At 44.2% G+C, this 230686-nt stretch carries 201 protein-coding genes, 2 tRNA genes, 1 other RNA gene, 1 pseudogene, 1 riboswitch and 1 other annotated feature (1 of these 207 cut by a window edge); of the genes and pseudogenes, 56 read left to right on the top strand and 149 right to left on the bottom strand.

Annotated features, from left to right (window positions below; genetic code table 11):
* Nucleotides 1-422 precede the first annotated feature (422 nt).
* A tRNA-Leu gene (locus NSQ66_RS10670) sits at nucleotides 423-506 on the bottom strand.
* A gap of 182 nt (nucleotides 507-688) precedes the next feature.
* Between NSQ66_RS10670 and NSQ66_RS10665 the strand changes: the two genes are divergently transcribed.
* The gene (locus tag NSQ66_RS10665; RefSeq protein WP_076104626.1) at nucleotides 689-1135 is read left to right on the top strand and encodes a hypothetical protein; all 447 of its coding nucleotides are present in this window, start codon (nucleotides 689-691) and stop codon (nucleotides 1133-1135) included.
* A 96-nt stretch (nucleotides 1136-1231) separates the two neighbouring features.
* Here NSQ66_RS10665 and NSQ66_RS10660 read toward each other — a convergent pair whose 3' ends face one another.
* From NSQ66_RS10660 to NSQ66_RS10650, 3 genes are all read right to left on the bottom strand, one after another.
* Nucleotides 1232-1450: a hypothetical protein gene (locus NSQ66_RS10660; RefSeq protein ID WP_036689413.1), complete on the bottom strand. Its 219-nt coding sequence runs from the start codon at nucleotides 1448-1450 to the stop codon at nucleotides 1232-1234.
* A 115-nt stretch (nucleotides 1451-1565) separates the two neighbouring features.
* Nucleotides 1566-1883 carry a hypothetical protein gene (locus NSQ66_RS10655; protein ID WP_036689410.1) on the bottom strand — a complete coding sequence of 106 codons (318 nt, stop codon included), beginning with the start codon at nucleotides 1881-1883 and terminating at the stop codon, nucleotides 1566-1568.
* Nucleotides 1884-1984: 101 nt separating this feature from the next.
* On the bottom strand, nucleotides 1985-2557 hold the full coding sequence (locus NSQ66_RS10650; protein WP_038569895.1) for a xanthine phosphoribosyltransferase: 573 nt from the start codon (nucleotides 2555-2557) through the stop codon (nucleotides 1985-1987).
* A gap of 196 nt (nucleotides 2558-2753) precedes the next feature.
* Between NSQ66_RS10650 and NSQ66_RS10645 the strand changes: the two genes are divergently transcribed.
* Nucleotides 2754-3875, top strand: a complete 1122-nt coding sequence (locus tag NSQ66_RS10645; protein WP_076214307.1) for a hypothetical protein — start codon at nucleotides 2754-2756, stop codon at nucleotides 3873-3875.
* Here NSQ66_RS10645 and NSQ66_RS10640 read toward each other — a convergent pair.
* From NSQ66_RS10640 to NSQ66_RS10630, 3 genes are read right to left on the bottom strand one after another with little or no spacing between them, the layout of a single operon-like run.
* Nucleotides 3862-7101, bottom strand: coding sequence for an AAA family ATPase (locus tag NSQ66_RS10640; protein WP_076214304.1), 3240 nt, complete (start codon nucleotides 7099-7101; stop codon nucleotides 3862-3864). The two genes, NSQ66_RS10645 and NSQ66_RS10640, sit on opposite strands and share 14 nt — an antisense overlap.
* Nucleotides 7091-8443, bottom strand: a complete 1353-nt coding sequence (locus NSQ66_RS10635; RefSeq protein WP_076140942.1) for a DNA repair exonuclease — start codon at nucleotides 8441-8443, stop codon at nucleotides 7091-7093. Before NSQ66_RS10635 ends, NSQ66_RS10640 begins: the two co-directional genes overlap by 11 nt.
* 6 nt (nucleotides 8444-8449) lie before the next feature.
* Nucleotides 8450-9586 carry a glycosyltransferase family 4 protein gene (locus NSQ66_RS10630; RefSeq protein ID WP_036689393.1) on the bottom strand — a complete coding sequence of 379 codons (1137 nt, stop codon included), beginning with the start codon at nucleotides 9584-9586 and terminating at the stop codon, nucleotides 8450-8452.
* Between the two features lie 157 nt (nucleotides 9587-9743).
* Between NSQ66_RS10630 and NSQ66_RS10625 the strand changes: the two genes are divergently transcribed.
* Entirely contained in the window at nucleotides 9744-11144 is a 1401-nt protein-coding gene (locus NSQ66_RS10625; protein ID WP_076140941.1) for an RsmF rRNA methyltransferase first C-terminal domain-containing protein, read from the top strand.
* A 112-nt stretch (nucleotides 11145-11256) separates the two neighbouring features.
* Nucleotides 11257-11352, top strand: a complete 96-nt coding sequence (locus NSQ66_RS10620) for a sporulation protein YjcZ (RefSeq protein ID WP_197069771.1) — start codon at nucleotides 11257-11259, stop codon at nucleotides 11350-11352.
* A gap of 70 nt (nucleotides 11353-11422) precedes the next feature.
* On the opposite strand, the gene NSQ66_RS10615 is transcribed toward NSQ66_RS10620, so the two are convergent.
* From NSQ66_RS10615 to NSQ66_RS10605, 3 genes are read right to left on the bottom strand one after another with little or no spacing between them, the layout of a single operon-like run.
* The gene (locus tag NSQ66_RS10615) at nucleotides 11423-12013 is read right to left on the bottom strand and encodes a class I SAM-dependent methyltransferase (RefSeq protein WP_076100850.1); all 591 of its coding nucleotides are present in this window, start codon (nucleotides 12011-12013) and stop codon (nucleotides 11423-11425) included.
* Nucleotides 12014-12028: 15 nt separating this feature from the next.
* Nucleotides 12029-12670, bottom strand: a complete 642-nt coding sequence (locus tag NSQ66_RS10610) for a histidine phosphatase family protein (RefSeq protein WP_036689381.1) — start codon at nucleotides 12668-12670, stop codon at nucleotides 12029-12031.
* Between the two features lie 27 nt (nucleotides 12671-12697).
* A complete protein-coding gene (locus tag NSQ66_RS10605; RefSeq protein WP_076100852.1) occupies nucleotides 12698-13636 on the bottom strand; it encodes a 2-dehydropantoate 2-reductase N-terminal domain-containing protein in 939 nt (312 codons plus the stop codon).
* A 163-nt stretch (nucleotides 13637-13799) separates the two neighbouring features.
* On the opposite strand from NSQ66_RS10605, the gene NSQ66_RS10600 reads away from it, so the two are divergent.
* Nucleotides 13800-14369: a TetR/AcrR family transcriptional regulator gene (locus tag NSQ66_RS10600; protein ID WP_076140940.1), complete on the top strand. Its 570-nt coding sequence runs from the start codon at nucleotides 13800-13802 to the stop codon at nucleotides 14367-14369.
* On the opposite strand, the gene NSQ66_RS10595 is transcribed toward NSQ66_RS10600, so the two are convergent.
* From NSQ66_RS10595 to NSQ66_RS10490, 22 genes are all read right to left on the bottom strand, one after another.
* The gene (locus NSQ66_RS10595) at nucleotides 14360-15358 is read right to left on the bottom strand and encodes an ATP-binding cassette domain-containing protein (RefSeq protein WP_249267665.1); all 999 of its coding nucleotides are present in this window, start codon (nucleotides 15356-15358) and stop codon (nucleotides 14360-14362) included. The genes NSQ66_RS10600 and NSQ66_RS10595 overlap by 10 nt on opposite strands.
* A gap of 34 nt (nucleotides 15359-15392) precedes the next feature.
* A complete protein-coding gene (locus tag NSQ66_RS10590; protein ID WP_036689373.1) occupies nucleotides 15393-16175 on the bottom strand; it encodes an ABC-2 family transporter protein in 783 nt (260 codons plus the stop codon).
* Nucleotides 16172-16903 (bottom strand): ABC-2 family transporter protein, encoded by a 732-nt coding sequence (locus NSQ66_RS10585; protein WP_256720255.1) that lies wholly within the window; start codon nucleotides 16901-16903, stop codon nucleotides 16172-16174. The genes NSQ66_RS10590 and NSQ66_RS10585 overlap by 4 nt, the downstream gene beginning before the upstream one ends.
* 139 nt (nucleotides 16904-17042) lie before the next feature.
* Entirely contained in the window at nucleotides 17043-18215 is a 1173-nt protein-coding gene (locus tag NSQ66_RS10580; protein WP_076140938.1) for a serine hydrolase domain-containing protein, read from the bottom strand.
* A gap of 143 nt (nucleotides 18216-18358) precedes the next feature.
* Nucleotides 18359-18757, bottom strand: coding sequence for a hypothetical protein (locus NSQ66_RS10575; protein ID WP_076140937.1), 399 nt, complete (start codon nucleotides 18755-18757; stop codon nucleotides 18359-18361).
* Between the two features lie 162 nt (nucleotides 18758-18919).
* Entirely contained in the window at nucleotides 18920-20476 is a 1557-nt protein-coding gene (locus tag NSQ66_RS10570; RefSeq protein WP_036689363.1) for an extracellular solute-binding protein, read from the bottom strand.
* Nucleotides 20477-20532: 56 nt separating this feature from the next.
* A complete protein-coding gene (locus NSQ66_RS10565; protein WP_036689361.1) occupies nucleotides 20533-22827 on the bottom strand; it encodes a DUF4962 domain-containing protein in 2295 nt (764 codons plus the stop codon).
* Between the two features lie 2 nt (nucleotides 22828-22829).
* The gene (locus NSQ66_RS10560) at nucleotides 22830-24908 is read right to left on the bottom strand and encodes a heparinase II/III family protein (RefSeq protein ID WP_076140936.1); all 2079 of its coding nucleotides are present in this window, start codon (nucleotides 24906-24908) and stop codon (nucleotides 22830-22832) included.
* Nucleotides 24905-25666, bottom strand: coding sequence for a glucose 1-dehydrogenase (locus tag NSQ66_RS10555; RefSeq protein ID WP_036689358.1), 762 nt, complete (start codon nucleotides 25664-25666; stop codon nucleotides 24905-24907). The genes NSQ66_RS10560 and NSQ66_RS10555 overlap by 4 nt, the downstream gene beginning before the upstream one ends.
* A gap of 47 nt (nucleotides 25667-25713) precedes the next feature.
* Nucleotides 25714-27510 carry a sensor histidine kinase gene (locus tag NSQ66_RS10550; RefSeq protein WP_076104619.1) on the bottom strand — a complete coding sequence of 599 codons (1797 nt, stop codon included), beginning with the start codon at nucleotides 27508-27510 and terminating at the stop codon, nucleotides 25714-25716.
* Entirely contained in the window at nucleotides 27510-28541 is a 1032-nt protein-coding gene (locus NSQ66_RS10545; protein WP_076140935.1) for a response regulator, read from the bottom strand. The genes NSQ66_RS10550 and NSQ66_RS10545 overlap by 1 nt, the downstream gene beginning before the upstream one ends.
* Nucleotides 28542-28605: 64 nt before the next feature.
* A complete protein-coding gene (locus NSQ66_RS10540; protein ID WP_094902792.1) occupies nucleotides 28606-29490 on the bottom strand; it encodes a carbohydrate ABC transporter permease in 885 nt (294 codons plus the stop codon).
* A 21-nt stretch (nucleotides 29491-29511) separates the two neighbouring features.
* Nucleotides 29512-30468, bottom strand: a complete 957-nt coding sequence (locus NSQ66_RS10535; protein ID WP_036689353.1) for an ABC transporter permease subunit — start codon at nucleotides 30466-30468, stop codon at nucleotides 29512-29514.
* Nucleotides 30458-30664: a tautomerase family protein gene (locus NSQ66_RS10530; protein WP_051491612.1), complete on the bottom strand. Its 207-nt coding sequence runs from the start codon at nucleotides 30662-30664 to the stop codon at nucleotides 30458-30460. The genes NSQ66_RS10535 and NSQ66_RS10530 overlap by 11 nt, the downstream gene beginning before the upstream one ends.
* A 103-nt stretch (nucleotides 30665-30767) precedes the next feature.
* Nucleotides 30768-35021, bottom strand: coding sequence for an alpha/beta hydrolase fold domain-containing protein (locus NSQ66_RS10525; RefSeq protein WP_076140934.1), 4254 nt, complete (start codon nucleotides 35019-35021; stop codon nucleotides 30768-30770).
* Nucleotides 35022-35095: 74 nt separating this feature from the next.
* Nucleotides 35096-36649, bottom strand: coding sequence for an extracellular solute-binding protein (locus tag NSQ66_RS10520; protein ID WP_076140933.1), 1554 nt, complete (start codon nucleotides 36647-36649; stop codon nucleotides 35096-35098).
* Between the two features lie 16 nt (nucleotides 36650-36665).
* The gene (locus NSQ66_RS10515) at nucleotides 36666-37730 is read right to left on the bottom strand and encodes a GDSL-type esterase/lipase family protein (RefSeq protein WP_038569861.1); all 1065 of its coding nucleotides are present in this window, start codon (nucleotides 37728-37730) and stop codon (nucleotides 36666-36668) included.
* A 213-nt stretch (nucleotides 37731-37943) separates the two neighbouring features.
* Nucleotides 37944-39305: an extracellular solute-binding protein gene (locus NSQ66_RS10510; RefSeq protein ID WP_170914164.1), complete on the bottom strand. Its 1362-nt coding sequence runs from the start codon at nucleotides 39303-39305 to the stop codon at nucleotides 37944-37946.
* Nucleotides 39306-39521: 216 nt separating this feature from the next.
* The gene (locus tag NSQ66_RS10505; protein WP_076104615.1) at nucleotides 39522-40232 is read right to left on the bottom strand and encodes a Crp/Fnr family transcriptional regulator; all 711 of its coding nucleotides are present in this window, start codon (nucleotides 40230-40232) and stop codon (nucleotides 39522-39524) included.
* 48 nt (nucleotides 40233-40280) lie between these two features.
* Nucleotides 40281-40463 carry a rubredoxin gene (gene rd, locus NSQ66_RS10500; protein ID WP_076140931.1) on the bottom strand — a complete coding sequence of 61 codons (183 nt, stop codon included), beginning with the start codon at nucleotides 40461-40463 and terminating at the stop codon, nucleotides 40281-40283.
* Between the two features lie 28 nt (nucleotides 40464-40491).
* Nucleotides 40492-41706: an FAD-dependent oxidoreductase gene (locus NSQ66_RS10495; protein ID WP_076140930.1), complete on the bottom strand. Its 1215-nt coding sequence runs from the start codon at nucleotides 41704-41706 to the stop codon at nucleotides 40492-40494.
* Nucleotides 41707-41721: 15 nt separating this feature from the next.
* Nucleotides 41722-42960, bottom strand: coding sequence for an FprA family A-type flavoprotein (locus NSQ66_RS10490; protein ID WP_076100878.1), 1239 nt, complete (start codon nucleotides 42958-42960; stop codon nucleotides 41722-41724).
* A 269-nt stretch (nucleotides 42961-43229) separates the two neighbouring features.
* On the opposite strand from NSQ66_RS10490, the gene NSQ66_RS10485 reads away from it, so the two are divergent.
* Entirely contained in the window at nucleotides 43230-44246 is a 1017-nt protein-coding gene (locus NSQ66_RS10485) for a CapA family protein (RefSeq protein WP_076140929.1), read from the top strand.
* A 79-nt stretch (nucleotides 44247-44325) separates the two neighbouring features.
* Here NSQ66_RS10485 and NSQ66_RS10480 read toward each other — a convergent pair whose 3' ends face one another.
* On the bottom strand, nucleotides 44326-45489 hold the full coding sequence (locus NSQ66_RS10480) for an NADH-dependent flavin oxidoreductase (protein ID WP_305953811.1): 1164 nt from the start codon (nucleotides 45487-45489) through the stop codon (nucleotides 44326-44328).
* A gap of 112 nt (nucleotides 45490-45601) precedes the next feature.
* Nucleotides 45602-46450 carry a DUF6612 family protein gene (locus tag NSQ66_RS10475; protein ID WP_036689342.1) on the bottom strand — a complete coding sequence of 283 codons (849 nt, stop codon included), beginning with the start codon at nucleotides 46448-46450 and terminating at the stop codon, nucleotides 45602-45604.
* A 117-nt stretch (nucleotides 46451-46567) separates the two neighbouring features.
* Nucleotides 46568-46659, bottom strand: a riboswitch (cyclic di-GMP riboswitch).
* Nucleotides 46660-46862: 203 nt separating this feature from the next.
* Between NSQ66_RS10475 and NSQ66_RS10470 the strand changes: the two genes are divergently transcribed.
* Complete coding sequence (locus NSQ66_RS10470) at nucleotides 46863-47381, top strand: RNA polymerase sigma factor (protein ID WP_036689341.1); 519 nt, start codon at nucleotides 46863-46865, stop codon at nucleotides 47379-47381.
* Complete coding sequence (locus tag NSQ66_RS10465) at nucleotides 47365-48978, top strand: DUF4179 domain-containing protein (RefSeq protein WP_076140928.1); 1614 nt, start codon at nucleotides 47365-47367, stop codon at nucleotides 48976-48978. The genes NSQ66_RS10470 and NSQ66_RS10465 overlap by 17 nt, the downstream gene beginning before the upstream one ends.
* A 152-nt stretch (nucleotides 48979-49130) precedes the next feature.
* Here the strand turns inward: NSQ66_RS10465 and NSQ66_RS10460 are convergent, their stop codons facing one another.
* From NSQ66_RS10460 to NSQ66_RS10435, 6 genes are all read right to left on the bottom strand, one after another.
* The gene (locus tag NSQ66_RS10460; RefSeq protein WP_036689337.1) at nucleotides 49131-49931 is read right to left on the bottom strand and encodes a Cof-type HAD-IIB family hydrolase; all 801 of its coding nucleotides are present in this window, start codon (nucleotides 49929-49931) and stop codon (nucleotides 49131-49133) included.
* A gap of 34 nt (nucleotides 49932-49965) precedes the next feature.
* Complete coding sequence (locus tag NSQ66_RS10455; RefSeq protein WP_076140927.1) at nucleotides 49966-50730, bottom strand: pseudouridine synthase; 765 nt, start codon at nucleotides 50728-50730, stop codon at nucleotides 49966-49968.
* Nucleotides 50731-50732: 2 nt separating this feature from the next.
* Entirely contained in the window at nucleotides 50733-52253 is a 1521-nt protein-coding gene (locus NSQ66_RS10450) for an RsmB/NOP family class I SAM-dependent RNA methyltransferase (protein WP_076140926.1), read from the bottom strand.
* Between the two features lie 101 nt (nucleotides 52254-52354).
* On the bottom strand, nucleotides 52355-52804 hold the full coding sequence (locus tag NSQ66_RS10445; protein WP_076140925.1) for a DUF309 domain-containing protein: 450 nt from the start codon (nucleotides 52802-52804) through the stop codon (nucleotides 52355-52357).
* Nucleotides 52794-53606: a GTP pyrophosphokinase family protein gene (locus NSQ66_RS10440; RefSeq protein WP_076140924.1), complete on the bottom strand. Its 813-nt coding sequence runs from the start codon at nucleotides 53604-53606 to the stop codon at nucleotides 52794-52796. The genes NSQ66_RS10445 and NSQ66_RS10440 overlap by 11 nt, the downstream gene beginning before the upstream one ends.
* A 34-nt stretch (nucleotides 53607-53640) precedes the next feature.
* Nucleotides 53641-54735, bottom strand: coding sequence for a quinone-dependent dihydroorotate dehydrogenase (locus NSQ66_RS10435; RefSeq protein ID WP_036689322.1), 1095 nt, complete (start codon nucleotides 54733-54735; stop codon nucleotides 53641-53643).
* A 209-nt stretch (nucleotides 54736-54944) separates the two neighbouring features.
* Here NSQ66_RS10435 and NSQ66_RS10430 point away from each other — a divergent pair, with 209 nt between their 5' ends.
* Nucleotides 54945-55082 carry a hypothetical protein gene (locus NSQ66_RS10430; RefSeq protein WP_167348489.1) on the top strand — a complete coding sequence of 46 codons (138 nt, stop codon included), beginning with the start codon at nucleotides 54945-54947 and terminating at the stop codon, nucleotides 55080-55082.
* On the opposite strand, the gene NSQ66_RS10425 is transcribed toward NSQ66_RS10430, so the two are convergent.
* The 3 genes from NSQ66_RS10425 to NSQ66_RS10415 form a co-directional block, all read right to left on the bottom strand.
* A complete protein-coding gene (locus NSQ66_RS10425) occupies nucleotides 55079-56512 on the bottom strand; it encodes a L,D-transpeptidase (RefSeq protein WP_076140923.1) in 1434 nt (477 codons plus the stop codon). The genes NSQ66_RS10430 and NSQ66_RS10425 overlap by 4 nt on opposite strands.
* Before the next feature lie 134 nt (nucleotides 56513-56646).
* Nucleotides 56647-56889, bottom strand: a complete 243-nt coding sequence (locus NSQ66_RS10420; protein WP_036689316.1) for a ferredoxin — start codon at nucleotides 56887-56889, stop codon at nucleotides 56647-56649.
* Nucleotides 56890-57049: 160 nt separating this feature from the next.
* Nucleotides 57050-58342 (bottom strand): DNA polymerase IV, encoded by a 1293-nt coding sequence (locus NSQ66_RS10415; protein ID WP_036689656.1) that lies wholly within the window; start codon nucleotides 58340-58342, stop codon nucleotides 57050-57052.
* Nucleotides 58343-58498: 156 nt separating this feature from the next.
* On the opposite strand from NSQ66_RS10415, the gene cimA reads away from it, so the two are divergent.
* Nucleotides 58499-60118 carry a citramalate synthase gene (cimA, locus tag NSQ66_RS10410; RefSeq protein WP_036689313.1) on the top strand — a complete coding sequence of 540 codons (1620 nt, stop codon included), beginning with the start codon at nucleotides 58499-58501 and terminating at the stop codon, nucleotides 60116-60118.
* Nucleotides 60119-60721: 603 nt separating this feature from the next.
* Here cimA and NSQ66_RS10405 read toward each other — a convergent pair.
* The gene (locus tag NSQ66_RS10405; RefSeq protein ID WP_076100887.1) at nucleotides 60722-61285 is read right to left on the bottom strand and encodes a TlpA disulfide reductase family protein; all 564 of its coding nucleotides are present in this window, start codon (nucleotides 61283-61285) and stop codon (nucleotides 60722-60724) included.
* A gap of 160 nt (nucleotides 61286-61445) precedes the next feature.
* On the opposite strand from NSQ66_RS10405, the gene NSQ66_RS10400 reads away from it, so the two are divergent.
* Nucleotides 61446-61922, top strand: a complete 477-nt coding sequence (locus tag NSQ66_RS10400) for a M67 family metallopeptidase (RefSeq protein ID WP_076140922.1) — start codon at nucleotides 61446-61448, stop codon at nucleotides 61920-61922.
* Here NSQ66_RS10400 and NSQ66_RS10395 read toward each other — a convergent pair.
* Genes NSQ66_RS10395 through NSQ66_RS10385 form a run of 3 tightly spaced genes read right to left on the bottom strand, consistent with a single transcriptional unit; the run spans nucleotide 61904 to nucleotide 65157 of the window.
* Nucleotides 61904-62653: an exonuclease domain-containing protein gene (locus NSQ66_RS10395; protein ID WP_038569828.1), complete on the bottom strand. Its 750-nt coding sequence runs from the start codon at nucleotides 62651-62653 to the stop codon at nucleotides 61904-61906. The genes NSQ66_RS10400 and NSQ66_RS10395 overlap by 19 nt on opposite strands.
* Nucleotides 62650-63723 carry a DUF294 nucleotidyltransferase-like domain-containing protein gene (locus NSQ66_RS10390; RefSeq protein ID WP_076140979.1) on the bottom strand — a complete coding sequence of 358 codons (1074 nt, stop codon included), beginning with the start codon at nucleotides 63721-63723 and terminating at the stop codon, nucleotides 62650-62652. Before NSQ66_RS10390 ends, NSQ66_RS10395 begins: the two co-directional genes overlap by 4 nt.
* 39 nt (nucleotides 63724-63762) lie before the next feature.
* Nucleotides 63763-65157, bottom strand: a complete 1395-nt coding sequence (locus NSQ66_RS10385) for an ammonium transporter (RefSeq protein WP_036689307.1) — start codon at nucleotides 65155-65157, stop codon at nucleotides 63763-63765.
* Between the two features lie 548 nt (nucleotides 65158-65705).
* Between NSQ66_RS10385 and NSQ66_RS10380 the strand changes: the two genes are divergently transcribed.
* Together NSQ66_RS10380 and NSQ66_RS10375 are read left to right on the top strand one after the other, a co-directional pair.
* Nucleotides 65706-66137: a MerR family transcriptional regulator gene (locus NSQ66_RS10380; protein ID WP_036689305.1), complete on the top strand. Its 432-nt coding sequence runs from the start codon at nucleotides 65706-65708 to the stop codon at nucleotides 66135-66137.
* A 35-nt stretch (nucleotides 66138-66172) separates the two neighbouring features.
* Entirely contained in the window at nucleotides 66173-66844 is a 672-nt protein-coding gene (locus NSQ66_RS10375) for a zinc metallopeptidase (RefSeq protein WP_036689302.1), read from the top strand.
* 36 nt (nucleotides 66845-66880) lie between these two features.
* Here the strand turns inward: NSQ66_RS10375 and NSQ66_RS10370 are convergent, their stop codons facing one another.
* Both NSQ66_RS10370 and NSQ66_RS10365 read right to left on the bottom strand, forming a co-directional pair.
* Entirely contained in the window at nucleotides 66881-67795 is a 915-nt protein-coding gene (locus NSQ66_RS10370; protein WP_036689300.1) for a LysR family transcriptional regulator, read from the bottom strand.
* 4 nt (nucleotides 67796-67799) lie between these two features.
* Nucleotides 67800-68435 carry a rhomboid family intramembrane serine protease gene (locus NSQ66_RS10365; RefSeq protein ID WP_076140978.1) on the bottom strand — a complete coding sequence of 212 codons (636 nt, stop codon included), beginning with the start codon at nucleotides 68433-68435 and terminating at the stop codon, nucleotides 67800-67802.
* Nucleotides 68436-68552: 117 nt separating this feature from the next.
* Here NSQ66_RS10365 and tpx point away from each other — a divergent pair, with 117 nt between their 5' ends.
* Nucleotides 68553-69071, top strand: coding sequence for a thiol peroxidase (gene tpx / locus NSQ66_RS10360; protein ID WP_038569826.1), 519 nt, complete (start codon nucleotides 68553-68555; stop codon nucleotides 69069-69071).
* A 189-nt stretch (nucleotides 69072-69260) separates the two neighbouring features.
* On the opposite strand, the gene NSQ66_RS10355 is transcribed toward tpx, so the two are convergent.
* From NSQ66_RS10355 to NSQ66_RS10345, 3 genes are all read right to left on the bottom strand, one after another.
* A complete protein-coding gene (locus tag NSQ66_RS10355) occupies nucleotides 69261-69650 on the bottom strand; it encodes a DUF1499 domain-containing protein (protein ID WP_036689295.1) in 390 nt (129 codons plus the stop codon).
* Nucleotides 69651-69809: 159 nt separating this feature from the next.
* A non-coding RNA gene (gene ssrS, locus NSQ66_RS10350) (6S RNA) lies at nucleotides 69810-70001 on the bottom strand.
* A 103-nt stretch (nucleotides 70002-70104) separates the two neighbouring features.
* Entirely contained in the window at nucleotides 70105-70941 is an 837-nt protein-coding gene (locus tag NSQ66_RS10345) for a DUF624 domain-containing protein (protein WP_036689293.1), read from the bottom strand.
* A gap of 186 nt (nucleotides 70942-71127) precedes the next feature.
* On the opposite strand from NSQ66_RS10345, the gene NSQ66_RS10340 reads away from it, so the two are divergent.
* Nucleotides 71128-71226, top strand: a complete 99-nt coding sequence (locus NSQ66_RS10340; RefSeq protein ID WP_036689290.1) for a hypothetical protein — start codon at nucleotides 71128-71130, stop codon at nucleotides 71224-71226.
* A 127-nt stretch (nucleotides 71227-71353) separates the two neighbouring features.
* Here NSQ66_RS10340 and NSQ66_RS10335 read toward each other — a convergent pair whose 3' ends face one another.
* The gene (locus NSQ66_RS10335) at nucleotides 71354-73006 is read right to left on the bottom strand and encodes a DEAD/DEAH box helicase (RefSeq protein ID WP_036689288.1); all 1653 of its coding nucleotides are present in this window, start codon (nucleotides 73004-73006) and stop codon (nucleotides 71354-71356) included.
* A 335-nt stretch (nucleotides 73007-73341) separates the two neighbouring features.
* On the opposite strand from NSQ66_RS10335, the gene NSQ66_RS10330 reads away from it, so the two are divergent.
* From NSQ66_RS10330 to NSQ66_RS10315, 4 genes are all read left to right on the top strand, one after another.
* The gene (locus tag NSQ66_RS10330; RefSeq protein WP_076140920.1) at nucleotides 73342-74175 is read left to right on the top strand and encodes a YitT family protein; all 834 of its coding nucleotides are present in this window, start codon (nucleotides 73342-73344) and stop codon (nucleotides 74173-74175) included.
* Between the two features lie 180 nt (nucleotides 74176-74355).
* Nucleotides 74356-74544: a hypothetical protein gene (locus NSQ66_RS10325; protein WP_036689649.1), complete on the top strand. Its 189-nt coding sequence runs from the start codon at nucleotides 74356-74358 to the stop codon at nucleotides 74542-74544.
* 231 nt (nucleotides 74545-74775) lie between these two features.
* Nucleotides 74776-75987 carry a putative glycoside hydrolase gene (locus NSQ66_RS10320; RefSeq protein WP_076098402.1) on the top strand — a complete coding sequence of 404 codons (1212 nt, stop codon included), beginning with the start codon at nucleotides 74776-74778 and terminating at the stop codon, nucleotides 75985-75987.
* Between the two features lie 135 nt (nucleotides 75988-76122).
* Nucleotides 76123-77496: an MATE family efflux transporter gene (locus NSQ66_RS10315; RefSeq protein ID WP_076140919.1), complete on the top strand. Its 1374-nt coding sequence runs from the start codon at nucleotides 76123-76125 to the stop codon at nucleotides 77494-77496.
* Between the two features lie 71 nt (nucleotides 77497-77567).
* Here the strand turns inward: NSQ66_RS10315 and pfkA are convergent, their stop codons facing one another.
* Together pfkA and NSQ66_RS10305 are read right to left on the bottom strand one after the other, a co-directional pair.
* On the bottom strand, nucleotides 77568-78539 hold the full coding sequence (gene pfkA / locus NSQ66_RS10310) for a 6-phosphofructokinase (protein WP_036689277.1): 972 nt from the start codon (nucleotides 78537-78539) through the stop codon (nucleotides 77568-77570).
* Nucleotides 78540-78605: 66 nt separating this feature from the next.
* Complete coding sequence (locus tag NSQ66_RS10305) at nucleotides 78606-79688, bottom strand: tetraprenyl-beta-curcumene synthase family protein (RefSeq protein ID WP_036689648.1); 1083 nt, start codon at nucleotides 79686-79688, stop codon at nucleotides 78606-78608.
* A gap of 193 nt (nucleotides 79689-79881) precedes the next feature.
* Between NSQ66_RS10305 and NSQ66_RS10300 the strand changes: the two genes are divergently transcribed.
* The gene (locus tag NSQ66_RS10300) at nucleotides 79882-81132 is read left to right on the top strand and encodes an MFS transporter (RefSeq protein ID WP_076107451.1); all 1251 of its coding nucleotides are present in this window, start codon (nucleotides 79882-79884) and stop codon (nucleotides 81130-81132) included.
* A gap of 214 nt (nucleotides 81133-81346) precedes the next feature.
* On the opposite strand, the gene NSQ66_RS10295 is transcribed toward NSQ66_RS10300, so the two are convergent.
* Entirely contained in the window at nucleotides 81347-81544 is a 198-nt protein-coding gene (locus NSQ66_RS10295) for a cold shock domain-containing protein (protein WP_036689272.1), read from the bottom strand.
* A gap of 173 nt (nucleotides 81545-81717) precedes the next feature.
* On the opposite strand from NSQ66_RS10295, the gene NSQ66_RS10290 reads away from it, so the two are divergent.
* The 6 genes from NSQ66_RS10290 (at nucleotide 81718) to NSQ66_RS10265 (ending at nucleotide 86388) form a co-directional block, all read left to right on the top strand.
* Entirely contained in the window at nucleotides 81718-81951 is a 234-nt protein-coding gene (locus NSQ66_RS10290; protein ID WP_036689271.1) for a hypothetical protein, read from the top strand.
* A gap of 6 nt (nucleotides 81952-81957) precedes the next feature.
* Entirely contained in the window at nucleotides 81958-82128 is a 171-nt protein-coding gene (locus tag NSQ66_RS10285) for a hypothetical protein (RefSeq protein ID WP_036689267.1), read from the top strand.
* 212 nt (nucleotides 82129-82340) lie between these two features.
* Nucleotides 82341-84131 (top strand): oligoendopeptidase F, encoded by a 1791-nt coding sequence (pepF, locus tag NSQ66_RS10280; RefSeq protein WP_036689265.1) that lies wholly within the window; start codon nucleotides 82341-82343, stop codon nucleotides 84129-84131.
* An 88-nt stretch (nucleotides 84132-84219) separates the two neighbouring features.
* Nucleotides 84220-84531, top strand: coding sequence for a lipopolysaccharide assembly protein LapA domain-containing protein (locus NSQ66_RS10275; protein WP_042126298.1), 312 nt, complete (start codon nucleotides 84220-84222; stop codon nucleotides 84529-84531).
* Between the two features lie 2 nt (nucleotides 84532-84533).
* A complete protein-coding gene (locus tag NSQ66_RS10270; protein ID WP_076098510.1) occupies nucleotides 84534-85574 on the top strand; it encodes a M42 family metallopeptidase in 1041 nt (346 codons plus the stop codon).
* Nucleotides 85558-86388 carry a hypothetical protein gene (locus tag NSQ66_RS10265; RefSeq protein ID WP_076140918.1) on the top strand — a complete coding sequence of 277 codons (831 nt, stop codon included), beginning with the start codon at nucleotides 85558-85560 and terminating at the stop codon, nucleotides 86386-86388. Before NSQ66_RS10270 ends, NSQ66_RS10265 begins: the two co-directional genes overlap by 17 nt.
* A gap of 349 nt (nucleotides 86389-86737) precedes the next feature.
* Here the strand turns inward: NSQ66_RS10265 and NSQ66_RS10260 are convergent, their stop codons facing one another.
* The 10 genes from NSQ66_RS10260 to hemE all read right to left on the bottom strand — a co-directional run bounded on the left by NSQ66_RS10260 (nucleotide 86738) and on the right by hemE (nucleotide 97197).
* The gene (locus NSQ66_RS10260; protein WP_249267663.1) at nucleotides 86738-87223 is read right to left on the bottom strand and encodes a tetratricopeptide repeat protein; all 486 of its coding nucleotides are present in this window, start codon (nucleotides 87221-87223) and stop codon (nucleotides 86738-86740) included.
* 42 nt (nucleotides 87224-87265) lie between these two features.
* On the bottom strand, nucleotides 87266-89203 hold the full coding sequence (locus NSQ66_RS10255; RefSeq protein ID WP_076140917.1) for an ABC-F family ATP-binding cassette domain-containing protein: 1938 nt from the start codon (nucleotides 89201-89203) through the stop codon (nucleotides 87266-87268).
* 86 nt (nucleotides 89204-89289) lie between these two features.
* The gene (locus tag NSQ66_RS10250) at nucleotides 89290-89859 is read right to left on the bottom strand and encodes a TetR/AcrR family transcriptional regulator (RefSeq protein WP_076098408.1); all 570 of its coding nucleotides are present in this window, start codon (nucleotides 89857-89859) and stop codon (nucleotides 89290-89292) included.
* 44 nt (nucleotides 89860-89903) lie between these two features.
* Complete coding sequence (locus NSQ66_RS10245; protein WP_076140916.1) at nucleotides 89904-90707, bottom strand: DUF92 domain-containing protein; 804 nt, start codon at nucleotides 90705-90707, stop codon at nucleotides 89904-89906.
* Between the two features lie 22 nt (nucleotides 90708-90729).
* On the bottom strand, nucleotides 90730-91353 hold the full coding sequence (locus NSQ66_RS10240; RefSeq protein ID WP_036689251.1) for a fumarylacetoacetate hydrolase family protein: 624 nt from the start codon (nucleotides 91351-91353) through the stop codon (nucleotides 90730-90732).
* 36 nt (nucleotides 91354-91389) lie between these two features.
* On the bottom strand, nucleotides 91390-92124 hold the full coding sequence (locus NSQ66_RS10235) for a glycerophosphodiester phosphodiesterase family protein (protein WP_256721501.1): 735 nt from the start codon (nucleotides 92122-92124) through the stop codon (nucleotides 91390-91392).
* An 18-nt stretch (nucleotides 92125-92142) separates the two neighbouring features.
* Nucleotides 92143-93567, bottom strand: a complete 1425-nt coding sequence (locus NSQ66_RS10230; protein ID WP_339279674.1) for a CapA family protein — start codon at nucleotides 93565-93567, stop codon at nucleotides 92143-92145.
* Between the two features lie 135 nt (nucleotides 93568-93702).
* The gene (gene hemG, locus NSQ66_RS10225; protein WP_076107459.1) at nucleotides 93703-95127 is read right to left on the bottom strand and encodes a protoporphyrinogen oxidase; all 1425 of its coding nucleotides are present in this window, start codon (nucleotides 95125-95127) and stop codon (nucleotides 93703-93705) included.
* Nucleotides 95124-96080: a ferrochelatase gene (gene hemH / locus NSQ66_RS10220; protein ID WP_076098411.1), complete on the bottom strand. Its 957-nt coding sequence runs from the start codon at nucleotides 96078-96080 to the stop codon at nucleotides 95124-95126. The genes hemG and hemH overlap by 4 nt, the downstream gene beginning before the upstream one ends.
* 55 nt (nucleotides 96081-96135) lie before the next feature.
* A complete protein-coding gene (gene hemE / locus NSQ66_RS10215) occupies nucleotides 96136-97197 on the bottom strand; it encodes a uroporphyrinogen decarboxylase (RefSeq protein WP_036689234.1) in 1062 nt (353 codons plus the stop codon).
* A gap of 231 nt (nucleotides 97198-97428) precedes the next feature.
* Here hemE and NSQ66_RS10210 point away from each other — a divergent pair, with 231 nt between their 5' ends.
* Nucleotides 97429-98649, top strand: a complete 1221-nt coding sequence (locus tag NSQ66_RS10210) for an MFS transporter (protein WP_038569803.1) — start codon at nucleotides 97429-97431, stop codon at nucleotides 98647-98649.
* A 4-nt stretch (nucleotides 98650-98653) separates the two neighbouring features.
* Here the strand turns inward: NSQ66_RS10210 and NSQ66_RS10205 are convergent, their stop codons facing one another.
* Nucleotides 98654-99283, bottom strand: a complete 630-nt coding sequence (locus tag NSQ66_RS10205; protein ID WP_036689230.1) for an O-methyltransferase — start codon at nucleotides 99281-99283, stop codon at nucleotides 98654-98656.
* A 202-nt stretch (nucleotides 99284-99485) separates the two neighbouring features.
* Between NSQ66_RS10205 and NSQ66_RS10200 the strand changes: the two genes are divergently transcribed.
* Both NSQ66_RS10200 and NSQ66_RS10195 read left to right on the top strand, forming a co-directional pair.
* Nucleotides 99486-100625 (top strand): class I SAM-dependent RNA methyltransferase, encoded by a 1140-nt coding sequence (locus NSQ66_RS10200; protein WP_036689227.1) that lies wholly within the window; start codon nucleotides 99486-99488, stop codon nucleotides 100623-100625.
* Nucleotides 100626-100834: 209 nt separating this feature from the next.
* Nucleotides 100835-102874 (top strand): LTA synthase family protein, encoded by a 2040-nt coding sequence (locus NSQ66_RS10195; RefSeq protein WP_076140914.1) that lies wholly within the window; start codon nucleotides 100835-100837, stop codon nucleotides 102872-102874.
* Nucleotides 102875-103491: 617 nt separating this feature from the next.
* On the opposite strand, the gene NSQ66_RS10190 is transcribed toward NSQ66_RS10195, so the two are convergent.
* From NSQ66_RS10190 to NSQ66_RS10150, 9 genes are all read right to left on the bottom strand, one after another.
* Nucleotides 103492-103731, bottom strand: coding sequence for a DUF1450 domain-containing protein (locus NSQ66_RS10190; protein WP_036689224.1), 240 nt, complete (start codon nucleotides 103729-103731; stop codon nucleotides 103492-103494).
* A 41-nt stretch (nucleotides 103732-103772) separates the two neighbouring features.
* On the bottom strand, nucleotides 103773-104075 hold the full coding sequence (locus tag NSQ66_RS10185) for a heme biosynthesis protein HemY (protein ID WP_036689223.1): 303 nt from the start codon (nucleotides 104073-104075) through the stop codon (nucleotides 103773-103775).
* A 126-nt stretch (nucleotides 104076-104201) separates the two neighbouring features.
* Nucleotides 104202-104453, bottom strand: coding sequence for a hypothetical protein (locus tag NSQ66_RS10180; protein ID WP_036689222.1), 252 nt, complete (start codon nucleotides 104451-104453; stop codon nucleotides 104202-104204).
* A 110-nt stretch (nucleotides 104454-104563) separates the two neighbouring features.
* Nucleotides 104564-105772 carry a M14 family metallopeptidase gene (locus tag NSQ66_RS10175; protein ID WP_036689219.1) on the bottom strand — a complete coding sequence of 403 codons (1209 nt, stop codon included), beginning with the start codon at nucleotides 105770-105772 and terminating at the stop codon, nucleotides 104564-104566.
* A 306-nt stretch (nucleotides 105773-106078) separates the two neighbouring features.
* Complete coding sequence (racE, locus tag NSQ66_RS10170) at nucleotides 106079-106885, bottom strand: glutamate racemase (RefSeq protein WP_036689641.1); 807 nt, start codon at nucleotides 106883-106885, stop codon at nucleotides 106079-106081.
* 255 nt (nucleotides 106886-107140) lie between these two features.
* Nucleotides 107141-107620: a YtxH domain-containing protein gene (locus tag NSQ66_RS10165; RefSeq protein WP_051491605.1), complete on the bottom strand. Its 480-nt coding sequence runs from the start codon at nucleotides 107618-107620 to the stop codon at nucleotides 107141-107143.
* Nucleotides 107621-107720: 100 nt separating this feature from the next.
* Nucleotides 107721-108386: a metalloregulator ArsR/SmtB family transcription factor gene (locus NSQ66_RS10160; RefSeq protein WP_038569796.1), complete on the bottom strand. Its 666-nt coding sequence runs from the start codon at nucleotides 108384-108386 to the stop codon at nucleotides 107721-107723.
* Between the two features lie 58 nt (nucleotides 108387-108444).
* Nucleotides 108445-108885 (bottom strand): HepT-like ribonuclease domain-containing protein, encoded by a 441-nt coding sequence (locus tag NSQ66_RS10155; RefSeq protein ID WP_038569794.1) that lies wholly within the window; start codon nucleotides 108883-108885, stop codon nucleotides 108445-108447.
* 207 nt (nucleotides 108886-109092) lie between these two features.
* A complete protein-coding gene (locus tag NSQ66_RS10150; RefSeq protein ID WP_036689213.1) occupies nucleotides 109093-109380 on the bottom strand; it encodes a Dabb family protein in 288 nt (95 codons plus the stop codon).
* A gap of 164 nt (nucleotides 109381-109544) precedes the next feature.
* On the opposite strand from NSQ66_RS10150, the gene NSQ66_RS10145 reads away from it, so the two are divergent.
* Nucleotides 109545-110129 carry a helix-turn-helix transcriptional regulator gene (locus NSQ66_RS10145; protein ID WP_036679391.1) on the top strand — a complete coding sequence of 195 codons (585 nt, stop codon included), beginning with the start codon at nucleotides 109545-109547 and terminating at the stop codon, nucleotides 110127-110129.
* A 151-nt stretch (nucleotides 110130-110280) separates the two neighbouring features.
* Complete coding sequence (locus NSQ66_RS10140) at nucleotides 110281-111084, top strand: MBL fold metallo-hydrolase (RefSeq protein ID WP_038569792.1); 804 nt, start codon at nucleotides 110281-110283, stop codon at nucleotides 111082-111084.
* 112 nt (nucleotides 111085-111196) lie between these two features.
* Here the strand turns inward: NSQ66_RS10140 and NSQ66_RS10135 are convergent, their stop codons facing one another.
* The 10 genes from NSQ66_RS10135 to rpmG form a co-directional block, all read right to left on the bottom strand.
* Nucleotides 111197-111832: a class I SAM-dependent methyltransferase gene (locus tag NSQ66_RS10135; RefSeq protein ID WP_038569790.1), complete on the bottom strand. Its 636-nt coding sequence runs from the start codon at nucleotides 111830-111832 to the stop codon at nucleotides 111197-111199.
* A gap of 3 nt (nucleotides 111833-111835) precedes the next feature.
* Nucleotides 111836-112201: a hypothetical protein gene (locus tag NSQ66_RS10130; RefSeq protein WP_038569788.1), complete on the bottom strand. Its 366-nt coding sequence runs from the start codon at nucleotides 112199-112201 to the stop codon at nucleotides 111836-111838.
* 16 nt (nucleotides 112202-112217) lie between these two features.
* Entirely contained in the window at nucleotides 112218-112988 is a 771-nt protein-coding gene (locus NSQ66_RS10125) for a GNAT family N-acetyltransferase (RefSeq protein ID WP_081383585.1), read from the bottom strand.
* Nucleotides 112966-113400 carry a DUF6157 family protein gene (locus tag NSQ66_RS10120; RefSeq protein WP_081388135.1) on the bottom strand — a complete coding sequence of 145 codons (435 nt, stop codon included), beginning with the start codon at nucleotides 113398-113400 and terminating at the stop codon, nucleotides 112966-112968. Before NSQ66_RS10120 ends, NSQ66_RS10125 begins: the two co-directional genes overlap by 23 nt.
* A 149-nt stretch (nucleotides 113401-113549) precedes the next feature.
* A complete protein-coding gene (gene rpsN, locus NSQ66_RS10115; RefSeq protein WP_038569786.1) occupies nucleotides 113550-113819 on the bottom strand; it encodes a 30S ribosomal protein S14 in 270 nt (89 codons plus the stop codon).
* Nucleotides 113820-113845: 26 nt separating this feature from the next.
* Nucleotides 113846-114970, bottom strand: coding sequence for a metal ABC transporter substrate-binding protein (locus tag NSQ66_RS10110; RefSeq protein ID WP_076140913.1), 1125 nt, complete (start codon nucleotides 114968-114970; stop codon nucleotides 113846-113848).
* Nucleotides 114960-115826, bottom strand: coding sequence for a metal ABC transporter permease (locus NSQ66_RS10105; RefSeq protein ID WP_076140912.1), 867 nt, complete (start codon nucleotides 115824-115826; stop codon nucleotides 114960-114962). The genes NSQ66_RS10110 and NSQ66_RS10105 overlap by 11 nt, the downstream gene beginning before the upstream one ends.
* Entirely contained in the window at nucleotides 115772-116479 is a 708-nt protein-coding gene (locus NSQ66_RS10100) for a metal ABC transporter ATP-binding protein (protein ID WP_038569783.1), read from the bottom strand. Before NSQ66_RS10100 ends, NSQ66_RS10105 begins: the two co-directional genes overlap by 55 nt.
* Before the next feature lie 218 nt (nucleotides 116480-116697).
* Nucleotides 116698-117906, bottom strand: coding sequence for a GTP-binding protein (locus NSQ66_RS10095; RefSeq protein ID WP_036679375.1), 1209 nt, complete (start codon nucleotides 117904-117906; stop codon nucleotides 116698-116700).
* A 48-nt stretch (nucleotides 117907-117954) separates the two neighbouring features.
* On the bottom strand, nucleotides 117955-118104 hold the full coding sequence (gene rpmG, locus NSQ66_RS10090) for a 50S ribosomal protein L33 (RefSeq protein ID WP_076098468.1): 150 nt from the start codon (nucleotides 118102-118104) through the stop codon (nucleotides 117955-117957).
* Between the two features lie 203 nt (nucleotides 118105-118307).
* Between rpmG and NSQ66_RS10085 the strand changes: the two genes are divergently transcribed.
* Genes NSQ66_RS10085 through NSQ66_RS10075 form a run of 3 tightly spaced genes read left to right on the top strand, consistent with a single transcriptional unit; the run spans nucleotide 118308 to nucleotide 121248 of the window.
* Nucleotides 118308-119336: a GTP-binding protein gene (locus NSQ66_RS10085; protein WP_036679372.1), complete on the top strand. Its 1029-nt coding sequence runs from the start codon at nucleotides 118308-118310 to the stop codon at nucleotides 119334-119336.
* Nucleotides 119333-120322, top strand: a complete 990-nt coding sequence (locus tag NSQ66_RS10080) for a permease (RefSeq protein WP_076140911.1) — start codon at nucleotides 119333-119335, stop codon at nucleotides 120320-120322. The genes NSQ66_RS10085 and NSQ66_RS10080 overlap by 4 nt, the downstream gene beginning before the upstream one ends.
* Before the next feature lie 50 nt (nucleotides 120323-120372).
* Nucleotides 120373-121248, top strand: a complete 876-nt coding sequence (locus NSQ66_RS10075; protein WP_038569778.1) for a TIGR03943 family protein — start codon at nucleotides 120373-120375, stop codon at nucleotides 121246-121248.
* On the opposite strand, the gene NSQ66_RS10070 is transcribed toward NSQ66_RS10075, so the two are convergent.
* From NSQ66_RS10070 to NSQ66_RS10050, 5 genes are all read right to left on the bottom strand, one after another.
* Entirely contained in the window at nucleotides 121241-121636 is a 396-nt protein-coding gene (locus NSQ66_RS10070) for a NusG domain II-containing protein (protein ID WP_076107553.1), read from the bottom strand. The genes NSQ66_RS10075 and NSQ66_RS10070 overlap by 8 nt on opposite strands.
* An 86-nt stretch (nucleotides 121637-121722) precedes the next feature.
* Nucleotides 121723-124827 (bottom strand): PAS domain-containing hybrid sensor histidine kinase/response regulator, encoded by a 3105-nt coding sequence (locus NSQ66_RS10065; RefSeq protein WP_038569776.1) that lies wholly within the window; start codon nucleotides 124825-124827, stop codon nucleotides 121723-121725.
* Nucleotides 124828-125032: 205 nt separating this feature from the next.
* Entirely contained in the window at nucleotides 125033-125590 is a 558-nt protein-coding gene (locus tag NSQ66_RS10060) for a DUF2812 domain-containing protein (RefSeq protein ID WP_036679361.1), read from the bottom strand.
* Complete coding sequence (locus tag NSQ66_RS10055) at nucleotides 125587-125916, bottom strand: PadR family transcriptional regulator (RefSeq protein ID WP_036679357.1); 330 nt, start codon at nucleotides 125914-125916, stop codon at nucleotides 125587-125589. Before NSQ66_RS10055 ends, NSQ66_RS10060 begins: the two co-directional genes overlap by 4 nt.
* Nucleotides 125917-126570: 654 nt before the next feature.
* Nucleotides 126571-126654 (bottom strand) — tRNA-Leu (locus NSQ66_RS10050).
* A gap of 238 nt (nucleotides 126655-126892) precedes the next feature.
* On the opposite strand from NSQ66_RS10050, the gene NSQ66_RS10045 reads away from it, so the two are divergent.
* Nucleotides 126893-127654 (top strand): methyltransferase domain-containing protein, encoded by a 762-nt coding sequence (locus NSQ66_RS10045; RefSeq protein ID WP_036679355.1) that lies wholly within the window; start codon nucleotides 126893-126895, stop codon nucleotides 127652-127654.
* 91 nt (nucleotides 127655-127745) lie between these two features.
* Here NSQ66_RS10045 and NSQ66_RS10040 read toward each other — a convergent pair whose 3' ends face one another.
* Nucleotides 127746-128924 carry an MFS transporter gene (locus NSQ66_RS10040; RefSeq protein WP_249267669.1) on the bottom strand — a complete coding sequence of 393 codons (1179 nt, stop codon included), beginning with the start codon at nucleotides 128922-128924 and terminating at the stop codon, nucleotides 127746-127748.
* A 286-nt stretch (nucleotides 128925-129210) separates the two neighbouring features.
* On the opposite strand from NSQ66_RS10040, the gene NSQ66_RS10035 reads away from it, so the two are divergent.
* The gene (locus tag NSQ66_RS10035) at nucleotides 129211-130926 is read left to right on the top strand and encodes an ABC transporter ATP-binding protein (RefSeq protein ID WP_036679350.1); all 1716 of its coding nucleotides are present in this window, start codon (nucleotides 129211-129213) and stop codon (nucleotides 130924-130926) included.
* A gap of 339 nt (nucleotides 130927-131265) precedes the next feature.
* Here the strand turns inward: NSQ66_RS10035 and NSQ66_RS10030 are convergent, their stop codons facing one another.
* The gene (locus tag NSQ66_RS10030; RefSeq protein WP_076140909.1) at nucleotides 131266-133581 is read right to left on the bottom strand and encodes an endo-1,4-beta-xylanase; all 2316 of its coding nucleotides are present in this window, start codon (nucleotides 133579-133581) and stop codon (nucleotides 131266-131268) included.
* 190 nt (nucleotides 133582-133771) lie between these two features.
* Here NSQ66_RS10030 and NSQ66_RS10025 point away from each other — a divergent pair, with 190 nt between their 5' ends.
* A complete protein-coding gene (locus NSQ66_RS10025) occupies nucleotides 133772-134359 on the top strand; it encodes a hypothetical protein (protein WP_339192878.1) in 588 nt (195 codons plus the stop codon).
* 23 nt (nucleotides 134360-134382) lie between these two features.
* Here the strand turns inward: NSQ66_RS10025 and NSQ66_RS10020 are convergent, their stop codons facing one another.
* The 3 genes from NSQ66_RS10020 to NSQ66_RS10010 all read right to left on the bottom strand — a co-directional run bounded on the left by NSQ66_RS10020 (nucleotide 134383) and on the right by NSQ66_RS10010 (nucleotide 137206).
* A complete protein-coding gene (locus tag NSQ66_RS10020) occupies nucleotides 134383-134811 on the bottom strand; it encodes a hypothetical protein (RefSeq protein ID WP_170914163.1) in 429 nt (142 codons plus the stop codon).
* A 209-nt stretch (nucleotides 134812-135020) separates the two neighbouring features.
* Nucleotides 135021-136466, bottom strand: coding sequence for a DEAD/DEAH box helicase (locus tag NSQ66_RS10015; RefSeq protein ID WP_036679344.1), 1446 nt, complete (start codon nucleotides 136464-136466; stop codon nucleotides 135021-135023).
* Between the two features lie 86 nt (nucleotides 136467-136552).
* A complete protein-coding gene (locus NSQ66_RS10010; RefSeq protein WP_036679342.1) occupies nucleotides 136553-137206 on the bottom strand; it encodes an HD domain-containing protein in 654 nt (217 codons plus the stop codon).
* A gap of 352 nt (nucleotides 137207-137558) precedes the next feature.
* Between NSQ66_RS10010 and NSQ66_RS10005 the strand changes: the two genes are divergently transcribed.
* Nucleotides 137559-138839, top strand: a complete 1281-nt coding sequence (locus NSQ66_RS10005) for a histidine--tRNA ligase (RefSeq protein ID WP_339192875.1) — start codon at nucleotides 137559-137561, stop codon at nucleotides 138837-138839.
* Nucleotides 138840-139005: 166 nt separating this feature from the next.
* On the opposite strand, the gene NSQ66_RS10000 is transcribed toward NSQ66_RS10005, so the two are convergent.
* The 17 genes from NSQ66_RS10000 to NSQ66_RS09920 form a co-directional block, all read right to left on the bottom strand.
* A complete protein-coding gene (locus NSQ66_RS10000) occupies nucleotides 139006-141039 on the bottom strand; it encodes a methyl-accepting chemotaxis protein (protein WP_038569767.1) in 2034 nt (677 codons plus the stop codon).
* Between the two features lie 196 nt (nucleotides 141040-141235).
* Entirely contained in the window at nucleotides 141236-142282 is a 1047-nt protein-coding gene (locus NSQ66_RS09995; RefSeq protein WP_235219427.1) for a bile acid:sodium symporter family protein, read from the bottom strand.
* Between the two features lie 121 nt (nucleotides 142283-142403).
* Nucleotides 142404-143357 (bottom strand): radical SAM protein, encoded by a 954-nt coding sequence (locus tag NSQ66_RS09990; RefSeq protein ID WP_076140905.1) that lies wholly within the window; start codon nucleotides 143355-143357, stop codon nucleotides 142404-142406.
* A 548-nt stretch (nucleotides 143358-143905) separates the two neighbouring features.
* Nucleotides 143906-144826, bottom strand: coding sequence for an AraC family transcriptional regulator (locus tag NSQ66_RS09985; protein WP_076140904.1), 921 nt, complete (start codon nucleotides 144824-144826; stop codon nucleotides 143906-143908).
* 44 nt (nucleotides 144827-144870) lie between these two features.
* Nucleotides 144871-145677, bottom strand: coding sequence for a class I SAM-dependent methyltransferase (locus NSQ66_RS09980; RefSeq protein WP_076140975.1), 807 nt, complete (start codon nucleotides 145675-145677; stop codon nucleotides 144871-144873).
* A gap of 63 nt (nucleotides 145678-145740) precedes the next feature.
* Nucleotides 145741-145972: a binding site (T-box leader), on the bottom strand.
* A gap of 62 nt (nucleotides 145973-146034) precedes the next feature.
* Entirely contained in the window at nucleotides 146035-147288 is a 1254-nt protein-coding gene (locus NSQ66_RS09975) for a stalk domain-containing protein (protein ID WP_076140903.1), read from the bottom strand.
* Nucleotides 147289-147444: 156 nt separating this feature from the next.
* Entirely contained in the window at nucleotides 147445-148395 is a 951-nt protein-coding gene (locus tag NSQ66_RS09970) for a nucleoside hydrolase (RefSeq protein WP_076140902.1), read from the bottom strand.
* Between the two features lie 63 nt (nucleotides 148396-148458).
* The gene (locus NSQ66_RS09965) at nucleotides 148459-148749 is read right to left on the bottom strand and encodes a hypothetical protein (RefSeq protein WP_076140901.1); all 291 of its coding nucleotides are present in this window, start codon (nucleotides 148747-148749) and stop codon (nucleotides 148459-148461) included.
* A gap of 118 nt (nucleotides 148750-148867) precedes the next feature.
* Nucleotides 148868-150049 (bottom strand): MalY/PatB family protein, encoded by a 1182-nt coding sequence (locus NSQ66_RS09960; RefSeq protein ID WP_036679326.1) that lies wholly within the window; start codon nucleotides 150047-150049, stop codon nucleotides 148868-148870.
* Nucleotides 150050-150308: 259 nt separating this feature from the next.
* Nucleotides 150309-151547: a collagen-like protein gene (locus NSQ66_RS09955; RefSeq protein WP_249267662.1), complete on the bottom strand. Its 1239-nt coding sequence runs from the start codon at nucleotides 151545-151547 to the stop codon at nucleotides 150309-150311.
* Between the two features lie 283 nt (nucleotides 151548-151830).
* Nucleotides 151831-152484: a deoxynucleoside kinase gene (locus tag NSQ66_RS09950; RefSeq protein WP_036679320.1), complete on the bottom strand. Its 654-nt coding sequence runs from the start codon at nucleotides 152482-152484 to the stop codon at nucleotides 151831-151833.
* Complete coding sequence (locus NSQ66_RS09945; RefSeq protein ID WP_036679318.1) at nucleotides 152481-153104, bottom strand: deoxynucleoside kinase; 624 nt, start codon at nucleotides 153102-153104, stop codon at nucleotides 152481-152483. The genes NSQ66_RS09950 and NSQ66_RS09945 overlap by 4 nt, the downstream gene beginning before the upstream one ends.
* A gap of 495 nt (nucleotides 153105-153599) precedes the next feature.
* Entirely contained in the window at nucleotides 153600-154736 is a 1137-nt protein-coding gene (gene nspC / locus NSQ66_RS09940; RefSeq protein ID WP_036679316.1) for a carboxynorspermidine decarboxylase, read from the bottom strand.
* Between the two features lie 10 nt (nucleotides 154737-154746).
* A complete protein-coding gene (locus tag NSQ66_RS09935; RefSeq protein ID WP_036679313.1) occupies nucleotides 154747-155946 on the bottom strand; it encodes a saccharopine dehydrogenase family protein in 1200 nt (399 codons plus the stop codon).
* A gap of 304 nt (nucleotides 155947-156250) precedes the next feature.
* Nucleotides 156251-156454: a DUF5808 domain-containing protein gene (locus NSQ66_RS09930; RefSeq protein ID WP_339279731.1), complete on the bottom strand. Its 204-nt coding sequence runs from the start codon at nucleotides 156452-156454 to the stop codon at nucleotides 156251-156253.
* A gap of 149 nt (nucleotides 156455-156603) precedes the next feature.
* A complete protein-coding gene (locus NSQ66_RS09925; protein WP_076107489.1) occupies nucleotides 156604-158094 on the bottom strand; it encodes a stalk domain-containing protein in 1491 nt (496 codons plus the stop codon).
* A 42-nt stretch (nucleotides 158095-158136) separates the two neighbouring features.
* Nucleotides 158137-159108 carry a DUF4830 domain-containing protein gene (locus NSQ66_RS09920; protein WP_076107491.1) on the bottom strand — a complete coding sequence of 324 codons (972 nt, stop codon included), beginning with the start codon at nucleotides 159106-159108 and terminating at the stop codon, nucleotides 158137-158139.
* A gap of 304 nt (nucleotides 159109-159412) precedes the next feature.
* Between NSQ66_RS09920 and NSQ66_RS09915 the strand changes: the two genes are divergently transcribed.
* Complete coding sequence (locus NSQ66_RS09915) at nucleotides 159413-161290, top strand: LTA synthase family protein (RefSeq protein ID WP_076107493.1); 1878 nt, start codon at nucleotides 159413-159415, stop codon at nucleotides 161288-161290.
* 70 nt (nucleotides 161291-161360) lie between these two features.
* On the opposite strand, the gene NSQ66_RS09910 is transcribed toward NSQ66_RS09915, so the two are convergent.
* Together NSQ66_RS09910 and ltrA are read right to left on the bottom strand one after the other, a co-directional pair.
* Nucleotides 161361-164963, bottom strand: a complete 3603-nt coding sequence (locus NSQ66_RS09910; protein ID WP_076140898.1) for a M14 family metallopeptidase — start codon at nucleotides 164961-164963, stop codon at nucleotides 161361-161363.
* Between the two features lie 260 nt (nucleotides 164964-165223).
* Nucleotides 165224-166486 (bottom strand): group II intron reverse transcriptase/maturase, encoded by a 1263-nt coding sequence (gene ltrA, locus NSQ66_RS09905; RefSeq protein ID WP_036681916.1) that lies wholly within the window; start codon nucleotides 166484-166486, stop codon nucleotides 165224-165226.
* Nucleotides 166487-166850: 364 nt separating this feature from the next.
* Here ltrA and NSQ66_RS09900 point away from each other — a divergent pair, with 364 nt between their 5' ends.
* Complete coding sequence (locus NSQ66_RS09900; RefSeq protein ID WP_256720279.1) at nucleotides 166851-166985, top strand: hypothetical protein; 135 nt, start codon at nucleotides 166851-166853, stop codon at nucleotides 166983-166985.
* Nucleotides 166986-167097: 112 nt separating this feature from the next.
* Here NSQ66_RS09900 and NSQ66_RS09895 read toward each other — a convergent pair whose 3' ends face one another.
* Nucleotides 167098-168846, bottom strand: a complete 1749-nt coding sequence (locus NSQ66_RS09895; protein ID WP_080742684.1) for an alpha-glucosidase — start codon at nucleotides 168844-168846, stop codon at nucleotides 167098-167100.
* A gap of 262 nt (nucleotides 168847-169108) precedes the next feature.
* On the opposite strand from NSQ66_RS09895, the gene NSQ66_RS09890 reads away from it, so the two are divergent.
* Entirely contained in the window at nucleotides 169109-170116 is a 1008-nt protein-coding gene (locus NSQ66_RS09890) for a LacI family DNA-binding transcriptional regulator (protein ID WP_076140897.1), read from the top strand.
* 48 nt (nucleotides 170117-170164) lie between these two features.
* On the opposite strand, the gene NSQ66_RS09885 is transcribed toward NSQ66_RS09890, so the two are convergent.
* Both NSQ66_RS09885 and clpP read right to left on the bottom strand, forming a co-directional pair.
* Complete coding sequence (locus NSQ66_RS09885; protein WP_036679303.1) at nucleotides 170165-170371, bottom strand: hypothetical protein; 207 nt, start codon at nucleotides 170369-170371, stop codon at nucleotides 170165-170167.
* 21 nt (nucleotides 170372-170392) lie between these two features.
* Nucleotides 170393-170974 carry an ATP-dependent Clp endopeptidase proteolytic subunit ClpP gene (gene clpP, locus NSQ66_RS09880; protein WP_076140896.1) on the bottom strand — a complete coding sequence of 194 codons (582 nt, stop codon included), beginning with the start codon at nucleotides 170972-170974 and terminating at the stop codon, nucleotides 170393-170395.
* 183 nt (nucleotides 170975-171157) lie between these two features.
* On the opposite strand from clpP, the gene NSQ66_RS09875 reads away from it, so the two are divergent.
* Together NSQ66_RS09875 and NSQ66_RS09870 are read left to right on the top strand one after the other, a co-directional pair.
* On the top strand, nucleotides 171158-172174 hold the full coding sequence (locus NSQ66_RS09875) for an RNA polymerase sigma factor (RefSeq protein ID WP_076140894.1): 1017 nt from the start codon (nucleotides 171158-171160) through the stop codon (nucleotides 172172-172174).
* A gap of 472 nt (nucleotides 172175-172646) precedes the next feature.
* A complete protein-coding gene (locus tag NSQ66_RS09870; protein ID WP_076098481.1) occupies nucleotides 172647-173534 on the top strand; it encodes an NAD-dependent epimerase/dehydratase family protein in 888 nt (295 codons plus the stop codon).
* A 453-nt stretch (nucleotides 173535-173987) separates the two neighbouring features.
* On the opposite strand, the gene NSQ66_RS09865 is transcribed toward NSQ66_RS09870, so the two are convergent.
* Nucleotides 173988-175901 carry a methyl-accepting chemotaxis protein gene (locus NSQ66_RS09865; RefSeq protein ID WP_339192868.1) on the bottom strand — a complete coding sequence of 638 codons (1914 nt, stop codon included), beginning with the start codon at nucleotides 175899-175901 and terminating at the stop codon, nucleotides 173988-173990.
* Nucleotides 175902-176147: 246 nt separating this feature from the next.
* Here NSQ66_RS09865 and NSQ66_RS09860 point away from each other — a divergent pair, with 246 nt between their 5' ends.
* Nucleotides 176148-177089, top strand: coding sequence for a MerR family transcriptional regulator (locus NSQ66_RS09860; RefSeq protein ID WP_036679297.1), 942 nt, complete (start codon nucleotides 176148-176150; stop codon nucleotides 177087-177089).
* Between the two features lie 99 nt (nucleotides 177090-177188).
* Here NSQ66_RS09860 and NSQ66_RS09855 read toward each other — a convergent pair whose 3' ends face one another.
* Nucleotides 177189-177665 carry a DUF2798 domain-containing protein gene (locus NSQ66_RS09855; RefSeq protein WP_036679295.1) on the bottom strand — a complete coding sequence of 159 codons (477 nt, stop codon included), beginning with the start codon at nucleotides 177663-177665 and terminating at the stop codon, nucleotides 177189-177191.
* Between the two features lie 135 nt (nucleotides 177666-177800).
* On the opposite strand from NSQ66_RS09855, the gene NSQ66_RS09850 reads away from it, so the two are divergent.
* Complete coding sequence (locus NSQ66_RS09850; RefSeq protein ID WP_036679291.1) at nucleotides 177801-178217, top strand: helix-turn-helix domain-containing protein; 417 nt, start codon at nucleotides 177801-177803, stop codon at nucleotides 178215-178217.
* Nucleotides 178218-178293: 76 nt separating this feature from the next.
* Here NSQ66_RS09850 and NSQ66_RS09845 read toward each other — a convergent pair whose 3' ends face one another.
* The 5 genes from NSQ66_RS09845 to NSQ66_RS09825 form a co-directional block, all read right to left on the bottom strand.
* On the bottom strand, nucleotides 178294-180231 hold the full coding sequence (locus NSQ66_RS09845) for an FAD-dependent oxidoreductase (protein ID WP_076098484.1): 1938 nt from the start codon (nucleotides 180229-180231) through the stop codon (nucleotides 178294-178296).
* A 199-nt stretch (nucleotides 180232-180430) separates the two neighbouring features.
* A complete protein-coding gene (locus NSQ66_RS09840) occupies nucleotides 180431-181240 on the bottom strand; it encodes a MerR family transcriptional regulator (protein ID WP_076098485.1) in 810 nt (269 codons plus the stop codon).
* A 110-nt stretch (nucleotides 181241-181350) separates the two neighbouring features.
* Nucleotides 181351-182394, bottom strand: a complete 1044-nt coding sequence (locus NSQ66_RS09835; protein ID WP_076098486.1) for a YeiH family protein — start codon at nucleotides 182392-182394, stop codon at nucleotides 181351-181353.
* A gap of 219 nt (nucleotides 182395-182613) precedes the next feature.
* On the bottom strand, nucleotides 182614-184593 hold the full coding sequence (locus NSQ66_RS09830; protein ID WP_076098515.1) for an ATP-dependent DNA helicase: 1980 nt from the start codon (nucleotides 184591-184593) through the stop codon (nucleotides 182614-182616).
* 99 nt (nucleotides 184594-184692) lie between these two features.
* Nucleotides 184693-185544, bottom strand: coding sequence for an SDR family NAD(P)-dependent oxidoreductase (locus NSQ66_RS09825; protein ID WP_076098487.1), 852 nt, complete (start codon nucleotides 185542-185544; stop codon nucleotides 184693-184695).
* A gap of 176 nt (nucleotides 185545-185720) precedes the next feature.
* Between NSQ66_RS09825 and NSQ66_RS09820 the strand changes: the two genes are divergently transcribed.
* A complete protein-coding gene (locus tag NSQ66_RS09820; protein ID WP_038569741.1) occupies nucleotides 185721-186185 on the top strand; it encodes a MerR family transcriptional regulator in 465 nt (154 codons plus the stop codon).
* Between the two features lie 18 nt (nucleotides 186186-186203).
* Nucleotides 186204-186746: pseudogene (locus NSQ66_RS09815) on the top strand (NADP-dependent oxidoreductase).
* Between the two features lie 89 nt (nucleotides 186747-186835).
* Here NSQ66_RS09815 and NSQ66_RS09810 read toward each other — a convergent pair.
* From NSQ66_RS09810 to NSQ66_RS09775, 8 genes are all read right to left on the bottom strand, one after another.
* Entirely contained in the window at nucleotides 186836-187792 is a 957-nt protein-coding gene (locus tag NSQ66_RS09810) for a pectinesterase family protein (RefSeq protein ID WP_076140890.1), read from the bottom strand.
* A 39-nt stretch (nucleotides 187793-187831) separates the two neighbouring features.
* Nucleotides 187832-189193 carry a glycoside hydrolase family 28 protein gene (locus NSQ66_RS09805; protein WP_076098491.1) on the bottom strand — a complete coding sequence of 454 codons (1362 nt, stop codon included), beginning with the start codon at nucleotides 189191-189193 and terminating at the stop codon, nucleotides 187832-187834.
* A gap of 22 nt (nucleotides 189194-189215) precedes the next feature.
* Nucleotides 189216-190337 carry a glycoside hydrolase family 88 protein gene (locus tag NSQ66_RS09800; RefSeq protein WP_076098492.1) on the bottom strand — a complete coding sequence of 374 codons (1122 nt, stop codon included), beginning with the start codon at nucleotides 190335-190337 and terminating at the stop codon, nucleotides 189216-189218.
* A 151-nt stretch (nucleotides 190338-190488) separates the two neighbouring features.
* A complete protein-coding gene (locus NSQ66_RS09795; RefSeq protein WP_036679257.1) occupies nucleotides 190489-191592 on the bottom strand; it encodes a glycoside hydrolase family 88 protein in 1104 nt (367 codons plus the stop codon).
* Between the two features lie 40 nt (nucleotides 191593-191632).
* Nucleotides 191633-192508 carry a carbohydrate ABC transporter permease gene (locus NSQ66_RS09790; protein ID WP_036679255.1) on the bottom strand — a complete coding sequence of 292 codons (876 nt, stop codon included), beginning with the start codon at nucleotides 192506-192508 and terminating at the stop codon, nucleotides 191633-191635.
* A 21-nt stretch (nucleotides 192509-192529) separates the two neighbouring features.
* Nucleotides 192530-193504 (bottom strand): sugar ABC transporter permease, encoded by a 975-nt coding sequence (locus tag NSQ66_RS09785; protein WP_036679252.1) that lies wholly within the window; start codon nucleotides 193502-193504, stop codon nucleotides 192530-192532.
* A 133-nt stretch (nucleotides 193505-193637) separates the two neighbouring features.
* Nucleotides 193638-195194: an extracellular solute-binding protein gene (locus tag NSQ66_RS09780; protein WP_036679248.1), complete on the bottom strand. Its 1557-nt coding sequence runs from the start codon at nucleotides 195192-195194 to the stop codon at nucleotides 193638-193640.
* A 189-nt stretch (nucleotides 195195-195383) separates the two neighbouring features.
* Nucleotides 195384-196901, bottom strand: a complete 1518-nt coding sequence (locus tag NSQ66_RS09775; RefSeq protein ID WP_051491060.1) for an extracellular solute-binding protein — start codon at nucleotides 196899-196901, stop codon at nucleotides 195384-195386.
* Between the two features lie 180 nt (nucleotides 196902-197081).
* Between NSQ66_RS09775 and NSQ66_RS09770 the strand changes: the two genes are divergently transcribed.
* From NSQ66_RS09770 to NSQ66_RS09750, 5 genes are all read left to right on the top strand, one after another.
* On the top strand, nucleotides 197082-199427 hold the full coding sequence (locus tag NSQ66_RS09770) for a helix-turn-helix domain-containing protein (RefSeq protein WP_076098493.1): 2346 nt from the start codon (nucleotides 197082-197084) through the stop codon (nucleotides 199425-199427).
* Nucleotides 199428-199537: 110 nt separating this feature from the next.
* Nucleotides 199538-200992 (top strand): GDSL-type esterase/lipase family protein, encoded by a 1455-nt coding sequence (locus NSQ66_RS09765; RefSeq protein WP_036679431.1) that lies wholly within the window; start codon nucleotides 199538-199540, stop codon nucleotides 200990-200992.
* Between the two features lie 13 nt (nucleotides 200993-201005).
* Entirely contained in the window at nucleotides 201006-202106 is a 1101-nt protein-coding gene (locus tag NSQ66_RS09760; protein ID WP_036679245.1) for a mandelate racemase/muconate lactonizing enzyme family protein, read from the top strand.
* A gap of 17 nt (nucleotides 202107-202123) precedes the next feature.
* Nucleotides 202124-202966, top strand: coding sequence for a sugar phosphate isomerase/epimerase (locus NSQ66_RS09755; protein ID WP_036679244.1), 843 nt, complete (start codon nucleotides 202124-202126; stop codon nucleotides 202964-202966).
* 152 nt (nucleotides 202967-203118) lie between these two features.
* Nucleotides 203119-204279 (top strand): glycosyltransferase family 1 protein, encoded by a 1161-nt coding sequence (locus tag NSQ66_RS09750; RefSeq protein WP_036679242.1) that lies wholly within the window; start codon nucleotides 203119-203121, stop codon nucleotides 204277-204279.
* Here the strand turns inward: NSQ66_RS09750 and NSQ66_RS09745 are convergent.
* The 6 genes from NSQ66_RS09745 to NSQ66_RS09720 form a co-directional block, all read right to left on the bottom strand.
* Nucleotides 204251-204715 (bottom strand): DUF2269 family protein, encoded by a 465-nt coding sequence (locus tag NSQ66_RS09745; RefSeq protein ID WP_235219424.1) that lies wholly within the window; start codon nucleotides 204713-204715, stop codon nucleotides 204251-204253. The genes NSQ66_RS09750 and NSQ66_RS09745 overlap by 29 nt on opposite strands.
* 148 nt (nucleotides 204716-204863) lie before the next feature.
* The gene (locus NSQ66_RS09740; RefSeq protein WP_306037054.1) at nucleotides 204864-211052 is read right to left on the bottom strand and encodes an SGNH/GDSL hydrolase family protein; all 6189 of its coding nucleotides are present in this window, start codon (nucleotides 211050-211052) and stop codon (nucleotides 204864-204866) included.
* Nucleotides 211053-211413: 361 nt separating this feature from the next.
* Nucleotides 211414-211953 carry a GNAT family protein gene (locus NSQ66_RS09735; RefSeq protein ID WP_036679423.1) on the bottom strand — a complete coding sequence of 180 codons (540 nt, stop codon included), beginning with the start codon at nucleotides 211951-211953 and terminating at the stop codon, nucleotides 211414-211416.
* Nucleotides 211954-212110: 157 nt separating this feature from the next.
* On the bottom strand, nucleotides 212111-213946 hold the full coding sequence (locus tag NSQ66_RS09730; protein WP_036679241.1) for a UbiD family decarboxylase: 1836 nt from the start codon (nucleotides 213944-213946) through the stop codon (nucleotides 212111-212113).
* Nucleotides 213947-214061: 115 nt separating this feature from the next.
* Nucleotides 214062-214583, bottom strand: a complete 522-nt coding sequence (locus NSQ66_RS09725; protein WP_036679239.1) for a serine acetyltransferase — start codon at nucleotides 214581-214583, stop codon at nucleotides 214062-214064.
* Between the two features lie 261 nt (nucleotides 214584-214844).
* A complete protein-coding gene (locus tag NSQ66_RS09720; protein ID WP_036679238.1) occupies nucleotides 214845-218603 on the bottom strand; it encodes an alpha-L-arabinofuranosidase C-terminal domain-containing protein in 3759 nt (1252 codons plus the stop codon).
* Between the two features lie 224 nt (nucleotides 218604-218827).
* On the opposite strand from NSQ66_RS09720, the gene NSQ66_RS09715 reads away from it, so the two are divergent.
* The gene (locus NSQ66_RS09715; protein ID WP_235219423.1) at nucleotides 218828-219430 is read left to right on the top strand and encodes a GNAT family N-acetyltransferase; all 603 of its coding nucleotides are present in this window, start codon (nucleotides 218828-218830) and stop codon (nucleotides 219428-219430) included.
* An 85-nt stretch (nucleotides 219431-219515) separates the two neighbouring features.
* Here NSQ66_RS09715 and NSQ66_RS09710 read toward each other — a convergent pair whose 3' ends face one another.
* Together NSQ66_RS09710 and NSQ66_RS09705 are read right to left on the bottom strand one after the other, a co-directional pair.
* Nucleotides 219516-219965 carry a helix-turn-helix domain-containing protein gene (locus tag NSQ66_RS09710; protein ID WP_256717391.1) on the bottom strand — a complete coding sequence of 150 codons (450 nt, stop codon included), beginning with the start codon at nucleotides 219963-219965 and terminating at the stop codon, nucleotides 219516-219518.
* Between the two features lie 203 nt (nucleotides 219966-220168).
* Complete coding sequence (locus NSQ66_RS09705; RefSeq protein WP_036679236.1) at nucleotides 220169-221206, bottom strand: NADH:flavin oxidoreductase/NADH oxidase; 1038 nt, start codon at nucleotides 221204-221206, stop codon at nucleotides 220169-220171.
* Nucleotides 221207-221449: 243 nt separating this feature from the next.
* Here NSQ66_RS09705 and NSQ66_RS09700 point away from each other — a divergent pair, with 243 nt between their 5' ends.
* The gene (locus NSQ66_RS09700; RefSeq protein WP_036679235.1) at nucleotides 221450-221830 is read left to right on the top strand and encodes a VOC family protein; all 381 of its coding nucleotides are present in this window, start codon (nucleotides 221450-221452) and stop codon (nucleotides 221828-221830) included.
* 31 nt (nucleotides 221831-221861) lie between these two features.
* Here the strand turns inward: NSQ66_RS09700 and NSQ66_RS09695 are convergent, their stop codons facing one another.
* Both NSQ66_RS09695 and NSQ66_RS09690 read right to left on the bottom strand, forming a co-directional pair.
* Nucleotides 221862-222512 carry a suppressor of fused domain protein gene (locus NSQ66_RS09695; protein WP_036679233.1) on the bottom strand — a complete coding sequence of 217 codons (651 nt, stop codon included), beginning with the start codon at nucleotides 222510-222512 and terminating at the stop codon, nucleotides 221862-221864.
* Nucleotides 222513-222572: 60 nt separating this feature from the next.
* The gene (locus tag NSQ66_RS09690) at nucleotides 222573-223664 is read right to left on the bottom strand and encodes a dienelactone hydrolase family protein (RefSeq protein WP_036679232.1); all 1092 of its coding nucleotides are present in this window, start codon (nucleotides 223662-223664) and stop codon (nucleotides 222573-222575) included.
* A 180-nt stretch (nucleotides 223665-223844) separates the two neighbouring features.
* On the opposite strand from NSQ66_RS09690, the gene coaA reads away from it, so the two are divergent.
* Together coaA and NSQ66_RS09680 are read left to right on the top strand one after the other, a co-directional pair.
* A complete protein-coding gene (coaA, locus tag NSQ66_RS09685; RefSeq protein ID WP_036679230.1) occupies nucleotides 223845-224780 on the top strand; it encodes a type I pantothenate kinase in 936 nt (311 codons plus the stop codon).
* Nucleotides 224781-224945: 165 nt separating this feature from the next.
* The gene (locus NSQ66_RS09680; protein WP_051491058.1) at nucleotides 224946-225899 is read left to right on the top strand and encodes a glycosyltransferase family 8 protein; all 954 of its coding nucleotides are present in this window, start codon (nucleotides 224946-224948) and stop codon (nucleotides 225897-225899) included.
* 16 nt (nucleotides 225900-225915) lie between these two features.
* Here NSQ66_RS09680 and NSQ66_RS09675 read toward each other — a convergent pair whose 3' ends face one another.
* The 6 genes from NSQ66_RS09675 to NSQ66_RS09650 form a co-directional block, all read right to left on the bottom strand.
* Nucleotides 225916-227154: an RICIN domain-containing protein gene (locus NSQ66_RS09675; protein ID WP_076140886.1), complete on the bottom strand. Its 1239-nt coding sequence runs from the start codon at nucleotides 227152-227154 to the stop codon at nucleotides 225916-225918.
* Nucleotides 227155-227331: 177 nt separating this feature from the next.
* Nucleotides 227332-228066, bottom strand: a complete 735-nt coding sequence (locus NSQ66_RS09670; RefSeq protein WP_339279668.1) for a hypothetical protein — start codon at nucleotides 228064-228066, stop codon at nucleotides 227332-227334.
* Between the two features lie 507 nt (nucleotides 228067-228573).
* On the bottom strand, nucleotides 228574-229218 hold the full coding sequence (locus tag NSQ66_RS09665) for a hypothetical protein (RefSeq protein ID WP_036679224.1): 645 nt from the start codon (nucleotides 229216-229218) through the stop codon (nucleotides 228574-228576).
* 144 nt (nucleotides 229219-229362) lie between these two features.
* Nucleotides 229363-229884 (bottom strand): hypothetical protein, encoded by a 522-nt coding sequence (locus NSQ66_RS09660; RefSeq protein ID WP_076213856.1) that lies wholly within the window; start codon nucleotides 229882-229884, stop codon nucleotides 229363-229365.
* A gap of 21 nt (nucleotides 229885-229905) precedes the next feature.
* On the bottom strand, nucleotides 229906-230367 hold the full coding sequence (locus NSQ66_RS09655) for an FMN-binding protein (RefSeq protein ID WP_076098500.1): 462 nt from the start codon (nucleotides 230365-230367) through the stop codon (nucleotides 229906-229908).
* Between the two features lie 91 nt (nucleotides 230368-230458).
* Nucleotides 230459-230686: the 3' end of a TetR/AcrR family transcriptional regulator gene (locus NSQ66_RS09650; protein ID WP_038569710.1), read on the bottom strand. 351 nt of this gene lie beyond the right edge of the window; 228 of the gene's 579 nt are visible here — the last part of the coding sequence; the start codon falls outside the window, past its right edge; its stop codon occupies nucleotides 230459-230461.

Raw genomic sequence — 230686 nt, 5'->3', positions numbered from 1 at the left:
CGATAAATGAGCAAATAACGTCAGCTGGGTCCGTAAGCCTTAGGTGATGATGATTCCGCGGGGTGAGTAGCTTAGTAGTAAAACACAAATTGGTATCTCTCCAATCTGCGCGTACGAAGATGCTATCGGACTCAGCTGACCTTATTCGCAGCTTTAGAGCACATTTAGATTCCTATCGGACCCCACAGTCGCTGTTGACATAAAAAATGCTAAATTCGATCCTTTTCCTATGCGATAGCTGCACTGGGGTCCGATACTATGCTCAAAAAGCGATAAATGAGCAAATAGCTTCATCTGGGTCCGTAAGCCTCAGGAGATGTTTCTTAAAGATTTCTTTCGCTTAAGCACTACCGTCTGCTGAAAAACACAAAAAAAAGGATTATAAAACTGCTACTGGAGCAGTTCTATAATCCTTTTAGCTATGCGGTCAAGAGGACTCGAACCTCCACGATATTGCTACCACTGGCACCTGAAGCCAGCGCGTCTGCCAATTCCGCCATGACCGCGTATTATAATGACTCGCTTATTGCGGTCACAAGATAGATCATACCACGCTGAGAATCCAACGTCAATATATTTCCGTCATTTTCTTATCATTCATTAATTTATGGATAATTATTGCTTTTGTTGCCGAATATAAGGTATAATGAGAACAAAAGTTCGCATAATATAAATGAGGTGATTTATAATGGCGACTACGAAGCTAAACACATCCATTATTGATGAAGAAGTAACTAAAGAAGAACTGTCCCTGGTCAGAAGCTATTTGCTGCTAACGTTTATTCATAAAGTTTTCGAACGCGACTGCCGTGTAATCAGTAGAAGCGGCCTGTTTAAGACCCCTCAGCTATATATGGAGCTCGTATCTGGTGCCACTAAGAGGACGTCACTAATGCTTCAAGAGGTTACGCGCGAGCTGAGCTCCCATGATTTGAAGATTACTACCGTTCGCCAAGATCAGCGAGGAGTCGAGGCATTATATTCCTGCAGAGGATTTCAAGGAGAGATGAATATATTATGGCCAGGCTTCCGTAGAGAAATGATGTTGCGCATGCGCGCGTATCTTGGACTGTCATCAGAACTCTCCATACTCTCCAGAGAAGAGAATGCGTCTGAACTAGCTCTAACTATATAATCCCAAATGACATTACAGAAACAGCTCCCGCCCAGTAGGGCGAGGAGCTGTTTTGTATTATGAAGATTATTACTGCGGATATTATTACTGTAAAAATTATATATTATCCGGATCTTGTCTTGGTTCACTAAATGGCTGGAATAAATAATTGCGATCCAGCTTCACTACTCGTCTATTCTGACGACGTATCATCACCTGAGAATCATCCCATGCAAGAACTATCCCTTTTACGTCGTTACTTTCCAAGCCATCGCGCACTACACGAATTTTCTCACCGGAAATCCGGTAAGCATCCAATTGCTCATCGCTAATCATCATTAATCCCTCCTGTCATAGCTTGTCCTATTTAGTCTCAGAAAAAAGACCCAAATGATAAATCATCTGGGTCTCATGTAGGCAATTAACGACTTGCATGTCTACTAAAGCATTCTTATATCAGCGCTTCATTCTTCTCAAACCAGAAGTCAAGAACTTTAGCGGACATCACACGTTGCTCCAGATACTCCACTTGGTTAGTAGTGAATTTTTCCCTCCAAGGAAAGGATAACTCTTCACACAAACCTTTGATTGTCAGAAGCTCTGACCAGGCTACATAGCGTTTGTACCAAAAAAACTGAGGATGTTCAATCATATAGGGATACAGATCGTCGAATTCCGTGTGTTTGCAGTCCAGCGCACGCTCGAAATGATCCTTGGCCTCGGTTAATTTATCAATAAAAAATTGTTCAGTCACCGGTTCTTTCCCCATTGTGACGCCTCCTCCCTATGTCTAATTTTTATTATAAAGGAAAATCCATAGGGTGAAAAGCAGTTGTTTAAAAAATAGGCCTGTTCTTATTGCCAATTAGGTTATTCCCCAAATTCGATGGTGCCTCCATTTAGAGAGGTAATTCTTACGAGTGACTCCAGACGAATGCCTTGCTCTCTGATCGTCCGAGCCCCTGCCTGAAAGCTTTTTTCAACTACAACACCAAGACCAACTAGCTCAGCGCCAGAACGTTGAATGATCTTAATCAACCCACGCGCTGCATCACCATTGGCAATAATATCATCGATAAAGAGGATTTTATCCTCTGGAGAGATAAATTGGCGAGACAACATAATATCAGTAACGATACCTTTTGTAAAAGACGGAACTCTTTCGCAAAGCGCATCTGGATCAGCTAACAGAGTTTTTTTGCGGCGTGCAAAAACTAGCGGCACCTTTAATTCATACGCGGTGGCAAATGCCACGGCAATGCCCGAGGATTCAACGGTCACAATACGTGTAATTCCTGAGTCCGCAAACCTCCCGGCAAACTCCCGTCCCATTTCCATCGTAAGCTGTGGATCAACCTGATGATTTAGCAGTGCATCCAGCTTCAGCACTTCATCCGAAACGACGACACCTTCTTCCAAAATCCGCTGTTTCAACACTTCCATGACTTTGAACCTCCAATACCCTTTATAATCGCAGACATTCCGTACAAATTAATCACTGATCATAAAGCAATTACGACGGAAGTCATGTCCTACTGATCCTCATCATAACCTGTACTATACAGAGTACACAAGGTTATCCTGCATAGCACTCGTTATGATTTTTCTTTAGCTTCGTAAAACTATTAGGAGGGGAGCCATGAAATCACATGTCCGAACATTACAGATCGCTTTCACTTATATTGGCACCATTGTAGGAGCCGGATTCGCCACCGGACAGGAAATATTAAAATTTTTCACACGTTACGGGCACTGGGCAGTCCTGACCATCCTGCTCTCAACTATATTGTTCATATGGCTGGGTACAAAAATGATGGTCATTGCTCGGCGAATAGAAGCGGAATCCTATGAAGACTTTAACCGCCACCTCTTCGGGGAACAGGTCGGAAGCACCATCAGTTTGTTCACGATGGTCGTCCTGATCGGAGTAAACAGTATTATGCTTGCAGGGGCCGGCGCTATTTTTCAGGAGCATCTCGGACTTCATTATCAGACTGGACTAATTATCACGTTGTTTGGTTCATACTTTCTGCTAAAACGAGGGATTTCCGGTATTCTGCAAATGAACAGTATTGTTGTACCTTTAATGCTTACTCTGTCACTTATCATTATTTTTAATACTTTTCAAATTCCGGGAGCTGGACGGTTCCTGTTCCTTGATAACGATCGCTCTCTCTTTGGCGCATGGATGTCACCGCTGCTCTACACCGCCTTTAATTTAGGGATGGCACAAGCTGTTTTAGTCCCTATGGCTCGTCACACAGAGGAAGAAAAATCCCTTGTATGGGGCGGTATTATTGGGGGTACCGGGATTGGTTTTATGTTGATCGCCGCACATTTCGCAATGAGCTCACAGATGCCAGGGATTCTCAAATTTGAAATTCCGATGGGCAGCATCGCCGTCCGGTTGGGTACTGTAGTGCAAACTATATATCTCCTACTGATCTTTTTGGAGATCTTCAGCACTTTTGTGGCCGATATTTATGGAGTAGCTGTACAGCTTAAGCAACGGCTTCCCCTATCAACTGCACTAATCACACCACTTCTGATGTTGGTCTGCTATTTACTGAGCCAGTTTGGCTTTAGTTCACTGCTCTCCGTGTTCTACCCAATCTTCGGAGGTTTATCATTGGTCTGGGCTGTCAAGCTGCTGCGCACGCCATGGTCCTCTCCACCAGGTAGTAATACTTCATCGAACTCAAAGGAGAAGGGGAACAGTCTCGTATCCGTAAAACCAATCACCCGAACTACACGGAAATAACCGCTGCTGTAGGAATCATACGTGCTGCCGCTTCCGCCACATGCTTGTGACAGGTCATCATCACAATCTGGCGGGAGATCGACAGTTCTCCAAGAAGTCCAAGCGCAGCATGAAGACGAGACTCGTCAAAGTTAACGAAGAGATCATCGAATAACAGCGGCAGCGATACTTGCCGTGACATGGTCTCTGCCAGTGCCAGCCGGATGGCAAGATACAGCTGTTCTGCCGTCCCTCGGCTGAGCAGTCCACTGTCCAGTAGTCCCCCGTCCTTGTGTTCAGCTTTCAGCTCTTTATGCCCTAGTGTCATAACAACCCTTTTATATTCCCCTTCCGTCAGCTTGGAGAAATAGTCTGAGGCAAGCAGTAATACCTGTGGCTGCTTCTCCTGCTCATACACACGGCGAGTTCGCCCGATTAGTTCGGCAGTTATTGCTGCCACTGCATATTTATCAGCCACCATCCGCAAGGCTGCTCTCTGCTCTTCCAGTTGCTGAATAACGGAATCCTCCACGCAGCGCTCCTTCAGATACTCCCTTTCCTGAAGCAGCTTGCCTCGTTGCTCCAGCAGGGTGTTCCAACCCTCTTCCTGCCGTTCCATCAACTCTTCAGCCAATGACCGCTCCAGCTGCAATGCTTCTGCATCATGATGATTTAATAGTTCCAGCAGAGCAGCAACCCGCTCCTCCTCCCAACCACCGAACATAGCAAGCTCCCACTGGCGAATCGATTTATTCAAATCACTGCGCCGCTGCACAGCTGCTGACCTGCGTAAGAAATCCTCTCCACCACTCGCCCCGCCTTCCTGTATCAGAAGCTCACGCTGTTCTCTCAGCTCACCTAATATCCTGTGGCTCTCCTTAAGTTCTTCATCCACATCCTGCAATCTTGACTGCATAGTTTCCCGGCGAATCAAGTCCTTTTTCAGATCATCCCATGCTCTTTTTCGCAGTTCCAGCCAGCTTAGTAAGGTTAATGCAGATACTCGTTTCCCCTCTTGCGGATCTATTTCAAAGCCAGCTGCCGCTACACCAGACTCGTCGCTAAGATCAGCACCGGACTCATAAATAAGAGCAAGCAGCTCCTCCTCAAACACATTACATTCTGCTTCCAGCTCCTTCAATCGTAAGGAAAGTTTATTCTCTTGGCGCAGCAGCTCATTCCCTTGTTCAACCATAGCAAAAATATCCGGCAGCCCTTCAGGAGATAATCCTTCTGGCAGCCTGCGTTGGCGAAGCCATTCTTCATATTGCTCTGCAGTTTCCGTGAATGCCGCCTCCGCCCGGTGCATTTCTTCAGCGAGCAGCTTCTCTTGGCCTGCCAGCGTCTCCAGCTCCGTGCGGCAGGCATCACGCTCGGCGGCATAGCGTTCGATGCGCTGCCGCCAAGCTGACCAAGCCTCCATGAGCCTGCGAAGCTCCCTCATGGAGGCCTCCAGCCCGCCTGCGTCAGGGCTGGACCCCGGGGCGGCCGTCCGCCGCCCCGGCACAACGCTCTCCGGCTCCGCCCCGGAGAGCAGCTGCCCCCGCAGCCGCAGCATCTCGGCTGCGGCTGCGCTGACGTCCCCGCCATGCTCTGGCGGGGACGCTTCCGGCCGGCGCGCTCCGCGCAAGCCGGCCCAAAGGGCCAGATCGGCCGCACCCAGCAGGCCGATCGCAAGCACGGCGCTGGCCGGCGGAGCACCGGTCAGCCACAGCGCTGCGGGCAGCAGCACGGTTAGTGCTGCCCCAGCCCACAGCAGGCGCCGGTAGAGCGCGGCCATGCGCTTCGCGCCAAGGCCGTCACTTCCGGCGCCGCGCGCTGGCCCTTCGCTGAGCTGCGCTTCGCGCCAGCGTTCGGCCGCCTGCTGCAGCTCGTCCCACAGCTGCAGCACTTCACGGGCGCTGCGCGGAGCCAGCTGCGCAAAAGATTCCGCGCCGGTAGCGTGCTCACGCGCCAGCGCCCGTTCTGCCGCTTGGAGTGACGCTGAAGCAGCGGTCAAACGGGATCGCAACGACTGCCGCGTTGCACCCTCCGCCTCCATGCGGCGGTCATAACTAGCGAACGCCGCCGCAAACTTCCGTGCAGCTTCACGATCCGCTGCTGTACCGGAGAATGAAGTCAGCTCTGCAGAGCCCCAGCTCACATCAATGCCGCGCAGAATTCGCCGCAAATGCTCATTCAGCGCTGTTAATTCTCCCTCAAGCCGCTGTCTTTCCGTTCTACGGTTCTCGTAACTGCTCCGATGCCGGTCCAGCCGCTCCAAAGCAGGCCCCTGCGCTGCTAATACTTCATCTGGAGGGTTCTTTGCCAGTTCAATAGTAAGCTCGCTTAGAAGACGTTCATAACGTACTACTGATCCCTGTGCATTACGAATTTCTCCTTCAAATGCCTGAAAGCGAGTTGCCCCTTCTTCAGGAAAGGCTAAAATCAATGGCAATCCTTGCAGCTCTAGCTGAGCCTCGCTCCACTTTAACCACAGCTCACGGACTTCCTGTGCTTTTCGAAACATCACTAGCTGCTCTCCAGTGAGCTTACGCTGTTGCTCCAATTCATCTAGCTCCGACTCCGTTGCCCTCAATGCCACTATATTATCGTTATATCGCGGGAGATAAGAACGGCTCTCAACCATTTGGCGCTCAAGCTTTTCAATGGCTTGCACAACTTTTGCTGCTTCTTGCAGCTTGCCACGAGGTTTGTACAGCTTCTCAGCTTCCTGCACCAAACGGCGTTCCGCACGCATGATTGCACCTCCACCGCCCATACCTGCATGAAAAAGAAAGCTGCTCATCTCCTCAGATTGAAGGGCAGCAAGCTCCTGCAGCTCGTCCAGTGAAACTGCGAACAATTGCTGGAACATACTCCTAGAGATCCCCCCAAGTAAATGTCTTTCCATTTCAGCTTGTCCTAGCTCTTGAGTCGTTTCATTTGGATGATTTACTGTAATGTTCAGCTTTTCATTTCTTCCTGATCCCTCAGCACCTGAAGCAAAACGGCGAATGGTCCACAAACCATCATCACAGTCACGTATCTTCAGGGTCCCCCCATGCAATCCACCTTGCATAGGTTCATACCTTTCCAAGGGATTTCCACGGCTTGGAATTCCAAACAGCATAGAGCGTATGAATTGCAGTGTCGTACTTTTTCCTGCTTCATTACGCCCATAAAGTACGGTCACTCCCTGCGTTAAATGAATCTCTCGATTGTGAAGACGCCCGAAGCCATTGATATGCAAATGTTCAATTTTCATCGTTTTGCCCTCCGGCTTGTAGATACGAAAGACTTTCCGCCGCTTCAACAGTATCATCCATCCCACCAAGCATCGTGATTCCCTGCTCTGCTGCACCACGTAGCCAGCTCAACTTCTCTTCTTGACTAGTCATAGACAACAGCTTACGCAGCTCCTGATTCTCCAATAGCGGTTTAAGCGCACTATTTAATAGTTCTTCGAGCGCTTCCGGAGAATGTTCCGTATGCTCTGCAATGCGCAGCATTTCTCCAAGAAAACTATCTTCTTCCAATAAGCGTTGGCGATCAATAGCTAAGCTGGACTCGATGGCGAACCCTTCGGTCCAGACAAGCCCTTTGTAATCTTTACGCTCAGCCCTAATCGCCTCACGGCGCTGGAGTTCTGACAGCAGATCCTCTGCCGCCCCTTTTTCAGCCAATACTTTATGTACGTCCCCTCGTCCAATCAGACGAAATCTGACCACCGACATGAGCTCCGGGAACTCCGCGCGGATGTCTTCAATAACCTGCTCCACTTTCTGTATCCATTCTGCTTCATTGCTTAATCCTTCTATAGATAGGTCTCTAACCTGCCAGCGAACGAAATCCAGTTCATGAAATTGCAGAGCGGATCTTCCAGCCTCATCTACATCCACAATATAACAGCCTTTAGCACCGGTTTCCTTAATGCTGCGCCCTTGTATATTGCCTGGATACACAATCACAGGCTTCTCATGCAGTACACTCCGTTTATGAATATGTCCAAGCGCCCAATAATCAAAACCCCGTTCGATAAGGTCCCTGCGACTGCAAGGAGAATAGGTCTCATGCAGCAAATCACCGTCTACATTGCCATGCAGCATCGCAATATGAAACAGGCGGCTGCCAGGTATACGAGAAAAGGTTACAGCTGTGTTGTTCGTCACTTTCGCCGTTGGATAAGAGATTCCACTAACGATGGCAACTTCTTGGCCATCTATACGGCGGTAAGCTGTAGCGTGTTCTGGCTTCTCTCCGCCAAATACGATAACATGCTTTGGCATTTCCGTTGTCAGACGCAGTCCGTCAAGCGGATCGTGGTTGCCATGAATCAGGAACACGTTAATCCCGTGCTCACCGAGTTCTTTGAGCGCTTCCTGAAATCGCAGCTGTCCCTGTAATGAAGCATCTGAAACATCGTACACATCTCCACTAATGACAATAAAATCAACATTCTCTTGGATCGCAACGCGGACAAGCCGCCCGAGGGCGGCAAAGGTAGACTCACGTAAATAAGCACGAATGGCTGGCGAAATATGCGCCAGCCCGGCAAAACGGCTATCCAGATGTAAATCAGCAGTATGCAGAAAGCGAAATGGAATCATAGCTGCTCACCCTTTCGTTCCTGAGGGATACTGTAAATAGGTTTTTTTAAGTTCATTAGCAACTCGTGTCAACGAATATAGGCTTTTTGCTTTATCCCAAGCGGAACGTGAAAGCTCATAACGATAAGCCGGATCAGATATCACCTTCTCTAATGCGTCAGCAAGAGCAATCTCATCATCAGGACTGACCAATAAACCATTCACACCATCTTCAATCTGCTCCGGTATTCCGCCCACATTTGTCCCCACTAAAGCCAGGCAGCTAAGTGCCGCTTCCGCAAACACTGAACCGAACGCCTCCGCCCGAGAGGGCAATACGAAAATATCAAAAAATGGCATGAATTCTTCAGGGTGCAGCGTATATCCGTAAAAAATCGTTTCATTATAGATCCCTAAATGTTGGGCCATCTTTTCCAGATCCGCACGTGAAGGACCATCGCCAATAATATGCAGTACATACTCATGGCCGCGATTTTTAAGCTCCGCGCAAGCTTTGAGTAATATATCTATTCCTTTAGCCGGAACCAGACGTGTCACGGTCACTAGCTGCGGAATAGCATTATCATGCGGAACAGGCTTAAATCTTTTTTCATCAAAACCATTCGGAATAACACCTATATTAGAAGGATCAATAATATAAGGGGCCACATAATCTGCAAAAGATCGCGACACCGTCATTAATCGATCACTAACATGCTCAAGCTCACGATAAAGTGAGACTAGAAAACGATGCTCCAAGCCATCCTCGGAAATCGCTCCATTTAGAATCAATTCCCGCTCGTAACTGGAATGCAGGGTATGAATTAACGGAGTATCAGGGAACACTTTTTTCATTGCTAAGCCCGCAATCGGATGATGAGAATGAATAAGATCATAGGGCTTACTCATCCGCAGTTTAGTCCACCATAAATAATCACGATAGGTCTGAATATATTTCTGAACGATCGGACTTTCTCCATACTGCGTCCAATCAAACGTCTCGAATATTACTTCCTCATGCCCCTTATTGCGAATCCGCTTAGGCAGCCAAAACAAATCCATCTCCCAACGGCTTGAACGGAATCTTTCCTGAAGATAAGGGATCATAGATGATACACCACCGGGTTGCTCCGGCGGGAAGAAGAGCGCTTGCAGCAAATTCATATGGTACATCCCCTTTACAATTGCCCTGTGTACTGTAAGACTTGGCAATTATGATATAGTTGAATATATGTAGAATTTCAGGTACGATTACGTTCCCCATACCTTGATTTTATCGGTATAAACATGAAACAGCAACTAAGAAAAAGGAGAATGAGCTATGAAGGAAGAACAGCTGCCTGCCTCTTACACCGCATCTATTAAAGAAATGCTGGGGCAAGAGGCAGATGCTTTTCTAGAAAGTTATTCAGCACCACGAACTCAAGGACTGCGCTTTAATCCGCTAAAAAGCACCTCAGCCATAGGCCAAGTTGCGGTGGACCGTACAGTCTCACAATTTAATTTGAAACCTATCCCATGGTGCCAGGGCGGGTTTTATTATGATGAGCCCGCTCGACCCGGCAGGCATCCTTACCATGCCGCTGGACTATATTATATTCAGGAGCCTTCCGCAATGTCCGCAGCTGAACTGCTGGCACCTGAACCCGGTGAAACCGTCCTCGATCTTGCAGCAGCCCCTGGAGGTAAAACTACGCATATCGCTGGTTTAATGCAGGGACAAGGCCTCTTAATCTCTAATGAGATTCATCCGGAACGCGTAAAAATTCTAGCAGAGAACGTTGAACGTCTGGGCATTAAGAATACCCTCGTAACCTGTGCAACACCAGAACAGCTATCTGCGCGTTTCCCGCAAGCTTTTGACCGAATTATGCTGGATGCTCCTTGTTCTGGAGAAGGCATGTTCCGAAAAGATCCAAAAGCCATTCAAGAGTGGTCTCCTGCTCATGTAGTTATGTGCGCAGCGAGACAATGGGATATCCTGCAAGACGCCTACATTATGCTTAAACCAGGGGGTACTTTAGCCTACTCTACCTGCACCTTTAACCGTCAAGAGAATGAAGAAACCATTGCTCGATTGACGGCTAGTTACCCCGATATGGAACTACTCACCTGCAAACGCCTTTGGCCGCATTTAGAAAAGGGCGAAGGTCACTTTGTAGCACTCCTGCGTAAGCAAATTGACACTGCATCCGTGAATGATGATGCCAACCACAACGCCAAAAAACGCCGAAGTAAAAACAACCCAAAAACTAATTCTTCTGTACGCGATGCCTACCAGCTTTTTCAAGACTGGGCTGCGGTAGAACTGCCTGGTCTTTCATGCCAAGGTGTGCCACTGCTCTTCGGCGAATCCCTTTATTTGCTGCCAGAATCCTTTAATGGCAATCTCCATACCGGGCTGCTGGACGGACTGCGTATTCCACGAGCTGGACTACATATCGCCCATTTGAAGAAAAATCGGATTGAACCTGCTCATGCATTAGCTATGGCACTACAGCCCATACAAGCTTCACGAAGCTTTGATCTCAGCAGTGATGGCCCGGAAATACATGCTTGGCTACGTGGTGAAAGCCTGCCTGTCCCCAGCGAATTACATGGATGGACACTTGTAACTTTAGATGGTTTGCCGATTAGTTGGGGCAAAGCGAGTTTAGGGCAGCTTAAAAATCATCTTCCTAAAGGATTACGTATCCTAAAAGCCCATATTGACGAGCAATAGGCCATAGACCAGTACAACAGGCCCTCTTCGGCATATGATGTCATTATCTCAGAAAGCTGCGACATCAGTCACAGCAATTGAGAAGAAGACATAAGTTGAGGAGGAATAAATCATGGGTGAATTTCATGGAGGAGCCTTCACTTCGACCGGAGCGATTTTGGTACTTTTCATCTTGCTGGTCATCATTTCCCGTTCGTTGTTTGTTTAATACCTTCCCGGCTTAAATAGCTGGTGAAACGAAGCGGCTGTGTCGTCCTTTTTGGGGCGGTGCGGCCGCTTTATTTCTTTCCAACATAACATCTCCATTTGTTATTCTCGTGAATATTTACCGTCTGAAAGCCCGATTTCCGAAATAACTGCTCCATCTCTTCGTTCTTAGTGAATTGCTTCATATGATAATTGATTTTATAGATCTCAGAAATAATAACAAATGTACCGCCTGCCATCAGCACCCTAAATGCTTCACTTATATCGTGTTCGAGGTCCGGCCAGAAATAATGTGTCTGAATCGCTGTGATCGTCCCAAAAAATCCATCGTTGAACGGTAACGCTGACACATCTCCCTGACTAATTTTCACCTTACCAGCGATTACAGCCTTATTGTTTTTTTGAATAGATGTCTCTACAGCTTGTTCTGAGTAATCTATGCCGTAAATTTCATGTTGTTTATTTTGTTTTGCTAACGTATGTATAGTTTGACCGCCACCACAGCCTATGTCCAGGATAGGATCGCCGCTCTTAATTTCTATTTTTCTAAGTCCCCATGTTGTGATGCTGGTATGTGCCTGATTCATGATTTTGATCATGATATTTCCTACGAACCCTCTAGGATTCTTGGCTTGCTCAATCAGCGCATTCAATAAACCCATATTTATACCTCCCAATCAATTGGCCATACCAGCAGCCTGATCACTTGATATATGTTCCGTAAGATTTTCTGCTGTAACTGCCCACTTATCTACTTGATACTCTATTTTATGAATACTAGTATATGAAGTCGGGAAATGAGCATTCTTATTCGTCCACGTTAGCCCTTTTAAAATATGGTATATAACATTAATTACGCCACCATGAGTGACCACAATTACATTTTCATTTGGATCAGTACTCTCCAGTTCATTACATAGTTTTGAGAAACTTGAACTTATTCGCGTAAAAAATTCCTGAGGACTTTCTCCTCCTGGAAATCTCTCATCCATTCTTAAAGCCGAGAAATAAAGACCCGGGTATCGTTCATTTACGATTTCATGAGGCATTCCAGCGATTACACCATTGTTCGTTTCTCTCCAATACTGGCTGCTTTCAACAGGCAAATCAAGCTCTCTGGCGATCTCATTTGCTGTATCTAACGCACGTTGCAAATCACTACAAAGAATACGGGTTATGTTAAAGCTAGATTGATTTTCCTTAAGATAATATCCAAGACGTTCGGCTTGTCTATATCCCTCTACTACAAGTCCACGTTGACTCCAACCCCCACGAAAGCCTTCATCATCTATTCCATGCCTTATAAAATATATAGCCATCGATTGTATACCTCCTGAACAAGATTGTTATACATTTGCATTAAACTTCGAAAACGCTTGTTTTTTAAGTTGATCCCAATTGGGCGTTGCAATGTTTGCTTGTTGCTTCAAAATATCAAATGAATTAAACAAAGCCGCTATTTCGCTGAAAGAACCGTCCACTAATTTCATAAACGGTAATTTATGAATTATTGCCAGACCATAATATACAGCCTGCTTGTGCTTTCGAACAAAGTTAACTTGACCTGCTGGAGTAACAGTATAGCTTAATTGCTCCATGATTTGAAACCCCTCGTCCATTACTGAAATGGCTTGTTTTAATAGCTTCTTATCTTTAGATACCTTTTTCAAATCCCCGTCATGCAGATAACTAAGGGAGTTCAAAGCCACTATTGGCACGATATGACTTTTGAGCCAAGCATCCATATCCTCATGATAAGTTAGCTTATACTTAGCGTTCTCAAACGCTTTTTCCAGTAAGTGTTTTATTGGAATCTCACCGTCTAAACTGCCAAGTACCATTTGCCCTCCTGCGTGTATTTTAATAACACGACCGCTCGTTTCCCGAATTCCTGCACTAAGTTGAAATCCGAAGAGTATATTTTTCCTCACATTGCTCATTTCCTGGAGATCCTTTTGCATGCCAAGAGCATCGCCATTGTTCCCCACAAGAATTATATTCAGACTCTGATTCTCAGCTAGAATAGGTAACACAGATGGAAAATCATTATATTTCATAACAACAAAAATAAGATCATAGAGATCATCGGATCTAAGCGTAGAGATGACCTTTACTGTATCCACAGTGTTTTTAATTTGAAAATAATGGCGAAGCACAAGTCCGTCTTTCGTCAATTGCTCTGCTCGCTTTCCTCTGGCAAGCATGGTGACATCATTTCCCCCACGCACTAGAACATGCGCAAGATAGCTGCCTAATACTCCCGCTCCAAAAACTAAAACTCTCATATTTAGCTCCTCTATCCCTTTTTAGACATTTGTTGAATTTTGATCAACTGTTCGATAAAATCAGATTATCACATCTCCGGTAGGGTTCAATCGTTAGTTTGACCGGTTTTGTTGATTTTTCAACAAAATACAATACATTGTTTAATAAAAAGGGAGTCTTATCATGGATAGAAGAATTAAAAAAAACCAAACAGCCATCATGAATGCGTTAATTCAACTGATGGCTGAAAAAGATTTTGAAAAAATAACGATCAACGAAATCGCAGAGCGTGCTGATGTAAACCGCGGAACGATTTATTCCCATTATGCGGACAAATACGATCTGATGGATAAATGCCTGGAGGCTCAGCTCCAGCAACTAATCGAAAGCTGCTCCGCAGTGGAGGATGAAACCGAACCCAATCCCTCGAAGGCGTCATTGCTCCGCACGCTGGAACAATTGGAGGAGAATGCTCTTTTTTATAAGATTTTATTAAGAAACAAAGCTCTGCTCTCCTTTAGAAACCAATTACAAGAAATGATAAATGAGCAGATTAAGGTACAATTTTTAGAAAACAATTTTAATCTCGATGAGCTGAGTAAAGATATATCTGTGCAATTTTTAAGTTCGGCGACTGTCGGAGTGATTGAATGGTGGTTTACCCATAGTAATCCTTGCTCTGCAAAAGAGATCACTGAAAAGTTATGGTCCATGCTCGATCTAAATCTGCAGATGATCCGTTCTCAAGCTTGAATATGTTCTCCCATATCCATCTCATAAATGGAGCTGATAATTTTTTCAATGGGAATCTCCTTAATGGATATATCAAGGATCTCTACCTTTTCGCTAAGAATATGCAGAAACTCGCCCATTTTACATTGCTCGGTATCGATCAGCAGCTCCACTTCGTAATCCGATATTCTTTCCGATATCTGAGTGCCAGGCAGATCAATATTTCCAATAGTTGTGGCGGCTGAAAGCCTAACTACTTTTTGGGCACCCAGATGCAGTCGAAGTTCAGAGAACTTGTCGTCATATACTTTTTTCCCTTGATGAATTATAAGTACTCTTTGAACCAAACGCTCTACATCTTCCAAGTCATGTGTTGTCAGAATAAATGTGGTGCCTTCCTGATTCATTTGCTTAATGAATTCTCTGATTCTTTGTTTAGCTATTACATCCAGCCCGATCGTTGGCTCATCTAAAAAAACCACAGGTGGTGAATGAAGCATCGCCATAATAAACTCGCATTTCATTCGTTCTCCCAGGGAAAGGGTGCGCGTGGGCTTAGTAATAATATCGCCAATCTCAAACATGTTTACAAATCGGTCTAGTCTTGTACGAAAGTCGTTCGTAGGAATATCATAGATTTCCTTGTTCATATAAAAGCTATCCAAAGGGGGAATGTCCCATATTAACTGCGATTTCTGTCCGAACAATACCCCGATTTGTTTTACATATTGATTTTTCTGCTTATGAGGGTTGTACCCTAGAACATTTATTTCGCCCGAGGTAGGATAGAGAACGCCTGTCAGCATTTTAATAGTCGTAGATTTCCCTGCACCGTTTGGACCCAGAATGCCAATGATTTCTCCTTTTCCAACACTAAACGAAAGATCTTCTACAGAGGTAATTATCGATTTTTCACGGTGAAACAGACTTTTAAATACACTTTTTGCATCTTGTCCACGGTGATAGGTTTCATATTGCTTGGTTAAGTTCTTGACGGTAATAATGTCCAAGTGAAATTCTCCTTCTTAGATCTTAACTAATCTTTTATCCTCCGGCGCTTTTGTAACTGCGAAGCATATATGTATAGAGCCAAATTCCGAAGGCAGCAAATAATACACAAGGAATAATCGCTATAAAAAAATAGGGTTCCCATCGGCCAATCAGTGTAGATGCTGGAAAGTAGGCAATCATGGAGACCGGAAACAGAAAAGAACTCACAGCTACGACTGCCTTAGGAAAAATCGTCCCTGGATAACGTCCAAAAGACTTAATGCTCTCAAACATCTCCGGCAAGCGGGAATTCGCCACCCATTTGAAGGAAATCGCTGCCACAATAAGCGCCACACCGAACATAACAAGCAGCCCTGCACCAAACAACAACAGGAACAATAACCAAGAGCCTATGGTCATCCCATCGATTCCGCTAAGTGCGTATACGAACATGATTACTCCTCCACCTAAAAGCCCGATACTTTCGAACTCAAAAGATCTGGCCAACAGCAGAAAAAGGCTCGAGGTCGGTTTAATTAATACCACTTCCAAAGTCCCTTCTACAACATGAGACATCGTATTCCACATAATTCCGTTAAAAAAAATCCCGGCACAAGCCGTAGACAGAATAAAAACGGATTGAATTAACAGCGCCTCTTTAAAGGTCCATCCTGCAAATGAAGCATTCGAATTATAAATAAATACCGTTACTAGAGGAAACAGCACATTCCCTATGAGCATGATAAGACTATTAAGAATAAAGTTAACACGATAAGTGATAGCAGAAGCAATATTCGCCTTCATGCAGGTTTTATATATTTGATACATACGTTTCATGCGCCCACCCCCGTAAAATGCTTAAGCGACACCGCATACAGCACCCGGCAGACAACTCCGGCAATAATTACGGCTATGAGCTGCAGCAATAATACTTGAGGAATAGGTAAGCTTATATCAGCTAAAGTATAGCTACCTGTATAGACCATTGCTGGAAGAAAGGCCGTATATTGAAAGGGTAAGAAAAAGGATGCCATTTGTAAGGATTTTGGGAAAAATACTAATGGAATCAGCGATCCTGAAAATATCCCTTCGCAGAGATTAAAAAAATTACGAATACTAGAGGATTGCACCATCCAAAAGGCGACCATTCCAATACTATAATGAATGAAAAAATTCATCATAAACGCCATAGCTATTGAAAGAATCGCGTATAGTAAATTTACGGGTAAGACATCAATATGAAAAATAAAGAAAAAGATCATAAAGCAGGGTAAAAATTCAAACAAAAGCCCAAGTACCCTATGCCCTGCCTTCTGAGATAAAGCAAAGAACATATGATTTAGCGGTCTTAACGAAAACGTAATGAATTTCCCGGTACGAATAAGCATTTGTAAATTCCAATCAGCAAAATCCATAGTCAGATAGTTGATCAACATCGTAGCACAAAAATAGGAAAGCATTTGGGAGAGTGACATCCCGTTGATGTAAGATTCCCCGCTATAAACAGCGCTCCATATATAATACTGCACTAAAAAGTACACTGGGCCTACAAAAATAGAAACCATCGAATGCGTCCTGTACGCACTCCATTCCTTATAAGTAACAAAAGCAACCGCCCTCATAATGCGAAAGCGGTGCTTTATCATCTCAAACATAAGTCACATCCTGCCTATCTATAGATATCACATAAAAAAAGTCTTTTTCTTATTCGAGTCCGGACCAGATCACATTGTTTGTACCGAAAATCCCTCTACCGTCCCATATATTTTTATGAAAAGGGATATACCAAACGGCAATCAGCTTTTCTACCGGATCAACGACCAAAGAACAAGACCCCCATCCTTCGTGAAAAAAAGTGCCTTCAGAATAAGATGTACTTTCATTATATCGAAGGTCTGGCCCAAGACCGTATGGTCTATCCGCTCCTCCATCTCCCCATGCGTAGTTTGGAATTTTTTCAGAATTGAACCGCTTGGTCATTCTCTGAACAGCCATCCGACTTAAGACATGACCCCCTTCGTATTCCCCATGGTTAAGCAGCATGATTCCGAACTTTTGTAGATCATTAACGGTTGAATACAGTCCCCCACCAGTTCCGGGAGTCTTGATTTCTTCCTCAGACCTTTGTTCTTCATCCGTAATTTCCCCGTTTTGCAGCTTCTGAAGATATTCCTTGGCTTCTTCCGAACGAATAGCGATCCTACCAGCTTTCTCAGGCGGTATATCAAAGAAAGTATCTGTCATGCCTAACGGTTTTACAATGTGGTCCATTATGTAATCTTCTGCAAAAACACCTGTTATTTTCTCAATAATTGCACCAAGAACCACGTATCCAAACGAGGAATACATCCATTGAGTCCCTACCGGAAAACGAATGCCATAGGAAAGTCCAGCTTTAATCCAGTTTTCTTTTCCAAGCTCTGATTCATAAATATACCACCATGCACTTTTATAGTAAGTATCACTTATAGTGCCAGGATCAGGTGCGATGCCGGAGGTATGAGTCAGTAAATGAGCAATTGTAATCGGCTTAAAAGGGTCGGCATCAAACTCTGGAAGAATAGAACTAACTGGTTGTCCCATAAAAATTTTTCCATCATCTGCAAGCTGCCAGATCGCTGTTGCCGTAAACAGCTTGGTAATAGAAGCGATTCGAAAAATTGTATCCGTTTTCAATTCTTGGTCGCTATCTTCTTCGTAACTGAAGCGTCCCCCCGCTCCATTAGCAAATATTTTTCCATAACGACTAAGAGAATAAATATAGCCATCGGCTACTTTCTTATTACAGAGATCCTCATAAAAATGATTAAGTGCCTCTAATCGGTCCTCCCTGTAATTCACTTCGTTCAGCTTGCTAAGCTCTGTGGATGATAACATTATTCGCAGTCCCCCTTATTATTCAATAAAATACATGATGCATAAATATCTTGCAATAAAACCCAAATAATTGAAAGGGTGATTATACATATAACTATTTTATACTGCTCCAATAATTCTGTAACAGCAATGCTGTAATCTCGTTAACGGTTTGTCGTTAGAGATTTAACTAGTGCCATTCCACTAACCAGACCAAATACTACCCCATCATGTATGCTTGCAAATTTGTAGATCTCTATGTTCGAAATGTTAAAATACATTACTAAAATTGGATACATAAGCAGAAGTAAACTTGGAAGAAACGCAATAAACAACAGCGGCCAATTAACAATAAAAGCTTTAGGTAATCCTTCTAATAACGCCAGATAGATCCCATAGACAAACGGGACAATAGCCGTGATCCATACAGTATTTTCTAATTGATAGTTCTTTTGTGCCTCTTCAGTGTAATGACTAATCAGCGAGTTTCCATAATGTAATAAGAGCGCCCCCACTATGATCCAGACAAGATAATATAAAAATTTTGAATTCCGCATCTTCATGAAATCACTCCGTTTCTTTTTATATAGTTCATTAGAATGTCTCTATTTAACTTACCATATAATCCATACTTTGGATATTGCATTAAAGTAAACTGGTCCTAACTAAAAAGGCTACCTCCCGGCAGCCCTTAAATTGAATTCCAACTCCCCTGGAGGATAAGTTTATCTGCGTGGCATGGTGACGCCTGCTTTGTTGTTATATTTTTCCGTAGCTTCCTTGATGACATCGTTACCGCCCTTAGAAAGCCACTCCTCCACAACCTTCGGCCAGTCGCTGATAGGTTCCTTGCCATATACCATCTTTACCATGTGCGTCAGCAGTACCGGAGGAGCCGTGTCCGAGTTAGGTGCAATGTCTGGATTCTTCACCAAGGCATCTAGCCGCGGGTCGAACTGAATTCCGTCACGGCCTTCATTAGCCAGAATAGTATCATATACATTGATCAAGCTTCTGCCTTCTTCTGTCATGTTAAGGACACCCTTATTATAAGTAGTATCCTGCACCATCCAGAGGAAAGACTGGCGGTAGCGCTCCTCATCTATAGCAGCGGAATCCGCAGGAGAAGTGTACACGATTTTGCCGTTCTCTTCCTTATAGGTTTCGTCCTTGATCCCAAAGGTAAAGAAGGTCTCAGCCTCTTCGCTCAACATCCAGTCAAAAAATTTCACGATATCCGCAGCATTTTTCGTACCTTCCTTGATAAAGTAGGTGCGCGTGGCGGAGCCGTACAAGTAGGAGCCTCCTTTTCCATCAGGTCCAACTGGCGAAGGAATAATCTCCAGCTTGGCGGATGGCGTCGTAGCCTTCAATTGTTGCTCCCACTGCAGAAGCTCGTTGGCATTCATCGTCCACATGCCCGCTTTGCCTGAGAGAATCGCATTTTTGTAGTTGGTCGGGTTAATGGTGGCAAATTCCTTGTTGATTAAACCCTCTGTATACATGGTGTTGTAGGTTTGTAACGCCTTCATCATATTTTCGCTATCCATAAACTTCGGCTGAACCTGGCCGTTTACTTCCTCGAACATAGTCAGGTACGGAAAAACATCATAAGCGCCAAAGAAAGCGTCGGCATATTTGAAGTCTTGACGGCCCATGTACGGGTTCTCTATCCCCAGCTTTTTGAAGGCACGCAACACAGTCAAGTACTCATCGACCGTTTTTGGAACCTGCAAGCCGGTTTGATCCAGCAGGTCCTTGCGAATCCAAGTCGCCCGGCGGGAGGGATTGGACAGAAACTCCGGTATTGCGTAAATTTTCCCTTGATAGGTGACGTTCTCCCAAGCTTCCTTCGGGATTACTTTCAAAAGGTTCTGGCCGTTTTGCTGCAGCAGATCATCCAAGGGCATGAACACACCAGCTTCAACGGAACCAGCCATTTCCTTGCCATTTACGCCGCCCGAGCCTTGAACGACATCCGGAATATCATTAGTGGCGAACATCTGCACCATTTTCTGTTCGAACTCTTTATGAGGAACCAACACAATATCCAAGTCTGTGTTTGTCATCTCCTCCAGCTTTTTCACCCATTTGTCCTTATTCAAGTCGGGTGATTTCTCAACATAGTTAAAAGCCAGCGTCCGCATCGAGATCGAGAATTCAGTTTTCTGCGGCGTATTTGACGAACCTCCGGCAGTCTCTTCTTTGTCCTTGTCCGAGCAACCTGCAATAACGGTAGCACCCATTACGGTAGCCAGACAGATGCCAATCCATTTTTTCATAATATAACCCTCTCCTTGTACAATGGGGTGTATACGTAAATGAAGATATTTTAAGGCTAATAAGCTTTTGGGATCTCAACCCGGTGGGTAATTCCCTGATTCGTAAAGTAGACATGAACCCCATGGTCCTGATCGTCCATAAAGTACGATACGTAATCCCGGCTTCCTGATTTTTGGGGAATCAGAAGAGTGACGATCCGATGACTTACGGCCTCTTGGGTAGAGGCAGTCAAATGCCAATGCTCGGGCAGCCCTTCCCATTCTTTCGGATCTACATCTGTAAATTGATTGCTTTGGCTAAGTGTCATTTCTCCCGAGGAACTATAGACAAATCTGCCCTCCATCTGAGCTTTTTTACCATTTACTTTAAAAGATTGATCCTTCAACTTCATGGGATACAGTGTATGAAACAGCCAATCCAATTTTCCCGGACGTTCCAGCTCGACACTGTCTGCGATAACAAAGTAAGCGCTATCAAAGAAAAATATTTCCCGCACATACCGCTTGATATAGGGTACATTCTCGCGGTAGGCTTCGGTGGCATCCATTTGCGTGTAGTTGATTCCGGGCGTACTATACGCCTTCAACACCTTGCCGTAGGCTGCCATGTTCTTCGACTTGTCCGTGCCAGCATATTGGCCTTTGCCGTCAATAAGAATTGCGTTCTTGGAGCGGGTCTGCCTACGCCACTGCATATGCATCGTACTGTTGAATGCAACGTAATAGCCGCTTTCAATAGCCAAAGGCTCGCCGAAGGCATGCAGCAGGAAGGCGTTTTGATCCCCATGGCTATGGCTCACAGAGCCGTAACGGCTGCTCTTGGTCAACAGCATGATATGTTCCTGCGGATCCTCCATCCGATGATGCATGGCCACCCATCCCATATCCTGAAACCACTTCAGAGGTTCTGCAGCCACCGGTGGCTCTGAAGAAATCTGCGGATAATCTGTGCGATAAACCATTTCATCGAACCGGAAATCCCACCAGCCGTAGTTATAGAAGATCATCTGGGTGTCAGGGTTCAGTTCCTTAGTTTGCTCAAAATACCATTGGTACTGGCCATTCCCGGTTAAACCGGCAAATTGGCGGATATTGAAGCCCGTTTTGAGATTGACCGGATCTCCCAGTGACGATTGATCGCCGAAGCTGGCCCTCACGGTATCCGGACTGAAGCAATAGAGCGGAAAGTCACCGGTTTTGCGAAAGAAAGGACGGTCATAGAAATTGATTGCCATGTATTTGCGAATTAGATTGAGCGCCTCCGTAACGAATGCCATCTGAGTGGTCCAATACATCGGACCTTCGGCCCACCCGCCATCTTTGCCACCCCATGGAGTATACATGGCGGAGAAGTACTCCAGCGTATAATCAAGCCATTCCTGCGCCTTCTCCTCCTCACCCAACATGGAAATACAACACGGTACGAGTACAGAGGATAAAGAGCGGATCGCATGGCTGTCATAAGGAACTTGATGGATGCGGGAACGTTCGATGACATGGAATGCGATCTGCCCGGTTCTTCGCAGTAGCGCCTGCCTTACCTTAAGGCGTTCTTCTTCCGCCAGAGAGCCGTGAAGCCAATCATAGCCCCATGCCAACGCTCCGGCTATGCGAAAGGAGCATTCATCATTGTAATCCCGGCTGGTGGTACCATCCGTGTTCCAGCTTGCAGCATGAAGCAGCCACTCTTTAGCTTTGGCGATAAGCGCCTCGTCCTCCAACACAACTCCAGCTATAGCAAGATGCCGGACAGCATAGAAAACTTCCTGGCAGTCCATATACATCTGCCGCCATAGTGTGGCGACACGCTTATTATCTGGATACGGTGCAGGCTCGGGAATAAGCTCGCGCTTTGTCCAGGGTAAAACGGAATGCTTCAGGAAGTCATCCCAGCCAGTGAAAATGGGGTCTTGGCGGACAACTTCCCGGTAAGACGGAAGTTGCTCCGCTTGAAGCCATAGCCGCGGATGGTGGGCGGAAGCAGTTGAATATCGTTCTGTACGGGAAGGCAGTGGCGTTAGCGGCAATTCATCCTCCACCACAAAAGCTCTTACTTTACTCCACTCGGAACGGATATCATTCTCCCCGATAAGACTGTATCGCCAATAATACGAGCCGGGCGCCAACGGCTTATCCGGGGTAAACAAATTATAGGGAATTCTGCTGTAGGTCAACGTACCTTCCGGCTCAAATCCAGTGTTTGAGGAGATCTGCAGCTCGTACATACTCTCTTCTAGACATGCAGGCATCCAAGTAAACCGCGGAGGATTCTCTCCAACATCTGTATGTTCATCTGGCCCATATGACAGGTCGAGTACGCCGCTGGTAGGTTGAAATAAAGGTTCTAACATCTCTACTCCTCCGTATTCCGGGACTTTTCCTGAATCAGTCCCGCTTTAGGGTCAAGGCAATAGACCACTACTTGCCCAGTTGTTGCTATTTGGATTCGGGGCGGTTCGCCCACCTGACTCACTAGCTTCAGTACAGCAGGTTCGTGACCGTCCCGATAAACCGTAATAAAATTAACCGACGGTCCTTTGTGCCGAAGCATAATACCTCGTAGCAATCTACTCGGGTCTTCGGCATTACCCGGTGTGCGGATTTCATACATAGTGGAGCCGGGCGCCAGTAGAGTACTCGTGGATACTTCATACTCCCGGCCGGTGCTCACTCCATCATAACGGATATTCCACTCCGTATTTAACGGACAATCCGTCTCATTTTTCATTGCGGACAGTACTTCTACTGAGCCATAACCTGCTTCCAGACCAAGGACTGCCGGAGAGTCCGTCTGGACACGGTGAAGGTCGAACGGTAACAGCAAATGTCCCGTCGGATGAAACCATAAGTCCACTTCCTGATCCCGCTCCGTCACCTGCTCAACATGAAACCAATCCAGCAGCCAACCGCCGGCCAATACAAGATGCCGGTCTAGAACAGCTCCTTCATAGGCGCCGTCTGAGCGAATCCATAAGTACGTAGCATTGCCTTCCTGACGGAATTGACAGCACCTTCCGGTATGTGGAGCTTGGGAGCGCCCTCCGATGGTAACCGTGTTATGGCTCGCGGTTTCGGAATACCATTCCTTCCGCAAAACAGATCCATAAGGAACCATGCCCAGCTCGGGAGCAACCTCCCCCCATCGGTGCATAATCGTGATATGAAGCTTATCAAAATGCCCATGTGATCCGCCATGCTCTCCGAAATCCGCCAGAACGGACAACGGATTGCCCGGGTGGCGGAGCACGGCGAATCCGGAATCCGGCAGTAGAACAGAGTCTCTCACCCTGTAACTGGTCTGAAGCTCCTTACTCTCACCTGCTCCATACAGCACTGCCTCCAGACCGGTCCTTAATTCCTGTCCATATAGATACCTATAAGCATTCGCCAGTATTGGCTGGAGACTCGGGTCTTTGTAAACCGCAATACCTATTTCAAATACTTCAGCAATTTCTCGGGCGAAAGGAACGCGCGCATAAGGACCATCATGCACGGCTGGAAGCTCCCCGTTATCGCCGCTAAGCTCTACCAGCAACTGAAACATGCCACGGATGGATTGTCCCTGATCTCCTTTGGCAGCATAGAGGTCAACCCCAAAGCGCCCGGACATCTCGGCTGCTATGAGATAAGCCCGCAATACAAAAATGTGGTAGTACGTGCTGCCTTCAAATTCAAAGCCATCTGGCTTCACGCCAATGGACAGATGATGATAGAATCCGCCTTCTCCCTCCAGCAAAGAAGCAAGCTTTTCTCTGGTGCCTTTGGCGGCATATACACAAGCCAGGCTAGCGTTCAGCCATGCGGTATAATTGTTCTCTGCATTCTTCTTCTCGTAAATGAGGATGTGGCGGTATTGCTCCATGCTCTCCTCCAGCATCGTGAAGAATGTTTGAAGCCTCAACTCTTCTTCCTCAGTGAACGTTACTCCATAGTCCACAAGAAGCAGATAGGCCCGAATAAGCGTGGTGGACCAGATAGCCTCTGTCAGCGCCTGATGAAAGGCACGGCCACTAAGCATCCAGGGTTGGGCATCGGGATGAACCGGATACAAGGGGAACTGCTCTGCATAACCGACAAGAATCTTCCGGGCTAAGCTGCTATAGAATTCTTCTCCGTCTGCGGCGAATACCGCGGCAGCTTGCAGGGCGTATCGCGCCATCGCCTGATGCCGGTATACCAGCCATGCTCCCCGGTAGGGTTCACCTTCCAGCTTGCAGCCCTTCGGGCAAGAAAAAACAAACGCATCTTGCTCCATAACATCGAAGATTAGCTCAGTATGATGCTGGGGACATACATATTGGTGCCACCAGCCACCAGGCTCTGACGGGAGCAGAATCTCTTCTCTCCGGAAGGGATCCAGCTCCATTTTCAATTTATCCACCTCAAGACCAACCCAGGAAAAAGTATCTGCTTTCTCCTTAAGGTTCATCATCGCATGAACAAGCCTCCGTTAATTTCAATAATTTCGCCTGTCAGATAATCCGACAGCTCTGAAGCGAGGAAGAGTGCCACATTGCTCACATCCTGTGGAGCACCTTCCCGGCCCAGCGGAATCTTTGCAATCGTTGCCTGTCTTGCCGCATCCGCAGTAAAGGTAGCATGGAAAGCGGTCTGACCGATAAATCCGGGAGAGATAGCGTTTACATTAATTCCATGAGGACTCAGCTCTTTGGCAAGTCCCTTGGTATAAGACCATACCGCAGCTTTGCCCGCTGCATAAATGGAAGCCCCCGGTCCGCCGCCGTCATGGGCCGCAAGGGAAGATACATTGATGATTTTACCGCTTTTCTTGGCAATCATTCCTGCTGCTACGGCTTTGCAGGCAAACACGCATGATTTAAAATTGACGTCCATCACCTTGTTGTAATGCTCTTCGTTCATTTCAGTATTTGGAACCCTATTGATCATACCGCCTGCATTGTTGACGAGAATATCGATGGTTCCGCCGAAATGCTCCTCTATTTCCTTTACCATATTGTCCAATTGGGCAGGACTTGTTGCGTCTGCCTGAAAAGCATAAGCTTCTCCTCCGGCCTGACGGATCGCGTCAACCGTCTCCTCCGCAGAACCAAACAAATAGTTTACCGCCACTTTGGCGCCGGAAGCAGCCAAAGTCTCCAAGATTTGTCGGCCTATCCCTGCATTGGACCCTGTAACAAGCGCAATTTTACCAGTCAAATCAATTTTCATTGCATATTTCCTCCTAGTAGTAGTTTTTTCTGAAAACATCTATCTTCTCACTCCGCAGGCATAGATAAGATCAGCCGGGTCCCCTCATTCTCCACGCTTTCGACACTTAACCCGTATTGTTCACCGAACACCATTTGAATTCTCCGGTGCACGTTCATGAGCCCGATTCCACCTCTATGATAGAGGGAATCTCCTTCCGTATCCGCCAGCTGATTCAGATTCAGCTTCTCACGAAGCTTATCAAGCCGTTCGCGGGACATCCCTGCGCCGTTATCCTCTACAAGAACTAGAAAACGGTCTCCCTCTATTCTGGCGTCGATTCGAATATAGTGCTTGTCTTCAATTCCCTCGGGAAACGCATGCTGAAAAATATTTTCGATCAAGGGCTGAAGTGTCAGCCTGACCATCTTAGCCAGTAGCAGCGTCGGCGGAATCACTACGTCAATTTCGAACTCTCTGCCGATCCGGTGCTTGAGAATCGTCATGTAGCTCAGTACATGATTAAGCTCATTGGCAATCGTAATTTCCTCCAGATTAGTTTGGATGGAGTAGCGAAGCATGAATGCCATGGCCTCCACTATTTCTGTGATTTCATCCGAATCCTGAACGACCGCGTAACATTTGATAGTCTCTAATGTGTTATATAGATAGTGCGGATTAATCTGCAGCTGGAGTGCCTGGAATTCAGCTTGATGACGCTCCAGAGCCTCCTTCTGGGTGGTAAGCTCCGCTTCGTATACCCGCTCAATCATTTCGGAAAGCCGGGTCACCATGAGATTGTAGCTGCGCATCAATCCCCCCAGCTCATCCTGACGGCCGTTCATCTCAAGCCTGCGCCACTTGCCTTTTTCCGTCTCCCTCATGCCCTCCTTAAGAATCAGGATGGGCTTCGTGATGGATCGTCCGAACCAGGTTGCAAGGAGCAGTGTGCCTACAAGCGTGAGAACTCCCACCACCAGCGTGGTCGTACGAATGGTAGAAATAGGCTTGCGCAGCTCACCAACGGGTATGGATACTACAAGCTGCCATTTGGAATATTCGGATTTTCTCGACACGAACAAATACTCTTTCCCGTCTACTTTTTCCACCACAGAGTCATTTGGGTGTTGAAATACGTTCTGAATGTGCTCAGCAGATAACCCAGGGTGGTTATTATTCCCTTCCGCCCGATAGAGGAGTTTGCCGAATTCGTCCATGATAAAGTAGGACCCGCCCTGTCCCAGATCAAGAGGTTCCCATATGCGGGCCAGATCCTCTGCCTTAAATTCAATAGCCACTATACCTTTAGGACGATAGGAAGAGACCCCTCTGATTCGTCGGACCATCGTAATAATGTTCTTATCCCCTTCATTCATCACATTTGTGTTGAGAATGGTGATGCGGCCGCTCTCCGGCGTATGTTCGCTTAAGAAACGGTAGCGTTCCTGAGGATGAAACTGCAGGCTATGCGCCTGATAGGAGTTATCATCGCTAATGGCCTTGCCGTGTTCACCGATGATGTACATCAGATTAATCTGAGGATACAGAATAAACAAAGAACGAAACAAATACTTCTGAATGTCATTCGTATATTGATAGTAAGAGAAGCTATCCTCCGGGTCCATATCCAGGAACTCCTTGACTTGATTGTAGGACAGGATGGAATCGCTAGCCTTTTCATAATTTTGCAAATACAGATCCGTTTGATAAGAGGCACTTCTGATAACTTGGGCAATGGACTTCTCTGAAGACTTATCCAGCTCAGCCGAAGCCTGAAAATAGGAGATAAATCCAACCATGGACAAGGATAGAAGAATGACGGTCAGAAAAGAGGCGAACAGCTTGTTCGACAGACTCTTTCTCATCAATCGATCCCCAGCTGGTTGCGATACTCGGAAGGAGCCAGCCCGGTGAACTTTTTGAACGTTTTCGTAAAATGAGGATGGTCTGCATACCCGACCTCATAGGAAATATCGGTGATCCGATAGCTTGCATCGGCAAGCAATCTTTTGGCCTTCTCCATCCTGCGTTTTATGCGGTAATGTACAAAGGTCTCTCCCGTTGAGTGCTTAAACATCTGGCTGAAATAAGAGGCATTTAGCCCAAGCACTTCCGCCACTTCTTCCAGCGATACTTCCTGAGCGAGATGCTTTTCTATAAATGCTTTAGCTTCCTCTATCGGATCCTTCGCTTTACCCTTGCGCTTTCTACGAAGCTCTTCCAATATTGCTGCTGACGCTTCTGCGAAACAGCGGAATAACTGCTCAGGTCCAGCTGCTGCGGACAAGTCTAACACGCTTTTACCGGGTGTAACTGAATTGACAAGCAGCTTCTTCACGAGCAAAGCGTAGCCCTCTTCCAGAAGCTCTTTTTGCTGACTTCGGCTCATCTTACGCTGGAGGAAGTCAGTTTCCCATTCCTTCAGTACAAGGTACAGCCTTTCTTTATCCAAGGTCCAGATGGCATCATCCATACGCACGACCCATTCATCGAGCTTAGCGACAGAGACAAAACTCTCTAACTTCTCTCTATGCGCTTCCAGTTTGCCGATCACATTTTGAAGGTTCCCTTTGCTCACGGGTTTCAGGAGATATTCTTTCACTCCATAGGACACGCATTGGCGGGCGTATTCAAAATCCCCATAACCCGAGATGACAACAGTCTGAATATCCGTCTCCATCTCCGACAGCCGCCGGCACAGCTCCAGTCCGTCTACCTTGGGCATACGGATATCTGTAAAAAGAAAATCCGGCTGCTCCTCCATAATGAGCTGGATGGCCTCTTCGCCATTCTGGGCCAGCTTAATGTTATACGGATGCTCGCCGCATTGCTGGATCATGATAGAAAGTCCCTTTCGAATCATGGGCTCGTCGTCTACGATTAATACACATCTCATCCATGGATACCACCTTCCGATTCGTCTCGCTTAACGCGTTCCTATTCTACCACACTATGATAGATCAGGATTTGACGGATCCGACCATCATTCCTTTAACGAAATGGCGTTGAAGAAACGGGTAAATCATGATAATCGGAATAGTAGCGACAATGATAACAGCCATTTTAATGCCCTCAGGTGAGGTGTGGGCCAAAGAGCTATACACTGAGGAAGCCGGATCAATGCTGATATCGTCCGTCTCGAAGAGCTTCTTCAACATCACCTGCAGAGGCCATAAAGACGGCTTGTTGATATAATACAGAGCGCTCATGTACGTATTCCAGTGCCCGACGGCGTAGAAAATCCCCAATGAGGCCATTACCGGTTTGGACAACGGCAGTACCATGTTGACAATGATCCGCAGCTCGCCACACCCATCGATTCTAGAGGAATCTATCAGCTCCTGAGGCAGCTGCATGAAGAAGCTTCTCATCACGAAAAAGTTAAAAGCGCTGATGGCGCCCGGAATCATAAGTGCCCATAAGGAGTTCATAAGCCCCAAATTTTTTATCAGGATAAAATTTGGAATAAGAGGGGCGCTGAATACCATAGTGAACAATACCATCATGACGATGTATTTACGTCCTAGGAATTCCGGCCGCGACACCGGATAAGCGAGAGACGCTGTCGCAATCAGATTAATTGCGGTGCCCAGTACCGTAATATAGACGGAGACACCGAACGCCCGCCAAATGGAATGATCGCTGAAAACGTACTGATAATTGATCGCGGTAAATTCCTTTGGCAGCAAACCTACCCTACCATTAATAATTGCTTCAGAGCTGCTAAAGGACTGGGCAATCACATTCAGAAACGGCAGAAACATAGCCAAAGCGAGAGCGGTCAGAAACAAAAGATTGAACACATTAAATAGATTCTGGCCGCGAGTATAGCGTACTCTCATCATCCCTACCTCCATAAAGAGCGATTAATACAGCGATTCACCGGTTGTTTTTTTGCTCAAAATGTTGCCGATGAGCACCAGAATGAGTCCAACTACCGACTTGAATAGCCCCACTGCTGTTGTATAGCTGTATTGCTGAGACAGCAGCCCCGCCTTATAGATATAAGTGTCCAGAATCTCCCCGTTCCCGGTATTAAGCGCGTTCAGGAATACCCATACCCGCTCGAAGCCAAGATCAAGAAATCTCCCGATATGGAGAAGGAACAAAATCATAATCGTCGGTATCAGAGACGGCAGTGTAATGGCTAAGGTTTGTTTCCAGCGCCCGGCTCCGTCTACTTCAGCAGCCTCATAAAGATCTGGGTTTATTCCTGCCAACGCGGCCAGATAAATGATCGTACCGTACCCGGAATCCCTCCAGATACCGGAACTGATCAAAATCGTGCGAATGTATGAATTTTCACCAAGAAAATAAATTGGTTCAAAGCCGAAGGCTTGTAAAACCTGATTCACAATCCCTGTTCCTGGGGAGAGGATACCCAAGGCGATACCGCTGACAATTACCCAAGACAGGAAATGGGGCATATAAACCACCGTTTGCAAAAACCGTTTGTAAAACACAAGCCGAATTTCATTCAGCAGAAGTGCAAGCAATATTGGAGCCGGAAAGGCGAATATAAGATCATACAAGCCTAGAAGAATTGTATTGCTCAAGATTCTTCCGAAATCCTGGTATTGAAACATCGTCCTAAAGTGCTCAAGTCCCACCCATTCACTGCCTGTAAAGCCTTTAAAAATGTTGTAGTTTTGAAATGCAATAACTGAACCAGCCAACGGCAAGTACTTGAAAATGATGAAATACAAGATCCCGGGAATCGCAATCACATAGAGTGCTCTGAATTTCCACATGTTTAAAAGCAAGGATCTTTTCGTGTCGGCTTTGTAGTTAATAAGGTCAACCCCAGTTAACTTAGCTTTCATAACCGTTTCCTATAGATCCTGTTTTCAGCAGGTTCGCCGGAGCATTCTCATCCAGGGGAATTTCTTGAAATTCGACGGTAATAAATCGTTCATCCCGTTCAATAATTCGGGATAACTCCCGCGTGAATACGGTGACTATCTCCTCCTTCTGCTCACTCGTTCGGCCTTCGTACATCCTAATCTCAATATGTGGCATCGGCCTTCCTCCATTTCCTTGAATAGTGAATGAATCTAACCTCATTCTACCTACAATAAAGCGCTTGCAATATGGAGTTTCTATGAGTGAGCTTGTGTTTTCTTTAGGGTATATTCGGTAACGGCCAACCCTCTACTCCCACATGATCATTTTTGAAATAATTGCGACTTATACTGTCAATAAGATTCCCTTGCAGGATGATCCCTTTTCCAGCAAGAAGTCGAATGCCGTTCGTATTGCCAATCAGCGAATTTCCGATCAATTGAACGTCCTGCGGGTCGCCCGCTCCGATATCATTTGCTTTGCTGTCGCCGGGATCATGCTCAAGGGATACAGCCCAATAATTCGACGCAGTATTGTTGCGAATGATATTCTCCTTAATGATTGTACCTGGCCCGTTCAAAATCTGAATGCCTTTGGCGTCCTCTATATGAGTTGTATTTTCAATCACATTTCGCTCGATGACTGTATCCGGAGTGCCCATAGTTACATTGATTCCTTCTCTTGTATTACGAATCGTATTGTCATGGATATAGTTGCGCGGTCCTGACTTACTGTGATTGCTGGGTGCTGTACCCCCGGTGTTTCCCAGCCCGATCGCCGCGCCGTAGGGAATGTCACTAATCAAATTGCCGTATATCTCGTTCAAATATTCGAGTTCTCCATGCAGATCGATGGCATCCAGCTTTGTATTCATAAACTGATTGTTTCGCAGGACATTGTTATGGGCAACAAATTGGATCAGCGCCCCATGCCGCAAATAAGGGCCTTCGAAATGGGAGTCCTCCACAACATTCCAAACCGTGTCGTTCTCATACCCGTTGCGGTCCTGTTTGGCCATGCCCTGAATCGACACACCATAGCCAGCACCGCCCGGCCCTACATCTGTCGCATTTCGGAACGTGCTGCGGCGTACGACAATATCACGGCTGTTGTCGATACGCACACCCATACGTGAATACTTCTCTACAGTAACCCCATCAACCGTGATGTTGTATGACGGAACCTCACCAAAATTTGCGATGGTAATCATGCTGTCGGGACCACCTGCGTCCGGGTTGTTCACTTTATGATCCGTCGTGTAGACACCGTTCCAGGTAGAAGTCAATGTGAGGTTGGATATGGACAGATCATGCTGTCCGGATACTTTCATCAAGGTGCTGTTTTTCACCTTATTGAGAGATGTCTTGAGGATGGTTGTTGATTGATCCTCACCGCGAAGGTTTACACCTGACTTGAGCTTCAAATTGACAAGGGTATCCAATGTTGAGTTCAAATTATAAACCCCAGACGGCAAATAGACCTCATCGCCGGGCTCAGCACTGTTTATGGCAGCTTGAATAGCAATACCGTCATCTGTGTCGTTATCGGCGAGATCAGCATTATAGTCCAGCACGTTCCAGAGGCGCCCAGTGGTAGTAGGTGAGGAATGAACCGGATGCACCGTACCATCAGGTTCAGTTAATCCGGGAGCTGTGAATGGGATCGGTTCCCGGGGTGGATTAGGCGTGTAATTCGGAATGCTGGCTACAGGTGTATCTCCATTTGCGAACGGCGCATAGATGTTTACCTCCGATAAACTTGTAAACGCGCTGCCATCAGAATTCCCAAGACCTACGATGCGCACATATCTTGCTTCTGTGTCAGGAAGATCGAAAGGTTGCATCTCTATCGTCCTGAACATACTTGCACCAGTCCATATCGTAGTCCAAGCCAAACCGTCATTTGAAGTTTCGATACTCAATTGAGCCGTGCGCGTATCACCTTTATAAACGGCAATACCTAAATAACTGATCTGCTTCTCTTCGCCTAAATCGTATTGGATCCACGGGCTGTTACCTGCAGCGGACCAACGGGTGAACAAGTTATTATCGATGGTATTCGTTGCGATATTGCCATCGCTGTCGCTAGCTGTCACGTTTGCAATCGCATAAGGAATGATGGGTTCTGTAAGCGTTGACCGGGTAAAAGCAAGCGGTACGGATGTATTGCCCGACTGATCCACCGCTTCAACCTTAAAGCTGTACGCTGTGCTAGGGCTAAGCCCAACGACTGTATACGTTGCATCGTTAACATTGGATAACAGGGTGTTATCCCGGTATACGCGATAGGAGGCGATACCTTGATTATCGCTGGCGGCCGGCCATGAAAGTTGAATGAACTCTGTACCTATATTGACAGCCTTCAGAGAACTTCCATCCGGCCAGGAAGGTTTCTCAAGGTCACTTGAAGGTTCAACCGCTTCTTGAACAACAAGCTGTGGACGGGGGTTGCTGTTGCCATTAGCTTCTTTCGAATAGACATTGAGGGAAATTCCAGTGCTTGCCGTATCACCAAGCAGAAAAGCGATATTACCGCCCGATGCGGACAATCTGTCTCTGACAAACTCAGACACATCGATGCTGTAAACCTGTGGAGCTCCTGATTTGTCTGCCGTTACGGTAAATTTCCCACTTAACGAAGCAATGGTCAGATCCGTGACAGGCGCATTGCTCCAAGTCAGCTCCGATTCAGTCCAATTTGTATCCTTTAGGCCGAATAACGAAAGTTCGAGGTCCGCATTGGATGAACCCTTTTTGGCAGCAACATTAAAAATATACCTGTTTGCAGGATTGCTATATGAAGAGACATCAAATTTAAAATACACATATTTCTTGTTCTCGGCGCCAGACGAAATACTGAACAATCCATTGCTGCTGCCCGTCGCGCTATTGAAGTTTACAGTGGGCTTGCTGCTGTCGATGACTGCATCGTCGCTCGGTGTCAGACTGGCTAGATCGCGGTATACAACCTCATCATCAGATGTTGTTGCCGTTCGATTCTTTACATATTGATCCATAAAAGCCCAAGCCTCGGCGCTTGCTTGCTCAGCCGCTTCGCCTATAAAACCGTGACCTTGTTTAGGTACAATTTTGACATCGACCACTTTCACGCCTGCATCCTTCAATTGACTGGAGAACGTAATACTGTCCGTGTATGGGATCGTTGCATCCACATCCCCATGGCGGATGAAAAAAGGCGGATCGTCCGGTGACGCATAAGTGCCAGGCATGGCCAACCTTGCCTGGTCTGGCACAGAGAACGCGTCGTTCCCGCCTAAAAGCGCCTTCACGGATTTATAGCTATTAGCGAAATTTGTTGTAAAATCCGCTGGACCGTACAGATCGACAACGGCTTGCACTTGATCAGAATATTGCTGCCAACCGCCATTCCCCTCCAAATCCGGAACGTTTACGGTATGTCCAGTATCCAATGTGATTGTCTCGCCTGACTTGATGTCCCCAGTGGTACCGAGCAGTGAGGCCAGATGCCCCCCTGACGACGAACCCCATACACCGATCCGACTCGGGTCCAAATGGTATTCTGCCGAATGCGCGCGCAAGTAACGGATAGCAAGCTTCACATCCTGAATTTGCGCCGGGAATGGCGCTTCCGGGGTTAGGCGGTAATCCAGCGATACTCCGATATATCCTCGCTTGGTTACATAGTTGCAGATACTGGCAAGGGCTTGCTTCCGGTCCCCATGGTTCCAACCTCCGCCATGAATGTATACCATCACTGGCATCGGTGCATGAGGCGGGATCTTAGGTACGGCAATCGAAGTATAAATCGGCCGCGTTCCAGCGTTCCCAATCAGCACATCTTCATACAGCTTAACGCCTTCAGGAACCACAAACGGCTTAGGTTCAACCGGTGTAGGGATTGGCACCGGTGTCTCTGCGGGTGGTATTCCAGGAATCGCTTGAGCTTTGAGGGCGACACTATCGATGTACATATTCGCGCTCATCAATTCCCCCACACGGACCCGGATCTTGACGTTCGGGTTGTTGTCAGCTCCGCTGCCCAAGTTTTGGACTTTGAGTTGGTTCGGCTCACTGTTCTTTTGTTCCAGCGTCCCTGGGGGCAGCTTAAATTCCTCCAACGTTGTCCAATTTATCCCTCCGTCACCTGACCATTCTACGATGACGCTTCCTCCGATGTAGGAGGATGCCCGTGTATAATAACTCAATTGAAGATTGCGGTACCCCGTCGAATTCACTGGCAGCGCCAATGCATCCTTGCCATCGATTTTCACCAGATTCGGTACGGACGGGGCCGTGGACGAAACCGAAGTTTTCGCCATGCTGTTTCCTTCACCTTCCTGCAGCCAAGGCCCCGGAATGGTAACGCCACCGGTCGATCCAAAATTGTCAGGGTCATCGAAGTTTTCCTCGTAGAGCGTAACATAGTCATCGTTTATTCCGTCTGCATAAACTTTGGTAAGCGCTTGCATTTCCAAAGGCGAGTATAACAAAGCCAACGCCAACAGTACTCTAATGCCCACTCGAAAAGCTTTCCTATATAGTCCGTTTCTCAAATGAATTCCTCCCTGACATGGTATAGGTAATCACAAGCATTATGGAGTTCAAACCTCTTTTGAGATGCAGCTTATTAATGTCGGGACAAAATTACACCGTCGTTATTGTTATAACGTTCTGTTGCTTCCTTGACGACGTCACTTCCCCCTTTCTGCAGCCATTCCTCCACCACCTTCGGATAGTCTGAGATCGGCTTTTTGCCGTATACCATATTGATCACATGCGTCAATATAACAGGCGGCAATTTATCTCCACCTGGAGTGATGTCCGGGTTTTTCTGATAGCCTTTTACTTGCGGTTCAAATTGAATCCCGTCGCGTCCCTCATTCGCAAGTACTGTGTCGTAGAGCTTCATCAAATCTTTTCCTTCGGGTGTGAGACTAAGCGCGCCTTTATTGTAGGTAGTATCCTGTACGAACCACAGCAGGATTTGACGGAACGTTTCCTCATCAGCTTCATCGGCTGTTTTCGGTCTGTTATAGTTAATATTTCCGTTCTCTACAGTGTAGTTTTCCCCTTCAATTCCGAAGGTAAAAAACTTTTCCGCTTCGTCACTAACCATCCAGTTGAAAAACTTGACGATCCCGGCAGGATCTTTCGCATCCTTGTTAATTAAATACGCTCGCGGCACCGTACCGACAAGACGAAGTCCCCCCTTACCGTCAGGTCCTGTGGGCGAGGCGATCAGCTTCATTTTACCAGTAGGCACCTGTTCTCTTAGCTGCTGATCCCATTGGATCAACAGGTTGGCATTCATGTTCCAGATACCCGCCTTGCCTGCAAGAATATCGTTCTTGAATTTCGTGGGATTAATTGTGACGAACTCTTTGTTTATCAGTCCTTCGTCGAACATTGTCTTGTACGTTTGGATCGTCTTTTGCATATTTTCGATATTCATAAATTTCGGGACAATTTGATCCCCTTGTTTCATAAAGAAATTGGCAAAGGTATCGTAAGATCCGAAGAACATATCCGAATATATAAAGTCCTCCCGGCCCATATAAGGATTCTCCACACCCATCTTCTTAAAAGCACGCATGACATTCAGGAAGTCATCGACTGTTTTAGGCTCTGGCAGCCCTGTTTGTTCCAAAAGATCCGCACGAATCCAAGTTGCCCGGCGTGACGGATTGGACAGCCATTCCGGAATCGCGTAGATATTACCTTTCGCATCGGTCTCCTTGTCCCATGCCTCCTTCGGAACTTTCTTGAGAAGATCTTGCCCATACTGCTCAAGCAATTCATTAAGTGGCATGAATACTCCAGCCTCCACGGAACCTGCCAACTGAGGGTTCGTCAGCCCAGAGCTTGCTTGCACGACATCCGGAATGTCGTTGATCGCGAACATTTGAATCATTTGGGAATCAAAATTTTTCTGCTGCATCAAACGGATGTTAATATCTGTATTTGTAAGTTCCTCCAGCTTTTTGACCCATTTGTCATCATTGATATTCGGATGATTGTCTGCATACGAAATGTTTCCGCTCCGGAACGATATGGAGAAAGCAGTGGTTTTTTCTGGACTCTCCCCAGCTTGCTCTTCTCCCCCCTTATTAGAAGAGGAACATCCATTCATAGAGGCGGCTAATAATGAAACTCCCACCATGGTAAGCATCCAACGCTTCATTTCCATCAACTCCCTATTACAAAATTTGGGACACGGCACTAGAATGACTAGAAGTTCGGAGGGGCTCGATCATGGGCCGCAACAGTTTTGCTAAATGCTCGCTCATTAGCGTGTGTCCATAATCGGAAGGATGAATCAGATCGGAGGTCAGCGAGGTAAGATCGCGCATGACTGATGCGCCATCCAGCAGATGTAGTTGTGGATGTTTATTGCTCTCACAGTAACGAAGCAGCACTTCGTTAAAAATCCCCTCTTGGACATGAAGAAGATGGCCTGCATCAAGAAAATACGTTGCACGATTCGGATAAATCGTAGTAACAAACACAGGTTTGTCAGGATGATTTTCGATAACCCGGTCCAGCATGTAAGACACTCTACGCTTGAATTCCTCGGGAGACACTACAGCACGCATATTGACACCAAGTTCCAGAAACAGAAAATCCCAATCCTCACGTTCAGCCAGATGATCGGCAACTACGTCCTCGCAATAACAAGATCCGCTAAGCGCAAGATTTAGCACATCCACACCAAGTCTGCGCGCTGTCTGCTGTAAGTAACCATTGAAATGATGCGTGGATCCCGCGCTCTGGCTGATGGAAGATCCATAGGCGAGCATCGTAAGCTTCGGTACCTCATCCGGTCTAGGCGCACGTGCTTCACAACCAAAAGCATCCACATCGTAGAAAACAGCTCCGAAACGATCAAAATGCAAACGCCATACGTTAGAGGAAAATCCAGACTGATTCAGCCGCTTACTTGATACCTCTGTAAAACGTTCCGGCTCCTCCAAGTGCAGAGTGGTTACCGTACCCGCCTGCAAAAAATGCTGAGAATGAAAAAAATCCCCTCTGCATACCACAACTCGGCCGTTACTATCATTCGATCCGACAGTGACCCTAACATGCTTGGATTCGGTGACAAACCGCAATTCGCAGCCGTTCGATTGTATAGCTTTGGTTCTTCCTTTCTCTGACAAGCCATTGCGCACATGCTGTGGAAAACGCTGGAGATGTAATCCAGATTGATAGGGTTTATGAACCAGCTCCGAAACATTGTGAAAATAAACGCCTTCCTTTTCCATCGTTGCAGCTACACCACCTTAATAATAATTAGTTCGCGTTAACTCATATCTGACTTCTATTGCATCATATAATAATAATAAAAGTATAGTCAACATGTTTTTATGAGTCATATATGAGTCAATTATTGTGCGACAAACAAATACTTCAGCATAACAAAAAGCACAGGTTCAGAATTGAACCTGTGCCGGAATTTTCGAAAAAACTTTCAGCCCTCAAGAGTGCTGAGTCTCCTGATTTACCGTATTCAATATCTCCTCAAGCCTGCGGCATAACTCGTCGTTGTCCAGTAGGCCTGATACAAACATCATGATATCGCGTTGAATCTCTTTCAACTGGAGGTTGCTTAAACCCAGCTCTGTAACCAGACGATAGGTAGGGAAGATCTCACGGTAAAGCTGAAAACGGGCCGGACGATAACCCACTTCCTCACCTTCCCAATCCATCACCAAACGGTTGGCTGCAATATTCAGTGTCTTGCGCCTAATGATCAGTTGCGCCTCGTGTGAGGTGAGAAAATCAACGAGTAGCATGGATGCATCCTTGTTCTGTGATTTGCTGTTAACCGCCAGTCCATTTATAATCAGCAGCGTATCAGCATTTTGCAGCCGAGGCAATGGAGCAATATCGAATGCCAAATCGGATTGACGCAATTGATTCAAGAAATAATAGGTCGTCATTATCATGGACACTTTGCCTTGCAAGAACAAGGCTTCCGCATCCGCATCGCTCTCGGACAATACGGCTGGAAATACATCCTTCATGCCTATCAGCTTTCGGATGGTTCCTAAACTGTCGAGTAGCTTTGAGCCACTGAACCGGTATTTGCCTTCGTCATCCTGTTCTGCCGCAAACGTTGTGCCGCTTTGAAGCAGGAACAACGGCCACCGGTTACGAGAAGGCAAATAAAAATAAAAACCGTACCAGTCATGACCTTCTGCTACCTTTCGACCATTAGCGAACAAATCGTCCCAGGTCCAGCTACTGTCGGGTGGTGATACGCCGGCTTCCTTAAAGTGCTGTTTATTATAACAAAGCACGACTGGAGAATAAATAAAGGGGCGAACACGATTATGGTCACCGTACCGGAACGGGTCGGAAAGAAAACGATACGTGTCCGGCTGTTCCTCCATCGGCTCCAGCAGCTCTGTACAGCCTTGCTCCAAAAAATCCTGGTAATTGTTATTATTCATCAGTACGACATCCATGATTTCCGATTGCAAATATTCTTTCAAAGATGTTGAGTAGTTTCCTGAAGACAACTCGAGCGGCTGAACGTCGATATGCGGATAGCGTTTGCCGAACTCATTCAGTAGCTCTTGCATCTCTACAAGCTTGGGGATGGTGTTCACATATCCGAACTTGATCGTCGTTCTGCCTTCCTCTACCGGAGGGATGACCCGATTGCCAACACGCGGAATTTTCTCAATTAAGCCTTCATCCACCAGCACCTTGAGCCCGTTGCGCACAGAAGCGTTACTAAGTCCGAAACGCACCTCTAAGTCGCTTTCTGAAGGAAGATAACTGCCGATCGCTATACTTCCCGAACGAATTTCATGTCGCAAGGTTTGAATCATTTCCTCTAGCCTAATCCTGAAAAATTTTCTGCTATTCCTTTTCTGCATTGGGTTTCCTCGCCATCTTCCGATTAATCGAGCCCATAGGGACAAGTTTATATAGTATTCATCATACTGAAATCCTTTGGGAACGACAAGTATTCGGAGTCTGGCCCCATATAGCGTATGTTCTGCACCAACGGTGTCATACAGGACAGTCAATACACCGTAATCCTCTTAATACCCCATATAACTCTCCAAACCGGCTGGATCTATAATGATCATTTGCTTGTTTCCGATTAGCTCAATAAGACCTGAATCTTCGAACCTTGAGAATTTTCTGCTAATAGTTTCGCGGGTGACCCCAACATAACTGGCCAGCTCTTCACGAGACAACGGAAGGTCAATATGAATATGAGCGCCACGCTGCTTACCATATTTGTCGCTGAGTTCCATGATCATATAAGCAATTCGTATTTCGGGATCTTTGGTCGCCAGGCTTTGCGCCAGATTTTCCGTATGGGCTAGTCTTTTGGTCACACTCTTCAGTAGCCTGAGCGAAATATCCGGATTATCCCTCATCAGCTGCTCCATATCCGTTCGGGTCAGCATGCAAATGTTAGTGTCTTTCAGAGCATAAGCACTGAAGTTACTCAGCTCATCGCTGTTAAAAATGCTCAGTTCCCCGAAAAAGTCTCCATTCGTCAAGATGTGCAAAATTTGTTCCTTGCCCTCAGGAGTTGTTTTGGATAATTTAACATGCCCTCGCTGAATAATGTAGAGCGTATCCGACGGCGCCCCTTCCAGAATTAAAGGTTGACCTTTAGTAAACTTACGATGCTTGATCATAGCGCTGATCCGGGAGAGATCGTCATCGCTTAACGCAGCAAAAATAGGCACCTTGCGGGTACAAGGTTCAGCAGCGTATCGGCAAGAATACTCCTTCATAACTGTCCCCCCTGTTGTTCATTTTTTTTGTACAACTTTTACTTTCCTTTAGGATACAAAAGTTTTTTTGTCTTCAACCGCTGCAAAATGACTGGTATCTTCACCGCATACCGGACAGACCCAATCTTCAGGCAAGTCTTCAAATGCAGTGCCTGCAACAACATCCTCATCGGGATCGCCTACTGCCGGATCATAGATATAACCACAGGGTAGACAAATGTATTTTTTCATCTTTATCATCTCCTAAAAAGTTAATAGTTTAGTTCAACCTGGCTTGTACTTCAGCCATAATCTCCTCGATGCTGCTCCCGTTAACATCGATCCCCTCAAGGGGGATGCCTTGCTCTACAGCGGTTTTATACCCCAGTGAAGCAGCTGCTCCTTGCCAGGATATCGCACCAATCATTGTGTTATCTTTCACATAGATTCGCGTATACGCCCCATTTTCTTCTCCGCGTACCACCGTATCGCAATACCGTTCATCCACGTTGCCTATCGAAAATAAAGAGATGCCAAAGGCATTAAATAAGGTAACCGGAACAGCTCTACGATACGCAGTCAGATTGGCAACCATATTACTGCCGGCAATCCGGCCCTGCTCAATCGCTCCGCCCCACAGTCCTTCCACATGCCCGTTAACTTCAGCCACATCTCCGGCTGCGTACACATGTGGATCATTTGTTTGCATTTGTTCATTTACGATAATGCCCTGCCGGACTTGAATACTCGAGCCACTTACCAGTTCCGTATTCGGTACAATACCAATGGAGTAGACCACATGGTCACAGGAAAAATGAGATTGGTCGCCCAGCGTAATTCCGGTAACAAACTCTGTTCCTGTAATAGACGCCACATCTGCTTGAAGAATAACCTTCACACCTGCTTGTTCAAGGTTCTCCTTAAGTAGTTGTGAGGATTTCTCATCAAGCTGTCTGCCCATCAACCGGTGAAAAGCTTCGATCACCGTTACCTGATATCCAGCTTCATGCAGCGCCCAAGCGGTTTCGATTCCCTGCACTCCCCCACCGATTACGGCTACATGGCTGCCATCCTGCAGGTTTTCTTTCAATCTGTCCGCGTCGTTCATGTCCCGGAGGGTATGAACATTGTTCAGGCCGGAGCCCTCAAGGGAAAGTTCACGATTCTTCGCTCCCATGCACAATAAAAGCTTATGATAAGAAACACTCTGCCCATCTTCTGTCACAATAATTTGCCGGTCCGGATGAACAGAACGGATTCGGGTCGAGGTTTTTACGGATATACGGTTATCTCGGTACCATTTTTCCTTCTTAATCAGTACCTTCTCACTGTGCAGGTCGGTAAACAGCCCTTTAGTCAGCTTAATCCGGTTATAGGGCAGTTGGCTTTCCTCCCCGAAGATCGAAATTTCCGAATCTGCGTCTTGATCACGGATGGCTTTGGCGGCATGGACGGCGGCTACTCCGCCGCCAACAATAACGTAATGTTTTGTCATCCTATGCTCCCCTCCCTAAAATGAACTCAGCAGCAAATCCGATACAAATTCAGCCGCATTTTTAATTTTTTGAACTTTCTCAGGCTCTTTCGGGGAAAACCTGATTCGTACAGGGAACTCTACATGTGTCATCCCCGTGGATTTAATAACCTCAGATGTGCTTTGCACCGTCATGTTTGTTCCATTCAGATAATCCTGAATGACTTCAATGGCTTCACCACTCCAACCGTAGGAGCCAAAGGCTGCAGCAAGTTTGCCTTCCAGATTCATATTGTGCAATTCTTTCAGAATGTTCTCCAGATTCCCAATCATGTCCGCGTATTTAGTGGAGCTGCCAATAAAGACCGCGTCAGCTGACGTTATGCTGTTCAGAATATCGGTGGCACTGCTTTTATCTGCATCCCAGACCTCTGTCTCAATATTATTTTCCTGCAAGCAATCCTGTATAATTTTGGCCATCTTCTTGGTACTGTTTTTGATGGTGGTATAAACGATGGTTGCCTTTTTTCCTTGCGTCGTTTCGCGGCTCAATGTGGCGTACATCCCGATATATTTACGTATGTCCTCCCGGATCACAAACCCATGGGAAGGAGCGATCATCCGGATCTCAAGATCCTTAACAGCCTCTAACAGGGTTCTTACATATCTTCTGTGAGGATGAATAATTGCTGCGTAATAGCCCTGGAAATCTTCCGTAATATCAAACCCGGCTTCATCGCTGAATAGATTCTCCACCGCAACATGCGTGCTGAAAATATCACAAGGAAATAAGATTTGATCTTCGATACAATAGGTGATCATCGTTTCTGCGGTATGGAGATACGGTGTTTCTTTAAACAGCAGCGTTTTCCCGCCAATATCCAGCTTATCTCCGTCTTTAACCACCAGGAAGTTCCGGCTATGAAGCTTGTACATTTCCTGCAATTCGGGAACAGCAATCTCGGTGCATACGATCGTGGCATTTGCAGCCTTGGCAGCGAGAGCTGCCAGTCCACCAGAGTGATCAGGCTCTGTATGATTAATTACAATGTAATGGATATCTAGAAGATCAATCATTTCACCCAGACACTCGGCATATTCACGTCCGAATTCCATATCTACGGTATCAATGACAGTTGGTTTACCTGTTTTTAATAAATAAGAATTATAGGTAGTTCCTTTTGCCAGAATCAGGCGGTGAAATGGAACCTGGCGGTTATCGATTTTGCCTATCCAGTAAGTATCCTCGGCGATTTTTTTGAATTGTGTACTCATTTCTTTAACCTCCAATGTTTGATTGATAATGTTTATCAACAACCTTATTTTATTATGGCTGCCAAACAAAAAAGAGGATTTGAATCAAATTATAAAAGTTTGAAAAAAATGAATACCTTAAATTTAGACGATCTAAATAAAGTGATTATGCGTTGAGTCACATTTTAAATAAAAAGCCATACAAATGTTTGCACTTCGCCTTAAAGAAAGAATAACCCCTAACAACTTTATGCCATATCCTAATGAAAATAATAAAAAGGTGGATATCCATGACTGAAATACAAATAGCTGCTGTGGGAGATCTAATGGTCAAACGTTATATTATTTCGGATGCTAAACAGCCTGACGGAACCTATTCGTTCAGCCCCCTGTTTGCAAAAGTAGCTCCTTATCTGAAACAGGCTGATTTGACGATTGGCAATCTCGAAACCACCTTTGCTGGAAGTGGCCCCGAATGCCGGAAAAGCCCACGATCAGGCGGTCCGATATTCAAATGTCCAGACGAACTGGCCCCTGCACTTAAGGAAGCCGGATTCGACGTATTAGTAACGGCCAACAATCATTGCATGGATTATGGTGCCCCGGGTCTGGTTCGGACGTTACGAGTTCTGGACCGTAATGGAATCGACCACACGGGAACAGCTAAATCATTAGAAGAATCCAAGAGAACGCTTATTAAAAACGTCAAAGGAATTACGATTGGCATCCTCTCCTACACAGCAGGAACTAACCGAATTCCTGTACCAGTGAGTAAGCCATGGCTGGTTAACCGGATATCTACGCCCAAGATCATTCGCGAGATTCGAGATTTAAAAAAGAAAGTCGATCTAGTCTTGCTTTATCTGCATTTCGGAAGCGAATATCGTTACACTCCAAACAAGAGACAAAAAGAACTGGTCAATCTCTTCTTTAAAAATGGCGCCGACATCATACTGGGGTCTCACCCACATGTTCTTCAACCGTTAGCGCTTCGTGGAAAAAAACAATTCGTTATTTACTCATTGGGGAATTTTGTTTCGACTAAACTAATGAATATTCCTTATACACAAAGCGGTGTCATTCTTACGCTTAAAATAAAGAAGGATGAAAAAGGACACACGAGTATAACCAACGTAGGTTACATCCCGACTTGTGTAGATCGAAGAATAAAAAGCGGCAGGAAAATTACAGAGGTCATCCCCATCCGCGACGCATTAAAGAGAAGCGACACCGACATAAAAACAGAGCGGCGAAATCTCATGAATCGAATGTTGAAACATACGACAACAATTTTAAAGAGGGAATAGAAGTCATTACACAAAAATAACGTTCCGCGAAATTTACCGCGGAACGTTATAGATTTAGCGCTCAAAACTGTGTTTGGGTTTAGCGTAAACGATCAGGCATCATTAATTTAAGGAATTCTAGAATACCATTCTCTACTACGAGTTCTTCTCTATCTTGATCAGCAAGTACTCTTCTGATGATATCTTCTTTACCCTCCAGCACTTTACTTGTCCAATGAGGATCAATGATAAGAGATCGTCCTACTGCTACTAATTCAGCATTTGTCAACGTTTCCTCTGCGTCCTGTTTGGTACGGATATCTCCTACCCCAATTAAAGGTACACGGCCATTGATTTTCTCATGTACATATTGCAGGATTGATTTTTCTTTAAAATCTTCTGATGCAGAAACTTTCTTAAAATCCCCTAATGAAATATGCAGATAATCCAGCTTTTTATCAGCTAATTTATCAATAAGATAAAAGGTGTCTGTGATTTTAATGCCAGGCTCTTCATATTCTTCTGGAGAAAAACGATAACCGACAATAAAATCCTTAACCTTTGAATTGTCAACGACAGCAATAACTGCATCCACTAATTGGTTAATGAAATTAAATCTTTTCTCTAAGCTTCCGCCCCATTGATCTTCACGACGGTTGGAGTGTGGAGAGAAGAATTGTTGGACTAAATATGTGTTTGCTCCATGAATTTCTACCCCATCGAATCCAGCTTGAATAGCACGTTGAGTCGCTTTTTTAAAATCCTCAATTACACCGAAAATTTCATCTTCTGTTAATGCTCTTGGAATTTCTGCATTCAGACGTTCGGCAGCAATGGCGCTGGAGGAAACGGGTTGTACGCCACGCAATATTTTTGAATCTGTCATTCTTCCTGCATGGAAAAGCTGTAAAATAGCTTTTGTTCCATTTCGTTTAATAGTAGATGCTAATCGGCTAAGGCTAGGAATAAATTGATCGGAGGAAACACTAAGTTCACCTTCCCATCCTTTTCCACCCTCCTGTACATTTGCTGCCGCAGTGATGACCGCACCTACTTCGCCCGTTCTTAGCGAATAGTATTTCAATTCATCTTGTGTTACTACACCGTCATAAAAGCTCATTCGGGTGGTCATTGGAGCCATAACCACTCGGTTTTTTAATGTCAGTCCTCTGCGAAAAGTTAATGCTGTGTCTAGTGCTATCATCTTTTTCCCAACTTTCATTAAATTATATTTAGATAAAATATTATATACATGCGCATACATATAAATTACAGCAATGATTTATTCTTGTCAACTAATAAAGAACTGCTGTTGAATACAACAAAAAGCGCTGTTCAGCGGAACAGCGCTTTTTGCTCGATATGAATCGTCCTTATTATTCTAGTTCGGCCGGTTTTACAATGGCTGTACCTTTATTATTCTTGGAATATTTAGCTTCGATTTTCGTGGTGTATGTATCTTTGGCTCCGTCACTTACCAGCACATAACTCAGATCGACTGTCAGCTTTTCCGTTTGCCAGGTCTTAGTATTGACGAATAATTTCCACGTTACGCTTTTGGGTTGAACTGTCTCACCATCCCAGAGGTTCTCCTGGTCATAGAGTTTGATTATCCCCTTAGCTGCTGTCGGATCGGTTACCGTGAATTGTAAGACCGTTTGTGCGCCAGCCGTGCTGACTTTCATGGATTTTTTATAACTTTTGACCGAATCAAGCATGGAAACAGGATCGTATTGGCCTTTAGAGTAAAAGGCATCCCATTCCGTTTTCTCCAGTCCAAGCCAATACTGTGCATCAGGATCGATCGGCTCCCCGTCATCGTCGTAACCTTCATCTTCAGATTCATCGATCAGTTCACTTCCGTCTACAAGATAGTAAAACTCCTTGTCATTGGCATATAGACTGTACGATGTTTCTAAAAGACTACTAGCGACAGTGCCTGCTGCGGCAAAATTCGGCAGACGGTTGATATCCAGCTTCAGAGTGTTGGTGTTGCTGATACGCACCCCGCCGCTTTGAATATCCTGTTTTTTGGTCACATCCAGATGGAAATTCTTTATTGCTTTGGAGGCTGCCGTTACTTTGCTGATCATCTGATCCGCGGTTACTACTGTTGAGGTAGCTGCAGACACTACTCCTGGATTAGACATCCATCCGATCGTTCCGGACAGCAATAAAGCACCTACTGCCAAACTAGTACCTATTGTTTTGAAAAAACTGTTCATGTACTTCCCCTTTCGGCCCCTTGCGATAATGTAACGCCGTATAGGTCGAAATAATAAAAGAGCTCAAAATAGACTACATATTCTTAGAGCTATCCTTTATGCTTCATAAGACATCCCTATGGCGGCCTGGCGATCATTTCCTTCTGTCGAAAGGCTTTAGACCCATGGCTTTGTGTCATCATCTTTCGATGATTTTACCTTTAACGCGGACATTCAATTAGTTTTAATAGATTAGGGACGCATGTCCCACCGCTAATTTTATCATGGTTATAATTACCTGTAAACGACTTATCTTCCATTCGAATTCGCTATGATACTCAGAAGAAATACTACAATCAAAATGAAAAATGAACGATTACATACGCTTATAAGTCTTATTAATGAGAACAGCAGAGACAGGGGGTGCAGCAAAATGAGTGACCGGGAAATTTTCGAGCTCTATAAAGAACAAGTATATTATTTTTGTTACTACTTAATGAAAAATCAGGCAGATGCGGAGGATATTTCCCAAGAGGTATTTGTAAAAGTTATCTTAGCGGATAAGTCGAAGGTAAGAAACTTGAAAGCTTGGATTTTACGAATTGCTTCGAATGAGTGCAACAGTGTGATCAAAAGGCGTAAGACGGGGTGGATGAAAGAAGTACGTAATTATTTACTATCCAGGTCTGAGGAATCAAACCCTGTAGAAAAACGTTTGGATCGACAGGAAACTAAAAAAGAATTACAAGGGTTATACAGTCAGCTTCCTGACAAAATCAGAATGGTAGTAGTCCTTCGTTTTATAAACGAATTGACTGTACCCGAGATTTCTAAAGTTATGAGCATACCCGAAGGAACTGTAAAATCCAGACTGAACAAGGGACTTAAAATACTAAATAGAATGGGTGGAACCCAACTAAAGGAGCTGAATAGTAATGAGTCTCTATATTGAAAAAGATAAACATATTCCCCGACCGGATTATGATTTGATGTGGACTGCCATAGAACAAGAAGCTTATACACGTCAAAGAAATCTGCATGCCTCCCAGAATACTCCTAGGTCTAATAAAAAGCTTATTCCTATCAGTATTGTCTTCTCTTGCCTCTTACTTGTAACCATTCCTGTATTCGCTAGTATGACGATTAATTGGGATAAAATTGGTGGTCGAAGTGTGAGCAATGCATTAAATAACGGCATCGGTCAACAGTATAATCTTCAAACTTCCATTTCAGGAGTAACAATGAATTTGAACGGTGTTGTAACTGATGGAGAAAAAATGAAAATGCTGTTATCACTTGATACTAAATCTGATCTATCCAAATATACTGGATTTGCTACAGAGGAAAACATCATGACTAGTGAATCCGGTGCCAAGGCAAAGGTATACGGTTATTTAGAATACGATCCTGAAAGCCAGAAACTCATTGGAGTATATGAGACACCTGATACATTAAAGGATGATAAAAAGGACTACAGGTTTGAAGCACGGAATCTCATTTTTTACAGTGATCGGAATATTCCCTTACAATCTAATCATCAAGCAGGGGATACTATCAATACTGGAGTTAAGCAATATCCAAGCATTCAAATCGAATCCGTTCGACATGTTTCCAATCAAACCATTATCCGTTACAAAGTCGCTGCATCACCATCTGACTTAGGACGGGGTAACCCACATTTGGTAGTTAGTACTGGTGGTCAAGAGAATGAAGCAATTCCAACCATCATGCCTAACGAAGGATCGGATTTATTTATTGAACAGGTTTTTAATATAACTGAATCAGATTGGAAGGAAGCTAGTCTTCATTTTAGTTACATTGAAGAAGCGAAACGATTTTCAGGTACGTGGAAGTTCGATTTTAAAGCAGATGGACAAAAAGCAAGTGAGGCGATTTACACTAAGAAACTGTATAACAGTCCTGAATTTCAAGAAAAGACCGGTATAACCTTAGATCAGCTAGTGGTTACCCCTTTGGATATCCAAATTCTAATAGATGAAAATGATTCGCTTAAAAAAGGAATTGTCCACTATAATACCGCTCAGTTGGTTATAGGTGATAAAACAATCACTGGGGGTTGGAATTTGAAAGGTGATCATTCCGAAAGCTACCAGCATTTATTTCAATTCGAATCTCCGGAATGGTATAACGACTGGTCCGATGTTCCAATGAAACTTATATTAAAGGATGCTGTTATTGAGAAACGTGATACTACTAAGAATTGGATCACTATAAACAAACCTAAAGAAGAAAAGCAGTTCACTTCACTTGATGTCGATGGGTTAAAAATTGAATTCACTTACTATACTGAGGGCGAAAATTTGATTGTCGAATCAACATCCAAATCTTCTGGCTTCAAAAGTGTTAACCAAACTACGTTACGGATTAATGGCAAAGAGGTGGTGCCTGAAATTACGCCTAAGGGCATGATATCTGCAGGAACTAATATTGATAGCTACAAAGATATTCCTTTCGACGAAAAAATCGAACTGAACCCTGGTATCTATAAATATAGCGATCCTAGCCGGAACGAGGAAATTAAACTTTAATACAGGAAGTTAATCTATGTCCCGCCCTTTCTAGTTAATCCTAAGGGCGGGTTATTTTTGGATAGAATCATTTCTGTTTATGTATCTCTTTTATTTCCTTCACACCAAAAAAAGCATAGAACGGACTCAAGTCCGCTTTATGCTTTCCATTATTAAGATAAACAATATTTAACCAGCGCATCTCGCACACCATGCTCGTTGTTTGACCCCGTGACAGCATTCGCTGCCGCTTTGACCTCAACCGGAGAATTATCCATTGCAACGCCCATACCCGCGTATGTAAGCATAGAAATATCATTAAAATAATTACCGATCGAAAGAACTTCCTCTTGCGGAATTCCCAGCTTCACAGCCAGATTCTTTAAGGCGTTGCCCTTGGAGGCTTCCGGATGCATCAAATCAACGAAAAATTCACCACTGCGCAAAATATTGTACTCATGGGTCCAAGTACGCCATTCACGTTCAGCTTCGTCAAGGATTTCTGGTTGTGTAAATACAGTAAACTTAACAACCGGTTCACGGAAATCTTCCCATGCTGGCAGTGTAGCCGGCACGATACGGAAGTGTTCATACATATAATTGGCTTCTTTGGTCAGGTTTTCTACATTATCTACATACATATCAAAAGCCGTATTCACATCATAATGAATATCATGCTTTCTACAATAATCAATATAAGGGTCAAGACCACGAGCATCCATACCGTATTGATGCAGCACTTCCCGATCTTTCACACGAACCGTTGCAGCTCCGTTATGACCTAGCACATAACCAGACAACCCCATTTCCTCCATAAAAGGAATCGAGTTCTGCGGACTGCGGCCGGTACATAACACGATTTGCCCGCCAAGACGCGTAACCTCAGCAATGGCTTCTTTATTCTCAGTGCTCAAGTGGTGATCATCATTCAACAGTGTACCATCCACATCTAGTGCAATCAGTTTGTATCTCATACTCCCACCATCCTTGTCTTTCTTTTTCTATATATTATTGTTCTGGTGCTTCTGTACTTAAGAGTGCCAGTTCCTCTAGCGTAAGTTCCCGGCTAGCTCCCAGTGGCAGACTTTCGTCCAGCCTCAATTCTCCCATAGATACTCGTTTCAGAAAAGTGACTTTTTTGCCGACAGCTTGGAACATTCGCTTCACCTGGTGAAACTTTCCTTCTGTGATGATTAGCGAAATATGGGAGATTACTTTACTGCCACGTTCTCTTCCCAATATAGTTAGCTGTGCAGGTAAAGTAACATATCCATCTTCCAGCTCGACACCTGCCGCAAATGCCGCTACATCGTCTGCATCTACGTCTCCCTCAACTGTAGCTTCATACGTCTTAGGGACATGCTTGCGTGGCGATAGTAGTTCGTGGGCAAGCTTTCCATCATTGGTGAGCAGAAGCAGCCCTACTGTGTCCTTATCTAACCTTCCTACAGGAAAAGGTTCAAACTGTACATATTCCTGCTTTAAAAGATCCAGAACGGTCCGATCCCGCTTGTCCTCTGTTGCCGACAGAACTCCCGGTGGCTTATTCATCATAAGATAAATAAATTCTCGATAGGTAACAAGCTCGCCGCCAACCACAATTTCATCGTGATAAGGGTCTACATGAAATCCACTATCCTTGACGACTGCACCATTCACGGTAATTAAACCTTGCTTGGCTTGTTTACGAATATCGCTGCGTGATCCTACCCCCATATGGGACAATACTTTATCTAAACGCTGCTTTTTTGCAGTTTTCCCTGATAGGCTCATTCTTACATCCACCTCCAGCCTGCGGGATATTCATTCTTGAGCACACCGTCCTGCCACTTCCCCCAGCCTGCACTATAACCATCTATGCAGACCAGTACGTATCCTTTTTGGGTAGTTCCTATTTTAATAGAGAGACGTTCTTGACTAATCAACAATGTCTCTCCTTTAAGATAGGAAATAGCTTCATTACTCGTACTGGAAAGTGAGACACTTCGGCAGCTCTCTTCAGGGTGTAACGCGGTAGCCATTGGATGTCCTGGGATAAATCTGCCGTTACGGACATGTCCTACATACCATCCTGGACGAATCGCCTTTAATCCATTTAATCTTTCCTTAGGTAGTGGGGAGATGTACAGATGATCACCGAAGAAAATCGGATACCCTTTTGGCTCCCAGCCAAGCTGATCTTTTATAAAATCTCCATATGCAGCCAATGCTTGCTCTTCTCCTGAACCTTGACGGCCACGTTCAGCGCCAGCAGCAGATTTATTAGAGAACTTACCTTCTTTCCCTCGTCTGGCTTCTGGTTTGTTTGCGGATTTAATATGAGCAGTGCCTTTTTTATTCGTATTCCGTGTAACTGCGCTCAACTTAACTTCGGCTTGATCACGTTCCTCCGCAGATACCTTTGGCCCTACATGCTGCAGCACAGCCATGAAATGTCCTTCACCTTTTACTTTATGCGGCCATAGTCTTGCCGTCCCTGATAATTCTCCAAAACCTGGAGCAAACGAGCCAGTACCTCCAACTGTAATCACCGAAAACTGTGGATGTTCAGAAATAAACTCCGCTATAATTTCCTCATTTTCTTCTGTAGCAAATGTACAGGTGGAATAGACAAGTGTACCTCCCGGTGCCAACGCTGTTGCAGCAGAACGTAAAATATCCCGCTGCATGGCAGCATATTTGGCAGGTGTACCTGAATCCCACTGCTTCACCATGTCTTCGTCTTTACGGAACATCCCTTCACCTGAGCATGGAGCATCAATCAAGATTTTGTCAAAATAAAGCGGGAATGCCGCTGCAATATGATCTGGACTTTCGTTTAATACGATACCGTTGCGCACCCCATACAGCTCTAGATTTTTGGCTAAGGCTTTCGTGCGTTCTGGATGAAGATCATTGGTAACCAACAAGCCTTCTCCTGAGAGCTTGGCAGAAATCTGTGTGGATTTGCCCCCAGGTGCAGCGCATAAATCAAGGACACGATCTCCTGGCTGTACATCAAGCAGTTCCACAGGTGCCATAGCGCTTGGCTCTTGAATGTAATACAATCCCGCGTGATAATGTGGATGTTTACCTGGTCTGGCCCCATCCTCTGTATAGAATCCGGTTGGACACCACGGAATGGGTTCCAGCTCTAAAGTGGAAAGAGCTTGCAATTTCTCCACTGAAATTTTCAATGTATTAACACGAACGCCTCCGTTAGGGGTCTCCTTGTACGAATCCGCAAATTGATTATAATCCGTTCCCAGCAAGTCCATCATACGCTCGCTGAAAGAACTGGGCAGTTGTGCCGCCATGATGCCGTCCTCCTGATAGTACTGCTAAAATTTAGGTGTTTAAAGATTCAAGGAACACCCTTACGGGTGTCCCTTTGGCAATACTCATTTATAGAGGATCATTATTTACGATGAGAAGAGGTCGGTCTTTGAGGACCTCGTCGTTGAGGATTATTCGGTGTGATCACCTTAGCCGCAGAGTTCACTTCATCCGCCAGACCTTGATCAATGATTTCTATAGTCAGATCATAATAAGAAAATGACTGCTGCTCAGACTCCATGCGGCGAACATAATCCTTCACTTCCACCACTAGCTTAGCCAAATTAATGCCAAGTGTCACTGCTGAATATTCTTCCAGCTTGGCAGCAGCCCCACTTAGCATAATCGTTGCACCACGCATATTATTATTGCGGCAATGGTACAACCCAACAGCTACTTGGAGAAGTGCTTTGTACAATGGGTCGCGTTGCTTGGCAAGCCATAGCTCTTCGAGCACCTCGTGACATTCGAAATAATCCCGGTCACGATTAAAGTACACTAGATAAGCCAAGTACAACGGATCATAAGCCATCCGGCAAACTATCCTTTTTAGCTGCGGAGAGAAGTCCCCGTACATGATCCAGAAGCTCCTTCATCGCTTCCATGTCCTGAGCCTGCCATATTTCGTTAAATCGAGCCTGAGTCTCTATAGCCTCATTCACCAAATGATAAAAATACAATTGATGAATAGATTTGAGAATTTGAGTCGTCATATTCGAGTTTTCCTCGAAGGTCTTTTGCGCTTCCAGAATTTCATCACGAATACTGGACATTTCGCTGTCCAAGATGGAGGCTGCTTCAGCTGCAGTTTTCAAGCGCACTCGCATTTCATCCGGCAAGCTTTCCCGATATTTATAATTCAGAGAGTGCTCTATGGTTGCCCAGAAATTCATAGCTAGTGTACGAATCTGGATCTCTGCGAGCACTATTTTTTGTCCCAGAGCTGTCTGCACAGGATATTTAATAATCATATGAAAGCTGCGATAGCCGCTCTCTTTATAATTGGTGATGTAATCCTTCTCATACAGGACTTCAAGATCCTTACGAGCCCGGATATATTCAGCCACTCTGCGGATATCCTCCACGAACTGGCACATAATCCGGATCCCGGCTATATCTTCAATGCCCGTCTCCAGATCTTCCATCTTCACATTCAGGCGCTTAGCCTTCTCCAAAATGCTTGACAGCCGCTTTACACGACCAGTTACGAATTCAATCGGCGTGTATTCCTCTCTTTTCTTCAACTCCGAACGCATTGTTTTGAATTTAACTTTCAATTCTTCCACAGTCTGTTCATATGGAAGCAAAAAAGTTCCCCAGTCCCTGCCGTCCATCGCCTTCGTCCTCCTGTCCTTTCGACTCCTTCAATCAGTGATGATCAGCACCCACTGCTTCAGAGATATGACTGAATCCGTCCCGCCGTAAGAGCTGCCGTAATCCGGCATGCAGCCTGCGGTTAACCTCCGGTCCTTCGTAGATAAGTGCTGTATAAATTTCGACCAGACTTGCGCCTGCTCTTATCTTGTCATACGCATCCTGACTGGTGAATATGCCCCCTGAACCTATGATCGGCATCTTCCCTTCAGTCTGGCGATAAATCCTACGGATGATTTCCGTTGACCGGTCACGAAGCGGCTTACCGCTTAATCCACCTGTCTCATTAGCCTTTTCATGACTAAGTCCATCCCGGTTCAATGTAGTATTCGTAGCAATAATACCATCCATACCAGCTTCTGTCAGTGATTGAACCATATACTCCAATTCAGAATCACTGACATCTGGAGCAATCTTAACCAACAAGCTCTTATTCATGCCTGTGGCTTTACGCTGAATCTCCATTTCTTCCTTTACTTGTGCTAGCAGGAACGCTAATTCGCTGCCATGCTGGAGACTGCGCAGCCCCGGCGTATTTGGTGAGCTGATATTGACCACAAAAAAATCACCGTACGGATAAAGCGTACGGATACACTGACGATAATCTTCATGAGCCGCTTCATTACTAGTTATTTTATTCCGTCCAATATTTACTGCTATTGGAACTCTGCGATTTTTTAATTTTTTTAGACGCTCTGCCATAGCGTCAGCCCCTTCGTTATTGAAGCCCATACGATTGATCAGAGCTTCATCAGAGGGAAGACGGAACAAACGCGGGCTATCATTTCCCGGTTGACCCTTAGGGGTAACCGTCCCCACTTCCATAAATCCGAATCCGATCGAAGAGAATCCAGAAACAGCCTCAGCATTCTTATCCAAGCCTGCTGCCAGTCCAACTGGAGTCGGAAAATGTATGCCAAACAGATCAACTGCTAAATCTGCCGTTTCAGGAACGCCATACATTAAACGCAATGCCGCGCTTCCCCCTGGAACTGACGATGATTTGTCCAATCCACCTATGACGAGATGGTGAGCCTTCTCAGGGTCCAGCTTAAAGAAAATTGGTTTACCAAAATTACGATACAACACCGTTCTCGCTCCTTAAGGGGTACTTCACTAATCCACGTGTCTACCCGATTCTGTAGGTTTCTTCTTAATTTTAGCCTTTTCTTGAACAAAAGAAAAGCATTTTACCCTGTAAGTGTGCAGAGAGCTTAACCCAAAGTATAGTAATTTTCTTGTAAACGCATTACAATATAGGGGTAATCAGCGATTAAGAGAGAAAGAAGGTATGCTGGATGTCAACTAAACGTAAACCACCAACTTTGCAGCAAAAGAAAGAAGAAGTTAATCGTAAAGCGCTAATGTGGATCGGCGTAAGTTTAACTTTACTAATTCTTCTCATCATCGTTCTGTTTATAGTTGCCGGGAACTAATTCAGCCAGTGATATACTTTGTGGGGGTTGGTCTGATCATACGGAGCAGCAGGGTTGAAGCGTTTCGCCGGCAGCAGCTGCTTTTCAGGCAGAACCCCTTTACTGATCACCACTTTTGTTCCTTTTGGAATCATAGCGAATAGTTCTTCCACATCTTCTCGACTCATCCGAATACAGCCAAGGGATTCATCCTTGCCGACACTTTCTGGCTCATTGGTGCCATGAATAGCGTAATTACTATCTGAAAGTTGTAGTCCGCGGCTTCCGAACTCCCCATTATCATGACCGTTTGGATTGACCACTTTATCTGTAATGATGAAGTTGCCTTCTGGAGTCTTGTCTCCCCCAAGACCTACCTCATAATTCCGCAGAATAACAGAGCCGCTGACTACTGCCAAGCGGTGTTTTTGTTTATCCACAATCACTCTAAGCGGCTGGTCAAAAAAGGGAACACCCTTTCCATTACTTCCACTCTCGCTTAACGCCGTCGGTATGCCCATTCCCGCCTCAACAATTGAGCTTGGAGGCTCCTCCGCAACTTCTGGTATCCCAAGTGCCTTAGCAGTCGCTACTTCCTTTAGAGAATTGAAATCACGCTTCATGACTGGTGTCGTCCCGCCAATCCAATTCTCCGGAAAAGGTCTAGTCAATTCCGCCAAGGAAACCGGAAGCTTGCCTTTATGATTCTGATAAGCCCTCATTGCACTCCATAATGTAGCTAGCTCCTCTTGATCACCCTGCCACTCAGCTGCATCCTCCGCAACTTCCCCTTGCTCTGGCGGTTCGCATGCACATGCCGCTGAATCATAGGATTGGTATACCAACCGTCCATTCCCATTCTTCTGCAGTGTGGAATTAAGCGGAAGCTTCTCTTTCCACAGCAGCCACTTCCCTTCCCGCTCCATGCCCAAAATAGCAGCTTGAAACGGTTCCTCGCGCATTAGCATAGTTGCCATCAGCTTCCCTGACGAAGCCGAAGCTCCACTCTCTTGCGCTGTATACATCATTTTTCGTGCCTCTAGAACGGGTTCCTTCTCAATATCTTTTTGATCAAGCGGATCTTTAACTTCAGAAGTAACCGTGTCTTGGACCGTATCCTGATCTCCCGCAATATCTAGACCCGGAGCTACAGCCGATGGCACCATAACCAGTAATAGAAGCATCAGCCCAAGCATAATGTAGCGGAATCTTTGCTGCCTTCGGTCCCGCTGGCGGCTTGCCTGAAGCAGCCCTTCCTCATATTCCCGCAGCGTTTCCGCAGGCACCTTACTATGCTCGAAAGCTTCATATACTTCTCCAGCCTGATTGAAGCAATAGTTAGCTTTCCCCTGTTGACCGTTCTTATAGTATTCCTTACCCAGCAAGTACCATGCCATCTTATTGTCTGGATGCATCTGTACATATGCTTTGAGGTGCTGAGAATTTTTCATCGGAACCTCCGAAATTTTATAATTCCTTCCTACATTAATATCGGTCAGACATCGCAAAAAAGACATCCCTAGCTGAACAAAAGTTCGCAGGAGATGTCTTTATGTTGTGCTGGAAGTTACAAAATCCCGGTTAATTAGCCCTCTTTGTTAAAAGGCTCATCCGCAATTTTAATAGAATCGGTTGGGCATCCATCACAAGAATCCTGGAGATCATCAAACAAATCATCCGGAATCGCTGTGATGCCGTGGTTTCCGTCATTTTCATAAATAACTTCTGCCAAACCTTCATCATCGTAATCAAAAATATCAGGAGCCGTTGCGCCACATGCACCGCAAGCGATACAAGTGTCTTTTTCGACCCAAGTGTACTTAGCCATTTTATCTCTGCCTCCCGTTGAGCAATACAGCGCTGTTGTACCAGCGTCTTATTTTTCTCATATTAATATAAAAAGAATACAATTTCAATCGATTTTCAATACGTTTGCATTTCTGACGCATTCTACGACACCTATTTTGACATGTCATAGAATGTTCTTGTCACTCTTTATCAGACTCGACAGATAGAAGATTATCCTTTTGCAGTGAAGTGCCCCGTTCTTTATGATTGCGGAGCCTTGCAGAGTGAGAATCGCTTAACATCCCGGCAGTTAACACTGCATTTTCACCGAATTTATTACGCAGCATATCCATAGTCTTGTTAAGAGACTCTTTCTTAGGCTGACGTTCGTAATCGAACAAATCAAGCTGAATGGCGGAATCCTCTTTAGCAATCAAGCCCTGCAGGGTCACACCCAGCAACCGCACAGGCTTCTCCCCATTCCAATGACGAACATATAGATCGCAGACGGACTTGTAGATATCCTCCCCACTCTCCGAAGGAGCCTCTAGCTGACGCGAGCGGGTTATAGTCTTCATATCGGGCGTCCGAATAGTCAGCTGTACCCCTGAGGCAACAAGACCTTGCTTACGCAATCGCCGAGCTACCTGATCACTTAAATTCAGCAAAATCGGTCGTACCTCAGCAAGACCTACGACATCCCGCGGCAATGTTGTGGTGTGCCCAATCGACTTACTCTGCTCCCGCTCAGGGTTAACGATCCCATGATCAATACCGTTGCCGGCACGCTTTAGCCATGAGCCCATAACTCCGAAATTCTCAACCAGCATATTTTCATCAGCCGCTGCTAATTGACCAATACTGTAAATGCCCAGTTTGCGGAGCTTTTCTGCTGTTTTTCCACCAATGCCGAACATTTCATTACAGGGCTTGTCCCATAAAATCTTAGGCACATCCCGCAGCCGCAGCACCGAAATGCCGTTTGGCTTTTTTAAATCGGAAGCCATCTTCGCAAGCAGCTTATTGGGAGCGATCCCCACTGAGCATGGCAAGCCCAATTCTTCCATTATACGGCGCTGAATCGTCTCCGCTATTTCCATGGGTGTACCGAATTGTCTGGAGCCAGTTATATCAAGGTAACATTCATCGATGGACACTGCTTCCAGTAACGGAGTATAGCTATATGCAATCTGCATAAAAGCATTAGAATATTTGCGGTATAAATGGAAGTCCGGTTTAATAACGATAAGCGATGGACAAATACGAAGCGCCTTCTGAACTTGCATTCCCGTCGAAATCCCCATTCTGCGGGCGACGTAGGAACAAGTCACTATGATCCCTTTCCGCAATTCAACACTACCCGCAACCGCAGTAGCTTTGCCTCTATATTGGTCAGGGTCCTCTGCCTCATGCACAGAGCAGTAAAAAGCATTCATATCGACATGCAGGATAACCCTGCCGCTCGTTGGATAATACTGATCAACATTCTGCACAATATCTACCTTCTTATCCTCAGGTTTTCTATTGTCCAATTTAGAATAACTCTCCGCTGCGGTTAGGTCAACTTAAGAGGCTGTAAAGTTCTTTGTTACATTCCCGCGTAAAAATGCTATAATATATAAATTCATTTCCCTATAAGGAGGACTCTCATGTCTAAGTCCATCTCCATCTTCGATACTACATTACGCGACGGCACCCAAGGTGAAGGCATCAGTCTGTCGGCTGACGACAAGCTGAAGATTGCCAAGAAACTCGATGATCTGGGTGTGCACTATATTGAAGGTGGCATCCCGGGAAGCAACAATAAAGACATTGAATTTTTCAAAAGAGTCAAGGAGCTTCATCTGAACGCCAAAATTACAGCGTTCGGCAGCACTCGGCGTAAGAATTCCTTGGCCGAAAACGATGACAATTTAAAACGTATGATTGACGCAGGGGTTCCTGCTGCTACACTCGTCGGAAAATCTTGGGATTTCCATGTACACACTGCATTACAGACTACGCTTGAGGAGAACCTCGCCATGATCGGCGACTCCATATCCTACTTGAAACGCCAAGGCCTTGAAGTGATTTTTGATGCCGAGCATTTCTTCGACGGATACAAGAATAATCCTGAATATGCAGCAGCTGTTCTGTCCAAAGCCCGGGAAGCCGGAGCAGATTGGCTTGTAATGTGCGATACCAACGGTGGAACCTTACCTTATGAAATTCATGAGATTGTTACCGCTCTAAATCAACAATTACCCGGAGCCAATCTCGGAATTCACACTCATAATGACTGTGAGCTGGCGGTTGCCAATGCACTTAGCGCCATCGGAGCTGGAGCACGGCAAGTACAAGGTACCATTAATGGTTACGGTGAACGGTGTGGCAACGCCAACCTATGTTCTATTATTCCTACACTACAGATCAAAATGGGTTATCACTGTATTCCAGGCGATTCATTATCACAGCTTACCAACACTGCCCGCTATATTAGTGAAGTGGCCAATGTTAATCTGCCGGTAAATCAGCCTTATGTCGGAAATGCAGCTTTTGCCCACAAAGGTGGAATCCATGTCTCCGCCATCATGCGTGATTCACGGACCTATGAGCATATCGCTCCTGAGCTTGTCGGGAACAAGCAGCGTGTGCTGGTCTCCGAACTGGCTGGACAGAGCAATGTACTCTCCAAAGCGCAGGATATGGGTTTAAATCTGGATCCAAGCAGCGAGCAGGCTCGCCGGGTGATCGAGAAGATTAAAACGATGGAACATCAAGGTTATCAATTTGAAGGTGCCGATGCCTCACTGGAGCTACTCCTTCGGGAAGCTACCGGTGAGATGAATGAAACCTTTACCTTTGAATCCTTCAAGATGTTAGTTGAGAAAACCGCAGAACATCCAGTAGTATCTGAAGCGTTCGTTAAACTGAAAGTTGGCAGTGAGAATCTTTATACTGCTGCTGAAGGTAACGGTCCAGTCAACGCACTCGATAACGCGCTTCGTAAAGCATTACAGACCTATTTCCCACAATTAAAGGAAATGCATCTATCCGACTATAAAGTCCGTGTAATAGATGAACAGGATCAGACTGCAGCGAAGGTAAGGGTATTGATTGAATCCAAGAACTTCACAGACACCTGGAGTACGGTTGGTGTCTCCAGTAACGTAATTGAAGCCAGCTGGGAGGCACTTGTTGACAGTATGCGCTACGCGCTTCTCAATGAGCTCTCATTGGAGAATGAGAAGACAACCAGCAATGAACCTAGAGGCCTGGTCAATCATTAATTGATCACTTATAGACTTTTGTAAGACAAAAAAAGAAGCTTCCCAATAGTAGCGAATTCTACTTATAGGGCAGCTTCTTTTTTATTAAATAGGCTAAATAACGGACTATTACTTTAGCCCATAGACTATGGGTGGTGGGCAGTGGGCGGCGCGGGATGTACGGATGCGCGGGGTGCGCGGAGTGCGGGTGCGGGTGCGGGTGCGGGTGCGGTAGAGTAATTAGGGAAAAACTCCCTGAAAGTAGCCGATATTCGCTATAAATGAACAGAAATAGGGAATTCCTCCCTAAAAATTAGGGTGATTTCATTATTTTTTACCAAAACAGCTAAATTAGAGGGATATTTTCCCTAATTATTCGTTGAATGACCCGAGATCTCAAATTTATGGGGAGAAATTCCCTAATTGTTCTAACGCGGCTTTCTTCGGGGTTCCAGCCATTTCTGCTCCACGGTATAGTGAAATTAATGCTTGTGGTCCACTAAAGCAAATCGCGTATGACCAAAAACGCAGATCAGCGATCCTCCAATAAGAAGAATCGCTGATCTTTAGACTTTTGCTGTTTGGAGAAAAAAGCAGATCTGTCTCTTATATGGACAGCCCGCTTCATGATTCGGTAAGCTTGATTATTTTCTTTTCCAACTCTTCAGGGCTAAGAATACCTAAAATAATCTCGGAGATCACTCCATTCTTATCTATGAGCACATTGGTGGGAAAAACAGCTCCATTATATTTGCTGTACACCTCATCTTTTACATCAAACATAACCGGAAACACAAGACCGTATTTCTTGATAAAACGTTCAGCATTGGGTTTATAATCCTGACTGCTCACATTAATACCGTAAATATCTAGAACATCCTTATACTTAGTGGCCATGGTATTAAGTTCAGGAGCTTCCTGCTGGCAGGGATCACACCATGAAGCCCAGAAATTAAGGATTACCGCTTTATCTCTGGGGCCATCAACAACATAGGTAGTCCCATCTGTTCCCTGAAGTGAAAACGAAGGTGCACGCAGTCCAGCCTTAGGTCCACTCTTCATCGGCAGCTCATTTTGCTGCGCAAGCACAGCTTCTGCTTTTGGCTCACGATTATGCCACACCGCAAACACAGCAACACATACAACTATGAGCAACACTGTTATATTTAATTTGTTACTTGCTTTCATAGTCATCTGTTCCTTTACAATTGGAATAGTTTTCTACTATTGTACCCTCATTAGGTTAAATTTCAAACCATTCATATTTTACACAATAATATATACTTTTATAATAAAAAAGAGGGTTTCGTCTGCGACGAAACCCTAAAGAAGAGAGAGGGGTGAACAAATGGCAGCATTCCAGGGAAATGTCCAGCCAATAAGACTGAAATATTCCGTACAGCAAGCACTGGGGAAGCACCTGCTGTCCTGTTATCCGCATGAAGCATGCGGAATCCTGCTGGGTGCTGCCGCAGCGGGTGGCATGCTCATTGATACTTACGTACCCTTGCGCAACGTAGCGCCAGACCCGCTGCACACCTTCACTCCCCACCCCGAAGAGTGGATTAATGTTCTTTACAACGAACCGACAATCATCGGTCTATTTCATTCCCACCCACATTCAGCACCTATCCCTTCAGTTGCCGATTATAAAGGATTAACAGCACTAGGACCTGAGTTTGCCCTCTATCTTATAGGTTCTCCCAACACCAAAGACAGCGGCAATCCAATTCTGAACGGATTTTATATTGAGCGTTTGCCTGATGACCACGGTAATTTGTCCCGCGGTTTATCCCAAGCCCCGCTTCACGTTCTACTTAAATAAGCATAGAGATCTCCCAAGGTATCCACTTGGCCGCGCTCCGAAATTTCCCGAAGGTAGATCACCCACAGCTGCGCTGTCATCTTTGCGTCTTCCAAGGCATGATGACGGCCATGAATCGGAATTTCGTGCACATATAGCAGCTCATCCAGCGAATAATTACTTCGTTGTGGCTCAAGCCAACGCGCTAACATCATCGTGTCCAGCACACGGTGTGTAAGCTGAACTTTAGAGGTTTTCCATAAAGCAGCATTAAGAAAAGCCTTATCATGTGAGCTTGCATGTGCCACCAGCACATTCTGACCTACAAAGGACATAAAATTATGAAGACCATCCATTAAGGAGGGAGCGGATTGTGTCATTTCTTCCGTAATCCCAGTCAGCCTTGTAATATCCTCCGGAATAGCCGTCTGACAGTTCACCAGTGTATAAAAGCATTCTTCTTCTTTAATCTGCTCTCCAACAACCTTGACGGCTCCAAAAGACATAATCTCATCCCCATGCTGATGGGAAAAGCCTGTCGTCTCTAAATCAAATATCACTGTCTCTAGCTCAGACAATGGGGTATGCAGGACCTCAGGACGCCGCTTCTCTCGCATCAAAGATCGAATAAAGGCCATTTGCTGCGCAGTCTGTTGCGCAGTTTCCCCACCTCTCATCGAAGCGATAGCCGAGGGCATTCCACCTTGTCTTAGATTACTCCAGAATCCTCCGCTTTTGTTCGGCTCCCTCATGACCGCCACCTTTCCGCTGAGCGGAGCTGACGCTGCAGCGCCCGGTGAAGGCGTCTGACAAGCAGCAGGCTTTCACGCAGCTCAGACAGCAGCTGCTTATTCTTCAATTCACTCTCAGCTACATAATCACTGCTGATTAACAATCCATTCTGAACACTATATGGCGTGTTCACTCGCAACCGCATTGCTAACAAGAAAGCTCTGCGAATATCCTCTAAATGTTGATATTTCCCAAGCCTATCAAGCGCTTCAATCCGCTCTAATGTCGAGCCAGCTCTAATGCCATGTAGTAAGGACAACCGTCTAACAATGTTCACTAACGGAATATAGACCCCATACTTAACATCAAATCCGCCTGCATAATCACCAAACCGTTCTGTTAACACCTGTCCCAGTAAATTCAAAGTCGCTTTATGGCGTACTGTATTGCGAAGAACAGCATTAGACAGCTGCTCATTGTCCGCAAAGCCTTCATAGAAAGCTTCTTGCCACTTCGCTGATAACTCCACGCTTCCTGCCACATGACGCATATCAGAAGAGATAATAAGATACCGGATCGGCTCCCATTCCAACTGATTTCTCCAGCTATCAAGCTGCTCTATCCATTCAGATAATGTCTTACGCCACATAACTTGGGAGCACATCACCTTCCCCGCACATTTCTCATACCCTACTTCTTCAAGCATATCGGATAACAAAGTTCCGAAAAATTCGAAATAGCGATTTTTTTCCCCGTCAGGCTCTCCTTCGACTATCAGGCCATTATCCTGATCGCTCCAAAGCGTTGCCTCCTGTCTCCCACTGCTGCCAAACACAATAAAGGAATAAGCACAGGGAGGCGGGCCATAGCCCGCCTCTTTCATCTGCGCCTCACATATGAGTACTGCGGTTTGGGCAATAAGATCATGCATAGTATTCACACGGAACATCCATTCCTCTATAGGAATAACATTCAACTTTTCGAGAAGTACTTTTTGACAGGCAACACGCCTCTCCCTAAGCTCCTCTGACGAACCGGCCAATACGATGGTCCTAAAGCTTTCTTCATTATACCCATCTGTTAACTCCATCGATGCCACACGGTCCGCCTCCCTGTCCGAGGTGAAATATTATTGTTTAAGGGTTTTGGATTCCGAATCTGCGATCAATTTCATTTGTTCAGGGTATCCGTAAGTACCATGCTCACTGATATCCAGACCCATCAATTCTTCTTCTTCTGTAACACGAAGTCCGATAGTTACCTTCATTACATATAAGATGATGAAAGAAAGAACGGCTACGAAAACAAATGTTCCTACCACACCCAGCACTTGAACCCCTAGTTGATGGAAACCGCCACCGTAGAACAACCCAGCTTCACCTACCAAGCCGCCTTTAGTAATAAGCTCAGGTACAGCGAACAGACCCGTTGAAACTGCACCCCACATCCCCGCAATACCATGCACCGAGAAAGCATAGATTGGATCATCAAGCCCTGCACGTTCCAGCCATTGGGAAGTCATGAATGTAAAAGCACCGGCTACAAAGCCAATAATGATTGCTGCCCATGGATCAACGAAAGCACATGCTCCTGTGATTGCAACCAATGCAGCCAGAACACCATTCAGCATCGCTGGAATATCAGATTTACCAAAATACAACCAAGATGCAATTAGAGCTGCCAAACCACCTGCTGCTGCTGCAATGTTCGTAGTTAGGGCTACGTGACCGAAGAAACCGCCCATTGGGGACAAAGCACTACCTGGATTGAATCCGAACCAACCAAACCAGAGGATAATAACACCGAGTACAGTAAATACTTGGTTATGACCTGGAATAATCACTGGTTTTCCTTCTTTATTAAACTTACCAAGCCGAGGCTTAAGCAATATGGTTGCTACCACTGCTGCCGTTGCACCTGTAAGATGGACAACTGTGGAACCTGCATAATCTTGCATTCCCAGCTCAGCCAACCAGCCACCGCCCCATACCCAGTGAGCTACAACTGGATAAATTACGACGGAGAACAAAATTCCGAAAATGATATACACACTTAGCTTCGCACGTTCTGCCATACCACCAGATACGATAGCCAAGGAAACTGCTGCAAAGGCCATTTGGAATAAGAATTTAACATTTAAAGTAACATCAGAAAATGCAAGTGATTCAAAAGAAGCTGCGGTTGAATCTCCTCCGTACAAGAAGCCTGTAGTACCGAAGAAGCCATTGCCGTTACCGAAACCAAGTCCAAAGCCGATAGCCCAGAAGCAAAGACTTGCGATAGCCAGGGTAAGTACTGTCTTACCTGCTACGTGCCCTGCATTCTTCATCCGAACCGAACCCGCTTCGAGCATTGCAAACCCTGCTTGCATAAAGAATACTAAAATGAATGCCAGGAAGGTAAACGCTGTGTCCAATCCGACTTGTAAGTCAACGTTCGTCGGACCGTCCGCTGCAAAAGCACTTACCGGATAAATCATCAGTGTAATCATGGCCAGTAACATCATCAACCATTTCTTTTTCATTTTTACCCCACTCCCCAATGTTATATTTTCTAACAAAGCGTGAAACTCTTAATGTCATTATAATCAGAAGTCAGGTAAATTGACAAGACTATTTTGGGAATGTTTTTATTTTATTTTATTTGAGCACACGAAATTTTCACAGTACTAATGAACTAGAGGTCCTAAAGGCCTGATTCTAGCTGCATTTTCATTAAAATAACTACGTGTACAATCTCATTTATATTACCTAATTATTGAACGCATCTTTTACCAAAATCACAAAATACATAACATTCAATGTTATGTATTGGGGTAACTTATAGTTTTCATCCCCAATCATTCTTCAAATTTGATATCCCTTTGAGTTTGAGTGTATTGTATAGAAACTACAGATCACCGTTCATGAATTAACCCTTCTTTACTGCATATACTTTATGAAAGTATGACGTTTGACTGTATGGTTTCCAGTTTGTTATCATTACAGATAGCATAAGAAACCATCAATTTAGAAGATGACCGCCACTTATCGGCAGTCGTATTCAATTAGTGAGGCGAGATTAAATGGGGATATGATTTTGTATCGAATTGGAGAATTAGCTAAGGCTGCTCACATTAGTGAACGAACTATTGATTATTACACGAAACTGGGATTAATCTCCCCGGAATCTAGAAGCACCAAAAATTATCGGCTATACAGCCATGAAACCTTGGCTGCTTTAGAACGTATTACTCAATTAAAGCATGACAAGTATTCATTGGAAGAAATCAAATCTATGCTAGGCAAATGGAATGAGGCAACACCAGAAACCGACGTCTCTGATAAATTAGTCGAGTTAGAGCAGCAAATGCAGCGGCTAGAACGGGAAGTAAAAGCCCTTGAACCTCTTATAAGTGGTTTGAAGCCAGGACAGGCCAGTCGCGTACTTTCAAATCTGCTCCCTCAGGGATTAGCCTGCATGGAAGCGATCCGGCTATTGCTTACGCAAGGACCGCCAATGTAAATACCATATTTACAATACAGTGGAGGAATGCACCTATGTTTATGTACCTGTTAGTAATTATTGCCTTTCTTTTCTCATTGTGGGCACAGTTTAGAGTTAAAGGAACCTTCAGCAAATGGTCGAAGGTAGCTAATTCGAACGGCCTGACTGGATATGAAGCAGCTAGACGTATGCTCGACGCCAATGGCTTACACGATGTTCCGATTGAACCTGTAAGAGGCACACTTTCAGACCATTATGACCCCATCCACAGGGTTGTACGCTTATCAGAGCCTGTGTATTATGAAAGCTCCATCTCTGCAATCTCTGTCGCTTGTCACGAAGTAGGCCACGCGATTCAGCATAAAGTAAGTTACCCTATGTTGACACTTCGTCACCGGATGTTCCCGGTAGTTAATTTCGCATCAGGTGTCGCGCCTTTCATGCTGATGGCAGGTTTCATCTTCGGTTACTTTAATCTTATAGGCTTGGGTATCATTTTCTTCTCAGCTGCTGTTGCATTCCAGCTCGTAACCCTGCCTGTAGAATTCAACGCCAGTAACCGGGCTCGTCAGGTCATGGTAGAACAAGGTTTCATCCGTAACGAAGAAGAACGCGGAGTAGCAAAGGTTCTCAACGCCGCTGCATTAACTTATGTTGCCGCTGCTCTAGTATCCTTGCTTGAACTGCTTCGCTTAATCACCGTCTTTTTAGGCAACCGCGACTAATATCGCATACCTCTAAACAACAAAAACCCCGGAAGGCTAAGAGCCGACCGGGGTATTATTTTGTCTAGCTTTAAAGTAGGAGATTAAAAAAGTCCGAAAGGAACGTGCCACCAGCGGCAATTTACTATCTGTACGGTAGATCAAGCCAACCGTTCTCGTCACCGCAGGCTCCACAACCCTCACCTGAGCTGGTTGAAGAGGATTCGTCTGATAGAACGCCATCTCCGGAAGCAGGCTTACACCCATCCCTGCGGCCACCAAACCACGAATGGTATCGGTCTCTCCGCCTTCAAATGCAATCTGCGGTTGAAATCCCGCCTGCAAGCAAGCTTGCCAAACGATAGGTCTTAACGAATAGCCTTGGCTGAATAGAACAAACTTCTCTTTTTGCAGCTGTTCCAACCGGATCTCAGACTCTCCTGCCAACCTGTGATTCTGAGGAAGAATCGCAAACAACTCTTCAGTCATTACAATATCCCCCGAGACATGCTCATCATTCTCCGGAAAAGGCGAAATGAAAGTTAAGTCCACTTCTCCAGACAATACGTCTTTTATCAAAGAAGGGTAAGATCCTTGTTTAAAACGAAATTTGACATGAGGATAATATTTACGAAAATCTGCAACGATAGTCGGGATGAGATGTGTACCAAGACTATGCGGGAATCCGATCCGAATCTCTCCACGCTCAGGATCCAGAAATTCATGCACCTCATTTACCGAATGCTCCAGCTCCTTAAGGATACTCTCAACCTTCTTGCAAAAGAGCTGTCCAACAGGCGTAAGCTGCAGATTGCGCCCTTTTTGCATGAATAGATCAACCCCAAGCTCTTGCTCCAGCTGATGAATCTGACGGCTTACCGCAGACTGCGCTACATGAAGCTCTTCTGCCGCTCTTGTTACGTGTTCTTTTTGAGCTACCTTTAAAAAATATTGCAGCTGTCTTAGCTCCACTCCATCATCGCCCCTGTCTTAGGCTTTTTTTGAATATACGAATAATTAGCCCATATACGAAAAAGCCAGAAACCAAACCTCCGAGATGCGCAACCCAATTCACATTTGGTGTAGCAAACGACATAATGATCCCGATTATTAACAATCCATATAAAGTTTTACGCGAGCCCTCATCCATCATAGCCCGTTGAATAACTGCAATGTATAAAAATGCACCATAAATGGCGTAGATTGCTCCAGAAGCACCAACCGAGACCGTACCAAACTCTACTACTGAGCGAGCACTAATCGCAATTGTAAGCACATTTGCCAGAAATCCGCCCACCAGATAGAGCAGCGCATAACGCCACCAGCCCAGCAATCGCTCCAGAGGCGGTGCAAACACCAGGAGAGCGAAGCAATTAAAGAACAGATGGGAAAACCCATTATGTAAAAAAATAGCGGCCAGATAGCGCCACAGTTCCTCTTTGTACGGACTCACATCAACTATAGCACCAAAATCAACAAGCGTTTGAATATTTGTTGATCCTCCGTTAACTGCCTTAAGGATAAACATGATCACATTGGCCAATATGAGCAGACAGGTTACCGGATAATACCGGACATAACTTTTCCAATTTTCGTACCGAATAAATATCATAACACCCATCCCTTTACATATATATCTTGTCCGGTTGGACATCTTCCTGCTATTAAGATTATAATTTATTGTGGCAGTAAGAATCCAATATTATAATTCGAGGAGGAAAACAAGGATATGACGCAAGAAAAAACAGGCGTAGCTACTTTTAAAGGCAACCCCATCACTCTCGTAGGACCTAAGCTAACAACTGGTGATCCTGCACCCGATTTTGTTCTGAGCAAAAATCTCCTGGAAGACGTGTCTCTAAGTGATTATGCCGGTAAAATCAAGCTGATCAGTGTTGTCCCTTCTCTTGATACCGGGGTATGTGACGCACAGACCCGCCGGTTCAACAGTGAAGCCGCAGAGCTTGGTGACGATGTGGTAATTCTCACTGTAAGCACGGACCTGCCGTTTGCCCAAGCTCGCTGGTGCGGTGCTGCCGGCATCGATCGAGTTATTACTCTATCCGATCACAAAGCAACCTCATTCGGACAAGCCTATGGTGTGCTGATTAAAGAATTCCGCTTAGATATGCGCTCCATTTTTGTTCTGGATAAGAACGACAAGATCGTATATGTTGAATATTTGAGTGAAATGACCGAGCACCCTAACTATGAAGATGCTATTGCTGCTGTGAAGAAGCTGCTCTAATTCTCCAATCAGTAGCGGTTATTACAACAATACTTAATAATCTCTGTTAAAAAAGCGGCAGAAGGTCCATCCTTCTCCCGCTTTTTTTGTAATAGAAAGATTTATCGATAACACACTGAGCAGCTCACCGTTTACGTAAACGCATTCATACTATCCCTAAGCAAGAAGGGTTTGACGGGCCTCTAAAAATCAGTCTGCTTTGTATTTTCCTAATTTTTTGTCCAAAGATGCATACAAGCGTTGAATCACACGGTAATTCGCCCCGAGATCACCAAGTGAACCTCTAGATGCAGAATACATATCTACACCACAACGAACAGGCGTCGTATTAAGCACCGATACCGTAATGTCCAGCGTACGGCCAAATGCCGTTCTCTTCTCAAGAGTAATCTCACCTACAGACTCCACTTCGTGAAGCACCTTAAATCCAGGAACTTTCTTTAAAGTCGATGAAACTTCTTCCCATGCTTTGTCTTTAGTTAGATTGTAATAACGCGTTTTTAATGTCGGATCTTTGGCGCGGTCGCTTGTTCCATCATGACTGCGGAATAAGCCAACCAAGGTTCTTTTTAACGACAAAATTCTTCCCCCTCTACAAATCCCAAGTTCATTATTCTAAGTGTAACACTCTTGTCTCAGGAACAAAAGGGTATAACTCACTTTCCCTTTATTCCAGACATACAAAAAAGCGCCCGCTCCCATTATTCACGGGAAACAGGGCGCCTTGGCTTAAACAAGAGAAAACCCGCTTATGCCGTCCGGCTACAGTGTCTTCTGAACCTGCTAGAGCAGGTGGGTGATCGCAGAAAACGTTTTTGAATTCCCCAAGTCATATAGACAGGGCGGTTCAGCTGCGCTTCGTGTAGATCTCCCAAGACATTATCATTGGTTCAAAACAACGAGTAACCGTAACGTACATCGCAGGATTTGTTATTATTATATTGCGTTTTAACGAAAAAGTAAACCTGTATGCGCTTTATTTTTACACAGGAATTAATTACCTGGAAATATCCAACGCTAATCCAGTTTTTTGTTAAATGCGTTTGGTGTCCTTTTCATCAATTTCATCCTCGTAGTCATCATCATCGTCGTCATCGTCGTCATATTCATTCCGATTGTTCAATGCTGCTGCTTCTGCTTCTTCCTGCTCTTTCAGCTTCTTCTTTTCTACTTGCAGCTGTAGCTTATTATAAGTAGCGTAGAAGTTAAAGAAGGCCGCCATTGCAATCAACGTTGGAATACAAATGAAATAAAGAGCCGGATATCTAAGACCGATATAAACAAGAACTGCGGCTGCAATCAATGTAGAGAACACACGAATTGGGCGTGCTATAGTCAGCAATATAGAATTGGTCATCACTTGCTTGAAGCCCATTTGGTAATGAACCACAATGGAAAAGAAGTTAAACATGGATACCGACAAAAGTATCATCAGCACCAACATCAAAATACCAACAATTCTGAAGTTAGGCATTTGTGTCATGTAAACTGTTACATCAACGTACATAACAACGAACATCAATGTATAGATAACTCCTCCGAGCATACTTTTTACATAGTTCTCTTTATACCCCTGAAAAAATGTACGAAAAGTTCCTACATCCGTATTCCCCATTACCCATTTACGCACTACGGTAAATAAAGCGGCTGAAGCTGGAAACACCGTAAAGGGCGCTAAAATCCCCATTGCCCAGTTCAATGTAATTTGCTCGTTCGCTCCACCTGCGCCTGTCCCTAACATAATCATCTTTAAAACACCAAAAAACAAAAACGGGGCGGAACATAGTGCCCATAAGATATTACTGCCTGCGATACGTGAAATCCATTCTGTCACGCGGTATAAGCCGCCCATTGCTCCTTTAAACTCCAATTCCCTTCCTCCTCTGTCTCTTACATACTACATATCTTAACTATACCTCATTTGACCTCCTCATTTCCATAGCCCAACTTTCTGAATTATAGACTATCGTCTATACGTAAAGCCTTTATAGTCCATATATTAGGATTGTAACCATAAGAAATACCAAAATCCCCACATTCTAAAGGAGGTTATCTCATGTCTACACCTGTTGGCTTCGGCGGTTGGACTTCTACAGGCACGATCCTCGTATTGTTTATCTTGCTCGTTATCATCACTCGTACATTCGGATACTAATATCACACAAAACAAATTCGCGCCCTACTAAGGACATAACAATTCACCAAACATCCTTATATTTCAGCAAAAAGAAGACGAGAACCGCAATGCGGCATCTCGTCTTCTTTGGTATCTTGACGAAGTATTAATTATCGAAATCTTCACGTTTTGCAGGACGAGTGCTCGTGCTGCTTGGACGAGTGTATGGTTTACGCTCTGCGCTGCGGTTTGCACCACCGTCACGAGCTGGTGCGCCATCACGGTTGCCTTTATAGCCACCGCCATAGCCGCCACTGCCGCTACCGTAGTTGCTGCCACCGCTGCTATAGCCACCACGACTACCGCCACCGTTATTATCACGGTTACCACGGTATCCGCCACCGCTACCGCTGCCACCGGAAGTACCACGGTTTCCGCCATAACCACCATTAGGTTTACGGCCACTGCGGATATCGTTTTTGCCACCACGACGTTTAGCACGAATCGGATCTTCAGGAGTCAATTCAATTGCGGAATCCTTCTTGTCGCCAGTGAGAAGCTTCATAGCTGCGGACAACAATTGTACGGAATCATATTGCTCAAGCAATTGAATAGAAATTCCTTTGTACTCGTTCAACTCTCCGCTTTCTACCACTTCAAGCAAACGCTCAGCAGTAACGCGTTGTTTACCTTCAATAGCTTCAGCCATTGTTGGCAAAGGTTTACGAGTAATCCGGTGACGAGTAACACGTTCGATCAAATGCAGGTGATCAATTTCGCGTGGAGTAACGAATGACCAAGCCGTACCTTCTTTACCTGCGCGTCCTGTACGACCAATACGGTGTACATAGCTTTCAGGATCTTGTGGCAAGTCAAAGTTAATTACGTGAGTTACGCCGGATACGTCCAGACCACGTGCCGCTACGTCAGTAGCTACCAGCACGTCAATGCTGCCATCACGGAATTTACGCATTACAGCATCACGTTGGTTCTGTGACAAGTCACCATGCAATCCATCAGCAGAATATCCGCGTTTTTGCAAAGCTTCAGCAAGCTCATCAACCCGGCGCTTAGTACGTCCGAATACGATAGCTAATTCAGGTGATTCCATATCAATCAAACGACTAAGAGCTTCAAACTTTTGACGCTCAGGCACTTCCACATAAGCTTGATCAATCAGTGGGGCACTGATTTGTTTCGGAATAACGGAGACATGTTGCGGGTTGTTAAGAAATTGTTGAGCTAGGCGTTGAATGTTTGGTGGCATTGTAGCAGAGAACAACATGGTTTGACGTTCTACAGGAACGAGCTTCAGGATAGTCTGAATATCTTCCATAAAGCCCATATCCAGCATTTCATCTGCTTCATCCAATACAACGGTTTGAACATCATCCAAACGGATCGTTTTACGGTTGATGTGATCGAGCAAACGACCAGGTGTACCAATAATGATTTGTGGTTTCTTTTTCAATCCACGGATTTGACGTCCAATATCCTGTCCGCCATAAATCGCCAACGAGCGAAGACCTTTGAAACGGCTTAGTTTGCCAATTTCTTCTGACACTTGGATGGCCAACTCACGTGTTGGTGCCATAATAAGGGCCAAGATTTTTTCGTCTTCACGGTTAATCTTCGAAATGAGGGGGATACCAAAAGCAGCAGTCTTACCTGTACCAGTCTGAGCTTGACCGATCAGATCCGACCCAGTCAATGCTAATGGGATCGACTGTTCCTGTATCGGTGTTGCCTCCTCAAATCCTAACTCTGTGATTGCTTGTAGCACTTTTGGCTCCAAGCCAAATTCTGCGAATGTTTTCAAATTATTCATGCTCCTTCTATACAGTGGACATTCCACATGCTTGTCTGTATTCTTAAGTAGCGGTAAACACATTTATAGGCTGTCCAATCATGCTCTATTTTCTGCATGATATAGCGCTTTTGGGACGAAAAGCCTCCCTAATCATCAGGTACCTTGTTGTACCTGAGCAACTGTAGCTTTACATCCGATGCAATGCAAAAATACCATTGTAACGTTCTACTCAAGAATATCCTATACATTATATCACAAACACATGTGAGAATACCAGTGGGTTCCTTTCTTTTCATTGCTTTCATGTTTTATTTTTTTAAATATATATATAAGGGTGGATTTACTTGTTAAGACAGATTTTGAATTGTTTGGTTGTTTTTTTAGGGGCAGCACTGATCGCCAGTGGATTTAATCTATTTTTAATTCCACACCGTTTACTAAGTGGTGGTGTATCTGGGCTTTCCATGTTAGTGGGTTATTTCACCCCATTAAACATAAGCCTTCTATACTTGCTCTTTAATATTCCTCTGTTGGCTGCAGGCTGGTTCCAGTTAGGCCGGAGATTTATTATTATGAGCATGTTGTCTGTTGTGTTTACAACCTGGTTCTTAACGGTGATTCCCGAGTATCTGGTAGCTACAGATATGCTGCTGTCCTCTGTATTTGGCGGCGTTCTCGTTGGGATTGGCTGCGGTATCTCCTTCCGTGCAGGAGGTTCTTCCGGAGGTTTTGACATCTTGGGTTCAATTATCACTAAATACCGAGATTTCCCGGTCGGCAATGTAGTAGTAAGTTTAAATGGACTTGTTATCCTGGCGGCCGCTTATCTTGACCAGAACTGGAATTTAGCACTTTCATCAATGGTATCTATATATGTAACAGGTAAAGTGTTGGATATGATTCATATCAGCCACTTAAAGGTAACCGTATATATTGTAACAAACCGTACAGATGAATTACTGCAACATCTGATAGGCCTTCAACGAGGTGTCACAAAGATTAAAACAGAAGGCGCTTATTCTCACGTTGAAAAGGACATGCTAATGACAGTAACAACCCGCTACGAACTAGCAGAGCTGCAACGTATCATCCGCACGACAGATCCTCAAGCTTTTGTAAATATTGTTGAAACAGTGGGTGTTATGGGTTCCTTCCGCAAAGACAAAATGAGGAAATAAAAATTCCTAGTATTGGAAAATGCACCAGCCTCAGAATTATGATATATTATACACACGCAGAACCCTAACAATTTCATAAAGATTGAGATTTACCCCTCTTTTTTCCAAAGCACTTCGTTTTCCGATGAACACTGAATCTATTCAGAACTATCGAAAAAGGAAAGGGTGATTTTTGTGGAAATGGAAACGGTAAAACTGTCAGCAATCGTCATGAGGTGGTATCCTGATATGATGCCGTTTCTCAAACAGGACGAATTAAATTCAGTAATCGTTCTGCGAGACGGGCTAAGTATTCTGGAACCTGCAGATGCCATGGATATTATCCATTACAGCATCTGTGAACATCAGAATTCTGCGTATCTTCAATGAGCAAGCCGCAAGAGAAGTCTTGATAGTTGCCGCCTTGGGTTCGGCCCTGTTGCCGATTTAAGGCGGCATTTACTTTTTTCATACCGTTTCGAATCCATACATCTCGTTTATAAACAACAAAGGCGGTTTTTTATTCCCAATCTGAGCTAATATTGTTACAACACTGTTCTTTTTGGGAGCAACCGTTCCTATATAATTTAGGGGAAAGTACATAAAGGGAGAGAAAAACGAATGAACATCACCTGGGCTCTACTGATGATGGCCTTGGGAAGCGTAGGCGTACAACAGAATCAACATGACGCTGAAGTGGCGATCGCTTTGAAGTCCGCCATGAATCCCCCCATCATTGCACAACAAAACAACAATTCGAATGTAGCAACTCCAGCTCCAAGCGCTTCACCTGAAGCAACAAACTCAGAAAGTATGTTACACACCGATCCACAACCAGACGCACCCAAAGTAAAAGGCATTTATGTTACCGCCTACAGTGCTGGTGGGGAACGAATGGAAAAGCTGCTTACATTGCTTGACCAAACCGAACTTAACTCAATGGTTATAGACATTAAGGACGATGCGGGTTATATCACGTATAAGACCGATAATGCCGACCTCCAGAAGCTCGGTAACCCTCAGCCTTTTATTGGAGATATCAATAAGTTAATGGAACGTTTGAAGAAACATGATGTTTATCCTATCGCCCGGATTGTTGTTTTTAAAGATTCTATTCTTGCCAAGAAGAACCCGCAGATGTCTTTTGTTAATACTGACGGCACTGTATGGAAGAATAAGGGCGGCGACAGCTTTGTTAATCCTTATAATGAAGATGTGTGGAAATACAATGTGGATATCGCCAAGGAAGCTGTTAAGCTCGGCTTCAAAGAAATTCAGTTCGACTATGTTCGCTTTCCGGAAGGATTCGAAAAACGTGCTGATACCCTTAAATACACTAAAACCACTGACTCACGCGTAGAAATCGTATCTAATTTTGTTAAATATGCCAAAGCAGAGCTAGCTCCACTTGGTGTCCGTGTGTCCGTAGATATTTTTGGATATGCCGCATCTGCCCCTGCTGAGGGTATTGGCCAAGACTTTGTTAAAATATCCAAGAATGTGGATGTTATCAGTCCAATGGTTTATCCAAGCCACTATTCAACGGGATGGTTTGGCGTGAAAGAGCCCGACTTAGATCCTTACGCTACAATCAAAGGTTCCATGGTTGATACACATAAGAAGCTTGATCCACTGGGCAGCTATAAACCCGTTATTCGACCTTGGATTCAAGACTTTACAGCAAGCTGGCTCGGAAGTGGTCATTATGTGAAATATGGTAAAAAACAGGTGGAAGATCAAATCCGCGCTTTAAAAGATGAGAACGTGGATGAGTTCCTTCTCTGGAACGCCAACAATCGCTATACTGCCGATGTTGATTACGAAAAACAATGAATACAGCCCTTATTATTTATAGCTGATCTGATATATGTATGCTAAAGACCCGGCGTCTGCCGGGTCTTTTAACGGAAACTTATTGAACTATTTAACCTATCCCTTGAAAAATCATAAAGAATGAGGCACAGAATTATGATACAGACCACCTCTTTAAAAAAAAAGGCAGGACAATTTTTTCATATTTTATTCCCAATCCTTGTTACACAAATTGCTTTATCCGCGATCACCTTCTTTGATACTAATATGTCCGGTAAATTCGGAACCGTCGATCTGGCAGGAGTTGCGATAGGAACTAGTCTTTGGATTCCAATCCAAACCGGTCTCAGCGGTATTCTTATGGGGATCACACCTATTGTTTCACAGCTCATCGGGAGCAAAAAGGATAAGGATGTTGCCTTTCAAGTCACACAAGGTATTTGGCTGTCACTGATTGTTTCGATCATCGTCTTGCTGATTGGCAGCTTTGCCTTGTCACCTATTCTTAATTTTATGAACTTGGAGTCTGGTGTAAGAGATGTTGCTTTCCGCTTTCTCAGTGCTATTTCGTTCGGAATTATCCCCCTGTTTGGATATACGGTACTTCGTAGCTGTATAGACGCTTTAGGGCAAACACGCGTATCCATGTGTATTACACTAATAGCTTTGCCTGTAAATGTAGGTTTGAACTATTTGCTCATCTTCGGGAACTTCGGATTCCCTCGTCTCGGGGGCGTTGGTGCTGGGGTCGCTTCAGCTATTACCTATTGGGTTATATTTGCCGTTGCTCTACTGTTCATATATCGTTCTCAGGCCTTTGTAAATCTCAGATTATTCCGTAAGTTCTATTTTATATCGTTAAACAGCATTAAAGATTTGCTCAAAATCGGAGTACCCATCGGTTTCTCGATTTTTTTCGAAACAGCTGTCTTTTCCGCTGTAACCTTGTTAATGAGCCGATTTGATACCGTAACAATTGCCGCGCATCAGGCAGCAATCAATTTTGCAACAACACTTTATATGATTCCGCTCAGTATTTGCATCAGCCTTACCATCCTCGTCGGCTTCGAGACGGGGTCTGGCAGACAAAAGGATGCACGCCAATATGCCATAATGGGTATCGGACTGGCGGCAATCCTTTCGCTGGCCACAGCTTTATTACTCTTGTTTGCCGGAAATCATGTAGCTGGTCTATATTCAGATGAACCCGATGTCATCTCGTTAATTCAGCATTTCCTGATCTATGCAATCTTTTTTCAAATCTCAGATGCGATTGCTACACCTACTCAAGGTGCGCTTCGCGGATATAAGGATGTTAACCCAGCCTTTATCATTTGTTTTATTGCCTATTGGGTAATTGGCTTACCTACAGGTTATGTACTTGCAACTTACACAGATCTAGGAGCATTCGGCTACTGGATTGGTCTTATCACCGGTCTTGCCATCGGTGCGACCCTGCTATTGTCTCGGCTTATCAAAGTTCAACGGCGTTATGCCGCACAATACACACAGGAACAACCACAGAGTTAACGATCCATATTACACAAAAAAGGAACAGTGCGAATCTCGCAGCTGTTCCTTTTTGTATATAGGGTCGCTAATTATTGGGAAAGACGGGAAGCCAGCTCATACAGCTCCAGGTCAAAGCCCTTTTTCGTATTTACAACGAGATCAATATCCGTAAGGGTTAATTCACCTTTGATGATACCACAAGCCTTGTCGGATTCACCTTCGATTAGCTTACGTACGGCAAAATCGCCAAGACGGCTAGCCAAATTCCGGTCTCCAGGAGTTGGTGTTCCACCACGTTGGATATGTCCGAGTACAGTAACACGCGCATCCAGAGAAGCATGACGGTCTTTCAGAGCTTGAGCCACATCTTCACCTTTGCCAACGCCTTCGGCAACAATTACGATACTGTGACGTTTACCTCTGATAAAATTATCGCGCATCCGGTCAGCAACTTCATTCAAATCATACGGCATTTCCGGCACAAGAATTGTTTCTGCTCCGGAAGCCAGTCCAGCATGCAGCGCGATATCGCCACAGTGGCGTCCCATAACCTCTACAATCGAAGAACGTTCATGGGAGGACATAGTGTCACGCAACTTGTTAATAGCGTCTACAACAACGCCAACCGCTGTATCAAACCCGATAGTGTAGTCTGTGAAGGAGATATCGTTATCAATCGTACCTGGCAAAGCCATAGTCTTGATACCGAGTTTACTTAATTTGTTAGCTCCTTTATAGGAACCATCTCCACCGATAACTACTAGACCATCGATACCCAGTTCATTAAGGATATCCGCGCCTTTTTGTTGTCCTTCCGGTTTCGTGAACTCCAGACATCTTGCAGACTGCAGAACAGTACCGCCACGTTGAATAATATCTCCTACACTGCGAAGATCCATTGGGAATATATCGCGATTCAGCAGACCTTGATAACCACGTTGCACCCCAAATACCTCAATACCGAAATAAAGTGCGCTTCTTACAACCGCACGAACAGCGGCGTTCATTCCCTGTGAATCTCCACCACTAGTCAATACTGCGATTTTTTGAATTTTAGACATTCTGTTGTTCCTCCTTAAAATTGTGCGAAGCCTGATACTTCTTATAAAAACAACTTCGCGACATGGTTACAAAAAGCGTTTGCGTATCCAACGGCTGTTAGCGAAGAAGAACAGTCTTGTAAGCGGACTGCCTTTCATCAGGCTTTTAGATACAGAGCGAACTTCCCGCTGTTCGCTAACTTTCGGATCAGATAAATAAAGTGCCAGCAATCCCTCAATCACCATACGATGCATCGAAGACTCTGGAAGATTACGAACATCCTTACGGGCCCACTCAACCATTGCAGCGATCCGACTCAGCATGGTATCCGTGTCATCATAATAATTGCAGAAATTAAGATCACCGCCTGCTCGGTCCTCTTCCTGATCAATCAGATAATCCAGCATAATGTGCAGACCACATACATGCGGAAAATACGCGGCTCGAATCGAAGCCGCAGAAGCTTGGTTCAGCTTCGGATCACATGCGGATAGAAATAACATAAATACACCTAGCGTTGATCCCGTTGCAGCCGAAAATTCATTCCATTGCAGATGTGGTGCTCGACTGCCCTGTTCCTCCCACCACTCCTTCAGGGCTGTTTCCCTGAGTTCCGGGCGGATGTGCTTATACACTTGTAAATCTGTATAGAGCACAGCCAGTTCTCGAATCTCCGCTGCAGCAGCGGAATAACCTGGCAACAAAGAAATCATCTCTTGGCATTTGCGAACCAGCCTGTACAAATATCCGCCGTCATTCTGTTCACTTCGAAGCGCATAATAATTACCTGGCTCAGCATTTGGATCAATAGCATCCAGCATAGATTGATGCAGCAGCCTGAAATCTGCAGGATCAAGCGAAGTACTGCGATCACATAAGTTGTCCAGATAATCACTGATAGTTTGATAAGCAACAATTAGCGGAATCAGTATATGTTTCATCGATAAATTGCCGGCGGCATAAATACCACCGCCTATGCAATGAAACTCTTTAGTTTCAATGCTGGCAAGTGCTTGCTTCCGGAGCTCGGGATCGGGAATCCCGTTCGCATCTTGGCGCCAGAAATGGAGACATTCTCTCACTTCCGGCAGCACGTACTTATAGACCCTGTTCATAAGTCCCAGTGGACCACGCGGGCTAAGGTAACGGCCTTGCTCTAATTCACTCAATGACAGTGCCTCCACATTGTTGTCTCCTTATCCAAATCACCACTTATTATAATATGATCAGGCGTATTTGTACAAACAACAAAATCACTTTCGTAAAATCATGAAAGATTCAGAAATACAGCAGTTTTTAAAAACATCTCCCCATTGCTTTATGCTATACTAGGCATATTTCAATTTCGGAGGAGTGCAATCCATGTTTTCAAAACGGACCGGCAGCCTTTACAGCGATCAAAACTGGCTGCGTTCCTTTCTCTTTACCATATATGGTACCAGCGTCCTTGTAGTATCCTACTTTCCTTTATTCTACACACATTTAGGGTTTAGCAGTTCTCAGATAGGCTACTTGTATTCCCTCGGCCCCCTTATCTCCATCCTATCCAATCTATTCTGGAGTATGATAAGCGATAAGTTAGGCACCATTCGAAAGATCATGTTCATATTACTTGCGGGTCAATTAGTAACTGGTCTTCTATTAGCCAGAGCGACGGAATTTTCATCTGTCATGCTTATTTTGTCCTTCTTCTACTTCTTCTATTACCCAGTTTTTCCGCTTGCCGATACAATGGCTATCAAAGTTGCCGAAAGACACGGACGGAACTTCATTACCATTCGCGTTTTTGGCTCCTTAGGCTATTCTTTCTTTGCTCTAACCGTTGGCTATGCATTAAGAGCATTGGGCTCTACTTGGAGCTTGACCCTATGTATCATCATCATTATTGCTGCACTTTTAATTACCCTAGGACTTAAGGATGTTAAAAGACCTGCTGTTATAGAAACAACGAATCAAGATAAGGACACAGCTGAAGCTGATAATAGCAAAAATGGACTTAAAGATATATTGTTGCAAAAAGAGGTGCTGTGGTTCTTCGGGTGTGTGTTTGTACTCGCGTTAGGCCATAGAATGAACGAAGCCTTTCTGACGATCAGTCTAAAACAACTAGGCGCTGGTGAGGAAATCATTGGCTGGGCACTGCTCGCGTCAGCTCTTAGTGAGATCCCTGTATTATTTATCCTCAGCAGATACGGCGACAAATTCAAAGAATTGCCCTTGCTGGCCTTGGGGAGTCTGATGTATGCTCTGCGTTTTCTTTTGATGTCCCTAGCGGATCATCCAGGCTCAATGATTGCCATTCAAGCCATGCACAGTATATCATTTGGTGTTTTTTATGTAACATCTGTCCGTTATATCACCCGGATTATTCCGGATCGCCTTCGGGCAACAGGTCTTGCCATTTTCACCGTCGTTTGGTCAAGTGCGTCTGGGCTGCTTAGCGGTACCTTTGGCGGCATTATTTATCAAGAGGCGGGGCGTTATATTTTTTATATAGTGGCTACGGGTTTCAGCTTACTCGCTTTTGCAGGGTTTCTGGGACAGCATTTATTGAAATCCAACCTGGATCCGATCAATTATTTCAGAAAAAAGAACAAAAAAGCCTCCCTATAATTAGGGTTGGTATTATTTCATAATACAAAAAGGTCGTTGCACTCCCCTTCACTGGAGTGTAACGACCTTTTTCATTTTGGATAACTTCTATAGTGGGCGTAAAAAAACACAGTTCCCGAAAGAACTGTGTTCTGTAAGTTGGTAACCACTCTTGCAAGGGCTTGCCAAGTAAATTATATATTTGTAGCAGACAGCTTAACTGTCCTGCTGTTTCTTATAATTTTACTACGTTTTCAGCTTGCGGTCCACGACTACCATCAGTGATGTCGAATTCTACTTCTTGACCTTCGTCCAAAGTCTTGAATCCTTCACCTTGAATTGCTGAGAAGTGTACGAATACATCTTCGCCGCCTTCTACTTGAAGAAAACCATAACCTTTTTCTGCGTTAAACCATTTTACTGTACCTTTCAATTGAACAACCTCCTAAAAATAACCGCCATATATGGCGTATAACTATAGTATACTGCAATCTTCTGTTCAAATCAATCAAACCCAACCCTTAATATATGATTTAATTTGCTTTTCCCTTCTCCAGTGCGTTATCATTGAGCCAAAAGCCAAAAATCGCCAGGGTGGTAATGATAATGATCAAAAAACATGAAATATACAAAACAGACAAATGGAATATGATGACAGTAGAAGTTCAAGGCCGCTACATTGTACTCCGCGAAATTTCCGATCAATGGGGAGAAGAAACACATACCTTCCTGAGTCGTCCAGCGATGATGCAATGGGTGAATAACCGCTTCAACAAGGAATCTTATAAAGACAATGAAGAAGAGTACAAAAACATCATTGCAGCTTTCAAACAGGTATAACAGGAAATGAATAACGAAAATCTCACGATTTATGTTGTCCTAGTCCTCTGTCTAGGCGCAGTATTAATTATGACCAAGGATCGTGTCCCGCCGAAACTAAAGCGGGGCATGGCCATGGCTGCGGTCGTAATGATTCTGTTTGCTTTCATCTTTGTTATTTATAGCTTGTTGGCATAACTACCATATAAAGAAGACTAAATATTAATAATCAGGACTTAGCAGGACATAATAAGCTGACTCTACTTTTCAAAGAGGAGGACGTCATGCCTATTACACTTAAGTCCATCCCTCTTCTACTTGTGCTCAGCTTGCTACCGGGTGAAATATCATCCACAGTATTGCCGAGGGAGATTATGCCTACTACATCTCATCATTCTAGGAGGGTTTCTATGGAACAATTATTGAAGAGAAGTGAAGTACCTGCTGAGAATCGTTGGAAGCTTGAAGATATATTTGCCTCTCAGAAGGATTGGGATGCAGAATATGCTGAAGCTAAATCACTGATCAAAAAAGCTGCTGATTTCCAAGGTAAACTTGATTCCGCAGAAGCTGTGAAACAATGTTTTGAGCTGGATGACAAGCTGTCAGTCTCCACTGAGCGACTTTTTGTCTATGCTCATATGCGTCAGGATGAAGACACTGCTAATCCTGAATATCAAGCTTTGTCCTCCAAAGCGAAGAAGCTTGGGATCGAAGCAGGCGAAGCCTTTTCTTTTGTAACCCCAGAAATCTTGGCACTGCCTATTGAGAAGCTGGATCAATTTATTGCTGATCCTGAACTGTCCGCTTACACCTTCACTTTAAAAGAGATGAAACGTGAGAAAGCGCATGTATTGTCCAAGGCTGAGGAAGCTCTGCTTGCCCAAGTTGGAAACCTAGCACAAGCGCCTCAGAACATTTTTAGTATGCTGAACAACGCAGATCTGAAATTCCCTAAGATTAAAGATGAAGATGGCAAAGAGGTCGAGCTGACTCACGGCAACTATATCAAGTTCTTGGAAAGCTCCGATCGCGAGGTTCGCCGAAATGCTTTTAAAGCAGTCTATGACACCTATCGTAAGCAAAAAAACACCATCGCAGCAACGCTTAGCGCCAATGTGAACAAAAACGTCTTTTTCTCACACGTCCGCAAGTATCCATCTGTAATGGAAATGTCTCTTTACGGTGATAACATTCCAAAAGAGGTATACACCAACCTGATTGATACGATTCATGAGAGTCTTCCTTTAATGCACCGTTACATGAAGTTGCGTCAAAAGCTGCTTGGTGTGGATGAGTTACATATGTATGACCTATTTGCACCACTAGTAGATGAATATAAGCTGGATATCACGTACGAAGAAGCGAAGAAAATTACCAAAGAAGGCCTCAAACCGCTGGGTGAAGATTATCTGAATGTGCTGCAAAAAGGCTACGACAATGGCTGGATTGATGTCTATGAGAACGAGAATAAACGCTCTGGAGCTTACAGCTGGGGCCCTTATGGCACACACCCATACGTCCTGCTGAACCATAACGATAATCTGAACAGTATGTTTACTCTGGCACATGAGATGGGTCATGCTCTACACTCTTATTTTTCAGACAACGCTCTGAACTATCGGGATGCACAGTATACCATTTTCCTTGCAGAGGTTGCCTCGACTACCAATGAAGCTTTGCTTATGGATTATCTACTCAAAAAGTCTACAGATCCTAAGGAAAAAATGTATCTGCTCACCTACTATGCCGATCAGTTCCGGACAACGATTTTCCGGCAAACGATGTTCGCAGAATTCGAAAAGATCATTCATCAGCGTGTTGAAGAGGGCGATTCGCTTACCCCACAAGATCTTTCGAGTATCTACTACGACCTGAATGTCAAATACTACGGCAAAGAAATGGTTGTAGATCAGGATATCGAGATGGAATGGGCACGAATTCCGCATTTCTATAACAGCTTCTATGTTTACAAATATGCAACAGGCTTCTCGGCAGCGACTAGCTTTGCCAAACAAATCCTTGAAGAAGGTAAACCGGCGGTAGATCGTTACCTCGGCTTCCTGAAGAGCGGTGGCAGTGATTACTCCATCAATATTTTGTCAAAAGCAGGCGTTGACATGTCGTCTCCTGAGCCGATTCGCGAAGCGATGAGTGTGTTCGAAAGTGTTATCGCGCAAATGGAACAGTTGACCAAATAAGGCAGAGAGCTTAGTATTACATTAATCCCTTGCCCTATCTGGGCAGGGGATTTTATATTGTTATATCCCCCTGAGGAGGAAGAATTCAATGAGAATTCAATGGTCACTAATTGCGGGTCTAATCTTCGCGCTGCTAACCGCCATATTCGCAGTCATCAACGTTGATCCCGTTCAAGTCAATTTCGGTTTTGATGTGGTTAATATACCACTTATACTCGTTATTCTTGGCTGCGCGTTAATTGGCGGAATCATCGTGGGCTCTTACGGCATTTTTCGTCAATACAAACTACAAAAGCAAATTAAAAGCTTAACTGCTGAGCTTACCAAGCTTCGTGATGCCGACACTTCACTGGATTCTTTTAACACAGACAATGATGGCTTAACAGGAGGGCTTAACTAATGATTACCATTCAACCTAATGAAGACTACATACTTTCCATCCTAAAAAAATTACTCGATACCCCCAGCCCAAGCGGTTTCACCGCACAGGTAATGACACTAGTTGCTGAAGAAGCAGCTACGCTGAACATACCTTTAAGCTGGAATGAAAAAGGCGGCGTAATTCTTAACGTCCCGGGCCTAGATCCCTCTCGTACTATTGGCATCAGCGCTCACGTGGATACACTTGGTGCCATGGTCCGCTCGATTAAAGCTAATGGTACACTGCGTCTGACCTCTGTGGGTGGCTTCGCCATGCACAGCATTGAGAATGAATACTGCACGATCCATACCCGTAGCGGCAAAACTTATACAGGAACCATCTTAACCAGCCATCCATCTGTTCACGTATATCCAGACGCTCGTGACTTCAAACGATCAGAGGAGAACATGGAAGTACGTATTGATGAGCTGGTATCTTCTAAAGAAGACGTACTCAAGCTTGGTATTTCCGTCGGAGATTTCATTTCTTTCGATGCACGTGCAGTGATTACGCCTAGCGGCTACATTAAATCCCGTCATTTAGACGACAAGGCAAGCGTGGCTGCCCTTCTTGGATTACTGGAAAGTATTAAACGTGAAGGCTGGAAACCTCTCCACAACCTTTCTTTCCTCATCTCTAACTACGAGGAAGTGGGACATGGTACAGCTTGGATTCCTGGTGAAATCAATGAAATGATTGCCGTCGATATGGGCGCCATGGGTGATGATCTCAGCTGTAAAGAAACCGATGTATCCATCTGTGCAAAAGACTCTTCCGGCCCTTACGATTATGTTATGACAGGCCGTTTGATTGAACTGGCAGAGGCACTCGCGATTCCTTATGCCGTTGATATTTATCCTATGTACGGCTCCGATGCTTCCGCAGCGCTCAGAGGCGGAAACAATATCCGTGCAGCATTGATTGGCCCAGGTGTACATGCCTCCCACTCCATGGAACGCACGCATAAGCAAGCTGTAGTGAACACTGCTAAGCTTCTCGCTGCTTATGTGGGGACAAACTGAGGTTAGCTCTGGCAAGTCGAAACAGCTCTGGGGACGCAGACAGGGACTTATCGTCTCACTTCTGGTGTTATTGATAGCGGGATTAGCGCTATCGTTGTTTCTGGTATTTAGAAATCACAAGGAAGATCCCTTTAAAGGTCTTCCTCACGCCTATAGCTTTTTGGAAACAGTGAGTGCAGATAATGTGCAGCTCTATATGATGTCACTTTCACCTGAAGATATTAAGCTCAGGGCCGCGGGTGTCCCTTTACGGCAAGTTAATGCATATGGGATTAACGGTGGTTTTTTCTATCAAGATGCGCTTTTATCCATGGCTATCATGAATGATACTCCAGTCAACGGAGCCCAGAAGGGTTATGGGTCTGGCTGGTTCAATGCTAAATACGCACGTGGAACTCTTGTCTGGGATGGTGCCACCCGTAGCTTCTCCGTACAGGTTGTCTCTTCTGGAGAAGAATTGAAGATTACTGATCGCCAGCATTATTTTGCGCAAGGTGGCATTAGTATGAATCTGGGACACGAAGACTTATGGGAAGCGGCAGTAGCTGAAGAGCATCTTCCTTATGCTGATGAGAAACGCCTGCGTTCAGGCATGGTGTATGACAACACAGGAAAGCTCTGGCTGATTGTTACCCCAACGCTCTCAACAGCGGCAGATTTCCGCTCAGCGATCCTCCAGACAGTTCCTGCCAAGGGTCTGGAGGGTATCTTCTTGGACGGAGATGGCTCTTCCCAGATGAATGCGAAGGAAATCATTGTACCCGGCGATTCTCGGTCTGTAGTGCAAATGATTGCTGTGGACGGAACGAAATAAAAGAGTAGAAAAATAAAAGAGTAGAATTCTCCAATTACTGGAGGACCCTACTCTTTTTTTATTGGTGGTTCGCTTGTTCTTCAACAGACATTGCCGGAATTTCCGGTGGTCATCACTTTCGCCTGGTGCTTACGGACCCAGATGATGTTATTCGCCAATTTTCAGCCTATGGGGCACTGTTTCGGACCCCATTGACGTTATTAGCTTGAAAAGCTACGTATTAGGAGCTTTTTGTGCTAATAGTGACTGCGGAGTCCGTAAACATTCCAAATGTGCAATAATGCTGCGTTTAAGGTCAGTGGTGTCCGGATAGTACTTCGTAAGTATTAATGCGATATAAAAGCTAGCATCAATCCCAGACTTGCTCCAGCTTATCTGAATAATAAGAAATGGCCTTACTGTAACTTCTTATCCCTTCATCCGCAGAGGTTTCTGCCAACAGCTTAAGCAGCAGCTCCATCGCTTGACTATGCTCTCCAAGATTGTGCAAGGTCATGGCTAGGAACGCCGGAAATTCCTTATTCTCCGGGTACTCCTGAACAGCCTGCATCAGAAGACCTTTTGACTTCTCGTATTCTCCGAGTGTCCGGTAGGTGCTGCCCAGTCCCAATAGAGCGCCAACTCTCTGCTCAGAGGGTAATCCTAACGCCAAGCTTTTCTCATAAAAGGGTACTGCCGCCCGCTCCAAACCCAGCACATCATGCGTCCAGGCCAATTGATATAGAAGTTCAGCGTCCCCAGCATTCTGCTCATATAGCTCAAACAGCATCATTTTGGCTTCTTCCGCTTTACCAGCGTTGCGTAGGGCTACGGCAGCTTTAAGTTTATCTTCCACACAGAGCCCTCCCATATTTTCATTCAAAACCATCCAACGGGTTTAAGCCTTACCAGCGATTTTCTCCGCAAGCTCGTTCAGATAGGTCCAGCGTTCCATAAGACGCTCCAGCTCTGCTTCGGCTAGGCGTTGCTCCTCTACTAGCTCCTGCAGCCTTCCAGAGTCAGCAAAAGCCGCCTCCATCTGTACACTAATATCCGTCAAACGTTGCTCTGCAAGCTCAATTTGCTCATCAATGCCCTCATATTCACGCTGTTCCTTGAAGCTGAATTTGAGTTTTGTTTTGGGAGCCGTTGAAGGTGCAGGGTTGCTGCCAGTGTCCGCGGCCTCTTTTCGCTTTGAGCTTCCATCTTCTTTGTTCGATTCTCCAATGCGTGGCGGTACATTTTTGGCCAGCCATTCTTCATATTCCGTATAATCGCCCACATGAATCCGGATATCGCCATTTTCAAAAGCAATCAGCTTATCTATCGTACGGTCCAAGAAATAACGGTCATGGGATACGGTAAAGACGACACCCGGAAATTCATCCAGATAATCTTCCAATACAGCCAATGTGCCGATATCCAAATCGTTCGTAGGTTCATCCAAAAGCAATACGTTAGGTGCTCCCATCAATACACGAAGCAGATACAAGCGTCTCTTTTCGCCACCGGACAGCTTCGAGATCGGTGTCCACTGCATCGCAGGAGGGAACAAGAAGCGTTCCAGCATTTGACCAGCCGTAATCACACTGCCGTCTGCTGTCCGTATCACTTCTGCTTCTTCCTTCACGTATTCAATGGCACGCATACTGTCATCCATATCCTGATGCTCTTGTGTAAAGTAACCAAGCTTAACCGTAGCGCCAAGCTGAACTTCACCTTTATCGGGTTGCAGCTGACCTGCAATCATATTTAAGAGTGTTGATTTGCCGCTGCCGTTCGGGCCGACGATGCCCACTCTATCCTGGGGTACAGCGATATAGCTGAGATCTTTGATTAGCTGACGACCATCCAACGCTTTCGACAGGTCATTAATTTCAATGATCTTGCGACCTAAACGTGTAGAAGCCACAGAAATATCCAACGAACCGTTCGAGCTGCTTCCTGTACTCTCTTTCAGCTTTTCGAAGCGGTCGATTCTTGCCTTCTGTTTTGTTGAACGGGCTTTGGCACCGCGACGAATCCAAGCCAGCTCTGTACGCAGCAGGTTCTTACGCTTCTGTTCGGCAGAGGCTTCTCGTTCTTCGCGATCGGCTTTAAGCTCTAGAAACCGTGAATAGTTAGCTTCATAACGATAAAGCTGGCCACCATCTAGCTCTAGCATGACACTAGCCACACGCTCCAGGAAGTAACGATCATGCGTCACCATCAAAAGAGCGCCGCGCCGTTTCTGCAAATATTGCTCCAGCCAAGCCACGGAATCCGTATCAATATGGTTGGTAGGCTCATCAAGAATCAGCAGTTCAGAGGGGGTAATCAGTGCAGCTGCCAGAGCTACACGTTTACGTTGTCCACCAGAAAGTGTGTCCATTAGCGCATCAAACTTTAAGATGCCTAGCTTGGTAAGCACGCTTTTGGCTTCACTCTCCAAATGCCATGTTCCCGCAGCGTCGATCGCCTGCCCAATCTTTACTAGTTTTCCTTCCAGTTCAGCATTACCAGGCTGCTGTTCAAGCTGGGACATAGTCTCCATATACTCACGCATGGTAGCAAGGTCTGGATCATCCCCGGCGAACACTTGCTGCAAAACTGTATTCATAGGATCATAAGGAGGATTCTGCGCCAAATATTGTACTCTTACATTATTCCCGATGGCAATTTGCCCACCATCCGGAGTATCCAGACCGGCAATAATCCGTAAAAAGGTTGATTTACCCGTTCCATTCACACCGATCAAGCCAATTTTATCCCGATCGTCCATACCAAATGAAGCGTCGCTAAAGAGTACTTTCTCGCCATAACTCTTGGAAAGATGTTCCACGGTCATAATATTCATGCTATTTCCTCGCTTGCCTTATATTTTCATAAAACCGGCCGCATCTAACCAATGCTATTTATCCGGTCTATCATCCTATCCAAAATTCAGGTGATCATGGCCCCTCTAATAAAAAGACCAGCAGCGAAATCAGCGCGTTTATACGCGTCCTCCTCCGTAAAAGACGGATCAAATAAGATATCCATCTTCAAACGATCCAACATCCCTATGTAGGACTGTGCCATAAGCTCAGGCTCGGATGCTCCACCTTCTAATAATACCTTGACCACATCTTGCATGTATTGCTCCATAAATTGTGTCATATACGCCACTAATTCAGGATTATTGTTAGGGGCACGGAAAAAGAGCTTCGTATGCCTCTTGCGTTCATAATAATAATTCAGGTGATGTTTAGCAATGATCGACAGTTTACCGGCCAAAGTATCACTAGCCTTCAGCCTTTCCTGTAATTGCAGGAGAAATCCCTCACAATCGCGGCGCGTCACTGCCATGAATAATTCTTCCTTGCTCTTGAAGTATAAATAAACGGTGCCCTTTGCTATCCCGGCTTGCTCCGCCACTTCCGACATCTTCGTTTCGTAAAATCCACCTGAACCGAAGAGCTCGTATGCGGCATCCAGAATAGCAGTATGTTTTTGATTGGATGCGCTACTCATCGGTCCCTCCCTAAACTGTGCCGTTCAAAGCTTAAATTCAAATGCTAAATGATCATGCTCAGCAGTAAGGCAGCTGCACCGCCGAGGATAGAGCTGATGGCATTGACTGCATCATTGCTCATCCACTTCCAGCCTCTTGCGTGTACAGCTGGAGCCCCACAATGCTGTGAGCCTTCCACTTCGCGGCCGCATACCGTACAGCGGTTCATCTGCTGCACGGTTGCACCAAGGATAGAGTCGGCAAAGGCGCCGACTAGTCCTCCGGCAAGTCCTGCTAGGGTAAGCAGCACGAAAGAGTGATCCGGCATGCCGGATATCATTCGCAGCAGCCAAGCTGACGCACCGATGAGTGCGCCTCCTGCTGCTGCCGCCAGCGTACCCAAGCTGGATACACCTCCCGAAGCTCCGGCAGCAAGAACTTTACCCGTAAGGACAGAACGAGGCGGTTTCTTGCTCAGTGTTCCGATCTCCGTAGCCCATGTATCCGAGGTTACTGTAGCCATTACACCAATAAATAGGAACCCCCACAGCTCATGCGGGAAGATCGCATTCAGGAGAACCAGAACCATGCCAAGTCCACCGTTAGCAAAGACCTGCCCGGCATCGCGGCGGCCCGTCTTAGCATACGTCAGCTCTAATTCTGCTTTATTATCATGATGAAGTTTGGACAGCAGGCTTGAAGTGATGAAGAAGATCAGCAATATCCCAAACCAAAAAGCATTTCCGGCACCAAAATAAATAGTGCCCATCACTACCGCGGCAATCATGCCAGAGAGACTTAAAGACTGCTTCCAATATGCCGCTCCCGCAACAATCAAAGCGCCTAAAGCGCCAATAACCCACTGCATAGATTCATCTCCAACAGATCTATTAACCGATCAGGCAAGTCCCCATCAGCTTGTCGCCCCAGTACAGCTCGAAAGCGTCGCCAGCTACAGTAGGACCCACGCCTGCCGGAGTACCTGTAAATATCACATCGTCTTTCCCTAACCCGTAGCGCTCGGCGATAAAATCAACAATTTTTTGAAGTGAAAAAATCATGTTTTTAACATTGCCGCGTTGTACTTCCACCCCATTTTTCACCACTGTAAAATCAGTTCCCTCCAGCTCTTCCTTATCTGGAAATGCTATGTAAGGGGTGAGTGGTGCGGCATTTTTAAAGCCTTTAGCTGGCGTCCACGGCAAACCTTTCTTCTGCAGATCATTATGCACATCACGCAGCGTGAAATCCAGTCCCAGTGCCATTACATCTACCAGATCCTCCACGCTCATGCCGGGTGTATAATCACGTGCAATACGCAGTACAAGTTCACCTTCATAATGAATCTGACCCGCATCCTTTGGCAGCTTAATTACTGCTTTATCGAGGGAAACAGCCGCATGTGAGGGCTTCATGAAGATGAGCGGCTCCACTGGCACATTGTTACCCAATTCCTCCGCGTGTAGCTTGTAGTTGCGTCCAACACAATATAGATTATTAACAGCAGCGCACATAAACAGTCAGCTCTCTTTCCCATCGATTTGGATTATTTATACCTTCAGAAAGGTGTCGCCCCATATATCCGGGCGGTTTGTACAGATCATTATATCAGAATGCATGTCGGCTAAGCGACGCATCTCTTTCGCTTTGTTCACAGTCCAAGCCATAATTTCCACCCCACGCTCGGACAAAAGCTTAGCCAGTCTAGGATTCAGACGCGAGAAGCTAATCGAAAGTAAAGAGCAATCCAGTTCATGCAGCCTGCGTGCAGGATTGCCAAATCTGGAATCAAAGATCAATCCGGTGCGAAAACGGGAATCAATTTCCTTGACTTTTTTTAATGCTCCAGTATCAAAAGAGGTCAAGATCACGTCGTCCCGCATACCTTTTGCAGAAATAAGATCCGTCACCGTCTTCTCAATGCCAGGATACATATCTCCCACTGTTTTCAGTTCAATATTCAGACGCAATCTTCCGGAGGCTAGTGACAGCACCTCTTCCAAAGAAGGCACCCGCTCGCCCTGAAAAGAACGCCCTTTCCAGCTCCCCGCATCCAGACGCCGGATATATTTCCAGTCCATGTTCTTCACCTTGCCATGACCATTGGTCGTCCGGTCCAACGTATAATCATGAATGACAACAGGAACGCCGTCTTTGGAGAGCTGGACATCAATTTCCATCCAGTGCACATAGGGCATGGCAATCGCCATCCGAATGGCTGCCAATGTATTCTCTGGAGCTTTACCGGAAAACCCTCGATGGGCTACACACAAATTGTTCATCATAAGGACCTCCCAGGAACCCTATTTGGTAACTTGAGTGACTTTACCGTCGCTGCCGATCTTTACCCGTCCTGCGGATAGAGCTTCTACTCTTTTTAACAAAAGTTGTCCATCCACTGCGTTCATCGGCACAGGCTGTGCTAGCTCGGCTTTCATAGGCTTCAGCTTTAGGGAACATTGACCTTTTACACTACATTCCGCCTGAAAAACCGCAGTTTCCCAAGTGGCAGGCACTGTAGATCTCGTAAAAATAAAATTCCCGGTGCTGTAGGCAATCCATTTGCCCTTATATGGCTCCACGCCTTGTAGCACGTGTGGATGGCCGCCAATGACAAGATCGGCTCCTGCATCGATAAAGCTATGGCCCAGCGACTGTTGCGTTTTATCATATTGTTCTACCCGTTCTTTACCCCAATGGACAACTACGACCACCAAATCGGCTTTCTTTTTGGCTGCAGCAATAGCCTTCAGTCCTTCTGCACTATCGTATACGGAGGCAAGTCCCGGCTTATTTTTTCCTGCCATCCAATCCGACGCAGGAATCACCCGGGTGAATCCCAGCAAAGCGATCTTAATGCCCTTACGTTCAAAATATTGCGCCGAATATGCTTCTTTACTGTTAAGCCCCGCACCCACATAAGGAATTCCTCTTTCAGCAAGGTGGTTAAGGGTATCCCGCAAGCCTTGCTCTCCTTGATCAAGCGTGTGATTATTCGCCATATTTACTGCGTCCACACCAGCTGACTTAAGCGCATCCAGAGCGAGTGGTGATCCTTTGAATACAAATTGCTTATTAGTGGCACTTACGCCACCTGTGGTCACTGGAGTTTCCAGATTCAAGATCGTAAGATCATCTTTCTTGAACAGACCCTCCAATGCGGCATACGAATAATCATAACCTTTCTTCTCCAGCAGTTCTCCAGCTTTCCCGGAAAATATAACATCTCCACCAAAATTCAAAGTCACCGTCTTACCAGACGCGTCATCATCTGACGGCAGACCAGACACTGGATCATTATTTGCTGCTTCCGAGCTGTCCTCATCCTTCGCAGGGGTTGCTGTCGCTTCAGGAGCTTGTGTTTCAATGATCTCTTCGGGCTCCTCCTGCGGTGTAGGCGTTGGCTCTGGAGTTGCCGTAGGAGAAGGGCTTGGCGTCTCCGTAGCTTCAGGCGTTGCAACTGCAACCACCGGAGATGCTGTCTGAGGCTGATCACTACTCTCCGGTATAGGCGTAGCTGTCGCTTCTGCAACCGGAGGCGGTGAGGCGCTTTTCTTGTCAGGGTCATTCGTAAAGCTATAAGTCAATAACACGGTAATCATCAGAAGAAGACCTGCATTGATCCAAGCCCAGGCCGTTCTGCGCTTGCGTTTGCTCTTATGTTTGTTCTTTTGTCTAGAACGCGATCGCGGCGGATACATGGTTTCTGTGATCTCCTCTACTCTCAAATTGTTTTTATTATAGCATATCTATCACAGCACCCTACAAATAAGAGAGACGATAGAAATAGAAAATTTTACTAACTAAAGAAAAACAGTGAAGCGCCTCATGCTTCGCTTCACTGTTTTATTTAGTCATCGTACTCACATTTCATTCATTAGCTGTTTAGCAACGCTTTCCGCAATAAGCTTGGACTGCTTGATGCAATCCGGCATGGCTATGCCATTAAATCCGGCGCCAATGACATACACACCAGGAAGCGAAGCTGCTAATTCTTTGCGGAATTCGGTAATATTATCAAGATGTCCTATAGGATACTGCGGCATGGAATGCTCTAAGCGGGTGATTTCCGTAAATATTGGATTCGCAGTAATGCCCATGATCTCTCGCAAATCTTTAAGTACAAGCTCCGTCAAAGCCTCATCAGGCAGCTGAACATTCTGTTCATCATCAGAACGACCCACATAACAGCGTAAGAGCACCTTATCATCAGGAGCCGTATGCGGCCATTTCGTAGATGTCCATGTGCAGGCAGTAATATTTCGCCCTTCTTTACGAGGCACAAAAAAACCCGATCCATCATATTCGTTAACAATATCCTTTTTGTTAAAAGCCATGACTAGATTCGCTACTGAAACATAATCCACCGCTTCCAGCGCTGTAACATCCATATGGGGACGAAGTAAGTCAGCAGCCGAAAAATTAGGCGCAGTGATATATACATCATCCGCAAGCAACCGTTCGCCATTCTCCAGCTCTACCTCATAGATAGAAGGACTCCCAGCAGCCTGAATAGAAACTACGTTAGACTCCGTCCGTTGTTCTACATCATGCAGCTCATAAATCAGACTATGCACGAGACTTTGCAGCCCTTTGCGGAACGTGAGGAAGGTACTCTGTGTAGTACCTTCCTGTGCCTTTTTATTCTTTCGCCCTGTGCGCATTCCACGAATAAGGCTCCCATACTGCTGCTCTAATTCTCCAAATTGCGGAAATGTAGCTTGCAGGCTAATCTTTTGTATATCTCCGCCGTACATGCCAGAAAGGAGCGGCTCAGTTAAATTCTCCAGCACTTCAGATCCTAGACGTCGCGCAATAAGCTCACCAAGCGATTCGTCCTCATCATTACGCCGCGGAGGAAGAATAAAATCCATCATCGCACGTATTTTGCCCCCAAACGAAACTAACCCACTTGATAAAAAAGGTTTCAGTTCGGTAGGGATACCGAGTACAAGACCGGTTGGCAGAGGATTAAGCTTGTCCCGCTGCAAGATATATCGCTTCTTAGCAAGAGGGTTGGAGGATACCAGCTCGTGATCCAATTCCAATTCCTTAGCCAGCTCGCACATCTCCGCCCTTTCCGCTAGAAATGAATCTGGGCCCTTTTCAATCACAAAACCATCGCGATGTAAGGTTTCAATCTTTCCACCGAGGTTTTTCTCTTTCTCAAGCAAGACTATATCAGGCTTAATACCCGCTTCTTTATAAAATTTACGAATATAAAAGGCGGCGCTGAGTCCACTCAGCCCTCCGCCTATGATAACAATTTTTCTTGTGGGGCCAATCATGATTGAGCGGCCTTCATCTGCTCCAGTCGTTTACGAATTACATCGCTCAATACAGACATATATGCGGGATCACTATTCAGTGAGTCAATCCGCATAAGACGCATATCAAGCTCCGAAGCTACGGCTGTTGCCTCAATATCAAGATCGTACAGTACCTCTAAATGATCGGATACGAATCCGATAGGGGCCACCAATACGTATTCCACCTGTTCTTTACTAAGCTGTTGCAGCGTGTCCAGAATATCCGGACCGAGCCACGGTTCAGCTGTGCGACCAGCACTTTGCCAAGTAAACTGCCAGTTGGTTACGCCTGCCTGAGCTGCAATTGCTTGCGAAGTTTCCAGCAGTTGATCCCGATATGGATCACCCATAGCCAGAATACGTTCTGGAAGACTATGAGCGCTGAATAATACGCGAATCTCATCACGGGTCGCACCTGCTTCAATATATTGATCCAGCTTAGCCGACACTCTTTGGCTTAACACATCGATCAATTCAGGATGCATATGGTAACTCTCTACAAAACCCATGTCAATCTTGCATGCATCAGCCTTTTCCTGTGCACGCTTGATGTAGCTCCCCACACTCATACTGGAATAGTGTGGCGCCAAAACAATACCCACTGCTTGAGTAATGCCATCCTTCGCCATAGCCTCAACGCCGTCCTCAATAAAGGGACTGGCATGCTTCAAGCCTTGATAGCAGACAAATTCAACATCTGCTCCCGCTTTATCCGCATTTAATGCTGCTTGTAAAGCTTCTACTTGCCGGTCTGTATTCTCCCGCAGTGGGAATACCCCCCCGACGATTGCTTCATAACGGTCGGTTAACTCTTTAAGCTGCTCCGCTGTTGGCGGATTCCCCCGTCTAATATGCGTGTAATAAGCTTTAACATCTTCTAGGCTCTTAGGAGTGCCATACGACATGACGAGAACACCTATTTTTACTGTCACGGATTCCGTCCCCTTTACAATTTAATAGCGTGGAACATATAAATTCTTATATTTTTTACGAACGTTGCTTAGCCGTTTTTTGTAATACTTCCTGAGAATAAGTGTGAATATACTCCGTCAATTCTCTAAGTTTATCTAATGAAGCCTCCGGGAATAATCCATGGCCCAGATTGAAGATATAACCTGGCTCAAGCACACCTTCATCGATCAGTTCTTTCGCGCGTTCCTTCAAAAGGTCCATCGGAGCTGTAAGCAAATATGGATCAAGATTTCCTTGAATCGCAAATTTATTGCCTGTTCTGCGTCGGCCTTCAGTCAAGCTAACACGCCAATCCAGCCCGATTACGTCTGCTTGAAGCTTCGTAAGACTTGGCAGCAATTCTCCAGAGCTCACACCAGGAAAGTATATTTTCGGTACATCAAGATCAGATAATTCGGAAAAAATACGAGAAACCGTCGGCAGCACATACGTTTCAAAATCGCGTGGAGCAAGCGCACCAACCCAACTGTCGAACAATTGGAAGGCCTTTCCTCCACTCCGCACATGACTTCGGAGGTACGTGATAATCATATCGCCCAGCTTGTCCATCAGCATTTCCCAGACACGGGGTTCACTGTACATTAGCTCTTTCGTACGGATATATCCTTTGGAAGGTCTACCTTCGATCAAATAGCTGGCAATTGTAAACGGCGCGCCTGCAAAAGTAATCAAAGGAACGTCCAGTTCCTTATCCAAAATAGCAATCGTTTCCAAAATGTGGCTAAGATCACCCTCTACATCAATGGGTTTTAGTCTCTCCACATCAGCTGCACTACGGATCGGATTCTCAATCACTGGACCGATATCCTTAACGATATCGAATTTCACTCCGATTGAAGCAACTGGATTCATAATGTCGGAATACAAAATGGCCGCATCCACACCCAGCTTGCGAACGGGCATCATGGTTACTTCTGCCGCCAGCTCAGGCTGCTTGCAGATTTCAAGCAATGAATACTTTTCCTTAATTTTACGGTACTCGGGATCATAACGGCCGGCCTGCCGCATGTACCATACGGGAACGTGCTCCGTGTCCTGCTTTCTGCAGGCGCGGATAAAAGTGTCATTGTAGGTCATGATAAGATCTCCATTATATTTTATTAGATTTTTTTAATCGGCATATCTACTATTATGCCCTTTTTAAAAGCTTGTAACAACTAATACGAAGAGTTTGGAATGACAATCCTATGACATTACTATGACATGTGTTGCACACATTAAGCTGCAAAAAATGATATACTGATAAAATGGCATTTTTTCCGTGAATCATATATTCTCTGAAATTCTTTGAAAGGATGTGAAAGCACTATGAAGAAATGGGAGACCTGGAAGGTCAACCTCTTAGTGCTTTGGTTCGGGCAATTTTTGGTGAATGCTGGAATGACAATGATTACACCCTTCCTGACCTTGTATCTTGCGAAGGATCTTGGTGTCCAGGGTGAACATGAAATTGGAATCTGGGCGGGACTTATTTTTGCCGCAAACTTCTTAACCTCTTTCATATTCCAGCCATTATGGGGCAAGCTTGCAGACAAGTATGGCCGTAAGATCATGTTGCTGCGTTCCAGCTTTGGGATGGCTATTGTCATGGTATTAATGGGCTTCGCACAATCCCCTTTACAGCTGCTCCTGCTCCGTCTCTTAAACGGTACAATCTCTGGCTTCAATCCCGCCTCCATCGCACTGGTGTCAGGTACTACCCCCAAAGAACGTATGGGCTTCTCCATGGGATTAATGCAATCAGGATCTGTAGCAGGAACAATTCTAGGGCCACTGATTGGTGGCTTACTTGCCGATTTAATCGGATTTCGGCCGATTTTTTATGTCGTTGGGGCCTTGCTCTTTATCGCCTCTCTCCTGGCATTATTTCTTGTTAAGGAAAAATTCGACCGCGCCGAAGCTGCACAGGAGCCGCAGGTTTCTGTACTCGCAGGTTTGAAGGAATTAATCAAAATCCCTCAGCTGCCAGCTCTATTCGGTGTAACCTTTCTGCTGCAATTTGCAATGATTAGTCCTATGGCCTTGTTGCCACTTTATGTAGAAAAATTAAATGGACCCGCCGAGAATATAGCCTTCTTGGCCGGAATGGTCAGTGCCGTTACAGGGATCTCCAATATGCTGGCTTCTCCCTTGCTTGGTAAGCTAAGTGACAAAGTCGGCGCACATCGTATTCTGACCTATGCGTTAATTGGCGCTTCACTATTCCTAATTCCGCAGGCATTCGTAACTAGTGTCTGGCAGCTGATTATAGTCCGTTTCCTAATGGGAGTCTTCATGGGTGGACTGTTGCCCAGCGTTAATGCGCTTATCCGCTCCTATACCCCTGACGGAAAAGAAAGCCGCGCATTCGGCTTCAACAGCAGTACATTGGCGCTAGGCAATATGCTGGGAGCTATCTTGGGCGGCTTTCTATCAGGTTACATCGGAATTGAGGGGCTTTTCATTATATCCGGCTGCTTGCTGCTGGTTAATACGATTTGGGTTCGATTGAAGCTGTACAAAGTAACAACACCGCGGTTATTTCGCTAATCAGCTATTTCACCATCGCTAGCGCCAATCCATCATAGGCAGGCAGACATGTACTGATAAGACGTTCATCCGTGGCGATCATCTCATTGAAGTGGCGCACAGCCAGGATGGCAGGACCATTTCTATCTGTATTTAAGGTCCGTCCACGGAGAAAAATATTATCACCCGCAATGATCGCTCCTGGATTGGCCAGCTTGATGGCATATTCCAAGTAGTTAGTGTAGTTCAACTTATCTGCGTCAATGAAAAAGAAATCGAACCTAGCGCCCTCTGCTTCCAGTGCCTTCAGGCTGTCCATTGCGGGTCCTATTCTATACTCCGTAGTATCGCCGAAGCCTGCCAGCTCTAAATTACGTCGGGCAAGCTCGGCATAGTCGGCTCTCAGCTCTAGCGATGTCAGTGTGCCACCTTCAGAGAAACCGCGGGACAAGCAAATTCCGCTGTAACCGCCAAGTGCGCCAATTTCCAAAATACGCTTAGAGCGAGACAGTCTAACTAGCATGGTGAGCAGTCTTCCGTACCCCGGCTCGACAGACACCGGCGGCATGCCTGCTTGGACGATTGCTTCTTTTACTTGAAGCAGAATTTCGTCCTCTGTATAAAGTTGTTCACTGTATTCTTCTTGCGTAAGCATAAAGATTCTCCTTTGAGGATCCCCCGTTTGCTCATAGTAAGGGATGACGGGGAACATTTTATGATTTATGGAATGCCGGGCATTGTGAAGTGTCCCACATTCCCCTATACTTGTATGGATGCTTTAAAGGACGACAATGTCGTCTCTTCTTATTGTACTGGCTTTTTGTATTTATCTACAAGTTAAACGGAGTTGAGAGTATTTGAGCAAATTACAATTAATCGCTACTGCCCCTATGGGTTTAGAAGCTGTGGTAGCGCGCGAATTAAACGAACTGGGTTATGAGACCAAGGTCGAGAACGGACGAGTATTATTCAGCGGTGATTACATCGATATCTGTCGCTGTAACTTGTGGCTGCGTACATCTGACCGCGTATTGGTTAAAATGGGCCAATTCCCTGCTAAAACCTTTGACGAGTTATTCGAAGGGGTTAAAGCTTTGCCTTGGGAAGACTGGATTCCAGAGAATGGAGAATTCCCGGTTGAAGGACGGTCCCATAAATCACAACTAACGAGTGTACCCGCTTGCCAAGGGATTGTCAAAAAAGCCATCGTCGAGAAGCTGAAGCTTTCGTATCATACAGACTGGTTCCCGGAGAACGGTCCTCGATATGTGATCGAAGTGATTTTATTAAATGACATCGCTTTGATCACATTAGATACCACAGGACCCGCACTTCACAAACGTGGTTACCGCAGACATGCAACAGAGGCTCCACTGAAGGAAACAATGGCTGCTGCACTAATCCAGCTTAGCCGCTGGAATGGCCATCGGCCGCTGTTCGATCCATGTTGTGGTTCGGGAACACTGTTAATTGAAGCCGCCATGATCGCTTGGAATATTGCACCAGGACTACGCCGCTCATTTCCATCTGAACATTGGCCAGTCATTCCGAAACATCTTTGGGAAGAGGCTCGCGAAGAAGCTTTCGATGCTGTGCGCGACGATTATCCTTTGCAATTAACGGGTACGGACATCGATCCAGAAGCAATTGAAATTGCTGAAGCCGCCGCCAAGAGTGCTGGACTGTCCGGAGAAATCACCTTCAAAGTGATGGCTGCCGCCAAAGCAAGACCTGAAGGAGAATATGGTTGTATCATCACCAACCCTCCATATGGTGAACGGATCAGTAATGACAAAGAAGTGGAGAAGCTGACCCGCCAGTTTGGTGAAATGATGATATATCTGCCAACATGGTCATTTTTTGCGATTAGCCCTTACAAGGAATTCGAACAATTTTACGGTCGTAAGGCAGACAAACGCCGCAAACTGTATAACGGACGTATCGAGTGTCAATATTATCAATACTTGGGTCCACTTCCACCTAGAAATCCGAAATAATTAGGATCACCATTGGTTTGAATGCAGAACGGACATCTACCTCGTATCGTATGAGGAGGGTGTCCGTTTTTCTCCGAGTATAAGACAGTTTTAGTTTAACACCCATCCTTTACGCTCTTATATTTCTAAGAGAAACGTTTGTCATCTAAAAAAGACAACAACGTTGTTTCTTCTCGTTTTATTTATTTTCTGTGCTAGGAGGCTTCAAAATGTCAGTTTTTCCATCAAGTCGGAGCAGCACAACCGTAACAAGTACAATAGCTTCTGTGATTCGCTCCCGATATATCGGTTATCTCCTTTTTCTTGGCATCATGCTGGCCAAGTTATTATTTCTGCATAGTGGGCTGCATGCTCCCAATATAGATATGAACCAGCAGGACAAATGGATCGCTGTAGGTTCAGTCATGTTATTGTCTTTTTGGACCCTGTGGCTTCCCCGCCGGGGACAGACGATAACGTTGTTAAGTATAAACTTGCTTCTGACGCTGCTTATTTATTCGGATATCGTCTACTATCGTTATTTTAAGGATTTTATCACGGTACCCGTATTGTTTCAGGCTGGACAGATGGATGCGCTTGGTGGAAGTATCTTCGCCCTACTGCGTCCTTCCGATCTTTATTTGTTCGCTGACTGGCTATTTCTTATTGCATACGGAATCGGCGTAGGATTATACCGCCGCAAATCCCATACATACTTGTCTAATGCCGTCCCTCGCCGTTATGGGCAATCTCACTCTTATTCTCAAACCGGTTATTCCCGCCGCTCTTCACGCCTAAGCAGGACGCTAAAAAGAAGCGTGAATGGGATCGTTGCTCTGGTGCTAGGTTGCGTGCTGACCTTTGGACCTATCCACACCTACGCTACTACCTGGGCTAAAGATCTATTCACTGGCAACTGGTGGAGTCTCGCCATGTATAACGTAACCGGACTAATCGGTTTTCACGGTTATGATATTTACTTATATGCTAAAGATCATCTTGGTCCGCAGCCCGAGCTTTCACAAGAAGAAGCCACCTCGATGCAGCTCTGGTTCAATGAACAAAACACTGAGCAAAGTGCCAATAATGACAGCTTTGGAGAATACAGCGGAAGCAACATTGTTGTTATTCAAGCTGAAGCTTTTATGAACTTTGTAGTTGGACGCTCAATATCCGGCCAGGAGATCACGCCTAATCTGAACGCTCTAATCAAAGAAAACACCTATTTCAGCAATTACTACCATCAGACCTCACAAGGCCGAACTTCCGATGCGGATTTCACGTCCAACGCTTCCCTGTACCCGCTGGTCTCCGGCTCGGTATTTGTCCGTTACCCGGATCATCAGTTTGACACGCTGCCTGCTATTTTGAAATCAAAGGGCTACAGTACCAATGCTTTTCATGCGTACGAAGGTAGCTTCTGGAATCGGCAGATTATGTATAACGCGATGGGTTATGACCATTTTTATAACAAAAAAGACTATACAATAGACGAACCTCTAGGCTGGTCTCTGGGTGACAATTCTTTTTTGCGGCAATCCCTCGATATTATGGACACTTCAGAAACGATACAGCAGCCCTTTTATTCATTTTTGACTACACTATCCAGCCATCATCCTTATTCTCTCCCTGCAGATAAACAAGGGCTTGATACTGGAGAGTTCAAGGGCACGATCTTAGGAGATTATTTGCAGGCTGTTCACTATACGGATGAAGCTTTAGGGGAAATGGTCAAAGAGATGAAGCAGCGTGGGCTGTGGGATAATACCCTTGTTGCTTTCTATGGAGATCATGATAATTCGATCCAGGAGATCGCTTATTACGAACAATTTCTCGGCAAAAGCCTTAGCGCACTCGATATGCAGCAAATAATGCATCAGGTTCCCTTGCTCATTCATCTGCCAGGCTTTAACGCCTCTGTCCTAGATTCAGCTCCAGCTGGTCAGTTGGATCTTACACCTTCCTTGCTCCATTTGCTCGGGATCTCACGTGATCCTTATTATCTCATGGGCAATAATCTGTTTAGCGGGCATGAGCGTCTTGTAACGCTGCGATCCGGCGCCTATGCCGATGCAAAGCTGTCTTATCTCCCCAGCGAGAATGGGCAATTTGCCAGCGGAACCTGTTATAGCCTCGAAAGCCGCGAAGCCGTGGACGTAGGGGAGTGCAGCATCGGGTATGAGACCAGCAAGCTCCGCCTACAGATCTCCGACGATATCATGAAATATGATGGAATCAAAAAGCTTAAGAATACACAATCTGCACCTTAAGCTTATATCCCGGTAAATGAAGAGACTGTCCACAAAACTATCGAAAAGGGCTGCTGCGACATCCTCTCTATGTTGGACATTCACTCCTGATCGTTGTTGGAAGCACGTTGGGTTTTCCGACTTAGATACGCGAAGTATCTCACTAACGGACACAGCTGACCTTAAACCCAGCAATATCCGAGGTTTGGAATGCTAACGGACTCCAGAGCAGCTATTAGCCTGAAAAACGCCGATATGAGCCTCTTTTCTGAGGAATAGCGTCCATGGGGTCCGAAATCTTGCATTAACAGCTAAAAACACGCAAATAACGTCATCTGAGTCCGTAACCCTTGTAGGATGAGGAGATGGTGGGATGGTGGAATGATAGGATGATGGGATGAGGAGATGAGGAGACGGTGGGATGATGAGATGGTGAGATGATGGGACGATGGGTCGATGAGATGAGGAGACGGAGAAATGATGGGATGATGGACACGATTGAAGTAAGCCACCAATGACCAAAAAACACAGAGCAGCGATCCTCCAAATAACAGGAGAATCGCTGCTCTGTTTACTTTTACTTATTCTGAGAATGAAGAGGGATCGACCCTATTATCTTAGTTGATAAGAACTCAGTATTATTTCTGAACGGAGGGCTGTTTGATAAAAGCTTCTGCTTTCTTCAACACTTCATCCTCCGTTGGAGCACTCACATAACGACCATTCACATAAACAAAAGCCCGTTTGCCACATGGACCGCAGTACGACTTGCAGCCGACCTTGATCTCGGCATCAGGTGCCATTTTTTGCAGCTTAGGGATAATACTTTTCAACTTCATGAAATTACATTCATCGCACACTTGTATTTCGTTAGCCATGGAGCAACCCTTCTTTGTGTTCGAAATTTACAGGCGAGTGTTTAGTGATCGCCGTGATTACCTTTAGAGGGATTCGTAATGACAAAACCTTCTTGTGGAAGATACAAATAATCAACGACCACGCCATCAAGGAGTGGTTGACTCGGATCAAGAATAACATCGATTTCCTTATCTGTCGACACTACAACATCGTTCTCTTTAGGCGTGTCCAAGTCCAGTCCGTAGTGAGCATGATCACCGTGTGCATGTGTAATTGCTACGCGCAGCTTCAACTCGCTGTTTCCTTCAAGCTCCATTTGTTTCTTTATCACTTTAGCCGCATTGCGGGTAATTTTGACCTTCATCTATATTCCATCTCCTAGTCCGAAAATTAAATACTCAATTACTTATTTTAAAGGTAAATGACATCTAAAAGCAACTATATTAGCTAATTAGCTCTGAAGTTCTTGTCGAAAATGTGTGGTGCGATCCTATTCACCCTGCTGAAGTGTAGGATATTTCCGCCCCATTCGTGACACGAACCAGCCCATTAGCAGCATGGTCACTCCAATATCATCGATCGGAATAAATGGCATGAAGTCCGGCAAGACCCAATAGAGCAGTACTGGAATTGTAAATAACAGCTTGTCCCCCATTGCTACTTTAGGGGAGCGGATGTATTGCCAGGAGCTACTGAAGATATGGGACCATTGTTTTAGTGACAGTATTTTTTTCAGTTTCATGGTGACCCTCCTCCCAAGTAAAAAGGATACAGCCGCGGATAACGTGTAGTGACGACAGCGGCCATACCCCATGTTTTATTTTACGCAAGTTTACTGCAAATGTTTCATAATTATTTCACATTAGAAAGGAGCGTTGCCAATATAAGTCCTGTTTCCAAGGCCATATCTTCAAAATCTGCTAGTGGCAGCGGATTTTTGCCGATCCCCAGCTCCACCGTAAATCCAGGTTTGCGGAAGGTCTGAATAAACCAATCCTTATATCCGGCATCACTTCCAGTCAGCTCCACTGCCCGGTAACTGCTCGCAACTGCCAGCTGCGCGGCTAATTCACGGCTCTCGGGAGGTTCATACCCCCGGTAGTTCCAATAAATCTCTCCTCCTTGGCTATGCAGAGACACTGCAGCTTCGCCAGGCGCTGCCTCAGCCAGGGCAGCCAGAGCGGCTGCTTCTGGCTCACTCAGCGGCTCAGGGCCGCTGTAATCCCGCGGTGAGGGCAGCCTTACTCCCCGACGTTCCCGCTCCTCTTCCCAATGAGCGGGAAATTGATCCCCAAGATCCACACCGCGGATGTTAGCTTTCCAATGCCGGAAGCTGCTTCGTCCACCATTCCATTTCATGAGGTCATCATAAAACGGATGGTCTGGCAAAACCCCTTCCTGAACCAGCTCCACGCCATCTGGATTAGCCATAGGCACGACCCATAATGTCCAGTTTTGGAACCAAACCTCAGGACTGTGTCCATTCCATTCCAAGCCTTCAGCATAAGCTGTTGCATACTCCTCTATGAAGGACATCAAGCATGGCGAAGTCAGCCATTCATTGGCATGCAAAGCGGCGTTAACATGCAGATGACGAGTGCCATTCCCGATCTTGAGTACATGGAGCGGCTTGCCGAGCACGCTCGTGCCTATTGTGGCTGCTTGTATAAACGGGTATTGGACAAGCAAGCTGTCAATGTCGCTCTCAACCTCAGCCGGACCGTACTCCCCGCGCAGAAACACCACGCGGTCTGGAATTGGGGGTGGAATGACAAGTATTTTTCCAGGTGTACAGCAGCGCCCTGAGGTCACACCAGGATTAAGCTTCTCCAAATCCTCTAAATTCACCTTAAATAATGAGGTTATCCGTTCTGGAGTGTCCCCTTCCTGCACAGCATACCTTTTACGCGGCGAAGATGGCAGAAATAAAACCTGACCTGGGTATAAATAAGATTGTCTCCCAACCCATGGATTACCTTGAATAACATGCTCAGGAGTTAATCCATGTAGAGCGGCAATTCGGCTTACGGTATCTCCCCTGTTTGCAATATATTGTCGCATTAGGTCTCATCCTCTCGGCCTTAAATTGCTGATACAGCAATACAAAAACAGCGGCATACAGCACTTAACTCTATTGTATGCAAGCGCCACTACCCGGCATGAAGGAGAAATGAATCACAAGAAAAAACAACGTCATCGCCCTTTATAGATGGCAACCGTTTCTCATGAAAAATAAGGATATTACAGTTCCGCAGCATATAAGTGCTTATATTTCAAAAAAACAGACTGGGAAATGTGCTTTCCCAGTCTGTTTTTCTTTTACACTCCCATGGAGTTTGTCCCTATTCAATTCAACATTGCTCCTGCTTATAACGTGGATACTTGCCACACTACTGGGGTGCGTCTAATTTGTTCTCCAAGCCAGTCTCGCGCGATGCTTTGAAACATCTCAGCATCACCGCTGCAGAAAAACTGGTGAATTGGACTTTCATCCCCGATGGACAGCTTGCCTTTATCATATAAAATTGTGCTGATCTCACGAGCGGTCTCATCTGCAGAACTGATCAGCTTGACTCCCGATCCCATAGTCTCACCAATGGGTTCTACAAGAAATGGATAATGAGTGCATCCTAAAATTAAAGTATCGATGTTAGTGTCTTTAATGCCTTCTAGTGCCTCTTCTACGATATCGTAACTTTTCTCTGAGCGGAACTTGCCTTGCTCGACGAGTGGGACAAGCGCTGGACAGGCTTGACTTACAACCTCAACAAAAGGGGACAACTGCTTTAATGCGTTAGTATAAGCACCGCTGTTGATAGTTCCTACCGTACCGATCACGCCGACATGTCCGCTTTTGGTTGCGCTAATTGCTGCGCGGGCTCCGGGATGAATCACCCCAATTACAGGGATGGAGACCTTAGCTGAGATATAATCGAGTGCCGCAGCTGTTGCGGTATTACAAGCGATAACGATCATTTTAGGATTAAACTGGATCAAATAATCTACAATTTGTTCAGTAAACAGTTGTACTTCCTCGGTCGAACGGGGTCCGTACGGAGCTCGGGCAGTATCTCCGAAATAAATGATCTTCTCCCGCGGGAGTTGCCTCATCACTTCTTTGACAACTGTTAACCCTCCCACACCTGAGTCTAATATTGCTATAGCTTGCTGCACGAACACACCGCTTCCTTCTACTTGTTTTGTGTAGCTTATGTAAGGTGAAAACAAAATGTACCTGGCTTTCAGCCCCAATTGCAGATATTACTCCTTTTGCCCTCTGAGTTCAAGACTAGTCTTCTTCCATCATTTAACAAGCGGGTGCAAACTAATTAAAAAAGCCACCCTCCGCCCAATGCGAAAAAGCGGCTCTATTATAAGAGAATGAGTACTCTTTTACCACTGAAACAGAGGATTTAAACCACGGTTCCATTATAGAATTTCTTTATTAACCTTGTCATCTTGAACGACTTCTTCAAAGCTGGCTTCTTCACTTACATCTTCACTTATAGTGGCCTCAACCAACTCAGTTTCCACTTCCAAAGTGGCAGCAGCCTCTTCAACAGCTTCTACAGCGTCAACTGCTTCTACAGCTTCTTCTGTAGCGATGCCGCTGACAGTTACTGTAATTTTTTCTTCTTCATCAACAGCATTCGCACATGATTTGCTCCATTCCCGAACTTCATGCACTACATGCCCAATCGAATCTTTTGCCTTGTCATAAATCTCAATGCTCTTATCTCCCGCTTGAACGGCAAGTTCTTGAACCTTTTCAATACCAGCGGTAGTTCCTTCTGCAATATCCTTGCGCAGCTCTTTACCTGGTTTAGGCGCGAACAGCAATGCTGTCACCGATCCAACCACACTGCCGACTAAAGCGCCCCATAATAAACCTTTGGTGTCCTTTTTCATCGTTTCATCTCTCCTTTAAATTCATTGCTCCCCGCTCTACCGGGCTAATGCCTATATCTGCTATATCATAAGCAGCAGGGGATTGTCTTGTGACTAATTATTATAACTTTTCAGAAGTTTTGTCTGTAACATTTTTGGGTACGATAGCGTAGCGGCAGCAATGGCCGCCCTCTGCCATACATTCATTACGTGTTACCTTAGCATCCAGCAGTTCTTCGAAAAGACTATGCTCACATTGGCAAGCCTTACGATACTGGGTAGCCACTTGGCGAATCGGGCAATTGTACTCCCTTATGACATATGAGCCATCCTCTTCACGGTTCCATTCTGCCATATATCCACCGGCATTTTGGATAGAAGATAATTCGGCGACGCGTTCTTCCAAATTGCGCCGTTCCATCATCGGAGCATACTGAGCGAGCATCCGGCGGCGGCGGCCTTCAAATAATGTATTAACAGCATCCAGTCCACTGCCGTAATCCAATTCACGCAGAAGCTCCAAAGCCAAGTTGTGATAACTTTTTGGAAAATATTCTTCGGCTCTCTCCGTTAATGAGTACATATGTAAAGGCCGCCCCATCGCTTGCCGGACCACTTTTGTCTTTGCAAGCCCTTCTTGCTCCAGCTGAAGCACATGACGACGGACACCCATCTCTGTAATTCCCAACTCTTCTGCCAGCGCGCCGATGGTCAGTGTTCCTTTCGTCTTCAGGAGCGTCATAATCATTTGTCTTGTCGATCCGTTTTCCTGCCCCATCTTCATCATAAAGGAACCCCTCTCTTTCACGGCTATCGCCTATTCTATGTGATTCTATCCTATGCTATTATAGCGGTACACTGGCTCCAAGCTCCTGGTCCAAATATTTCCGTACCTCAACGGCAAACTGCTCAAGCACTTCCGAAAGAATGGGGGTAAGTGGATGCAGATCACCTCTCTCCCAGGCATAATAATCCTGAACGAGTGGCTTACGCAGAGCAACTAATTCTATCAATCTTTCATAAATCTCACTTTGACCTAGCACTTTCTCTTCATGAATAATAGAAATTATATCCTCATAACTTCCAGCATCACGCATAATAAACCCGTCAATGAGACAGCTACCAACGTCTGTTACAACCTCTATTGCCAGATGGAGGCTGCGTTCCTGTATTAGTCCGGTTAGTGTTGTACCATCCCAGGAAGCTGCTACAGTCCGAAGACCAGCGGTAATATCAGGGATTTGAGCAAGAATGGTTTCGATTTGATTGCGGTTGACATAATACACAGCAATACCCCCATATCGATAATAGTTAGAGAATCGTCCTAATCTCTACTTACCGCGTTTGCCACGGCGTTTCAGCCAGAAGAACATTACGAAACATGCTCCGAGAAAAACGACTAAATAAGTTAACGCTTCCATTGGATACTCAAGCTCACGCATTCCTGTCACCGCTTCCGGTATAAAATGATGATACTATATTCAAGCAGCAGCTTAAATTTCGTAATCTACAGCAATTGAGAGCTCTTTGACTTCATTAATGTGAGCAATAACTTCTTTATGAGCCGGATGAACCTGATACGCCTGTAAATCCTCTAGAGAAGCCACTTCTGTGACTAGAGCAATATCAAAGGAACGATCGGAATGAATGATGTCAGCACCCACCTCGATGGAGAGAAGCTGCGGAATCTTGCCTTCCATATTACGCAATACCGCTACCGTTGCCGCTACGCTTTCTTCGGACCGATCTTTTAATTTGAAAAACACAATATGTTTGATCATTCTATATCGCTCCCTAATGTAATATTGTAATTAGATATTAAAAATATATCATAAGCGTAGCTGTTCTGAAAGAAACTTAAACAGTGTTGTCAGAAATAGCAGCATTAACCATTGCCGATATACCAGAAAGTGTTGTAGTATATTTTTAAAAAATCGGAGGAATTATGCCTAATAACCAACAAGAAACTCATAATATCCAGGCGTGGTCTCTGATCAATCGCAAATACCTTGGACAAGGCGTTCGAGTCAAAAGATTTCGCCGTCCAAAGCGCAGCCAGATTAGAAACCGTGTGCTGCTTGCTGTATTGATGGCTAAGGATATCAAGCTGTCACGACTCGCAGAAGAGCTTGGTATATCCTCACGCAGTGTAAGCGCTTGGGTATACGAAGGTCGTATCCCTTCCAACAATAACATTGACAAGACCTGCCGCCTATTGGGGTACCCACCCCACATTCTGTTCAATGAAGCATTGATTCGTCAAAGCCCCATTGTATGTCAGCCTACACCCTCACGATTTATGAAAAGAAGTATTACCAGTTCACCGCGCAGCAATGTTATCCTGACCGGACTTTGTATGGTTTACGATTTCTCAGTAACGGATGTAAGTATTTGGATAGGCGTCCATCCCGGAACGTTTCGGAAATGGCTCCACAACAGCCATCTGCCGACCCCTGCTCTGCAGGAAAAAGCCGAAGCTTTCTTTCGGATTCCACGCCATATTCTATTTGCAGACTGCGGAACGCTCTAATACAATCCTCTCACAGAACACGTTTAACACAGCCCTTCTTCAAGAAATCATGAGAAGGGTTATTTGCCATACCTTTTTTTCTTAAAAAGAGGTCATACTACTGTATGTAGATACATTGTGTAGTACTAAAGAACGGGTCAGGAGGCGCAAGATGAAACTTAACGGAATACTGTCAAAGGGCTATACCGATACTTGGAATGTGGCCCCTGGTGTCATTGGACTTCGCACTATGTTTGTAAATGTCGCATTAATTGGCCAGCCCTCTTCGGATTGGGTTCTTGTAGATACTGGTCTTAGCTCATATACAGGCAATATTATTGATTTTGCTACGGAGCATTATGATAAGCCTCCGGTGGCAATTATCCTGACGCATGGGCATTTTGACCATATTGGGGGTGTGAAAAGGCTTGTTGAGGAATGGAACGTGCCTGTATATGCTCATCCGCTAGAACTACCTTTTCTGACAGGTAAAGAAGATTACCCTCCAGCCGATCCGGCCGTAGGCGGCGGGCTTATGAGCATGATATCCCCTTTATTTTCACATCATGGCATTGATCTTGGTTCAGCCGTTCACCCCTTGCCGGAAGACGGGACTGTCCCTGGTGCGAAGGGCTGGGAATGGATCCATACCCCTGGACATAGTCCCGGGCATATCTCCCTGTTCAGGCCTGAGGATAGAGTCCTGATCGCTGGTGATACGTTCCTTACGGTCAAACAGGAATCCGTATTTGCAGTGGCTACGCAGCATCAGGTGGTGCATGGCCCACCCTCTTATTTCACGACAGACTGGGAAGATGCCGAGAAATCAGTCCGTACCCTTGCCTTGCTGAATCCACATCTTGTTCTTTCGGGACATGGAGTACCCATGGAAGGTGAGGAGCTGTCTACCCAGCTTGCTCATTTATGCAAAAATTTCAAAGAAATGGCGCTACCGGGTCAAGGTAAATTTGTGTAAATAAGGTATTCCTGATCATCGAGCAGAGGTCTAGGGAAAAAGTCCCTATAATTCATTTGATATAGCCGATTCTACGGATATTCAACGAAATTATAGGGAGTTCCTCCCTATATTATTTGCTAAGTGCAGATTTACGTGCGACTATATATCTCAGTATGTATTGATGGTTTTTTCCAAGCGGCCCACATAAAGTCTCCACACATGAGCCGGTCGTAATTATTTTCGTACCTGCAAAATGTTGTCTTAAATCTTCATCACTAAAAAAATGGGCATATTTTCCCTCTTTGTATTCGTAGGTTCCCGGTTCCAAAAGTGTTCCACAGCCGTTGTTCGCATCCTCATCGGAAAAACTGGTAAAATAGAGCAAGCCATCCGGCCGCAGCTGTTCCAGACAATTAGCTACGAGCCTGCGGCGATCCTCTTCGAGAAATAAATGCAACACGTCATAGCAGTAGACAGCATCAACCTGTACTTCAGAAATAGTATCTAATACGGAACCTGAGATAAAATGGCTCTTGGGATCCCATTCTGCCGCCATCCTTAACGCATCCTCGCTTAACTCAACGCCTAAGGTCTTAAACTCATCTGAGAACACCTTCGTATTTCTTCCGTATCCCGCACCCGGGACTAAAACTGATTTCACGTCATATTGCCGAAATATCTCCCTTGCTGCCTGGGCTGTAGGACTAGGTTCACTCCCCCAGATCATGCCTTCCTGAGCAAATCTTCGACTCCAGTATTCGGACATAGATTAGACCTTCTTTTTAAATTTATTCGCTAATTTCATCGCAAGGAATTGAGGGATCAGGTTTAGCATACTAAAAAATAAAAACGATCCTGTAGGTCCAAGTGGTTTGAAAAACGTCCCGTCCCAACCGCCTTCTCCTGACAATTTGCTAATAAAATAATACGAAACAAACGCAGAAGCGATATTCCCAATGACTACAGCAATTATATTATTAGACCATTTTCCCAAAAAAGCTATTAGCGATGTTATGACGATCATCATTAAATAACCAACCATTGAACCATTATTGAAATCTTTATCCATCGCGAAATATACAAATGGAAAACAGTACACACTAATGATCAGGAGATTTAATCCTAATTTTCTCACCGCATCCCCTCCTCAGCTAGTTTTTCACTCTATACCAATACTGATAAATCTCCTTAAAACCCAGCTTGTCATACAAGGCTGAAGCCCGCGTATTCGCTTGCACAACTTGCAGAAAGGAAGTTGTTGCTCCCTTTGCTCTACCCCAATTAAGCAACGCTAGCAGCAGCTGTTCCGCCATTCCCTTTCTACGATGAGCAGGGGAAGTGACAATATCATACAGACCCAAGTATCCATTCTGAATCACACCAAGTCCGCAGGCGGCAGGAACACCATGATTAAACAACAGGACATAACCCTGCTGCAAATGTGATGCAGACAACATTCTAGTTAAGGTTTCCCGGTTCTTGCCAGACAACCCGGTAAGCTCACTGAAGGCGTGCAGCCACTCTTCAGTCAAGCTCTCCTGCATCTGAACCGTATAACACAGATCGGGGCTCGCTAAGCCCCCCAGATCAAGAAGCCTTACCGATGAAGGCTCGACAATTGTATAACCGCGATCCGCAAGCATCTCATCAAGCTTTGCCGGCTGGATATAGGGGGTTATTTTGAACACTGGCTGTAGTCCAGCATGCTCATAATACCGCTCCGCAAGCTTGATTTGTTCTGCGAGATCAACCTGAGAGCTGTCAGCCCCGTATAATGGATTGACCGAATTGGCCCTTTTTGTATAACCAGCTGCCGTACGTAGAATCCAGCCCTGCAGGAGAACACTTTGCTCCGCCGGCCAAGTATTAAGTGTGATTTCTTCTATGAATTTATACAGCTTAATCCGCTCCTTTTGAAGCACGTTTGTTACGCATCGCAGGCAGTAATTTCACAGCTCCCTCCCCTTGGGAGGTAAAATAGTCATATTCGGGAGACTCTTTGCCATAGAGAGCTATTTTCCCCTCACCGTTATAATGAATACCCCAACCAAAACGCTTTGGCAGCAGTGAAGCCCTTAGACAAGGATGGTTTTTGGAAAATAGTTCTTTCCATATTTCTTCCTTACGGACCAAACGTTCTTCCTGTGGAATTTGTTTATGGCGCACATGAACCTCGTACAGAAGTTCTTCATGATTGTATTTGTAGGGCTCATTAATTAACAGTTCATATTGAATCACACGTGCAGGCGGGAGTGTTCGGCAAGACATCGGAGGAACTCCGATTTCCTCAGGGCAGTCCTCTGCTACACGAATAAAAGTATCGGTATAGCTCATTTGCATCACCTCCATATTAAATAGAAATATATTCCTTCTATGATAAATCATTTTCCTATTCTTAGCATAGCCGAATTTTCTAAAGTCCATGATGGATGAGCAGCAAAAACGGCCAATCCTCTAAACTACGGAGGATTGGCCGTTCTCATTTACCAACTCGACTTGGTAATACCCGGAATCTGGCCTTTATGCGCCAATTCGCGGAATACAATTCGGGAAACATTAAATTTGCGCAAATAACCTCGAGGTCTGCCAGACACTTGGCATCTATTTTTTTGACGAGTTGCGGAGGAATCACGTGGCAGCTTTTGCAAAGCCATATAGTCCCCTTGTTCCTTTAGTTCTTTTCTTTTAACAGCGTATTTGGCGACTAGTGCTTGTCTCTTCAATTCTTTCACAACTTTAGATTTCTTGGCCATGTTCGTTCTCCTTCCATCCTTTAAATCTACTCGTTCAATGCACTCTTCAAGGCTTCCAGGTTCTGACGCATGATTCCTAAATAATCCAGGTTTTGACTGCGATCTTCCTCTGTTAATCCTTCAATTGGGTTTAGAACGGCTGCTTTGGCACCAATCTCTTTTGCTATTGTGTCTGCCACACTGGAGGATACAAGTGTCTCGAAGAAAATCGTCTTCACTTTATGCTCTTTCGCAAACTCCACAATCTTACTCATATTTGCGGCAGAAGGCTCCTGCTCCGGAGATAGTCCGGCAATCGGGACCTGAGTTAATCCATACTGCTTGGCAAGGTAACCAAAAGCCGCATGCTGAGTGATAAAATCCTTGCGTTTAGTATCCTTAAGACCGTCCTTAAATTCTTGATCCAGTTGCTCCAGCTTAGCTACATAAGCATCTGCATTTGTCTTAAAATCCTCGGCATGTTCAGGTGCGGCAGCAGCTAAAGCTGCTTCAATGTTACGCACTTCTTGAATGGCTAGTGTAGGATTGAGCCACACATGCGGATCTAATCCACCGTGATCATGCGAATGCTCTTCATGAGCATGTTCTCCTTCTTCATGCGCATGTTCTCCTTCTTCATGAGCATGCTCCCCTTCTTCATGAGCATGCTCCCCTTCTTCATGAGCATGCTCTCCTTCTTCATGAGCATGTTCTCCTTCTTCATGGTGGTGGTCAGCTTCTTCCTCTTCCGTGCCTTCCATGATGTCCAGACCCTTGCTCGCTTCTACAGTAATTAACGGAGTGCCAGATACACTTTCCAGCACCTGGTCTACCCAGCCTTCCATTCCTGCGCCATTATAGATCAGCATATCCGCATCTGAGATTTCTGCCATATCTTGTGCAGTCGGTTCCCAATCATGGGGTTCGATTCCTGCCGGTATGAGTGCTTCCACGTCCGCCAGATCTCCTGCCACATTTTTGGTAAACTCGTAAATTGGATAGAAACTGACTTTAATATTTAGTTTAGATGACTCTGGAAGGGCTGTGGCTTCTGCGGCTCCAGAAGCATTCGTAGTAGTAGAAGAATTACTAGCATTATTATTACCGCAACCTGCGGCAATAAGTAACGCGGACAGGGACAAAATGGCTAAATGATGGATTCTAAATTTCATTGAGAGGTGTAACTCCTTTTCTGGAAATAGTTTTATGAATTCGCCGACGATTTCTTAGTTGAATCAGCTTCTGTACCAAAATTGCGATTAATAAAAACGATAGCAGTATAAGAGCAATCGTCCCACCAGGCGGTGTATTGATGTAATAGGAGGCACTTAGGCCACTAAAAACGCCGAGTAACCCTACGCCGATTGAGATCAATATAGCTGTCGTAAAACCAGACGCTATACGCAAAGCAATCGAAGCTGGCAAAACAATAAGCGCTGAGACTAACAGCACTCCAACAACTGGCATCGCAGCGGCTACTGTCATTCCAGTTAGTACAGCAAACGAAAATGATAACCAGCCCACATGAACTCCACTAATACTAGCGGTCTCTTCATCAAAGGTCAGATTATATAAAGATCTGCGTAACACAATAAAATAGACCAGACCGATTACAGCAACCGCAGCGATAATCTTTAGTTGAGTGTCGCTGACCGCAACGATGGAACCAAACAGATAGGAACTGAAGCTTTTACTTAAATTCTGCTTTAAGCTCATAAGTACAACTGCCAATGCTAATCCAGAGGTCATAATAATAGCTACCGGAAGCTCGCTATATGTACGATAAGAACGTCGAAGCTGTTCGATGACAATACCACCGAGAATCGCCACCATGAAACCACTTAGTGCCGGATTAAGCTGAAGTATTGAGCCTAGTGCTACTCCTGCAAGCGAAACATGAGAGAGGGTATCCGCCATTAGGACCTGACGGCGAAGCATGAGATATACCCCGAGCAGCGGACCAATAATGCCAATTAAACCACCGGCCCAAAATGCACGTTGCATGAATTCGTAACTAAACATTGCCAACCCTCATTCTCCTTTCGTTCCAGGCTGATCAACGTATCCAGATAGGAACTGGTCTCTTCCAGGCCATGCGTCACCATGATTACGGTCCGGCCGTGTTCACTGACATCATGGCGCATCAGCTTATAGAACCCAATGCGACTGTCCAGATCCATTCCCGTAGTAGGTTCATCGAGAACCAATATCTGCGGCTGTTGTGCCAATGCTCGAGCGATGCAAATCCGCTGCTTCTGGCCGCCTGACAGTTCTCCTATCTTCCGGTCTCGCAAATGCCACATATCCACCTGCTTTAAACTTTGCTCGACGATCTCGTCCTGCTCAGGTGTAAAGCGTCTAAATAATCCCAGCCTTGGATAACAACCCGAGCGAACCAGTTCGATCACCTTACTTGGGAATCCTGCGTTAAAAGAAGCTACCTGCTGTGGAACATAGCCGATAACCATCTTTCCGTTATCTGATAACTCTTTATTCAACTGAACCGTTCCACTCCATGGACGAAGCAGGCCGAGCATTAGCTTCAGCAGGGTGGTCTTAGCAGCTCCATTGGGTCCCGTTATACCAATAAACTGTCCGGTATGAATATCTAATGAAATGTTATCAAGGACAGCTTCATCCCCATACCCGAACACTACATTCCGCATGGATGATAGGATCATCGTGCCTCGCCTCCCTTCTGACTGATGTTATGTCCATCTCGGATTAAATCGTAAGTATTACGATTTAACAAATTTGATAATATCGTAATCATTACGATTTGTAAACCCAAAATTAAAAATTAATCGTAATAATAACTATTAGACCTCTTTTTCATACAGCAAAAATCCGGAATCCCACCTTCTGGATTCCGGATTTCCATCGCTAATTTACTAAGTATCTATTCCTCAGCAGCCGCAAGGAGTTCTTCAACAGGCCACGGAAGTGGATTGTTGAACTTTGTCCAATCCTGCTTCAGCTCCTCCACCGTCAGCAAACATCTGTCCAATCTGGCTTCGAGTTGTGCCTGATCTATATTTACACCGATAAATACGATTTCATTTATTCTATCGCCCCACTGCTCGTCCCATTTCGCCTGCAGCTCAGGTTCGCTTTCCAGTACCTCCAGCTGCTGATCCTTAGGCATTGTAGCCAACCAGTAGCCAGCAGGTCCGAACTGAATAGAAGGTCCTGCCTGACTTATAGTAGCTGCAAGATCACCTTTTGCAGCTACCCATGCCACACCTTTTGCCCGAACGACCTCTTCCGGCCAGTTGCTAAAGAAAAAACTTAATCTTTGCGGGTGGAAAGGTGTTCTCCGGCGATAAACAAAGGAAGAAATTCCGTATTCCTCCGTTTCAGGGGTATGGGTCTCTTTATTCAGCTCCGCGATCCAACCAGAGGATAAGCTTGTTTTCTCAAAATCAAACAATCCGGTATTCAGAATTTCCTTCGGATCTACTACGCCGTTAATCGTGCGGATCAGCTTGGCAGACGGTTGAAGCTTACGGAGCACAGCTTCAAGCTTGTTGAGTTCATCTTCTTTCAACAGATCACACTTATTAAGCAGCAAGACATCACAAGTTTCGATCTGATCAATAAGCAGATCCACAATATCGCGGAAATCTCCTTCGCCAGCCGTTTGGTTGCGGTCCATCAGACTATCACCAGAAGAGAAGTCATGCCAGAAACGCCCAGCATCCACAACAGTCACCATCGTGTCTAATTGAGCAAGCGAAGTCAAATCAATATCCAACTCGGGATTGGCATAGGTAAAGGTCTGTGCCACTGGTACAGGTTCGCTAATGCCTGAGGATTCAATCAGGATGTAATCAAATCGCCCTTCCGCAGCCAGCTTTTGTACTTCGACAATCAAATCATCACGAAGCGTACAACAGATGCAACCATTAGACATCTCAACTAATTTCTCTTCTGTTCTAGAAAGCGTATTTCCGGACTTCACCAGATTCGCATCCACATTGACTTCACTCATGTCATTTACAATAACAGCTACTTTAAGCCCGTCACGGTTGTGCAGAATATGATTCAGCAGCGTTGTTTTCCCAGAGCCCAAATATCCACTGAGCACGGTAACAGGGAGCTTTTTCATCTATACCACTCCTATCGTTTATAAAATCAAGATTAAAAGCCTCCGCCCTTAACGGGTTTCGCGATGTAAGGTTACTCTCTTTAGGCGTGGACAATATTTTTTCATTTCCATACGCCCTGGATGATTTCGCTTATTCTTGGTAGTGGTATAGTTGCGATCTCCTGTCTCCGTACATGCCAAAGTAATGATTACTCTCATCGTTTCCATCTCCTTTTGATTAAATCGTAATAATTACGATTAACACATCGTACACGGTTTATTCACAATCTGTCAACTATGATCTTGTAAAAATTTCAACTCTCTTAATTTTGTGGTCTTTCTGGTGGACAAATTACGTATAGATGGAATTATAAAAAATATGATTCTTGTAATTCCTAGAGAATCAGGCAGGAGTGGAGATCATGAAGATACCAGTAATTATTTTGAGCGGGTTTCTGGGGAGCGGGAAGACAACTCTGCTGTTGTCCCTGCTGAAAGAAAGCAAGGTAAGAGGGCTGAATCCAGGAGTAGTAATGAATGAACTGGGCAAACGGGATGTGGACGGGTATATTCTGCAGGAGCATACCGGTACAGCTGTAACTAAACTGCTGGACGGATGCGTATGTTGTAGCCGTAAAGAGGATTTGGCAGATAGCCTGATGGTGCTGCTGAGAGGACGTCCAGATGCCATTTACATGGAGTTGACCGGCGTCGCCGATCCTGAAGAAATCGCTAAAACGTTGCAGGAAACCCCTCTACAGGATCTGGTGGAGCTGCACTATACCATCACTCTGTTAGATGCGGAAAATGCTCTGGAATATAACAGCAGACTCTCCTCTGACAAACAGCTCGTTCGGACCCTGCGTAAGCAGCTCTCCACAGCTGATCTTATTGTCGTTAATAAAAGCGATCTCGTAGAGCCGGAAACCTTATGGAGAATTGAAAAGGGAGTTCGTAAACAAAATACGGAGGCTGAAATTGTATACACCCATTACAGTGAAATCAACCTGTCTCCGATATTGTCAGGAATAATCCCACGTAAAATTATAGCTCCGGCTCCACAGCGAGCGCCTCAAACCTTCAAAGGAGCATCACTGAAACAAATGCATTCAGAGCATGGGGGAACCGCTGTAAAAGAGCTGCATGAGGAGCAGCACGCTTCTTTCTCGCAGGTAACAGCCATCACGTTAACCATTCCGCAGGTAAGGACAACTATGCCTTCTAAAGAACGCCTAGAGGCCTTCTTCCAAGAATGGGGTGACAACCTGTTACGTGCCAAGGGGCATATTCTTTTGTCCGAACAGGAGCCGGTTCAGCTTGTCCAATATGCGGGGATGCGTACTACCTGGGAAGCCTCTCGTTATCCTGGTATGCCTTATGTGGTGTTCATCGGGATGAATATAGATGAAGAACAGCTGGCAGATCGGTGGTCCGCCTTATTCGAGTTTTGACTACCTTTTCACCATTAAAAATACTGCCGTTGCTCCTCCCGATCTCGTTCCTGATTATCATTGGCTTTGTATGGCTGCCGAATCATCTGGAGCTGCTGGATAATGCATACATCGACACCTTCAAAACCGCTTTTATCGGCATATTGCTGGAAGCCTTGCCGTTTGTATTAGCAGGAGCATTGTTATCTTCACTGCTTCGCGTCTTTATTCCGGATGAAATGATTTCCCGGTGGATTCCGCGGCGACCTCTTCCGGCCATTCTGTTCGCATGTCTGCTCGGAATTATTTTTCCGGTCTGCGAATGTGGAATGATCCCGCTCGTCCGCCGACTTATCCATAAAGGTATGCCTGTTTACGTGGCTATCGTGTTTATTTTGTCCGGTCCGATCCTAAATCCTGTCGTCTATGGGGCGACCATGACAGCATTTCGCAGCCACTCGGAGCTGGCCTATGCCCGTATGGGTCTGGCTTTTGTTGTAGCCTGTCTAATAGGTTTGATAATCTACGCAACGGTTAAAAAATCTTCCATCCGCCTAAATGTTCAGCGTGAAACGGGGGAAGCTCATCACAATAATTCTCGTGGGGGAAAAATAGCCGCTGTCTTCGTCCATACCTCAGATGAGTTTTTTGAGATGGGAAAATATTTAATTATCGGTTGCTTATTAACCGCTGGCATTCAGACATTTATGGTTCAAGACAGTCTGGCTGCGATCGGAGCTAAGCCGCTGGGTTCATATTTTTTCATGATGGGACTGGCATTTGTGCTCTCACTTTGTTCCACCTCAGATGCCTTTGTAGCTTCCACCTTCGTACATTCTTTTCCATCTGGTGCTCTGCTCGCTTTTATGGTATTCGGACCGATGCTGGATTTCAAAAATTCATTGATGTTGCTCTCACTGTTTAAGACCAAATTCGCTCTTTATTTGTTCTTTCTGATCTTCGCAAGCGTGTTTATTGGGGCGGTATTCATGTCCTTGTGGCTGTAATTCATAGAGGTGGTAAGCTGTTGCTTACAACATGGGTAGGAGGATAGAGCATGAATGACTCTCGAAGCATCCGGTTTCACTATTTGTTAAGGGCGGTCATTCTGCTCGCTTTCGCCCTCTATATCGGGCATCTGGTACAGCAGGACGCTTTGCATTATTATGTAGCGCCCAAGCTGGCACGCTGGGTTCAATTATGTCCAATCCCACTGACACTTATGGCGCTCAGTCTGGCCGTACAGGCTTTATTTGGCAAGGGTAGTGTTCTCTGTGACTGCGAGCATCGGCTTCCACATTCTTTTTTCAAAAGTACAGCGCTATATGGATTATTCCTTTTTCCACTGCTGCTCGGATTTCTCCTTCCGGATCGCGCTTTGGGAAGTATGGCCGCTGCTAAAAAAGGAATCTCCCTATCCTCCTTGCCCACTGAAGCTAAAAATTCCGCGAGATTCGAGTCCATTGATCCTTACCATGAGGAGCTTACCGAGCTGGCCAAGATCCTTTATGCACAACCTGTGGTCCCAGTTTATTCAGCGATTTTCTCCGAAACCTTAGGTGCCCTTGAGATGTACAAACAACAATTTGCAGGCAAAGAAATTACTATTTCCGGCTTTTTATATCGTGATCAAGGTGAACATTCAGAGAATTCTTTTGCCATAGGTAGATTTCTGGTCCAATGCTGCACTGCCGATGCTACACCCTTTGGGATATTAGTGGATTCCGGCAAACTAAAAAGCCTGCCTACCGATACCTGGATAGAGGTCCGGGGCAAGCTTCAAGTTGTTCCCTATAAAGGTCAAGAAATTATGCAAATTAGTGCTGAGTCTATTACACCTATCAAACAACCCGCAACACCTTACATTTACACCAGTCCTGACTCTATCACCGCATGGAAAGAGTTAGAAGGTTCAACTAAGATTACTAAATAATCGCATCTAGCTCATCCTCATCATTCTCAGACTTATTAGGATTAAATACTTCTACCATAATACGAGCTGGAATACAGATAATTTGCTGTTTGGGTCTTGAGATGAACCCCATTTCTAAAGCGATTCTCAAGGGAGCATCAGAATAGATCATTTGGATTCCATAATCAAACACCTTTAGCGTATTGTGGCCGAATTTCGTTTGAATATCTATAATTTGTTCTTCTTTAGTCAAAGAAACGGTTTTGTACTCTTTACCATCCACCGTAATTATAGCTTTCAAATCCCCTTGCTGATACTGCTCATTGCTGCTGTCCCACCACTTCATGCCATAAATCAAGCCCGCAGCTAACAAGGCTATCACAATAATTAAAATATCCCCGCGCTTCATTGTTAACAAGGTAAGAATCCTTTCATGACAAATAATATACGTAATGATTACGATTAATATCAATATATTAATCATAACCCTATTTGTCAATGATGCTCACCTAAACGAATTTGGGCAGACCATTCTCTTAATACCCGGTCGAGCTCTTTTATCGAGATGGGTTTAGAAATGAAATCCTGCATTCCAGCACTAAGACACATCATCTTATCTTCATCTCTTGCAAAAGCTGTAGCCGCAATGATAATTGGAGTCAGCCCAAGCTTCTCACGTATGATTCCCGTTGCTTCAATTCCATCCATAATAGGCATCTGAATATCCATAAATACCAGATCATAATGATTGGAAAGCACAGCCCGAACCGCTTCCTCACCATTTAAAGCGATGTCAGGAACATATCCCCTCTTTTTCAGATAAGCCTGCATAAGCTGCTGATTCACAGGATGATCTTCAGCAATAAGAATGGACATCGGTCCATACTCACCGGTAGTTAACTCTTTAACAGCAGATTTATCATTTCTGACCACATCTGTTGAGGCGTTGACGGTCACTTTCTGATCCCATTCCTCTTTGGGTAGAGAGACCTCCACTGTAAAATAAAACTCCGAGCCTTCATCCTCACAGCTATTGACACCGATAGATCCGCCAAGAAGCTCGGCCAGCTTTTTACTTATGGCAAGTCCAAGCCCAGTTCCACCATATTTACGATTGATCGACGGATGCAATTGCGAGAAGGATTGAAATAATAAACCTTGGCTGGAAACTGGAATCCCCAATCCTGTATCTTTTACGATAAATTTCACGATAAGATTTCCGGATGCCTCTGAAGCTTCTAACATAACAGAGATACTGATTTCACCTGTCTCCGTAAATTTCACTGCGTTCCCAACCAGATTTACGAGAATTTGACGCAATCTCGCCCCATCAGTCATGATGACGGCTGGAAGCTCAGGAGATAGCTCGCTAGTAAGTAAAAGCCCTTTCTCCTTAACCTTCGGATAAAACAGTTCACAAACGTTCTGTATCACTTCATGCAAATCCACCATTTGTAGTTCAAGCGTCATCATGCCTGCTTCAATTTTGCTGAAATCCAACACTTCATTCAGAATATGAAGCAATGCCTCACCGCTTTTGTTAATGATCTGTGTGTAGTAGCTTTGCTCTTCATCCAGCTCCGTCCCAGATAAAAGATCAGCCATCCCAATAATGCCGTTCATAGGCGTGCGCAGCTCATGGCTCATGATCGCTAGAAACTCCGATTTTGCCCGGTCCGCTTCCTCGGCAGACTCCTTCGCCCGCACAATCTCCTTCTCCTCCGTAATATCTCGAAAGACGACAACCGCCCCAATCCGTTCATCACCATCAAACAGTGGGGTCATTCGATATCTGACTAAAAAGCTTGAACCATCCTGCCTCCAAAACACACCCTCCCTATCTTCAATAGTGAGATTACTGGAGCGTGAAGGAAGCAGCGTCTTCTGAATTCCTGTAAAAGACTCGTTATCCAGCCAGGTTTGGTGAATCGCATGAAATTTGCTGTTTCCCCACTCAGTAGGATCGAATCCCAACATAGTAATGGCTGCTGGATTAATGAACATCGTGTTGCCTTCAAGGTTCATCCCAAATATGCCTTCAGAGACCGAATTCAAGATCAGCGCATACTCGTTACTTAATTTCTGTATTTCTTCAAAATGACGCGTACGTTCCCCAATGTCGCGGGTTACACAGACAAGCTCCTGATTCCCGCAGGTCTCAGAGTAAATATACCGCAGAGTCGTTTCTGTCCAAATAAAGGTTCCGTCTTTGCAAAAAAACCGGAGAATAACAGGCTCAAGCTTCTTCCCTTCCATACAATTGCTGAGATATGAAGTTAATTTGATTCTGTCCTCCGGATGTATGTAATCAATCCCTCTAGTTCCGCACATTTCTTCTGGTGCATAGCCAAACATAGTCTGGCAGATGGGTGAGGCATACAGATAGGTAAAGCTCCCGTCCGCTGCATTACGTGAAATGAAGTCCATAGAATTTTCTGAGATCAGACGATAGTTCTGCTCACTTTCCCGCAGTTGTTCTTCCATTCGTTGACGTTCGGTCACATCCTGGGCTATCCCGCTGATCTGCAGCAGTCTTCCTTCTTCATCTGTAATCACTTCCCAGTGCACATCCAGAAACTTCAGCTCTCCATCCGCACTATGAATACGGACCGTTGCTTCGCCATTAGTCCCATTCTCCATGGATTGATGTACTAACTGTTCAAGTCTGATGAAATCGTCAGGATCAATGCAAGCAAAAACACGTCTGTAATCAAAATAAGAATGATTGCTCTCATCTTCCAAAAAGCCAAAAATATTACGCATCTCTCTGGAAACCGTCAGCCGTGATTTTGTCATATCCCATTCCCAGGATCCCATCTTCGCAAGGTGTTGAGCTTTAGCCAGCATATCCTCGTATTTCTTGCGCTGAGTAATATCGCGACCAATGGTTAATATCTGTTTAATGTTCCCCTGCTCATCACGTACCACTTGGGAAGAACTCTCGATCCACAAATAATGTCCATCTTTATGACGGGCTCTACGAGTAAATACGTCCGTATCCGAATATAGCTTGCCTTGTTCAATCATCTCAAGAGCATCATCTACGTGATAATACTCGGGTCTTTTGGTACCTATCATTTCTTGTGCAGAATAACCTAACAGCAGCTCCACTGAGGGAGATACGTAGTGCAGTGTTCCGTCAGGATCGCCAAAAGAAATCATATCCGGTGTATTTTGCGTGATCAAATTATATAAATGCTCATCTTCCTGAATCTTCTGTTCAGCAAGTTTTCGGTCAGTGATATCCGTTAACTCAGAAATCAGGACATAGGGTTCACTGGAATTCTCCTGATAGATTAAAAATATATGTTGGGCTACCCAGATGATTTCGCCATCCTTACGCAAAAACCGCCGTTCTTTCTCCAATGCAGTCCCAGGCTCAGCTAGCAGATCGTTCAGGATAACGGAATGATCGTTATTAGTTTTATCTTCCGGATACACAAGATCCAGATAATTTATATTCAAAAGATCTTCTTCTGCATAACCAAACATTTGGCATAGCGCAGGATTCGATTGTAATAACGTCCCATCCTTCGGAGAGACTACCGCAATCCCGATAGAAGACCGTAAGTATAGCTGCTTAAAAAGAAAATCAGACACCTGTAAGCCTCCTCTTTTGAAAATGGGGGACTATATTAACAAACTTGTAATAATTTCAGTATACCTTTTTTTCGGTAAATAAGCTTGATAGTTGAGTCCTAAATGATAGACTGGTAAATTTCGCAGTAAAACTGCGCAAAAATAAACAGCAAGTCTCCCTTTGAAAAGGAAACTTGCCGTGTGTGCATGTTACAACTCTAAAGTCCTATTCTATTATCAAATTTTCCAGCTGAAGCTTCTTAATTTTCTTACGGATAGGTGCACCAATAATTAAAAAAACAAGACCTAACAAAATCAACATTCCGCCCATTATTACGTTTACTATACTGAGATCCTGTGATGAAAAAGAATAATTTATTACACCAATCATCACATTAAATAGACCTAAAATCAACTCTAGCCACATTACAGATTTCCATAACCTGTTGATTCGCTTATAGTGTTTTATTCTGGATTCCAGATCTGTGTAAATATCAAACGGACCTTCTCCCGACTTCTTTCTAAGGTAAACCCAGCGCATGTAAGTACTAACACAATCTATACCGTTTTCCTCTAAAAACTTGAGATATTTGATGCTATCCGGATGATCAGGCATGTTATCTAAAAGCTCAATTCTATACGTGTACTCATTATTGGGGGTCTCTGTAAACACATATTTGCACCAAGATAATTCTGATAGAGCCATCCCCTTCGCAGACATTTCATTAAGCCACTTTTCTTCCTTCTCATAATCCCAAATCAGCTTGCGAACCACATGTTTCATTTGGACTCACCTCCAGCTATTCTCTTCCCATTCGCTATCAATTCTTCCAGACGGATAATCTCTCCCTGAATCACTGACTTTCCTAAGTCGGTAATTTCGTATTCTTTTCGACGGGAACCTTGCTCCCCTTCCACTGCTTTTATCCAGCCTTTTTCTAGTAAAGTGTTAAGTGCTCCGTATAAAGTGCCCGCGCCCAGATCAACCCGACCGTTACTTAAGTCCTTCACATTCTGCATAATTGCGTATCCGTGCATTGCTGTATATAGAGACAATAAGATATAAAATACAGCTTCAGTTAATGCGCCTCTTTCTGTGCTTTCAGGCATCATTTCATCCCCATTCTATTACTGTTGTCGATATATCGGCTTCCGTAATACCATTATTACGGAAGCCGATATAATTGTCAATACAAAAACACCCATTTTATTCTTCGCAGCGATTATGAGCGCAACAAAAAAACCGCCCAGCACTTAGCTAAGGACGGATTTGTTGGGGGGGCTACTCAGCAGCTAGATACTCCCACGTGGAAACTATTCCATCCTCATTATGATGTATCGGACTGAAACACGCTATTTCTGAAAAATAGCGAGTTTCAGCTTACATTCGGACTCAGATGCAGTATTCGTCTCCAAACACTCGCTTTTCACACGATTCCTTAGCAATAAGAGCTATGCAGTCCGAACCCCCTGTAAAATGTGCCAAATATCAATAATAACGACCATACGGTCCGTTAGTTTAACACCGTTCACCTAGGTTCCGTTTATGGACCTAAAGAACACCATGCGCTCTGGCGGTGACTGTATTTAGAGATAGTTTCGTTAATTTGTTTGAGAACGCTGAGATTCATCAGTTGGATGCTATTGATCTACATGACTGCTGCTCAGCTACATAATTGCTAATTTAGCTATATGATAATTGCAAATAAAAAAGCCCCCAAATCACCATAGGAGCGAATTTAGGGGCTTTCTATTAAGCTATGATGCGGTCAAGAGGACTCGAACCTCCACGATATTGCTACCACTGGCACCTGAAGCCAGCGCGTCTGCCAATTCCGCCATGACCGCGTATTATGTAACTGGCGACCAAAACCGCCTGTACATAATACTATACTCCCTTTGCATATAAAACGCAAGGTTTTTGTATTATTGAATTGGGCTATATATAGACCTCATAGGCATAACCAATCAATATTATTCAGTTTATATATTTCTATTATAAGATCTCATATGGTACAACATAGATAAAGTATGGCGTTATGACGGAGATGTCTGAATAATCTATCAATAGAAAGGATGAATACTTATGAACCAGCAGTGGAATACCCAAACCTATGATACTGATATGGCCTTTGTGTCTCAGTTTGGAGAGTCTTTGATTGAGCTGCTTCGCCCACAGCCTGGCGAACAGATTATCGATTGGGGCTGTGGAACCGGAGATTTGGCGGCAGCCATTGCTGCTAGAGGCGCCACTGTGACAGGTATTGATGCCTCTGCCGAAATGATTCAGACAGCCCGTGACAAACATCCCCATCTAAGCTTTGTCTTAGCTGATGGGCAAACTTATGTCGCGGAACAGCCAGTCGATGCTGTGTTCAGCAACGCTGCCCTTCACTGGCTAACAGACGCAAACGGAGCGGCGGCGTCCATCGTTGCCAGCTTGCGGGTAGGCGGCCGTTTCGTGGCCGAGTTCGGTGGACTGGGCAATATTGCTTCCATCGTCGCTACACTTCCACAAGCTTTTGCAGTCATTGGCTGTAGTCATAAGCTGCATTTGCCCTGGTACTTCCCCAGCATTGGCGAGTACGCAACTCTACTAGAGAAGCACGGACTGACCGTGGACCTCGCTCTTTGTTTTGACCGGCCAACACCACTGGAAGGCTTGGAGCAAGGATTTCAGCGGTGGTTGAATACTTTTGCCGATGGAATCTTAAGTGTGCTCACACCCATTGAACGCGCAGAAGTTCTCTCTTCTATGGAACAGAAACTGAAACCCACGCTATATCAGGACGGCCGCTGGGTAATGGACTATCGCAGAATCCGGGTTGTTGCTTACAAACGAAGCTAATATAGATGAGAATTACTGCCCATGTTCAATAATCAAAAAAAGAGTGCACTGGCGCTTAGTACGCGTTAGTACACTCTTTTTACACGGGATCCTATTTTCTATCTCCAACGTACCGATCACTGCCAGCACCAAGTCCGACAACCATCAACAGCACACTTGCACCCAGCAGTAAAATTAATGGCACCGTCCAGCTGTTCGTTACATCATGCAGCCAGCCGAATAATGCCGGTCCCATTGCTGCCAGTACATAACCCACAGATTGGGCCATTCCTGACAGCTCCGCCGCTTCTTGCGTACTTCTTGTTCTTAGACTGAAGAACATCATCGCAAGACCGAAGGCAAATCCTCCGGCAATACCAAAGCATATCGCCCAGACAGCCATTAAAGCGCTGCTGCCTTGCCAGATGCCACCTAATGCGATGAAATAAAGAACAGCAGTGATTATAACTAGAATACGTTGGTTTTTCATCCGGCCTGCCCACAGCGGTACGAAGAAAGTAAAGGGTAGCTGTGCCAATTGCATGAGCGAGAGAAACCAACCCGCATTACTCGACGACATTCCCCGTTCACCGAGGAGAACCGAAAACCAGGCAATAAAGACGTAATAAAGCAGTGACTGTAAGCCCATAAAGATCGTGACTTTCCAAGCAAGAGATGAACGCCACATATTTTTGCTTGAGGCTGCACTCTTAGAGCCGGTTCCTTGATTAAGCTTACGCATTTGCGGAATCCAGAACACTGTTGCTAGAGCTGCGATCATAAACCAGATGGCCAAGGTCCCTCTCCAACCGAATCCAGCATTCGTTGCCAGCGGTACACTAATTCCTGAGGCAATAGCTGCGCATAAATTCATAGAAACCGTGTAGATACCTGTCATTAGCCCGATTTTGTGAGGAAACTTCCCCTTAATAAGACCTGGAAGCAGTACATTACACACGGCAATAGATAATCCAAGTATAGCAGTACCTGTGAACAACAGACCTGCTCCAGATCCCGAGCGAATTAGAATTCCCATAGCCAGCATGACCATGGCAACTAATAACACATTAGCCAAACCAAAACGGCGGGCCAGCTTTGGAGCAAACGGGGACAAGATGGCAAAAGCTAATAATGGTAAAGTAGTAATAGCTCCCGCTAAAGTATTGGATAAGCCGAGGTCATCCTGAATCAATTGTATTAATGGACCCACAGAAGTAAATGGAGCCCGCAGCGCTGCAGCGATAAAAATAATTCCCAGCACAAGCAGCCAGCGATCATATTTGCTATCCATTAAGCTATTATTCTGAATCTGTCCTTCGCGTTGTGATGCTTTCATCGTGTATCCTCCTAAATTACAAACAAATAACCCCGCCAAGCAGAAAGCTTGTCAAGGATTTGAAATATTTTAAACACTATGAACCATCATCTACTATTCTATTAGAAGTTACAACCCTTAAGTAATTTTATACCCGAATTATTGACAAAACCGCTGGCCATCTTTAGTATCCATATCATCGGGTAGTTGAGAATTAATTTCAATTGGACTCATATTTAAACCACAGAAAAGAGTGAACAGAATGCTTCGAAGGTTTTTTTCCTACTATCGTCCGTATAGAAAACTATTTATATTGGATTTCTCCTGCGCTGTTTTTGCGGGACTGCTAGAACTGGCTTTTCCGGTAGCCGTCAATAAATTTATTGATGATTTGCTTCCTGGTCAAGATTGGCCGCTTATTCTTATCGCTTGTGTTGCGCTGCTGGCGATTTACGCCTTAAATACGGTGATGCAGTATATTGTCACCTACTGGGGTCACATGCTGGGCATAAATATCGAAACTGATATGCGCAAAAAAATGTTTGACCATATTCAGAAACTCTCGTTCCGATTCTTTGATAATAATAAAACAGGCCATCTAATCGGACGAATCACCAATGACTTAAATGATATCGGCGAAGTTGCGCATCACGGTCCTGAGGATGTATTTATTGCAATCATGACCCTTGTCGGAGCCTTTCTCCTAATGGCTGATATTAATCTGAAGCTGGCGATCATTACTTTTATTATCGTTCCAATTATGGCTTGGGTAATCATCTACTTCGGGCGCAATATGACTTCCACTTATCGTCAGCTATTTGGAAATGTAGGCAGTTTCAATGCCCGTATCGAAGACAATGTCGGTGGGATTCGGGTCGTGCAATCTTTTGCCAATGAGCAGCATGAACAGGAACTATTCGCAGTAGATAATCAAATGTTCCGCAAAACAAAACTTCTGGCTTATAAAATCATGGCTAGAAGCTTGTCCGTCAGCTATATGATGACCCGCCTCATTACTATCCTGGTGATGATCTGCGGCGCATGGTTCTTCATCAATGGCGAGCTGCAAATCGGTGAATTTGTGGCGTTTATCTTGTTGTCGAATATCTTCTTCCGCCCTATCGAGAAAATCAATGCAGTAATCGAAAGTTATCCTAAAGGAATTGCCGGCTTCAGACGTTATCTGGAGATCATTGACACGGAACCTGACATCAGTGACAAACCGGATGCCGTGGAGATCAACGCTTTGCGCGGTGACATTACATTCCAGGATGTATCTTTTGGATACGAAGAGAATCGTCCGGTTCTGCAAAATATAAGCCTTAACGTAAAGGCTGGCGAAACCATTGCCTTTGTTGGACCGTCCGGCGCAGGTAAAACAACAATCTGCAGCCTGCTTCCGCGCTTCTATGATGTCACAGCCGGGGCCATCACGATTGATGGCATCGATATCCGTGACATGAAGCTGGAATCGCTGCGCAAACAAATCGGGATCGTGCAGCAGGATGTTTTCCTGTTCTCCGGGACAATTCGCGAGAATATTGCCTATGGGAAACTGGATGCAAAGCTGCCTGAAATCTGGGAAGCCGCGCGACGTGCTCATCTGGAGGAGCTCATTCAGAATCTGCCAGATGGAATGGAGACAGTCATCGGGGAGCGCGGTGTGAAGCTGTCCGGTGGACAAAAGCAGCGCCTGGCTATCGCTCGCATGTTCCTCAAGAATCCGCCGATTCTGATTCTGGATGAAGCTACTTCCGCGCTGGACACAGAGACCGAAGCCGCGATTCAGCAATCCCTGGCTGATCTGTCCGTAGGCAGAACCACACTCGTCATCGCTCACCGTTTGACGACGATCAAAAATGCCGACCGGATTATGGTCGTGAATGAAGAAGGAATCGCTGAGCAAGGCAGACATGAGGAATTAGTCCATGCTGGTGGAATTTACAGCCGTCTGCATCAGGCGCAATATAACTTTTAAAAAGTAATTTGCCACAGCTGGGCAAAAATGAAGCAAGCCTAGTCACCATGTTTTTGGCGACTAGGCTTGCTTTTTCGCGTAACTCCTCTATTTGCAGCAAACGTGATGCTTGATTAAGGAATTCCTCCCTGATTTTCTTTGGTTTTTTGCTCTAATCCTTGCAATCAGGGAAAACCTCCCGCAAATTCACCCCTATTTGCTCATAATAGTGGAATTCAGGCGATATTTAGGGAGGATTTCCCTGAAAAGCTAAGTAACCAGCATAAATCAGCTATTTTCAGGGAGGTTTTCCCTAAAAATTAAAAACGGCACAATTAAAGCTCAGTTCCCCTAGTTTCGCTATTGCGGCTCTGTTCCCCATACCAGCACTCCGTTCCGATAAAGGGTCACCTTGTTCCAATCCGCATAAGCGGTCTGAAGTGAATTAAACGAATAATCATTGGCCTCGTTAAAATTGCTCCAATCTGTCTTGTGTATCCGGGTCTGAATATCCCCGGAAGCACCTCCAGCTGCAAGCATGCCCGCACCTGCGTTGAATTTCACTTCCAAATAGTAATCTGCTCCCGTTCGAGGCGTGTCCAGCTTTACAAAACTACCTGCTACCTTGCTGTTGCCGATCTGGGCATAATCGCAGAAAAAGGATTGCGGCTTGTCTCCATCGATCGTATACCAGTAACGGATGCTCAGCTCGCTAAGATCGACTGCAGTTGTGCCGTTATTTTTAATATTAAAATAGGGCTTCATCTGGTTGTCATTTGGGTTAGTATCCGCTGTCCGATACGCCACTGCAAGCCCGGTGAACGGTTCGACAGGCCCCGAGCCTTGCGGTGTAGCCATCGCTTGTACAGAATTGCTGCTCGTACCCGCACTATTGACAGCATTCACAACATAATAATAAGTCGTTCCGTTCCTAACGGCCGCATCGCTATAGCTCGTCCCGGTAGCCGTAGTCAGAGTGGTATAAGGGCCACCACTCGTAAGTGACCGTTTCACCGTATAGGAAGTTGCGCCCGCCGAGGTGCTCCAGCTAAGATTCACGAGCCCATTGCCTGCAGCTGCATTCAAGTTAGCAGGAGCAGCTGGAACTACGGGAGCTGCCACTGTCTCCAATACGGACCAGTAGGCCGGCTTAGATTGAAGGCGCTCATCAAATAATAAAGGCCAATTGTTGCGGGCTACCGGATAAGTGCGCAGCCAAGTATTACTGTCATCCTTCCCCCAGAGAGTAACATTCGTGACCGTATCCGTGTGCCTCAGGAAGATTTCAAATAATGATTTGTATAAAGCCGCTTGGCGCTGCTTCAAATGATCAGGGAAGGTCTCATAGGCTTGTGAATTATCAGAATACACACTAATATCCAGCTCAGTAATATGAGTTTCCAGCCCTAAAGCCTTGAACTTGATAATCGAATTTTCGATTTCAGAGAGCGAAGGATAATACAAGCTGATGTGCGTTTGATGCCCTACTCCGTCAATAGGAACCCCTTTAGCCTGAAGTCGTACAATCAGATTGTATAGTGCTTGGCTTTTGGCTGGCTCATGCGTATTGTAGTCATTGATGAATAGTTTTGCGTTAGGATCAGCTTCATGAGCGAACTGGAACGCCTTCTCAATATACTCTTCACCCGCGATCTGGTACCACAGGCTGCGGCGCATGCCATCAGATTGCGAAGTGTCAATCACTTCGTTGACGACATCCCAAGCATAGATTTCACCTTTATAACGTTCCATAACGGTCTTAATATGACTCTTCATCCGCTCATATAACACCGTTTTGGAGACCAAATTACCACTGGCGTCACGGAACACCCAATCCGGTGTCTGCGAATGCCAGACCAGGGTATGTCCACGTACCTGCTGCCCATTTGCGGTAGCAAAAGCTACTGCCGTGTCAGCGTCAGCGAAATTAAACACACCTTCCTGCGGCTCCGTGCTGTCCCATTTCAGAACATTTCCTGGCGTTACACTATCAAAATGCTTGGATAACAATTGCCGATCCGGAGCTGTCAGCAGCTCACTATTCGTAAAAGCCGAGCCGATCAGAAATTTGTTTGCAAACACATCCTTCAGCGAAGGAATCGCATCCTCGATGACAATTGGACCGAGATCCGGTAGCTTTTCCAATCGAAAATCATCCAAATAAAAAGAAGTTGTCGCGCTACCCGGCACTTCAAAATAAATAGAAAGTTGATCTGCCGGCTCCAATAGCTTGTACTGCGCCTGAAGCTTCACCCAACCGTTCGCTGTCACTGCACCAAAGGTCAAATTGTCATAATGAATGGTAGAAGGTAATGTCCGCTGCAATGACATATAGATATTCGCGTTAGATGATCCGGCCGGCAGCTTCACCCATCCAATAAACACATAAGTTTGTCCCACTTCTAGCTGGCTAGTCACATCCAGTGAAGGTCCATGCCACGTTTTTGTTCGGCCGCTTACCTCCAGGCCATATGTGCCGCTGCGTGCCGCATCTGTTTTGGCCGTAAGCACCTCAACTTCCCCACGTCCACTCCAGCCCTGAACAGTACCATCTTCAAAATCGCTTTGCTGAATAAGCGTGTTCTCCGCATGTGCGGGTGCAGCCCAATACACAGGTACAAGCAAACATAAAACCAAAACAAAATTAAGCGCTTTCAAAAAAGTTCCTTTTTTCATCGCTTCGATTCTCCCTTCTGAATTAGGTTCGAACCTTATTGCTTCGTTTCTTCCTGTCCCCGATACCGCTCGGGCCACACCACCTTCCTCATAAAAAAATCAGAGCCTATCCTCAGGAGGAACCAAGCTAGGCAGGTCATCCGTGAAGTATGGGCTCTATATCGCCATAATATCACATTTGTTTCCATTTATGGAACTAAAATTAATTATTTTCGATCTTATTTTACTTAAGCTGAACGGATCTGCGTTATCAGATCCGTTTAGCGTCGAAAAAACCCAAGAGACGACACCATTATGGTGTTGTATCTTGGGTTACATAATATGCTGGCTGAATGTACGGGATTTCTACCGTTCATTTCGCCACTTCCAGCTGGATCAGCTCATTATACGGGAGTTATACCGTTCATTTCGCCACTTCCAGCTGGATCAGCGCATTGTACGGGATTTCTACCGTTCATTTCGGCGTTTCCAGCTGGATCAGCGCATTGTACGGGAGTTCTACCGTACATTTCGGCGTTTCCAGCTGGACCAGCACATTGTACGGGAATTCTACCGTACATTTCGCCACTTCCAGCTGGATCAGCGCATTGTACGGGAGTTATACCGTACATTTCGGCATTTCCAGCTGGATCAGCTCATTGTACGGGAGTTATACCGTTCATTTCGCCACTTCCAGCTGGATCAGCTCATTGTACGGGAGTTATACCGTTCATTTCGCCACTTCCAGCTGGATCAGCTCATTGTACGGGAGTTTTACCGTTCATTTCGGCATTCCTAGTGCGTACAAGAAAATTATGCTAGTCAGCTATTGATTTTTTCTTTCGTTACTATCATGATCAATAGTAAAAAAATCAAAACTAGTTGAATACCTAAATATATTATAGGGAAAAAATAAATAAGACTTATCTGATCAAAGTCAGGCTTCATATCAAAAAACCTTAAATCAACAACCCCTGAACCTCTAGACTCTTTTCCTTGTAATTCTTTTAAATAAAATAGAATTCTCGTGCTAGGAACAATACTAATAACTAACCAAGAAATGTTGTACCTAAGCTTTTGCGTCTTTAAAGCTATCTTGCAAGACACATTCAGAAGAATTATTGGTGCTGCATACATTATAAACATTTGTTTTACTACTTCTACTTCCAACTTCCCCGTTTTCATTCCCAAAAGGTAGATAATTATTAAATGTAAGAAAATAACAATGGTAACTTGTAGGATTGCTTTCATCCTTGTGCTTCTAGATTCAGCTTTCAATCTATCACCTCTCACAAGTTATATTCTAATTTCTATAATTTCACAACGAAAACATAGAAATGCTGAGATAAAACAACAAATTAAAGAAGGAGCCGTGTAGTGAACACGACTCCCTCTTCCTATAAACCGCATCAGTAGCGGCATATTTGCAAGGAGCTTAGCAATAAGCTGTCATCCTTGATTTATTTTTTCGCAATATGAACCTTCAGCTGCTTGCCCTTTACGGTGGTCTCTCTCATCGCTTGCAGCACCATTGCGCCTTTACCGTTCAAAATATCCACGTAGGTCACATTGTCCTGAATCGAGATAATCCCGATATCTTCGGCGGAAATACCTTCAAGCTTTGCTATTGTGCCGACAAAATCCACGGCTCTTAGCTTCTTTTTCTTGCCGCCGTTGAAGTATAGCTTCATAATCTCTTTGTTTAAGCTTTCGCTTTTGTCCTTTTTGCGGACAGGCTGCTTATTGATCTTCTGCTCGAACGCTTCCTTTGCGTAGGCAACTGCGTCGTCCGAAGGAGCTTTCATATGCGGAATGCTGAAGCCAATATAGCTTTCAATTTCAGTTACCCACTTCTGCTCATTCGGAGTGACAAAAGTGATCGCTTTACCCGTCTTGCCTGCACGCGCGGTTCTGCCTGTACGATGCACGTAGCTTTCTTTTTCCAGTGGAATATCGTAATTAATCACATGGGTGATATTCTCGATATCAATCCCTCTAGCCGCCACATCGGTAGCGATTAAATAGCGGAATTGCCCTCTTTTAAAAGCATTCATGACCTCAAAGCGCTCATCCTGCTCCATACCCCCATGGATCTTATCACAAGGATATTCCAGATCCGCCAGTCCTCTGAATACAGCATTCACCTGCTCCTGCGTACGGCAAAAAATAATACAGCTATCCGGATTCTCCACCGTTATGATATCGCTTAGCAAAGAGAATTTGGCAGCTTGTCTCACTTCAATCAACGCATGTTCAATCGTAGCCGTCGTAATTCCACTTGCCTGAATCTCGATATCCGTTGGATCGTTCATATATTTTCGGCACAAATTCTTAATGACTTCGGGTAAGGTAGCTGAGAATAACATGGTTACTCGTTCTTTGGGCAGCTGCTTGATGATCTTCTCGATCTGCTCAATAAAGCCCATGCTCAGCATTTCGTCAGCTTCATCGATGATCAAATATTTGATTCGATTTAGCGGAAGTGTGCCTCTTTCAATATGGTCAAATACGCGTCCAGGCGTACCTACGACAACATGTGTTTTTTGCGTAAGCTCTATCTTTTGGGGGGCAAAGGGCTGCTTGCCGAAAAGAGCAACTGCCTTAATCCGTTTAAAACGTCCGATGTTCGTAATATCCTCTTTCACCTGCATCGCAAGCTCTCGAGTTGGCGTAAGAATCAAAGCCTGCGGCTTATTCTCCACCCAATCCACCAGATCGCAAAGCGGAATACCATAAGCTCCGGTCTTGCCACTGCCTGTTTGCGATTTCACAATCAGATCCTTTTGCTGCAAAGCCACAGGAATTACCTTGCTCTGTACCTCCGTAGGTGTCATAAATTTCAGAACATCCAGTGCTTTAATTATCTCTTCGTCTAACTCATAATCTCTAAATTGCAATTCACTCATCGTTCAACCTCTTCTATGCCGATTGTTCTGGTTAAAGCGGAAACTCCGCGATCCTTCCATCTTGTGCATACTTATCATTATAACAGTTATTGGCGTCCTTGATTCCATTCCTTATAGAACTGGTCCAGAAAATTCAACATGAAATCATGCCGTTCTTCCGCTAACTTGCGTCCATAAGCCGTATTCATTAAGAATTTTAGTTTCAACAGCTTCTCATAAAAATGATTCACAGCCGTCCCCTTGCTATAATCCCTGTATTCCTTCTGCAGCGACTCCTCGCGTGGAGCCACTTCTGGATCATAAGCCGGACGTCCCTTTGCACCTGAGAAAATAAAGGTTCTGGCAATGCCAATCGCGCCAAGTGCATCTAGTCGATCTGCATCCTGCACCACTTGACCTTCCAGAGTCTGCATAGGTTCTCCTCCACCACCACTAAAGGACATCGTTTCAACGATCAGCATGATATGACGAATTTGCTCCTCCTCTGTAAGGTTTGCCGTGAGCCAAGTGTGGACTTTAAGCAGACCTGCTTCTTTTGACGGATTAAGCTTCTCGTCTGCAACATCATGCAGCAAGGCTGCCATCGTACAGATAAACACATCCGCACGCTCGATCTCAGCAATTTCACATGCCGTGCTGCGGACCCGATGGGTGTGCCACCAGTCATGACCCGTAGTATCTTGTCCCAGTTGTTCTTTAACAAATTCTTCCGCCCGGGCTATTATTAAAGGTTGATTCATCGTCAACAAGCTCCCTTCGCCTATGAAATATCGAAGCCCTATTATAGCTGATTGCCTGTCCATTCGCCTACTAAAAATCTTCGTTATAACAAATTCTTACTTGCACGACTCCAAATGATCCGCTATAATCGGCAGTAATCAAAATGTCGAAGGGAATTGATTCTGATGAACACCATAACAATCATGCTGAATCAACTTCATTATTATCACAAACAGCGTTAGCAACCCTGAATTTCTCAGGGAGGCTAACGCTACTCGCGTTGGCCTCCCTGCGGCATAGATCACGCGCAGGACCATGAGGTCCTGCGCGTTTTTTTATTCTCTAAACTATGCCAATTCAAAGGAGCTACTAATGATGCAAAACATTAAAGGAACTTATGATTACTTCGGAAAAGAGCAGGCGCTCAGAAAGAACATTCAAAATACGCTGCAGGATTTGTTCGAACTCTATGATTTTGAATCCATGGACACCACATTATTAAATGAACTGGATTTATTAACCTCGAAATATGCAGGTGGGGATGAAATTCTCAAGGAGATGTACCAACTCACCGATCAAGGCAACCGCAAGCTGGGCTTACGATATGATCTGACCATCCCTTTTGCCAAAGTGATCGCTTTAAATCCTGGAATAGAGTTTCCCTTCAAGCGTTATGAGATCGGAAAAGTATTCCGTGATGGTCCCGTGAAACGTGGGCGCCTGCGTGAATTTCTGCAATGCGATGTTGATGTCGTTGGTATTTCAGGACCTGAGGCGGAAGCTGAATTGATGCAGCTGGCCACAGAAGCTTTTCGCAAGCTGGATATCCCGATCATCCTAAAATGGAACAACAGACGTTTTCTCGGTGAGATTCTGGAATCGATTGGTGTACCTGCTGAGGACCAGCTGTCCGTTATGCTAACCTTGGATAAATTAGAAAAAATCACCCTCAGCGGCGTGAAAAATGAATTGATCAGCAAGGAAATCAAACCTACAACCATCACTGCTATCCTAGAGCTTATCGAAACGGACAATCCAAGCTTTGAGCAGTTATGCGAAAAATATAGTCTTACCGGACAACCGGGAGCGATGGAGGTTCTTGTCCTGCAAAAGCTGCTCCAAGACATTCAGCTGCAACAGACTTGTCGTTTCGATCCTTTTTTATCCCGCGGGCTTTCTTTCTACACTGGAACCGTCTACGAGATCTTTGATGCATCCGGTTCCTTTACCTCAAGCTTGGGGGGTGGAGGCAGATATGACGCTATCATCGGACAGCTAGTGGGCAGAGAGGATATTCAATATCCTACGGTTGGCTTATCTTTTGGTATGGAGTCTATCATGGCGCTCCTTGCAGAACGTCCTATCCAAGAGCACAAGACAGCAGAGGTTATGGTCATTCCGATTGGCGAGACGCTCCCACAGGTTTTAATTGCAGCCGCCGAGCTCCGTGCCTGTTCTATCCGGACCACTCTGGTATCCGGTAAAAGAAAACTTAAAAAGCAACTCGCCACAGCCTCATCCAAAAAAATCCGTTACGTTATTCTGATCGGCGAGAGTGAATCCAGTGTGGATAAGGTGCGGTTGAAGGATATGAAGGAACAAACAGAGGTTATAGTTCCATTAGATGAAGCCATCTACCTTATTACTGGCTAAACTACTGCCTGATATTCTTTTAGAAAGATTCGCATAAAAAAAAGACCCCGCCGGCGACCGGCGGGGTAAAGTCTATATATAAGGGAGGTTATACATGTACTATAACCCTGCAAGCTTAATATTTTATGAAAAATAGATAAGGATTCCCTTAATTCATTTCAAACCCTTAGATCTTAAACTTATCTACTAACCCCTGAAGCTCTTTGGCACTTTGAGTATTTTCATCAGCCATAGTAACCTCCAGGAATGTTTTTTCCACGATATCCGCCGTTTTCACCGCGATATCCTGAATCCCTATAGCTCCTTCGTTTACTGTAGCAGCTACTTCATTAACGGCAACATTAATACTCGATATGGCCATACTCAAATGATCAGCTGCGCTCTCGAATTGTTTTAACAGCGTATTTACAGTGGCAGCATCACTGTTGTATTGCTGACTTACCTCAGTTAATCGTTCATAATCTGCTAGGACATTCTGGTCTATAAAGGAAAGTAATGCCTCAGAATTCTCCTTCATGGATTCAACAGAGGAATATACACCTGTTACCACACCTTGAATTCCAGCCGCAATCTTAGACGATTTCTCAGCCAACTTCCGAATCTCACCAGCTACAACCGCAAAACCTTTACCTGCCTCACCCGCTCTTGCCGCTTCTATAGCTGCATTCAGGGCCAGCAGATTGGTCTGACTGGCAATGGATAGAATCGTATCTGTCAGTACATTAATCTCTGCAATCGCGCTCGACTGCTCAATCGCTTTTTCCATATCGATTCGCACGGATTCATAAATTTGTTTAGCATTCGTCGTAGATTCTGTTGCCTCATCTTGGAGAGTCAGCGCCCGCTCACTAATTTGTCTAGAAACGGCAGCGCCTTCCTTCACATTATTGGTGATCCCGGATACATTGTTATCAATTTCAGTAATTGCTGCTGTCATTTCCTCTGTGGAGGCTGCGGTCTCTTCCATACCTGCCGATAGCTGCTGCGTAGTCGCTGAATTATCGTGGGCATTTTCCCGCACATCTATAGACAGCTTCTCCAGCGTTTCTGCATTTTCAAGCACTTTGGACGAGATCGTAATTAAGCTTCCAGCCATCTCACGAAGTGTAGCCCGGGTGCGGAACATCGCTTTGGCGATCGTCCCTGTCTCATCTTTGTTTTTAGTCAAATACTCATACTCTGAGTCATGCGTCAAATTCAATTCTGCCGTTTTATTAATCATGTCCGTTAGTTTAACAATCGGAGAAGAGATTTTTTTAGCAAAATAAAGAGCAATCAGCAAGGCAATAATTAAACTTCCCACACCAAGAAATAAGTTGAAATTTCTCATATCTGTGACAGGTTTCACGATTTCATCAAGGTCTGCGGTTAATACAAGCAACCAGTGCGTCTCAGGCAAAACTGTATAGGTAGATTTTTTTTCCACACCATTATATGTATTATTTAGCAGGCCATCCGCTACCTTCTCACCAGATTTCACACGCTCCATAACAGCTGCGATCTGCGTATTCTCAATAGGCTGACCAATTTGTGTTTTATCCGGATAATATAATTTATTGCCGTTCTCATCCAGTAAATAAGCGTAAGAGCTCGTCGTGTTTACCACTTTGGTATCGGCCAAATACTTAATCATACTATCTGCGGAAACAGCTGACGCAATAAATCCAATCATCTTTCCATTACTCTTTACGGGCTGTACAAAAGCCACTACATAAGCTCCTGTAGATTTTGATTTCAGCGTTTCGCTGATCACAGGCTCAGCCGTCTCCATTACTCTTTTCGTATAATCTCTTTCACTAAAATCTGTCCCTATAAGCTTAGTATCACTGTCAGCCACACTAATACCTTTCATATCACTGACAAGAATGTGCTCAAGGTTCCCTGCTTCCTCCACAATGCTTTGAAGACTGGCGTTCACCTCATTCTGAAGCTTATCACCTTTGCTAACTCCACCATTCCCAGCTTGCAGCAGTAGATCAACAATTTCCGAGCGGCTCGCAATAAGCTCTGTGCTTCTCTGCTCTTTTGCTATCATGGCTGATATGGTCTGAGCTTTGTTCGTATTGACCTGCTTCATAGAATTCTCAGTAAGATTCACAATCGCCTGAGTTGATTTCAAATACGTAAATATCCCCATTACAGAAATACATAAAAGGGTCACACCTATCATAACAAGTGATAACTTTAGGCGAATCTTCATATTCTTTTCATCCTTCCGACTCCTTGTTCATTTGCGAACAATGAAATTGTAAATAATACAATTACTATCGGGTGGCAAAGTTGAATAGTGAATATAAATCGCGCAAAAATAAGAAATATATCATAAAATGTCGAAAATTTTCATGTAAATGAATAAAATATCACAGCTTTTAGGTCATATATCCTTCACAAACCGGCTAACAAGACCTATCATCTGTCCTAGAAGAAGCAGAGGGTTCTATCTGAGAGGCAGTATTCACTTGCATTAATGCACCCTCACTTAACAGTCGTTTAGTTCTACTACGTAAAAATAGACCAGACATCGCAGCGAGTATTTGTTGGAACAACATCCCCGAAATTACTGGAAGCGCGACAGCAGGAGGAAAATATTTCACTGCTAATACAGCTCCCGCACTTAAATTCCGCATACCCGAATTAAACTGCACCGCCACGGAATCTTCATAACTAAAGCGGAAACGGCGTGACACCAAAGCTCCGATTACATAGCCAAGCACAACGGTTATGAAGGTCACTCCAATTATGATCGCTAATTTGCCATCCGGATGTTTCAGATAACGGGCAATACTGGCCCCATTAATAGAAACAACTATAAACAATCCGACTTTAACAAACGGAGCAAGCGGCGGTCCACATACCGTATTGACTTTCCCTTTTGTCCATTGATTCAGCAGCATCCCAACTACAGAAGGAATGACTACCATCCATAGCAGCCCTTTCATCATATCAGCTAGCTGAATTTCCACACTCGCTCCCATCAGCAAATATAAGGTACCCGGGACAACAATTGGCGACAAGAGCGTATCAATCAGAATAAGGGCTAATGTCAATGCAATATTTCCTCCGTACATCGACACCCATACCACACTTACAACACCTGTAGGAATCGCGAACAGCAATACATAACCAGTCACTGTATATGGATCTCCCGGAAAAAAAGCCATGGCTGCAAGCCAGCCGATCAGCGGCATTACAATATGTAAAATTACCATTAGAATAATCAGCTTCTGGGGTTTCAGAAGTACCCCTAGCAGGTCCTTTAGGTTGGACTTCAAGCTACCGATCAGCGTCATTACAGCGAAAATCCAGGGCACGAGACCTGTGAACGGCAGCAGTCTGCTTTCGTTAAGCACACCGACCACGATGGCTGTGGGTGTTAATAACGGCATAATCTTTTCTAGAACAACATTAGATTTGATAAGTCCATTTCTTATATTAGCAAACACTTGGCAGTACACCTTATGTATGAAGCTCATACATTCCTTATCTGTGTTTTTTATTAAGTCTACCATAAAAAAATAGGAACCAATTCTTAAATTGGTCCCTCGAAGTAATCTATATAGAGTGTTAAACTTCTAAGCCTTGTGGAAACAATGCATCCAGCGCTGGGCAAGGTTGCTTATCCAAAAACTGTGCCAATGGCGCTGGCATATTATTGTATAAATCTTTTAGTGAAGTTCCTTGATAAATGTTGCCGATAATCACCGGATGGCAAAGCTCTGAAATCAAAATGTCGCCATTTCCATGCAAATGAAGCTGCTTCTTCCCCTCTATACAGTGAGGAAAATACACACCCGGCTGCTCTTCGAACCCAAGGGCGTCCATAAAGCGGTCCATGCAGGTGAAATACAGAATCGTATCTTCTTTCTTCCGTGCGATCAGCTCACTCACTGCATTCTTTAATTGTTCCCGCGCAGCTATCGACTTCCACCCTGTATGATCCATGATAATACTGTTCTGAATTTCATGTGTGCGCACGCCCATTGCGTAGACATGATCGCTGATCTCCTTCATATTATCCTGGGTTTCACTGAACAGCAGCGTCTCCAGCACAGTATCTACACTTGTTGCGGCGAACAGGGTAATATTTTCTCTTATTTTCTCATAAATGCTTGGATGAATATTATAATATTTTGAGAAAGCTTCCGCATTAGTAAAATTGAAGGAAATATGTATGGTCGTTAATCCTGCGGAAACCAATTGGCCAATTCGTTCAGCATTTAAAAGACTGCCGTTGGAATTCAGTTGTGTCTGAATCCCTCTGGATGCGCAGTAGGTTACAATCTCCACACAGTCATCGAACTTCAGCGTCACTTCTCCACCTGATAAACGTACTCTTTTAAGGCCTGGAAGTTCGTCCAGAATGCGGATGACCTCTTTGGCTTTGATGCTTTGTCCATCATTTCTATTATATGCACAGCAATAATCGCAGCGGAAATTACAGTTCGAAGTTACCCCTATTTCTAACCCTTCCAGCTCATAAGTAAGCGGTTTGTCGAGCTCTAATGCTTTATATCTCATACTCTAAAGTCCTCCTGAAAAATAATGAATTTAGTTCAAAAGTTCAACCTTAGAGATTATATAGGTTTATAGCTTAGGTTAATGTGAGTTTTATAACATTCGAGTGTACGGTTTGATTAACGAATACTGATCTGCCGCTGCTTATTTCCAGATTTCTATGATCTCACTTGATAAACGAGTCCATTGAACAACACTCAAATTTTCACCATAATCGTAGTCGGAAGCGCATGCGTAATCACTTTCAGATACGCGTAGTAACCTGTAACGGACTCCAGTGCACCTATTGACCGAAAAAACGCCCAATAAGTGCCTTTTGCAATGAATAGCGTCAGCGGAGTCCGAAATCATGTTTTGATAGCTGATAACATACAAATAACGTCATCCGAGTCCGGAAGCCTCGTGGAGTGATGGATAAACCGATACGCATTCAGGCATATATGTTACAGGTTATCTTCAAACTGGTGAAACCTATAAAACCTGGGGTTATGGGCTTTACTACCATTTCGTCCATCGAGAATGGAACTGTAATCGAGTAGTAGAGTTTGTTTTTAATGTCCACCGACACTTTTTATAGGGATATAAAGATCAACTTTTGCTTTACCTTCAGGGTCTGTATATGGATCATTCATACAAAATTCGAGCGCATACCGATCATCCGGTTCATAATCACTATTAGGTAGCCATTGACCGTACACACTTTGATAGGCAATAGCCAATTTGTCGATCGTATCATAAAACGGATATAAGGCATAAAGACCACCAGATAAAGTTTTGAACTCTACGCTCGAATCACCCTCTTTAACAAACTCTTCTGGAATGGTTATGCAGGCATCATATCTACAAGAGTATTCGTCAGTCACGCTGGGATCATCTAAAGAAATACCAATGAAGTATTCTGTTGACGGTAAATCATTTTTCTCAACCCACTTGCTGAGTGTTCCCCATGCCTTATACGTTTCAAGATAGCTGCCAACATGCCTTACGTATGCCACTTGATAACTTGGAAGTTCTTTTACCTCAATGTTCATTTCCCATACTCTCCTTAAAAAATTATTTATGTTGATACTCCCATCATAATTTTTAGAAGGAGACAATTCTTCCTGATTATTGCTGGAAATTAACTGATAATTGCTATGTTCTTGCATTGACCTTCTCATCTCGCTTGGGGTTGCCTTAAACAGTTTCCTAAAGGATGAATTAAAACTTGAGATGGAACTAAAACCGCATAGAATTGAGATATCTAGCATGGTTTTATTGGTTGTTTCAAGATAGGTAACCGCGTGATATAGACGTCTTTCCGTCAGATAGGTCATTGGTGTTTTATTTGTAATTGCAGAAAAAACTCTAGAAAAATGATACTTAGAAAAATTAGAAACTTCAGCTAGCGTTTCTAGATTTATCTCTTGATCTAAGTTGTCCTCGATAAAATGAAGAACCGTCTGAATACGCACCCTGTAATCATTGTTCACTAGACCTACCTCAATCCCGTGATGATAAAATGATTTTTCCTTATTTATTTTCTTCGCCCTATATACAACAGATGAGAGGAAATCCCCAAAATGGATGGATCCTTTGCTGCGTTAATGAGAAATTCAAAGAGCTCCTCATGCTCACCCCGGTCTGTCCAGTATTGTTTCTGCTCATTTGTCAGTAATGCTCCGAGGCTAGAAGAACCAATTAAATCAATGGTTCGAAATCCATTCTCCTCCATGAAAGGTTTTATATCCTCAATATTGAAGTAATAAGCTCCCGTAAACCTACCTTCATCTTTATGATTAAAAATCCCGCTATCATAAAACTCTTGTATTGAATCCATGTTGTCATTAGGCTTCCAATGTTGTGGGAACTGTAAGGATGTAAGAGTCATTCTCATCCGACTTTGAAAGGCTACAAATACGATGCCATTCTTCTTTGTCACACGAAACAATTCCTTAACTGCTAAAATCCGATCCTCTTCTTCTTGCAAATGATATAAAGGGCCTAACATCAGAGAAGCATCAAAGCTTTCGTCTGATATTCCCTCTAAACTAGTTGCATTCAGCACATGAAAACCTTTAAATTGCTCAGTTAATCCTAATTCATTAACCTTCTGCTGAGCTATTTCAACTAACTTAGGGGTAAGATCCGATAACGTTACGTTATAGCCCAGCTTCGCCAGCTCCATGGCATATTTACCGGGCCCAGCACCATTATCCAGTATAGATTGTGCGGTAGTTAAATACTGTTTTATATAATGCAGATTAATGATGAACTCCAGCGGCTCCCTATCCAATCTTCCCCACTCATCAAATTGGGAGTAATAATCAATAATATTGCCCATTACCAAAACACCGACCTTCAATTGTATTTTTTACTGTAGAGAACAGAAAAAACCTATCGCCTCCAAAGAGGCGATAGGTTTAACCTTCGCGGTACCACTCTTTTTGATCGTTGCGTATTGCTTATAATAAACAACGAATCTTAGAACCCGATTACGGAGGGTTAGCCGTTAAGATCTACTGAGGTTCGATCTTACCGCTCATGGGTGAGTTGGGGAACCTACTCCGCTGTCTTGCACCAACCGGCAGCTCTCTGGGCAGTAGTTATTCCTTAATACTCCCAATCATTACGTTTATTCCGTATTGTATTTTGACCTAGTATATATTTAGAAATTATTCCCTGTCAATACAAATTCCACTTACAGCTCTACTGACTTACCCATTTCGTTCCAGACAGGCTGTCCGATCAGACCTAAACGCCAGATCGCAATTCCTTTAAGACCATAACGTTTAGCAAGTCCTACCTTCGAATTCACTGAAGATTCGTTTTCGCTATACACAGAGATCCCGAGGATCAGCTTATCCTTACTCACTTGCTGAAGCGCAAGCCGGATGCCTTCATCAACTAAACTCATCGGCTCTGGAACTTTTTTCTCTTGTAAATAATCGTACGCCATAATGACCAAATCATCTGCAAGTGTTCCTAAAGTTTTGTAATCATATCCTTTATAAGAACTATTTAATGGATGAAGAATAACGGTAAGTTTAAGTCCTGCTGCATGTGCTTTTTGTGATAGGTTTTTAACAAAAGCATTGTAATCTGCTTGCACCTTCGCCTTATCACCTGTTAGACCTAGGCCCTCCAGATCCAGGGTAATGCCTTGGAATCCTTTTTGCGTTGCAAGATCTACGATTCCAGTAATCGTCTGTCCTTGAAGCTGCTTATCTTCCAGGTTCTTAGTTAACTCTGATGCGGTATCTCCAGAGAAGACCATCAGATAAGGAGCTGTTCCACCTGCCGCTGCATTCGTGACAATCGATTCTGGCGTTACGTCACCAGCCGCTTGAGGCCATTTGAAATCAGTCCCCGTTGTGGTGAATTGCCCGCTTTTATCAATCCCACTCCAACCAAAGGCCACAGCATCAAAATTAGGAAGTAAGGAAATCTCACTATAAGAACTCAGAGCATAGAAACCAAGAGTGTACAGCTCAGTCTTCGGCGAAGTAATAGATACGGTCTTCGTAGATTGATTCCAAGCTACACCCGCACCAAACTGCTGGCCGAAGAAGCTAAGGGGAATCATCGTTGTATCCCGGATCGTCTGCGGAGCAACTCCTAACTTCACAACCGCGCCGTTAACACCTGCATTTTTGCTGCCAAGGGTCAGGGTTACCACTTTGGTCCCTGCAGTATCTGTTTTGGTAGCCGTAATTTTCTTCTGCGCTTGATTCCACTCGACATTAATTCCCAAAGCTTCAGATATAGCTCGGAATGGCACCATCGTTGTTCCGCTCATCACAACAGGTTCTACTGGAAAGGGTAGTGGATAACCATCCAGCACAATACTAACTCCACCAGCTGTGGCTGCCTGTGTGGTATTGTGGAATAAAGCCGTGGTGCCTCCTAGCGAAATAGCCAAACATAATACTAATTTACCGATTCGCTTGTTCATGAATGATAAGTCTCCCTCTTCTATGATATGAAGTCTAATCTTGTAAACTCTTATATGTCCTCTACCATTTTACCAAAGATTATCCAATTGTAAAATTAATAGATTGTCATCTATGAGCTTCGAAATTATTTTTCATATTAGAAGAGGTCGGCAAAATTACATAAACACGCTCAAAAAGGTTCCCACTGCTCGTTCAACATCTACATCCACTGCAACTTGTATAGGTTTACCTACTTTTGGCTGAGCCCGCAAGTCCGCTACGACCATTCCCGATGTAAACTCACCTTTGTGCTCCACACGAACATTCATCTCTTTGTAGGTTACTAGATCTGGTTGCAGCGCAACCATAAGTGCGAGTGGATCATGCAGCGGTGCGCTGTTGATCAAAAAGTTCGCTTCACGATAGAAATTAAAATAATGAGTAAGCGATTGTTCCATGAACGAAATGATCGCTTTATTTTCTTCACGTCCAAAACGGTTTAATAAATCGATATGCTCTTGGGTAATCCGCGTCTTAAGCGTAACGTCTAGACCCACCATCATAACAGGAAGCCCAGATGTAAATACATGATCAGCAGCTTCCGGATCCCCAGCAATATTCGCTTCCGCAACCGGTGTTCTATTGCCGGGATTGAAGATCGTACCGCCCATCACCACTACTTTTTTCAAAGTATTCTTAATACCAGGGTCCATATCAAGCGCCATAGAAAGGTTAGTTAGATGTGCCAGTGTGACTAATACAATCTCTCCGGGATTCTCATTAGCCATCCGAACAATAAACTCAGATGCAGTTTCGCTAATGGGACGCTGGCTGGATGGAGCAATTTCCACATTACCAATACCGTTCTCACCATGCACATGAGTGGCGTAGCCTGAGTGCTCACGAACAAGTGCCTTGGAGGCTCCGATCGCTACAGGAATCTCATAACCAGGCTTAGCAAGCTCAATTAGCCGCAGTGAATTGTCCGCCGCCTTTTCGACATCAATATTCCCAAAAACGGTTGTAATTCCTTCTACAATTACGTTTGGAGCGCGTAAGGCATATAGAATCGCCAGTGCATCGTCAATACCTGTGTCTGCATCAATAATAATTCGTGTTTTGCTCATTTATGTTCTCTCCCATTATGCTTTTTTCATAAAAGTTATCATATCACGGCCAACGAGGGTCGCTCAATTCTTATTCAATTCCTGTTCTTTAAAGGCTTCAATAAACCGCTTGGGATCACACTCTATCAAATAAGCATACACACCCTTACTCGTGTGCAGATAGAACATGCCGCCCATATCCCCCATTGAACGATAAGACATATCGAAAATATCTTTTAGCGGGAATTCCCGATGACGAGTTACAATTCTATCTTGATATAAATACATTAGCCGATTGGAAGCAACACTTCGTTGTTCTCCATCCCTAATTTCTCGTTGTATCTTATAATACGGAAGCTGGGCTACCCATTTCATTTGCAGTCCTCCTGCTTGTCGTAATGGACTCCATTTTATTATTCTTTTTACCCTATTGCAAAATAAAGAAGCTTAACGACCCCATTAGCGGAATCATCAAGCTTCAGTAAATCACCGTTTATTTCTTTGTATAAGCTGCGGCTGCCTTGCAAAAGCGTTCCAATGCCTCAACTAACGTAGATCTCGGACAAGCCAGATTGATCCGCAGATGGCCTTTGCCCTCTGTTCCAAAAACAGAACCTTCATTAAACGCAACTTTAGCCTCTTTGTGCATCAGCTGCTTCAGACCGTCTATTTCCAAGTTCAGTTCGCGGCAATCTACCCATAACAGGTAGGTTCCTTGCGGCTGCATCACATGAACCTGTGGTAAATGCTCCGACAAATAGCTAATAGTATAATCCACATTATCTGATACATATTGTAACAGCTCATCCAGCCATTCTTCTCCGTCGTTGTAAGCGGCTTGTACTGCTCCTTGCGCGAAGAAACTAGCCATATGTAAGCTCAAGGCTTTCATTTTTTGATCAAATTTACGTTTCAATTCCGGATTCGAGGACACGATAAAAGAGGATTGAAGCCCCGGAAGATTGAAGGTTTTGGTCGCGGCAAGTGTGGTTAACGTAATATTGGCAATTTCCTCAGACAAAGATGCAAAAGGAATATGCTCATACCCTGGAAGCGCCAAATCACAATGGATCTCATCAGAGATAACTGTCACTCCGTGGCGCAAGCACAGTTCACCGAGCTTCAACAGTTCTTCTCTTTCCCATACTCTACCGCCTGGATTATGCGGACTGCATAACAGCAGCAGCTTAGCTCCACCCAACATCAGCCCTTCCAACTGCTCATAATCCATCTCAAAGCGCCCATTACGGACGATAAGCGGATTCTTGGCAACCTTCCGGTCATTCATCTGGATGACATCATAGAAGGGATAATAAACTGGCGATTGTAAAATAACCTCGTCCCCAGGCTCAGTAAACAGTTCAACAGAGAGGCTTAAGGAAGTTACAATTCCGGGAGAATCTGAAATCCACTCCGGTTTGATCTGCCAATCATGCCGTCTTTTAAACCATGACGTGATGGCTTCTTTATAAGTATCACTAGGTACACTGTAACCGTAAACTCCTTGTTCTGCGCGGCGCAGAATGGCTTCCTTCACTGCGGGAGGACTTTCAAAATCCATGTCTGCCACCCAAAGCGGCATAATATCCTTCTCACCAAACAACTTCTCGGATTGATCCCATTTGTAAGAGCTAGTATTACGGCGGTCAATTACGCGATCGAAATCATACTTCAACTAAAGTCACCTCATCCTTATAAACTTATCTTTTATTGTATCATGAGGAAAGCGATATGGCATCTTAAGATAGAATCAAAAGAATTCACATAAATAGATGATTAATTTCAAGTCGTTAGACGATAGAAAAACAATAGAATGTTAATAGTAAATACTCTGAATAAAGAGGAGGACCTTCGTTCGTCCTCCTCTTTACAATAATCATAAGTAAAATCACCAATATTAAGGTGACCAACTTATCTATACGAAATACACCTTATTACGCTAATTGTGTAATAACGAGATGTGCTGAAACAGATCTTGTTCCTCCAGCGAGAGGAGTAATAGTAAGTGCAGTAGAGTTACCAGCAGGATTCCGAACGGTCAGGATGGTGTTAATAACCGTTGTTTGCACTATAGCCATTTCTACGATTTGTGATGTACCTGTTGCGCGTCCAACTACAGTATAGGCGAGATCCGCGCCATTAAGAGTCAAGATGAGTTGTCCTGCTTCGGTTACACTAACCTGAAACAACACCTGATAAGTCCCTATTGCTGCTAAATTAAAAGAACTAGGACCCGTTCGTGCAATTGTCGTCCCGCTGGTAGGTCCGTTTTGAGGAAAACTTACGTCTGTGCCCGGTGCTACAGTTGCTGCATTATCAGGAGGCATTAGGGCAAAAAAATCAGCAAAACCTAATACGCCTCCTGGTGCTCCGGTTGCCCCCGTTGCTCCTGCTGCTCCCGGTGCTCCGGTTGCTCCCGCAGCTCCTGCTGCCCCCGGTGCTCCAGCTGCCCCCGGTGCTCCGGTTGCTCCCGCGGCTCCTGCTGCCCCCGGTGCTCCAGCTGCTCCCGGCGCTCCGGTTGCTCCCGTTGCTCCTGCTGCTCCCGGTGCTCCTGCTGCTCCCGGTGCTCCTGCTGCTCCCGGTGCTCCGGCCGCTCCCGGTGCTCCGGTTGCTCCAGCTACTCCTGGTGCTCCTGGCGCTCCTGGCGCTCCTGGTGCTCCTGTTGCTCCCGGTGCTCCCGGTGCTCCTACAAAACCTTGTGGTCCTATAGCTCCTGCAGGACCAGGTAAACCTTGCGATCCCTGAGGACCTACAACTCCTTGGGCACCCGGCACGCCTTGGGCACCCTGAGGACCAACGGGTCCCGCTACACCCTGTGGACCAATCGCTCCCGCTGGCCCTGGTTCACCTTGAGGTCCTTGGGGTCCTGGAGGTCCGCCGGCGGGTCCTGGAGGTCCTTCAGCTCCTTGGAGTCCTCGTGCTCCTTGAGCTCCGGGAACGCCTTGGGCCCCTTGTATTCCTTGGAGTCCTTGTGCTCCTTGCGGCCCTTGCGGTCCTGTAGCACCAACGACTGTCGGTGTAGTAACATTCACTTCTGGTGGAGGACAAGTGACTTTTACAATCTTCTTAATAACTTTTCGACGATGTTCTTTTCTTTTTCTTTTCGAAGGAAATACAGTGGCGACTTTTTTCTTATGACACTTTTTATCGTCTGGACAACTCAATGCGTACACCTCCCTATAAATATAGTTCAGTGTACGCATCTTACTAATTTTAGACATGGACCAATAACTAGTTTCTATTAGACTGGAACCTATTTTCATAAAAAAGGGCTAATAAAGTAGGAGGTGGCCCTTAAGTACATTACAATGTCCACACCATTTTTATTTACTTTTCGTATTTTATGATTAGGACAACTGACACTTCCCTATTAGGCCCAAATCATAGATTTGGGTCTTTTTTATGAGCACATAAAAAAACAACCCCCAAACCACGGGAGCTGCTAATCATCAACTATTATATTTTATCAACAGGCTTACGAATGGTGTTGCCTACCTTCGTGAGAATATCCGCCATTGATGCCGAGTCATTTACGTCATAATCATCAATGTTCAGACGAAGCACTGGGCAAGCTGTAAACTCATTGATCCATTTCGAATATCTGCCATGCATATGCTCCCAGTAGGACACGTCCGTTTGAATTTCCATTTCACGGCCGCGTTCATTAATTCGCGCTAAAATAGAAGGAAGACTGCCTTCAATATAAATCAGCACATCAGGGTGTGGGAAATAGGGTGTCATGACCATGGCTTCATACAAGCTTGTATAGGTTTCATAGTCTGTCTTGGACATCGTGCCTTGATCCGCATGCATTTTAGCAAAAATACCAGTGTCCTCATAAATCGAGCGATCTTGAACAAAACCACCGCCCATTTCGAACATTTTCTTCTGTTCTTTAAAACGTTCGGCTAGGAAATAAATCTGTAGATGAAAACTCCATCTCTCAAAATCATGATAGAACTTTTCAAGATAAGGATTATGATCAACTTGCTCCAGCGAGGTTTGAAAATCTAACCTTTTAGCCAAAGCACCTGTTAAAGTGGATTTCCCCACCCCCACGGTTCCTGCCACGGTAATTATGGCGTTAGCTGGGATGTTATATGGATTCATTTCATTAGCTCCTTTATGTGAGAGGCAATTTCGACGAAGTGTTCTGGGTTCTCCACGAAATCGACTGCATTTCCATCTATGGTAATAATAACGGTAGACGGCTCTTGAATCGCTAGAGAGCCCATCGCATCATCATAATCTTCTATCAATTGCTGCAAATACGCAGTATCCATATCCCCTTCAAAAGGGCGTCCGCGTTTGGCGATTCTTTTTAACAAGGTATCGAGATCTGCTTTTATATAGAGAATAATATTTGGCTTCGGCAGGTCATCCGTCAGCACATGATAGATTTGTCGATACTTTTCTCGTTTCGTTCCCTTCAGCGTTCGTTCCCCAAAGATAAGGTTCTTATAAATATGATAATCCGAGATCACCGGTTTACCTTTATCTATGTACTGAGTTACTGTATCTTCAAGCTGCTTGTACCGATTACAGAGAAAAAACATCTCCAGTTGAAAGCTCCAGTCATCCATGTTCTGATAAAATTTAGCCAGAAACGGATTCTCATCCACAATCTCCTTAATAATCGGTAAGTTTAATTCCTCTGCAAGCATCGAAGCTAATGTTGTTTTTCCAGCCCCGATCGGGCCTTCCACTGCAATAAACGGTGCATGTTCCATTGATGCTGACTTCCTCCTCAGATACGGACCCTTCAATAACTAATTTTAAAAAACAGACTAAATTATTGTATCACATGAGACCTTACTTGTGAGCGGCTAATTATGAAGAAACTTTTCCAGTAATACAAGTGTCCAACTGTAAGATAAACGCATATATAAGAGAGTTATTCCTCTGAAAAATCGGTTCGACATCTATCTTCTCCCCACGAGGATGAATCGGACCGAGGAGACTCTATTTCCGAAAAATCGGCTGTTTCAGCATACAATCGGACTCAGTTGCAGCTATTCTACCAAATGCGCCCTAATAATAGTCACTATCCGACCAATAAGAGCTATACAGTCCATAACCTTAGCTAAATGAGCTAATAAACACCAATAGTTGCCATACGGTCCTTTAGCATCACTTCTCTTTTCCTAGATGTAATTGTGCATTCAAAGGACTGGAACCATAGCAAAAAAGGTGTCCCTGAAGGAACACCTTTTTAGATCATTCTATTAAGATAAACGTCCGCTGAAATCTTCGAAAGCGAACTGTTTAATTACTTTAATTCCCTCTTCGTCATTGTAGCTGACGATAGCTGGCAGATTCACGCCGTTAAACATATGGTTCTTCACCATAGAATAATGCGCCATATCTAGGAATACGAGTCTATCGCCGTATTTCAAAGGCTCCTTGAAGGAATAATCTCCAATAACATCTCCGGCTAGGCAAGTCATTCCACCTAATCTGTACGTATAAGGATATTCCCCAGGTTGTCCAGCATCGATAATGTTCGGACGGTATGGCATAGCCAGTACATCTGGCATGTGGCATTCAGCCGAAGTATCGAGAATCGCAATGTCCATTCCGTTATGCATAACATCCAGAACGGTAGCTACCAAATATCCAGTATTAAGCGCAACGGCCTCACCTGGCTCCAGATAGATTTCCACACCGTAAGTCTCTTTCATATGCAGAATGCAGCGGACAAGGGTCTCCAGATCATAATCGGGACGTGTAATATGATGACCGCCACCAAAATTAAGCCATTTCATCCCTTTGAGATAAGGTCCGAACTTCTCTTCGACTACCTTGAGCGTACGCTCCAGTGTGTCTGAATTTTGTTCGCACATGGTATGGAAATGTAATCCATCAATTCCCTCAAGCTCTTCAGGTCTAAAGTTAGGGAGAGTTACTCCCATTCTGGAATAATTGTAGCATGGATCATACAGCGGAACTTCGATCTCGGAATACTCCGGATTCACCCGAATGCCGCAGCTGATATGCTTCGGTGCATTTTTCACACGATCCTTGAATCGATTCCACTGGTCAAAAGAATTGAACACAATGTGATCGGAGTATTCAAGAAGCTCATCGAATTCACTTTCCACATAAGCTGGTGCGTAGACATGAACCTCTTTGCCCATTTTTTCATAGCCAAGTCTGGCTTCGAATAAGGAGCTGGAAGTTACGCCATGCAAGTACTTGCCAACTAGCGGATACAAGGAGTGCATTGAGAAGCCTTTTTGCGCGAGCAAAATCTTAGCTCCTGTACGTTCTTGTACAGAATTCATAATCTCAAGATTGCGGGTAAGCAATCTTTCATCTACAAGGTAACATGGTGACGGGACAACGCTGATATCAATATCCATCAATCGCGCCTTAGTCTAGCAGCGTTGGCGAGAAATCTTCTTGCCAAGGCAGACCATGTTTATTCAAAGCTTCCATGAATGGATCTGGATCGAACTCTTCTACGTTGTACACGCCTGGTTTCTTCCAGATTCCTTTTATAATTAACATTGCTCCGATCATTGCAGGAACGCCTGTAGTATAGGAAATGGCTTGGGAGCCAACCTCTGCATAACATTCTTCATGATCGCAAACGTTGTATACATAATAAGTTTTTGGCTTACCGTCTTTAGTACCTTGGATGATACATCCAATGTTAGTTTTACCTTTTGTTCTTGGTCCCAGGGAAGCCGGGTCAGGCAGCATTGCCTTCAAGAATTGCAAAGGAACGATCTCTTTGCCTTCGTACATGATAGGCTCGATAGAAGTCATACCCACATTCTCAAGCACTTTCAAGTGAGTCAGGTAGTTCTGCGAGAAAGTCATCCAGAAACGGATCTTTTTCACGCCCTTGATGTTAACAGCCAAGGATTCCAACTCTTCATGGTACAAAAGATAAATATCTTTAGGTCCGATTTCCGGAAGATCGTAAACTTTCTTCTCAGAAAGTGGTGCGGTTTCAATCCACTCGCCATTCTCGAAATAACGGCCATTAGCTGTAATTTCACGAATATTGATTTCAGGATTAAAGTTTGTAGCGAATGGATATCCATGATCGCCAGCGTTGGCATCTACAATATCAATGGTATGGATCTCGTCAAAATAGTGTTTTTGCGCGTAAGCCGTGAACACGCCAGTTACACCTGGGTCAAATCCACTGCCGAGCAAAGCGGTAAGGCCAGCTTTCTCAAATCTTTCTTTGTAAGCCCACTGCCAGGAATATTCGAATTTCGCTGTATCTTGTGGTTCATAATTGGCAGTATCCACATAGTGCACTCCTGTTGCCAGGCACGCATCCATGATCGTCAGGTCCTGATATGGGAGAGCGACATTAATAACGACATCCGGCTCAAAGCTCTTGATCAGTTCAATGACTTCGTCCGTGTTATCTGCATCGAGCTGAGCAGTAGAAATCTTCGTGCGGCCTCCGGCTAATTTATCTTTCAGAGCGTCACATTTCGCGACAGTTCTGCTGGCAATGCAGATCTCTTCAAATACATCCGGGTTCTGGCAGCATTTATGAACAACAACACTTGCTACGCCGCCAGCGCCAATAATTAACGCTTTTCCCAAAATAAAAACCTCCTAAAATTCCATTTGCAAAATCAACAAGGCTGATTATACATAATATTTTTGAATAAATCAATAAAAACCGACAAAAAATGATGTGTTTTGTGTAAAATCTCTAAGAAATCTTGTTAATACTCTTAAATGCTCATATTTCCTCGATTATCCACGTGTATAGATCAGGTGTTTTGCTGGAACAGAGTGGATTTTCAGAAACTAGAGCAACTAGATTATTCTATCACAAGAGGGTTATACTTCATACGATTTATTTTAAAATCAATGAAAAACCTCACCATCCTTTCAACTCCGCCTAAAAACGTTCGGTTTCCACCATTCCAATCAACAGCACTGCAACAAATACAAAGAGGCCGTAATATATACTCTTACCCGTTTTTGTCGCAATATTAATCGTTGTTGCTATGCCCATCCGTTTCGCGACCAGAATTGAACGATCATTGGGATAATTATAAGTTGTCCCATTTTTCCAATATTCATCATCATCCGTATAAAGAATCCTCGAAAAGATTCCCGCTTACATTCTTCAAAATCGCATACGCTTTGTTTACCGTTATTGCATTTCCCTCTAAATCTTCTGCGCTCCACGCAAAAAGCTGAACTCTCCAGAAGGAGAATTCAGCCTAAAGCTTCTAATAAATAGTCAACTTATTTATTGGAATTTATTCGAACTGCATAAGCATCTGCATCCCATTCTACCTGCGCCCCCAACATTTCGCTTATCAATCTGAGGGGTACATAAACGCTATCATTAATGAAGACCGGTTTTTGATCTGTTGCTATTACCTTTCCATTAACAGTCGTTTGTCCAGTTACCGAATTCAAGATCAGAGTTGTAGATCCCTTTACAGCGACCACAGCTCTCGATGGAACATCCCAACGAACATTAACTCCCATCTGCTCGAAGACTCCTCTTAAAGGAACATATGTCGAATTATTAATTAGTAGTGGCGGCATAGTCAGTTCCATTTCATTCCCATTCAACAATACTTGAATAGATTTCTTCACGAGCTGAGGCGTATTCACCTCGATCTCTCTGACCCCCAGACCCGTCTGCCCAAATTCATTTGCTCCCCAGGCAAGGACATGACCATCTTTTAAGAGTACATAATGATTTCTGCTCCCTTTAGAAATGGAAACTGCATTCTGAATACCCTTTGACTGTGTAACATTAATCTTGTTCTTATCGCCAACCGTCCACTGCCACACGGTCCCATCCGCCTTCACCGCGGAATCTGTTGTCAGCGAAATGACGTCTGAAAGCCCTGGAATCTGAACGGGTTTTAGAGTTTCTCCCAGATATGGATCTATGTAATTATTCCAAATCCATACTGTACCATCCCATCTCAATGCTGCCCCATAGAGCCCATAGGCTCCGTCCATATCAACCGCTCTATATTCTCCGCTTCCTTTAATAAGCGTAGGCTTTAAGATTACGCCTTTTTGCGTTCCCAGCGGTTGCTGCGATCCCCACACCCATACCTCTCCACCATTACCAAGCGCCACTGAATTATTCGATCCCGCTGCTATAGACAGGACAGAGGGTAGTCCCTTTACCTGCACCGGGGTTAGCTTGTTTTTCCGCGAATCGTCACCGAGTTCACCTTGTTCATTGCCTCCCCATGCCCAGACCGTTCCATCTTTAAGAAGAGCTAAGCTAAAGGTGCCCCCCGCAGAAACAGCTTTCACATCTGTTAGCCCTTGCACTTGAACAGGCTCTACAAGAATCTTAGAGGACTGTGTTCCAATGCCAAGTTGTCCATGCTCGTTCCCCCCTACTGCCCACACTGTTCCATCGTCCTTCAACATCAAGTTATGACGATAACCACCTGAGATTTGCTTTACATGATCGATATGCATTTTGACGGGAGTATACGCTGGTGTGGTCGCCCCATTACCAATAGAGCCGTACCCACCACCCCACGCCCAGGCTGTTCCATCCGCAGTGACGGCATACGCACTTCTGTCACCAGCGTCCAGTTGGGTGATGCCAGACAATAATTTCTTTTCTTCAGGTGAATTCACATTATCTGCTGCTGCCACTAAGGGTGAGACCATAGCCAAGCTAAGAACAGTCCCGACAACAACTCTACATATCCGCCTTACCTGCACTTTTGACATCAAACTTTGTTTAAACACTTGAGATCACTCCTTTTATTAATAAATAGATAACGCAACAACTCACGGTCCCGTTCCAAAACCTCCAATCTTCCAGCCGTTAGCGTGTTTGGTCAACACTGCGAAGCGAGTCTCCCGGCCATCTGGGGTATTGAAGACGGGATTTAGTGATTTCATATACAGATCGACCACAATATTTAACGTTGTGCGATCACCGATGTCTTTGATTTCAGAGCCAGTATCATAATCCATCACTTTATAAGAGGTAGGCTTAGCCTCAACAATACTTTCACTGAGAGCATTTTCACCACCAAAACCCGGGTTATAGAGTTGATGCTCTTGACGGTTAACCGTCAATGCAGTGAGTAAGGCATTAGGATTCAAACATGCGCGGGCGCGGGTATGATTACCCACCTGTATAGCCTGGAAAAAAGCATCCAGCAGCTCGAAATGGCCTAATGAGGCTAAATCACCATTCTCACCTTCCTTAGCAAACAAACCTTCTCTCTCCGTCCACTCCTCAAATGTATATCCTGTAATGTCGGTCAAGCTACGCTTCTTAATAGAAGGGCCGATACTTTGAATATTAAATTCCAGCCAAGCCCCAACGGTATTTCCTGATTGAACAAGCAAAACGAGATTGGAGGGATAAGAAAATTCTTTTTGTTCGCCAGAACCAGGTAAACCATCGACTAAGGAATACCGCTGTACCTCTACCGTGGCACCCTTCAGGAGGGTCAAATCCAATCCGGCATCTTTAGAGAACTCATTCGCTAATCGCCAGTAAAGTCCCACTGGATACTCCCCCAGCTTAACCTCCCAGTTCTGTGGTACCTCAACTGCAAATGTATCCGGATGGTTCTGAACTTTATAATCCAGTGTTAGCAAAAAGTCTTCGGGAACCTGTGGTACAGACGTTGAAGCTATAGAGCCAGAAGGCTCCACACCAATGGAGTTCTCCCCTTGATTACAACCTGAATTTAAGAGCACAAGAAAACAAATCGTTACCATCGTTATGAACTGCCGCTGGGTCATCTAATTCCCGCCTCTCTAATCACTCCTCTATATTTAGACTGAGGAATATTATACAAAGTTGCGGGAAACTGGAAATTATTAAAATCATTTTATACGCATAGGACCCTGTAGTTTGGGATTGGCGTTGATTTTACCTGCTTATGCGGCATAAATCGCTTGTTGCTTCACTCTAGGACTCTCGTCCACCTTTTGACACTTGATAACTTCGGGAGCATAATAAGCTTCGGCATATTGCAACGGATTTCCATGAAATACAGGTATATGCAGGACCTTGGTGTAATTGCATCAGAGAGGATGATAACGAGTGAAAAAAGATTTTGATATAAAAAACAAACCCTTCCTAGTCTTTAGCTTCGTCCTGCTGCTAAAATGCGCAGTGGCCTGGTTCGTAGTTTTTAGCGACGGTCCTAACTGGAGCATGCTGCTGACAGAGATCCCATTTTTCTTTATCGTATTTGGACTTATTGAATGGATGGCTTCCAAACGAAAATTTCTGTATTACATGATAGCCAACCTATTGATTTCAGTCATATATTTCGCCGTCCTAATGTATTACAAATATTACGGTGTAATTGCTACTTATCATGCCTTGGAACAAGCAGATAAAGTAACTAAGGTGGGAGAAAGCACATACTCGTTGCTGGACCCTTACTATTTGTTCATTTTTGTGGATATTGTAGTGTTCATGTTTTTTATGTTCCGTCCGAAATATATTGCGATCTGGAAAGAAAGAGGTATGAACCGCCGCATGAACCGGACCGCTTTGTTTGGGATCATCAGTGTTTCCTTAGCAGTTTGTGTCTTTAATGTTTGGCCGAATCATGCCAGTATGAACGAGAACAAAAAAGCGGAGAGTATGGGGATTCTTAATTACGAGGTCTATACTATTTTTGCCGATACAAGGGAAACAGAAGAAATAATCGACAGCAAAGAAATCACGCAACCATCCATTAACGAGACCAAAGGAATTACAGAGCCTGGCTCACCGAAGTACTGGGCGGCAGCTCAAGGTAAAAATCTAATCGTGGTACAAATGGAATCTTTTCAGAACTTTTTGCTGGACCTGAGCATTGACGGACAGGAAGTAACACCCAATCTAAATAAGCTTTTGAAAAGCGAACATTATTTCAATAACTTCTATACTAATGCCGGGCAAGGAACAACTTCGGATGCTGAATTTGTGGTGAATACTTCGTTGTACGTTCCTCATCACGAGGTAGCCACTTCATCCAATTATATGGATAAGGCGCTTCCGAGCCTGCCTAAGCTGATGAAAGCTAATGGATATAATACAGCAACCTTTCACACCAATAGCGTAGAATTCTGGAACCGCAAAACTCTATACAAAGTCCTAGACTTTGATAAGTATTACGATCAAGCGTTCTATGGGGATGGTGATCATATCGCATTCGGTGCTTCTGATGAGGTACTCTATGCCAAGACTGTGCCTGAATTAGTCAAAATGGATGCTAAAGATGATCCTTTTTATGCAATGGTCATTTCTATGAGTGCTCATCACCCTTATAAAATGCCAGAGTCAAAAAATAAAATGACGCTGCCTAAACGGTATGAAGGTACCCTAGTTGGCAACTATATTCTAGCTCAAAATTACGCAGATTATGCAATGGGACAATTTCTGGATCAATTAAAGTCCAGTGGTCTATGGGATGATAGCGTCATTGTCTTTTACGGGGACCATCAGGGTGTATCGCTATATTCCCTTGATGGCAACGAGAAATCGTTAATGGAAGAAATGGTCGGTCACGAATATGGTTATACCGATATGTTCAACATTCCTTTCATCGTACATGCGCCAGGGGTAGGTCAACCTACGGTATACAGCCAAACTGGCGGCCAGATCGACATTATGCCAACTGTAGCTAACCTGTTAGGGATTTCAATGAAAGATCAGCTCTACTTCGGAGAAGATCTGATGAACCAACAGACCAACATGCTCCCTGTCAGACACTTTTTGCCTACCGGCTCTTTCATTAATGACACAAGCATGTATTTGACTGGTGTCGATTACGATGATGGAGACAACTTTAATCTAATCGATGGCTCTGAAACAGAGGGCGGTTCGACAAAAGAACAATTTGACGCCGTTCAGCGGCTTCTAAATATGTCTAACAGCTACATTCAACAACTGCCGGATTTACCATCTACGGATAATGCAGAGTAACTATAAAAAGAATGCCCCTCAGCCAAATAGCTGAGGGGCATTCTTGTATTATTTTATAAGTATCTAAAACTTAATTAAGCTTCAACATCCTATCAATAATCACTGCTGCTTGAGCACGGTTGGCAATGTTTTTAGGACCGAAGGTATCCGCAATCAGACCTTGCACAATACCTTCCTGAGTTAGTAATGCCACCGCTTCTTTACCGTAAGCAGCGATTGTTGCCTGGTCTTTAAAGTTAGCCAAAGCGGCATTTGTATCATTTACCGACTTGCCTTTAAATTTCTTAAGTGCATTGGATACAATGATTGCCATTTCCTCGCGTGTAATCGCACGGTTAGGATCAAACCTTCCATTGCCTACACCGTTAATCAATCCGTTCTTGACCCCGGATGCAATGTATCCATAAGACCAGTCAGAAGCTTTCACGTCACTGAAGGCAGCGGTTGATTTCACATCAAGCAGATCAAAAGCTCGCACGATCATGGTAATAAACTCGGCACGCGTCACCTCTTTAAGCGGAGCAAAGGAATTATCGCTCACTCCTTGCAGGATCCCTTTTGCCGCCAGCTCTTGAATTGCCGATACTGCCCACGCCACCTTACCTAGATCCGTGAAGTTAGAACCTATTGGGTTTGGTGTTGCAGACGGCTGCACAGTTGGAGTTGGAGCTGGCGTTGGTGTTGCAGACGGCTGCACGGTCGGTGCAGGTGTTGATGTTACAGATGGCTGCCACGGTGTCGAAGGTGTTGTTGGCTCTGGTTCATTCACCCCGTTATCCATACCATCCTCTTTAGTCGCCGCTGGAGCAGCAGCATAGATTGAATTGGCAAGCAATCTGAATTGATTTTGCGGATGATATTTATTCATCAGATCATTCGCAAATAACGTCACATGGATGTTGTCTGTATTGTAAGTAAGCGCCAATACTTGGTCTTGTGCAGCCTCGTTATTCGGCCACCAGCCTGCTTTGAAAAAGTCAGCTCCTGATCCGTATTTCGCCAAGATCTCTGCGCCTTCAGGCACTTTTGTAATATAAGCCGCGGAAACTGTGTAGAGATATTCGCTATCGGCATAAGGCGCTGTAATTACATTGTCCTGAGAGACCTCAGCCTTAAACAATCCCTCATGAGCATCTTCTTTACCATCCTTATTGACCGGAGTTGAATAGTCCAGTCCAGGGAGGACCTTAAGCCCTTTAACAGTTTTTAGCATCGTTCTTCCATAACCGATAAACGGTTTACCTGTAGCAATCAGATTCGTTCCCGAATTGATTAGAACATCTGCTGCCACTGTATCCGTAGTTACGTTAAACCCAAGATCCTTCAGCATAAATGCAGTCGCTCCTGCAATAGCTACCTTAGGAGCCTTAAGCAATTTACCCGTTCTGTTCTCTGCAGCACTAAACGGCACAATATCCAGCAGATATTTAGACGATACCGTTCTAAGATTGGATCTGGAAACAAGGAAACTTCCCTTCTCGTAACCTGTACCCCCATTCTCCAGCAGTGTCACTGCCTTATGGTTGGCTAGCAGCTCATTCACAGCTTTTATCGCATCATTGTTGCTGTTTTTAATCACATAATTTTGCTCGAACGGAGATTGATCCAGATTCGTACTAGGGATCGTTACACCGCTAACCTCTTCTGTCTTCCCAGTGAATGCTCCTACAGAACGGCTAATATATCGGTCAAAACCACGCATAGCCGAGAAATTCTGTACCGTATCGGAATACATCTCATTAAAATCCGAGACATCTAGTCCATCATACAAGACAAGATTCGCATAACCTCTTTTGGCTTGATGCATATTCACCACATAGGTTCCAGCCGGATAGACTACAGAATCTACAGTTACACTGGCTGTTGTCCGTTCTACTTTCACATTGTTACGCAGTAGGTACTGAACCATTTTGTAGGTTTCCAGATCATTTTTTTGCAAATCTTTTGCAACCGGAAGAATGTAATACTCAGGGAAGAAATTCGTATTCTCATCTACCCCTGGACGTCCAATAGACTCATTCTGTGCATTGATTAGATAATCTTTAACAGCAGCATTAGTATTCTCATTTTGGATACCCCGTTTGAAGATTTCCAATTGATTCAGGAACAGTTCCTGCTTGTTGTTGATCACATAATCGGTGGCCCCCAAAGCCGCATAATAAAAGGCATCCAGTGAATCTTCATTCAATTCAGGCACTTCAATGGTATGCCCAAGTGCTCCTTGATGCATGGCATATACAGCTGTGTAGGCTGGCGAAGCATCATCCCAACCTGTTGCATTCGTTCCTTTATAGTTCGGATCCTGTTGTGTTTTTTCGTATTCTTCATAAGGGATATGGTAGGAATCATATTTTGTATTAGCAATCCCCGCCTTACCCATGGCATTTGCTTGCTCAAGCATACTTGGCATTACAAGATCATATTCAATGTTAGGATCATGAGGTGGTGTGCAAGGCTCAATCAAGAAGCCACTTACAAATCCATGCATGTCCAAAAAGGTAAGCGGCGTCCACTTAGCAATTTGTGCAGTTACCGCTTGTGTCTCAGGTTGGGTCTGGTAAGAGTTGTCCCGATTTGGATCAAGCAGCGTTGAAGTTTGACGCGTGTTTAACGCGCGACCGTCAGGATTCTCTACATAATCAAGCAGGAAAATCACATGGTCAAGCGCTTCGTCGATGTTCAGAACTACCTTTTTCGGATTTCCATTCTCATCAGTGGTATCATAGGTGACAATTTGCTGTGTCATCAGCGTATCCAAAAACTTAATGATTACATCGACACCATTGGCTTCATCGGCATGAATGTTATTCAACCAAATAGGTACCTTATAATTCTGCAGATCCCCGTCGTTAATTTTCTTTTGCAGGGCTTCAGGATCATTCATCATAAGCGGTAAGGTCTCGTTCAAATATTGATCTACTGAGGACTTATCCTTAGCAACAATAGAGAAATGAATGGCACGACCTTGAGTTGAGGTCCCAATTTGCTGATACTCTACATATCGATCATATTTATTATTGCTTTCAGCAGTAATCCTATCGATCGCGGGTTTAATCTCATCATATGTATGATAGGTTTCATATGGATTTAGTTTGACTTGCTGCTCTACCAGCACATCTCCAGCAGGTAATGTCCCGATTAGATTATAAATTCCCACTCGTTTGACGTACTCTGCACGTATACCCGTTAGTGAGAGATTCTCTCCGTACAGCAAATCAAAATGAATTAAAGCCTTTACTTTTGAACCTGAGATCGGCTCATATGTCACTGTTACGAAAGGATTACCTGAATAATCTTTCGCATCTTTATTCCATTTTTTCCACTCTGCCAGCGGCTTCATCTCTTCCGCCGTTCTGCCAAAATTCCAGATGATATCTTGAGGCGATGCCCCATCAGGAAGATCTAAAGTCAATTCTAATGTTCTAGCTTCCGTCATAGAAGCTTTGTATACTTCTGTGGAAACTGTCGCCGCTATTTGTTCATAGACAGCAGTCGCTACCGTAGTTTGTTCTGAAGAAAGCACCGCTGGGTCAGCTGTGTTCTCCGTAGAAACCGGAGCAACAACCGCCTGCGGGTTAATTTCGGTTGCAACTTCACCTGCATATGCAGCTGGAAGCAGACCCGACATCATAAGTGTAAAAGCTAGTAATAAAGATAGTATTCTCTTGGACATTTTTTACCTCCTATAATTTTGTCTACTTTCACCCCAAATTGAATGAATATACACTTATATGAATCTGTATTCATAACATAATATAGTATTCTATTAATTTTGGGAACAAAAATAATAGAAAAAATAATATTTTTATACGACTTGCCTAGGTAAGCGTATTCATTTTGTGCAAGAGTCCTACACTACCGCAATCGAGTAGGAGGGGGCGGCTAGCCCCCGACCTCTCACACCACCGTACGTACCGTTCGATATACGGCGGTTCATGAAATATTCCGTAAGGAGTTGTATCTGTCCAATACACTCTTTAATCCATTGGCTTCCCAATATTGGTTATTCAATGCATGTTGTAGAATTGGACTCCCTGCAATTCGCCAATACCCTTTTCGGGTATTTCCCCACTCATAGGCTTTATCCTTAGGTACCCCTAAGGATATAAGTCTTTTGACTTTGGTTCTAGGGGTCTTCCACTGCTTCCAGAGGCACATTCGTAGCCTTCTTCGTATCCATTTATCCATATCTCGAAAGGTACTTGGGGTATCCGCCAGCGAGAAATAACCGCACCATCCCATGAGGTAGTGGTTTAGTTCCTTGATTCGCTCTTCCATCTTCATCGATCTCTTTCGAGAGGATATCTCCTGTATTCGAACCTTGACTCTCTGTAAGGACTGCTTCGCAATTCTCACCTTTGGTTCTTTGTCCACACTAAAACTAAATCCTAGAAACTTTCGTTTCCAGGGACGGTCTACCGCGCTCTTTACTTGGTTCACCTTCAGCTTTAGCCTCGTCTCGATGAATCGGGTGACCGTTGTCTTGACTCTCTCTCCTGCTCTTAGCGTTTTCACGTAAATATTGCAATCATCCGCATAACGAACGAAGCGGTGCCCACGTTTCTCGAGTTCTTTGTCGAGCTCATCTAGGACAATGTTAGATAATAACGGACTCAGTGGACCGCCTTGCGGGGCACCTTCCGTTGTCGGGGTTACTAACCCGTTCTCCATCACACCTGACTGAAGATATTTGCGGATAAGCAGGAGAACTTTCTTGTCCTCCACTTTCTCCGAAATCTTCATCATCAGTCGGTCATGGTTGACGCGATCAAAGAATTTCTCCAAGTCTAGGTCGACTACGAATCGATATCCTTCTTTCATAAAGGTTCGAGCTTTCCTCACCGCATCATGCCCTCGTCTTTTCGGACGGAATCCATAGCTATGGTCGGAAAACTCTGGATCAAACAATGGAGTTAACACCTGCGCGATTGCTTGTTGAATCATTCGATCTGTCACGGTAGGTATTCCTAGTAACCTAACACCTCCGCCACCGGGTTTCGGGATTTCGACTCGGCGCACGGGGCTCGGTTCATAGGTTCCTTCTTCTATGGCATGCCGCAAGGTCTGCCAGTTTTGTACGATGTGTTCTCGTAAGGATTTTACGGACATCCCATCTACGCCATGACTTCCTTTATTCGCTTCAACACGCTTTAAGGCTTGCAGAAGATTTTCCCGTGATAGCAGTTGCTCCAACATTTTTTTTTAACCTCTCTTTACGTGATTTATACCTTCCATTTGTGCCAAAGATGAACTCCGCCCTGCTGAAGTCCCCCACGGGATTCACCGTTTCCTTCTTCAGTCAGGTCCTTTCGGATTTTTTTTTCTGCATTCATCGCTCATCTTGAACGCCTGGATGTATAAATCCTATTCCATGTTCAGCCCTTCCGCAGCTGTTGCAACAGCTTGCGTACTATGGCGTCTGCTGACTTCTGTGCACTCAGCCTACTCTCACAAGTAGGGTTACGAAGTATACTCGCCTATCACACAGATCTCCCCAGGTAAGAACGCTATCTTCCTCTCCATCTATCTGCTTCATTTACTCTCGTACGCCTTTGGCAGTATGGACTTTGGTTTGTTGTGCAACCTCATCCAGCCTACGTTAGCCTTGTATGAAGTTCGTATTCCTCAGACCGGAGATTTGCCGCTGGCTTCCTTCAGATTCCACCTCGCGGTGGACACCCTTGCCTTAAGCTAATGGCTACTACTGCCTTCGCCATTCGGGACTTCAACCCTATAGATAGCGCCCATGCTGGGCGCACACAAAAAAAGCGCCCGGATAACCGGGCGCTTTGAATTACAATAATATATTAAACTGTTTCTGGAAAAGAAGCTTCACTTAACTCTTGTGCAGGTACAAGTTCACTGCTCCCCTCTTGCTCTACAGGTGCGTTAACCAGCATATACACACGGGACTCGTAAGGCCGTAATGCGACAGTCTCAATCGGCTCCGCAGGATCAACCTCATAGTTATGCAAGAGCAACTCACTAGTATCAAACTCCAATTCAAATGGAAGGTCAAACAGCGCTTCCTCTGCTGTCAGGTTAGACATGACTAGCAGTTTTTCATTTCCAAGCGTCCTAGTATAAGCATAAATACGTTCATCTTCAGGCAAAATGAGATCATAAGTCCCGTAAACAGTAACGGGATTAGCAGCCCGAAGAGCGATAAGCTTTTTGTAATGATGATAGATGGAATAAGGGTCCTGCTTCGCCCGCTCCACATTGATTTCCGTATAATTCGGATTCACCTTCATCCATGGCTTGCCGCTGCTGAAACCAGCGTTTTCAGAGTCGCTCCATTGCATTGGTGTTCTAGAGTTGTCCCGACCGTTCTTCCAGATTACCTCCATGACTTCCTCATGTGATTTACCGGCTTCAGTCTCCAAACGATACAAGTTCTTCATCGCCACATCATCGTAATCATCCATTGATTCAAATCTTACATTGGTCATCCCAATTTCTTGACCTTGATAAATAAATGGTGTTCCCTGCATCAGGAAATACATCGTAGCCAACGATTTAGCTGACTCTTTCCAATACTGGCCATCATTTCCCCAAGTAGAAACTGAACGCGGCTGGTCGTGATTTTCGATGAACAATGCGTTCCAGCCTCTGCCCTCAAGACCTTTTTGCCAACGGGAGAGAGCTGATTTTAGCTGCAGAACATCCAATCCACCTGTCACACTCTTATTCCAAAGAGCTAAATGCTCGAATTGAAAAATCATATTAAATTTGCCTTGCTCTTCACCCACCCACGACTCCGCCTGATCAACATTTACACCACTCGCTTCGCCAACCGTCATGATGTCATATCGGTCAAACGTCTCCTGCTTGAGCTCCTGCAAGAAATCGTGAATCCCTTCACGGTTCATGTGACCATCGCCAGACGGAACATACGGAAGATTCTGTGGATTCGGCAGATCGGGATGTCCGGTGATTTTTTTAATATGTGAAATGGCATCCACCCGGAAGCCGTCGATTCCTTTGTCCAGCCACCAGTTGACCATGCTATACAATTCACGGCGCACCTCAGGATTCTCCCAGTTGAGGTCTGGCTGTCTTTTGGAAAATACATGCATAAAATATTGCTCTGTGGCGGGATCAAGCTCCCAAATCGAACCGCTGAAAATACTCTCCCAGTTATTCGGCTCCTTCCCGTCCTTAGGATCACTCCAAATATAATAATCCCGCTTCGGATTATCCTTGCTTGAACGTGCTTCAACAAACCATGGATGTTCGTCCGAAGTATGATTAATCACTAGATCCAGAATCAGCTTCATGCCTCGTGCATGAACCTCGTGCAGCAGCTGATCAAAGTCGGCCATGCTGCCGAACTCCGCCATAATATCCTGATAATCCGAAATATCATAACCATTATCATCATTTGGGGATTTATAAATAGGACAGATCCAAATGACATTGATGCCAAGCTCCTGCAAATAATCAAGTTTAGAAATGACTCCTTGCAGATCCCCTACACCATCACCATTGCTGTCCATAAAGCTCCGTGGGTAAATTTGATACGCCGTGGCTTCTTTCCACCATGTTCTGTTCAATGCATGCAGCTCCTTCGTATTCATATACCCTTCATAGGAAAATATTTTCCCTAAATTCATTAAAATTAATAATTCAGTTATTGTTTTTAGCAAAAATCCAACTTTATCGTTCAAAAAAAGCTTTTTTCAAGGAAATAATTTTCCTACAGCGATCATTATAGGACCTTTTATTTCCTAGGTCAACAACAATCTTTTGGATTCTTGAAGCTATCCGTGATATGCTTGCGAGAGTTGAAACACCAAGTGAATCATATGGAAAGTTATGGTGATCTTCTTGAAGGTAAAGATAAAAGATATAGCCCAAATGGCGAACGTTTCGATTTCTACGGTGTCCAGGGTAATCAATAACAGCAAACCAGTAAACGAAGATGTCCGTAAACGAGTATTGGAAGCTATTAAACAAACCAACTACCGTCCGAATGTCATCGGCCTTGAAACGGACAAAGCTAATACACAGCTGATCGGTGTGATCATTCCGCAGAATAGCAACACTGTACTGGATGACTTCAATGTTGGTATTCGCGATCTTGCGGATTTGTATGGATACGACATTATGGTCGGATTAACGGACGGCAGTGCAGAAAGTGAACAACACTATTTGAAGATGTTCCAGCGTATTGGGACGGAAGGAAATATATTTGTGGGTTCAATTCCAAACCATGAACATCTGGAGATCATCCGCAGCTCAAATACACCTTGCGTGCTTGTCGGGCAACAATCGCAGGTGGATATGATTCCTTCCGTTCATCTGGACAATATAACTGCCTCCTATGAAGCTGTTACTTATCTGATTCAAAAAGGTCATCGCAAAATCGCTATGATTCGCGGCTCGGGAGATAATGCGGTGGGTGGGGATCGGTATAAAGGCTATCTACAAGCCCTTATGGATGCAGGCATAACCTTAAGGAAAGAATGGGTAGTAGAAAGTGCGATGGCCGTCGAAGATGGGAGCGACGCCATGCGCCGAATTATAGATAGCGGGGAGTTACCTACTGCGGTGTTTTGCTCTACAGATTGGATGGCAGTTGGAGCCATGAATCATTTAACCGATAACGGTCTACGGGTGCCAGCTGATGTCGCCGTGTTCGGTTTTGATAACAGCTTCATTGCCTCTATCGTTCGACCTAAGCTTTCCTCGGTTGAATACTCTGGAACGGAGATTGGGATGACCGCCACCCGAACCTTAATCAAGCTGATTAAAGGGGAGACCGTTGTGCCGCATCATGCAAATGTGGCTCATTATTTGGCTATTCGGGAAAGTACGGGTTAGGAGCTGTGGAGCTCCTAACCCTTTTTTATACAGATGATGTTATTGATGTTATTGTGTGAACCCTACTTTGGCTCGTTCACGCGTTTTGGTATCTAGAGAGATAGAACAGATCGAGCTGATTGGAATATAAAACTCTTCAAAATCCGTCCGATATTTGACGAAATTTTCACTTACCGTTTCCAGCACTCCTTTTGTAGCGTTGGAGCCATCCACAAAATAGATTGTTACCTCTTTTCCCTGCAAAACCTCCAGCATAGCCTTCTTCACTCCTTCGTCTTAGAGATTTGTGATGACCTTATCGATAATTCCGTATTCAACCGCCTCCTCGGCTGACATGAAATAATCTCGATCCATATCTTGCAGTACCTTCTCTACCGTCTGCCCAGTTCGGTCCGCTGTAATTTGCACAAGCACTTCCCTTGCCTTCAAAATACGTTTGGCACTGATCGCAATGTCACTAGCTTGCCCCTGCGCCCCACCATGCGGCTGATGAATCATAATCTCGCTATTCGGCAAGGCATAACGTTTCCCTTTGGCCCCAGCCAATAACAACAAAGAACCAAAAGAAGCCGCCATTCCTGTACAAATGGTATTCACCGGAGGCTTAATAAGCTGCATCGTGTCATAAATACTGAAGCCTGCGGTGATAGAGCCACCTGGACAATTGATATACATGTGTATATCTTTATCCGGATCAACTGCTGATAAAAACAATAACTGGGCAACAATACTGTTAGCCAGCTGATCCTCAATTTCCGCACCTACGAACACTATCCGGTCCTTCAACAGCCGCGAATAAATATCGTAAGATCTTTCACCTTGATTCGTTTGTTCGACTACATAAGGAACGTACGCCATCCGTATTCGACCTCCATCTGTTTTAGAGTTTTGAAATCTACCCTGTAAACGGATTAATATGGGGATAGGATACGTTAGGCGTGAGAATTTATATTTTTTAAAATTGCGTATCTTAATTTCCTGCTCATTCGTTTATTATTAGAAGTAATCGAAATCACCTTACTGGAAAAGGAGTTATGCAGAGTGATCATCCTTGAGAAGCTTAGCACCGGAGATGAGCCGGATGAAAGTAACAGCAGGTCTTTGCAGATAGCTCTGAAGCGATATTGTCTTGCATTGACACAATCCCCGTGGGATGCCGATGATTTAGCTCAGGATACATGGGTCAAGGCTCTAGGTTATATGAAGACTTCGAACTCAACGAGCGCAAATAATGGGAACAGTCCAATGAATGAAGTTAAACAAAATAAAGAAACCATTGAAAATGATAAGGCTAATGGAGCAAATGGAGCTAATGAAAAACTTGAAACTAATCAAACTAATCAAACTAATCAAATGAACTATACGTTTTCTAAGGCTGCAACGTCTGCTAAGGCTGTAACGCCATCTAAGACTGCACCATCTGCAAAATCTGCAATGCATTCTACGATTCCTACAAATTCTACTCATCATACAAGTTCTACAAATCACCCAAATCCTGAGGCATTGCTTTTTCGGATTGCCCGAAACACATGGATTGATATCATGCGGCGAAAAGCCACCTTGTCACGAGTGTTGGAGCTGGATCAGTCCCCCACTGAAGCCTCTGCGGAGTATGGTTCATTTGAGATTGAAGCTGCTTTTCAAGCACTACAGGAGCATTTATCTCCGCTGCAGCAGGCGGTATTCCTGCTTCGAGATGTGTTGGGACACTCTGCAATGGAAGCTGCCGAGATTCTCGATACCACAGAAGGGGCAATAAAAGCCGCTCTGCACCGAGCCCGGCAAGCCCTTCCTCTCGTAAGACAAGAGCTGCTTCAGGCCGATGGTCCTTCCTTACCACAGGACACAGCCATGCAGATTGTCTTGAGCCGCCTTGCAGCCGCGTATGAACATGGGGAAATTGCCGAGCTGATCGAGCTTGTATTTGCGGACGAAAGTCAGGAACCTGTAATGGCGGTATCGAGCCAAAGCTTGCAAGGCTTCCAGACCTTCCAAGCTGGTGGATTCAGTTCAAACAGCTGGAATTATACCACGCCAGGAATGTGTATGGTGGCGTAGTTTTTCGTTAAGCTCGATTTCGGGCAGCTAAGTGTCTCGTTACGTTAAAAACGAACAGATATAATTGTGATTAGTGTGCTTAATGTGTAATTAACATTTGGGCTGTTTGTGGTAACTAGCTACAAACGTTGCATATTGTACAACAGAATCCGCCGTCCTAGCCGCAAAAATTGAATCTGCTGCAATCTCTGCAATAGATTCTGGTGAAAAGCTAGTTTAATGCCACTTGATCATCCATTGATTGTATAGAGTGCAATAGGATCAAATTTTCTCCACTCTAATACGAATTCTATTGCACGAAGTACAATCAAACTAACTCTTTCCCGTTAGTCCAATTTGTATCACTCAAAACTCAATACATTGCTGCTGATCTGGCTGATCCCGCCGCTTCTCTACAATGAATCAGAAGCTTCACATAAACCAATAAACAGTCATTTTAATAACCATTAATAGCAATCAAGGAGTGAGGTTGATGAGGAGGATTCTTATTTTAGGCGGCACACGCTTTTTTGGGAAACGTTTGGTCGAGCGTCTGCTTGAGGATTCTAAGAACGAAGTAACCATATTAACGCGCGGGGAAACAAGCGACCCTTTTGGCGATCTCGTTCACCGGATACAGGTGGATCGGTCTCAACCGGAGGCCTTCGCTCAAGCATTAGGTGATACGAGTTGGGATGTAGTTTACGATAATATTTGTTTTTCACCTGATGAAGCGGATCAGGCGCGCCGTATTTTTGACGGCAAAACCACACGTTACATACTGACTTCAAGTTTATCTGTTTATGATTTCAGTGAGCAAGCGCTGACGGAAGAGGTGTTCGATCCTGAAACGCACCCTATTCGTTATGGAGGACGAAATGACTTCACCTATCAGGAGGGGAAAAGACTGGCGGAAGCCGTCCTTATCCAACAAGCTAACTTCCCTGTAGCCGCTGTCCGCTTTCCGATTGTTCTGGGAACTGACGATTATACACGAAGACTCCATTTTCATATCGAACATGTACGTAACGAGCTGCCCATCGGGATTCCGAATCCAGATGCAAATATCTGTTTTATCCGTTCGGACGAAGCCGCTGATTTTCTGTATTGGCTTGGCAACTCGACGGTGACGGGTCCTCTCAACGCTTGCTCAGACGGTACGGTTAGTATTAAGGAGCTTATCTCGCTGATTGAAAAAGAGACCAGAAAACAAGCCGTCATTCAAAGCGAAACAGCGGATGCGCATAATTCTCCATTCGGGATCACACAATCTTGGTTTATGGATACAGCTAAAGCTCAATCGGAGGGATACAAGTTTCTCACTCTAAGCGACTGGCTCCCAGAGTTAGTTAGCACCCTAAATCAAACTTACGAGGACTAATTATATTTCTACATAAAAAAGCTGGCTCCTTCGTGGATACTCCCACGAAGGAGCCAGCTTCTTTATGCAACAAAACACAATTATGCGTTGAGTTAATTGCACTCTATACAACTATTTTCAGGTATGTGCACTCCCACCTGGTTTTAGTTGTATTTCATGCAATTATATCCCCACCAAACCACCGTTATCGTCATTTCGCCTCGAAATAACTGCACTAAATACAACTAAACCCTAATCAAGCTAAATACAAACCTTTTTAGTTGTATAAAATACACTTAAAATCAAAACGGCAGGTAGAACCTCACTAAGCGCTAAACTTTAGCCTCTCATCTCTAAACTCTATTCTATAAACTCTATTCTATAAACTCTAATCCCTAGACTCTACTCCCTACTCCCTACTCCCTACTCTATTCTCTATTTTACCTTACGCTACGAATGCCAATTCCCGCTGAGCTACGCAGAGATTGTCAGATAAGACCCCTCTTTAGAAGCGTCTGCATTTGGTGTACCACCATCATTTGGAGTACCGCTATCATTTGGAGTACCGCTATCATCTGGAGGATCGCCAGCACCCAATGTATCATCTCCTAATGCGTCTCCTAATGTGTCCCCAGCTTCTGGAGTGCCAGCATGCTTTGTATCCCTGTCACCTTCATATCTGACCCCATCGTCCCCATCCGAATCAATCTTAAAAATGTTGATTTCTTTAAATAAATTCTGCGAAATTTCATTAATCTCAATGGCTTGACGGGCTATATCACGGATAGCATGATCCTGCTGTACGCTGGAGGCGTTCACCTCTTGCACCCCTGCCGCAGTTTCCTCGGCGATGGCCGCGACGGCATGCACAGACTCTGCGAGTCTACGGTTCATAGTCTGAGTCATATCCACTTTGTCGTGAATTTGCCCAATCTGTTTACTAATCTCCACAATAGAATGATCAATCGCTTCAAAAGAGGACAACGTTTCGGCCACTTTATGATCCTGTTCCTCAAGATTTCCTTTGGTCACCAGCATATATTGCTGGAATTCATCCATCCCGGATTGCAGCTCGCTAATAATCTGACTGATATGTACGGAGGACTCTTTAGTCTGCACAGATAATTGTCTTACTTCATCAGCGATGACAGCGAACCCTTTTCCGTAGGCACCTGCCCGGGCTGCTTCAATTGCTGCGTTAAGTGAGAGGATATTGGTCTGATTAGAAATATCTGTTATGGATTTAGTGATGCGCGAGATGTCCTTTGATTGATCACTCAGTTTGGTTAAAGCCAGATATACTTTATTAACAGATTCACGCGAATGCTCAGATACCTCCCGGAGGGCGATGACGGATTCAGATCCTTTACGAGTATTGTGATTAGCCGTTTGACTGGTAGCCAGCATAACCTCGGTATACTCCGTGATCTCATTCACTTCACGTTCCAGCTCCTGAATCAGGCCAGCGCTCTGCTCGGATTGTCCTGCCTGCTGTTCTGCGCCTACCGAGATTTCCTGTATAGTGCTTACGATATCTTGATTCGTATGCGCCGTTATAGATGAAGATTCTTGAAAAGAATGCGAATAAGTTGCCAGCGAAGAGGCTACTGACTGAGTATGCTGAAGCATTTCCCGGACCCGCTCCACCATATGATCAAAATGATGACTCAAACTGCCCAACTCATCGTTGTAAGGTGAGTTAATCTGCTGACGCAAATCTCCTTCGGCAATTTTTCGCAGAGCCAATTGCAGTTTATGAATAGGATTCAGGAAGGAACGTATGAGCATAACCGCAATCACTAATGTGAAAATAAACACTAGCACAGCTGCGTAAGCAACTATAGAGGTGGTTAGATTAAGCAGATCAAAAGAATAATCCTGTGCTTTTTCTGCATTTTCTGCTGCTGCCGTATACAATTTTTCATTAGTCACTAGCATGACTTCACTCAACGCTGTAGCCTTCGTATGTAATTCATCGATTTGTTCCAGCACACTCATGGGATCAAGCTGCTCGTCTTCTATGGTCTTTACCAATTCGTCAAAATATCCCGTATATTCCCCAATCTGACTATGTAATTGTTCTAACTCTTTAAATGCCGGCGAATCTGCCGCAAAATTCACCGTCGCCAACTCTTTAGTCAGCTTTGTTTGCTTGTCCTTAAAGGGTTGGACGAACTCCAAATCACTCGAACCCGCTAACGAAGATTCTACCGCATTCATTTCCTGCAGCAGTTGCGTAATGATTGACACGGTAATTCGTTTTTCCATCTCAGCTTTTTGCGTTTCCATAGAAATCTCCACTTGGCTGATTTTATGGTTTTGATAAAACGCTACTCCCAAAAAGAAAAGAACAACGGCGGAAAAACTCAAAATCAACTTCCATTTCATAGTTAGATGCATAGACCTAGCTTTCAACAATATCATCCTCCGTATAAAGCCTCATATTGCAATAGGTACATTCTACCAATATCTTGATTGTAGAAGCTGGACGTTAAATACTGGACAATGTTTTGTATGAGAAATGTAAATTATCTCGAATACCCAATCATTAATTCTCCTTGCAATTGACGTAACGTTAAATGCTAAAATAATCCACATAAGGCGCCTTATCAAACTATGAAACGGGAGTTGTCTATGAGCGGATTTGTTACCATTGATAAGCTTTCTGCGCAATTCGGACTGACGAGTCGGACTCTGCGTCACTGGGAAGCTCAAGGATTGTTTGAAAGTAAGCGGGATAGCAGCTCTGGCTGGCGGATTTATGATGAGAAAGCAATACTCGCCATTCGGGTTACCTCATTATTAAGAAAGCTGGATATTAGCATCAAGGATATTGGAACTGTGCTTAAACATATGTCCGTTCAGTCCATGTACGAAGCGCTCAGCCAGCAAGCGGCTTCTATTCACAATCAAAAAACAGAACTAACAAATAGAGAAGGTGAAATCCATCTCTTTTTACAGTGGATATCCGCCCATATCGAGGAACCCATTACAAATCAATTATTATCTGAACTAAACGAAAAGTCATGCAATCCATCGGATGGTATGACTAAAACTGAGGAGGTTATATCTATGCCAACTATTAATCACTCTACCCCTATTCATGTAAGATTCATTACTCTTCCAGCTATGAGATTTGCCTACAATGTTGCGGTTAGTACCTCTCCAGAAGATGAGGCTATGATCCCAGTTAATGAATGGCTGGAAGCTAGTCAACTATTAGGCACAGCACGGCTTTTTGGCGGCAATACGAACCCGCATCCAACTGGTGAGAATAAACCTTACGGATATGGATTCTGTGCCTCAATTCCGGAAAATGTGAAGATACCAGCTCATCTAAAGGAAATGCGGCTCGACGGCGGCCTCTATGCTCTGACAGAAAGCACTGATGATATCTACGGCTCATGGCAAGCCCTAATGGGGTATCTGGATACTCATCCTGATTATCAAGCGGATCACAATTCCAGATTATGTCTTGAGGAGCATATCCGTAACGATAGTCCCAAAGGTAGCGGAAATGAGTATGCCCTAAATCTACTCGAACCTGTAAAAAAGAGAGTTCACGCGCTTGCGTAAATGAGCGAGCCATAGATAAACGTTTCTAATCTTTAAAAAAACAAAACGCTCTCATCTGCTTATTCGGGCAGACGGAGAGCGTTTTGTTGTACATTGCTTCTATTGATTTATTCCCTGCGCAGACACAGCTGGAGTAATTTTCACAAAAATAAATCGTGTAAGCGGCCCAACTAAAATGATCTGCAGTGGAAGTGCAAAAATAAAATTTTTACCTATGGCAGACAGATAAGCTCTTGGTAGTTCAGCAGAAAATCCAACATGGAGAACTGCGCCATAGAAGGACATGAACAATACCATTCCGGTCACCATAAAAAAGGATATGAACATGATTTTTTTGATCATCGGATCATTTTCTTTAACCAGCTTATGCGCGATCCCCTTCGCAACCTTGCCTACAACAAATACATCTAGAATGAGTGCAACTATAAATGCAGGCAAGTAGCCGACAATCACATCCTTAACTAACGTGCCTGACCAACCCTCCATTAGTGCTACATTGTAAATACTCATACCCAGCACCATCAAAAAACACATGATGAACGTAAATAAAAATGCTTCTTTTTTGTTTCTTCCCATCTTCAAGCTCCTTTTATCTCTATATTGTCAACTTGGATTACAATAACACAAATTCTCAAATCAAGTCAACCAAGTTGACAATATTCGCAAATGTCTTATACTGGGATAAACGAGCCATGATTTAGGAGTGTTCTAATGAATAAGCAGCTGCAAAAAATGAACCTGATCGATTTACTCAGTGAGAAGCATCTAGCTTTACGTAAAATAGTGACAGACAAAGACCCGGATCAAATTAATAAGACCGAATCCCACATTCTTGCAGTTCTTGAGGCCCGAGAAATGTTATCGATCTCAGAAATCAGTAGAATAATTCATATTTCAAGACAGGGCACGCATAAAAGCATTCAAGGCATGTTATCCCGTGGTTATGTCGAAGCCGTTGAAGTCGAAGGAAATCAGCGTGACAAAAATATTGTCCTCACTCCAAAGGGAATAGAATGCAATAACAGAATGATGATCACCAAAACTGAATTAGAGCAGCAGATCGCTGCCAAGCTAGGAGTAACAAATGTAGAGCTTCTTAAATCTTTGCTAAAAGAAGATTGGCTCTAATCTCCAGCAAAAAAAGACGCAGAGTTGTCTACTCTGCGTCTTTAAAAAGATTGAATTATTTTCCGGGAAATTGTCGTTAATTAGCTTTCAAAGCACTGTTTGCCGCGCTCTCTCCACCTAGACGACCTGAGGTAAAGGAATAACCAATTCCAACCCCATTGCCAACATAGGTATCGTTGAATAATACGCCTTCCGATTCAAGCCCTACAGCAAACAATCCTTTTACTGGTGTACGTTTATCATTTAGCACTTGGAACTTAGTGTTTACCAGCAAGCCACCTACAGAACCCAAGTTGTTGATTTCAGCGACGATGGCATAATATGGTCCTTCTTCGCCCATTGGCTCTAAATAATCAGCAGCTTTACCAAATTCAGTATCCACACCAGTTTTTGTAGCTTCTTTATAACTATTGTAATTTTCTACAAACACATCTACATCCATACCTGCATTTGTTGCTAATTCTTCGATTGTATTTCCTTTGAAGCCATCTCCGTTTTCTACCATAGAATCAAAGACCTTTTCTGCATTTACCCATGGATTCTCTAACGTGAATTGATCTGCAAATTCGGCATAAAATTCTGGTGGCATTCCTGGCAGGCTTGGTGCGTTAACACCTTTCATCCCCTTGGACTGAAGAGCAGCCAATTGTGATTTTGATACGATAACCATATGATAAGCACCATTAAATGCACTCGTATTAGCTGCGGCGACCGATGTTAATGTAGCTGCTTCATCTCTGAAACGTGCTCCGGAAGAACTGACATTCATGAAGTTAGGCAGATATGTCAACATCAGCGGATAACTTGCTTCAAAAGGCTCATATTGTGCTTTTAGTCCTTGTGTTGCTCTGGCTAATGTTTGGTGCAGCATCTGTCCACCGAAGTTATCAGGAACCTTGGCTCCTGCTTCCCAAGCCATCTTCAGACCTTCCCCAACGTTCTGACCTAGTCCTCCGTTAACCCCTTCAAAGCCAAAAGCTTCTTTAACCATTTCCGAATTTGCGGCATAACCGCCTGTTGCCATTACGACACTTTTTGCTGTGATTTCAAGAGTAGTCCCGTCTGATTTCTCAGCCACAATACCTGTAACTTCTCCTGCTTCATTGGTAATCAGCTTTTTGGCAGTGGTTTCAGTGATCACTTGTCCACCCTTTTGTTCAACCGATTCAGCCAACATTTTCCGAAGGGTCTCTTCACGGGTTTCATAAGCTGGCAGTACATGCAGCTGCTCTCCGAAAAAGTTTAGGAAGCTGGTTTTATACCCTTTTTCTGCTAACCAATCATAAGTTTCACCGGATTTCGTTACGTATTGTCTAATCGCTGCAGCGTCAACTCTCCAGTGATTGTTGACAATCCAATCGGCAATTTCTTTTTCCACATTTACTTTAAGATTATTGTCAGTAGCTGCGGAAGAATTATAGAACTTACCAGCCCAGGATAGATTACTTGCTCCCCCGATAACTCCTGTTTTTTCGATAATAATAACCTTGGCACCTTTATCAGCAGCGGTTACCGCTGCGGACACACCAGATGCACCGGCGCCTACTACCACTACGTCTGATTCAAGCTTTTCCGTTTTACCTTCACCCGCTTTTTGCACGCCACCGGCTTTGAGGACTTCCAGATTTCCTCCACCTTTGGTTACGGCATCTTCAACTGCAGCGAGCATTGCTTCACTGGAAAGACTCGCACCACTAACAGCATCTACTGCCAAGGTTTGTCCTTCCAGAATTTGATCTTTTATTTTTTCAAGTGCACTATCGCCTAGACCACCCGTTTCTGACTGGCTTACGATCTTGATATCTTTAATTTTATCTGGCTCATCCATAGTGACTTCTACTTTAATCACGCCTTCTTTGCCTTCCGCTTCCCCAGCGAATGTACCGGCTTTAAAAGATGATGATGACGAATTTGCCGACTCCCCATTTCCTTTGCATCCGCTCAGCATGGAAACGATCAGCACCATACAAAAAGTTAACATGAGCATTTTCTTGGTGAAATTTCTGTTGCGCATTCTCTTCTCCCCCAGTATCTAATATCTTATAGCTCGCCAAGAACGTGATATTTTTCACATTCATATCTATACATATCTACCGAACGTTGCCAAGCTATATACCGAAGTATAAACCTTGGTGCAGCACCAAGGTCAATGTCCAATTCTTGTCCAAAAAGAAAAACACCCGCTCTCAGAGCAGGTGTTTATAGAAATACACTTATAGAATTGGAATATTCACTTCCAAATACGAACGGTTATTGCCTTCTATTTTTTCAGTGAGCATTAATTTACCCACCACATCACCCGCTATGGTATATCCATTTGCTTCGATGTAATCTATCATAAACTGCAAGGATTTCTTCGTGATATAATGTCCATCCGTAGATAACATGATAGCAGAGATACAGGTACTCGGGCTAATGTACTCTACATATTCATCGATATCCATCGCAAATTTCTGCACTTCCTCCTCGGGTAAGGTAAGCCCCCAGCTATAGTCAAAGTTATTATCACTGGATAACACCCCCGCGTCCTCAATCTTAAAAGAATAAAACGCATAAGGAAGCCTATCCATCCAAGTGTTGACGAGGCTTTTTACGATATCATTTTTTAATAATGCATTTTTATCCGTTTGCTTAAGCCTGTACATGCCTGGCAGCTGTTTAAGTTTACATATATATAATGAGGACTCTATTTCCTTAAGCTCTTTATGAATTTCATTCATCTTGTTTAGCAGCATCGTCTTTTGCTTAATCTCTTCTTCTAAACTCTGCCGAGACTGCTGCATCATTCCCATAACTTGCTCAATAGAGGACTCCTTCATCAAAAGTGCCACTTCGGGCAATGGAATTTCCATACTGCGATACCATCTGCTCATTAACAGATCCCTTGCATCTAAATCATTAAAATATCTATAATTATTGCTGTTATCTTTTGTAGGCCTAACAATATCATGTTTCTCGTATAATCTCAGCGTATCCGCAGTTACCCCGAGAATGGAAGCAAATTCACCTATGCAATACTTCACCTGAAGTCCCTCCATTCATTTCATGCATACCCTACCACACTAAATGATAAAGAGAAAGACGCTGTTGGGATATGAAGTAACTCATTTCATACTCAGGGTGTACATGCTAACTACGCTAGTGCAAGTAAGTGAACTAACATAAATCCAACTAGAGATAACATGACCGATCCTATAAGTCCCGCTGCAAAAGACTTCATTCCAAGCCGTCTAAATGCCGCCAAATCAACGTTTAACCCAAGCCCTGCCATCGCCATAGCGATTAACATATAAGCAATCGTAACGATCCCATTGGCTACTGATGCGGAGACGATTCCTAACGAATTCACACCACTGACGACTAGAAATCCTAGAATAAACCAAGGGATTGGAATGCTTTTCCACGAAGCTTTAGCCGCTCCACCTTGCACTTTTCTATCTTCACGATTGGACCAAATCCCAATTAAAATAGCCACCGGCACAAGTAAGGCTACCCGGGTCAATTTAACGATGACCGCCATATCAACGGCAGCATTTCCACCAGCATCCGCAGCCGCGATAACGTGAGCAATTTCATGTAAAGTCGCTCCTGAGAATACCCCATAACCTAAATCTGATAAGCCGAGAAAAGGATACAAAAATGTGTACAGCAGTGTAAATATTGTGCCTAATATAGCTACTATAGCTGCACCAATGGCCGTTTCGTCATCTTTGGCTTTTATCTGTGGAGCGATGGCAACCACCGCTGCCGCACCGCAAATCGCAGTTCCGCAGGCAGTTAAGATACTGAGGCGCTTATCTACTTTGAACAGTCGAGCCAGTCCGTATACAACGGAGATCGCAAATATAATGACGATGACTGCCAAAAGAAATACCCGGGGTCCTGCAGCAACGATATCCATTAGATTAAGCCGCATACCGAGCAGGATAATCCCTAGACGAAGCAGTTTTTTACTGGAAAAATCGGTGCCATGTGTGATGCTACCTGGCACTCCTATCGTAGCTCGCCAAATAATCCCGATTAAGATGGCAATGACCAATTGCCCCATAATAGATAGGAATGGAAAACCCGCTAAAAATTTCGCCAATAATGCGATAACTAAGGTTAGCCCTATCCCTAATGCAAACCCAACCTTTTTGTTGTGATCTGGTTGATACAAACCTTCTGATTGACCCATGTCGTATACACTCCTTGATGAATCTCTAGATGATGCTGTATAAATACATCCCATGACTCAACAATAATACGACATCGCTCGGAAGTTAAATACCAATATCCTATCCGTAAGATTAGGAATACTTATGCTTAATTTTAGACAAAAAAAGCTCCTTCGAGTGAAACATAAATGCCGTAGCATCTGCCTCACCAAAGGAGCAATTATAATCGTTAGTGATATTTAGGCTTCCAGCTTCTGTAGTCGAGTCCCTTTTGGAAGTACAGAAGTTATATATTCGTGTACCGGATGTTGCCCTTCCTCTTCCGCAAGTACAGTTACAATTCCTTGATCTGTACCGGTTCGAATCAGCCGCCCCATCCCTTGTTTGAGTCTTAACAGCATGTAAGGCAAATCCACATCTTCAAAAGGAGTGGAGGTTTCCGCCCGTTTTGCCATAAACACTGGATCAAGCGGAGGATACGGCAACGACCATATGATCACATTGGATAATGAAGGTCCAGGGATGTCCAGCCCTTCCCATAAGGTGACCGCACATAACACGCTATGCTCATCCCGTTGGAATGCCGAAATCAAATAGCTGATTTCTTGATCCCCTTCATATAAAAATGAATATGAACTGCTTTCCGGTCGTAATGAGTTAAGCTGCTTGAACTGCAAAAGCTCTTCACGAGTACGGAACAGTAGCAGTGCTCTACCTTCAGTCCGCTGAATAAGCTTCAGGGAAATTTCCATTTTCTCAGCAAAATCCCCACTCTGAAGCTCTGGCACATAGACATTCATCTGGTGCTCATAGTCATAAGGTGAGTCTACAGAGAAGGATAAAAAATCTTGTATCCCAAGACTGTCCTTCAAGTATTGGAATGATTTATCCACAGACAATGTAGCCGATGAGAATACGATTGGCATTTTTTGCGTGAACAGGCTGTCTTGAAGTACCTCTTTGACATTTCGTGGCATGACCGACAGCGTTAGACCATCGCTTTCTTCTGTCGCCCAGCAGATTAGAGCTCCCGAATCCTCAAACAATCGCAAAGCGATCTCTATGGTCTCCAAACGTTCCTCCACAATTCGCAGTTGGTATTCATCAATCGTGTAGAGTCCGCTTTCGAATACTAATTCTTCTTCGATAGCAGCAATTACACTCCGCATCCGGTGTACCTCACGAATCAATGAAGCATTCAGCTCAATGCTTTTCCGATCTGATCCAGGTATGTTTCGGCATTGACGGCGAATCGCTTTGAACATTTGCTCACTTTGCATGATCGCTTCATCAATCAGAACGGCCAGCGTTTCACGGATTTCATTCTGTAGCAGGCGGGAAATCAATTCTTCAAAGACGACATGCTTCATCTTATAGCCAAGCGCCTTCATGGCCGCTGATTCTAATAAATGTCCTTCATCGAATACAACCGCACAGTGATCCGGAAGCAAAGGGATTTGCCCTTCCCGCTTACGCGCTTCATAGGTCCAAATATGCTCCATGTAATAATCGTGGGAACAAATGATCAGATCGCTTGATTTCCGGTAATGATCACGGGACAAGGTCTGCCCGCAGCGGTGACGCATATCGCAAGTAAAGCAGTCCTGAAACGTATCCCAGTTAATCTTGTTCCATTGTTCGTCATTCAGATCAGGATAATCTCTGCGGTCTCCATAAGCATGGAATTGCTGCATCGGTGCATGTGAATGTACAAAATCAGGTAATGTACTGTACAAGCTCTCCAGTGGTAAGCTTTCATCATCATGGTTCCGAGCCTGATCCAGCTTTTTCAGACACATATATTTATCCGGAGATTTCGCTAGTCTGGCATCAATATTCATGTTCAGATGCTTCGCAAGCTTGGCGATATCGCCTTCCGGTTTCACAAGCTGCTCAATCAAGGACTCGTCCGCACATGCAATAATCGCAGGTTTGCCCATATAACGCGCGTAACAAATGCTATACAACAAATACACTAATGTCTTGCCTGTTCCGACCCCTGCCTCAGCAAAAATCGTCTTTTTCTCGGCAAAAGCTCGCTCTACCTGAAAGGCCATGTATATCTGTTCATCACGTACTTCAAATCCAGCCTCAGGAAGAATTTCATAGAATACATCTCCGACCCATTCCCCTACTTGCTCCATAAAAGGTTTGGTCCGATCATATTCAAAAGGATACTGTTTCGCCAACAAGCCTACCTCCAATATTTGATCAGGCATCTCTACCATGCCATGAAAAATAGAATCAACGGAAAAACTCTATTATCTCATACGTTTGGAGGAATTACAAAAAATAATTAGAGACAACTAAAGATCTGATTAATAACGAAGATACTCATTTTCGTAAATATCATTAATCCTTTCCAAAACATTCCGGGCTTGATCCTTAAATTTGAAATCCGCAACCTGGCCTTTCCGAAGAAATATACCTGTCTCTTCACGGTGTTCTCCCAGAGCACCCTCATACAATTGGCCGGCGCCGTGGGTAGGCGGAGAGAAAAACAGCTTCATCAACGGTTTAACTATTAGAGGCAGTCCAGAATTTTTTCCTTTTCGCAGCGTATTATTGCTACCCGGATCAACACTGCGAATCATGATGCCCTCATTAGCAAGCTGCGGCGCAGCGGCCTGTGTCCATAACGATAATGCCAGCTTTGAGGTGGCGTAAGGACCAAGCAGCTTGCGGAAGGTTGTGGGATGCTCCAGGATTTCGATCGTAAACTCTTTCGTATAATTAAGCGCTGAGGATGAGGTGTTGATCACCGTTTTTAAGCGTCCTTTTTGTAGGATATCCTTCAATTCCATTAAAATAATATACGGAACAACGGTCATCAATTCATAGTGCTTTTCGCGCCCCTGTTTCGAATAGCTTAGTTCGGGGAAGCTCCCGCCGGCATTGTTGAACAAAATATCGATTCGCTGCTCTTTGCCTTTGATCTCTTCCAACGTCCCTCTCAAGCTGGCAAAATCCGCGAGATCGGTTGTTTTATAAATACGAAGCCAGCCGTTTTTGATGGCTTTTTGGATGTTCACATCGTCGGCGGGAAAATCGGAACGGTTCAAAGCAATCACCTGCCAATCCTCCGCTAGCAGTTTTCGAGTTAATTCCAATCCAATCCCGGCGTTAGCGCCTGTAATCAATGCGATATTTTCACGTTGCTGTGTGCTCATTGTAAATCTCCTCCTGAATTCGGGATATCTTCCTCTTATAACGCACATTTTATTAATTGGAGTCGACTCCAAGTCAAGGCGTAATAAAAAGATTTTGTCCCAGAGATAAGGTCTTGACTTGGAGTCAGCTCCAAGTTGTATAATGCACACACAAAGCAATCTCCAGGAGGTACAGTATGAAGGCAGAGCAAACGTTTACGATAAAAGAAACCGCCGTGCAAACCGGAATATCCGAGGATACGATCCGCTATTACGAAAAGATCGCGCTGCTTCCCCGGGCGGACCGGAAGGACAACGGGCATCGCGTTTACCGGCAAGAAGACATAGATACAATCCGGCTGCTATCCTGCCTCAAAAAAACAGGCATGCCCTTGCAGGATATGCAGCCATTTTTGGCGGTCTCCGCCGACGCTGATCCCGCGGATTATCCTGAACTGGTGGAGCATTTAAGGAACCATCGAGAAAACATCGTCAGCCAAATCTCGTCGCTGCAGCAGGTTGTCGATTTTATTGATATCAAGCTGGAACAAGGGAAATATCGCCGAGACTGCTCAGATAAAAGCGAAGACCGATCGGAACCAAAAACCATCTCCCCCGTTGAGATGAGTTATTTTTCTGGAACAGCAAAAATGAATAATTAATGAGTTGGAGTTTTTAGGATGAAAGCAATGATAATTAAAAAATACGGAAAATATCCTCTTCAACTAGCCGACGTCCCTACACCCGCAGTGGGTGATTATGATGTATTGGCAGAGATCCATGCAGCAAGTATTAATCCTATCGATTTCAAAGTGCGGGATGGCAAAGTTCGTACGCTGTTGAAATACGATATGCCCCTAGTTTTAGGAAATGATTTTTCAGGGATTGTCATCCAAGTAGGAAAGAATGTTAAAAAATTCAAGATAGATGATGGCAAAAGGTATTGATTCAAGCGGGAGCGGGCGGTGTTGGCACTTTTGCTATCCAACTTGCCTAAGCGATGGGGATATACGTGGCTACTACTACAAGCGATGCTGGAGCAGAATTGGTCAAGTCACTTGGAGCCGATCAAATTATCAATTATAAAACCGAAGCATTTGATAAGGTCCGGATAAATAAAACCTGTTATTGATCAAGTGTTTCCTTTTGTAGAGGCGCAGAAAGCGATGGAGTATTCCGAATCGGGCAGAGCTAAAGGAAAGATCATGTTAAAAATAAAGTGATACAACACATAAATAAAACGGCAGTCTAAGACTTTATGCTTCTCGTCTAGACTACCGTTTTTTATTTGTGTACTCGTTAATTAAAGTATCTATTTCCAAAAATCCGTGCCAGCAAAAACAAACTCTTTATCCAACGTCTCGTCCCCATCTTCAAAGCAATCTGCCCAAGAAACACGTTGCTTACTCAGGAGAATTGCATCCTTCACGCCATATTCCTGATAACTAACGGTTTGTTCATTAGCGGTGTTGTTCCAGTTATCCCAGCCAAGTGGATGAATATGTGCACCCAGCTGACAATCTACAAATACGGTTTTAGCATACTCACGCCATGGACGGCCCAGAAACACCGGAGCAATATCAGGAGCCGCTGTTAAAAAGCAATTTTTAAAAATATAACCATACGATTGTCCCACGGGTGTGGAGGCTGCCGTAATATAACCTGCTTGATTCTCACTATGACGCAAGCTGCGAATTTCACATCTGCCAAAATAAGCCGTAGCCCCACCAAATATAAAGTCCACTGTTCCCTCTATATAGCAATGCTGATACAACTGCCGATATTGGGCATGGTGCTCTCTCAGTGGTATACCTCCAAACGTAGATCGCTCTTTGGGTGCAGGTGGCAAAGGTCCCGTGAACAACGTGTCCTGATACCCTTTTAAAGTACAATTTCTGAATACGGTTTGATCACAATTAGCATACACGGCTACCGCCTGCCCGATATTTTCACCCTGCCCTGCATTATTGGTAATCACCAGATTCTCCAAGATCAGATGGCTGCCGCCCAGAAATAACGTTGGTGTAGAGAATGTATTGATTTCTTCGCCCGCTTCATCACGCTCTTTCGCGTAACGATTCATAACAATCTCCACGTAGCCAATCCCTATGATCGTAAGATTAGAACGATAAATCCGCACTGCCTCTTTATAGACCCCTGACAAAATATAAAGCGTATCCGCTTGACCGGATGGCCCCTGCTCTAGTGAATCTATCGCCTCTTGAATCGTGTGATAAGCGCAAAAGGATTCTTTTCCTACAACAAGCATAGTGGATTCTTTTCCTTTCAATAAATTGATGACTCTCTCTTATGGACAGACATTCTGTTCTTCAGGTGACACTGTAGCTTGTTCTACTAATTTTTCCGGCTTCTTCGTGTTTTTTGATCGACAATTTATGATCTCTACAGCTTCTCCATTTTCAATGTAAAAAGCAGGCCCTTCATGGTTCTCAATCGTCACCTGATGAAATTGAACATCTCTTGCATTCCCGAGGAAAAACCCGCGATTATTCATGTTTTCGATCCCTGTCATCATGTCTGGATGGCCGGGAATTGCATTCGTCGCCATGGAGATGTCCACATTGGTAAACGTAATCTCGGATACATACTGCTCCGCAAGCCCGTATAAGAAACCCGCTGCGGCATGAACATTACGTGCGGTAATATTGGCAAAATGAATGCGTCTAAAACACGGCGTTTCCTCTGTAATCGGATAAGGATTTTTATCCCACACATATTTTTCTTTTCCGCGTGGTCCACAGAAATAATATAGATTTAGAGTAAACGGACAAATAACGTCCTCCATTACAATATTGCTGATCCGAATATCTTCAATCGTTCCCCCGCGTCCCCGTCTTGATTTCATCCGGATTCCACGATCGGTTTGTTTAAACACACAATTACTAATCGTGACATTACGAATATCTCCACTCATTTCACTACCGAGTACGACACCCCCGTGTCCATGTACCATAGTGCAGTTGGTGATCGTAATATTCTCACAAGGAACTCGTTCTTTGGTATCCTCAGTTCCTGCCTTGATCGCTATGCAGTCATCACCGACATCAATATTGCAATTGCTAATTCGCACATTGGTGCAAGACTCTGGATTAATACCATCTGTATTTGGAGAGTCCGCCGGGTTCAGAATGGAAATATTATCAATAGTCACATTGTAACAGCCTATCGGATTAACGGTCCAGCTTGGAGAATTGACCAGCGCGATATCTTTAAGGGTTACCCGCTGACAGCTGTCCAAGCCGATTAGAGTCGGCCGGGGATACTGCAGCTCTTCCCGGCGGTTCCGAAACGTATCCCACCAGAGTTCACCATTTCCGTTAATCATTCCGCTGCCAGTGATCGATACATTAACTAACTCTCTTCCATAAATACAAGGTGAATGAACCCGCTGCTTCACTCCTTCCCATCTGCATTCCACTGCAGGGTAATCCTCCGGGTTCGTACTAAATGAAAGAATGGCACCCGGATTTAAATTCAATTCGATATTGCTTTTCATATGAATTGCACCGGTTAAGAACGTGCCAGCCGGCACATAAACGGTTCCTCCACCGGCTTTATTTGCCGCTTCAATCGCACGTATTATCGCTTCAGTCGCTAACTTTTTACTATTCTTAAGCGCTCCAAAATCCTCAATATTGTAGATCAACATTCATAAGCCCCCCTGTTCTATATCAGATCCAGCCTCTTAATTGTTCGTATTCCACACAGGCCTGAAGGAAAGCACCCACACCTTTTTGGTCGTTAGTGACAATAGGCTCGCTAATGTAATAAGCGAAAGTACCGTCACGTTGGTCCACTCCACCTAATCCTGCTACTTGGCAATTCTTATTTAAATTGACCCATTCTTCTTTGGTTTCTAGTACAAACTCCGAGATAAGTCCTTGTTGAGCCAGATCTAATGTTTCGTACCATCCAGCGTTTAACACGCCTAATCGGATACCTTTAGCCATGGCATACACGATCATACTTGAAGCAGAGGCCTCAAGATAATTTCCTTTGCGTTCCCCTAGATTAATCACTTGATACCAGACCCCGGATTCCTTATCCTGATATTTCTTCACCGCAGTTAAGGTATCATTTAGTATTCGTACCAGCTCTGGATAATCTGAGTGCTCACTAGGCAGCAATTCCAGAACATCAACCAATGCCATGAGATACCAGCCAAGTGAACGGGCCCAAAAGTTAGGCGAAAGTCCTGTTTCAGGGTCGCACCAAGGTTGAATACGCTGTTCATCCCATGCATGATATAGCAGACCTGTTACCGGATCTTTCGTATGCTTCTCACACAAGATAAATTGTTTGGTTACATCCTCAAGTCCCTGCCCTTCTTCAAAAGCTAGCAAGTAGGCTAAATAAAAAGGAGCGCCCATATAAAGTCCATCTAACCAAATCTGATAGGGATATATATTTTTATGCCAAAAAGCACCTTCCGAGGTTCGCGGATGGGTCTCAAGTTGCTTTCTAAGTAGAGCAGCCGCTTTTTTGTATTTTTCCTGCTTCGTTTCTTTATATAGAGTCAATAATAATTTTCCGTTGTTAATATGATCGATGTTATACTCCTCTAGGTGGTAGCCCTTGACACTGCCATCTTCCTGAATAAAGTAGTCCATATTATCTTGAATGAACTGCAGATACTTCGAATCACCGGTCTGCTTCCAAAGCCATTCAAAACCGTTCAATACCACGCCATAATCGTAGGTCCAGCTTCCTTTGTAGCCTTTATCTTCATAAAGCTTCGGTGTCCGCGCCATAATAGAGTCTGCCGTTTGAATTGCCCACTGTGATTTCTTCATCCCAACCCCCAAAATATTTATAAATTTAAGAGCTCAAAAACTATAAATAGGTTCACCCGATTTAAGGATTACTTTGTACATAAAATAATACGACTTGATTCTCTGCAATCTCAGAGAATCAAGTCATTGTTTAGTAAGGATACGGAGCGATTCAGTCTTGGAGCATTGACTGTATTTCAACACAAGCCATCACCAATGCGCCCACACCATGCAGATCATTTTTAACCTTAGGCCGAGTCACGTAACTCTCGTAATCTCCAGCTGAGGTACCGATACAAATGTCCGGCAGAACTAATCGGTTATGCTCATCCCACTGGATTACTTTGGTTAACCCTTCATATCCTTTTTTAGCGGCAGCTGTAGCGATAGTCACATCACTTACAACGCCATGCTTCACGGCTTTGGCAATCGTATAGACGAACAAACATGACCCTGAAGTCTCCAGCCAATTATCTGGCTCATGTCCCTTATCTACGACTTGATACCAAAGTCCACTTTTTTGATCTTGGTAACGAATAAGTGCATCCACAAAATCTCTCAGCGTAGTAGACAGCTCTGTCCGGGCTGAATCATGGGAAGGTAACAGATCCAGAAATTGCGATAAGGCGAGACCATACCATCCTAATGATCGGCTCCAGAACTCCGGTGAACAACCCGTCTCCGGATTCGACCAAGGCATCCGCCGGCTCTCATCCCAGGCATGGTATAACAAACCCGTTGTCTCATCCTTCATATGCTTGCGCATTAACATTTCCTGATGAAGGACCGTTTCACGCAAGCTTGGTTCATCGTAGACATTAGCATATTTCAAGGAGAATACGCCTGCCATATAAAGTCCATCCAACCACATTTGGTTGGCGTACTTATCCTTGTGCCAATACCCGCCCTCAGAGGTTTTATTTAGTGTGAGCAGTAAATTTCTTAGCTTCTCTGCTGCAATACGATACTTAAGTTTGCCTGTCCGTTCATAAAGAGTGAATAGTAGCTGTCCTGCTTGAACCGCATCCAGCTCATCACGTGCAAAATAAAAGTTCCCGTATTCATCCACCAAATCATCTACATATTCCTGAATATAGTTGATATAACGGTCTTCTTGATAAGCATTCCACAAAAGCTCCATGCCACACAGAAATACACCCTGATGATAGTGCCATCGATGCGCGGGGGGAAGCTCTCCCGCCCTGTAAGTATCCATTAGTGAATCGCAAGCTTTTTTTGCCCACTCTATCGGCGTTGTAGGTATCTGTACAGTCATCTCGAAGCTCCTCCCCTAAGTATAGTCTCTCTCTTTCTTGCTAGCCCTTCATAGAACCCAACATGGCACCTTTGGCAAAATGCTTTTGCAGGAACGGATACACACAAACTATTGGTAAGGTAGCTACAACGATAACAGCCATTTTAATTGATTGATCTGGCGGTGGAACAGCAGCATCCAGTGTAGCGCTGTGATCCATACCGCTGGCAAGGACGACAATTTGTCTGAGCAGAACCTGTATTGGCCATTTCGCACTATCATTCAAATACAGAATCGCATTCATGTAGGTATTCCAATACGTTACCGCATAGAACAATCCGATAGTCGCTAACGCAGGTAAGGATAGTGGCAATACAATCCGAAATAATATTCCAAAATCGTTACAACCATCAATTTTGGCCGATTCCTCCAAACCTTCAGGTATATTTTGGAAAAAGTTTCTCAAAATGATCATATTAAAGGCACTAATCGCTGACGGTAGGATCAGTGATGCGTACGTGTCAATTAGTCCTAATTCCTTCACCACGAGGAACGTTGGAATCATCCCACCATGAAAAAGCATGGTGAACACGACCATGAAGTTAACCACTTTACGACCATCCAGATCTTTTCTGGTAAGAGCGTAGGCCATCAAAGAAGTTATAAACAAACTAAAAATAGAACCAATTGCCGTGACACCAATGGAAACACCCATGGCTTTAAATATTGTATTCGTCGAAAAGATGAACTTGTACGCTTCCAGACTCCATACCTTTGGAATCAGTACAAATTTGCTAGAAGCTAGTTCTGCACTCGTTGTGAAAGAGCCTGCTACAACGTGAACAAGGGGAAGCACAGTAATTAAAGCAATGATCGCAAGCAGCGTAAAGTTTATAGCAGAAAAGATTCTACCACTGATTGTTTTATCTTCTACCATTTCGATTCCTCCCACAAAATATCAATAAACGCCTTCTTCTCCCATTTTCTTGGATAATTTATTCACCATCATCACCATTACAAAGCCTACAATCGATTTAAAGAATCCAATAGCTGTACTGTAACTAAACTGCCCTTGTCTCAAACCAGCAGTATATACATACGTATCGATAATTTCCGCAACTTCTCGATTCATGGAGTTAAGTAGCAGATATACATGTTCAAATCCAAGATCAAGAACGGAACCAATTTTCAGAATAAATAATGTAATAATTACGCCTCTAATCGCTGGAAGAGTGATATGCCAGACTTGTCTAAGTCTTCCAGCTCCGTCCATACGCGATGCTTCATAAAGCCCTGGGTCAATCGCAGCTATGGAAGCTAGATAAATAATCGTTCCCCAACCTGCTTCTCTCCAAATCACCTGAATAATATACATGGGCCTGAACCACCCTGGATTAAGCAGGAAATTGATTGGTTCAAAGCCAAAATAGACAAGCAGCTCGTTGATAATCCCTCCATCCATCGTGACCATTACATAAGAAATGGAGACGATGATAACCAATGACAGAAAATGGGGCAAATAGAAGATCGTCTGAAAGGTTCTTTTGAAAAAGCTGCCTTGAAGTTCATTTAACATCAGGGCAAGAATAATCGGCATCGGGAAATAGATAAGAATATTTAATCCGAAAAGAATAAGTGTGTTCACTAATATATTTAAGAAATCCGGCTCTGTGAACAACCTGCTGAAATGCTTCATCCCTACCCAATCACTACCGTTGATCCCTTGATAGGGTTTGTAATCCTGAAATGAGATAATTAATCCGTACATTGGAAGATATTTAAAAATCAGAAAATACAGTACTCCCGGAGTTAGCATGACGTAGAGCCATTTATTTCTCCACAGCCGCTTTTTCAGTTCGCTGCTGCTTTTATAAATTTCAGGCTTAGGATTCATTTGAGGAGCTGAGCTGGGCTGTGCGGTGACTTCCTGCATGATATTCTTCCTTTCTCCTTCTTTATTCAAACACGATATTTCTGAACCCAGTGAGGAATAGAAAAGGTTGTTGAAACAAGATCAACAACCTTTTCAGCTACAATTTGTCGCTTAACTATTCCAGTACGGGTTACTATTTTTTGTATAACGCGTTGTATTCTTCAATAATCTTATCTCCACCACGGCTCTTCCAGTTCTCTACTTCCTTCTCAAATCCAGCCTTGTCAATCTGACCATAAATATATTTATAGGTTGCATCTGTAATAATCTGTTGAAGCTCTACGCCTTTTTCTGTATAGGTAGCCGAATCCATAGCAGCTGTTGGATCCGCTACACCAACTTTGACATTCTCAAGAACCAATTGATCTGCATGAATTCTTCCTGGCAGCGTGTTATAGTTCTCGTACATTCCATTGGTTTCAGCTTCGCCGATAACGCTGTCCTTATATCCCTTTACTTCACGTTCAATCAATTCTTTGTCGTCTGCAGCTTTCGCTTTACCGTCTTCAACGGTATAGTGAGTACCTTCAATTCCCCAATACATCAAATTAGCTACTTCTGGAGTCATCATTTGATCAAAGAAAGCAAGAATCTTCTTCAGCTCTGCCTCATCCTTGACAGCAGATTTCGGGAACAAGACAACATTGTTATAGCCTGGAATCATCCATTGAGCATATTTTCCATCTGGACTTGCAACCATACTATGCGCATCCAAAACAGCGTCAGGGTTATTCTTAATAGTATCTTTATTGAGGGAATCAATATCTTGCATGGAGCCCCCAATATAGAGTCCACCCTTTCCAGCCTTAAACATATTTACTGCATCCGTTTTACTGGTGGCAGCGAAATCTTGATTAATGTATCCGCCATCACGAGCTTTTTTGAAAAAATCCATTGTGTCGAAATATTCATCGAAGGTAAATTCAGGCGCTAATTTGCCATCCTTCTCACCCCAGGTATTCGGTGTTCCGAACCAAGACGAAACAGTTTTGAAAGCTCCATAGGTCAACTCATTACGGTCAATAATACCGGTAGTATCTTTCTTTCCATTACCGTCTGGATCTTGTTCTGTGAAGGCTTTAGCCATTTCAAATAATTCATCTACATTAGCTGGTGCAGCAAGTCCTAATTTATCTGCCCAGTCTTTGCGGTAAATGATCCCTTGGCGTGCAAGTGGACGCCCGATATATAGGGTATAAAGCTTGTCATCTACTTTCGTGTTATTAAGAATTTCTGGTTTCAGTTTGCTCAAATTCGGAAATTCGCTTAATAGTGGACCGATTTCCCAGAATTGTCCGTCTTTTATCGCTTCTTTCATCTGAATGAAGGTTGTCTGATTCTTCAAATATGTTACTTGCGGCAATGAACCCGTTGCAAAAGATGAATTCAGTTTTTCTTCATAAGTATCAGCCGGAAAAAATTGATAAGTCAGCTTCGTGTTGGTCAATTTCTCAAGTTCATTCTTAATCGTATCAGGCGGAGTCTCTGATGTATTCAATGGAAGCATGATTTTGATTTCTGTAGGTTCCTCTTTAGGTGCTTCAGTCTCTTCCACCTTCGTAGTGTTCTCTGCACTTGTAGTTGGAGCTGCTGCTTCTTCTTTGTTATTGTTGTTACCACCGCATCCAGCTAACAATGTGCTGAATGTTAACAGTGCTGTTAACAACATGGTGAAGGATTTCTTCTTCATACCATTTTGACCTCCATAATTTGTATTGGTTACGAGTTCCACGTTACATCGTCGGCAAGGTTACGAAAACAATCATTTCTCCATAACGGCGCGTTCTGAAAGGGATCTGAGCAAATGATTATCGTGATATCGCAGCACAAAAAAAATCCACCGCATTATCCGCAGTGGATCAAAACCTTTTTAACCTATTTACTTTTCTGTCCCAAACTCAGCCTCAGCATATTCCTTAATAATAAGATTGCCTCCACGAGCTCTCCATTTCTCAACCTCTTGCTGGAATCCCTCGACGGTAATATTACCTAATATATAGTTATATGTAGCATCCACAATGATTGTAGATAACTCCATATTCTTCTCATCAAAAGTAGATGAGCTCAGAGAAACTGTCGGGTCATCGACCAGAAAAGATTCATTATCTTTACTCAGCTGATCTGCTAGAGAGGTTAATTGCTCCTTCTGAGCCACTTCCATAATGTTTTTATTACTAATGTCCGCGATCATTAAAGCATATAGCGGATTCACTTCCTGTACCCGCAGTTGTGAGGTTTCCTCGGGAAGGATAATCTTGCCGCCTTCAAGCTTATAATGCCGCCCCTCAAAGCCATACATCATTATATTGGCTACATCTTTATCCATGGTCCGATCAAAAAATCCAAGCACCTGCCGAAGCTCCTCCTCTGTGGCAATGGACTTTTTGGAAAAGAGATACAGTCCGTTGTAATTGGGGATAGACCACACTTTATATCCATCAGGCCCCCCGATACGATTGATCAGGGTAAGTTCAGCCTTTGGATTGTATGCTTGAGCTTCAATTGACAACCGCTGCACATCAGTCATGCTGCCAATAAACACACCAGCGATTCCGTTAATGAATTTATCGCGTTGAACCTCTTTACTGGTAAGAGCAAAGTCCTGATTTATGATTTTTTCATCATATAATTTCTTCATAAAATTCATTGTGTTCATATACTCCGCTGTTACGAATTCCGGAACAAATTGATGATTCTCTAGCTTCCAATTATTTGGTGTGCCAAAATAAGAGCTTAGTGTCTTAAATACACCATAAACAAGATCATTACGATCGACTAATCCAAGGGTATCTTGTTTGCCATTCTGATCCGGATCGTTATATGTAAATTGCCTCATTACTTCATATAGATCATCTAAGGTCTGTGGATTGCTTAAATGAAGATTGTCCAGCCAATCCTTACGTATAATGACACCCTGTCTGGAGGAAGGGCGTTCTGTATATAGGCCGTAGATCTTTCCATCTACAGCGGTCTGTTTAAGAATAGCGGGGTCCAGTGCTTTAAGATTGGGGAACTCCTGAAGATATGGGCCGATCTCCCAAAATGCTTCAGAACGGATGGCGTTTTTCACCAGATTATAATCTGAGAACTTCACAAAGGTGACTTTTCCCAAGGAATTAGTGGTCAACGCCGTGTTCATTTTATCGGTATAAACACCCTCAGGCACCCACGTGATATCAAGCTCCACCCCTGTTAATCTTTCAATCTCAGCTATAATCTTTTTTGAAGGCTGCTGTGGAAAATGAAGGGGTGCCAAGATCGAGATGTTCGGGCGAGCTTCTTGCAGTACAGAACCAGCTGACTTTCCATCACTGCAAGCGCTTAACATAGGGAAAACAAGCATGAAAAATAAGCAGAAACAAAACGTTGCCCTTCTACACAAAAATTGTCTAAACATTTCTACAGCCTCCTAAGGTATTGTAAGGATTTTCACCCTACAGCTTGAAGATTTTCCATTTTGTAGTCATAATTAGGGTTAATGATTATTGCAGAACGAGATGATTATTGTTATTTTCCACCAGGTTTCATACACTAAGAACAAGTGTCTACTTCTACATAAGTAAAGGTGCTGAGCCCCGTGAGACCATTAAGCTTTTTAAGTAAATTAACGATTTTTGCCTTTGTAATTAGCACGTTGCCGGTGATATTCATCGGTTCTTTTTCCTATTTCACATCATCTAATGAGATCCAAAAGAACGTAAACAACAGTAAAATGGAACTTATATTACAAATCACCTCAAATGTAGAACATAAGTTAACAACTGTCAATCAAACATTAAACCAAGTGATCAACTCTAGTGTATTAAAAAAAGCACTAAATAACCCTTTAAATGAAACCGATTTCATTTTATATAATGATTTAAGAAACGAAATCCGCAATATGCAATCCTTCGATACGAAACTGGAGGATGTCATCCTGCTCAATCAGCAGCAGAACTGGATGATCAAAAATTCAGGCGTCTACCGTCTGAATGAATACAAAAACCACGCGCAACTCTCTAATCTAATGAATATAGCTGACGATACTTCATGGATTTTGAATCCGTCGTCCTTATTTTATAGCGAGGAGAGCATTAACGTCACTGGCTGCAATTACAGCATTAGTCTTATCAAAAAGCTTCCCACCAATAAGCTGCAAAAATATGGGCTTGCCCTAGCTAATATTCCGGTCTGCAGTCTTCAGGATTTCATTAATTCAGATGTGCAGCCACTCGATGACATTATCGTTCTGGATCAAGCTGGCCGCTTCCTGCTCCATCCGGATACCAGCTTAATCGGAAAACCTAAAGAGCAAGGCGGATTTAAAGAAGTCCCTTTAATCTCTGATCCTTCTAAACAATCCGGACAGTTCAAGACTGTGATCAATAAAAAGAATTACTCCGTCACTTTCATGCGTTCTCAGTTAAATGGCTGGGTTTATCTATCGGTTACTTCTATGGAAAGCTTGACGAAGGAGTCCAATAAAATCGGGATGTTTACGATAATCGTGTGCACCATTATGCTCTTGTTCTCCATTCTTCTGGCATGGATCGGTTCCAGACGTATGTACACCCCTATCGAAAGACTGCTTAATCAGATGGGCCAACGCAAACCGGATATTAAATCGAGACATCGCAATGAATTTCAGATTATAGGAGAACAAGTTCATTCTTTGTTCCAATCCAAATCACAGCTGGAAAAAGAAGTCCGGCAACACTTTCAGCAGGTGCGAACGTTTTTTCTGATCAATGCCTTCCACGGAAATGTTAAGAAACGTGATTTGCTCGAAGAATTAGGGCAATTCGGCTACCAAACACAGCTTAAAGAATGGAAAACCATGGCAGTAATTACGTTGTCTATTGATTATGCCGAGGATTCCAGCTATGAGAAAAAAGATCTCAGCCTCTTATTGTTCGCTGCCCACAATATGATCGAAGAGTTAATCTGTCCTGAACAACGGCTGGCTCCTGTAATCATGGACCATGCGGTAGTCGTATTATTGGGCAGTTCAGACTGCGATACCCAGTCTTTTCATAAGACACTGTATTCGTTAACGGAGAAGCTGCAGCAAGAAATAAATAATTATCTAAAGGTGCAGGTGAGTATTGGGCTGAGCCTTCCCTTCAACGCCTTCGATAAACTAGCCATCGCCTACAGAGAAGGTCTAGAAGCACTGAAACATCGCATTAAGCTTGGCAAAGGCGTTATTATTCAATATGAGAACATTAACTCCGGCAAACATTATCTGAACTTGAACTACCCTACGCATAAAGAAAACGATCTAATGGATGCTATCAAGCTGGCTGAAACGGATAAAGCCAAGGAACTGATTCATTTGCTTTTTAAATCTATTTTTGCCCTTGAGCTTTCACCACAGGAATATCAAATCCCGTTGACCCGCTTACTCAATAACTTGCTCATTATGATGCAGGAATCGGGCATTAGCTTAAATCAGATCTATCATGCTAATGGCTCTATTTTTGAGGAATTGCATGACCTTCATACCGTGGCTGAGATTGAGGATTGGTTCTGGAGCATGGTCATTTACCCGATGATCAAAATTTTTATCAGCAGGCAAAATGCCCAATACCAAAACATCTCTGAGAAAATCATTGATCTGATCCAACATGAATATGATACAGATCTAACCTTGGAAGAATGCGCTTCTCGGCTGCATTACAACGCCAACTATATCAGCAGTGTCTTCCGTAAGGAGACCCAATACTATTTCAGCGAATATTTAACGATGTACCGATTTAAAATGGCGAAAAAATGGCTGCAGGAAACCGATATGCCGATCAAAGATATTGCAGCCAAATTAAGATACAACAATTCTCAGAATTTCATTCGATCTTTCCGTAAACAGGAAGGGATGACCCCTGGACAGTACCGGGATAACAATACAGGCACTAAATCCAAACCAACATTTGACGAATCTATGTAAAAATCACAAAATAATCGTTCAAGGTCGAATCTAAAAAAAAAGAGTCTCTCTTTTTTTCGGAAAATATGTTAACGTGTGCATATAACCATTTAGGGAGGAATTTGAACGCAATGTTGAACTTTCGACTAAATACTAACCGTGTAGAACAAGATGAGATTTCTCAGGAAACCTCACTACTCACCCTCTATCCGCTCGAGACGGATCAACCCCGTCCTTTTATATTGGTATTGCCTGGTGGAGGTTATCAGCACTTAGCCAAACATGAAGGAGAACCTGTGGCTCAATGGCTAAACAGTCTAGGTATTCATGCAGGTGTACTAGATTATCAGGTCGGAGACTTCAACGTCTCTTCTTTGTTAAATGATGTTGAGGAAGCTCTCAAATGGATTAGGGAAGCACCCAAAGCTTGGAATGTGATCTCAGACAAAGTAGGGATGATTGGATTCTCGGCTGGAGGACACTTAGCTTCCATCTTTTCTACCACTAGAGCAGAGAAACCAAATCTTCTTCTGTTAGGTTATCCTGTAATCACTTTCCAAGAGTCCCATTCGCATAAGGGAAGCCGGCTACATTTTCTTGGAGACGACCCATCACAAGCGGAGCTTGACTCCTTTTCCTCAGAAGCCCAGGTGGATTCACTCACACCTCCAACCTTTATCTGGACAACAGCAAACGATGCCAGCGTTCCCGTGGAGAATAGTCTGTTGTTCGCCTCTGCCCTGTCTAATCAGGGAATTCCTTTTGAATTACATATCTTTGAAGAAGGGCGGCATGGTTTAGGGCTTGCTAAAGAACACCCTCATTGCCAGCAATGGCTTTCCCTTGCTGAGAACTGGCTAAGGGAACATCAATACGTTAAAGGAGCAGAAGGCCTTATGAGACAACAACTATTTATTGCAGGCGATTCCACTGCGGCTATTAAAGGCGCTGGAGAAAAACCTATGACTGGCTGGGGAGAATACCTGCAAAGTTATTTTGGGACTTCTATTCAAATCCAGAATCGTGCAATTAATGGTCGAAGCACCAAATCGTTCATAACAGACGGCCGCCTGGATGCCATCAAAAAAGACTTTCAACCCGGCGACTACCTGTTTATTCAATTTGGACATAACGATGAGAAAAAAGATGATCCATTACGTTACACCGATCCTGAAACTGAATATCGCCACAATCTAATTCAATATATAGATGCAGCTCGGCAGCTAGGGGGGACTCCGATTCTGTTAACCTCTGTAAGTCGCCGCCGCTTTAACGCCGATGGAGAGCTTGACCCGTTGGCTGTAGGCGCTTATCCCGAGGTAATGAGACAAGTGGCTGAAGAAACGCACACTCCGCTACTTGATATTTTCACAGCCTCGCAAGCGCTCTATCGTTCATTAGGCGAAGAAGAATCCAAGAAGTTATTCATGCACTTACCAGAGAAAACACATCCCAATTACCCCAATGGAGTTACGGATGATACTCATTTCTCGGATGAAGGTGCCCAGCAAATTGCTAAACTTGTGGTTCAAGCACTTAAACAAAATACAGCCTCCCCTATATCAAACTTACAACAACTTTTATAAGGAGTGATCACAGATGTCTATAATTAAAGAAGTTATTACAGAGTACTATCGTATCCCTTTGCCAGAAATCATGGAGGATGCTAAACACGGCTTGCATACTCATTTTGAAGTACCCATTGTCAAAATTAGAACGGATGAAGGTCGTGAAGGTGTAGGTTATACCTATACTGGCGGATTTGGCGGCAAAGCGATCTGCTCACTAATTGCTAATGAATTAACACATATTTTAGTTGGCAAAGACGCCAGCTGTGTGGAAAGTATCTGGGAGCAGATGAACTGGGGAATACATTATGTTGCTCGCGGGGGTCTGGCGAGCTTCGCCATTGCGGCATGTGACATTGCGTTATGGGATTTACGTGCGAAGAAAGCAGATGAACCTCTCTACAAACTTCTGGGTGGCGCAAGCAATGAGGTCAAATGTTATGGTGGAGCGATTGATTTGAATTTCCCATTAGAAAAGCTCCTGCGCAACAATCAAAAATACTTAGATATGGGCCTCCAGGCTGTCAAAATTAAACTAGGCCAAAAAACATTAGCTGAAGATGTGGAACGAGTGGCTGCGGTACGCCAATTGGTCGGCCCGGATGTAGCCTTTATGGTCGATGCCAATATGAGCTGGAGTGTGGAAAAAGCGATAAAAGCCGCACGTGAATTTTTGAAATATGACATTCTTTTCTTAGAAGAACCAACGATTCCGGAGGATTATGCCGGCTATGCACGGATTGCTGAAGAAACAGGAATGGCCGTTGCAGGCGGGGAGAACTTGCGCACATTAACCGAATTCCATCACATGCTGCAATATGGTCATGTTGATTTCCCTCAACCTGATGCTTCCAATATAGGCGGAATTACGGGCTGGTTAAAGGTAGCTCACTTAACACAAGCCTATAACCTTTCCGTTTCCACACATGGGATGCAGGAATTACACGTTAGTTTGTTAGCAGCTATGCCAAATGCAGGTTATCTCGAAATGCATAGCTTCCCTATCGATCAATACACTACACGTCCGCTAGTGATTAACAAAGACAATGGGATGGCAGTAGCGCCTGAAGTAACGGGCACTGGCGTTACCTTTGACTGGGACAAATTAGCACCTCACAAACAACAATACTAATAGGAGCGATCGATCATATGAGCATTCCCCTTCATCTAGGTGTTCGAGCACATGATTTCACACAAGTTCCATTGCAAGAGTTAATTGAGAAGATTAAGTCCTATCATTTCACTCATATCCAGTTTGCACTTAAGAAATCTTTTCCTGATAGTGCCCCTAGTCTGACGGCTATAAGCCCTGGAACAGCCAGCTATTATGGCAATGCCTTTAGGCAGGCAGGTATTCAGATTGCGGTTCTGGGCTGCTATGTAAACATTGTAGATACCGATCCTTACAAACGGGCACAAGCATTAGCCGCGTTTAATACCCACCTGCGCTTGGCCAGAGATTTTGGCGCTAGTCTGGTAGGTACGGAAACCGGAAGTGTGGGACTTGGGTATACCACAGATAATTTTACAGAAGAAGCCTTCCAAGAGGTGGTGACATCAGTTAAGGCCATGGTGGCGGAGGCCGAACGTTTTGGTGTGACGGTAGGAATCGAAGCAGGACTTCATCATCCGCTGTACACCGCGCCCTTAACCCGCCGACTTCTGGATGAAGTCCCTTCTAACAATCTTCAGGTCATATTGGATTGCGCAAATCTAATGTCACCTACAAATTACTTGCATCAAGAAGCTATTATTATGGAGGCTTTGAAGCTTTTAGGAAATCGAATTGCTATCATTCATTTAAAAGACTTTATCGTCCAAGATGGAGCTATAAAAATTGTCCCTGTAGGTCAAGGGTGGCTAGAGTTTGAGCCGATTCTTCGTTATATGAAATATGAACGTCCTCATATTCAAGGAATCCTGGAAAGCACTCCTGAGTCACATTTAGGAGAAAGCATTACCTTTTTGCAACAGTTATACGAATCCCTGTAGGGCTTCATCCCATTAAAACTAATAAATCCACTGCACACCTCTTTACCTTACTTGGTGCAGTGGATTTTTATATTCTGTTTAACATCCGTTTGACCTCCATCAAATAATCGCCTGTTATGATCAGGGCATCAAGAGTATCTGGGAGGGGTTCCATGCGTCTTGCTTTATTCACGGACACATTTCTTCCGCAAACCAACGGAGTTTCACGTACGCTTCAACGATTAACCACTCATTTGAAAGGGCGTGGTATTGAACATCTGCTTTTCTCACCGAAATCTGCTCCTGAAGACAGTTATGCCGATCCCATACGTCCCATTACCAGCATCCCCTTTTTCTTATACCCCGAATGTAGACTCGCACTGCCCAATATGTCCTCTATCCAATCAGAGCTGAAAGCTTTTCGTCCCGATCTGCTTCATATGGCAACTCCGTTCAATATCGATCTCTGCGGCCTTCGTTATGCGCGAAAACATGACTTGCCCCATGTCGCCTCATACCATACCCATTTTGACCGCTATCTTGAATATTACCGGATGAAAAAAATTGCTCCGCTCTATTGGAAATACATGAAGTGGTTCCACCGCTCCTGCGATGCCACCTTTGCACCATCCTACGAAACCCTCGATTCCCTCCAAGCTCAAGGCTTTCATCGCCTGAAGCTGTGGTCCAGAGGCATCGACTGCCAGCAGTACACCCCCAAAAAACGCAGCCATGAGGTCCGTGAGCGCTACGGAATTACCGCACCGTTACTGCTTCTATATGTGGGAAGGATCGCCCCTGAAAAAGATATAAACACCCTTGCTCTCGCCATGCAGCAATTACCCGAATCTATGCAATCTCAGGTTCATTGGCTGGTCGTAGGAGACGGCCCCCTTCTGCCGGAAATGCGGGCACAGGCGCCCCATAATGTCACGTTTACAGGCTATAAACATGGTGATGAGCTTGCCCAATTATATGCCTCAGCAGATCTGTTCGTCTTCCCTTCCAGTACGGAAACCTTCGGTAATGTTGTCCTTGAGGCTATGGCCTCAGGACTGCCTGTCCTCGCAGTAAATGAAGGTGGAGTGAAGGATCTGGTCACACCCGGCCGCACAGGAATGATTGTCGAGTCCCGCTGCCCGGATGCTTTTATTCGTGAGATTTGTGCATGTATAGAGCACCCTCAAAAGCTAGCTGCTATGGGACATGAAGGTCGACAGCTGGCACTCGGCCGCTCTTGGGAGAATATTTTTGATGGACTCATCCGCGATTATGAAGAGATCATTGAGAATAGACGTTATGATCTTATACCGGCTTTACTACCATTAATATAATAATGACGATAGTAAGCACATGAACCGCCGCTTCTAGGGGAGCGATCTTGTTCATAGCGGTAGTGTAACCCTCAGGGATTTCCTCCCCTTCGCTGGTCATTACGAGCTGGGTTAGCTTTTTCAATCGGGGCTCAACCATTCCAATAATAATCACTTCGATCACGATAAAAAATAATAACGACAGATTTAACCACAACACCGACAAGCCCATTTTATCTATGATCATTAACAAAATACCTGTAACGATCAGGGTGACCCCACCTGTCTTAGGGAATCTGTTTATTTTCTTCATAAGACCAAATACAAAACGAAGCTGACTGCCTGTCTTGGCTGAGCTTGTCAGTATTGGCAGCACAAAAGCTGGCCCAATTCCCACTATGGATGCTATAACATGTATAACTACCACAAGCTTTGAGATCATATGCGTCAAATCCATATTTACAATCCCCCTATCATTCGTTGTTTAGATTCATATGAGGCAGATAGGAGAATTAGTCTTGCAGAATCTTTTAAATCTTAGATAATCTAAAAAAAGCGCCTAGCCGGATATTACCGACTTAGGCGTTTTTTTAACAAATATTCAGTTATTTTACCGTAACTTTCATGATAGCACTCTCATTTACCCCTTGATCATTCAACAGCTCAGCCCGGTATTCATAGACGCCTGGAGAACGGTTAGTAATAGAAGTAGATGCCGTTTGTGCGTTTGGGGTGCCTGCTGTTAAAGTCTTAGTATCGATCAGTATTCCGTTCTCATACAAGCGATACTCTTTGCCGTTCATCCCCCACCATAAATTCATAGTCACTTTATACTCTTCATCGCCATCCCAGTTGTCATTGGACAACACCGGCTTAGCTGGTGCAGCATCCTTCACGATAACCACATGAGCAGCAGACACCGTTGTGCCAAAAGAATTGGTCAGCTCAGCCGTATAGGTGTAGGTTCCGTTTTCTTTTCCGGTAATATTAGTCACTGCAGTCTGTGCAGCTGGGGAATCATCACGTAAGGTTTGCGTGTCGATTAAGGCACCATTCTCATATAGCTTGTAGACCGTACCATTATTGCCCCACCACATATTCATTGTGATTTGGTAATCCCCGTCCAAAAGTCCTGTATCCTGCCCATTATTATTGGATAGAACCCATTGCCCCGGAACACCTGTAGCCTTCTGAGGTCCACTTACGACCACAATCACTTGTTCTGTCGTTGAGAGTCCAGCGTTATTAATGGCTGTTGCGATGAACGTATGCGCTCCCGCAAGTTCTGTGAGTGGAATCTCATCTCCATAAACGACAGGTTTACCATCAAAAGTAATATCCAGACTGCGAATACCAGACTCTGGATCTTCCGCTACGACCTGCACCTTCAATACATCCGTTTCACTCATTTGAGCAGAAGGTAAACCAGAAATCGTAGGTGGTGTAGTATCTTCAGTTTCTCCCGGTGAGCCTACATATTGAATTTTTGGAGCCGCTGGTTGTTCCATCCCTTCACCAAGAAAGAATCCAGGGTGCGGAGGTTGATTATAGCCTACATTTTGCCAAGCTACTGCCAGGCGGTAGATCGGATCATGCATCAATGTGCGAATACGATAATCTGTCATATCCGTTGTTGTGTAGATCCGTAGTTCAGAACTGTCCGTTGCCCGCCAGATCACTTCTTCACGCCAATCCCCGAACAGATCTGCCTGCAAGCTTGGATTCGCCTTGGTGCCATTATTTGAAGAAGCACCTACAGCCGTCAATAAGTTAACCGTTGTCTGATTGCTATAGTCCCACTTATCCACTCGATTAGCATCCAGTAATTCACGTAAAAGATCACCATCCCACCAAATACCAAAATTCGTGGAGGAAGGCAGTTTTTTAGTAATTAGTTCACCTTGCGCACTGTATAGGCCCGTAACAGGTATATGCTCCTCATTGGTGATCGTTGCAGCCCATACCTCTTCGCCAGCATATCGCGGATCAATATCCGCTGACATCCCCCGTCCAGTATCAATCCCCGTGAACACACCCCATAATATATCTCCTGTAGCTGCATCACGCATTTCAATCCCATACTTCGAATCGGTATGCTCATGAACATCAAAGACTTCCAGCCCGGGTCTGGTAGGATCAAGGTCCCCGAAATGAATTGCATCACCATGGCCAAGCTTTGTATTATACAGCGGCAACCCATCATCGTCGATTGCCATCGCACCGAAGGTTATTTCGTCCTTACCGTCGCCGTCCACATCTCCTACAGAAAGATTGTGGTTTCCTTGACCTACGAAGTCTCCATATCCTTCATCATTAGAATCGAAACGCCATACTTTCTCGAGCTTGCCCTCGCGATAATTGTAAGCTGCAAGTACAGTTCTAGTATAATAACCGCGGCTAAAAATCACGCTTGGCTGCTCGCCGTCTAAATAAGCTACAGCTGCCAAAAAGCGGTCTACACGGTTACCATAGGTATCCCCCCAAGCGCCAACATCTCCACGTGGCGGATCATAATCCACGGTATCCAAGGCCCGGCCTGTTGCCCCTTCGAACACCGTTAAATATTCATTGCCCAGCAGCACATAACCCGAACTGTTACGATAGTCTGCACTGGCATTGCCAATGACTTTTCCTTGACCGTCCACTGTGCCATCTGCCGTCTTGATCATAATTTCGGCACGTCCATCACTATCCAGATCATATACCAGGAATGGAGAATAGTGTGCACCGGCACGAATATTAGGCCCTAAATTAATCCGCCATAAGCGAGTTCCATCTAATTTATAAGCGTCCATATAGACAAGTCCAGTATACCCAGCTTGAGAGTTATCCTTGCTGTTCGAAGGTGACCACAACATGATGATTTCATATACACCATCACCGTCCAAATCACCTACACTTGCATCTCCCGCACTATACGTATACGGTTGACCATCCTTGGTGTAATCATCTGTTGGCTTTTGCAAAGGGATCGATAGATATTGCTTCTGCCATACGCTGAATGGTTCCGAAGCAGATTTCTCGACTCCATTGATTACTGATGTGATTCTATATTTGGCATCCTCCCTGCCTGTAATATCGAGATAGTTCGTGTTTTGAGTAATCAACGAATCATTTAGTTTCTTATCGCCACGATACAGATTGAATCCTATCGTTTCCGGATCCAGACCTAACATCCGCCAGCTGATATACACACCTTCATCTGTCTTAACCGCTACAGGCGCACGATCCAGCGCCTCCATCTTCCGGTATAAAGTTGTCACCGCTGAGGTTTCCAACGTAGCGGATAGATCAGAGATGCCGCCTGCATTTACCGAGGCTACTTTGTAATAGTAAGGAATGGTAGTCAGAACGGTCATGTCTGTGTACGAAGCTTCGAATGATTTGCCGATCAGGATGAACTCACCGTCTGCGGATTTCGCACGATAAATGTTGAACATCCGTGCATCCGCTACCTCATTCCAAGTAAAGGTCACATCATTTTTGTTCGTAGATTGTACAGCTAGACCACTAGGTACGGGTGCTTTTGCTACGGAGGGATCAATCATAGACACTTTTAGCGCATTAGAGCCTACGGATTCCAGTCCCGTGCTGTCGACCGAAGTTACCGTATAGATATATTCCATACCAATATCCGCAGTGGTATCTGTGTAGAACGGCTCTATTGTCTCGTCCAGCAGCTCTGCACTATTCGCAACCGTAGCCTGACGATATATACGGTATTTCAGCGCCCCCTCCATACTGTCCCAAGAAAGATTAGCTGTAATAGGCTCACTGTTTAAATCCAGGCTACCCAGTTTCAGATTCGTTGGGGCTAATAATAACGGTGTGATCTCCAGCCCATTGAGATGAGCGGTTGTGCCACTAAAGACAAGATTCATCTGCCCGTCTTTGACAGTAATCTGGTTATACAGCTTCTCAGCAATATTTTCCTTACCTGAGGAGACTGTTCCGTAATCTTTGCCTTCAATGGCTACATTCGTCTTGGCAGATCCAATCCAATCTCCTGTATAAGTCTTAACAGAATAATAACCATTGGGTAAATCAACTTTGAATTCATACGATCCTCCAAAATAAATCACAAAATCTCTGCGCAGATCGTCCGTCGCATTTCCCCGATCCCGATCAATCATCCCTGCACTCGAGGTCAAACCATATCCTCGTTCTGGGGTATATAGGACATTCACATTCACTTCCGTATAACCCGCAGCAACGGGTGAACCAACAGGTCCGAAATCATAACGATACTGAGCGGATTTCGTAGTCAGCTTCACTTCATCTGAAGGCTCAGACTCTCCTAGCCCATTCACTGCAGTCACTCTTACCGAGTAGCTTTGACCTTCAACCAACCCGCTTAATGTCAATGAAGGGACAGTTGAAGTTCCCGCTAATGTATAAGCAGATTCGGCTTCTGCCGCTAGCTTACGATAGATTTTATAGATATCTGTACCTTCTACTTTATTCCATTTCAGTACTGCACCTGCATTACTGATACTCCCAGCTACAAGTCCTTCAGGCTTCGCTGGCACCGTTTCCGGCTGTTTGATGTCCTGCACAAAGCTGGAGAGTGGAATATTTAATTCCCCTATTCCTTTGGCCAGCAGACGGGCCATTTGAATGGCTCCGTACTCTTGAAAGTGAGTATCGTCTGTCGAGCCATTTGGGAAAGCACCATATATCCCTGCATCGAGGTGAAGGAATACAGAGCGTGTAGCTGCAAAACCGATAGAATTGTAATAAGCTACACTGAGTGCGCTAAGATCGACCAAGTCAACATCCAACTCACTTGCTACTTCTTTCATAGCCTGCACATATTCTGGAAAGCTCACATTAAATTTTTCACTCGCGGCATTATAATCTCTGCGGCCCATGGGAGTCACCAGAATCGGAGTTGCTCCTCTTTGCCTAGCTCCATTGACATAAGTTTTTAAATAAACTTTGTAATCGGCTGGAGAAGCATATCGGTCTGGAACGCTAATCGTTGCGTCATTATGACCAAACTGGATAAGGAAATAGTCACCCGGTTGGATCTTACGCAGGACTTCATCCAGCCTTCCCTCGACAATAAATGACTTAGAGCTGCGGCCTCCGATAGCGTGATTCTTAAACGTTACTTCCTCGCTAAAGAAATCAGGAATCATTTGTCCCCAGCCTGCCTGTGGTATCCAATAAGGATCATAAGTCTGCACAGTTGAATCACCCGCAATATAAACCGTAGGCAATTCATTAGCAGGACGGTCTGGCTGCTTAGTAATCACCAGTGCATTGATATTAGGCTTAGTGCCAGAGAACACCAAGTTCATTTGTCCATCCACCAAAGCGATGTCAAAGCTCATTTCCAAGTACTGGCCTGCTGTTTTGCTCGTCTGTTGAACTTTTTGAATGGATTCGACTTTGATGCCAATCTCTGTATCTCCGGCGCTGTCACCAGCGATAAGTGACACAGTATAGTCGCCATTCGGTAAATCTACATTAAAGGTAGCATCCTTAGGGACCACAAAATCTGATCGCAAAGGATCTGAGGTTCCTCGGTCTACCCCAGTTACTTTCGATATATCTGTAAATCCATATTTAACCTCAGAGGAATAAGATACCCCTGCATCTACCTTAAGATAACCTTCAGCCACAGCACCCGGGCCAAAATCAAAGGAATAAACATCCCCTTCTGGCAAAGTTCCAGGAGGCGTATACACAGCGCTTTCCACCTTATCAGATAGCTCTGATTCTCCTTGGTCATTGGCTGCCTTCACCCCATAATATTGCCGTTTTGAGGTATCCGCTGAGGCATCCGTAAATGTCGTCTTCTCTGACTGACCAATCTCATGGAATGTTCCATCTGCTGAATCAGACCTTAAGATCGTATAGCGGTTTGCTCCAGCCACACTGTTCCAACTCAGTTGAACAGAACTTACACCTACACTGACAATTGAAAGACCGATTGGTGCTGCGGGAACCTCTACCCCCGGAATTTTGTCTACTGTCACAGATGCGCTCAAAGCAGACTCCTCACCCTTTCTATTTACAGCTGACACATTATAAATGTAGCCACTGCCTTCATTTACGTCTGAATCCACGTAGCTGTTAGCTGCAACTTGACCTATGGCTTGAAGAGTTCCACTAGGAAGAACCGTTCGATAAATATTGTAATAGACTGCTTCTGTCACGCTGCTCCACCCCAGAGATACCTCAGTGGGAGTGATATTATGAACCACTAATCCCTCAGGGGCTTTCAATGGACCTGGTACAATCTGCTGAATAATTAGTCCATTTAAATATCCGCCAACCCCTGTACCCGTAATGCCGACGGTCAGTTGACCATCTTGAACAGTCGTCCGATAGGTAGCTTGATTTACAGCTTGCTTGCTGCTTATCGACCCAGCCGTGCTACCTTCCAAAGTAATCGTAGTTTTGGTTGTACTTGTACCCGCTAGTAAATCTCCTGAGTATACAGTCACATCGTAATCCCCATTAGGAAGATCCACCAAAAAAGAATAGGACAGTCCCAATACAAAATCGTTGGTCATACCGTCTCCACCCGAACGATTCCTCGAAGCAACCGCCTGATCTAAACCATACCCTAGCTCATTCGTATATAACTTAGATTCATGCACGCCTGTATAACCACTCATAACAGGACTTGTTGCTGTTCCAAAATCATATTGCAAGGTTATTGGGCCTGAAGCTGCACTGGCCTGTTGCCCCCCAAATGTTGTAGATGGAAGTATTGATGAACAAATGAAGATCCACGACAATAACACCATAAATATTTTATTTCCAAGTTTATTCCTCTTCATCTTCCGTGCTTCACCCGCTTTCTTATGATTGAAAGAACTTAGTACGCATCTAGCCCTGTTGTAGTAAACGCTTACAATAAGCTTCGTTGTCATTCGTTCTTCAAATATAAGTTCACTTCGTGCGCGTATCCCCTCCTCTTTGCTCAGGCAGCTGGATGGTTGATAATTCCAGTTTTACTCATATCCAACACGATACTACCACCTAAGTGTCACTCTGAACATTTAAAAAACAGATTTTATCATACACTAAACCGTTCAATTTCTTCGCCTATAGTTATAAAAACCTACGATTTGGTAAGCAGTTAGGACAGAAGAATCAGTGAGGGGACACCCGCCTTTTGAGATCACGACAACAGTTTTGCTATTCCTTCATCCTTAACCATTCACTTCTGAGCAATCCATAGGAATAAGTATCATGCCAGATTGGCTCTCCATTACTATCGTATTTAAAATAACCCGTCTGCAAAAAATGTCCTTCTCGACGAAGCTTCAATCGTTCAAGCAGTTTCCATGAGCGTGTATTTTCGGGATCACAGTTCGCAATCACACGTCTCATTTTCAGATTATCAAAGCCATAGTTTAACAATTGATTACAAGCCTCTGTAGCATACCCGCTTCCCTGAAAATCAGGGTTAAAAACATATCCAAATTCCCAAACGCCAAAAGCCTCTGGTTGGCTCTCTTGAAAATATAAGTTGCCGATCATTTTTGTCGTAGATTTAAGACAGACTGCCCAAAAAGCACGGTCCGATGACCGTCTGAGCGCCTCAGTGCGAGATTCATCTGCACTAAACAAGGAATAGGGCTCATATTTCACAACACTTTCTTGCGACAAATATTCATGAAGGTCTTTCCAATCCTCTGCTGAGAACCTTCTAATCCATAAACGTTCGGTTTCCATAATTTCCATCAGAACATCACTTCCCCAATATTAATAGTAAATATATACCATACACCCCATAATACCCCTATGCCTTTTTTATTTCATATGAGCAAAATCATTTCACAAACAGCAAATAGGCCTCCTTGGATTCCCAAGAAGGCTGATGAATGTTTCTCTATATCTTAACTCCGCTTAAACTGCCACCTGACGCAAATAATCGTTCGATATGCTTCTGAACGGTTGGGTCGGGAATCAGTGGTGGGGCTTGATGGGGTTTTACCCGAGCATCAATAATCACGTTATCACAGGACCAATGTTTATACTCAGTAGAACTGTTCACTCCATAGATATCATGAGATGGATTACTGCGGGTAAACGTCGCCCATAGGAAATTGTCGATCTTTTCACTCAAAAACTCGCTATCATCACACAAAATAATCATTGGACAAGAAGGAAGTGCCCCTTGCTCCTGAATAGCTTCACTAAGCTTGTTCATTTCCAATGCTGCTTCAGCGTAGCTTGTGAATTTAGCACCTTGAAGGGCAACAAGACCAGGCATCACCATTCGTGCATGTCCAAATCCCTGTAATTCTTTAAGCATGCCCGGTACCTCTGTACATAGCTCTCTTTTCTTATCCCCTACTGCTGCGAAGATCACTTTACTTCCGCTGTTTAATCCTGTGCCGGAATAATCAAGCGTATCAATCGTGGTGTTGGTATAGAAATGAATATCTCTACGAAGATTAATCCGCTCCAAGATATACGTCAAGAAATCCTCGATATTATGTGTACTGATAGGCTGATTCTCTTCTGCAGTAATAAACAAAAACTTAGCTAAACTAAGCTGACCCGTACCTAAAATCCGGTTAGCAATGGTCAGAATTTCCGCTGGCTGCTTTACTTGCTGATAAGGCGTATAACGTTCACTGCCAATGGCGAACAGCAGGGGATGAACACCCGCAGCATCGACTGCATGAACTTCTTTGACGCCCGGAATTTCTTGGCGGATAGCCCCACCTGTCAGCTCGTGAATTAACTCACCAAACGCGGTATCTTCCTGTGGCGGCCGACCGACAACCGTAAATGGAAAGATTGCATTTTTTCTGGCGTACACTTTATGTACTCTCATTACTGGGAAAGGGTGAACCAAGCTATAATAGCCTAAATGGTCGCCAAATGGCCCCTCCGGCTTCGTCTCACCAGGGTGAATTTCACCTGTTATCACAAAGTCCGCATCATTGCTGATACAGTAACCATCCACATAGCTATAGCTGAAATGGCGTCCTGATAATAAACCTGCAACGATCATCTCACTCATTCCCTCAGGCAAAGGCATAACCGCCGATAAGGAGTGAGCGGGTGGCCCACCGATAAAACAACTCACTTTAAGCGGTTGTCCTTGGCGGTTCGCTTTTTCCTGATGTACGCCAATGCCGCGATGAATTTGATAATGAATGCCCACTTCTTTATTTAATTCATACTCATTTCCAGTCAGTTGCACACGGTACATTCCCAGATTGGAATTCATAATGCCCGGCTTGTCCGGATCTTCTGAATACACCTGCGGCAAGGTTACAAAAGCACCACCATCTCCCGGCCAATGTGTGATTAGCGGAAGATCAGAGATACTAATTTCCTGGAAACCGCTTGGCAGACCTCCTGGCTTTTTAATAGGCAATGCTTTTCTCGCGGATAATCCGGTTCCAACATATTTAAATGGATTTTTGAGTGCTTTTACGGGATCGTTGCGAAGGGCAATTACGTTATGTGTGGAGTCCCAAGTCCGCCGAAAGATAAACTTACTGCGCTCTAGCGTTCCAAAAAGGTTAGATACGGCCCGAAACTTCGAGCCTTTTACATTCTCAAATAATAATGCGGGTCCACCAGCCTCATAAACCTTTAGGTGAATCGCCGCCATCTCTAGATAAGGGTCCACCTCTTCACGAATCCGAACTAAATGTCCGTGTTTCTCTAAATCATTAACACACTCTTCTAAATTGCTATATTTCATTTCATTACTCCGATCTCTAGAAGGTTATTACAAGATTACTTGGATGCTTTAATTATACCCTGTAAGATATTAAAATAAAGCGCACGCGTACCCTATGTACTAGAACCTAACGTCTTTATCTTGTATTCTCTGGTTTCGGTTCACTCCGCAATATATTTTTAGCAGGAATACCTACTGCCGAAGCATTATCCGGCACATCCTTTACCACTACAGACATGGCCCCGATATTAACATCGTTACCAATGACAACCGGTCCAAGAATCTTGGAGCCTACTCCAATAAAAGCTCTGTCTCCAATCACAGGCTCTCCTAAGTTATTTCTCCCGCCAATCGTCACTTGATGAAAAATAGTAGCATGGCTTCCAAGCACCGCTTTAGGACTAATGATAATCCCATTTAAACCATGCGGTAAATGAAGCGCATCACCAATTTGAGCTTGAGCGTGAAGCTCTCCATTTGCAAGAATACGGACAAAAAGCACATCCATTATTCGATATAAAAGCCACAAAGGTTTTCGCACGATGCCATTCTTCACTCGATAATACACCCAATTTCCATAACGATAAGTAAACAAGGCCATAATCGTTTGAGGATTTTTCAGATTTGCTTTCCAGTCCGTTTTGAATGATTTCATCATTTTATCGTTCTCCTTTTTAGGGGCTAGGGTATGCACTGTATTCTGGAGTAATGAAGGGCAGCTGTGGATAAAACATCTGGGAGGATCGCGGGCTGGAGGGTCAGTCGGTGATTGTACTTTCACCAGTGTAAGATAGATTTTGAGATTCATCAAGCAAGTGGACAGTTCTCTCTATATAATCATCAACCGATTTAGAGGCTTGTTAAACAACAACACGCGCCGAACAAAAAGATCGGCGCGTGTTGGAAAGCATATTTTCTATTAAATCAGATCCAGAACAATCACATTTACGGAATTGGCAGCTAGCTTCACAACTGCCGTGTCTTTATCAATTACGATTTCTGTTTCGACTGGTGTAACCTTCTCATCATTTTTTCTGTTCACATTAGGTGTATGAACCAGTGAGGCGTCTCCAGTTAAGGTAATCCGTTTACCAGTAGCAGCTACTTTTAAACCTTTTAGATCAAGCTTCGTTGCTTTTTCTACACCATCCGCATTTACAAGCTTCACATAAAGATGCTTATCATCTTTAGTTACGGAATTATATACCTCTCTGTTATAAGCCTCAAGCTTATAATCCAGTACTTTGCTTGTTACCTTGCCATCTGTATAAGAGCAAATCAAATGTTTGCCATCTGCTCCGCCATAATTAACGGTGATAGTATATTCCGTATGATCCGCAAGCTCTTCATAGCAACTGGCTCTCAGGTTACCAGCAGCGGTACTAGAGGAATAATCGCCCAGAGTATAAGCCTCAATCCCTTGCTTGTACACCTTGACTCCTGTGGCATCACCATTATAGCCAATCGCATATTCGATGACATCTTTATTTTCCGGTGAGATTTCTGTCAGACCTGCGCCTACATAGAAGCCATCTTCGCCAGAAGCTTTTTCAGCTACAACCTCTACTTTATAATTAGTCCACGCGTCATTAAGGATATACAATCCATTCAGTCCGCCATTCTGCGCTTTCAATACCAGACCTTTGGAAGGATCAATCGTATATCCGGCAGAGCCAGGAATCACTTTCCAAGCTTCATTCAGCGGCTGCGTGAAATCTTGATCCAACCAAACACTGCCATCTACATTCGAGGTCACTTTCACCCGTTTCACGATCACAGCTGATTTCCCGGCAGCCACTTCAATTCCTCCATGAGGAATGAGGTCTACCTTCTCCCCGTTGCGATAAGTCGAAAATGAGGTGCCAACCACTTTGGTTCCCAGGTATTTAGCATACAGCTGCTGAACATAATAGTTCGGTGTGTACCATACGGTCTCATCATCGAACCAGATGCAATCCGGTGTCCATCTATAGGTGCCATCTGTCAGAACCTTGTTGAACAATGGTGCCGTTGCCGCCAATCTAATCACATCAGAGTTATTCTCGAAGCTGGACATAATCGCTGCCTCAGCAACAGCTCCTGCCAATGTGTTTTTATCTGTGGAAGCATATTCACCCACAAAAACCTTTGAAGTTTCAGCCTCATCCAAGCTGCCGTCTTCCTTATAGGCTCTGTAATAGTAGTTGTAACGATCAGCATTCTCTAACAAATACTCATTGGAACGGTAGTAATGCTCATCCGCAATGGTATCCATGTAGTTCTTTTGTTTTTCGTACCAGGTAACAGTCTCTTCGATGCTCGATGTACCATCCGTAAAGCTGATTTTTTCCGAGCCCTGTAAATTTCCGCTTAGGAATTTCCAACCTTGCTGGTAAGCATCATCATCTGCCTGTGCACCCACGGTAGAGAGAATAGTCAATTCATGATCAGGATAGTTCTTCACCATATACTCATCAATCACTGTTTTAAAATATTCGAAGTTGGCAAAAAACTCTGTACCCCAGTTTTCATTCCCCACACCCAAATAACGCAGGTCAAACGCTGCTTCATGGCCCATCTTTTTACGCAATGCAGCCCACTCATTATTGTCAAAATCCATGCTAATCGCAAAATCAATCAGATCCGTAAAGTTCTTCACATAATAATCTCTTAACGCACCGCCAGCTGGATTCGCATAATCCGAACGAGCTTGACAGAGTACGCCGCAGGCCATAACCGGAAGTGGTGTTGCGTTCAAATCCTCGGCTAATTGGAAATACTCCATATATCCAAGACCCATGGTCATCATGTAGCCCCATACGTTATAGTTCTCTTTGCGCAATTCGATATCGTTGACGGACTCTTTCCAATCGTACACGTTCTCCCAAATGTGAGAACCTTCAGAAATACAACCCCCAGGGAAACGCAGGAATGTAGGATGAAGATCAACGAGTGCATTCACTAAGTCTTTTCTTAATCTATAGTTTGGATTTCCTTTATAGTTAGCATGAGCTGTAGCAGAACGTTCCTCTTCACCAGCGCCCCAAACGTCATCAGGAATTAAGGATACCATATCAATGGAGATCTCACCGTTAAAGGTTAACGCCAGCTGACCAAGCACAGTTTCAGACCCTGTTAATACAAGCTTAGAATCGACACCATACTTCTTCCAGTTGCCGTCACCGTTTACTTCAACAACTGCAGTATCGCTGATGGCTTTACCGTCTTTGTCGAGCAATTGCAAGGTAATTGTGCCTGCTGCTTCAGCCTTCGCCCAGATTGTGAAGTTGTACTTGGCATCTTCCTTAATAAACATCGAGCAGTGCTGATTGGAATCCGCAAAACCTCTATTATTAATAGTCGCGCCATCCGCTACCGTCACATAATGAGCATTCATATCTTTATCTTCGATGCCGAAGAAATCGTTTAATCCGCCTGTATTATGGACAGTCATTTTCTCTGTATCCCCAGACCATGCGTGAAGAGGTGTATAATTTCTTCCGGTGGAAGCACCATGTACACCACATACATGCGAATAGCTGTCAAAAGCAAAAGATTCGAAGGAGCGATTCTGCACTAGCTCTGCATAGATCCCACCGTCTGCTGCGTTGTTAATGTCCTCATAGAATAAACCATATAGAATTTGGCTAACATCCAAAATCTCCTGATTACCATCAATAGTTAAGGTGTATGGTGGCAAATCTTCCGGAAGCACAGACACCGTGAAGCTCTTTTCTACTGTACTAGCTCCCTTTTTCAAATGTGCTGTAAGCGTTACGCCTTGAGCAGATTGAACTCCTTTATTCACAACACCTTCATTAGAAATGACTTTGGAATCGCTGGATACCCAAGATACGTCAACTTTTCCGCCCATCAGCGAAACTGGCAACTCAATATCTTTGGTAATGATCGAGCTTGGGAAGGTTAAGTATTTATCTTTTGCAAGCTTTACGATATCTTCATCCGTCAAAGATTCGCACATGATTTCAATCACTTCATCTTGAGTTAAACCTGCTTTATATACACGGAAGTCCGAAATATAGCCGCTAAAATCAACATCTGCCGCGTATTGGGATTTCCCGATTGTATTATTGCTATAATTCTGTTGATCTTCAAAAGTAGCAAACCATGTACGCAGCTTAGCATATGTGCCACTCGAGGTTTGGCTGATCATTCCATCCGCAACTACTTCACCATTTACATACATCACAGGACCTGCACTGCTTAGTGTTCCACCTTCTGTACCTGTAACTGCAAAGGAAACATGTACCCATTCATCAGTCGCAAAGGATTTCCCTGGATCTGCGATTAAGTCTTCCCCTGCAAAACAAGTCCCCCGCAAATTGCGAGTTACGAAAATATAAGGTCCTGTTTCACCTTTACCAAAATCAAAGATTCTTTCCCATAAGCTTGAAGCTTTGCTTACATACATCCATGTCGAAATTGTAATTCCTGTATGGTCACTGACCTCTTTAAGCAGATCGTTAGGTAATGAAATATAGGATGTGCCATGTTCTCCCCCAGCAAGCGAAACAGCTTGTCTACCTGCTACGGATTTAATAGCCGGCAGCGTAGTACCTGAAGCGGTTCCATCATTGCCGTTCCCCGAGAAATCTTGACCTACATCCTCTGGATTATCAAACTTATAATGCGCAATTAGACTACCATTAATAAATTTGTTACCGTTGTCATTTTTCATAAAATATCACCTGTTATCTTTATAGTAGAAATCTTAAAAACCAAACAATACTAGTTCATTGCCGTTTATACGAAACATAATAACATATTTTATAGTCAATTAATATATTAACCAATTAATATTTATGTGAAATAAAAGAAAACAAATTTTATAATCAAATATTACCAAATCAATCATTTATTCCATGGTAAAATATCTGTTAGTTAATAAAGGAGTGGTGAAAGTTGAGCGAAGCTGTGAATGAAAAGGCCAATTCTAGTGATTTATTTACGATTGATTGTAAAGATATTTTTCTGCGGGAATATAGTGTGGAGGATTTAGAGGAGTTTCATGCGCTTACTCTACAGCCTGAAATTATTGAATTCTTGCCAGAGTGGAATGTTCCTAAAGAACAACGGTTGGACTGGTTAATAAACTATGAAATAAAAGAGAACCAGCAATTTCTTCAAGTGATCTCAGTGGGCGGAGATATCGGAGAGCTTCGTCTTCGTTTAGGCATTATTTTAAAAGTGTCCGGTGAGTTTATTGGTTGGTGTTGTACAGGAATTAAGGAGGAATTGCCCGTTCCTAACAGAGAGATTATGTATGCCATATCCAAGGATCATCGCGGTAAAGGCTACACTACTCAAGCTGCCAAGGGATTAATTAAGTATTTGTTTGATAATAGCTCTACCGATGTATTAAACGCCATTGCTCTGAAACACAATATCCCGTCTAATAGAGTCATTCAAAAATGTGGTTTCGAGCTTCTTGACGAGATTACAATTGAACATGAAGACTATAATTATTACCGGCTTTCCCAGCAACAGTGGGATGAACAGGTATGATGTAAATAGCGCCTTACACTAAAAAACCTCTGTATGGGAAATGGAGATTCGGTCCATTTACCAAAACAGAGGTTTTATTGTGAATTCATGACTGTTGCTTCATGCGAAGCATTTGATCCAAAAGCTCTTTCACATCTTTTTCTGGAAAAGCTGCAAGCAGGGTCTCTTGAAAGGTATCTTGTGCACGAAGGAGCTTGTCTTCGCCAATGGCAGTCAAGGCAGTATAGATACTTCTGCGATCAGCATCACACGCTTTTCTTTCTAAAGCGCCACAGCCTTTGGCCTCAAACCGACTAACCAGTCGGGAAACTGCACTCTGGCTTAAACCCACCATAGCTTCTAGCTTCTGCAATTTCAGTTTCTTCTCCGGCGCTTCCGATAAAAATAACAGCAAATAAAATTCTTTTAAGGATAAGCCATGTTTGGCTTGTAGATTAGCTTCCAATTCATTCGTCACATTCATTTGTATATGCGTTAACGTCAACCAACTCGTTATAAGGTCATTGTTAAGAATGTCGTCCATTTTATTATTCATCTCCCGGGTGTATGGCTTTTCATGATTTTTTCCTTCTATATAATAGTACTACAATCCACAACCATACATAAAGTATAGGTTCGATACTTATACTTTATTTTATTTTAAAAAAGAGGAGAGACCGTTTCTCCAAGAAGCCGGCCCCTCCACACTTTACAATTATTTTGTTTGGACTTCAGACTTCATACCATTTATATTAGTCTTTACCCATTAATTCTTGGAAACCCGAAAGTATACTGTCTAGGAATGCCGGCATCTTTCTGAAGTTCAACCCCAGCTTCCAGCGTCCAGTATGGATTTCTCAGCATGCCCCGGCCCACGGCAACAAGATCAGCTTCCTCATTCCCAATCACGGCATTAGCAAGTACAGGCTCATCCAATCTGCCAACCGCAATAACCGGAACATTCAAGCCATACTTGATTTCTCTGGCCAAAGGAACCTGATAAGCTGCATGCGTCCCTGGTTTCCCGGCAGCTGCGATAGGACCTTCACCACCTGCACTGATATGGAAAATATCTGCGCCTGCTTCTTTGTAAGCTTTACTAAATTCCAAGCTTTCTTTGATACCGTACCCGCCCTCAACATATTCTTGGGCGGAGATACGCATAATCAATGGCATTCCTTCCGGCATTTCACTTTTTGCTGCGCGAATGACTTCTGTACCAAATAGTGTTAAATCCTTGCCGTATTCATCTGTTCTTTGATTGGTTAGAGGGGAATGGAACTGATGAATAAGGTAACCATGCGCTCCATGAAGCTCGATAACATCAAATCCCGCTTGTATCGCCCGCTTCACGCCCAACCGGAATTTCTCAACCATAGCTTTCACTTCTTCAGTTGTTAATGCACGTGGTGTTTTGGAGTCAGCGTCAAAAGGAACGTTAGATGAGGATACAGGAACTGCTGCATCTTCTGCTTTACGTCCGGCGTGTGCAATTTGAATACCTACTTTAGCGCCATAAGAATGACAAGCTTCAACGATTCTGGCCAGTGCAGGAATTTGCTCATCAGACCAAATGCCAAGATCAAAATCAGTAATCCGTCCATCAGGCTCCACGTCCGTCATTTCAATAATAATTAATCCGGTTCCGCCAACGGCGCGACTTACGTAATGATTATAATGCCAATCCGTAGCAATTCCGTCTTTGTTAGACACTGAATATTGACACATCGGAGGCATAACCACGCGGTTCTTCAGCTTCAAATCCTTCAATTCATACGGGGTGAACAAGTCCTTCATGATATCTCTCCTCTTTATAAAAAACTAAGTATAGTATGATCAATGCTACCAGTGAACATGAGTTTCTAAGTTCATCTTATATATTTTTATAAATGCATGCTCATGCATGTATTTTATTATAGAACAGCGATGGTGTCAACCGTGAATAATCTTCTGCTTAATGGAAACTCCATGTATTGTTGAAACTTCTACCTTGAGGTAATATATGGATATCTATTTTTCTTTGAAAGGATGACCTCACTCGTGGACAAAAAGCTCTTACAATCGCATAGTATTTTCCCTACCTTGAATATTGAGCAAACTGCTGCCTTCTACAGCCAGTACTTAGGTTTTAAAGCTGTGCCCTATTTAGATACACAAGAACCACATCTTTGTTTGTATCGCGACGATACAGAGATTATCCTTACGCAATCCCATAGACAAAAGGTCATTCCCAATCGAGAGTTGTACGGTTATGGATACGATGCCTATTTTATTACGAAGCAGCAAGAAGAGTTGGAGAAGGAGTTCGAAGCCGCCGGTGTTCATATTGTTCGTTCTTTATCAAACACCGATTATAATAACAAAGAATTTGTGATCGAAGATGTAGATGGTCGCTGGATTGCTTTTGGAATCAAAAAATAAAAAAACGGCTCTCAGCCGTTTTTTCTTGTCTTTAAAAGAGTCCCCATAACTTCTTACAACTATTTTTACGGGAAGGATCCAAAACATCCGTAACCCCAATCTTATTTAACTTGTGTAGTAACTCTTCCTCGCTATGCTTGATTTTATAATTTAACTCCTCCCCATAGAGCGGAATTAACGTATAAAAGTGCACCACTTTCTCACGGGTCATTTCTAAATTAAAGAAACCGGCTTTATCTTTTACATCTGGAACCCAAACGAACATCCCTTGAAATCCTGTATCCTCACTATAAGGCTGGGCGGGATTACCGTTCACAAGCGTATGCCCCATATAAAGCCATGTATTATATTCATGCGGAAACCTAGCCATTGTTTTCAGGGCCCGAATCGGCCAATAATTCCGTTCATCCTTAAACGCCTCATCCGACAGCTTCCAGGTAGGAGGGAGACAAATCATTATTTCAGCATATTGATATTCTTCTGCACCTTCTGGCACCGTCATCGGTAATTCGCTCATTCCAGAAGTAATTAAAGTATAGAAGTTCCGCTCAGGCGTCGGATCAAGAATTAGAATATCTATCGACAGAACACCTGAAATAATTTCTTTAAAAACATTATCAATAACACCTATGTATTTTTCAATATGATTACATATTTTCTCATTAGACTGAGCAGAATGCATTCATAATTCCCTCCCTTATATATGTTTATCGGTATAAACAAAGGAGAGTTTATTGCTAATTTACAGAATTTCTTCTCCACTACCATGGATCTCACAAAAATCTTTATGAACACTACTAATTAATGCCGAATAACCTTGCCCCTGATCTAAAAGATGTTCCAAAAGGAACTTACTTATAAGCTCGTTTAAGCAAGTATGAATTTCACAGGTTCTTTGTTTTAAAGTCTCTCCTTCCTCATAAAGAGGCAGATCGCTAAATGACATATGTGTAGCATTTCGTATTTTTAGAAAAGATTTATATCCGTTCCAATTCTGAAAAAGCGCCTCTTGTCCTTTGATGAAATCATTTGCCAGTTTCTCCTGTAATATATTACTTAAGGATTCTAAGGTCGAGGCCTTTTGCCTTAATACAAGAAGCGGCACAGTATTGTTCTTCTCTTCATTCTCAATATATAAGTGCATGCTTGCATCTAATAAAATAGCAGCTTTAATTCTATCGTCTTCCATAGTTAAATCTAATGCAGTAGCACCACCGATGGAATGGCCGATAATACCAATCTTATTCATATCAAATAAGCCCTTCACATCTTTATCCATAGAATTAAGCGTGGACAGGTGATCCAGAACGTATTGAATATCTTTTTTTCGAATGGAGATTAAGTTATGTAAATCGGTATAATCCGTAGCTTTTATTTGCCTCATGGCTTCGGATTGATTAATAAATCCACCACTAGGGCAAACAGTAAACATAGCTTCGTACGCAGCACTGACCGTTACCACTATGAAACCTTGCTTGGCCAACGCTTCTATATTATAAATATACATATCTCTATCTAAACCTAATGCAGGTGAATAGATGATGACTGGATAGGAGCGTTTGGATTTGCTTTGAAAGGTTCGATCGCTGATTGAGGTAGATAATGTATTTATGATTTCCATATTCATGCCAATATCTTGTAGAAGCTCTCTCGCCTGTTGTTCACAGGGCCCGAAAAGCTCCATATACTTCATTGCAGATGCGTTTTTATTTAATACACCCTCTGTATCCGGATAATAAATACTTATAACTATTTTCCTTCCCTCTGACTCTTCTTGGAACGTTTCCGTGCGTGTGTAATCCTTCAATAATTCAACTTTTCGAAAAACTCCCATTGCTCCACCCCATTCTTCCTAATATTCTATATTTTAATTGATTTTCCCATTTACTGAAATGCAATCTCCTTAATGTCCATAATAATGTCGATTACAATGAATGGAATGAAGCTGTATGAACGGTTATAATACCTAAGTGCATAAGAAATCTCTAAAAACTTCAGGGATGTGGAAAATTTAATGGTGAATAATTCAGCATATACACTTTATTTACGTGAGGATTGGAAAAAACTAAGCGATTTCACCGCTATCCAATTATCAGAAGAAGAACTTATGGAAGTCCAAAGTATTAATGAAAAAATCTCCAGCGAGGATGTTAACGAGGTCTATCTTCCTCTGTCCAATCTGCTAAATCTGCAACTTCTATCTGCTCATAAATTTAATGAATCTATAAATCACTTTCTGAACAATGATGTAAAAAAAGGTCCATTTATCATAGGCATCGCGGGAAGTGTCGCTGTTGGCAAAAGCACTACGGCCAGACTCCTACAAAAACTTCTCTCACAATTACCTTCCCATCCAAAGGTGGATTTAGTTACGACTGATGGGTTTCTACATCCCAACGCAGAGCTGGAAAAGCGCGGTATAATGACGAAAAAGGGCTTTCCTGAAAGCTACGACACGCGTAGTTTAATTTCTTTTTTAACGGATGTGAAGTCTGGGGTGCCGCGGGTCCAAAGCCCTGTATACTCTCACTTAACTTATGATATTGTGCCAGATGAATATATTACGATTGAGAATCCGGATATTCTAATTGTTGAGGGCTTAAATGTTCTTCAGACTGCGATTACAAATAATCATAATATGCCTAACTATTTTGTATCTGATTTCTTTGATTTTTCTATTTATGTGGATGCTGATGTAAACGATATCGAGACATGGTACATTGATCGGTTTATTAAGCTCAGAGATACTGCCTTCCAAGATGAACAATCTTATTTCAAAAAATATGCACAGCTATCTCTAGAGGAATCTATTGAAATCTCAAAGCGGATCTGGAAAGAAATAAACTACGTTAATTTGCAGCAAAATATTCTGCCCACCCGAAATCGTGCGGATCTTATAATGCATAAGGACAACAATCATCACGTAGATCGAATTAAGCTGCGAAAATAAAGATTGAAGTCCTTAGCCGACCAAGTTGCTGAGATTCAGCACTTGGTTTTTTGGTGTTCACATCAAATTGGGTGAATATTCTGGGTTTAATGTCTCTGTCCTCTGATCAAGGCGAACGTATACTGTGGTACATTCGTACACAAACGTGAAGAGAGGATAAATCAAATGATCGATATCGCCTTGGCTTTTCAAGATAAGGATGGGAAATATGCTGAACATGCCGGAGTCGTTCTAGCGTCAATTTTTCATCATACGAGTTCCCCAATTCATATTCATATTTTACATGATGTTTCTTTAAGTGAAACTAATAAGCGCAGGCTTAGCGCATTAACTACAAAACATAATCATACCCTTAGCTTTTATTCAATCACTATGCCCGATGATCTAACTCAGGTGTTAGCCAATGTTAACTCCATTAATGTATGGACGCAGGCATGTATGTATCGATTGCTTCTTCCTGCACTAATACCCGTGGACAAAATCATCTATCTGGACTGCGATGTATTAGTGAATATGGACATAACTGAAATATGGCAGGTTGAACTGGATGACAAGTATTTGGCCGCAATTTGGGACCAAGGGATTAGAGAGGTTGCTCATATTGTGAGCGCTAAGGGATTAAATCCTGAGCTTTATTTTAATTCCGGAGTGATTTTATTTTCTTTGCATAATATCCGCCAGAATACCAACTGGTACGAAGAAATGCTAACCTTTCTACGTACCTTTCCTGATGTCACCATGCCAGATCAGGATGTTCTGAATGCGGTTTTTGGTGGGAATTACCTCCCCCTTGATATCCGTTTTAATTCGTTCAACACAAACATTCCGGACCATGATTTCACTAACAAAATCATCCATTTTGCCGGAGATGATAAATGCTGGAATAAAGATTCCGCGGGTTCATCCCTATATCAGCAATTCCTAAAGCTAACCCCTTGGAGAATCACCAGAGCCAAAATCAGACGAAGAAAACGGAAAAGCAGCCCTTTAAAACCACACCTCACCCGAAAAAGAAACAAGCAGAAAATAAAAATTGTTCAGTTGAACTTAACCCCTATTTTTTTATCCGATTTAAAACAAATTAGACCGATTAGACCGATTAGAAAAAGCCCCATTTGATATGGGGCGGCATTCTTTAGTTCACTTTCGTAAAAAACCATTTCTGAGCATCACTCCCGTTATCTGTCCACTGCTGGACAGCTGCGCCATCGGCTGTTGATGCTCCGGATACATCCATGGCTAATCCGCTCACTTTTGAAATAAGCTTATAATAGCCCCCTCCGACATCAATAATTCTCCATCGCTGAGCGTTGGTACCATTGTCATCCCACTGCTGCAGCTGTACACCGCTCGCGGTTGATGAGTTTGGCACATCCAACACTTTTCCACTATGCACTGCCGTAAGCTTGTAATAACCGTCGCCTGTACTCTCCACTTTAAATTTCTGATTATTGGCAGTGTAATTGGTCCATTGCTGCATTTTCGCCCCGCTTGCTGTGGATACATCCACTACGTCCAGAACCTTACCACTAGCCTTGTCAGCTAAAGTGTAAATCCCACCACTAACAATGCTTGAGGTAGGCGCAGCCTGATACACACGTACGTAATCAACCAGCATTTGAGCTGGGAAAGCAGTTGAAGCATTTGGACTTCCCGGCCAATTTCCACCCACGGCAAGGTTTAGCAGGATGAAGAAAGGTTTCTGGAACTCCTCCGTATTTCCGGTTCCGTTCTCAATATAAAAAGCATTAAATGGGTTGCCGTCTACAAACCATCTTATATAATTCGCATCCCATTCCACGCTGTACACATGGTACTGTGAGAAATCGAGGTTACCAGACACCTGACCGTACTCGGCATGCCCATTGGCATCCCAATGTACCGTCCCATTAACAAAAGCATTATTGTTTACACGCTCCATAATGTCCGTTTCCCCAGATTTCGGCCAACCCACTGAATCAATATTCGCCCCAAGCATCCAAAATGCTGGCCAGAGTCCCTGTCCTGAAGGCAATTTGATTCTAGCTTCGATTTTTCCGTAGGTGAAGCTTTTGAGTCCCTGTGTTTTGATCCGTGCAGAGGTATAATTCATCCCCCCGTACGACTCCTTTTGTGCAGTAATCACTAAATTCCCACCTGTTACCTGCAGGTTCTGCGGGCGACTGGTATAATACTGAAGCTCATTGTTTCCCCAACCTCCGCTACCCGTACCTATTTCCGCCGACCAATTATTAGTGTTCAGAGAATTCCCATCAAATTCATCGCTCCATGCCAGATTCCAGCTTGATGCCGCGCTTGAACTCCCTGTAGGTACCCAAGCAATTAAGAGGGTGAACAGCAGAAATAGACTTAACATTTTTCCTTTTCGTAACATCGTCTTTTCCTCCTACTGATTTCATTGCGCGGCGCGCTCGCACATTTGAAACCGGTTTCGAATATTGGATAAAACAAAACGTTATCCCATAAACAGCTATAACAGCCGGAGTCAGGTTAACGCCTCGCTTCATTTGATGTGTACGTCTTTTCTAAACGCAATATGCCAACATTTCGATTAAAGGGACCATTTTCCATAGTTCTGCATGCTTAATGTCCAGGTTTTCTCTGCGTATTTCACCGTCGCCATACTCTCAGAGAGCGTCCATGCTATACCAACATACTGATCCATATGATCGTCAAGGAATGATTTCCAATGTTGTCCTCCGTCTATCGTTATAAATAACAATGTATATTCTTTTTCAACGGGCCGAGTAATTAAGATTCCTTGATCCTTCGTAAGAAAGAGGGGAGGATAAGCATAGATTTGCGAGTTTACTAACTCACCCGGCACTGTGACTGTCTGTTCACTCCAGGTAACTCCACCATCCATTGTTTTATATAAACCAACCTTTCCCTCCCATGGAGCATTCGTTGTAATCCAGCCTTCTTTTTCATTAACAAAAGTAAGTCCCGATTTCACCCCGCTAGGAAGAGTACTTCCTGCTTGTAAGCTATCCCCCATCTCCTTCCAAGTCTCTCCCCCATCACTAGTTGCATAAAGCTCCATATCTTCGCGTGACATCCCTTGAAAATGATAGACTACTTTCCAACCTATATTTTTGTTGAGGAACACAGTATCTTCTCTGCGGTTATCTGAAGAATCAGTATCAGCATTCAAATTTGTATTTGGATTAGGATTAGGAGAAGGAGAAGTTTCCTGATTAGAAGTTGGATGAGGGATTGGAGTGGTATTGGTACAACCAGATGCTATCACTGCAGCAATTAGTAGTATTGAAACTAGATATTTCATCTTGTTACCACGCCTTCTGTTATTTTTCTGAAAAAGTATAGTGGTGCTGTACATATAGCTTGGTCCGCAAACGTATTCAGTAAATGAAATTTTATCCTAAAATATCTGAAAAGTATTTACAGTTTCTTTATATAATCCAGCAACACCAAGGCCTATCGGACCGAGGAGACGTTATTGGTTCATTTTCAAGAGAATTCTTCTGTTAACGGACTGAGATGCAACTATTTGGCTAATCCTCCTACTTTTATAGGCAATAAACAGACAATAAGGGCTATACGGTCCGCGAGTTCGGTAAATGGAGCTAAAAAGCAAAGATAAGCGCTATACAGTCCGAAGATAATGTGAACGAAACCTTCAAGCAGCAGGTTATCAGCTTAAAGCTATCAGCTCAAAGTAGATATGAATGAATTCATCAAGCAAGGATCTACTCTTTGAATGTCAAAAGAAAAAGAAACGGCATTTCTGCCGTTTCTTTGGGTTATGGATGGTCAGGGCTCAGAGCCTGTTTTACTCCAATCCATGTTCTCTGCGGATGTTATACATACCCTGAACAAGCAGCTCAGATGGATCCCGGTTCAATTGCAAATGGGTCAGCAACAGATGAAGCGGGAATGCACATACGTTATTCCCATCGGTGATCGCTGGAAATCCAGCCTCGAAGACTGGTCCCAATTTCTCGTTCCAAGCTAGCCCGACATGCACTTTTTCAGGAGCAAATTCTTGGGTAATTTCCTCAATACAAAGCGGAACTAACACATTGTCAATGATCCCTTTTGCTTCTTCTTCACTTGCTGGTGGTTTTGGAAGTGTTTTGCCTCCCTCAATCTTCATCAGCTCAACGAAGAATGAGGCCATCCATGCTGCCGGATCCTTACCCGACTGGAATCTTGCAATTAACTCGCGCAGAAAAAATCCGCAGGAATACACCTGATCTAATTCAGTTTTCACGTGAAAAACAAACACAGGGCCGTAGGCTTCCATGTTCAATACTTGTCCTTCAACATCTTTAAAGTGTACTCTCAATGCTACAAGGCCGTTATGGTGAACAGCCTTTAGCAGCTGTGCCATATCCTCTTCAGACATTTCTGTATTATCATTTACTTCCTCATTCTCATTTGTTATTTCATTTTCATTAGTCGTCTCATTGTTCATTTTATAATTCCCTCCCATACCTATCATACCATCTAGCGAATTGAACGAACACTTTATAATAGAACAATTTCTACCAGATTGCAGAGAAAACAAAAAAAACGGCAGCTTTGCCGTTTCTCTGTTCGTCTCGCTGGAGCTTAAAAGCTAGATCATATCCCTTACTTTCCTCACTATTTTTCCAGTTAATTGATTAATATCGCCCTCATTTAACTTATAAGCTGAGGTATCTTTACGTGCAGGCTTGTGATCTGCTGATATCAGATCTGCGATATGCTGCTCGATGAATACAACAGGATCTGCTCCAGTTCTTTTTCTGAGCTCCCCTGGCACCTTCGGATTTGGACCGTCAGCTCCGCCACTGATTGAAAGGTAACCATACTTTTGCGGATTTTTCTTCAAATCCTTTAAATAGGCACGGAGCGGTGTGGCCACTTTCCCCATCCAAACCGGTCCAAAAAATAGGATAATATCATATTTTCCTATTTGCTCAGGCTTCGGTTGAACCAACGGTATCCTGTCAAAAATCATATCGAAGGTAATCCTACCGAGTGTTCGGGGTTTGGCTTCCGAGATTCGGATATGTTCAGCCGACAACGCATTCGCCACACTCCTTGCTAATGCTTCATTATTACCTGTGAATGAATACGAAATGACTGCAATGTTCATATAAATTCTCCTTAAAATGAATTATTTCGTCTCCGCCTGCTGTAGGGCATTTTCGAGTGCCTTAAGATGTGTTTTAGAGGTAAGCGTTGCACCGCTGATAACATCCACCTGAAGAGACTGCGATTCAATCACATGACTAAACAAATCACCAATGCCTAGACCATCCTTCAGTTCAGCAGGGTTCCCTGTTTTGTCCAAGGCACCTTTGAGTATTTTGATATCTGTCAGCCGTTCAGCAGATATTATTGCCCTCACCTTGGTATCTCTGGAATGATCTTTGATGCCAATGTATTCCCCCACATAGGTACCCTCCCGCAGATTCTGTATATCTATGACGTTGATAGTAAGCTGCTGAACCTCATGCCTTCCCGGAGCAGTCAAGAGAATACCACCTATCCAACCTATGACTGTAATCACGCATAGAATGCTGAGAACAATAATCCATTTATTAAATTTTCGCTTTTTTCCTCTTCTCTTACTCACCTGCTTGCCTCCTTCCTTTGGATTTCAATTTCGAATGAATATTTAATTATTCATTCATTTTACAAGAAAAAAAAACTGCACCATAAGTGTATTAGGGGCAGTCTGTCAAACCCTTCATGATTAGTTCCAGCATATTGTCCAGAAGTTGTGGAAAGTGCTCCAGCCCGATTTCTTCCTTGTGGGTTTCCACATTAATCATAGCGGCGAAAATCATCATAATCATTTTACTATCCATATCGCTGCGCATTTTACCATCGGCTTGCCACTGCTTAATGATTTCATGGAAGCTATCATACAAGAAGTCGTTTACCTGAATGTT

Origin of the sequence: Paenibacillus sp. FSL H3-0329 (assembly GCF_037963285.1) — a bacterium.
GTDB classification, from domain to species: Bacteria; Bacillota; Bacilli; order Paenibacillales; family Paenibacillaceae; genus Paenibacillus_AQ; species Paenibacillus_AQ odorifer.
Note: the sequence above shows the minus strand (reverse complement) of the source record. Positions and strands in the feature narration are given on the sequence as shown.

What these genes read in the sequence shown, in the direction of transcription:
- NSQ66_RS10665 (WP_076104626.1), top strand. Translation starts at nt 689, where the DNA reads ATGGCGACTACGAAGCTAAACACATCCATTATTGATGAAGAAGTAACT.
- NSQ66_RS10660 (WP_036689413.1), bottom strand. Translation starts at nt 1,450, where the DNA reads ATGATTAGCGATGAGCAATTGGATGCTTACCGGATTTCCGGTGAGAAA.
- NSQ66_RS10655 (WP_036689410.1), bottom strand. Translation starts at nt 1,883, where the DNA reads ATGGGGAAAGAACCGGTGACTGAACAATTTTTTATTGATAAATTAACC.
- NSQ66_RS10650 (WP_038569895.1), bottom strand. Translation starts at nt 2,557, where the DNA reads ATGGAAGTGTTGAAACAGCGGATTTTGGAAGAAGGTGTCGTCGTTTCG.
- NSQ66_RS10645 (WP_076214307.1), top strand. Translation starts at nt 2,754, where the DNA reads ATGAAATCACATGTCCGAACATTACAGATCGCTTTCACTTATATTGGC.
- NSQ66_RS10640 (WP_076214304.1), bottom strand. Translation starts at nt 7,101, where the DNA reads ATGAAAATTGAACATTTGCATATCAATGGCTTCGGGCGTCTTCACAAT.
- NSQ66_RS10635 (WP_076140942.1), bottom strand. Translation starts at nt 8,443, where the DNA reads ATGATTCCATTTCGCTTTCTGCATACTGCTGATTTACATCTGGATAGC.
- NSQ66_RS10630 (WP_036689393.1), bottom strand. Translation starts at nt 9,586, where the DNA reads ATGAATTTGCTGCAAGCGCTCTTCTTCCCGCCGGAGCAACCCGGTGGT.
- NSQ66_RS10625 (WP_076140941.1), top strand. Translation starts at nt 9,744, where the DNA reads ATGAAGGAAGAACAGCTGCCTGCCTCTTACACCGCATCTATTAAAGAA.
- NSQ66_RS10620 (WP_197069771.1), top strand. Translation starts at nt 11,257, where the DNA reads ATGGGTGAATTTCATGGAGGAGCCTTCACTTCGACCGGAGCGATTTTG.
- NSQ66_RS10615 (WP_076100850.1), bottom strand. Translation starts at nt 12,013, where the DNA reads ATGGGTTTATTGAATGCGCTGATTGAGCAAGCCAAGAATCCTAGAGGG.
- NSQ66_RS10610 (WP_036689381.1), bottom strand. Translation starts at nt 12,670, where the DNA reads ATGGCTATATATTTTATAAGGCATGGAATAGATGATGAAGGCTTTCGT.
- NSQ66_RS10605 (WP_076100852.1), bottom strand. Translation starts at nt 13,636, where the DNA reads ATGAGAGTTTTAGTTTTTGGAGCGGGAGTATTAGGCAGCTATCTTGCG.
- NSQ66_RS10600 (WP_076140940.1), top strand. Translation starts at nt 13,800, where the DNA reads ATGGATAGAAGAATTAAAAAAAACCAAACAGCCATCATGAATGCGTTA.
- NSQ66_RS10590 (WP_036689373.1), bottom strand. Translation starts at nt 16,175, where the DNA reads ATGAAACGTATGTATCAAATATATAAAACCTGCATGAAGGCGAATATT.
- NSQ66_RS10585 (WP_256720255.1), bottom strand. Translation starts at nt 16,903, where the DNA reads ATGGTTTCTATTTTTGTAGGCCCAGTGTACTTTTTAGTGCAGTATTAT.
- NSQ66_RS10580 (WP_076140938.1), bottom strand. Translation starts at nt 18,215, where the DNA reads ATGTTATCATCCACAGAGCTTAGCAAGCTGAACGAAGTGAATTACAGG.
- NSQ66_RS10575 (WP_076140937.1), bottom strand. Translation starts at nt 18,757, where the DNA reads ATGAAGATGCGGAATTCAAAATTTTTATATTATCTTGTCTGGATCATA.
- NSQ66_RS10570 (WP_036689363.1), bottom strand. Translation starts at nt 20,476, where the DNA reads ATGAAAAAATGGATTGGCATCTGTCTGGCTACCGTAATGGGTGCTACC.
- NSQ66_RS10565 (WP_036689361.1), bottom strand. Translation starts at nt 22,827, where the DNA reads ATGTTAGAACCTTTATTTCAACCTACCAGCGGCGTACTCGACCTGTCA.
- NSQ66_RS10560 (WP_076140936.1), bottom strand. Translation starts at nt 24,908, where the DNA reads ATGATGAACCTTAAGGAGAAAGCAGATACTTTTTCCTGGGTTGGTCTT.
- NSQ66_RS10555 (WP_036689358.1), bottom strand. Translation starts at nt 25,666, where the DNA reads ATGAAAATTGATTTGACTGGTAAAATTGCGCTTGTTACAGGGTCCAAT.
- NSQ66_RS10550 (WP_076104619.1), bottom strand. Translation starts at nt 27,510, where the DNA reads ATGAGAAAGAGTCTGTCGAACAAGCTGTTCGCCTCTTTTCTGACCGTC.
- NSQ66_RS10545 (WP_076140935.1), bottom strand. Translation starts at nt 28,541, where the DNA reads ATGAGATGTGTATTAATCGTAGACGACGAGCCCATGATTCGAAAGGGA.
- NSQ66_RS10540 (WP_094902792.1), bottom strand. Translation starts at nt 29,490, where the DNA reads ATGATGAGAGTACGCTATACTCGCGGCCAGAATCTATTTAATGTGTTC.
- NSQ66_RS10535 (WP_036689353.1), bottom strand. Translation starts at nt 30,468, where the DNA reads ATGAAAGCTAAGTTAACTGGGGTTGACCTTATTAACTACAAAGCCGAC.
- NSQ66_RS10530 (WP_051491612.1), bottom strand. Translation starts at nt 30,664, where the DNA reads ATGCCACATATTGAGATTAGGATGTACGAAGGCCGAACGAGTGAGCAG.
- NSQ66_RS10520 (WP_076140933.1), bottom strand. Translation starts at nt 36,649, where the DNA reads ATGAAGCGTTGGATGCTTACCATGGTGGGAGTTTCATTATTAGCCGCC.
- NSQ66_RS10515 (WP_038569861.1), bottom strand. Translation starts at nt 37,730, where the DNA reads ATGGAAAAGGAAGGCGTTTATTTTCACAATGTTTCGGAGCTGGTTCAT.
- NSQ66_RS10510 (WP_170914164.1), bottom strand. Translation starts at nt 39,305, where the DNA reads ATGATTCAAACCTTGCGACATGAAATTCGTTCGGGAAGTATAGCGATC.
- NSQ66_RS10505 (WP_076104615.1), bottom strand. Translation starts at nt 40,232, where the DNA reads ATGAAGGAGTATTCTTGCCGATACGCTGCTGAACCTTGTACCCGCAAG.
- rd (WP_076140931.1), bottom strand. Translation starts at nt 40,463, where the DNA reads ATGAAAAAATACATTTGTCTACCCTGTGGTTATATCTATGATCCGGCA.
- NSQ66_RS10495 (WP_076140930.1), bottom strand. Translation starts at nt 41,706, where the DNA reads ATGACAAAACATTACGTTATTGTTGGCGGCGGAGTAGCCGCCGTCCAT.
- NSQ66_RS10490 (WP_076100878.1), bottom strand. Translation starts at nt 42,960, where the DNA reads ATGAGTACACAATTCAAAAAAATCGCCGAGGATACTTACTGGATAGGC.
- NSQ66_RS10485 (WP_076140929.1), top strand. Translation starts at nt 43,230, where the DNA reads ATGACTGAAATACAAATAGCTGCTGTGGGAGATCTAATGGTCAAACGT.
- NSQ66_RS10480 (WP_305953811.1), bottom strand. Translation starts at nt 45,489, where the DNA reads ATGTATGCGCATGTATATAATATTTTATCTAAATATAATTTAATGAAA.
- NSQ66_RS10475 (WP_036689342.1), bottom strand. Translation starts at nt 46,450, where the DNA reads ATGAACAGTTTTTTCAAAACAATAGGTACTAGTTTGGCAGTAGGTGCT.
- NSQ66_RS10470 (WP_036689341.1), top strand. Translation starts at nt 46,863, where the DNA reads ATGAGTGACCGGGAAATTTTCGAGCTCTATAAAGAACAAGTATATTAT.
- NSQ66_RS10465 (WP_076140928.1), top strand. Translation starts at nt 47,365, where the DNA reads ATGAGTCTCTATATTGAAAAAGATAAACATATTCCCCGACCGGATTAT.
- NSQ66_RS10460 (WP_036689337.1), bottom strand. Translation starts at nt 49,931, where the DNA reads ATGAGATACAAACTGATTGCACTAGATGTGGATGGTACACTGTTGAAT.
- NSQ66_RS10455 (WP_076140927.1), bottom strand. Translation starts at nt 50,730, where the DNA reads ATGAGCCTATCAGGGAAAACTGCAAAAAAGCAGCGTTTAGATAAAGTA.
- NSQ66_RS10450 (WP_076140926.1), bottom strand. Translation starts at nt 52,253, where the DNA reads ATGGCGGCACAACTGCCCAGTTCTTTCAGCGAGCGTATGATGGACTTG.
- NSQ66_RS10445 (WP_076140925.1), bottom strand. Translation starts at nt 52,804, where the DNA reads ATGGCTTATGATCCGTTGTACTTGGCTTATCTAGTGTACTTTAATCGT.
- NSQ66_RS10440 (WP_076140924.1), bottom strand. Translation starts at nt 53,606, where the DNA reads ATGGACGGCAGGGACTGGGGAACTTTTTTGCTTCCATATGAACAGACT.
- NSQ66_RS10430 (WP_167348489.1), top strand. Translation starts at nt 54,945, where the DNA reads ATGTCAACTAAACGTAAACCACCAACTTTGCAGCAAAAGAAAGAAGAA.
- NSQ66_RS10425 (WP_076140923.1), bottom strand. Translation starts at nt 56,512, where the DNA reads ATGAAAAATTCTCAGCACCTCAAAGCATATGTACAGATGCATCCAGAC.
- NSQ66_RS10420 (WP_036689316.1), bottom strand. Translation starts at nt 56,889, where the DNA reads ATGGCTAAGTACACTTGGGTCGAAAAAGACACTTGTATCGCTTGCGGT.
- cimA (WP_036689313.1), top strand. Translation starts at nt 58,499, where the DNA reads ATGTCTAAGTCCATCTCCATCTTCGATACTACATTACGCGACGGCACC.
- NSQ66_RS10405 (WP_076100887.1), bottom strand. Translation starts at nt 61,285, where the DNA reads ATGAAAGCAAGTAACAAATTAAATATAACAGTGTTGCTCATAGTTGTA.
- NSQ66_RS10400 (WP_076140922.1), top strand. Translation starts at nt 61,446, where the DNA reads ATGGCAGCATTCCAGGGAAATGTCCAGCCAATAAGACTGAAATATTCC.
- NSQ66_RS10395 (WP_038569828.1), bottom strand. Translation starts at nt 62,653, where the DNA reads ATGAGGGAGCCGAACAAAAGCGGAGGATTCTGGAGTAATCTAAGACAA.
- NSQ66_RS10390 (WP_076140979.1), bottom strand. Translation starts at nt 63,723, where the DNA reads ATGGAGTTAACAGATGGGTATAATGAAGAAAGCTTTAGGACCATCGTA.
- NSQ66_RS10385 (WP_036689307.1), bottom strand. Translation starts at nt 65,157, where the DNA reads ATGAAAAAGAAATGGTTGATGATGTTACTGGCCATGATTACACTGATG.
- NSQ66_RS10380 (WP_036689305.1), top strand. Translation starts at nt 65,706, where the DNA reads ATGATTTTGTATCGAATTGGAGAATTAGCTAAGGCTGCTCACATTAGT.
- NSQ66_RS10375 (WP_036689302.1), top strand. Translation starts at nt 66,173, where the DNA reads ATGTTTATGTACCTGTTAGTAATTATTGCCTTTCTTTTCTCATTGTGG.
- NSQ66_RS10365 (WP_076140978.1), bottom strand. Translation starts at nt 68,435, where the DNA reads ATGATATTTATTCGGTACGAAAATTGGAAAAGTTATGTCCGGTATTAT.
- tpx (WP_038569826.1), top strand. Translation starts at nt 68,553, where the DNA reads ATGACGCAAGAAAAAACAGGCGTAGCTACTTTTAAAGGCAACCCCATC.
- NSQ66_RS10340 (WP_036689290.1), top strand. Translation starts at nt 71,128, where the DNA reads ATGTCTACACCTGTTGGCTTCGGCGGTTGGACTTCTACAGGCACGATC.
- NSQ66_RS10325 (WP_036689649.1), top strand. Translation starts at nt 74,356, where the DNA reads ATGGAAACGGTAAAACTGTCAGCAATCGTCATGAGGTGGTATCCTGAT.
- NSQ66_RS10320 (WP_076098402.1), top strand. Translation starts at nt 74,776, where the DNA reads ATGAACATCACCTGGGCTCTACTGATGATGGCCTTGGGAAGCGTAGGC.
- NSQ66_RS10315 (WP_076140919.1), top strand. Translation starts at nt 76,123, where the DNA reads ATGATACAGACCACCTCTTTAAAAAAAAAGGCAGGACAATTTTTTCAT.
- pfkA (WP_036689277.1), bottom strand. Translation starts at nt 78,539, where the DNA reads ATGTCTAAAATTCAAAAAATCGCAGTATTGACTAGTGGTGGAGATTCA.
- NSQ66_RS10300 (WP_076107451.1), top strand. Translation starts at nt 79,882, where the DNA reads ATGTTTTCAAAACGGACCGGCAGCCTTTACAGCGATCAAAACTGGCTG.
- NSQ66_RS10290 (WP_036689271.1), top strand. Translation starts at nt 81,718, where the DNA reads ATGATCAAAAAACATGAAATATACAAAACAGACAAATGGAATATGATG.
- NSQ66_RS10285 (WP_036689267.1), top strand. Translation starts at nt 81,958, where the DNA reads ATGAATAACGAAAATCTCACGATTTATGTTGTCCTAGTCCTCTGTCTA.
- pepF (WP_036689265.1), top strand. Translation starts at nt 82,341, where the DNA reads ATGGAACAATTATTGAAGAGAAGTGAAGTACCTGCTGAGAATCGTTGG.
- NSQ66_RS10275 (WP_042126298.1), top strand. Translation starts at nt 84,220, where the DNA reads ATGAGAATTCAATGGTCACTAATTGCGGGTCTAATCTTCGCGCTGCTA.
- NSQ66_RS10265 (WP_076140918.1), top strand. Translation starts at nt 85,558, where the DNA reads ATGTGGGGACAAACTGAGGTTAGCTCTGGCAAGTCGAAACAGCTCTGG.
- NSQ66_RS10255 (WP_076140917.1), bottom strand. Translation starts at nt 89,203, where the DNA reads ATGAATATTATGACCGTGGAACATCTTTCCAAGAGTTATGGCGAGAAA.
- NSQ66_RS10250 (WP_076098408.1), bottom strand. Translation starts at nt 89,859, where the DNA reads ATGAGTAGCGCATCCAATCAAAAACATACTGCTATTCTGGATGCCGCA.
- NSQ66_RS10245 (WP_076140916.1), bottom strand. Translation starts at nt 90,707, where the DNA reads ATGCAGTGGGTTATTGGCGCTTTAGGCGCTTTGATTGTTGCGGGAGCG.
- NSQ66_RS10240 (WP_036689251.1), bottom strand. Translation starts at nt 91,353, where the DNA reads ATGTGCGCTGCTGTTAATAATCTATATTGTGTTGGACGCAACTACAAG.
- NSQ66_RS10235 (WP_256721501.1), bottom strand. Translation starts at nt 92,124, where the DNA reads ATGATGAACAATTTGTGTGTAGCCCATCGAGGGTTTTCCGGTAAAGCT.
- hemG (WP_076107459.1), bottom strand. Translation starts at nt 95,127, where the DNA reads ATGATTGGCCCCACAAGAAAAATTGTTATCATAGGCGGAGGGCTGAGT.
- hemE (WP_036689234.1), bottom strand. Translation starts at nt 97,197, where the DNA reads ATGACCTACAATGACACTTTTATCCGCGCCTGCAGAAAGCAGGACACG.
- NSQ66_RS10210 (WP_038569803.1), top strand. Translation starts at nt 97,429, where the DNA reads ATGAAGAAATGGGAGACCTGGAAGGTCAACCTCTTAGTGCTTTGGTTC.
- NSQ66_RS10205 (WP_036689230.1), bottom strand. Translation starts at nt 99,283, where the DNA reads ATGCTTACGCAAGAAGAATACAGTGAACAACTTTATACAGAGGACGAA.
- NSQ66_RS10195 (WP_076140914.1), top strand. Translation starts at nt 100,835, where the DNA reads ATGTCAGTTTTTCCATCAAGTCGGAGCAGCACAACCGTAACAAGTACA.
- NSQ66_RS10190 (WP_036689224.1), bottom strand. Translation starts at nt 103,731, where the DNA reads ATGGCTAACGAAATACAAGTGTGCGATGAATGTAATTTCATGAAGTTG.
- NSQ66_RS10185 (WP_036689223.1), bottom strand. Translation starts at nt 104,075, where the DNA reads ATGAAGGTCAAAATTACCCGCAATGCGGCTAAAGTGATAAAGAAACAA.
- NSQ66_RS10180 (WP_036689222.1), bottom strand. Translation starts at nt 104,453, where the DNA reads ATGAAACTGAAAAAAATACTGTCACTAAAACAATGGTCCCATATCTTC.
- NSQ66_RS10175 (WP_036689219.1), bottom strand. Translation starts at nt 105,772, where the DNA reads ATGCGACAATATATTGCAAACAGGGGAGATACCGTAAGCCGAATTGCC.
- NSQ66_RS10165 (WP_051491605.1), bottom strand. Translation starts at nt 107,620, where the DNA reads ATGAAAAAGGACACCAAAGGTTTATTATGGGGCGCTTTAGTCGGCAGT.
- NSQ66_RS10160 (WP_038569796.1), bottom strand. Translation starts at nt 108,386, where the DNA reads ATGATGAAGATGGGGCAGGAAAACGGATCGACAAGACAAATGATTATG.
- NSQ66_RS10150 (WP_036689213.1), bottom strand. Translation starts at nt 109,380, where the DNA reads ATGATCAAACATATTGTGTTTTTCAAATTAAAAGATCGGTCCGAAGAA.
- NSQ66_RS10145 (WP_036679391.1), top strand. Translation starts at nt 109,545, where the DNA reads ATGCCTAATAACCAACAAGAAACTCATAATATCCAGGCGTGGTCTCTG.
- NSQ66_RS10140 (WP_038569792.1), top strand. Translation starts at nt 110,281, where the DNA reads ATGAAACTTAACGGAATACTGTCAAAGGGCTATACCGATACTTGGAAT.
- NSQ66_RS10135 (WP_038569790.1), bottom strand. Translation starts at nt 111,832, where the DNA reads ATGTCCGAATACTGGAGTCGAAGATTTGCTCAGGAAGGCATGATCTGG.
- NSQ66_RS10120 (WP_081388135.1), bottom strand. Translation starts at nt 113,400, where the DNA reads ATGAGCTATACCGATACTTTTATTCGTGTAGCAGAGGACTGCCCTGAG.
- rpsN (WP_038569786.1), bottom strand. Translation starts at nt 113,819, where the DNA reads ATGGCCAAGAAATCTAAAGTTGTGAAAGAATTGAAGAGACAAGCACTA.
- NSQ66_RS10110 (WP_076140913.1), bottom strand. Translation starts at nt 114,970, where the DNA reads ATGAAATTTAGAATCCATCATTTAGCCATTTTGTCCCTGTCCGCGTTA.
- NSQ66_RS10100 (WP_038569783.1), bottom strand. Translation starts at nt 116,479, where the DNA reads ATGATCCTATCATCCATGCGGAATGTAGTGTTCGGGTATGGGGATGAA.
- NSQ66_RS10095 (WP_036679375.1), bottom strand. Translation starts at nt 117,906, where the DNA reads ATGAAAAAGCTCCCTGTTACCGTGCTCAGTGGATATTTGGGCTCTGGG.
- rpmG (WP_076098468.1), bottom strand. Translation starts at nt 118,104, where the DNA reads ATGAGAGTAATCATTACTTTGGCATGTACGGAGACAGGAGATCGCAAC.
- NSQ66_RS10085 (WP_036679372.1), top strand. Translation starts at nt 118,308, where the DNA reads ATGAAGATACCAGTAATTATTTTGAGCGGGTTTCTGGGGAGCGGGAAG.
- NSQ66_RS10075 (WP_038569778.1), top strand. Translation starts at nt 120,373, where the DNA reads ATGAATGACTCTCGAAGCATCCGGTTTCACTATTTGTTAAGGGCGGTC.
- NSQ66_RS10070 (WP_076107553.1), bottom strand. Translation starts at nt 121,636, where the DNA reads ATGAAGCGCGGGGATATTTTAATTATTGTGATAGCCTTGTTAGCTGCG.
- NSQ66_RS10060 (WP_036679361.1), bottom strand. Translation starts at nt 125,590, where the DNA reads ATGAAACATGTGGTTCGCAAGCTGATTTGGGATTATGAGAAGGAAGAA.
- NSQ66_RS10055 (WP_036679357.1), bottom strand. Translation starts at nt 125,916, where the DNA reads ATGCCTGAAAGCACAGAAAGAGGCGCATTAACTGAAGCTGTATTTTAT.
- NSQ66_RS10045 (WP_036679355.1), top strand. Translation starts at nt 126,893, where the DNA reads ATGAACCAGCAGTGGAATACCCAAACCTATGATACTGATATGGCCTTT.
- NSQ66_RS10040 (WP_249267669.1), bottom strand. Translation starts at nt 128,924, where the DNA reads ATGGATAGCAAATATGATCGCTGGCTGCTTGTGCTGGGAATTATTTTT.
- NSQ66_RS10035 (WP_036679350.1), top strand. Translation starts at nt 129,211, where the DNA reads ATGCTTCGAAGGTTTTTTTCCTACTATCGTCCGTATAGAAAACTATTT.
- NSQ66_RS10030 (WP_076140909.1), bottom strand. Translation starts at nt 133,581, where the DNA reads ATGAAAAAAGGAACTTTTTTGAAAGCGCTTAATTTTGTTTTGGTTTTA.
- NSQ66_RS10025 (WP_339192878.1), top strand. Translation starts at nt 133,772, where the DNA reads ATGGAACTAAAATTAATTATTTTCGATCTTATTTTACTTAAGCTGAAC.
- NSQ66_RS10020 (WP_170914163.1), bottom strand. Translation starts at nt 134,811, where the DNA reads ATGAAAGCAATCCTACAAGTTACCATTGTTATTTTCTTACATTTAATA.
- NSQ66_RS10015 (WP_036679344.1), bottom strand. Translation starts at nt 136,466, where the DNA reads ATGAGTGAATTGCAATTTAGAGATTATGAGTTAGACGAAGAGATAATT.
- NSQ66_RS10010 (WP_036679342.1), bottom strand. Translation starts at nt 137,206, where the DNA reads ATGAATCAACCTTTAATAATAGCCCGGGCGGAAGAATTTGTTAAAGAA.
- NSQ66_RS10005 (WP_339192875.1), top strand. Translation starts at nt 137,559, where the DNA reads ATGATGCAAAACATTAAAGGAACTTATGATTACTTCGGAAAAGAGCAG.
- NSQ66_RS10000 (WP_038569767.1), bottom strand. Translation starts at nt 141,039, where the DNA reads ATGAAGATTCGCCTAAAGTTATCACTTGTTATGATAGGTGTGACCCTT.
- NSQ66_RS09990 (WP_076140905.1), bottom strand. Translation starts at nt 143,357, where the DNA reads ATGAGATATAAAGCATTAGAGCTCGACAAACCGCTTACTTATGAGCTG.
- NSQ66_RS09980 (WP_076140975.1), bottom strand. Translation starts at nt 145,677, where the DNA reads ATGGGCAATATTATTGATTATTACTCCCAATTTGATGAGTGGGGAAGA.
- NSQ66_RS09975 (WP_076140903.1), bottom strand. Translation starts at nt 147,288, where the DNA reads ATGAACAAGCGAATCGGTAAATTAGTATTATGTTTGGCTATTTCGCTA.
- NSQ66_RS09970 (WP_076140902.1), bottom strand. Translation starts at nt 148,395, where the DNA reads ATGAGCAAAACACGAATTATTATTGATGCAGACACAGGTATTGACGAT.
- NSQ66_RS09965 (WP_076140901.1), bottom strand. Translation starts at nt 148,749, where the DNA reads ATGAAATGGGTAGCCCAGCTTCCGTATTATAAGATACAACGAGAAATT.
- NSQ66_RS09950 (WP_036679320.1), bottom strand. Translation starts at nt 152,484, where the DNA reads ATGAATCCATATAACATCCCAGCTAACGCCATAATTACCGTGGCAGGA.
- NSQ66_RS09945 (WP_036679318.1), bottom strand. Translation starts at nt 153,104, where the DNA reads ATGGAACATGCACCGTTTATTGCAGTGGAAGGCCCGATCGGGGCTGGA.
- nspC (WP_036679316.1), bottom strand. Translation starts at nt 154,736, where the DNA reads ATGGATATTGATATCAGCGTTGTCCCGTCACCATGTTACCTTGTAGAT.
- NSQ66_RS09920 (WP_076107491.1), bottom strand. Translation starts at nt 159,108, where the DNA reads ATGACCCAGCGGCAGTTCATAACGATGGTAACGATTTGTTTTCTTGTG.
- NSQ66_RS09910 (WP_076140898.1), bottom strand. Translation starts at nt 164,963, where the DNA reads ATGTCCAAGAGAATACTATCTTTATTACTAGCTTTTACACTTATGATG.
- ltrA (WP_036681916.1), bottom strand. Translation starts at nt 166,486, where the DNA reads ATGTTGGAGCAACTGCTATCACGGGAAAATCTTCTGCAAGCCTTAAAG.
- NSQ66_RS09900 (WP_256720279.1), top strand. Translation starts at nt 166,851, where the DNA reads ATGGACTTTGGTTTGTTGTGCAACCTCATCCAGCCTACGTTAGCCTTG.
- NSQ66_RS09890 (WP_076140897.1), top strand. Translation starts at nt 169,109, where the DNA reads ATGGTGATCTTCTTGAAGGTAAAGATAAAAGATATAGCCCAAATGGCG.
- NSQ66_RS09885 (WP_036679303.1), bottom strand. Translation starts at nt 170,371, where the DNA reads ATGCTGGAGGTTTTGCAGGGAAAAGAGGTAACAATCTATTTTGTGGAT.
- clpP (WP_076140896.1), bottom strand. Translation starts at nt 170,974, where the DNA reads ATGGCGTACGTTCCTTATGTAGTCGAACAAACGAATCAAGGTGAAAGA.
- NSQ66_RS09870 (WP_076098481.1), top strand. Translation starts at nt 172,647, where the DNA reads ATGAGGAGGATTCTTATTTTAGGCGGCACACGCTTTTTTGGGAAACGT.
- NSQ66_RS09865 (WP_339192868.1), bottom strand. Translation starts at nt 175,901, where the DNA reads ATGAAATGGAAGTTGATTTTGAGTTTTTCCGCCGTTGTTCTTTTCTTT.
- NSQ66_RS09860 (WP_036679297.1), top strand. Translation starts at nt 176,148, where the DNA reads ATGAGCGGATTTGTTACCATTGATAAGCTTTCTGCGCAATTCGGACTG.
- NSQ66_RS09855 (WP_036679295.1), bottom strand. Translation starts at nt 177,665, where the DNA reads ATGGGAAGAAACAAAAAAGAAGCATTTTTATTTACGTTCATCATGTGT.
- NSQ66_RS09850 (WP_036679291.1), top strand. Translation starts at nt 177,801, where the DNA reads ATGAATAAGCAGCTGCAAAAAATGAACCTGATCGATTTACTCAGTGAG.
- NSQ66_RS09845 (WP_076098484.1), bottom strand. Translation starts at nt 180,231, where the DNA reads ATGCGCAACAGAAATTTCACCAAGAAAATGCTCATGTTAACTTTTTGT.
- NSQ66_RS09835 (WP_076098486.1), bottom strand. Translation starts at nt 182,394, where the DNA reads ATGGGTCAATCAGAAGGTTTGTATCAACCAGATCACAACAAAAAGGTT.
- NSQ66_RS09830 (WP_076098515.1), bottom strand. Translation starts at nt 184,593, where the DNA reads ATGCCTGATCAAATATTGGAGGTAGGCTTGTTGGCGAAACAGTATCCT.
- NSQ66_RS09825 (WP_076098487.1), bottom strand. Translation starts at nt 185,544, where the DNA reads ATGAGCACACAGCAACGTGAAAATATCGCATTGATTACAGGCGCTAAC.
- NSQ66_RS09820 (WP_038569741.1), top strand. Translation starts at nt 185,721, where the DNA reads ATGAAGGCAGAGCAAACGTTTACGATAAAAGAAACCGCCGTGCAAACC.
- NSQ66_RS09810 (WP_076140890.1), bottom strand. Translation starts at nt 187,792, where the DNA reads ATGCTTGTTGTAGGAAAAGAATCCTTTTGCGCTTATCACACGATTCAA.
- NSQ66_RS09805 (WP_076098491.1), bottom strand. Translation starts at nt 189,193, where the DNA reads ATGTTGATCTACAATATTGAGGATTTTGGAGCGCTTAAGAATAGTAAA.
- NSQ66_RS09800 (WP_076098492.1), bottom strand. Translation starts at nt 190,337, where the DNA reads ATGAAGAAATCACAGTGGGCAATTCAAACGGCAGACTCTATTATGGCG.
- NSQ66_RS09795 (WP_036679257.1), bottom strand. Translation starts at nt 191,592, where the DNA reads ATGACTGTACAGATACCTACAACGCCGATAGAGTGGGCAAAAAAAGCT.
- NSQ66_RS09790 (WP_036679255.1), bottom strand. Translation starts at nt 192,508, where the DNA reads ATGGTAGAAGATAAAACAATCAGTGGTAGAATCTTTTCTGCTATAAAC.
- NSQ66_RS09785 (WP_036679252.1), bottom strand. Translation starts at nt 193,504, where the DNA reads ATGCAGGAAGTCACCGCACAGCCCAGCTCAGCTCCTCAAATGAATCCT.
- NSQ66_RS09780 (WP_036679248.1), bottom strand. Translation starts at nt 195,194, where the DNA reads ATGAAGAAGAAATCCTTCACCATGTTGTTAACAGCACTGTTAACATTC.
- NSQ66_RS09775 (WP_051491060.1), bottom strand. Translation starts at nt 196,901, where the DNA reads ATGTTTAGACAATTTTTGTGTAGAAGGGCAACGTTTTGTTTCTGCTTA.
- NSQ66_RS09765 (WP_036679431.1), top strand. Translation starts at nt 199,538, where the DNA reads ATGTTGAACTTTCGACTAAATACTAACCGTGTAGAACAAGATGAGATT.
- NSQ66_RS09760 (WP_036679245.1), top strand. Translation starts at nt 201,006, where the DNA reads ATGTCTATAATTAAAGAAGTTATTACAGAGTACTATCGTATCCCTTTG.
- NSQ66_RS09755 (WP_036679244.1), top strand. Translation starts at nt 202,124, where the DNA reads ATGAGCATTCCCCTTCATCTAGGTGTTCGAGCACATGATTTCACACAA.
- NSQ66_RS09750 (WP_036679242.1), top strand. Translation starts at nt 203,119, where the DNA reads ATGCGTCTTGCTTTATTCACGGACACATTTCTTCCGCAAACCAACGGA.
- NSQ66_RS09745 (WP_235219424.1), bottom strand. Translation starts at nt 204,715, where the DNA reads ATGGATTTGACGCATATGATCTCAAAGCTTGTGGTAGTTATACATGTT.
- NSQ66_RS09740 (WP_306037054.1), bottom strand. Translation starts at nt 211,052, where the DNA reads ATGAAGAGGAATAAACTTGGAAATAAAATATTTATGGTGTTATTGTCG.
- NSQ66_RS09735 (WP_036679423.1), bottom strand. Translation starts at nt 211,953, where the DNA reads ATGGAAACCGAACGTTTATGGATTAGAAGGTTCTCAGCAGAGGATTGG.
- NSQ66_RS09730 (WP_036679241.1), bottom strand. Translation starts at nt 213,946, where the DNA reads ATGAAATATAGCAATTTAGAAGAGTGTGTTAATGATTTAGAGAAACAC.
- NSQ66_RS09725 (WP_036679239.1), bottom strand. Translation starts at nt 214,583, where the DNA reads ATGATGAAATCATTCAAAACGGACTGGAAAGCAAATCTGAAAAATCCT.
- NSQ66_RS09720 (WP_036679238.1), bottom strand. Translation starts at nt 218,603, where the DNA reads ATGAAAAATGACAACGGTAACAAATTTATTAATGGTAGTCTAATTGCG.
- NSQ66_RS09710 (WP_256717391.1), bottom strand. Translation starts at nt 219,965, where the DNA reads ATGAATAATAAAATGGACGACATTCTTAACAATGACCTTATAACGAGT.
- NSQ66_RS09705 (WP_036679236.1), bottom strand. Translation starts at nt 221,206, where the DNA reads ATGAAGGACTTGTTCACCCCGTATGAATTGAAGGATTTGAAGCTGAAG.
- NSQ66_RS09695 (WP_036679233.1), bottom strand. Translation starts at nt 222,512, where the DNA reads ATGCATTCTGCTCAGTCTAATGAGAAAATATGTAATCATATTGAAAAA.
- NSQ66_RS09690 (WP_036679232.1), bottom strand. Translation starts at nt 223,664, where the DNA reads ATGGGAGTTTTTCGAAAAGTTGAATTATTGAAGGATTACACACGCACG.
- coaA (WP_036679230.1), top strand. Translation starts at nt 223,845, where the DNA reads ATGGTGAATAATTCAGCATATACACTTTATTTACGTGAGGATTGGAAA.
- NSQ66_RS09680 (WP_051491058.1), top strand. Translation starts at nt 224,946, where the DNA reads ATGATCGATATCGCCTTGGCTTTTCAAGATAAGGATGGGAAATATGCT.
- NSQ66_RS09675 (WP_076140886.1), bottom strand. Translation starts at nt 227,154, where the DNA reads ATGTTACGAAAAGGAAAAATGTTAAGTCTATTTCTGCTGTTCACCCTC.
- NSQ66_RS09670 (WP_339279668.1), bottom strand. Translation starts at nt 228,066, where the DNA reads ATGAAATATCTAGTTTCAATACTACTAATTGCTGCAGTGATAGCATCT.
- NSQ66_RS09665 (WP_036679224.1), bottom strand. Translation starts at nt 229,218, where the DNA reads ATGAACAATGAGACGACTAATGAAAATGAAATAACAAATGAGAATGAG.
- NSQ66_RS09660 (WP_076213856.1), bottom strand. Translation starts at nt 229,884, where the DNA reads ATGAACATTGCAGTCATTTCGTATTCATTCACAGGTAATAATGAAGCA.